This window comes from Halobacillus litoralis (assembly GCF_020171725.1).
In the GTDB taxonomy this organism is placed as follows: domain Bacteria; phylum Bacillota; class Bacilli; order Bacillales; family Halobacillaceae; genus Halobacillus; species Halobacillus litoralis_F.
Genome location: NZ_JAIVAJ010000006.1, coordinates 57672 through 288357 on the forward strand (window position 1 = coordinate 57672; position 230686 = coordinate 288357).

The 230686-nt window shown below is 45.2% G+C and carries 208 protein-coding genes, 1 pseudogene and 1 riboswitch (1 of these 210 running past the window's edge); of the genes and pseudogenes, 151 read left to right on the forward strand and 58 right to left on the reverse strand.

Annotated elements, in window-relative coordinates:
* Positions 1 to 828: 828 nt before the first annotated feature.
* From LCM20_RS12390 to LCM20_RS12410, 5 genes are all read left to right on the forward strand, one after another.
* Positions 829 to 1758, forward strand: coding sequence for a polyprenyl synthetase family protein (locus LCM20_RS12390; RefSeq protein WP_225195789.1), 930 nt, complete (start codon positions 829 to 831; stop codon positions 1756 to 1758).
* Between the two features lie 15 nt (positions 1759 to 1773).
* Positions 1774 to 1947 carry a competence pheromone ComX gene (comX, locus tag LCM20_RS12395; protein WP_225195790.1) on the forward strand — a complete coding sequence of 58 codons (174 nt, stop codon included), beginning with the start codon at positions 1774 to 1776 and terminating at the stop codon, positions 1945 to 1947.
* A 40-nt stretch (positions 1948 to 1987) separates the two neighbouring features.
* Positions 1988 to 2239: a hypothetical protein gene (locus LCM20_RS12400; RefSeq protein ID WP_225195791.1), complete on the forward strand. Its 252-nt coding sequence runs from the start codon at positions 1988 to 1990 to the stop codon at positions 2237 to 2239.
* Between the two features lie 76 nt (positions 2240 to 2315).
* Positions 2316 to 4634, forward strand: coding sequence for a sensor histidine kinase (locus LCM20_RS12405; RefSeq protein WP_225195792.1), 2319 nt, complete (start codon positions 2316 to 2318; stop codon positions 4632 to 4634).
* A 17-nt stretch (positions 4635 to 4651) separates the two neighbouring features.
* On the forward strand, positions 4652 to 5317 hold the full coding sequence (locus LCM20_RS12410) for a response regulator transcription factor (RefSeq protein ID WP_225195793.1): 666 nt from the start codon (positions 4652 to 4654) through the stop codon (positions 5315 to 5317).
* Positions 5318 to 5527: 210 nt separating this feature from the next.
* Here the strand turns inward: LCM20_RS12410 and LCM20_RS12415 are convergent, their stop codons facing one another.
* A complete protein-coding gene (locus LCM20_RS12415) occupies positions 5528 to 7201 on the reverse strand; it encodes a hypothetical protein (protein WP_225195794.1) in 1674 nt (557 codons plus the stop codon).
* A gap of 408 nt (positions 7202 to 7609) precedes the next feature.
* On the opposite strand from LCM20_RS12415, the gene LCM20_RS12420 reads away from it, so the two are divergent.
* The 9 genes from LCM20_RS12420 to LCM20_RS12460 are packed head-to-tail and all read left to right on the forward strand — an operon-like array spanning position 7610 to position 18457.
* The gene (locus tag LCM20_RS12420) at positions 7610 to 9625 is read left to right on the forward strand and encodes a hypothetical protein (RefSeq protein WP_225195795.1); all 2016 of its coding nucleotides are present in this window, start codon (positions 7610 to 7612) and stop codon (positions 9623 to 9625) included.
* Between the two features lie 15 nt (positions 9626 to 9640).
* A complete protein-coding gene (locus LCM20_RS12425) occupies positions 9641 to 10807 on the forward strand; it encodes a hypothetical protein (protein ID WP_225195796.1) in 1167 nt (388 codons plus the stop codon).
* Between the two features lie 16 nt (positions 10808 to 10823).
* Positions 10824 to 12248: a glycosyltransferase family 2 protein gene (locus LCM20_RS12430; RefSeq protein WP_225195797.1), complete on the forward strand. Its 1425-nt coding sequence runs from the start codon at positions 10824 to 10826 to the stop codon at positions 12246 to 12248.
* 17 nt (positions 12249 to 12265) lie between these two features.
* Entirely contained in the window at positions 12266 to 13093 is an 828-nt protein-coding gene (locus LCM20_RS12435; protein ID WP_225195798.1) for a response regulator transcription factor, read from the forward strand.
* An 18-nt stretch (positions 13094 to 13111) separates the two neighbouring features.
* A complete protein-coding gene (locus tag LCM20_RS12440) occupies positions 13112 to 14467 on the forward strand; it encodes a nucleotide sugar dehydrogenase (RefSeq protein ID WP_225195799.1) in 1356 nt (451 codons plus the stop codon).
* Positions 14468 to 14502: 35 nt separating this feature from the next.
* Positions 14503 to 16335 carry a glutamine--fructose-6-phosphate transaminase (isomerizing) gene (glmS, locus tag LCM20_RS12445; RefSeq protein WP_225195800.1) on the forward strand — a complete coding sequence of 611 codons (1833 nt, stop codon included), beginning with the start codon at positions 14503 to 14505 and terminating at the stop codon, positions 16333 to 16335.
* A 12-nt stretch (positions 16336 to 16347) separates the two neighbouring features.
* Positions 16348 to 16515 (forward strand): hypothetical protein, encoded by a 168-nt coding sequence (locus tag LCM20_RS12450; RefSeq protein WP_225195801.1) that lies wholly within the window; start codon positions 16348 to 16350, stop codon positions 16513 to 16515.
* An 18-nt stretch (positions 16516 to 16533) separates the two neighbouring features.
* The gene (gene glmU, locus LCM20_RS12455; RefSeq protein WP_225195802.1) at positions 16534 to 17511 is read left to right on the forward strand and encodes a bifunctional UDP-N-acetylglucosamine diphosphorylase/glucosamine-1-phosphate N-acetyltransferase GlmU; all 978 of its coding nucleotides are present in this window, start codon (positions 16534 to 16536) and stop codon (positions 17509 to 17511) included.
* Between the two features lie 25 nt (positions 17512 to 17536).
* Positions 17537 to 18457: a hypothetical protein gene (locus LCM20_RS12460; protein WP_225195803.1), complete on the forward strand. Its 921-nt coding sequence runs from the start codon at positions 17537 to 17539 to the stop codon at positions 18455 to 18457.
* A 569-nt stretch (positions 18458 to 19026) separates the two neighbouring features.
* On the opposite strand, the gene LCM20_RS12465 is transcribed toward LCM20_RS12460, so the two are convergent.
* The 7 genes from LCM20_RS12465 to LCM20_RS12495 form a co-directional block, all read right to left on the reverse strand.
* Positions 19027 to 19776 carry an SDR family NAD(P)-dependent oxidoreductase gene (locus LCM20_RS12465; protein ID WP_225195804.1) on the reverse strand — a complete coding sequence of 250 codons (750 nt, stop codon included), beginning with the start codon at positions 19774 to 19776 and terminating at the stop codon, positions 19027 to 19029.
* Between the two features lie 98 nt (positions 19777 to 19874).
* Entirely contained in the window at positions 19875 to 20513 is a 639-nt protein-coding gene (locus LCM20_RS12470) for a DUF3108 domain-containing protein (protein WP_225195805.1), read from the reverse strand.
* A 76-nt stretch (positions 20514 to 20589) separates the two neighbouring features.
* Entirely contained in the window at positions 20590 to 21696 is a 1107-nt protein-coding gene (locus LCM20_RS12475) for a YlbF family regulator (RefSeq protein ID WP_225195806.1), read from the reverse strand.
* Between the two features lie 32 nt (positions 21697 to 21728).
* The gene (locus LCM20_RS12480; RefSeq protein WP_225195807.1) at positions 21729 to 22952 is read right to left on the reverse strand and encodes a hypothetical protein; all 1224 of its coding nucleotides are present in this window, start codon (positions 22950 to 22952) and stop codon (positions 21729 to 21731) included.
* The gene (locus LCM20_RS12485) at positions 22945 to 23829 is read right to left on the reverse strand and encodes an ABC transporter ATP-binding protein (RefSeq protein WP_225195808.1); all 885 of its coding nucleotides are present in this window, start codon (positions 23827 to 23829) and stop codon (positions 22945 to 22947) included. The genes LCM20_RS12480 and LCM20_RS12485 overlap by 8 nt, the downstream gene beginning before the upstream one ends.
* Positions 23823 to 24578 (reverse strand): hypothetical protein, encoded by a 756-nt coding sequence (locus LCM20_RS12490; protein WP_225195809.1) that lies wholly within the window; start codon positions 24576 to 24578, stop codon positions 23823 to 23825. Before LCM20_RS12490 ends, LCM20_RS12485 begins: the two co-directional genes overlap by 7 nt.
* 1 nt (position 24579) lies before the next feature.
* Positions 24580 to 25125, reverse strand: coding sequence for an RNA polymerase sigma factor (locus tag LCM20_RS12495; protein ID WP_225195810.1), 546 nt, complete (start codon positions 25123 to 25125; stop codon positions 24580 to 24582).
* Between the two features lie 182 nt (positions 25126 to 25307).
* On the opposite strand from LCM20_RS12495, the gene LCM20_RS12500 reads away from it, so the two are divergent.
* The 6 genes from LCM20_RS12500 to LCM20_RS12525 all read left to right on the forward strand — a co-directional run bounded on the left by LCM20_RS12500 (position 25308) and on the right by LCM20_RS12525 (position 30500).
* Positions 25308 to 25814, forward strand: a complete 507-nt coding sequence (locus tag LCM20_RS12500) for an RNA polymerase sigma factor (protein ID WP_225195811.1) — start codon at positions 25308 to 25310, stop codon at positions 25812 to 25814.
* Positions 25804 to 26295, forward strand: coding sequence for a hypothetical protein (locus tag LCM20_RS12505; RefSeq protein ID WP_225195812.1), 492 nt, complete (start codon positions 25804 to 25806; stop codon positions 26293 to 26295). The genes LCM20_RS12500 and LCM20_RS12505 overlap by 11 nt, the downstream gene beginning before the upstream one ends.
* A 16-nt stretch (positions 26296 to 26311) precedes the next feature.
* The gene (locus tag LCM20_RS12510; protein WP_225195813.1) at positions 26312 to 26974 is read left to right on the forward strand and encodes a hypothetical protein; all 663 of its coding nucleotides are present in this window, start codon (positions 26312 to 26314) and stop codon (positions 26972 to 26974) included.
* A gap of 93 nt (positions 26975 to 27067) precedes the next feature.
* The gene (locus LCM20_RS12515; RefSeq protein WP_225195814.1) at positions 27068 to 27925 is read left to right on the forward strand and encodes an SDR family oxidoreductase; all 858 of its coding nucleotides are present in this window, start codon (positions 27068 to 27070) and stop codon (positions 27923 to 27925) included.
* 173 nt (positions 27926 to 28098) lie between these two features.
* Complete coding sequence (locus tag LCM20_RS12520; RefSeq protein ID WP_079478057.1) at positions 28099 to 28296, forward strand: cold-shock protein; 198 nt, start codon at positions 28099 to 28101, stop codon at positions 28294 to 28296.
* A 344-nt stretch (positions 28297 to 28640) separates the two neighbouring features.
* Positions 28641 to 30500, forward strand: a complete 1860-nt coding sequence (locus tag LCM20_RS12525; RefSeq protein ID WP_225195815.1) for a dienelactone hydrolase family protein — start codon at positions 28641 to 28643, stop codon at positions 30498 to 30500.
* A 31-nt stretch (positions 30501 to 30531) separates the two neighbouring features.
* On the opposite strand, the gene LCM20_RS20090 is transcribed toward LCM20_RS12525, so the two are convergent.
* The 5 genes from LCM20_RS20090 to LCM20_RS12545 form a co-directional block, all read right to left on the reverse strand.
* Positions 30532 to 30666, reverse strand: coding sequence for a hypothetical protein (locus LCM20_RS20090; RefSeq protein ID WP_263622098.1), 135 nt, complete (start codon positions 30664 to 30666; stop codon positions 30532 to 30534).
* Between the two features lie 86 nt (positions 30667 to 30752).
* Positions 30753 to 32396, reverse strand: a complete 1644-nt coding sequence (locus LCM20_RS12530) for a DUF2334 domain-containing protein (protein WP_225195816.1) — start codon at positions 32394 to 32396, stop codon at positions 30753 to 30755.
* Positions 32393 to 33358 (reverse strand): hypothetical protein, encoded by a 966-nt coding sequence (locus tag LCM20_RS12535; protein ID WP_225195817.1) that lies wholly within the window; start codon positions 33356 to 33358, stop codon positions 32393 to 32395. Before LCM20_RS12535 ends, LCM20_RS12530 begins: the two co-directional genes overlap by 4 nt.
* Positions 33355 to 34590 (reverse strand): glycosyltransferase family 2 protein, encoded by a 1236-nt coding sequence (locus tag LCM20_RS12540; protein ID WP_225195818.1) that lies wholly within the window; start codon positions 34588 to 34590, stop codon positions 33355 to 33357. The genes LCM20_RS12535 and LCM20_RS12540 overlap by 4 nt, the downstream gene beginning before the upstream one ends.
* On the reverse strand, positions 34587 to 35348 hold the full coding sequence (locus LCM20_RS12545; protein ID WP_225195819.1) for a hypothetical protein: 762 nt from the start codon (positions 35346 to 35348) through the stop codon (positions 34587 to 34589). The genes LCM20_RS12540 and LCM20_RS12545 overlap by 4 nt, the downstream gene beginning before the upstream one ends.
* Before the next feature lie 235 nt (positions 35349 to 35583).
* Between LCM20_RS12545 and LCM20_RS12550 the strand changes: the two genes are divergently transcribed.
* From LCM20_RS12550 to LCM20_RS12595, 10 genes are all read left to right on the forward strand, one after another.
* Positions 35584 to 36342 (forward strand): glucose 1-dehydrogenase, encoded by a 759-nt coding sequence (locus tag LCM20_RS12550; RefSeq protein WP_225195820.1) that lies wholly within the window; start codon positions 35584 to 35586, stop codon positions 36340 to 36342.
* Positions 36343 to 36547: 205 nt separating this feature from the next.
* On the forward strand, positions 36548 to 37288 hold the full coding sequence (locus tag LCM20_RS12555) for an ion transporter (RefSeq protein WP_318247315.1): 741 nt from the start codon (positions 36548 to 36550) through the stop codon (positions 37286 to 37288).
* 180 nt (positions 37289 to 37468) lie between these two features.
* The gene (locus LCM20_RS12560) at positions 37469 to 38509 is read left to right on the forward strand and encodes a lactonase family protein (RefSeq protein ID WP_225195821.1); all 1041 of its coding nucleotides are present in this window, start codon (positions 37469 to 37471) and stop codon (positions 38507 to 38509) included.
* Between the two features lie 494 nt (positions 38510 to 39003).
* On the forward strand, positions 39004 to 39765 hold the full coding sequence (locus LCM20_RS12565) for a transposase (protein WP_225195822.1): 762 nt from the start codon (positions 39004 to 39006) through the stop codon (positions 39763 to 39765).
* A 291-nt stretch (positions 39766 to 40056) separates the two neighbouring features.
* Positions 40057 to 40887 carry an MIP/aquaporin family protein gene (locus LCM20_RS12570; RefSeq protein ID WP_225195823.1) on the forward strand — a complete coding sequence of 277 codons (831 nt, stop codon included), beginning with the start codon at positions 40057 to 40059 and terminating at the stop codon, positions 40885 to 40887.
* Positions 40888 to 40902: 15 nt separating this feature from the next.
* Entirely contained in the window at positions 40903 to 42396 is a 1494-nt protein-coding gene (gene glpK, locus LCM20_RS12575) for a glycerol kinase GlpK (protein WP_225195824.1), read from the forward strand.
* 279 nt (positions 42397 to 42675) lie between these two features.
* Positions 42676 to 43659, forward strand: coding sequence for a dihydroxyacetone kinase subunit DhaK (gene dhaK / locus LCM20_RS12580; RefSeq protein WP_225195825.1), 984 nt, complete (start codon positions 42676 to 42678; stop codon positions 43657 to 43659).
* 15 nt (positions 43660 to 43674) lie between these two features.
* Positions 43675 to 44292, forward strand: coding sequence for a dihydroxyacetone kinase subunit DhaL (gene dhaL / locus LCM20_RS12585; RefSeq protein WP_225195826.1), 618 nt, complete (start codon positions 43675 to 43677; stop codon positions 44290 to 44292).
* Between the two features lies 1 nt (position 44293).
* Entirely contained in the window at positions 44294 to 44662 is a 369-nt protein-coding gene (gene dhaM, locus LCM20_RS12590; protein ID WP_225195827.1) for a dihydroxyacetone kinase phosphoryl donor subunit DhaM, read from the forward strand.
* 712 nt (positions 44663 to 45374) lie between these two features.
* On the forward strand, positions 45375 to 45710 hold the full coding sequence (locus tag LCM20_RS12595; protein ID WP_225195828.1) for a hypothetical protein: 336 nt from the start codon (positions 45375 to 45377) through the stop codon (positions 45708 to 45710).
* A gap of 134 nt (positions 45711 to 45844) precedes the next feature.
* Here the strand turns inward: LCM20_RS12595 and LCM20_RS12600 are convergent, their stop codons facing one another.
* The 5 genes from LCM20_RS12600 to LCM20_RS12620 form a co-directional block, all read right to left on the reverse strand.
* A complete protein-coding gene (locus LCM20_RS12600; RefSeq protein ID WP_225195829.1) occupies positions 45845 to 47368 on the reverse strand; it encodes an AbgT family transporter in 1524 nt (507 codons plus the stop codon).
* 86 nt (positions 47369 to 47454) lie between these two features.
* Entirely contained in the window at positions 47455 to 48759 is a 1305-nt protein-coding gene (locus tag LCM20_RS12605; protein WP_225195830.1) for a hypothetical protein, read from the reverse strand.
* The gene (locus LCM20_RS12610) at positions 48725 to 50008 is read right to left on the reverse strand and encodes a M20 family metallo-hydrolase (RefSeq protein WP_318247313.1); all 1284 of its coding nucleotides are present in this window, start codon (positions 50006 to 50008) and stop codon (positions 48725 to 48727) included. The genes LCM20_RS12605 and LCM20_RS12610 overlap by 35 nt, the downstream gene beginning before the upstream one ends.
* A complete protein-coding gene (locus tag LCM20_RS12615; RefSeq protein WP_225196181.1) occupies positions 50001 to 51281 on the reverse strand; it encodes an amidohydrolase in 1281 nt (426 codons plus the stop codon). The genes LCM20_RS12610 and LCM20_RS12615 overlap by 8 nt, the downstream gene beginning before the upstream one ends.
* A gap of 7 nt (positions 51282 to 51288) precedes the next feature.
* On the reverse strand, positions 51289 to 52479 hold the full coding sequence (locus tag LCM20_RS12620; protein ID WP_225195831.1) for a M20 metallopeptidase family protein: 1191 nt from the start codon (positions 52477 to 52479) through the stop codon (positions 51289 to 51291).
* Between the two features lie 277 nt (positions 52480 to 52756).
* Here LCM20_RS12620 and LCM20_RS12625 point away from each other — a divergent pair, with 277 nt between their 5' ends.
* The gene (locus LCM20_RS12625; RefSeq protein ID WP_225195832.1) at positions 52757 to 53479 is read left to right on the forward strand and encodes a hypothetical protein; all 723 of its coding nucleotides are present in this window, start codon (positions 52757 to 52759) and stop codon (positions 53477 to 53479) included.
* A gap of 53 nt (positions 53480 to 53532) precedes the next feature.
* On the opposite strand, the gene LCM20_RS12630 is transcribed toward LCM20_RS12625, so the two are convergent.
* Positions 53533 to 55566 (reverse strand): methyl-accepting chemotaxis protein, encoded by a 2034-nt coding sequence (locus LCM20_RS12630; RefSeq protein ID WP_225195833.1) that lies wholly within the window; start codon positions 55564 to 55566, stop codon positions 53533 to 53535.
* Positions 55567 to 55778: 212 nt separating this feature from the next.
* Here LCM20_RS12630 and LCM20_RS12635 point away from each other — a divergent pair, with 212 nt between their 5' ends.
* From LCM20_RS12635 to LCM20_RS12650, 4 genes are all read left to right on the forward strand, one after another.
* Positions 55779 to 57536: an ABC transporter ATP-binding protein gene (locus LCM20_RS12635; RefSeq protein ID WP_225195834.1), complete on the forward strand. Its 1758-nt coding sequence runs from the start codon at positions 55779 to 55781 to the stop codon at positions 57534 to 57536.
* A gap of 293 nt (positions 57537 to 57829) precedes the next feature.
* Entirely contained in the window at positions 57830 to 59050 is a 1221-nt protein-coding gene (locus LCM20_RS12640) for a hemolysin family protein (RefSeq protein WP_225195835.1), read from the forward strand.
* Between the two features lie 189 nt (positions 59051 to 59239).
* Complete coding sequence (locus LCM20_RS12645) at positions 59240 to 60643, forward strand: FAD-binding oxidoreductase (RefSeq protein ID WP_225195836.1); 1404 nt, start codon at positions 59240 to 59242, stop codon at positions 60641 to 60643.
* A 4-nt stretch (positions 60644 to 60647) separates the two neighbouring features.
* On the forward strand, positions 60648 to 61907 hold the full coding sequence (locus tag LCM20_RS12650) for a (Fe-S)-binding protein (protein ID WP_318247314.1): 1260 nt from the start codon (positions 60648 to 60650) through the stop codon (positions 61905 to 61907).
* Between the two features lie 118 nt (positions 61908 to 62025).
* Here LCM20_RS12650 and LCM20_RS12655 read toward each other — a convergent pair whose 3' ends face one another.
* Positions 62026 to 62532 carry a DoxX family protein gene (locus LCM20_RS12655; RefSeq protein WP_225195838.1) on the reverse strand — a complete coding sequence of 169 codons (507 nt, stop codon included), beginning with the start codon at positions 62530 to 62532 and terminating at the stop codon, positions 62026 to 62028.
* A gap of 337 nt (positions 62533 to 62869) precedes the next feature.
* Between LCM20_RS12655 and LCM20_RS12660 the strand changes: the two genes are divergently transcribed.
* Positions 62870 to 64816, forward strand: coding sequence for a phospholipase D-like domain-containing protein (locus LCM20_RS12660; RefSeq protein ID WP_225195839.1), 1947 nt, complete (start codon positions 62870 to 62872; stop codon positions 64814 to 64816).
* 63 nt (positions 64817 to 64879) lie between these two features.
* Here LCM20_RS12660 and LCM20_RS12665 read toward each other — a convergent pair whose 3' ends face one another.
* Positions 64880 to 65722: an aldo/keto reductase gene (locus tag LCM20_RS12665; RefSeq protein ID WP_225195840.1), complete on the reverse strand. Its 843-nt coding sequence runs from the start codon at positions 65720 to 65722 to the stop codon at positions 64880 to 64882.
* 135 nt (positions 65723 to 65857) lie between these two features.
* On the opposite strand from LCM20_RS12665, the gene LCM20_RS12670 reads away from it, so the two are divergent.
* Entirely contained in the window at positions 65858 to 66286 is a 429-nt protein-coding gene (locus LCM20_RS12670) for a hypothetical protein (RefSeq protein WP_225195841.1), read from the forward strand.
* Between the two features lie 42 nt (positions 66287 to 66328).
* Here the strand turns inward: LCM20_RS12670 and brnQ are convergent, their stop codons facing one another.
* The 4 genes from brnQ to LCM20_RS12690 form a co-directional block, all read right to left on the reverse strand.
* A complete protein-coding gene (gene brnQ / locus LCM20_RS12675; RefSeq protein WP_225195842.1) occupies positions 66329 to 67687 on the reverse strand; it encodes a branched-chain amino acid transport system II carrier protein in 1359 nt (452 codons plus the stop codon).
* Positions 67688 to 67921: 234 nt separating this feature from the next.
* Entirely contained in the window at positions 67922 to 69286 is a 1365-nt protein-coding gene (locus LCM20_RS12680) for a PTS ascorbate transporter subunit IIC (RefSeq protein WP_225195843.1), read from the reverse strand.
* A 30-nt stretch (positions 69287 to 69316) separates the two neighbouring features.
* A complete protein-coding gene (locus LCM20_RS12685; protein WP_225195844.1) occupies positions 69317 to 69583 on the reverse strand; it encodes a PTS sugar transporter subunit IIB in 267 nt (88 codons plus the stop codon).
* 16 nt (positions 69584 to 69599) lie between these two features.
* Positions 69600 to 71705 (reverse strand): BglG family transcription antiterminator, encoded by a 2106-nt coding sequence (locus LCM20_RS12690; protein WP_225195845.1) that lies wholly within the window; start codon positions 71703 to 71705, stop codon positions 69600 to 69602.
* A gap of 343 nt (positions 71706 to 72048) precedes the next feature.
* Between LCM20_RS12690 and galE the strand changes: the two genes are divergently transcribed.
* The 4 genes from galE to LCM20_RS12710 all read left to right on the forward strand — a co-directional run bounded on the left by galE (position 72049) and on the right by LCM20_RS12710 (position 76215).
* Complete coding sequence (gene galE, locus LCM20_RS12695) at positions 72049 to 73068, forward strand: UDP-glucose 4-epimerase GalE (protein ID WP_225195846.1); 1020 nt, start codon at positions 72049 to 72051, stop codon at positions 73066 to 73068.
* Between the two features lie 29 nt (positions 73069 to 73097).
* Positions 73098 to 73520 carry a hypothetical protein gene (locus tag LCM20_RS12700; RefSeq protein WP_225195847.1) on the forward strand — a complete coding sequence of 141 codons (423 nt, stop codon included), beginning with the start codon at positions 73098 to 73100 and terminating at the stop codon, positions 73518 to 73520.
* Between the two features lie 211 nt (positions 73521 to 73731).
* Positions 73732 to 75159, forward strand: coding sequence for an alanine/glycine:cation symporter family protein (locus LCM20_RS12705; RefSeq protein WP_225195848.1), 1428 nt, complete (start codon positions 73732 to 73734; stop codon positions 75157 to 75159).
* Positions 75160 to 75393: 234 nt separating this feature from the next.
* The gene (locus tag LCM20_RS12710; RefSeq protein WP_225195849.1) at positions 75394 to 76215 is read left to right on the forward strand and encodes an alpha/beta fold hydrolase; all 822 of its coding nucleotides are present in this window, start codon (positions 75394 to 75396) and stop codon (positions 76213 to 76215) included.
* A gap of 67 nt (positions 76216 to 76282) precedes the next feature.
* Here LCM20_RS12710 and LCM20_RS12715 read toward each other — a convergent pair whose 3' ends face one another.
* Positions 76283 to 77140: a dimethylarginine dimethylaminohydrolase family protein gene (locus tag LCM20_RS12715; protein ID WP_225195850.1), complete on the reverse strand. Its 858-nt coding sequence runs from the start codon at positions 77138 to 77140 to the stop codon at positions 76283 to 76285.
* 216 nt (positions 77141 to 77356) lie between these two features.
* Here LCM20_RS12715 and LCM20_RS12720 point away from each other — a divergent pair, with 216 nt between their 5' ends.
* Complete coding sequence (locus tag LCM20_RS12720; RefSeq protein WP_225195851.1) at positions 77357 to 79486, forward strand: 5'-nucleotidase C-terminal domain-containing protein; 2130 nt, start codon at positions 77357 to 77359, stop codon at positions 79484 to 79486.
* A 56-nt stretch (positions 79487 to 79542) separates the two neighbouring features.
* On the opposite strand, the gene LCM20_RS12725 is transcribed toward LCM20_RS12720, so the two are convergent.
* Entirely contained in the window at positions 79543 to 79683 is a 141-nt protein-coding gene (locus tag LCM20_RS12725; RefSeq protein WP_225195852.1) for a hypothetical protein, read from the reverse strand.
* A 61-nt stretch (positions 79684 to 79744) separates the two neighbouring features.
* Positions 79745 to 80458: a DUF421 domain-containing protein gene (locus tag LCM20_RS12730; protein WP_225195853.1), complete on the reverse strand. Its 714-nt coding sequence runs from the start codon at positions 80456 to 80458 to the stop codon at positions 79745 to 79747.
* A gap of 133 nt (positions 80459 to 80591) precedes the next feature.
* Between LCM20_RS12730 and LCM20_RS12735 the strand changes: the two genes are divergently transcribed.
* The 4 genes from LCM20_RS12735 to LCM20_RS12750 all read left to right on the forward strand — a co-directional run bounded on the left by LCM20_RS12735 (position 80592) and on the right by LCM20_RS12750 (position 83560).
* Positions 80592 to 81131 (forward strand): TetR/AcrR family transcriptional regulator, encoded by a 540-nt coding sequence (locus LCM20_RS12735; protein WP_225195854.1) that lies wholly within the window; start codon positions 80592 to 80594, stop codon positions 81129 to 81131.
* A 123-nt stretch (positions 81132 to 81254) separates the two neighbouring features.
* Positions 81255 to 82139, forward strand: coding sequence for a 3-keto-5-aminohexanoate cleavage protein (locus LCM20_RS12740; RefSeq protein WP_225195855.1), 885 nt, complete (start codon positions 81255 to 81257; stop codon positions 82137 to 82139).
* Positions 82139 to 83092 carry a 3-hydroxyacyl-CoA dehydrogenase NAD-binding domain-containing protein gene (locus LCM20_RS12745; RefSeq protein WP_225195856.1) on the forward strand — a complete coding sequence of 318 codons (954 nt, stop codon included), beginning with the start codon at positions 82139 to 82141 and terminating at the stop codon, positions 83090 to 83092. Before LCM20_RS12740 ends, LCM20_RS12745 begins: the two co-directional genes overlap by 1 nt.
* Before the next feature lie 12 nt (positions 83093 to 83104).
* A complete protein-coding gene (locus tag LCM20_RS12750; RefSeq protein ID WP_225195857.1) occupies positions 83105 to 83560 on the forward strand; it encodes a thioesterase family protein in 456 nt (151 codons plus the stop codon).
* Between the two features lie 69 nt (positions 83561 to 83629).
* Here LCM20_RS12750 and LCM20_RS12755 read toward each other — a convergent pair whose 3' ends face one another.
* Positions 83630 to 84958 (reverse strand): sugar porter family MFS transporter, encoded by a 1329-nt coding sequence (locus LCM20_RS12755; protein ID WP_225195858.1) that lies wholly within the window; start codon positions 84956 to 84958, stop codon positions 83630 to 83632.
* 173 nt (positions 84959 to 85131) lie between these two features.
* On the opposite strand from LCM20_RS12755, the gene LCM20_RS12760 reads away from it, so the two are divergent.
* The 4 genes from LCM20_RS12760 to LCM20_RS12775 all read left to right on the forward strand — a co-directional run bounded on the left by LCM20_RS12760 (position 85132) and on the right by LCM20_RS12775 (position 88221).
* The gene (locus LCM20_RS12760; RefSeq protein WP_225195859.1) at positions 85132 to 85407 is read left to right on the forward strand and encodes a YhdT family protein; all 276 of its coding nucleotides are present in this window, start codon (positions 85132 to 85134) and stop codon (positions 85405 to 85407) included.
* Positions 85404 to 86855 (forward strand): sodium/pantothenate symporter, encoded by a 1452-nt coding sequence (panF, locus tag LCM20_RS12765; protein ID WP_225195860.1) that lies wholly within the window; start codon positions 85404 to 85406, stop codon positions 86853 to 86855. Before LCM20_RS12760 ends, panF begins: the two co-directional genes overlap by 4 nt.
* Positions 86856 to 86876: 21 nt before the next feature.
* Complete coding sequence (locus LCM20_RS12770; protein WP_225195861.1) at positions 86877 to 87059, forward strand: hypothetical protein; 183 nt, start codon at positions 86877 to 86879, stop codon at positions 87057 to 87059.
* A gap of 469 nt (positions 87060 to 87528) precedes the next feature.
* Positions 87529 to 88221 carry a class I SAM-dependent methyltransferase gene (locus LCM20_RS12775; protein WP_225195862.1) on the forward strand — a complete coding sequence of 231 codons (693 nt, stop codon included), beginning with the start codon at positions 87529 to 87531 and terminating at the stop codon, positions 88219 to 88221.
* A 37-nt stretch (positions 88222 to 88258) separates the two neighbouring features.
* On the opposite strand, the gene LCM20_RS12780 is transcribed toward LCM20_RS12775, so the two are convergent.
* Together LCM20_RS12780 and LCM20_RS12785 are read right to left on the reverse strand one after the other, a co-directional pair.
* Entirely contained in the window at positions 88259 to 88375 is a 117-nt protein-coding gene (locus LCM20_RS12780; protein WP_225195863.1) for a YjcZ family sporulation protein, read from the reverse strand.
* Positions 88376 to 88446: 71 nt separating this feature from the next.
* Positions 88447 to 88674, reverse strand: coding sequence for a hypothetical protein (locus tag LCM20_RS12785; protein ID WP_225195864.1), 228 nt, complete (start codon positions 88672 to 88674; stop codon positions 88447 to 88449).
* 151 nt (positions 88675 to 88825) lie between these two features.
* Here LCM20_RS12785 and LCM20_RS12790 point away from each other — a divergent pair, with 151 nt between their 5' ends.
* From LCM20_RS12790 to LCM20_RS12815, 6 genes are all read left to right on the forward strand, one after another.
* Positions 88826 to 89629, forward strand: coding sequence for a DUF2268 domain-containing protein (locus tag LCM20_RS12790; protein ID WP_225195865.1), 804 nt, complete (start codon positions 88826 to 88828; stop codon positions 89627 to 89629).
* Positions 89630 to 89782: 153 nt separating this feature from the next.
* A complete protein-coding gene (locus LCM20_RS12795; RefSeq protein ID WP_225195866.1) occupies positions 89783 to 90421 on the forward strand; it encodes a YczE/YyaS/YitT family protein in 639 nt (212 codons plus the stop codon).
* Between the two features lie 28 nt (positions 90422 to 90449).
* The gene (locus LCM20_RS12800; RefSeq protein WP_225195867.1) at positions 90450 to 91088 is read left to right on the forward strand and encodes a YczE/YyaS/YitT family protein; all 639 of its coding nucleotides are present in this window, start codon (positions 90450 to 90452) and stop codon (positions 91086 to 91088) included.
* Between the two features lie 265 nt (positions 91089 to 91353).
* Positions 91354 to 92217, forward strand: coding sequence for a formyltetrahydrofolate deformylase (gene purU, locus LCM20_RS12805; RefSeq protein WP_225195868.1), 864 nt, complete (start codon positions 91354 to 91356; stop codon positions 92215 to 92217).
* Between the two features lie 89 nt (positions 92218 to 92306).
* Positions 92307 to 93842, forward strand: a complete 1536-nt coding sequence (locus LCM20_RS12810; RefSeq protein WP_225195869.1) for a cryptochrome/photolyase family protein — start codon at positions 92307 to 92309, stop codon at positions 93840 to 93842.
* A 106-nt stretch (positions 93843 to 93948) separates the two neighbouring features.
* The gene (locus LCM20_RS12815) at positions 93949 to 94881 is read left to right on the forward strand and encodes an SEC-C metal-binding domain-containing protein (protein WP_225195870.1); all 933 of its coding nucleotides are present in this window, start codon (positions 93949 to 93951) and stop codon (positions 94879 to 94881) included.
* Here LCM20_RS12815 and LCM20_RS12820 read toward each other — a convergent pair.
* From LCM20_RS12820 to LCM20_RS12830, 3 genes are all read right to left on the reverse strand, one after another.
* The gene (locus tag LCM20_RS12820; RefSeq protein WP_225195871.1) at positions 94872 to 95441 is read right to left on the reverse strand and encodes a YdcF family protein; all 570 of its coding nucleotides are present in this window, start codon (positions 95439 to 95441) and stop codon (positions 94872 to 94874) included. The two genes, LCM20_RS12815 and LCM20_RS12820, sit on opposite strands and share 10 nt — an antisense overlap.
* Positions 95442 to 95632: 191 nt before the next feature.
* A complete protein-coding gene (dapA, locus tag LCM20_RS12825; RefSeq protein ID WP_225195872.1) occupies positions 95633 to 96517 on the reverse strand; it encodes a 4-hydroxy-tetrahydrodipicolinate synthase in 885 nt (294 codons plus the stop codon).
* Between the two features lie 104 nt (positions 96518 to 96621).
* A riboswitch (Lysine riboswitch) is annotated at positions 96622 to 96800 on the reverse strand.
* Between the two features lie 300 nt (positions 96801 to 97100).
* Positions 97101 to 97955, reverse strand: a complete 855-nt coding sequence (locus LCM20_RS12830; protein ID WP_225195873.1) for an STAS domain-containing protein — start codon at positions 97953 to 97955, stop codon at positions 97101 to 97103.
* A gap of 450 nt (positions 97956 to 98405) precedes the next feature.
* On the opposite strand from LCM20_RS12830, the gene LCM20_RS12835 reads away from it, so the two are divergent.
* From LCM20_RS12835 to LCM20_RS12855, 5 genes are all read left to right on the forward strand, one after another.
* Positions 98406 to 99599, forward strand: coding sequence for a CAP domain-containing protein (locus LCM20_RS12835; RefSeq protein WP_225195874.1), 1194 nt, complete (start codon positions 98406 to 98408; stop codon positions 99597 to 99599).
* A gap of 253 nt (positions 99600 to 99852) precedes the next feature.
* Positions 99853 to 100413 carry an RNA polymerase sigma factor gene (locus tag LCM20_RS12840; RefSeq protein WP_225195875.1) on the forward strand — a complete coding sequence of 187 codons (561 nt, stop codon included), beginning with the start codon at positions 99853 to 99855 and terminating at the stop codon, positions 100411 to 100413.
* Entirely contained in the window at positions 100406 to 101173 is a 768-nt protein-coding gene (locus LCM20_RS12845; RefSeq protein WP_225195876.1) for an anti-sigma factor, read from the forward strand. Before LCM20_RS12840 ends, LCM20_RS12845 begins: the two co-directional genes overlap by 8 nt.
* 244 nt (positions 101174 to 101417) lie before the next feature.
* Positions 101418 to 102545, forward strand: coding sequence for an ATP-grasp domain-containing protein (locus tag LCM20_RS12850; RefSeq protein WP_225195877.1), 1128 nt, complete (start codon positions 101418 to 101420; stop codon positions 102543 to 102545).
* A complete protein-coding gene (locus tag LCM20_RS12855) occupies positions 102542 to 104242 on the forward strand; it encodes a methyl-accepting chemotaxis protein (protein WP_225195878.1) in 1701 nt (566 codons plus the stop codon). Before LCM20_RS12850 ends, LCM20_RS12855 begins: the two co-directional genes overlap by 4 nt.
* 18 nt (positions 104243 to 104260) lie before the next feature.
* On the opposite strand, the gene LCM20_RS12860 is transcribed toward LCM20_RS12855, so the two are convergent.
* Together LCM20_RS12860 and LCM20_RS12865 are read right to left on the reverse strand one after the other, a co-directional pair.
* On the reverse strand, positions 104261 to 104416 hold the full coding sequence (locus LCM20_RS12860; protein ID WP_225195879.1) for a hypothetical protein: 156 nt from the start codon (positions 104414 to 104416) through the stop codon (positions 104261 to 104263).
* A gap of 136 nt (positions 104417 to 104552) precedes the next feature.
* Positions 104553 to 106286 (reverse strand): glycoside hydrolase family 13 protein, encoded by a 1734-nt coding sequence (locus LCM20_RS12865; protein ID WP_225195880.1) that lies wholly within the window; start codon positions 106284 to 106286, stop codon positions 104553 to 104555.
* Between the two features lie 280 nt (positions 106287 to 106566).
* On the opposite strand from LCM20_RS12865, the gene LCM20_RS12870 reads away from it, so the two are divergent.
* The 5 genes from LCM20_RS12870 to LCM20_RS12890 all read left to right on the forward strand — a co-directional run bounded on the left by LCM20_RS12870 (position 106567) and on the right by LCM20_RS12890 (position 112599).
* Entirely contained in the window at positions 106567 to 107856 is a 1290-nt protein-coding gene (locus LCM20_RS12870) for an extracellular solute-binding protein (RefSeq protein WP_225195881.1), read from the forward strand.
* Positions 107857 to 107946: 90 nt separating this feature from the next.
* Positions 107947 to 109236, forward strand: a complete 1290-nt coding sequence (locus LCM20_RS12875; RefSeq protein WP_225195882.1) for a sugar ABC transporter permease — start codon at positions 107947 to 107949, stop codon at positions 109234 to 109236.
* 1 nt (position 109237) lies between these two features.
* Positions 109238 to 110077: a sugar ABC transporter permease gene (locus tag LCM20_RS12880; RefSeq protein ID WP_225195883.1), complete on the forward strand. Its 840-nt coding sequence runs from the start codon at positions 109238 to 109240 to the stop codon at positions 110075 to 110077.
* A 162-nt stretch (positions 110078 to 110239) separates the two neighbouring features.
* Positions 110240 to 111274, forward strand: a complete 1035-nt coding sequence (locus LCM20_RS12885) for a LacI family DNA-binding transcriptional regulator (protein WP_225195884.1) — start codon at positions 110240 to 110242, stop codon at positions 111272 to 111274.
* A 419-nt stretch (positions 111275 to 111693) separates the two neighbouring features.
* The gene (locus tag LCM20_RS12890) at positions 111694 to 112599 is read left to right on the forward strand and encodes a nuclease-related domain-containing protein (protein ID WP_225195885.1); all 906 of its coding nucleotides are present in this window, start codon (positions 111694 to 111696) and stop codon (positions 112597 to 112599) included.
* Positions 112600 to 112645: 46 nt separating this feature from the next.
* Here the strand turns inward: LCM20_RS12890 and LCM20_RS12895 are convergent, their stop codons facing one another.
* Positions 112646 to 115390 (reverse strand): alpha-amylase family glycosyl hydrolase, encoded by a 2745-nt coding sequence (locus tag LCM20_RS12895; protein ID WP_225195886.1) that lies wholly within the window; start codon positions 115388 to 115390, stop codon positions 112646 to 112648.
* A gap of 249 nt (positions 115391 to 115639) precedes the next feature.
* Between LCM20_RS12895 and LCM20_RS12900 the strand changes: the two genes are divergently transcribed.
* The 4 genes from LCM20_RS12900 to LCM20_RS12915 all read left to right on the forward strand — a co-directional run bounded on the left by LCM20_RS12900 (position 115640) and on the right by LCM20_RS12915 (position 120236).
* Positions 115640 to 115849, forward strand: coding sequence for a YkvS family protein (locus LCM20_RS12900; RefSeq protein ID WP_225195887.1), 210 nt, complete (start codon positions 115640 to 115642; stop codon positions 115847 to 115849).
* A 90-nt stretch (positions 115850 to 115939) separates the two neighbouring features.
* Positions 115940 to 117784 carry a S8 family serine peptidase gene (locus LCM20_RS12905; protein ID WP_225195888.1) on the forward strand — a complete coding sequence of 615 codons (1845 nt, stop codon included), beginning with the start codon at positions 115940 to 115942 and terminating at the stop codon, positions 117782 to 117784.
* A 288-nt stretch (positions 117785 to 118072) separates the two neighbouring features.
* Positions 118073 to 119650: an Ig-like domain-containing protein gene (locus LCM20_RS12910; protein WP_412098003.1), complete on the forward strand. Its 1578-nt coding sequence runs from the start codon at positions 118073 to 118075 to the stop codon at positions 119648 to 119650.
* A 67-nt stretch (positions 119651 to 119717) separates the two neighbouring features.
* Positions 119718 to 120236 (forward strand): hypothetical protein, encoded by a 519-nt coding sequence (locus tag LCM20_RS12915; protein ID WP_225195890.1) that lies wholly within the window; start codon positions 119718 to 119720, stop codon positions 120234 to 120236.
* 515 nt (positions 120237 to 120751) lie between these two features.
* On the opposite strand, the gene LCM20_RS12920 is transcribed toward LCM20_RS12915, so the two are convergent.
* On the reverse strand, positions 120752 to 121771 hold the full coding sequence (locus tag LCM20_RS12920; RefSeq protein ID WP_225195891.1) for an LCP family protein: 1020 nt from the start codon (positions 121769 to 121771) through the stop codon (positions 120752 to 120754).
* A gap of 107 nt (positions 121772 to 121878) precedes the next feature.
* Positions 121879 to 123342, reverse strand: coding sequence for an APC family permease (locus LCM20_RS12925; protein ID WP_225195892.1), 1464 nt, complete (start codon positions 123340 to 123342; stop codon positions 121879 to 121881).
* A gap of 312 nt (positions 123343 to 123654) precedes the next feature.
* Here LCM20_RS12925 and LCM20_RS12930 point away from each other — a divergent pair, with 312 nt between their 5' ends.
* From LCM20_RS12930 to LCM20_RS12940, 3 genes are read left to right on the forward strand one after another with little or no spacing between them, the layout of a single operon-like run.
* Positions 123655 to 124455 (forward strand): cohesin domain-containing protein, encoded by an 801-nt coding sequence (locus LCM20_RS12930; RefSeq protein WP_225195893.1) that lies wholly within the window; start codon positions 123655 to 123657, stop codon positions 124453 to 124455.
* A gap of 17 nt (positions 124456 to 124472) precedes the next feature.
* Positions 124473 to 125900: a putative Ig domain-containing protein gene (locus tag LCM20_RS12935; RefSeq protein ID WP_225195894.1), complete on the forward strand. Its 1428-nt coding sequence runs from the start codon at positions 124473 to 124475 to the stop codon at positions 125898 to 125900.
* A gap of 13 nt (positions 125901 to 125913) precedes the next feature.
* Complete coding sequence (locus tag LCM20_RS12940; RefSeq protein ID WP_225195895.1) at positions 125914 to 128292, forward strand: hypothetical protein; 2379 nt, start codon at positions 125914 to 125916, stop codon at positions 128290 to 128292.
* A gap of 112 nt (positions 128293 to 128404) precedes the next feature.
* Here the strand turns inward: LCM20_RS12940 and LCM20_RS12945 are convergent, their stop codons facing one another.
* The 3 genes from LCM20_RS12945 to LCM20_RS12955 form a co-directional block, all read right to left on the reverse strand.
* Positions 128405 to 130948 (reverse strand): Ig-like domain-containing protein, encoded by a 2544-nt coding sequence (locus LCM20_RS12945; protein WP_225195896.1) that lies wholly within the window; start codon positions 130946 to 130948, stop codon positions 128405 to 128407.
* Entirely contained in the window at positions 130941 to 133316 is a 2376-nt protein-coding gene (locus LCM20_RS12950; protein ID WP_225195897.1) for a leucine-rich repeat domain-containing protein, read from the reverse strand. Before LCM20_RS12950 ends, LCM20_RS12945 begins: the two co-directional genes overlap by 8 nt.
* A 127-nt stretch (positions 133317 to 133443) precedes the next feature.
* Positions 133444 to 134286 (reverse strand): hypothetical protein, encoded by an 843-nt coding sequence (locus LCM20_RS12955; RefSeq protein WP_225195898.1) that lies wholly within the window; start codon positions 134284 to 134286, stop codon positions 133444 to 133446.
* A gap of 371 nt (positions 134287 to 134657) precedes the next feature.
* On the opposite strand from LCM20_RS12955, the gene LCM20_RS12960 reads away from it, so the two are divergent.
* A complete protein-coding gene (locus LCM20_RS12960; RefSeq protein WP_225195899.1) occupies positions 134658 to 136865 on the forward strand; it encodes an S-layer homology domain-containing protein in 2208 nt (735 codons plus the stop codon).
* Positions 136866 to 136935: 70 nt separating this feature from the next.
* Here the strand turns inward: LCM20_RS12960 and LCM20_RS12965 are convergent, their stop codons facing one another.
* Positions 136936 to 137679, reverse strand: coding sequence for a sugar phosphate isomerase/epimerase family protein (locus tag LCM20_RS12965; protein WP_225195900.1), 744 nt, complete (start codon positions 137677 to 137679; stop codon positions 136936 to 136938).
* Positions 137680 to 137874: 195 nt separating this feature from the next.
* Between LCM20_RS12965 and LCM20_RS12970 the strand changes: the two genes are divergently transcribed.
* The 5 genes from LCM20_RS12970 (at position 137875) to LCM20_RS12990 (ending at position 141996) form a co-directional block, all read left to right on the forward strand.
* Complete coding sequence (locus LCM20_RS12970; RefSeq protein WP_225195901.1) at positions 137875 to 138030, forward strand: hypothetical protein; 156 nt, start codon at positions 137875 to 137877, stop codon at positions 138028 to 138030.
* 183 nt (positions 138031 to 138213) lie between these two features.
* Positions 138214 to 138933, forward strand: coding sequence for a ThuA domain-containing protein (locus LCM20_RS12975; RefSeq protein ID WP_225195902.1), 720 nt, complete (start codon positions 138214 to 138216; stop codon positions 138931 to 138933).
* A gap of 13 nt (positions 138934 to 138946) precedes the next feature.
* Complete coding sequence (locus tag LCM20_RS12980; protein WP_225195903.1) at positions 138947 to 139987, forward strand: Gfo/Idh/MocA family protein; 1041 nt, start codon at positions 138947 to 138949, stop codon at positions 139985 to 139987.
* Positions 139984 to 141009, forward strand: a complete 1026-nt coding sequence (locus tag LCM20_RS12985) for a Gfo/Idh/MocA family protein (protein ID WP_225195904.1) — start codon at positions 139984 to 139986, stop codon at positions 141007 to 141009. The genes LCM20_RS12980 and LCM20_RS12985 overlap by 4 nt, the downstream gene beginning before the upstream one ends.
* Before the next feature lie 18 nt (positions 141010 to 141027).
* Positions 141028 to 141996 carry a sugar phosphate isomerase/epimerase family protein gene (locus LCM20_RS12990; protein WP_225195905.1) on the forward strand — a complete coding sequence of 323 codons (969 nt, stop codon included), beginning with the start codon at positions 141028 to 141030 and terminating at the stop codon, positions 141994 to 141996.
* 329 nt (positions 141997 to 142325) lie between these two features.
* Here LCM20_RS12990 and LCM20_RS12995 read toward each other — a convergent pair whose 3' ends face one another.
* Positions 142326 to 143687, reverse strand: coding sequence for a TrkH family potassium uptake protein (locus LCM20_RS12995; protein WP_225195906.1), 1362 nt, complete (start codon positions 143685 to 143687; stop codon positions 142326 to 142328).
* 129 nt (positions 143688 to 143816) lie between these two features.
* Between LCM20_RS12995 and LCM20_RS13000 the strand changes: the two genes are divergently transcribed.
* Together LCM20_RS13000 and LCM20_RS13005 are read left to right on the forward strand one after the other, a co-directional pair.
* Complete coding sequence (locus LCM20_RS13000; protein ID WP_225195907.1) at positions 143817 to 144248, forward strand: hypothetical protein; 432 nt, start codon at positions 143817 to 143819, stop codon at positions 144246 to 144248.
* Positions 144226 to 145119: an ROK family protein gene (locus tag LCM20_RS13005; protein ID WP_225195908.1), complete on the forward strand. Its 894-nt coding sequence runs from the start codon at positions 144226 to 144228 to the stop codon at positions 145117 to 145119. The genes LCM20_RS13000 and LCM20_RS13005 overlap by 23 nt, the downstream gene beginning before the upstream one ends.
* A 34-nt stretch (positions 145120 to 145153) precedes the next feature.
* Here the strand turns inward: LCM20_RS13005 and LCM20_RS13010 are convergent, their stop codons facing one another.
* A complete protein-coding gene (locus LCM20_RS13010) occupies positions 145154 to 146365 on the reverse strand; it encodes an ROK family transcriptional regulator (RefSeq protein WP_225195909.1) in 1212 nt (403 codons plus the stop codon).
* A gap of 241 nt (positions 146366 to 146606) precedes the next feature.
* On the opposite strand from LCM20_RS13010, the gene LCM20_RS13015 reads away from it, so the two are divergent.
* The 7 genes from LCM20_RS13015 to LCM20_RS13045 all read left to right on the forward strand — a co-directional run bounded on the left by LCM20_RS13015 (position 146607) and on the right by LCM20_RS13045 (position 155907).
* Positions 146607 to 147917 (forward strand): ABC transporter substrate-binding protein, encoded by a 1311-nt coding sequence (locus LCM20_RS13015; RefSeq protein WP_225195910.1) that lies wholly within the window; start codon positions 146607 to 146609, stop codon positions 147915 to 147917.
* A 660-nt stretch (positions 147918 to 148577) separates the two neighbouring features.
* Positions 148578 to 149501 (forward strand): carbohydrate ABC transporter permease, encoded by a 924-nt coding sequence (locus LCM20_RS13020; RefSeq protein WP_225195911.1) that lies wholly within the window; start codon positions 148578 to 148580, stop codon positions 149499 to 149501.
* A 17-nt stretch (positions 149502 to 149518) separates the two neighbouring features.
* Positions 149519 to 150328 (forward strand): carbohydrate ABC transporter permease, encoded by an 810-nt coding sequence (locus LCM20_RS13025; protein WP_225196182.1) that lies wholly within the window; start codon positions 149519 to 149521, stop codon positions 150326 to 150328.
* A gap of 15 nt (positions 150329 to 150343) precedes the next feature.
* Positions 150344 to 152569 carry an alpha-galactosidase gene (locus tag LCM20_RS13030; protein WP_225195912.1) on the forward strand — a complete coding sequence of 742 codons (2226 nt, stop codon included), beginning with the start codon at positions 150344 to 150346 and terminating at the stop codon, positions 152567 to 152569.
* Positions 152562 to 153509 carry a DUF5107 domain-containing protein gene (locus tag LCM20_RS13035; RefSeq protein ID WP_225195913.1) on the forward strand — a complete coding sequence of 316 codons (948 nt, stop codon included), beginning with the start codon at positions 152562 to 152564 and terminating at the stop codon, positions 153507 to 153509. The genes LCM20_RS13030 and LCM20_RS13035 overlap by 8 nt, the downstream gene beginning before the upstream one ends.
* Positions 153510 to 155462, forward strand: coding sequence for a beta-galactosidase (locus LCM20_RS13040; protein ID WP_225195914.1), 1953 nt, complete (start codon positions 153510 to 153512; stop codon positions 155460 to 155462).
* Between the two features lie 97 nt (positions 155463 to 155559).
* Entirely contained in the window at positions 155560 to 155907 is a 348-nt protein-coding gene (locus tag LCM20_RS13045; protein ID WP_225195915.1) for a hypothetical protein, read from the forward strand.
* A gap of 522 nt (positions 155908 to 156429) precedes the next feature.
* Here LCM20_RS13045 and LCM20_RS13050 read toward each other — a convergent pair.
* Both LCM20_RS13050 and LCM20_RS13055 read right to left on the reverse strand, forming a co-directional pair.
* Complete coding sequence (locus tag LCM20_RS13050) at positions 156430 to 157131, reverse strand: DsbA family oxidoreductase (RefSeq protein WP_225195916.1); 702 nt, start codon at positions 157129 to 157131, stop codon at positions 156430 to 156432.
* Between the two features lie 70 nt (positions 157132 to 157201).
* Positions 157202 to 158008, reverse strand: coding sequence for a hypothetical protein (locus tag LCM20_RS13055; RefSeq protein WP_225195917.1), 807 nt, complete (start codon positions 158006 to 158008; stop codon positions 157202 to 157204).
* A gap of 117 nt (positions 158009 to 158125) precedes the next feature.
* On the opposite strand from LCM20_RS13055, the gene LCM20_RS13060 reads away from it, so the two are divergent.
* Entirely contained in the window at positions 158126 to 158767 is a 642-nt protein-coding gene (locus tag LCM20_RS13060) for a peptidoglycan-binding protein (RefSeq protein ID WP_225195918.1), read from the forward strand.
* 142 nt (positions 158768 to 158909) lie between these two features.
* Positions 158910 to 159803: an AEC family transporter gene (locus tag LCM20_RS13065; RefSeq protein ID WP_225195919.1), complete on the forward strand. Its 894-nt coding sequence runs from the start codon at positions 158910 to 158912 to the stop codon at positions 159801 to 159803.
* Between the two features lie 93 nt (positions 159804 to 159896).
* Here the strand turns inward: LCM20_RS13065 and LCM20_RS13070 are convergent, their stop codons facing one another.
* The 3 genes from LCM20_RS13070 to LCM20_RS13080 are packed head-to-tail and all read right to left on the reverse strand — an operon-like array spanning position 159897 to position 160887.
* Entirely contained in the window at positions 159897 to 160052 is a 156-nt protein-coding gene (locus LCM20_RS13070) for a hypothetical protein (protein WP_225195920.1), read from the reverse strand.
* Between the two features lie 38 nt (positions 160053 to 160090).
* Positions 160091 to 160378: a hypothetical protein gene (locus LCM20_RS13075; RefSeq protein WP_225195921.1), complete on the reverse strand. Its 288-nt coding sequence runs from the start codon at positions 160376 to 160378 to the stop codon at positions 160091 to 160093.
* Positions 160379 to 160431: 53 nt separating this feature from the next.
* On the reverse strand, positions 160432 to 160887 hold the full coding sequence (locus tag LCM20_RS13080) for a sigma-70 family RNA polymerase sigma factor (protein ID WP_225195922.1): 456 nt from the start codon (positions 160885 to 160887) through the stop codon (positions 160432 to 160434).
* Between the two features lie 216 nt (positions 160888 to 161103).
* Here LCM20_RS13080 and LCM20_RS13085 point away from each other — a divergent pair, with 216 nt between their 5' ends.
* Entirely contained in the window at positions 161104 to 161598 is a 495-nt protein-coding gene (locus LCM20_RS13085) for a sigma-70 family RNA polymerase sigma factor (RefSeq protein WP_225195923.1), read from the forward strand.
* A gap of 66 nt (positions 161599 to 161664) precedes the next feature.
* On the opposite strand, the gene LCM20_RS13090 is transcribed toward LCM20_RS13085, so the two are convergent.
* Positions 161665 to 162051, reverse strand: coding sequence for a hypothetical protein (locus LCM20_RS13090; protein WP_225195924.1), 387 nt, complete (start codon positions 162049 to 162051; stop codon positions 161665 to 161667).
* A 165-nt stretch (positions 162052 to 162216) separates the two neighbouring features.
* Here LCM20_RS13090 and LCM20_RS13095 point away from each other — a divergent pair, with 165 nt between their 5' ends.
* Positions 162217 to 162705, forward strand: coding sequence for a VanZ family protein (locus LCM20_RS13095; RefSeq protein WP_225195925.1), 489 nt, complete (start codon positions 162217 to 162219; stop codon positions 162703 to 162705).
* A gap of 44 nt (positions 162706 to 162749) precedes the next feature.
* Here the strand turns inward: LCM20_RS13095 and thrB are convergent, their stop codons facing one another.
* The 3 genes from thrB to LCM20_RS13110 are packed head-to-tail and all read right to left on the reverse strand — an operon-like array spanning position 162750 to position 166010.
* The gene (gene thrB, locus LCM20_RS13100) at positions 162750 to 163661 is read right to left on the reverse strand and encodes a homoserine kinase (protein ID WP_225195926.1); all 912 of its coding nucleotides are present in this window, start codon (positions 163659 to 163661) and stop codon (positions 162750 to 162752) included.
* Positions 163658 to 164713: a threonine synthase gene (thrC, locus tag LCM20_RS13105; protein WP_225195927.1), complete on the reverse strand. Its 1056-nt coding sequence runs from the start codon at positions 164711 to 164713 to the stop codon at positions 163658 to 163660. Before thrC ends, thrB begins: the two co-directional genes overlap by 4 nt.
* Before the next feature lies 1 nt (position 164714).
* Positions 164715 to 166010, reverse strand: a complete 1296-nt coding sequence (locus LCM20_RS13110; protein ID WP_225195928.1) for a homoserine dehydrogenase — start codon at positions 166008 to 166010, stop codon at positions 164715 to 164717.
* A 315-nt stretch (positions 166011 to 166325) separates the two neighbouring features.
* Between LCM20_RS13110 and LCM20_RS13115 the strand changes: the two genes are divergently transcribed.
* From LCM20_RS13115 to LCM20_RS13160, 10 genes are all read left to right on the forward strand, one after another.
* Complete coding sequence (locus LCM20_RS13115; RefSeq protein ID WP_225195929.1) at positions 166326 to 166571, forward strand: hypothetical protein; 246 nt, start codon at positions 166326 to 166328, stop codon at positions 166569 to 166571.
* A gap of 248 nt (positions 166572 to 166819) precedes the next feature.
* Entirely contained in the window at positions 166820 to 167809 is a 990-nt protein-coding gene (locus LCM20_RS13120) for a LacI family DNA-binding transcriptional regulator (protein ID WP_225195930.1), read from the forward strand.
* A gap of 170 nt (positions 167810 to 167979) precedes the next feature.
* Positions 167980 to 169383, forward strand: a complete 1404-nt coding sequence (locus LCM20_RS13125; RefSeq protein ID WP_225195931.1) for a sucrose-specific PTS transporter subunit IIBC — start codon at positions 167980 to 167982, stop codon at positions 169381 to 169383.
* Positions 169384 to 170090: 707 nt separating this feature from the next.
* A complete protein-coding gene (gene manA / locus LCM20_RS13130; protein ID WP_225195932.1) occupies positions 170091 to 171050 on the forward strand; it encodes a mannose-6-phosphate isomerase, class I in 960 nt (319 codons plus the stop codon).
* Between the two features lie 24 nt (positions 171051 to 171074).
* Positions 171075 to 172781 carry a phospho-sugar mutase gene (locus tag LCM20_RS13135; protein ID WP_225195933.1) on the forward strand — a complete coding sequence of 569 codons (1707 nt, stop codon included), beginning with the start codon at positions 171075 to 171077 and terminating at the stop codon, positions 172779 to 172781.
* Between the two features lie 323 nt (positions 172782 to 173104).
* Positions 173105 to 173566, forward strand: a complete 462-nt coding sequence (locus LCM20_RS13140) for an IDEAL domain-containing protein (protein WP_225195934.1) — start codon at positions 173105 to 173107, stop codon at positions 173564 to 173566.
* A 211-nt stretch (positions 173567 to 173777) separates the two neighbouring features.
* The gene (locus LCM20_RS13145; protein ID WP_225195935.1) at positions 173778 to 174410 is read left to right on the forward strand and encodes a hypothetical protein; all 633 of its coding nucleotides are present in this window, start codon (positions 173778 to 173780) and stop codon (positions 174408 to 174410) included.
* 18 nt (positions 174411 to 174428) lie between these two features.
* Entirely contained in the window at positions 174429 to 174698 is a 270-nt protein-coding gene (locus LCM20_RS13150) for a hypothetical protein (RefSeq protein WP_225195936.1), read from the forward strand.
* Positions 174699 to 174997: 299 nt separating this feature from the next.
* Positions 174998 to 177517 (forward strand): phosphodiester glycosidase family protein, encoded by a 2520-nt coding sequence (locus LCM20_RS13155; protein ID WP_225195937.1) that lies wholly within the window; start codon positions 174998 to 175000, stop codon positions 177515 to 177517.
* Positions 177518 to 177664: 147 nt separating this feature from the next.
* On the forward strand, positions 177665 to 177889 hold the full coding sequence (locus LCM20_RS13160; protein WP_225195938.1) for a hypothetical protein: 225 nt from the start codon (positions 177665 to 177667) through the stop codon (positions 177887 to 177889).
* A gap of 497 nt (positions 177890 to 178386) precedes the next feature.
* On the opposite strand, the gene LCM20_RS13165 is transcribed toward LCM20_RS13160, so the two are convergent.
* Together LCM20_RS13165 and secA2 are read right to left on the reverse strand one after the other, a co-directional pair.
* On the reverse strand, positions 178387 to 179295 hold the full coding sequence (locus LCM20_RS13165) for an accessory Sec system S-layer assembly protein (RefSeq protein WP_225195939.1): 909 nt from the start codon (positions 179293 to 179295) through the stop codon (positions 178387 to 178389).
* Positions 179295 to 181679 (reverse strand): accessory Sec system translocase SecA2, encoded by a 2385-nt coding sequence (gene secA2, locus LCM20_RS13170; RefSeq protein ID WP_225195940.1) that lies wholly within the window; start codon positions 181677 to 181679, stop codon positions 179295 to 179297. Before secA2 ends, LCM20_RS13165 begins: the two co-directional genes overlap by 1 nt.
* Positions 181680 to 181935: 256 nt before the next feature.
* On the opposite strand from secA2, the gene LCM20_RS13175 reads away from it, so the two are divergent.
* The 4 genes from LCM20_RS13175 (at position 181936) to LCM20_RS13190 (ending at position 187496) form a co-directional block, all read left to right on the forward strand.
* Positions 181936 to 183141, forward strand: a complete 1206-nt coding sequence (locus LCM20_RS13175) for an N-acetylmuramoyl-L-alanine amidase (protein WP_225195941.1) — start codon at positions 181936 to 181938, stop codon at positions 183139 to 183141.
* 84 nt (positions 183142 to 183225) lie between these two features.
* Complete coding sequence (locus LCM20_RS13180) at positions 183226 to 184437, forward strand: N-acetylmuramoyl-L-alanine amidase (RefSeq protein WP_225195942.1); 1212 nt, start codon at positions 183226 to 183228, stop codon at positions 184435 to 184437.
* 243 nt (positions 184438 to 184680) lie between these two features.
* Positions 184681 to 185727, forward strand: a complete 1047-nt coding sequence (locus LCM20_RS13185; protein WP_225195943.1) for a glycosyltransferase family 4 protein — start codon at positions 184681 to 184683, stop codon at positions 185725 to 185727.
* Positions 185728 to 185915: 188 nt separating this feature from the next.
* Positions 185916 to 187496: an N-acetylglucosaminidase gene (locus LCM20_RS13190; RefSeq protein ID WP_225195944.1), complete on the forward strand. Its 1581-nt coding sequence runs from the start codon at positions 185916 to 185918 to the stop codon at positions 187494 to 187496.
* A 357-nt stretch (positions 187497 to 187853) separates the two neighbouring features.
* Here the strand turns inward: LCM20_RS13190 and LCM20_RS13195 are convergent, their stop codons facing one another.
* Entirely contained in the window at positions 187854 to 188882 is a 1029-nt protein-coding gene (locus tag LCM20_RS13195) for an LCP family protein (RefSeq protein WP_225195945.1), read from the reverse strand.
* 17 nt (positions 188883 to 188899) lie between these two features.
* Positions 188900 to 189541, reverse strand: a complete 642-nt coding sequence (locus tag LCM20_RS13200) for a YigZ family protein (RefSeq protein ID WP_225195946.1) — start codon at positions 189539 to 189541, stop codon at positions 188900 to 188902.
* Between the two features lie 162 nt (positions 189542 to 189703).
* On the opposite strand from LCM20_RS13200, the gene LCM20_RS13205 reads away from it, so the two are divergent.
* The 45 genes and pseudogenes from LCM20_RS13205 to LCM20_RS13420 form a co-directional block, all read left to right on the forward strand.
* Positions 189704 to 190843 carry a sensor histidine kinase gene (locus LCM20_RS13205; RefSeq protein ID WP_225195947.1) on the forward strand — a complete coding sequence of 380 codons (1140 nt, stop codon included), beginning with the start codon at positions 189704 to 189706 and terminating at the stop codon, positions 190841 to 190843.
* A gap of 161 nt (positions 190844 to 191004) precedes the next feature.
* Positions 191005 to 191682, forward strand: coding sequence for a response regulator (locus LCM20_RS13210; protein ID WP_225195948.1), 678 nt, complete (start codon positions 191005 to 191007; stop codon positions 191680 to 191682).
* A gap of 332 nt (positions 191683 to 192014) precedes the next feature.
* Positions 192015 to 192857: a DegV family protein gene (locus LCM20_RS13215; RefSeq protein WP_225195949.1), complete on the forward strand. Its 843-nt coding sequence runs from the start codon at positions 192015 to 192017 to the stop codon at positions 192855 to 192857.
* A 61-nt stretch (positions 192858 to 192918) separates the two neighbouring features.
* Positions 192919 to 193203 carry a hypothetical protein gene (locus LCM20_RS13220; protein ID WP_225195950.1) on the forward strand — a complete coding sequence of 95 codons (285 nt, stop codon included), beginning with the start codon at positions 192919 to 192921 and terminating at the stop codon, positions 193201 to 193203.
* A 24-nt stretch (positions 193204 to 193227) separates the two neighbouring features.
* Positions 193228 to 193647 (forward strand): annotated as a pseudogene (locus LCM20_RS20095) (DEAD/DEAH box helicase family protein); the annotation flags it as partial.
* 27 nt (positions 193648 to 193674) lie between these two features.
* On the forward strand, positions 193675 to 194232 hold the full coding sequence (locus LCM20_RS20100) for a helicase-related protein (RefSeq protein WP_318247316.1): 558 nt from the start codon (positions 193675 to 193677) through the stop codon (positions 194230 to 194232).
* 26 nt (positions 194233 to 194258) lie between these two features.
* Positions 194259 to 194870: a ComF family protein gene (locus tag LCM20_RS13230; RefSeq protein ID WP_225195951.1), complete on the forward strand. Its 612-nt coding sequence runs from the start codon at positions 194259 to 194261 to the stop codon at positions 194868 to 194870.
* 76 nt (positions 194871 to 194946) lie between these two features.
* Entirely contained in the window at positions 194947 to 195369 is a 423-nt protein-coding gene (locus tag LCM20_RS13235; protein WP_225195952.1) for a TIGR03826 family flagellar region protein, read from the forward strand.
* 77 nt (positions 195370 to 195446) lie between these two features.
* Positions 195447 to 195707, forward strand: coding sequence for a flagellar biosynthesis anti-sigma factor FlgM (flgM, locus tag LCM20_RS13240; protein ID WP_225195953.1), 261 nt, complete (start codon positions 195447 to 195449; stop codon positions 195705 to 195707).
* 135 nt (positions 195708 to 195842) lie between these two features.
* Positions 195843 to 196331, forward strand: a complete 489-nt coding sequence (locus LCM20_RS13245) for a flagellar protein FlgN (protein WP_225195954.1) — start codon at positions 195843 to 195845, stop codon at positions 196329 to 196331.
* 18 nt (positions 196332 to 196349) lie between these two features.
* A complete protein-coding gene (gene flgK, locus LCM20_RS13250; RefSeq protein ID WP_225195955.1) occupies positions 196350 to 198284 on the forward strand; it encodes a flagellar hook-associated protein FlgK in 1935 nt (644 codons plus the stop codon).
* A gap of 10 nt (positions 198285 to 198294) precedes the next feature.
* Complete coding sequence (flgL, locus tag LCM20_RS13255) at positions 198295 to 199188, forward strand: flagellar hook-associated protein FlgL (protein ID WP_225195956.1); 894 nt, start codon at positions 198295 to 198297, stop codon at positions 199186 to 199188.
* 70 nt (positions 199189 to 199258) lie between these two features.
* Entirely contained in the window at positions 199259 to 199810 is a 552-nt protein-coding gene (locus tag LCM20_RS13260) for a DUF6470 family protein (RefSeq protein ID WP_225195957.1), read from the forward strand.
* Positions 199811 to 199844: 34 nt separating this feature from the next.
* On the forward strand, positions 199845 to 200297 hold the full coding sequence (fliW, locus tag LCM20_RS13265; protein WP_225195958.1) for a flagellar assembly protein FliW: 453 nt from the start codon (positions 199845 to 199847) through the stop codon (positions 200295 to 200297).
* Positions 200284 to 200514, forward strand: coding sequence for a carbon storage regulator CsrA (gene csrA / locus LCM20_RS13270; protein WP_225196184.1), 231 nt, complete (start codon positions 200284 to 200286; stop codon positions 200512 to 200514). Before fliW ends, csrA begins: the two co-directional genes overlap by 14 nt.
* A gap of 125 nt (positions 200515 to 200639) precedes the next feature.
* A complete protein-coding gene (locus tag LCM20_RS13275) occupies positions 200640 to 201464 on the forward strand; it encodes a flagellin (protein WP_225195959.1) in 825 nt (274 codons plus the stop codon).
* A gap of 63 nt (positions 201465 to 201527) precedes the next feature.
* Complete coding sequence (locus LCM20_RS13280; protein ID WP_225195960.1) at positions 201528 to 203330, forward strand: motility associated factor glycosyltransferase family protein; 1803 nt, start codon at positions 201528 to 201530, stop codon at positions 203328 to 203330.
* Positions 203311 to 203658, forward strand: coding sequence for a hypothetical protein (locus LCM20_RS13285; RefSeq protein ID WP_225195961.1), 348 nt, complete (start codon positions 203311 to 203313; stop codon positions 203656 to 203658). Before LCM20_RS13280 ends, LCM20_RS13285 begins: the two co-directional genes overlap by 20 nt.
* 47 nt (positions 203659 to 203705) lie before the next feature.
* A complete protein-coding gene (locus tag LCM20_RS13290) occupies positions 203706 to 204917 on the forward strand; it encodes a motility associated factor glycosyltransferase family protein (RefSeq protein WP_225195962.1) in 1212 nt (403 codons plus the stop codon).
* A gap of 130 nt (positions 204918 to 205047) precedes the next feature.
* Positions 205048 to 205422 (forward strand): flagellar protein FlaG, encoded by a 375-nt coding sequence (gene flaG / locus LCM20_RS13295; protein ID WP_225195963.1) that lies wholly within the window; start codon positions 205048 to 205050, stop codon positions 205420 to 205422.
* 12 nt (positions 205423 to 205434) lie between these two features.
* Entirely contained in the window at positions 205435 to 206904 is a 1470-nt protein-coding gene (locus LCM20_RS13300) for a flagellar hook-associated protein 2 (RefSeq protein WP_225195964.1), read from the forward strand.
* A gap of 22 nt (positions 206905 to 206926) precedes the next feature.
* Positions 206927 to 207316 carry a flagellar export chaperone FliS gene (fliS, locus tag LCM20_RS13305; RefSeq protein WP_225195965.1) on the forward strand — a complete coding sequence of 130 codons (390 nt, stop codon included), beginning with the start codon at positions 206927 to 206929 and terminating at the stop codon, positions 207314 to 207316.
* Positions 207316 to 207669: a flagellar protein FliT gene (locus LCM20_RS13310; RefSeq protein ID WP_225195966.1), complete on the forward strand. Its 354-nt coding sequence runs from the start codon at positions 207316 to 207318 to the stop codon at positions 207667 to 207669. The genes fliS and LCM20_RS13310 overlap by 1 nt, the downstream gene beginning before the upstream one ends.
* A 333-nt stretch (positions 207670 to 208002) precedes the next feature.
* Positions 208003 to 208992, forward strand: coding sequence for a UDP-N-acetylglucosamine 4,6-dehydratase (inverting) (gene pseB, locus LCM20_RS13315; RefSeq protein WP_225195967.1), 990 nt, complete (start codon positions 208003 to 208005; stop codon positions 208990 to 208992).
* Between the two features lie 6 nt (positions 208993 to 208998).
* Positions 208999 to 210168, forward strand: coding sequence for a UDP-4-amino-4,6-dideoxy-N-acetyl-beta-L-altrosamine transaminase (gene pseC / locus LCM20_RS13320; protein ID WP_225195968.1), 1170 nt, complete (start codon positions 208999 to 209001; stop codon positions 210166 to 210168).
* Between the two features lie 25 nt (positions 210169 to 210193).
* Complete coding sequence (locus tag LCM20_RS13325; RefSeq protein ID WP_225195969.1) at positions 210194 to 210922, forward strand: cytidylyltransferase domain-containing protein; 729 nt, start codon at positions 210194 to 210196, stop codon at positions 210920 to 210922.
* 4 nt (positions 210923 to 210926) lie between these two features.
* The gene (gene pseG / locus LCM20_RS13330) at positions 210927 to 211970 is read left to right on the forward strand and encodes a UDP-2,4-diacetamido-2,4,6-trideoxy-beta-L-altropyranose hydrolase (protein WP_225195970.1); all 1044 of its coding nucleotides are present in this window, start codon (positions 210927 to 210929) and stop codon (positions 211968 to 211970) included.
* A 77-nt stretch (positions 211971 to 212047) separates the two neighbouring features.
* Positions 212048 to 212749: a 2-phosphosulfolactate phosphatase gene (locus LCM20_RS13335; protein WP_225195971.1), complete on the forward strand. Its 702-nt coding sequence runs from the start codon at positions 212048 to 212050 to the stop codon at positions 212747 to 212749.
* Positions 212746 to 213483, forward strand: coding sequence for a phosphosulfolactate synthase (locus tag LCM20_RS13340; RefSeq protein ID WP_225195972.1), 738 nt, complete (start codon positions 212746 to 212748; stop codon positions 213481 to 213483). The genes LCM20_RS13335 and LCM20_RS13340 overlap by 4 nt, the downstream gene beginning before the upstream one ends.
* 21 nt (positions 213484 to 213504) lie before the next feature.
* Positions 213505 to 214719, forward strand: coding sequence for an ATP-grasp domain-containing protein (locus LCM20_RS13345; RefSeq protein WP_225195973.1), 1215 nt, complete (start codon positions 213505 to 213507; stop codon positions 214717 to 214719).
* Between the two features lie 38 nt (positions 214720 to 214757).
* Entirely contained in the window at positions 214758 to 215795 is a 1038-nt protein-coding gene (gene pseI / locus LCM20_RS13350) for a pseudaminic acid synthase (protein WP_225195974.1), read from the forward strand.
* A gap of 212 nt (positions 215796 to 216007) precedes the next feature.
* Positions 216008 to 217339 carry a GSCFA domain-containing protein gene (locus LCM20_RS13355; RefSeq protein WP_225195975.1) on the forward strand — a complete coding sequence of 444 codons (1332 nt, stop codon included), beginning with the start codon at positions 216008 to 216010 and terminating at the stop codon, positions 217337 to 217339.
* 135 nt (positions 217340 to 217474) lie between these two features.
* A complete protein-coding gene (gene hpf / locus LCM20_RS13360; RefSeq protein ID WP_225195976.1) occupies positions 217475 to 218035 on the forward strand; it encodes a ribosome hibernation-promoting factor, HPF/YfiA family in 561 nt (186 codons plus the stop codon).
* A gap of 268 nt (positions 218036 to 218303) precedes the next feature.
* Complete coding sequence (locus LCM20_RS13365) at positions 218304 to 218492, forward strand: hypothetical protein (RefSeq protein WP_225195977.1); 189 nt, start codon at positions 218304 to 218306, stop codon at positions 218490 to 218492.
* Positions 218493 to 218605: 113 nt separating this feature from the next.
* On the forward strand, positions 218606 to 221119 hold the full coding sequence (gene secA / locus LCM20_RS13370) for a preprotein translocase subunit SecA (protein ID WP_225195978.1): 2514 nt from the start codon (positions 218606 to 218608) through the stop codon (positions 221117 to 221119).
* A gap of 85 nt (positions 221120 to 221204) precedes the next feature.
* Positions 221205 to 222309 (forward strand): peptide chain release factor 2 gene (gene prfB, locus LCM20_RS13375; RefSeq protein WP_225195979.1). Its coding sequence is split into 2 segments (ribosomal slippage): positions 221205 to 221276 and positions 221278 to 222309, totalling 1104 coding nucleotides; the frame shifts between segments, so codons are not numbered across the junction.
* Between the two features lie 545 nt (positions 222310 to 222854).
* Positions 222855 to 223310, forward strand: a complete 456-nt coding sequence (locus LCM20_RS13380) for a hypothetical protein (RefSeq protein ID WP_225195980.1) — start codon at positions 222855 to 222857, stop codon at positions 223308 to 223310.
* A gap of 231 nt (positions 223311 to 223541) precedes the next feature.
* A complete protein-coding gene (galU, locus tag LCM20_RS13385) occupies positions 223542 to 224423 on the forward strand; it encodes a UTP--glucose-1-phosphate uridylyltransferase GalU (protein ID WP_225195981.1) in 882 nt (293 codons plus the stop codon).
* 335 nt (positions 224424 to 224758) lie between these two features.
* Entirely contained in the window at positions 224759 to 225598 is an 840-nt protein-coding gene (locus tag LCM20_RS13390) for a YitT family protein (RefSeq protein WP_412098004.1), read from the forward strand.
* A gap of 46 nt (positions 225599 to 225644) precedes the next feature.
* A complete protein-coding gene (locus LCM20_RS13395; RefSeq protein ID WP_225195983.1) occupies positions 225645 to 226067 on the forward strand; it encodes a c-type cytochrome in 423 nt (140 codons plus the stop codon).
* A 181-nt stretch (positions 226068 to 226248) separates the two neighbouring features.
* Entirely contained in the window at positions 226249 to 226935 is a 687-nt protein-coding gene (ftsE, locus tag LCM20_RS13400; protein WP_225195984.1) for a cell division ATP-binding protein FtsE, read from the forward strand.
* Between the two features lie 183 nt (positions 226936 to 227118).
* Positions 227119 to 228624 (forward strand): S41 family peptidase, encoded by a 1506-nt coding sequence (locus LCM20_RS13405; protein WP_263622101.1) that lies wholly within the window; start codon positions 227119 to 227121, stop codon positions 228622 to 228624.
* 80 nt (positions 228625 to 228704) lie between these two features.
* Positions 228705 to 229880, forward strand: coding sequence for a PDZ domain-containing protein (locus LCM20_RS13410; RefSeq protein WP_225195985.1), 1176 nt, complete (start codon positions 228705 to 228707; stop codon positions 229878 to 229880).
* Between the two features lie 136 nt (positions 229881 to 230016).
* Positions 230017 to 230190: a hypothetical protein gene (locus LCM20_RS13415; RefSeq protein ID WP_225195986.1), complete on the forward strand. Its 174-nt coding sequence runs from the start codon at positions 230017 to 230019 to the stop codon at positions 230188 to 230190.
* Between the two features lie 8 nt (positions 230191 to 230198).
* Positions 230199 to 230686, forward strand: the 5' portion of a protein-coding gene (locus LCM20_RS13420; RefSeq protein WP_225195987.1) for a hypothetical protein. 22 nt of this gene lie beyond the right edge of the window; only the first 488 of its 510 coding nucleotides appear in the window; the start codon lies at positions 230199 to 230201; its stop codon lies off the right edge, out of view.

Consider the following 230686-nt stretch of genomic DNA (forward strand, 5'->3'; position numbering starts at 1 on the left):
CAGGCGGGGTAGGGAAGTGCTTGTCCCAATAACTGAGTAATGGGACAAGCAGTAGATTGGAAGAGTCGTTCACAGTCCCAATAAAAGACTTATGGGACAGCCAGAGCGCTGGAAGAGTCGTTCATAGTCCCAATTGGAGATTTATGGGACAAGCAGTTAGCAAGAAGAGGCATTTACAGTCCCGATATTCTATAATCGCGACAGCAACCCTGTGAGTTCACCATCATTAGTCCCAATCATAGAAAAAGCCGGAAACCTAGACTTGGTGGCTGGTGACTTAATGAAACAAGAGAACCGTCCCCTCGTTCCACCCTCATCTCGGATTTGTAGAAAAGAATTACTCGAACAGAGATGAATTTCATAAGAACTATGACACCTTTAATTGGAATATATTTCATTAAAACCTCCACCGAACAAAAGTATACTCAAAAAGACGCACTATTTTGAAAACGTTTACTTGAGCTGGAGAACAATCGACATGATCACTCTTAAATAGATGAAATTTTACAAATGCATAGATTTCGAGTTAACAAAATTAAAAATCCAGGCTCGTTGTTACCTTTAAAGGTGTAGAATGTATGCATGTTTAAGAAGATGATAGGATAAAGGAAAAAGGTCACCGTAATGTGACATCTGTATTACAGGTGTGTTACAGGTTTGAATTCAGGATAAATTACCAACGATTTTCCTCAGCTTTTATACACGCGGTAACGCGTAATCTTTCTTACTATCTGCGTAATACTTTACTACCTTTTTCCATATTTGCTAATGTGATAGGCTTGAGCTGAATCTGACAAATGCTGTTCTGGAGGGGAAGAGGTGGGGAGAATGGTTCCGAGTTACTCAGTTGAGACATTAACGAGCCGCATGATTCATGCTGTGAACAGCTGTTGGCATCAGTCCGATTTGAGTGAACGTCTGGAACAATGGATCGCCTTCAAGAGAGAGGAAGGTTTTTCTTTTTCAAGGTTGACTCAACTGCATTTTCACATGTATCAAAAAGAGGAAAGTGAGCATGTCCTTCATCTTTCAGCGTCCGTCGAATTGATGATGCTTGCCCTCGATGTGATGGATGACCTTCAGGATCAAGATAACATGAACCAGCCCTGGATGGATGAGCCGTCCGTCTCGATGAACATGGCGACGGGGCTGCTTTTCCTCAGTCTGGATGAGCTCCGCCACACCTCTTGCCAGCCTGCCATCTATCAAATGGTTCACAAGCAGGTGCTGCAGGCGGTCCACGGACAGCACCGGGACTTAATGGGCCGTGCTGCATCGGAAGAAGCGTTCCTGGATGTGATCAAAAATAAATCAGGCGCCTTGATGGCGTTCGCAGCGCTCGTCGGCGCAGGTGCTGTCACCTCAAAGGATCATGAACTTATTCGAATTTATATGGAAGATTTCGGGGTGGCGGCTCAGTTAGCCAACGACCTGCATGACCTTCTCAGAATGGACGAGAAGAATGATTTATTGAACCGGAAATGGACGCTTGCGACGATGCTTCTCACCGAGGAAAAAGGGGAAGAGAACTTCCGGATCAAGGAGTATTATGAAGGCCGCATGAGTCCTGACTTCCTGATTGAAGAGAAAGAAAGCTTGTTTGACTGGGTGGGGCAATCGACTGTCATTCCTTATATGAAGGTCATGATCCGCTTCTATCAACGAAAAGCTCTAAATACATTGTATACCTTAAATGTGGACCCGTCCGCCAAGGAAGAAATGAAGAGAACGATTCATCAGCTTTACCCCCATTCATAAAGGAGGAATTTTGTCATGTTAAAACGTATCATTGCTCAGTTAATGGAAAGCCCGGAATTGGTTCAGAAGCTTGAGAACGGTAAGTTGAACTTAGACGGTTTGAACGAAACGGAAAAAGAAGCCCTGCTTGATGTGTTCGGCAGTGGTGAAGCTCAAACGGTTGATGTTCAAATGTGTTATTGGAAATAGAACAACTATGAAAGAGGTTCTGGATGAAGGAGGGTGCTCCGTGGGGTGGAAAATAGCTCGCTTTCCGGCGGCGGCCCAACAGGACGTTGGGTCGTTCGATGTTGCCACAGGACGTGGCGGTTTTTTGTTCGAACATCCTTGTTCCTTTAGGTTCGATCTCGCCGTTGTCCGTGCATCCCGCAGGAGTCTCGCCATTTTCCACCCCACTTCATTTCAACAGTGGATCCAGAACCTCGCTTCAATGTTGTTTCTAATCCATCATTTATACGAACAACTACAGTCTCACACTTAACAACAATATTTTTTTAACACTCTAACAAAAAGCCAGAGACTCTCTGGCTTTTTCATATTATGAGAGAGGGGTTTATATGGATTTACAGCCGATTCGGCGGAAGAAGGTCGGTTTCTTTTTAGTGATGACGATGCTTCTCGCCGCTTATTTAATTTACATTACGCTGACCGATACATATGTAGGCATTGACGTGAAGGAAAATGAATCAGACCAATGGATCGTTACGAGTGTGGATCCGATTGGCTGGGCGGGACAGCGGAAGATCGAGGTCGGGGATGTTGTCGTTGAGGTCAACCACCAGCCCGCTGACAGCTATCCATCGATTCAAAGGTATGGCGTGATTGGCCACCTCAACCAAATGAAGATTGTCAGAAGCGGAAGTGAATTGGAGTTCGAAGTCCAGATTCCACTCAATTACAACACCCTGTTGTATCATACGGTCATTCCGTCCGTTGTTTTTGCCATTCTTCTATTGTTTTCGCTTTATGCTTACCGGAAAAAGCCGGATGATCCGATCACCGTATATTTGGCGGCTTTTCTTCTGGCTGTCGGAATCAGCTATTTAAGCGCGGGAGCATCAGCTCGGACCGATTCCTTGTCACGATTTTTGAACAGCGCTTCCCTGATGAGCGTTCCTGTATTATTTCTACACTTTCATTATCAATACTTTTTAAAGTACGACATCAAGTTCATCAGGAAGAGGCTGCTCACGACATTTTACATCTTGAATTCAGCCATTGTCCTGTTGGAAACGTTAACGATTGCAGGGATTTGGCGAGGCAATTATGAGTGGGTCCGGAATGCCCAGCTGATCATCTTCTCCTTGGAAATCCTGTTCGGTTTGATGGTTCTCACTTACTATTATTTTCACTTCAAACACACGATTCACAAGCCGATTTTCCAAAATACGATTTTCAGCATCATGGTTTCCTTTTTCCCGTTCATTCTTTTGACCGCGCTTCCGAGCACGATCATCGGGGTGGAATTGATTCCTGCTCCGATCACGGCACCGTTTCTCGTCTTTTTACCGGTCTTTTTCTTATATATCGTGCTGACGGACCGCGTGTTCGATATCGACTTCATCAACAGCCGGCTGCGCTATTATGCGTTCGTATCCTTTCTGTTGACGGTCGTCGTCATCGCCGTTTTCGTCTTCTTTACCAACCTTTCCTATCTGAAATGGGCGCGGATCACCATCCTGATTTACGGGCTGCTCGTATTCTTTTTCTACTTGGAGGAAAAATTCGAGCTGCGTGCACGGCTGTTCGGAAGTAAATTCAACTTCCAGCTCAGCCTCGACCGTTTTTCTCAGGACATCGCGAAAATCGTGAAGAAAGAGGAACTCGATGACCGCCTGCTTTCAGAAATAAAAGGCGTACTTCCCGTCGAGCATGCCGTCATCCTTAAATATGAAAAAGAGACGTCCCACCTGACCCCGATTGCCGGCGATGATCCGTTTCCAGAAGAAGCCATCGTCTCGTATATCGAGCTCCAAGGTCCGGGGAAACCGTTCATGGCAGAGGACGGCCTCGCACACATCATCAGCGAACGCCACGACTCCCTGCATATTGTATGGATCGGTCAGAAAGTGAACCACACCCCGTTCAACCAGGAAGAACAGCGCTGGCTCAAGATGCTCGTCCAATACACAAGCATGGTCTACGAGAACTTCCAGCTGATCGAAGGCGTGACAGACGAGCTGAAGGAATCGCTTTACCAGGATCAAGCCACCCCATCCTGGGTCCTGCGTCTCCTTTTCAAGCTTTCGGAAAAAGAACGATCGCGCCTCGCGTCAGACTTGCACGATTCAGCTTTGCAGGAACAGTTGATCTGGTATCGACGGGTGGAGAGCCTCGCTTCAGAGGACCTGCCGGATCCGGTTAAAGCTGAATTATCAAGCGTCAGCGAGGGGCTTCTCGATGTCGTCAGCCAAATCCGGGAGACGTGTACGCTATTGCGACCGCCTTTTCTAAAGGATACGGGAGTCGTAGAGGCGCTGGAGTATCTCGTCCAGCACGAAGAGGAGCGTAATCCATTCCAAGTGGTGTTCGATGCCGATGCGTTTTCGATTCAGCTTGATGATGAAGAAGCGCTCGCTGTGTACCGGGTGGTTCAGGAACTGCTCAACAACGCATCAAAGCACTCGAAAGCACGGAAGGTGGAGCTTGACTTGAAGAATGAAGGGCCGTCTCTTTTTCTCAGCTACAAGGACGATGGAGTGGGGCTTGATCCGGACAAGCTCGACAGTTCTTCACAAAGCATGGGACTGACCGGCATCCGTCAACGTGTGAAAAGTCTTGATGGGCACATGGAATTGTTTTCTTCAAAAGGAGAAGGCGTTGAAGTAGCCATCTTAATCGAAGCAAGAACGGAGGCCAATCGACAATGGGTATAGCGGAAGGAGTTAATCAAATGATTACGATCTTATTAGTGGATGACCACCCTGCGATAGGGGAGGGATCCAAGTTGATGATTGAGAAGGAAGAGGACATGTTCGTCACCTACGCCGAGTCGCCGGGGGAAGCGCTCGATATTTTACAGGAAGAGACCTTCACGCTTCTTCTCTTTGACTTGCGAATGAAAGGCATGAATGGAATTGAACTGACCAAGAAAGTGCGCTCCATGGGAATCGACGCCCCCGTCCTCATTTATACAGGTCATGACATCGGCCATTATTTCAATACACTCGTCGAAGCGGGCGTATCGGGGTTCATCAGCAAGACGTCCTCAAGAGATGAGTTGATTCAGGCGATCCGTTACGGCGTTCAGGGCAAGACCATTCTTCCTGTCTCATTGTTCGAACAGCTGCGCAAAATGGAAGTCCGCGTGAAAGGCGAGGCCACATCTGTCGTTGAGGAAGAGAAAGAGGACGTTTCGATCACCTCGAAGGAACAGGAAATTTTGAAAGAAGTCGCAAAAGGCAAAAGCAACCGGGAAATCGCCCAAACCTTTTATAAAAGCCCAAGAACAATCGAGTACAACTTGACCGAAATCTTCAAGAAGCTCCAAGTGAAAACAAGAGCAGAAGCTGTGCTGAAATCGAAGCAGCTTGGCATCATTACCGATGAATCAGACTGAGTGGCCGGGTCCAGTAGACGTGAAACGGTCGAGCGGAAGCTGCTCATGTCCATTTTGTCTCTTGTATGCTCATGAAACTGACATGACAAGAACGCTCACAACCATTTTGAAGACAAATAGCTGTTGAAAGAGCCGAGAGCCTGATGCTCACGACGCTTTTGACGCAAAAAAACCAGCTGGGGAACGTATCCCCAGCTGGTTTTCTTTTTTTTAAGGCTGTGCGTTTCTCCAATAACGATAGGAGTGAACGACGGATCCGTTGTAGGAGGCATTGGATTCGAGCTCTTCGTTGACGATCGTCAGCATGTCTTCCATGATGACGGCGCCTTCTTCATAAAACGAAATGTGCGGATTGGCTTTGCTTTCTTTCATTTCTACAGAAATAAGCATTTTCTTTCCGACTTCTTCTGCATAAGAAAGTTCATTGGCTGCGACGTCGAGGATGCCGCCGGGGCCCTTCGCCTGATCGCGGAAAGCCATGACGGATGTGTGGTCCATCGTGTCGATTACCCATTGGTAGAACGGGGTGTCCGGGTGGTCGGGAGTCGGGAGGTCGTCGAACCACATGGCGAGATCCATGCTTGCTTCAAGGTCAGATCCCCGCTTCGTTTCCTCTACGAACACTTCAAGGTTATCCATCCACTGACGCAATACGTCCTGTTCATTTGTGTCCCAGGAAGGGTCGGTATAAGGTTCGACATCCAAATGAATGCCTGCGAACTGCTGGCCGCTTCCGGAGCTCTCATTATAGGATTTCACGTAATCGACCAGGTTCAGAATCCTTCCTTCTGACTCTTTCTTCGCCCAAGAAGGATGTCCGCCCATGGCGTGGACTTCGATTCCGGCGGCGTTCGCTTTCTCAACGAAGTCTGCGTAAGCGGTGAACGGCTTTCTAAGATCGAGTCTTGTGTAAAGCAGGTTGAGGTTCTGTTCCTTGGCGAACGTTAATATTTCGTCCTGTTTCTCGATCAAGTCCGGGGCGTGCCAAATGTAGGTGCCTCGGATTTCTTCTTTTTCAGGAACGACTGATTCCTCAGGTTCCGGTGCCTGAAAGCCGTTCACGAGCGTTCCGGCATAGGAGGGGTGCTCGCCTAAGTGGCGGTCGGCAACGCCCAAGTGCATTTCCATATCCTCTTGTCCTTCTTCAAAAAAGGTCGTGTGGTTGCTTCCGGTTTCGGCGATGGTCACGCCGATCATGAGTTTCTTCTCAAGGCGGTCAGCGGCTTCGAATTCATTTTCCGTCAGCGAAACGATGCCATTCTCGCCTTCAAGGGTGTCGCGGTACGCGAGGATGGTCGTTTCATCGAACTGTTCGATCATCCATTCGTTAAAAGGAAGATCAGGATCGCCGGGAGTCTGCGTCGTGTCGAGCCAAAACGGTATCACGCCTGTCGTTTTGAGGGAACCCGCTTCTGTTACCGCCGCTTCGATGTTCGTTTTCCACTGTTCGACGACTTCGAATGGATCGTTGTACCACTCGTTTAGGTACTGAGGCTGGATTCTCAGGTGAATGCCGGCGAATTGCTGTCCCTCGCCAGCGGAAGCTTGAAAGTTTTTGGCCCATATGACGAAATCAATCAGCTCGGACTGGTTCGCCTCAAGCGCCCAATCCGGTTCACCACCGGCAGCGTAGACGGAGATTCCGACTTGTTGTGCTTGTTCATTGAAATGTTGGTACGACGCGTCAGGTGTATCCGGGTTCACGTTTACATAAAGGGTATTGATCTTTTTCTCCTGTGCTTCCTTTATGATTGCTGCTCCGTGGTCGTTGATTTCCGTCCTTTCGACCCACATCGCTTTTTTATACGAGTCCTCACTTGAAAACCCGGTTAGAAACAGGAATGCAACAGAAATTGATAGAATGACCAGCCAATTGTTCTTCATATTCGTCCTCCAATAAAATCGTGTAGTCCCGCTGATTCGGGGGTTCCGCAATGAAAGGATTGCGGAAATTTGTAAACGCTTCCTATCCTTTATTGATGCCTTTTGTCGTATTCTCCCGAAATCCGGGGGATGAAAAAGGCGGCTTTGCAGGCAGGGGGGTCCCGAAACAGGTATTCGCTGTTCCGAAATATGGTTTTCGATGTAGAGCGATGTCCCCCGTGTTAGCGTTAGAAACGTAGCGAACGAACTCAAGTAACAACCTAACCGTTCCGATGAATTTTTTCAAGCAGGAAAATAATTTTACCTTATGCAAAAAGAGAGGTGATGAAGGTGAAGTGGCGACGGAGGAGTTCCCTGATTCTTTTCTTGATCAGCTTGGCAGGGGGCTGTTATCTCTTTTTAAAATCGATGGATGTCGTGGAAAGCGAAGAACTCGAGGACGGAACGAAATTGAAGTTCCGTACGAACGAGGAGAAAGTCGAAGTGTACAAAGATGGTCAATGGTCTCCGCTGTTTGTGAAAGGAATGAACGTAGGGGCGACTCTTCCTGGTCACTTTCCCGGTGAGCTGCCCATGACGAAAGATCAGTATCTCGAATGGTTCGAGATGATGGACGGAATGGGCGTCAATACACTGAGGGTGTACACCATTCACGAACCGGTCTTTTACGAAGCATTAGTCGAATACAATCGCAGCCATTCCGATGATCCACTCTACTTTATGCAGGGAATCTGGTCTCCTGTTGAATTGATGAAAGAAACAGAGAATGCAAGAGACCCTGATGTGACGAAAGCCTTTAAGAAGGAAATCAAGGATGCGATCGGCGCGGTTTACGGGGATATCAAGATCCCTGAGGAGAATGGCAAAGCAAGTGGAGCGTACAACGCCGATGCCAGTCCGTACTTACTTGCCTGGCATATCGGGACAGAGTGGTCTCCACAAATGGTCGAGAGTACGAATGAGAAGTCCAGCGATGATCCAGCTTTCCGAGGCAGCTATTTCAAGGCTGCTGAGAGTGCCTCCCCCTTTGAAAGCTGGTTAGCTGAACTATTGAATTATACGGCTGCTTTGGAAGCAGAAAGAGGCTGGGAGCACCCGATGACGATTACGAATTGGGTGACGACAGATCCTCTTGATCATCCAACCGAGCCTCACAAAATGGAGGACATGGTCAGTGTGGATCCGACGAAGATTGAAGTGAATAACTGGCGGGCGGGCTATTTTGCCTCCTACCATGCGTATCCATACTACCCTGACTTTTTCAAAACGACGGACAAATACAATCACGTGAAAAATGAACAAGGAAAGGTAGATACATATAAAGGGTATCTGCAAGATCTGAAGGCGTATCACGAAGGCATGCCGATCATGATTACCGAGTTCGGCGTTCCCTCTTCGCGGGGCAATGCGCACTTTGGGCCGCTTGGTCGAGACCAAGGAGGGCACAGTGAACAAATGCAGGGTGAGCTGAACGCCGATCTCTTGAATCAAATCGATCAGGAGGAATACGCGGGAGCTGTCCTCTTCTCCTGGCAGGATGAATGGTTCAAGAAGACGTGGAATGTCATGCCGTTCACCAATATGGATCGGAACCCGTTCTGGTACAACGTGTTATCTGCTGAGACCTCGTATGGTGTGCTCGGCATGTATCCCGGAAAACACGGTGTGCTGCAAATGGACGGCGAGCTTCTGGATTGGAAAGAGTTAGAGGACGTCGAAACGTTTGAAACGCCTCTTGGAACATGGAGCATGACGCATGATGAAGGTTATCTCTATTTGAGTGGAAGGCTTCTTGAACCGCTGTCTCCTGAAACCGAGCCGTTCTATATCGGAGCGGACACGATCAATGGTGGAACGAAACAGATGGCAGGTCAATCGTTCAGTGAAGGCTTCGAAACGATGGTCCGACTTGGAAAGAAGGAAAACAGTGAAGTGCTGATCGCGGAGGATTATGACTTTCATCAGCGACTTTATGAACATGCTTCTGCCACGAAAGAAGCGGAAGGGTTCCATTCTTGGAAGCTCATTACGAACTATCAACGAACGAATCCCGCGACCGATCAGCTGCTTCCTTTTGAAGAAGCAGAGGTCGGAGGGCTTGAGCGAGGCGTTGATTGGGAAGTGAAGGGCCGTCAGATCGAAGTGCGGATTCCCTGGGCGCTCCTTGGATTCGCAGACCCGAGTACAAAGCAGGTGGCTCGATATGGACCACCCGTCGAGGGAGAGAAGAAGCTTTATTTTTCAAAAATAGAAGGTATACATCTCGTTCCGATGGGGGCGGGCGACCTAGTGTCAGAGGGTGAGGTCAAGGTTGAAGACTTCCCGTTTTATACGTGGGACCCTTGGCAGCAGGTCGAGTATCAAGTGGAAATAAAGAAGAGTTATCAGTTGATGAAACAGGCATTCCAGCAATTAGCGGATTAAGAAAGGAGGAGTTGCATGTTTTCGAATTTACAGGCAGCCATGTGGATGATCGGCGTGTTACTTGTGGTGATGATGTTGGTGATGACGGTTACCCTTGTCATCAAAGCGAGGAAGGTATGGTTCAAGAAGAAAGAAGCGTCCATTCTGGCGGAATACAACGATTACCTCGATTATGTCCAATTGCAGCTGGATGAAGAAGAGAGGTTACGGACGCCTCTCAAGCCTTTAGGTTCATTGGAAAAGAAGGTTCTTCAAAAAGAACTGCTGCAATGGGTGGACAGGTTAGACGGGATGCACCGCCGGAAGCTGCTTCAGCTATGTGATGATCTGGGGCTGATCGAATTCAATATGCAGCGATTGAAGAGCCCTTTCTCTTTGACGAAAATCGATGCTGCGTATTATTTAGGAGCTTTAAGGACAGGCAAGGCGACACCGAACCTTTTTTCCTTACTTTATAAGACGAAGTTCGATTCATCCGTTTATATTCTGGCGAGGTCGATCGTTCAGACGGCGAAGGACCCGTCGGAAGTATCGGAGGCGCTGCGTTTCCTTATTGATAATGGGAAGCAGCAGGCGCAGCTCATTGCGGATATCTCGAAGGAAACGCCGCTTGATTTGCGGGAGTTGTACACGCGTTTTCTGGAAGAATCGAACCCTTCTTACATTGAAGTCGGCTTGATCGGACTTCAGGATCAGGTAGAGCTGGACCTTTCGGAACGTGTCCATCGCTTTATGGAATCAGAGAACCGGGATATCCGTCAGGCGGCGGCGAATCTGCTGATTCACTCGATGGACCTTACGGATGAGGATGTCGAATACTATCTTCAATTCCCGGATTGGGAGGTTCGGAAGTTGTTCGCCGAGTGGATCGGAAGCGCGGAACTCATTCAATATACCAATCTATTGAGGAAGAGCTTGAACGATACGAACTGGATTGTGGCCCGCACAAGCGGTCAAAGTCTGATCAAGCTTGGAGAAGGTGGGTTCGAAGTCCTTTGCGAAGTGGCAGGGCGCCTTGATCAGCATCATGGAACAGCCATCGCCAAGGAGCTCGTGGAAGAAGAACTCAAGCATTCGATCGACCAGGCTCACAGTCTTGAAGATATTACGACGTATAACCAGAAGGTGTTTGTCTATCAAAAATTTATAGGAGAGAACGCGTCACTGACTCGAGTGATGTAAGAAAGGAGGAGGAAGAATGAGAGATGTACTGCTTGCTTATGGCATATTCGCGATGTACTACGTCCTTACGATCAACACGATTTACCTCGGCATCATCCTATTTTCCATGAAGAAGATCTTCAAGATCATGAAGGAATCCTTCTATTCGAAGTACGACACGTTATCAGGCTCGAAGCACGTTCCGCCGATCTCGATTCTCGTACCGGCCTATAACGAAGAACTGACGATCAAAGAAAACGTTCGTTCTTTGCTGGCGCTGCACTATCCGAAGTATGAAGTGATTGTCGTCAATGACGGTTCAGGTGACAAGACGCTCGATGTGATGATCGACGAATTCGAACTGACGTATCATCCTCCGACGATGATCCAGAATACGATTGCGACGGAGAAGGTCAGAGGGGTCTACTACAACCCCGAATTCCCCAATCTCTATTTAGTAGATAAAGAGAACGGGGGGAAAGCAGACTCGTTGAATGCAGGCATCAACCTGTCCCACTATCCGCTGATCTCGTCCATCGACGCCGACTCTCTTCTTGAGAAGGATGCGCTGATCCGGATTGCCAGAAAGTATATGGAGAACCCGGATGAGTACGTCGCAATCGGTGGCAACGTCCGAATCGCCAACGGCTGCCGGATTAAGAACGGCATGGTCGAGAAGGTGAATCTGCCTAAGAAAATGTGGCCGATGTTCCAGACCGTCGAATATTTGAAAGCCTTTCTCGGTGGACGGATCGGCTGGAGTGAAATCAATGGTTTGATCATCGTCTCAGGTGCCTTCGGCGTCTTTAAGAAGGATTACGTCGTCAAAGTCGGCGGCTACAGAGGCGGTTACCCGGGTGAGGATATGAACATCATCCTCAAGCTGCACCGCTATATGCTGGACAACAAACTGCCGTACAAAATCGATTTCTGTCCGGATGCGGTCTGCTGGACGCAGGCTCCGGACTCTTACAAGATCCTCTCCAGTCAGCGGAAGCGCTGGGGACGGGGGAACTTGAAGAACATGATCGAAGAAGGCCGCTTCATGTTCATGCGGCCGAAGTACAAAGTGATGGGCTGGCTCACCATCCCTTACAACATCATCTTTGAAACGTTGAGCCCTTACTTCAGAATTACAGGTTTACTTGCCTTGATCGGGTACAGCCTGCTTGATATGTCAGGGTGGACGATCATGGCCGTGTTCATGACCATCAATGTTCTATTCGGTACTCTGCTCGGCCTTGGCTCCCTTTTACTCGAGGAAATGGCCTTCCAGCGTTATCCGAAGTTCAGGCAGTACTTCAAGATGATCGGCTATACGGTGCTGATGTTCTTCGGTTACCGTCAGCTCGGAATCTTGTGGCGCTTCCTCGGACATATCGACTTTTTCAAAAAGAACAATTCATGGGGTACGATGACCCGGACCAGCTGGAATGAAGACGAAGAGGATCAAGCGGCATAAATAAGGAGGAAAAAAGAATGGCACAAGCACAAATGGGATCACGTATTGTTCAATCATTTCATCATTTTCTTCACTATTACCAAGTCAGTCAGCTCAAATGCGGCATCATCATCGCAAGAGCCGACATGAACGAGAAGCAGGTGGACAAGCTCAAGTCCTATGTAGAAAAAAATGAACCGAACACCGGCTGTCAGATCAGCTATGACAAAGAGGAAGGCCTGCTTGGGATTCTGCTTGATGACTGCAGTCTCGGCTACACGCACTTCTATGCCCTGCATGTTCAGGATTTCCTGAGAGAGCAGCGCGTACTGAACGGAGGGATCATGGTCGGAAGCTTCCCTGAGAATAGTGACAAAGCAGAAGAAATGCTGTTCGGCATGCTCCGCCAAATGATCGACCGTCCTGACTCCCAGGAAGGCATCCGCATTTATCAAGGGAAAAAAGAACAGCGCAATCACGAGAAGTCGATCCTTATTGTCGACAGCGACCGGGATGTACAGAAGCTGTTGAAGACCTACTTCAACCGTAAAGGCTATCAAGTGACGACAGCCGGTGACGGGAAAGAGGGGCTTGAGCGTTTTGAAGGAGTCCTGCCTTCCTTAGTCATTACCGAAATCAACCTTTCCGCCATTGGTGGGTATTCCTTCATCAACCAGGTGAAGTCGATCACGAACGAAAAGGGTTTGGATACGGAAGTGATGGTCTTAACGAATAAGCAGCTGGAGGAAGATATTAAGCGGACCTTCGAGTATGGGGTGGCTGAATATATTACGAAGCCTTTTTCCTTAGTGGAATTGGAAGCTAGAGTGAAGCGTCTCGTCAATCGTCAACCAAAAAACGTATAAAAGAGAGGGGATTATAAAATGGGTTACTTTGAACAGTTGAGCCAGAAGATTGAAATGAAGGAAGCGAAAATCGGAGTCATCGGAATGGGGTATGTCGGTCTTCCATTGGCAGCGGAAATGGTCAAGTCCGGATTCACTGTCTGCGGTATCGACCTCGATGAAAAGAAGATCGACGCACTGAAAAACGGTCAGTCTTATATCAATGACATTACGGACGAGGATCTTCAGGCGAGCATTGATTCAGGACGCTTCTTCCCGACGTCGGATTATCAAGTCGTCGAAGACCTGGATGCGATCAGCATCTGTGTCCCGACGCCATTGAGCGATAACCAGGACCCGGATACCTCCTACATTACGGGCGTCATCGACAGCATGAAGCCGTTCATGAAAAAAGGCATGCTCGTGACGCTTGAGAGTACGACGTATCCAGGTACGACAGAAGAGCTGATCTGGAAAGAGTTCTCCCGAATGGGCTATGAAGCGGGGCGCGACATCTTCTTATGCTACTCACCAGAGCGCGTCGATCCGGGTAACCAGTCGTTCAACACGCAGAACATGCCGAAAGTGATGGGCGGGATCACCGAACAGTGTAACGAAGTCGGCGCGAAGCTGTACAGAAATTACATTCCGAACGTCGTCCCTGTCTCTTCTCCGAAGGTTGCCGAAATGTCGAAGCTGCTTGAGAACACGTTCCGAAGCATCAACATCGCGTTCGTCAACGAAATTGCCATGATGTGTGAGCGGATGGACATTGACGTCTGGGAAGTCATCGACGCAGCAGCGACGAAACCGTTCGGCTTCATGAAGTTCCAGCCAGGCCCTGGAATCGGCGGTCACTGCATCCCGCTTGACCCGATGTACTTATCCTGGAAGGCGAAAGGATACCGCTTCTACAGCAAATTCATCGACCTTGCCCAGTCCATCAACAACAACATGCCGGATGTTGTCGTGAGTAAAACAGCACAAGTCTTGAATGTGTACGGAAAATCCATCAACAGCTCGAACATCCTGATCCTCGGTATGGCCTACAAGCCGGACATCAGTGACTTACGTGAGTCGCCGGGATTGTACTTATATGAATTGTATAAAGAAAGCGGAGCGAACGTCGATTATTACGACCCGAATGCTCACAGCTTCATCGACGATGACGAAGAAGTCGTCCAATCGATTCCATACAGCCGTGAGCAGCTGAAGAAGTATGACTGCATGGTGCTTGTAACGAACCACTCAGACTTCAACTATGATGAACTTGCCGATGTCGGAGTGCCGATCGTCGATACGAGAAACGCGTTCCAGCATTACGACGAAGAGCATATCCACAAGCTTGGTACAGCGTCCAAAGTTCATAAGAAGCACGCATCCATCGCGTTATAATACGAATTTTTTTACTAAAAGGAGATGAAGAATTTATGTGCGGAATCATGGGATATATCGGAGCAAAAGAAACGCAGAAGGTCTTAACAAAAGGGTTGGGTAAACTGGAGTATCGCGGCTATGACTCGATCGGAATTGCCCTTCATGACGGGACAGCCCTTCAGTACAACAAGACAGAAGGAAGACTTCAGGATTTAGAAGAAAAGCTTGAGCAGGAGCCGTTGACGGGATCGGTCGGAATCGGTCACACGCGCTGGGCGACTCACGGTAAGCCGTCTGATGAGAACTCCCACCCTCATATGGATGCCAAAAAGGAATTCGCGGTCGTGCACAATGGCATTATTGAGAACTATCTTGAGATCAAACGTGACCTGGAGGAAGCGGGCTATACGTTCGTATCGGAAACCGACACGGAAGTGATCTCCCACTTGTTCTCTCGTCTCTATGACGGGGACATGGTGTCGACGATTCAGAAAGTCGTCGACAGACTGGAAGGGGCCTACGCACTCGGCGTCGTCTCCCAGCATGACCCGGACAACCTATATGCGGTAAGAGAAGCGAGCCCGTTGATCATCGGAGCAGGAGACGGCGAAGCACTGATCAGCTCGGATATTCCGGCACTTCTTGAGCACACACGTGACATCTATATCCTGGAGGACGGCGAAATGGCGATCCTTTCTGAAGAAAACGTGAAGCTGCTTGAGACGAATACTGGAAAAGAAGTGAGCCGTGACCTGTTCACCGTCGACTGGGACATGGAGCAGGCTGAGAAAAATGGCTTCGATCACTTCATGCTGAAGGAAATCTTCGAACAGCCGACCGCTCTGCAGAAAACGATGACAGGACGCTTGGATGAGAATGCGAAGCGCGTTGATTTTGACGAATTGAACTGGACGGACGTGCAGATCAGCCAGTGGAATAAAATCACGATCGTTGCTTGTGGTACTGCCTATCACGCCGGTCTGATCGGAAAACACGTCATTGAGGAAATGACGAGAATTCCAGTGGACGTGGAAGTGGCATCTGAATTCCGCTACCGCCGTCCGATCGTCGATGAAAACACGTTGGTCATCGTCGTCAGCCAGTCAGGTGAAACAGCCGATACGCTTGCCGCGCTGCGTCAAAGTCAGCACCTTGGTGCGAATGTGCTTGCCATTACGAATGTCGTCGGAAGCTCGATTGCCCGCGAAGCGGACGAAGTGATCCTGACGATGGCGGGACCTGAAATCGCCGTCGCTTCGACAAAAGCGTATACGACGCAGGTGTTGTCCTTCTATCTACTGGGCATCTACTTGGCACAGAGTAAGAAGTCTGTATCACAGGAATACCGTGAGAAGCTGATCGATACGCTCTCTCACATTCCAGAGCAGATTGAGGAAATCCTAGACCACTCGAAAGGCATCCGCTACTACAGTGAATCGATCAAGGATGCGAAAAGCGTCTTCTTCATCGGACGCGGTCTTGATTATGCGGTCTCTCTTGAAGGCTCCTTGAAGCTTAAGGAAATCTCCTATATTCACTCGGAGGCGTATGCAGCAGGTGAGCTGAAGCACGGAACGCTCGCTCTGATCGAAGAAGGAACGCCGATGGTCTCCCTGATCACACAGGATGAAGTGAGTGAGAAGATGCTCGCTAACATTAAAGAAGTGAAAGCGCGCGGAGCGAAGGTTCTCGGCATTGCAGAAGAAGGCAACCTGGACATTTGGGAGTACGTTGATGAGACATGCTTCATTCCACAGACGCTCTCGCTGGTCACGCCGTTATTGAACGTCATCCCGCTTCAGCTGATCGCATACTACACATCCTTAGCACTTGGAAACGACGTCGATAAGCCGCGTAACCTGGCGAAAAGCGTCACAGTAGAATAGGAGGGCGGACCCATGACAGTTCAAACGCTTGAAAAAGAAGAGACGTGCTTCACGAAGCAGGAGCTGTGGCAGCTGATGACCGGAATTCATCAGAAAGTCGAGAACCAGACGATACAAACCGATCGTCAGCTGATCGATGAAGTGATGAACGAAGTACGACCATACGTCGAGCATATTTAGGAACGGAGGAGTAGAGAGATGGATCAAACATTTGCGATTGTACTGGCAGCAGGAAAAGGAACCCGGATGAAGTCCGATCTTCCGAAGGTTCTCCACCACGTGTGTGGAAAGCCGATGGTTGAGCATGTGACAGACCAGCTGAAGAACGCTTCAGTGGACCGGATCGTCACCGTCGTCGGTCACCAAAGTGAGCGTGTGAAAGGACAGATCGGCCCGTCTTCAGACTTCGCCTATCAAGCCGAACAGCTTGGCACGGCGCATGCTGTACAAACCTGCAGCGAGCAGCTGGCAGACGAACAGGGTGCGACGCTCATCATTACCGGTGACACGCCGCTGATTACAGAACAGACGTTGCGTAACGTTCTCGGTCATCATAGGAAAACAAAAGCATCCGCCACCGTCCTGACGATGAAGCCCGAAGATCCGACAGGGTACGGCCGCATCATCAGAGACGCACAAGGTGAAGTCGAGCGCATCGTCGAAGATAAAGATGCCACAGATGAGGAACGCCTCGTCCAAGAGGTCAACACCGGAATCTTCTGCTTCGACAACCGTCTTCTTTTTCAAACGTTGAAGGAGATTTCAACGGATAATGAGCAGAAGGAATATTACCTTCCGGATGCGATTGAAATTCTGCGCGCGAAAGGGGAGACGACCTCTGCTGTTGAGGTCCTGGATCTTGATGAAGGACTCGGCATCAATGACCGCACCCAGCTCGCGAAAGCAGAAGCGATCCTGCAGAAAAGAGTGATCGAAGGGCATATGGAAAACGGTGTGACGATCATCGATCCTGCCTCGACTTACATTGAAGCGGACGTGGAAATCGGCCGCGATACAGTCATTGAACCGCGGACTCATCTGCGGGGGAAGACGGAGATCGGAGAGCACTGCATCGTAGGACCTGATGTCGACTTATTGGATTATGAAGCCAAAGACCGCACGAAAATCCAAAATGTCTCCCGCACGAACGACCTCAGCGCCATGCCTTATGTATAAGAACGATTTAAAGGAAGGACCTTTCTTGCGGGGAAGGTCTTTCTTTACACACCTTTTTCATCGGAAAAAAAGAGCGATCTCCCTGCTCGGGCTGCTGCTGATCATTGGAGGGGCGGTGCTCGTTATGAATAAAGAGGAACACGTGAAAGCGACGTGGATCTGGGACCTTGAATCGTTGGACCAAAACTACGATAAGGCGGTTTCTTTTGCTGAAAAGCAGGACGTCACGCTCATCTACCTTCACGTCAGCCGGTCCGGTCTCGATGAGAAGGAAGTCGCGGATTTTATTAAACAGGCGAACGAAGCGGACATCCAAGTTTACGCACTCGGCGGAGATCCGAACTGGGCGAAGGAAGAAAGCAATCAAAGCCTCGAACAGTTCTACTCTGTGATCCAGTCGTACAACGCCCAGGCTTCGAAAGAGAAGAAGTTCAAGGGAATCCACCTGGACATCGAACCCTACCTGCTGCCGGAATGGAAGAAGAACCGTGATGATGTCATCACACAATGGACGACCAACGTCTCCTTTTTTCAAAAGAAGGTTGAGTCTGAACTCGGGCTTCCGGTAAGCGGGGATCTGCCGTTCTGGATCTACAAAATTCCGATGCCGGACGGGAAGCAGTATGTGAGCGAATGGATGATTGATCACCTCGATTCGATCACTGTGATGGCGTATCGTGATTTTACTTCCGGCAACAACGGCATCAAGCGCATCGCGTCGCCGCTGGTCGAACAGGCCGCCAACGAAAGTAAATCCGTCGTCATCGCCGTCAACGTCCTCAACACGGACGAAGGAGCCCACACCACCTTTCACGGCAATCCTCCCCATCATATGAAAAATGAACTCAACCTCCTCAACCGCCGCTTCACCGGCCACCCCGGCTACGCCGGCGTCGCCATCCACGACTACGCCAGCTGGCTTGAGATGGAAGAGCAGACAGGGTGATGTGGTGGGTGAAACAGTGGGTGAAACAGAGGGGACGGTTCTCGTGTTTCAGTTTGTGCTTATTCCCATATATAGGGCGGGGTGCTTCTTGTCTGAGTGGATTGGGACAAGGGTGAGGCTGTTGTGGTGCTGTGTGTCCCACTAAATGGGTAATGGGACAGCGAGCGTGTTGGACGCGTTGGTCGCTGTCCCGATAAACGTTTTATCGGACAACCAGTGAGCTGGAAGAGCCGTTCATAGTTCCGATAAATGATATATGGGACAACGAGCAAGGTGGTCGTGCTGTTGATAGTTCCAATAGAAAATTTATGGGACAAGGAGACTAGATTGCTAGCCTTGCATGTCCCAATCTACTCCCCCCAAGCAAAAAACGTTGCGGTTCTCTTTCGAAAGAGGAACGCGGCGTTTTATTTGTTTCATTCTATTGAACCACAAGGAGAAGCGCCTTGGATAAAGTTCTCCGTCTTGCTTTTCCCATGAGGTAGTCAAAAATTCATGAGGAGAATCCTTATCTTAAGGTTCTTCAATGAAAAACAGCACCATCATCAGATAGTGCTGCTTCTGCTTTGTTATTTTGTATTTGTGAATCCACCATCAATGCGAATCACTTCGCCGTTGATGTATTGAGCTTTCGATGTGAAGAGGAAGGTCACGAGTTCTGCGACTTCTTCCGGTGTTCCAAGACGTTTCTGTGGAATTCCACCTGTAGCATTTTCTTTCATCTTCGGATTCGCTTCGTAAAATTCTTTTACCATTTTCGTTTCTGTTGGGCCTGGTGCAATGGCGTTTACTCGAAGTCCATCTTTCGCATACTCGGCTACCATGCTCTTCGTTAAACCGACGATTCCATGCTTCGTCGCAGAGTATGTCACGACGGAATCCTGACCGATGACACCGGCACTGGAGGATGTGTTCACGATGGAGCCTCCACCGTTCTTGACCATGACTTCAGCTACATAACGGACACCGTACATGGCACCAAGCAGGTTGATGCCGATAATCTGCTCGATTTCATCAACGGACGTATCCAAGTAGTGACCGCCGCTGCCAGATATTCCGGCATTGTTGAAAAAGTAATCGATTCCGCCGAAATGATCGACAGTTTGATCTACGTAACGCTTAACATCTTCTTTTTTCGATACATCTGCTTTAATGAAAATGGCGTCGACGCCTTTATCTTTCAGCTCCTGAACGGCTCCTTCGCCAGATTCAGAATCTACATCTACGATGACGGCGTTCACGCCTTCTTCTGCCAAGCGGAGCGCTGTGGCCTTGCCGATTCCGCTGCCTCCACCTGTGATAATGGCTGTTTTACTCATGTTCATTCCTCCTTATATCTTTATAGTATTACTTGTTTTTGCGAAAATAAAAAAATCTGCCCGAAATTTGTCGTTCAATGTTCTATCCTCTATTTGGTTTAATCTCGGCGGAACTCCATTCTAACGTTCTCTCCTACTTGAGAAGCCTGCTTAAGCAATTCCCTGCCATCTACATACACCCAGTACACCTGACGTCTCTCACCAAAAAGACATTCAATTTTCCACGCCTCTACTTTCCTTTCAGAATCAGCATAAACTGCTTCCATTCCCAGCACATGCACTGAAATCAATACGGTCGTTTGCTGTGTCGGATGAAAAGCGTTTAACGTTGTCGAGTAATCGTTATGAAAGGGGAGGATGCGTAAGGCAAGCTCAAGCGAAAAGGAATCCATGACGCACTCGCTCAAAGGATGTATATGAGTTTGATCGTCCTTCGTCACTTGAACAACGTGCTTCTTATAATCAGCTGAGATATGTTCGGTCTCGCCTATCGTCTCACTGAATTGAATGGGGGAAAGGGTCTTTTGATTAACCATCAAATGAATTTTTCGGTTACCGATCGTATCTGAGATGAGAGATTGTTCTCTAATAATGACTTCCTCGTTTTTAATCTGATTCACGGTTACGTTTTCTGTCGTAAAGCCGACGTGTCTTTCATGACCATGATCGATGAGATAGACGTTTTTCTTATCGTAAGTCGGTTTGATTGGTTCTCCGTTAAGGTTGTATGGAGTCATCTTTGCACCTCCTGTATAAGTTGTTGCCATTATACTATAATTTGGGATTTTGAATCGGGAGAACCGTCCCTCTATTTCAAAAAACATCAACAGTCCATTCTATTCTGTTTCTCCATAATAGCGCGCAAATCCCGATGACGCCCAAGACACCAATCCATGCCCAATACACCCATAGTGAAAAATCTGTGCTGAACAGACGGACAAGCAGGAACGTTGAAAAGATAAGAGCCATGCTGGTTGTCACGCAAATTTGAATGCCGACGAGAGCCAGGTAATTGGAAACAAGGCGGGATATGACAAAGCTTAGAAGTGCCGATAAGATAGCAACTCCATATATAATCGTGACCGTTGCAAGAATATATTCTCCAAAGGTAAAGTCATACCAAAACATTACACCCAGGCCGAGTTCGAAGGATCGAAGTGAACTATCGAAAAATGGGGAGGTCCCGTTTTGGCTGTAAAGGAGAAAGAATGCTCCAAGGTAGATTGTAGTCACGACCAGGGTGGTGACGAGTGATGCGATTAGTTTGCTTTTGAATAATCTACGACCTTTTCGTGTCACATATTGGATAGGAAGCATGTTCTTCCTTTGATCCGGAAGGTGGACCAAACCGATTACCAGGGATACGACTATCGTGATGAGGGTTCCTGTTTTCAAAATAAGATTTTGGAAATTCTCATATACATAGTATGGCAGAATCGAATGAAAGTTATCTTCTATTCCATCAACTGGGTGGGAAATCGTGCTGCTATCCTCATAGTGACGCATCATCGTCTCGTAGCCTTGTATCTCCCAGAATGCGTCGACCTCTTCTTCAAACATGATTCTGGAATACAGCTGATCCATTTTTTTATACTCAGCTGAACCGAACTCTGCGTCTGCCAGCTTTTCATGAAGGGACTGATAAGACGTAATGCCTAACTCTCTTGCTGTAGGATCCTGTTCGAGATATGCCTGAGCTTCTTTATTTGTCTCTTCAAACCACAGCTGCACTCCCTCGAATTCCGACTCATCCAAGGTATGTCCGTAATCCTCAATCATTTCTACGTTTATTTTGTGCATGTCTGCGGTTGGTCGTCCATTCGGGAAATATTCAAAGTAGAAGGACAAAAAGAATTCGTAGAAGAACAAGCTGATCAACAAGATTCCAATCAGGACTTTCGGGTTCCATAGTTTCTTCATTTCATGCCAAAAAATCATCAAGATGCTCCTCTTCATAAAAGTGATTGACGGGTGAAGTGCTTGTAGCTGAATGCGCCAATTAAAATAAAGCCCAGCCCCCAAGCGGCTAGTGTGACGACCTCATAATAAGAAAAGATGGTCATCGGGTTGTTCATCGTAAACCAGGCGTGTGGATTCAGGATCATGATGAAGGGACTGAACTGCCCGGCGAAAATCAATCCCGTGTTTGCCGGCAATAAGCTTGAGAAACAAAGGTATGCACCGAACAGAACCGCAAAGGCGATGTAGGTAAGGTGACCATTTCGCAGATGGAGAGCAAGGGCATACGTGATCCAGTTAAAGACGATCTGCAAGGCGAGAGCAGCCAGGACAAAGAGCCCGAGATACTCGGTGAATGTCACGTTCCACCAGGAGATATAAGGCATCTTCATTTCTGACATGAAGAAATTGCTGAATGAAGATGACAGCAAACCACTATAGTCATAAAAAATGAAGTAGATTCCCAACGTAAAGGCGAAAACAAAAGCTGAGATTATTCCACTTGCAACCGTGGAAGCCACCCATTTGTCTCTCATCATGGTCCGTCCTTTTTTTGTAACGAATAAAGTCAACGAGGTGCGTCGCTCGAACTCGTATGTCGTCACATGTGCGGTAAGCAGAACCGTAAGCACCATCGCTTCAAATAATAGGGCTCTCCCAATCTCCTTGAATAAAAAACTGTGCATCTCATAGGTCGCCCCGTGGAAAAAGAAAGACAGGTGTTCCGCGTTTTCTACTAGCTCCTTCTTTCTCTCTTCTGCCTTCTCATATTGGTTAATTAGGACGTCTTCGGCACCACCGGATAAGCCATACTGATCAATGGCTCCGGAGCGGGCGTCTTGCAGATTTAATTCCTTGTAGAAAGAGTCTGCTTGGCGTCCTGTCTCGAAATAGAGAACCAGCTGTTTCAGTCTTTCAAAATCGTCCTGCTGCATGGATGGGATAAAAGAATCCTCGTGTTGAAGGGCTTCCTCCAATGTAGAAAAACGACGATCCGTATAGTCGTGAATCAGCTCGAGTCCATCCTCTTCCATCTTCAGCAGGGAATCATCCGTTGCTTTCGGTCCGTATTGTTCGACTACATGAGAAACGAAGGAAAGGCTCTCTTTTTTGTAATCATTCGATACAATGAGAGCCATATTCAGGGTGAGGAAAAATAGCACAAGCCCGTATAAGACGGGGGAGCGGAACGCCTTGGAAAGTTCGTGTCTAATCATGCTTCCTGTCCTCAGACAAATCGGTTTCTTCTTCATAGACGTAGAGGAATACATCCTCCAAAGAAGGTTCCACCTCATTCCATGCTCCTTTTTGTTCAGAAACGAAGCGGACCTTTATTCCATTCTTCTCTTGTTTTTCAGATAGAACGGAGAATTTAGAGTGATAAGCTTCCACATCTTCAAAAGGAATGATAGCTTCGAATAGTTTACCTTCAAGAAGTGAACGGAGTTCCTCCTGGTTCTTCTTGTAAAGGACGCGCTTATCTTTGATCATAATGATTTCTTTAGCAATCGATTCGATGTCTGAAACGATATGTGTGGACAAAAGAATGATCCGGTCTCGTGCCAAGGTTGAAAGCAGTCGTTTGAAACGGGCTCTTTCTTTCGGATCAAGCCCTGCGGTAGGTTCATCTAAAATCAAAACCTTAGGGTCGTTCAGGAGAGCCTGACAGACTCCGACCCGCTGAATCATACCGCCAGAGAATTTCTTCAGTTTCTTCCTGCCTACATCCTGCAGTCCGACAAGCTCGAGCAGCTCTTTGATTCGCAGTTTGGCCTTTGTCTTATCCAACCCTTTCAATGCAGCGATGTACATCAAATATTTCTCCGCTGTGTAAGACTTGTAATAACCGAAATCCTGAGGGAGATAGCCGAGTATGTCGCGATACTCTTCCCCTAGATCGACAATATTCTCATGGTTATACGTGATTTCTCCATCACTCGGAAACGTCAGCGTGACGAGCATTTTCATCAGCGTTGTTTTGCCAGCGCCGTTTGGAGCAAGCAAACCGTAGATTCCGTGGTCGAATTGCAGGTCGACCTCCTTCAAGGCCGTAAAAGATTGATAGTTTTTTGTTACGTGATGTACTTCTAACATAGAGGAACTCCTTTCGGCTTCTGCAAAAATTTCATCACTTGTTTGATATAGACATAACCTGTCAGGACAGCGATGATCAGATAGACGTAAATCGGAATCGATAGAATGACAGCTTCATATCCAGCGCCTGCTATGCTGTATAATGCCAAATTGAGCACCACCCACCCGACCATTACACTGATAGGAGAGAGCTTTCGAATGGGCGCATGTTGGATATATAGAAACATAGACGAACAGATGAACAGCGAAATGAAAGAAAGCAGCAAGGCGAACAATAGATGGATGTCGGTTTGCACGGATAAGGCTATGAGTGCAATACCATTCAATACGATAGTGAGAAGGCTGAATGCAAGCATGCGGACGGCTGCCAGAACGTGGACGTTATATTTACACACCATCTCGACATCGAAGGCTGGATTTGTTTGTTTTTGAATGAAAAAGAAATAGACGAACACTCCGTAAAGTAAGGGAGAGGTAGTGAAAATGGCGGCATATAGATTGACGTCATTCCAGCTTACCCAGGTCGAAGTCAATATTACGAATCCAATCAGCGTCAACCCACTTATGAGGAGTGTAAAGAGTATCTCGGTTGCATCTCTGAAAATATGCTGGAAGCCTACCTTTTTTAGAAGTGTATGAATGCTCATCAAAAAACCTTCCTGCTGCTCCAAACCCCCCTCAATAATCCCACTTACTTGATTCTTCATTTCACGATCATTTGGAAAAGGAATTCGTTCACGATCCTTCAAATTATTGTTCCTCCTTTAATAAGTCTTTAAGTTGTTTCATCGTACGATAATATTTCGTTTTCACGGTCGATTCATTCTCGTTTAGAACAGTACTGATGTCCTCGAAGGTTCGTTCCGCGAGAAGCTTCATTCGAACAATTTTTTCACTTCCCGGTTCAAACGTGCTTAGAAGATCAAGTGCCCTTTGCGCTTCAGCTCTCGTCTCCATTTGAGCGGTGAAATCATGCGTCTCAGCGATAGCCTCGTCTATAAGAAGTTCGCCTTGCTGTCTTTGCTTATATTGCTTAGACCTGTAATAGTCTACGATTCGTGACTTAGCGATCTTGTACAGCCACGTTCGAAAAGATGAACGTCCATCGAAGCGGTGGATATTCCTCAGCATACTGATGAAAATTTCCTGGGTGATATCTTTAGCCAGCTCTTTTTCATAGAGCTGCTTGTAGGCGTAGGCGAACATTTCTTTGTAATACAGGTGAATCAGCTCGTCCGCGCTTTTTCTGCTTGACTGTTTTTGGATGTCTTTGATTAAGCGTTTTTCCTTTTTCATAGCCTCTCCTTGAAGGTTGTCTGCTGTTCTATTTATATAGTCGTAATGAAACCTGATATAGTTTTAAAGAATTTAATATTTTCATCTTTTTTGCTATGATTCAAAAAAATTACATATTAAAGCAACTTTTTACCAATCTCAGTCGTCTCTTTAACGCAGGCCGGAAAATGGGGAGTATTCTTATGGTTGATCTACATCCATTCAAACGAATCGAAGAAATCTACGAAACGTATTATACGTATTTAAAAAACTTTCTGATGGGGCTGACGAAGGATGAGCAGGTCGCAGATGATGTGATTCAGGAACTGTTTGCGAAAATCTTGAAGCAGCCTACCCTTTTGAAGAGCGTGACACATATGAAGAGCTGGCTTTTGAAGGGGGCGAAAAACACGCTGCTTGATTATTACAAAAAGAAGAAGCCGGAGCTTTTGAATGAAGACGATACGATCGAACATCTGCTGATCTATAACCAGACCCCTGAAATGAGAACGGTGTGGAATGACCAGCTGGACTCGATTTTCAATCAACTGAACCGGACGGATCAATTGATTCTACTTGCCAAGCTGCACTATGGGTACGATTATCAGGAAATCAGCGAATTGTTGGAAATCCCCGTATCGACATTGAAGTCCAAGGTCTTCCGGATTCGTAAGCAGCTGGTGAAAGAGAGGTGGAAATATGAAGAATGAGGAAAACGTACATGTGCTTGTCAAAGAGCTCATTCCGATACTGGATGATGTAGACGCACGTGCTAAGGAAATTGTGATTGAACATATTGAGCAGTGCGAAGAATGCCATCACATCTATGAGGAATTAAGAGCCTTCGATGAGCATATGCCGAAGCTGTCTTTGCAAGAGGAGCAGGAAATGAAGCCGCTCAAAAAGCTGGTGCAATTCAATCGTGGGTTGAAGCTGTTGGTGGTCGGATTACGTGCGCTGATTCTTTTCTATGTGTTGTACACGAGTGTTGGCGCCTATGATTGGGGTTCGTCTGTTGGAGCAGCCGTCAGCTATGCGGAAGGTGTTACGTTCATGTTTTACCTTCCTGCCGCTGTATTTCTCAATATCTTCAGCCTCGTCTTCTTCAGCAGGCGCTGGGTTTGGAGTTCCGTCGTCTTTGACCTGATTGTCGTCTTGTTTATTGGAACGATCATCGGCTGGTTTTATTGATAGGGGGGAATGTGACATGTTTGGCATTATCTTATTTGGAATGTTTGTCGGTGTCATTTTGTTTGTGTTTACTTTAATCGCGGTGAAAAAAGTGAAGAAACTGTACCTGGCTCCACTAGTCCCTTTTCTCGCCGCCGTATTAGTCACCGCTTATGGATTATTTAAAGTAGGTGGGTTTGAAGGGATGGCGTATGGGTTCTTAGGAGCAGGGATGTTTATAGTCGGCGTCATCGGGATTCCTGTGGTTCCGTTGGTTTGGAAAAAGATGAACAACAAAAGCTGGAGCCGGATCGATGGAACTCTATTGATCGCGCTGCCTATTGTATTATTTGCGAGCATTGGATGGGTGATCGCCTCTGATGAAAACTATTGGATCATAGAAGAAGGAACGATATCGGTTGATGAGGGAGTGAGTAGCTATTACCGAGTGGATACGATTCTTGAGGGAAGAAAACAAGTATTTTTAACCTTGGGAGATGACTATGCAGGTACGACCATCGAAGTGGAAAAAGTGAAGGTGCTGGGAAATACAGAAGTGCTCGTCAACATCCGCGATAACGGATCTCCAGGCACGGTTCCGTTTATCAGCATAGGCGTTGATCAAATCAACGAACCGCTCGAGGTGAAATCAACCGACGGCGAAGTGTTCCAATCGGCCCTCGAACAGAAGTCAGAATGAAACAAGAGAACCGTCCCCCGAAACGTGGGGACGGTTCTCTTGTTTCATCCATGATAAAATAGAGACAAACCATAAAGGATGGATGGGGGTAACATGGAAAAAGAGAACAAGACCGCGCTTGTCACTGGAGCGAACTCCGGCATGGGGCTTGCGACCAGTGTGGAACTTATGAATCAAGGCTTTCACGTCGTCATGATGTGCCGGAACGAACAGCGTGGGAAGGAAGCGTTGGAAGAGGCAAAAGAGCAAAGTCAACGTGACGAGGTCGAATTGATGCTGTGTGATTTAGGTTCACTGGAGAGTATCCGCCGGTTTGCGGATGAATTCAATGCTCGTTTTGACACACTCGATGTCCTGATCAACAATGCAGGTGTCGTCTCCACGAAACGTACTACGACCTCTGATGGATTTGAGCAGATGCTCGGCGTCAATCATCTGGGTCACTTTTTACTAACCAACCTTCTTCTTGAAAAAATAAAGCGCGCTGAGGAGGGCCGGATCGTTACGGTATCCTCGGGTGCTCACAAAGTCGGAAAGATCCATTTTGACGACCCGCATTTAACGAAGCGGTTCAACGTCATTAAAGGATACGCTCAATCGAAGCTTGCGAATATCCTCTTTACACTGCAGCTGGACCGTGAGCTTGAAGGGACCGGAGTCAAGGCGAATTGCGTGCACCCGGGAGCTGTCAGCACGAGTCTTGGCGTCAGCAGGGAAAGCGGCTTCGGCAGAAAAATTCATACGATGCTGCGCCCTTTTTTCCTAACGCCTGCTGAAGGAGCGGATACCGCAGTTTATTTAGCGACAGCACCGGAGCTTGATGTCAGCGGGGAATACTTCTACAAGCGCCAGGTGGCCGATCGTGCGATGCGCTCCCGGGATGTGATGCTGGCTGAAGAGCTCTGGATTTGGAGCGAAAAGGAAGTCGGTATGGCGCAGTCTAACGACTAATTGAAAAGTTTTTTCTGCGAAGGATTGACATGTAAAGGAAATGGGCGTATAGTGAGAATTAATTATTCTTGTTCGTTAAATGAATAGAGAAAAAGTTTTGCAACTTTCACTTGAATTTCTAGAGCAATAATAGTAATACATTGTGGATCAGTTCCACGCAGGAGGTAACAATTATGTTACAAGGTAATGTTAAATGGTTCAACGCAGAAAAAGGTTTCGGATTTATTGAAGTAGAAGGTCAAGACGATGTATTCGTACACTTCTCTGCTATTCAAGGTGAAGGTTTCAAAACTCTAGAAGAAAATGAAACAGTTAGCTTCGAAATCGTTGAAGGCGATCGCGGACCACAAGCAGCTAACGTTCAAAAATAAGCGTTATTTGTGAAAAAGAGACTTCCTACTAGGGAGTCTCTTTTTTTGTGCTTAAAACCGGAAGCTGTTGGAGAGCAGAAAAGGTCTTGAGAATGGCGCTCTCTTCGGTTTCTGGAGAAGTTGTGTTCTGAAAATGATGAGAGAAGGGTTTTCTCATCATTTTTCACGAATCATGGAGAGAGAAACGGTATAGAAAAGCCTTCTCTCGACTATTTTGACATCGAGAGTGAAACAGAGAGAACCGTCCCCTCGTTTCAAAAACAACTTCGCCCCACGAAATTTTTCGTTCTTTGATAGCGTGTTCAAAAATAGATTAGTACAAAGAACGAAAGGAGAATGCTCAAGTGAAGAAAATAAAAGGGGCATCATTATACTTAATCATTGCGTTGTTTTTGTGTCTGGTCAGTATGATTGGCGCTTATGCTGTACAAACCTCAGGTGGGGACGTGGAGGTGAAGGACCTCCGGTGGGAAACGCCATCAGGCCATTTGATGAGTGCTTTGCTGTTTAAGCCGAAAGGGGTTTCCGAAGAGTCGCCGGCGCCCGGAATTGTGACGAGCCACGGGTGGTACAACAATCGAGAAATGCAGGACTTGAATAACGTCGAGCTTGCGAGGCGGGGGTACGTTGTTTTGTCCATCGATATGTATGGTCATGGGAACTCGGATGCCGTCACGCCGGAAGAGTGGCCGATAAGAGGAACCGGGATGTATGATGCGGTCGAATTGATGGCCGATTTCCCTTATGTCGATCGTGGAAAAATTGGTGTGACGGGTCATTCGAATGGTGCCCGTGCTGCTAACTGGTCCGTATTGGAGGATAACAAGAAGCCGGAAGAAGAACGATTGATTTCGTCTGTGCTGCTTGTTGCCAATGATGCGATGTACACCGATGCTCCAGGCGAGCCGCTGTATTGGTCGATGAGAACGGATGAGCAGCAGTATACGAATGTGTATGGAACGCGTGATGTCGGCATTGTTGCGGCAAAATATGATGAATTTTTCTTCCGTAGCCTGGGGGAAGACGGGACGGTCACGCCACCACGCGATTACATCGATACGGAATACGCCCAGTCTTTCTTGAATTTTGGGCAGGATCCAGAGGAAAAAAGAGAGAGTTATGCATTTTATAAACAGGAAGTGGACGGGGAAGAGGCGCTGCGCGTCATCTACAATCCGAATCAAACCCACCCTTGGAACCACTTTTCTGCATCGGTTGTCACAAGTTTAGTCGATTACTTCGATGAATCGATCGGAGCGCCGACTGCCATCGAGCCGACGAATCAGGTTTGGCAGTGGAAAGTATTCTTCAACGCCATCGGTCTTGTCGGATTTTTCATGTTTGTCGTGAGCTTTACGAAAGTGATGCTTCACACGAGAGCGTTCTCTTCCTTGCGCTCATCTCAAACGGCGGTCGCCGGACCGGCACCTCGTGGAGTAGGCAAGGCGTGGTTCTGGGGAGGTCTCATCGTCAGTGCTGTGATTTCCGGCATTTCGTATCTAGGGCTGTACAACTGGAGCGCGGCCAATATACCCGCCTTTTTCCCACAGGCTCCTGTCTATTATATAGGTGTATGGTCAGCCGTCATGGGAATCGTCACCCTTGTGATCCTGTTCCTGTCGTATCACTTCTTCTCGAAAAAAGAGGGATTGAACCTGCGCGAAGCAGGCGTCATCATCCCTTTGAAGACGCTTTGGAAAACAATCGTTTTGTCTGTGGTAGTAACAGCGGTGTCCTTTAGTCTCGTGTTTATCGCCGACTACTTCTTCACGACCGACTTCAGACTTTGGGTACTCGCCATCAAAGCGTTTACTCCAGATAAGTTACTGCTTGCGCTGAAGTATCTGCCGTTGTTCCTCTTGTTCTATGTAGCCAATTCCATTGCCGTAAACAGCTTCAATTTTGTTTCAAAGGGCAGAAGCGAATGGTTGAACACAGCTTTAATGGCACTGTTTAATGGACTGAGTGCCATTGTCATCGTGGCGATTCAGTACACGCATTTCTTTGTAAAAGGAGATGTGTATTTCACGAATGTCTCAACTATCGTCGGCATCTGGTTGTTCCCGATCATTGTGGTCATTCCATTGGCTGCCATCATTACTAGGAAGATCTACCGTGTAACGAAAAACCCATACCTCGGAGGGATCATCTACAGCATCATTGTCACCCTGATGATGGTCACGAATTCGCTGACCCAGCTGTGAAACAGTGGGGACGGTTCTCATTGTTTCATTTTTACGGAAACGTGAGGGACGGTTCCAGTGTTCCAATATTGAAGTTTACAGCAATCATGCGGTGAGAGAATAGAGTTTGTTCCCATGCTGTGATAGGGCGTGGGAGCAGGCTTTTTTTGGTGCGAATGGTCGACATGTATTTATGAAACGGAAAGAACCGTCCCCTCGTTTCACCCTCGTTTCAAAAGTGAAACAGAGAGAACCGTCCCCGAATCACCCGAATCACGACACACGAGAACCGTCCCTGCGTTTCGCGGGCTTTCTTTGGGTGAAGAGCACTGTACCTCCGATAAGGAGGGGGGCGAGGGCCCACCAGATGGTCCAGGTGAAGAAGCTGTTTTCTTCGACGTTCGTTTGAATTTCTCCTGATTTTGTCTCAATGACCACATCATTAACCTCTACCCGGTTTTGTTGGTCTCTTAAGTCGTACCAATCGATCGGACCTTGTTTCTCCAGTTCAGTAATGACTTCCTTCAGGTGACTGACGCCTAAATAAGGGTGATAGAACATTCCAGATAGGTGGTCTGAGAACTGTGAATAGTATTGATACCTGTTTACTATTCTCTTGATTGCCTCCTTTTCTTCCCCTATTGGAAGATATCCCAACGTTTCCGGCACCAGCTGCATACCGTCTAGCATCGCCGGTTCGGTTTGAAAGGGCGGGGAATAGACGGCTTTGTACGTGTTATTTGAAAGCTGAACTTGTCCGACGTAGGTTGAAAAATGTTCAGACAAAACGTGATATCCGCTCAAAGACATCGCATAGTGCGGGGCTTCGAAGGCGACGGGGTAGAGACCTTCGGCGACGAGTTCCTGGACGCCGTTTGAAAGGGTGTTTTGGATATAGTTTCGCTCGAACTGGATGCCTTCTTTCACATAGTTATCATACTCCTCCTGACTTGAGAAACCTCCACGATTCAACCGCTCTTCATCGGGTTTTTGATAGAGGGGGCGGTCATTTTTTACGTCCCAATATTCAAATCCTTCGCCGGTCACCGTTTTGAGATATTGGTGCTTGTAGCCGTGAAGAATGATACTGGCCCCTTGGTCCTGCATGCGCCTCAAGACGCTGGTCAGTTCCGGTGCGTCGCTCATATGCAGTTTTTCTTCTGTTTTCGGACTTGTGTAAACGGGAATGACGGTTATCATATATGGGATGTCTTTTTCGTGAAGGTAATCGGCAATCTTCTTCAAAGTATTCGGCTTTGTTGTCGGATCAATGTCTTCTAATCGAAGCGACATCTTTCCTTTATTCTTTTTCTGGTCAAAAAATGAGAACATCGATTCCCCGACATAGGCTCCTGTCTTTCCGCTTGTATCTGTTATAGGGGCGAAGAAATTGTGATCGTTTTTAAAAATCAGAGGGATTTCCTCTTCTTGAGTGCTGTAGAGCACCTGTGTAGCCGGGCTGATTTGATAGTGCGTGATCAGTTTTTTGGTGCGCAGTTTAGTCGTATTCTCTTCGCTTACTACTGTTTGAAATACACCTTCTCCTAAACGTGTTAAAAAACTCCCATCCTGAAAGGCTTCCATCTCCCATCCGAGATAGTAGGTTGGGCCGTTGTAACTGTTTAATAGCTCGGTTGTCTTCTTGGATGGTTTACTGGTCTTGAGCCTGACGTACACGACGTGGTCAAACGTATCGATTTCCTTTCCGCTTTCGAGAAATTCTTCTACAGATAAGGACGTGATGTCACTGGAAAAATGGCCGGTCAATAGGTCGACACGATGGACGTCCTGCATGTCTTCCTCTGCTTCAATCGAATAGAGGAGGAGCACGGCTGGGGCTTCTTCGTCTGCGGAGACATAGGTGGGCCAAATTAGAAAAGTCAGCACACATAATAAAAGAGCGTGGTGTGTTCTCATGATTCGTTCCTCCTTATGACGTCATATTCTGCAAGCTGTTGATACATGAAATCAAAAAAGTGGGTGTCCCTCACCGCCAAATCTTTACTTAAACCTTGGCTGTAATCGATGATTTCCTCTGCTTTGTCCGGTTGATTTGTTTCGGAAAAGTAGAGGGAGGCGAGCGCATAGACGGCCAGCGATTCGTAGGAAACGGTGGGTTCGAGCGTTTCTCTGTTGTACCTGCCATGAAGGACGCCATCGTTCCATCGCTCCTTCAACCACTGGTGAAAAGCGGGGGAAGAGAGGTTCAGACGCTCGCGGTTCAATGCGATCAGAAGCTGGTCGACCATATGGATTTCAGCTTTTTCTATATATTCGTTTTTGACGACTTGATAGGTTTCTGGAAAAAATACCGTCTCACCATCCAACTCGGTCAGCAGCAGCTCGGTTTTTTCTGAATTGGGTAGCGTCTCAGCGAGAGCGGGCGTAATGTAGCTGAGGGTGATCTGCTCAGCGGGTTCGCCTTCTCGCCAGTCGTAATAATCCACATAGTAGCCATCCACTTGCTGCGTATCGGCGAGCGTCTCGATTAAGTTCTCAGCCAGCTGGTCGTACTTCCACTGTCTGAAGTCCCGCGCTGCTTTTTTTAACGAAAAAATGATCCGCGCATCATCGATGATGGCGTTGGTTGTCACGTCTTGGTCGAGGAGCCATTGGATGTGGCCATTCTGTACGAACGATTGGGTTAAATGGTCCACTTGCTTGGCGAAAGCTTTTTTTTCATCCGTTTTTACTAAGTATTCCATGTACAGGCCGATGCTTTCGGACAGGTATTGGGAGTTCTCCTTGTAAGGATAGGCGTGGAGGAGGCCTTCATGGGTGTACCGTTCTTCGACTTTTTCTACAGTGGTCTGGTTGTCGGTCATTAGGAAAATGCCTCCTGCCAGAAGGATGAAGAGGATGATGATCCATCGCTTCATCCTCCTTCTCCTTGATCCTTGAATCGTCTCGTTTTCTCCCAGGATTGCTGCTTGTCACGGATTCTGCCCCATGTGTAGACGAAGATACTTCTTGCGAGAAGCAGGATAAAGATCTGCGCGTAGGTGAAGTACATGAGAAAGATGAGCAGGACGTTACGTAAGGTGACGTTCCCATCAATGACGATGGAGCTGAAAAAGTGGGAGACGTAGACGATGTAGCTCATGAACCAGATTAAAAGGAGCGGGATGTCGGCTTTGGGAAGAGAGTAGCCGAGTGCTCCTGAGATGAAAAAGATATCCGATAATAATAGAAGGGTGATGAACACGAAATACGTCAGCAGGTGCTGCATGGAGAGGAAGAAGGTTCTGCCTTTCCAGTGGTCGAATTCGTGGAGTGACTTGTCCATAATGTACAGGTTTCCTGAAAGCCACCTCGTCCGCTGTTTGATGAAGGCCTTTAAGCTCTCCGGCTCCTGTTCCCACGTTCTGGCTTCGGATTCAACGGGCAGCAGGTAACCGGCAGCTGTGATTCTTACGGTCAGTTCGGCATCTTCCGCCAACGCGTGCTCATCATACATGCCGACTTCATCCAGAACTTCTCGTTTAACGAGCATGTTCGTGCCGGCGAGGGAACCGAGTTTGAAAAGGCCCCATCTCCCGCACTGCATCAGTAGCTGAAACACTTGGAACTCAAGACCGATCATGCGGGTGAGGATGTTTTTGTCGTAATTGATGGTTTTGACGTAACCGACTGCGCCGACCGCCTTGTCGGTGCATAGGGCTTTTTCCATCAAAAGTTTCACAGCGTCTGGTTCCGGCTGGTTGTCTGCGTCATACACGACGAAGTATTCGGAGTCCGAAATCCTTAAGCCGTAATTCAGCACGCGTGATTTCCCTTTCGGCTTCCCGTCGGGTACAGGAATGTAATGGATGGAAGAAAAGATGCGGGCAAACTCCTGAGCGATTGTTCCTGTATCGTCGCTTGATTGATCGTCGAGTAAGTAGATGTCGAGCTGACCGGGGTAGTCCAATCGCTGCATCGCTTTGAGCGTATCTTTGATGACAAGTGCTTCATTGTATGCCGGGATGAATACCGCAACACTCGGATAGCGCTCGATGTGGCAGTCCTCTTTCAGGTTGGTCCGCTGTTTGACGCCGGCGACGGTCACCATCGAGTAGAATAAAAGCAGAAACCAGAACAGTGCAGCTGATGCGTAAAGTAGAATCGTCATGATGAATCCGCTCCTATTTTTTCTAAGAATTCTTCATCCTTTACAAGTGTCTTCGTAACCGTGAACGGCGGCTCAAGCAAATTGAACTTTTCACGAATTTGGTTGTTGATTCTCTCGAGCACGATATCGACTCCTTCTCCGTGGGTGTCTTTTAACAAAAGGTAAATATGGTTATTCAATGAAGTGACGAGATCGAAATGTGTACGGATGGACTGACGGGATGCCTCTTCAATGGTGGAACGGACATTAGCGAGGTGGGTATTCTCCCTGTCTACTTCTAAATCGACGAGCCAGGCTTCGGATTGATTCCGGTTCACAGACGTCATCACCCACTTCGCACGCTCCTGGAATTCATTTACGGTCAGTACGTGGGTGTCCTGATCGTAGCGCTGTAGCCAATTGACTTGATGCTGGAGCGCACTCACGTGGTTTCCGAGGTTCTTCAAATAGCTGAAAAGAATCCAGCCGATGATCATGACGGACGTGAAAAGTAGGTGAATGTAGATATATTTCACCTGCATAGTATTGGAGCTGTGCCCATTTATAAAAGCATAAACAATTAAGAAAAGACCGAATGCGAGAATCATCGAGATCGCATACAAGAAAACAAGCGATTTCCGGAGGACGCTCATCATTACAATGGACACCGCGCTCATAATAAGAACTTGCTCATGAAAATCCAGTCCAGTATCTGCAATGACGAAGATAACTCCTATTAATAACAGCACCAGTGTTCCTGTCACTAGGTTCCCTTTCAAGCTGAAACACTCCTATCGATGTAGATTTATGCAGAATCCAGTAAATTCCAAAAAAGCACTTCGGAAGTAGGTATACCCTCGTAGTTCATCCTAAAACTTGGAATAACGGAACGAGGGGACGGTTCTCTTGTTTCATTCAAAGATGTGAAACAAGAGAACCGTCCCCCTGCCAAAGTTGTATACAAGTTGTGTTATACTGTAACCGCATCCAATTTGTACACAAGGAGGAAGCACGATGAGTCATATTTTTGATTTAAGCGGTCAGACAGCCGTTGTAACAGGTGGCAATAAGGGGATGGGGAAACACATCTCGCTCACTCTCGCAGATCAAGGGGCGAACGTAGTCATTGTCAGCAGATCCGGAGCACCAGAAGAGCTGCTGGAAACAATACGTGACAAAGGTGTAAGCGCTCACGCCTTAAAGCATGATCTATCAGATATCGATGGAATCAGTAGACTTGTAGAATCGATTTATCAGCATGTTGATCGAGTGGATATTCTAGTGAATAACGCCGGGGTCCAAAGACGATCCGACGCTGTAGAGTTCTCGCAGGAAGATTGGGACTTTGTGCAGAATGTCAACGCGAAAGCCGTATTTTTCCTTGCTCAGGCGATAGGGAAGAATATGCTGGAAAATGGGTCGGGGAAGATTATCAATATCGCTTCTCTACTATCCTTCCAAGGTGGAATTCGAGTACCGGCGTATGCAGCCAGTAAAGGGGCTGTAGCGATGTTCACGAAATCTCTTTCGAACGAGTGGGCATCAAGTGGAGTGAACGTGAATGCGGTCGCACCAGGTTATATTGCGACAGAAATGAATGAAGCGCTGATTAACGATGAGGATCGTAGTAAACAGATTCTGGACCGGATTCCAGCTGGACGATGGGGCGATCCTTCCGACATCGCGGGGACTGTAGCCTTCTTGGCTTCAAAAGCTTCTGATTACATAAATGGTGAAATTATTACGGTTGATGGTGGCTGGATGGGACGCTAAGTACTTCTTGTGCCACTGAATAAAGTAAGAGCCTGACTTCCAAGGTGATAGGGAAGTCAGGCACTTTTTTTTATGGCTTTGAAAGTTGCGAAAATATCCATTGACTCTCGAGCACGTATCCTATATAAAGAAGACGGTTCAATCATTACCACAAATACATACAGCCACCTTGTAGAAAGTAGGGAACGTTATTCAACTACAACGTATAGTAGAAAATAAATGGTTTACGAGATTCATACTGGCCGTCATCCTCTTCAATGCAGTACTCCTCGGTCTTGCAACAGATGATCAGCTTTACGCACAGTATGAGAATTGGTTTGTCATTCTGGACATCGCCGTTCTCGCCATCTTCACGATCGAGATTCTGATGAAATTGATCGTCTACCGACTTCGTTTCTTCCGCGACGGATGGAACATTTTCGATTTCGCTATCGTGTTCGGGACGCTTGTTTTGTACAACAGTCACTTCATTGCGATTCTTCGTATTTTACGAGTGCTCAGGGTGCTGAGGACGATTTCCGTCGTCCCGTCACTGCGTCGATTGACGATTGCGTTGTTCATGGCGATACCAGCTATCGGATCGGTTACTTTGCTGATGGCTCTCATCTTTTACGTCTATGCAATTATCGGAACGAGCTTCTTCGGGGATCTTGCTCCTGAGTACTTCGGAAATGTCGGGTTGAGTACGCTGACGTTGTTCCAAGTGTTCACGTTAGAAAGCTGGGCGAGCGGTGTGTTCCGACCAATTTTCGCGGAAGTCACTTGGTCATGGATCTACTTCGTTTCGTTCATTACGATTTCCGCTTTCATTATTCTCAACCTGATTGTCGGGGAAATCGTGAATAATGCTCAACAGCTGTCTGAGCATGCGGAGGAAGAGAGTAAGGACATGGAACAAATCAAGCAGGACCTGAAAGAATTGAAGGAAATGCTCCGGGAAAAATGAAGCTTGGGGGAGAGTCTGGTTTGGCGCAGCTGCTGCTGAATCGGGCTCTTTTTTTATTCTCCTTAAACACTCTTATTTGCAGGTAGGCTCAAGTGTGAATAGAGGTAGAAATTATGAGATAATAAACGCTGAGTAGTCTGTAACGGCATCATTAAACTAAATCGTTAAAGGAGCATCCCGATGACAAAGTATGTTGGATATGTTGGAACGTACACGAAACAAACGAGTAAAGGTGTCTACCAATTCACACTAGACACGGATAACAAAGAATTAACCGATGTAACCCTAGCCGCAGAGCTCGGAAACCCGACTTATGTGACAGTGAGTGATGATAAGAAAAATTTATACGCAGTATCAAAAGACGGCGAAAACGGCGGCGTCACAGCTTTTTCTATTGATGAGCAAACAGGTGCGCTGACAAAATTGAACGCTGAAACCGCAGCCGGATCTCCTCCGTGTCACGTGAGTGTCGACCGAGATAAGAGCACCGTCGTAACGGCGAATTACCATACAACGAATATCGTCAGCTACCGCACGAACGAAGACGGTTCGCTGAATGCACCGACGTCTGTTATCGAACACGAGGGAACCGGTCCTCATGAACGTCAGGAAAAACCGCATATGCACTATGCAGGTTTTACGCCGGATGAAAAGTATGTCATTGCTATCGACCTTGGTAGTGATCGTGTAACGACGTACACTGTGGATGAAGGCAGCTTAACAGAAGTACAGGTGTTCAACACAGCACCAGGAAGTGGACCGAGGCACATCACCTTCCACCCAAACCAAAAATACGCTTACGTCATGACAGAGCTGAGCTCAGAAGTCCTAGTGCTTCACTATGATGAGAAAGATGGCAGCTTTACACAGCAACAATCGATCAAAACGATCCCTGAAACCTTCACAGAAACGAACGATGGAAGCGCGATTCATATTTCATCCGATGGGCAGTTCGTCTATGCCGGAAACCGTGGCCACAATTCGATTGCGGTTTACCAGGTCAACCAAGATGACGGTCAGTTGACGTTCGTCGAATGGACGTCTACTGAAGGCAACTGGCCACGCGATTTTGTCATGGATCCGTCTGAAGAATTTCTGATTGCAACGAACCAGAAATCAAACACGATGACGTTATTCGAACGCGACAAATCAACAGGCAAACTATCACTCATTCAATCCGACGTCCACGTCCCTGAACCAGTTTGTGTGAAATTCATTTAGGAATTCATTTAGGGACGGTTCTCGTGTTCCGCGATTGGTGGAACAGCGGGTGAAACAGTGGGGACGGTTCTCATGTTCCACGAACACATAAACCTTTTATTGTTTGAGTCAAAGTATGTTATAAAAGGTCTCTAATAAGAGTCTGATTTTCCGCCGTTAAGGTGAAAATCAGGCTTTTTTTGTATGGAGAAAGGGCGAAAGCATGTTGGGGTTAATCATATTCCTATGAATTGACGCCTAAGTGAGCGTTGTGTAGACAATGAAGCACTTCATGAAACAAGAGAACCGTCCCCTATTTTCAAAAAACATGAAAGTTCATTTTTGTTAAGAAAACCTTCTTCATTTTTTCCAATACCAGTATATAAAACTTTGAAAATCCACGACTGATTGCTGCAGAAAATAGATAAATGCTTCGTTTCATTCTCTTTTCCAAAAGTATAAACTATGGATGAAATTAGAAGATGGAAGGTGAGAAGGTGCCGAGAAGACCTAGAATGAGAAGTCGCAGCGGTATTTACCATGTGATCCTCCGTGGAGCGAATAAACAAGAGATCTTTCATGATGAAGCAGACAAGATCCACTTTTTGAATATAATAGTAAAGTGTAAGAACAAGACGAGTATTCAGGTCTTTGCCTGGTGTCTGATGGACAATCATGTACATCTAGTGATAAAAGAAGACGCTGAGGATATATCTCATGTGATGAAGCGAATCGGTGTTAGTTATGCAGGCTACTATAATAGAACCTATGAGACAACAGGCCACCTGTTTCAAGATCGTTTTCGAAGCGAAGAGGTGGAAGATCCACGTTATCTAATGAGGGTGGTGCGTTATATTCACCAAAATCCCGTTAAGGCCGGAATAGTAAATTCGCCGGATAAGTTCGAGTGGAGTAGCTGCAGAAACTACTACGGGAAAAGCGTACATCATCGTAAGCTTCTTGATGAGGGATTTGTTCTGCATTTATTTTCTTCTGATCATGAGATGTCTCGAAAAGCGTTTCGAGAATTCAATGAAAAGGAGCAAGAGGATGAATGTTTGAAAGCTTTTAATCATCGAAAGGTTAGGTTGTCGGATGCAGAAGCTCGTGAGTCCATCATTCAAATACTAGGAACCACTTCTATTCCACAGGTGAAAAGCATGGAGCGTAAGGAAAGGGATCTTATACTTCGAAAAGTAAAGGAGGTTGAAGGTGTGTCCATGCGCCAAACCGCACGCATTTTAGGCGTATCTTTAAGTCTATTGTCCAGAGCGTGACTTTATCTTATCCTATGGAACAGGAGAACCGTCCCCGATGTTCCACCGATGTTCCACCGCATGAAACAGGAGAACCGTCCCCAATGATTCATCCCCAATGATTCATCCCCAATGTTCGATCATTATTGACAGCGTTTACTGAAAGCGCTATAGTAATAGATAACAAGTTAAAACATGTGACGGAGAAATGGAGACTCACACGAAGTTACGTACCTCGGGAGAAGTATGTAGTTTGTGTGAGTCTCTTTGCGTTTCTTTAACTTGAAACTATGAGAAAAGGGTGTGCTCGAAATGCCGGAGTTCTTAGCTGAGTTAGTCGGGACAATGATTCTGATTATCTTTGGTGGAGGCGTTGTCGGAGGCGTTGTTTTAAAAGATTCGAAAGCAGAAGGGACAGGCTGGGTGTTGATTACACTTGCCTGGGGTCTCGGTGTAACGATGGGGGTTTATGCAGTCGGTTCGTTTACGGGGGCTCATATTAATCCAGCCGTGACGCTTGGACTTGCTTCTGTTGGAGATTTCCCTTGGGCGAAGGTCCCTATGTATATATCAGCTCAAATTCTTGGAGCGATGATTGGAGCGGCAATTGTCTTCCTGAATTACTTACCGCACTGGAGAAGAACGGAGGATCCGGGCGCGAAGCTTGCGGTGTTCTCTACTGATCCTGCCGTTAGAAGTCCATTTTCAAACCTTGTAAGTGAGATCATTGGTACATTTGTTCTTTTGATGGGACTTCAATTTATCGGAGCCAACGAATTCACGGAAGGTCTTAACCCTCTGATCGTGGGTGCACTCGTTGTCGCCATCGGGATGTCACTGGGTGGCGCGACAGGGTATGCGATCAACCCGGCTCGTGACTTAGGGCCGAGAATTGCGCACGCACTTCTTCCGATTCCCGGAAAAGGAAGCTCGGACTGGGGTTACTCCTGGATTCCGATTGTCGGACCGATTATCGGTGGTGTCTACGGTGCCGTGTTCCACCAGGCTGTTTTTGGTCAAAACTATACGGCTGCATTTTGGATTTTGACGGTGATCGTGCTGGCTATTGTGATTGCGGCTGCGAATGCCGAGTTGAAAAAAGGTAAAACCGCTGCAACTGAAGCGGAACAACATATTAGCTAAAAGGAGAGGATACACATGTCAGAAAAATTCATTTTATCCATTGATCAGGGAACAACGAGTTCACGGGCGATTCTTTTTAACAAAGAAGGAAAGATTGTAGAAACAGGTCAGAAAGAATTCGAACAGTTCTTCCCGAAGCCGGGCTGGGTTGAGCACGATGCTAATGAAATCTGGACATCCGTGCTTGCATGTATTGCAGATGTATTAAGAAAATCGGACGTTGAAGCGAGTCAGATTGAGGGTATAGGGATTACGAACCAACGTGAAACCGCTGTCGTTTGGGATAAGAATACCGGCAAGCCGATCTATCACGCAGTTGTATGGCAGTCCCGTCAAACAGAAGACATTTGTAAAGAGCTTCGTAGCCAAGGACATAACGATTTGTTTAGAGAAAAAACAGGCTTGCTGCTTGACCCTTATTTCTCTGGAACAAAAGTGAAATGGATCCTGGATAACGTAGACGGTGCCCGTGAAAAGGCCGAGAATGGTGACCTTATGTTCGGTACGATCGATACGTGGCTCGTGTATAAACTATCCGGTGGAAAAACACATATTACCGACTATTCAAATGCGTCAAGAACGCTCATGTACAACATCTACGACTTGAAGTGGGATGATGAGCTTCTCGACATCCTCGGTGTACCGAAGTCCATGCTTCCTGAAGTGAAATCCTCCTCCGAAGTCTATGCGAAGACCGTTGATTACCACTTCTTCGGTCAGGAAGTTCCGATTGCCGGAATCGCGGGTGACCAGCAGGCTGCCCTGTTTGGACAAGCTTGTTTTGAAAAAGGAATGGCGAAAAACACGTATGGCACAGGCTGCTTCATGCTGATGAACACGGGTGAAGAAGGTGTCGCTTCTAAAAATGGCCTGTTGACGACGCTTGCCTGGGGAATCGATGGAAAAGTGGAGTACGCGCTCGAAGGAAGTATCTTCGTAGCGGGCTCAGCGATTCAGTGGCTGCGTGATGGTCTTCAAATGATTGAAAGCGCTCCCCAAACGGAAGGACTTGCGACATCTGTAGAATCCACAGACGGCGTCTACTTAGTGCCGGCATTCGTCGGGCTTGGAACGCCTTACTGGGACAGTGATGCAAGAGGCGCAATGTTCGGACTGACGCGCGGAACGACGAAGGCTCACTTCGTTCGTGCTACATTAGAATCTTTAGCTTACCAGACAAAAGACGTACTGGATGCCATGATCGCGGACTCCGGCATTGATCTGAAAGCGCTCCGCGTTGACGGGGGAGCCGTGAAGAACGACTTCCTTATGCAGTTCCAGAGCGATTTACTCGGTGTACCGGTAGAGCGTCCGGTCGTGCAGGAAACGACAGCACTTGGAGCGGCATTTTTAGCTGGCCTTGCCGTCGGGTATTGGAAAGATAAGGACGAAATCAAAGCACACTCTGAAGACGAGAAAGTATTCGAAGGAACAATGGACAAAGAGAAGCAGCAAGAATTGTATCAAGGCTGGCAGAAAGCGGTCGAAGCCACACGTAAGTTCAAGTAGATCTTTATTTTTTATGAGCAAAGGCGCAAGCGCCCTGGGAGCTCCGGATAGTAGAAGTTCGACAAGAACGCAACGTCCTGTTGCAACGTCGAACTGACCTGCGTCCGCAGGCCCAAGCAAAACGCCCGTAGGAAGGTGCTTTTTCCTTCCGAAGGGTGGGTTGCTTATGTCGCGAGGAGCTGGGCGCTGGAGCCGGAAGTGGCATAACATGTCATAAAGCTGCAATCTAAGAAAAATCAAATACCTTCTTAATATTTCTCAAAAAAGGAGAGATCGATAGTGAAAAAGCTGATCAATGATCCGCAACATGTTATTTCTGAAATGCTCGATGGGATTGTCGCCGGCGAACCGAATGTGGTGAGGAGAGTGCCGGATACGACGGTCATCGTGCGGAAGAACGCCCCGGTTGAGAACAAGGTTGGTCTTGTGAGTGGCGGGGGAAGCGGTCATGAACCAGCTCACGCCGGCTATGTCGGAGAAGGCATGCTTGATGCGGCGGTATCGGGCGAAGTATTCACTTCGCCTTCGCCGGATCAGGTGCTGGAAGGAATCAAAGCGGTCGACGCAGGAGCAGGGGTCCTTTTGATTATCAAAAATTACTCCGGTGATGTGATGAACTTCGAAATGGCAGCCGAACTCGCCGAGGCGGAAGGAATCCGAGTCGAGCAGGTCGTCGTGAAAGATGATGTTGCGATTGACGACCCTGACAGCAGACGTGGCGTAGCCGGTACTGTTTTTGTCCATAAAATTGCCGGTGCTCTAGCGGAATCCGGTGCCCCTCTTGATGAGGTGAAAGAAGCGGCAGAACGAGTCATCGCAAATGTCAGGACAATGGGAGTCGCGCTGAAGCCATGCATCATGCCTGCTTCGGGCGAGCCTGGATTTGAGCTGGCTGATGATGAAATGGAAGTTGGAATCGGCATTCACGGAGAGCAGGGCATCGAAACGAAAAAAGTCGCTTCAGCAGATGAAGTGGCAGCTGAACTCACAGAGCGGGTATTGAAAGATTTAAACCCGGATGAGTCGGACGACATCGCCGTTATGGTCAACGGAATGGGAGCAACGCCTGAAATGGAGCTCCACATCGTGAACCGTAAGATTCAGGAGATCCTCGGCGAGCGCGTTAACGTGTACCGGACCTATGTAGGCGAATATATGACATCGCTCGAAATGGCTGGGTTTTCACTCACGCTACTGAAGGTCGACAAGGAGCTGAAGGACCTTCTCGATGCTTCCGCACAAGCTCCCGCATTTAAACAGTGAAGGAGGAGAGCCATCATGAAATTCGAAGCACAACATGCGGTTCAATGGATACAGAAAGCCAACGATAAAATCCAGGAACACAAAGATGAACTGACAGAGCTGGACCGGAAAATCGGCGACGGGGACCACGGCATCAACATGGCCCGCGGTTTTCAAGAAGCAGCAGACGAAGTATCCGCCGGAGATTTGTCAGGAGTGCCTGACGTTCTGAAACAGACAGCCACGACCGTCATGTCAAAAGTCGGGGGCGCATCCGGCCCGCTGTACGGCACGGCATTTTTGAAAATGTCGATGGCAGTAAAAGACGAAGCGGTCGATTACAAGCAGTTCGTCGGCATGATCGAAGCGGCTCTCGGTGGAATCAAACAGCGCGGAAAATCGGAAGAAGGCGAGAAGACCATGATCGACGTCTGGTCGCCTGTTTATGAAGCCATGAAGGATGCGGATGATTTCGACGCTGCGCTTATCAAAGACACGGCCTCCTCCTCAATGGAAGCGACCAAGGAAATGACTGCTACCAAAGGTCGAGCGTCTTATTTGAAAGAACGTTCAAAAGACCACCTCGACCCTGGCGCCGTCTCTTCCTATTACTTGTTTGAAGCCCTCTCTGAAACCCTGAAAGAGGAGGGGTGACATGCCGGGAATTATTCTCGTATCTCACAGTCAAAAAGTAGCCGAAGGAATCAAAGAACTGCTGGAACAAGTCGTCGGAGACGTCACCATCGAAGCCGCTGGTGGTGACGATGATGGCGGCATCGGAACCAGCTTTGAAAAAATTCAAACCGCTGTCGAAAAAGCCTCGGCAGAAGACGGAGCGATCATCTTTTACGACATCGGAAGTGCCAAAATGAATGCTGAGATGGCGATCGAAATGGCCGGATCAGAAAACGTTCGCCTGGTCGAGGCTCCGATTCTAGAAGGCGCCTATCTCGCCGCTGTTGAAGTAAGCGTCGGGAAGTCGCTTGAAAATGTGATGGAGTCAGTTGAGAAGCAATATGGTTGAGTGAAGAGAAGCATGGGGATTCCCCGTGCTTCTTTTTTTTGTTCTTTGTAGACTATGAGTCACATTTTAGAAATAAATGGGATTTTGATTGTTTTTTGTAGACTATGAGTCATATAATGGAATAAAAAGGAAGTTCATTCGTGTTTCTTTGGCTATTGGGACAGGCGTCGTTCCATTTTAACGATAGTAGTCCTGATAAAAGAGAAATGGGACAGCGAGCTCTGCCGTGGGAGCGATAGTAGTCCTGATAAAAGAGAAATGGGACAGCGAGCTCTGCCGTGAGAGTGATGATAGTCCCGAAAAGAGAGAAATGGGACAACGCGACCTGCGGCGATAGCGATGGTAGTCCCGAAAAGAGAATATTGAGACAGAGCGCCCTGCCACTGAATCGGTGACAGTCCCGATAAAAAAGAATTGGAACTTTGCGAGCACCAGGGTAAGGCACAGAGTCCCAATAGACTTCTAACTACAAAATTTCTCTGATCTTCAAATGCAAATCAAGAATACATGCTCCACATACTCATTCCTACACTTAAGCTGAGATTACTCTGTGTCAAATGTGGACTATGAGTCACATTTAGGGATAAAATGGAAGTGGAGGCTAAGTTAACTCTATGTAGACTATGAGTCACATTATTACATTAAATGGAATTCTGACATTCATAGAAACACTTCCCCTTAAGGAAGGGGAGGAATAGTGGGAGTGGAAAGAATGGAGCCAATTTGGACGTTCGTCATCTTTATCGTATTACTCGCAGGGTGTTTCATCATCTATCGGCAGAATAGCGATGAAGTACCAAAGTGGTGGGTGTTCACAGCACCTATTGTGCCGTCGGTTGGTTTAACCATCCAGATATTATTCGATATCGGCCTGTTCGACTGGTTTTCGGGCATGATCTTGATAGAAATGGTTAAGTTTGTCGGTGTTTTAGTAGCGTTCTCCACGATTACTCCTGTTTTTTACGCGATGGGGGTAGGGATAGTGTTTTTCGAGATGAAGATGTTACTGGCATTGAAGAAGAAATGGAAGGATGACCGAGCGGCATAAACATGGAGGCGCATGTCCTGTTCATGATTCTTTAGAGGGCAAGTGGAACGGAACTGCCCTCTACTTATCAGGAAAAGGAAAAACAAAAACGGTTCTCTTGCTCAATCACAAGAGAACCGTTTTCTGATCTAGTCTTACAAGTAAACGCCGACACCAGGGCCGAATGGTATGCCTAAGAAGGCGAAGGCTAGTAGAAGAATGATCCATACCGTTAAGAAAATGACGCTGTACGGAAGCATAAGTGCAATCAATGTTCCGAGTCCTGCTTTCTTATCGTATTCTTTCATGAAGGCCAGTACGATGATGATGTATGGGTTCATTGGTGTGATGATGTTCGTTGATGAATCAGCAATACGATAAGCTGCTTGTACAAAGGCAGGGTGGAAGTCTAAGAAGTAGAACATCTTAATAAAGATCGGTGCTTCCAGTGCCCATTGTGCAGATCCACTGAAAATGAACAGGTTCATCACGGCGGTGAGTAAGACGAAGCCTAAGATGACGCCTATTCCAGTCATTCCCATGGACTCTAGGAAGTTGGCTCCGCTGACGGCAATCCATGTCCCCATGTTCGTCCAATCAAAGTAGGCAATAAACTGAGAGGCGGCGAAGATCAATACGATGAACCCTGACATGTCTTTCATAGCTTCGCCCATAAGTTTGGAAACATCGCTTGGAGATTTAATAGATTTCACGGTAGCACCGTAAGATACACCCAGCGAGATGAAGAATAGTAGAATAATAGGAACAATACCATCCAAGAAAGGTGACGGAATAATTCCCCCTTCTTCGTTACGCAGTGGTGACATTGGGAGGAATAAAATCAATAGTAAGGCGCCGATAAATACAAGTCCTGTTATCGTTGCATTACGAAGGCCTTTTTTCTCTAAGGAAGTGGCTTCTGGAAGCTCTTCTCCCCCTTTTCCTTCGTACTTCCCTAAGCGTGGTTCAACGATTTTTTCTGTAATCAGAGCACCTGTAATGGATAGAACGACAACAGAGACAATCATGAAGTACCAGTTATCAACAGGTGTAACGACGAATTCCGGATCGATGGTTTGAATAACTTCTGTAGAAATTCCGGAAAGAAGGGCGTCTGTTCCTGCAATGATAATATTTGCGGTGAAACCAGCTCCTACACCTGAGAACCCTGCGGCTAGACCGGCAAGTGGATGGCGGCCGAGTGTGTAGAAGACCATAGCTGCGAGCGGTGGAACGATGACGAAGGCTGCATCAGATGCTAGGTTTCCTAGGATACCTGTAAAGATGACAGCGTATGTAACAAGTGGTGCCGGGGCTTTCAGAATCGTACTTTTAATCGCTGTTTCTAGTAATCCGACTTTGTCAGCTAGTCCAATACCAAGCATCATCGCTAGGACTAAACCAAGCGGTGCAAAGCCGACGAAGTTATCAAGCATGGACGTGAGAATAAATTGGAGACCGTCAGATGAGATAAGGCTTCGAATCGTGATTTCTTCTTCTTGTCCTGGTTGAACAAAAGAAACGTCAAACCAAGAGATCACCCATGATAGCGCAATGATACCAAAAGCTAAATAAACGAATAACATGAATGGATCCGGGAGGCGATTTCCTGCTTTTTCAATGACATTTAAGAATCTTGCCAACCAGCCTTTTTTACCAGTCGTCGTCAATGTAATCATCCTTTCTTTTATAAGGGAAACTATCCTTTAAACTACCGAAAATAGTTAAAATATTGAAAAGTGAGAAAATTACTTTGAAAAAATTTTTATTTTTTGAAATGATAAATCTTCCTTGGGCGTCCTCGTTCGCCTGATTGGGCTTCCCCGCATTGTTCAATCAGGCCGCAACGTTCCATCTCTGTCAATATTCGTCGCCCATTCCGTTCTGTACTCTGGAGCCATTTGGAGACATCCTGGGAACTGAATTCGTGCTGGCCGTATTGTTTCGTGTAAGATAATATCTTGGAGACAATACCTGTGCTGACAGATGCATCACGTATCTTCTCTTTCCAGTCGTCACCGATGCTCATCGTCTGATATACAAATACTTCTTCCTTTTTGTTCTTAAACGTAATGGAACGGTCTTCATCGACAAGGACAATAGCTGCTTCTTTTTCTTTCGGTTTGTTGTTAAATCCTAACCGGACATTTGCCTCTGCTTGAGAAACAGTCACTCCAAATCCTATGGACAGCACCATATCGATATGAGCTTGTTCCCTCATGTCGTCCATCAGCTGAAGCAGATTCTGATAAGAGGCAGGGCTCAATTCGCCTCGAGTTGTGAAAATGAAGAACAAGCCATCCCCCATTTGCATTAATGATCCATTTGTATTCTCTGAAACGTTCAGTAAAGCCCGTCTTAGGTCAAGGTCTCGATGTTTCATTTTAAAAGAGTAGTAACGCTCGTCTGAGTTTTCATCATCGAATTGAACTTGGCATCCAATGACAGCAACTTGAGAGTTCCTGTACCGTTTCGACTGGGCTCTCTCCACCAGGAATTGAATCAGCGTCTTGATCGACAAGTAAGAGGGCATAACTCGATAGGAAGGGATGCCTTTTTCTCTTAGTGCCAAATAGACGGCTTTGATAGAAGTAATAACGACTTCTACCTTTCCTTGGTTGAAAAGTGTTTCATGAGATTCAGCCAAAGCTTTTGAATCTTGGTATTCACTGAAAGGGACATTATAATATTGTAATGGGTTCAAGTTATAGAATGATAAAATTTTGTCCATTTCTTCGTTAGGTACCGTATCGATGCTGACTTTTTTATACACTTGATTCGATGCTAATTGAGCTTCTAGAAGGATGCCGAAAAAGCTTGAACCGTGTAGGGGTGGGTAGCCTGCTTCTTCTTCCGTTAATAACTGGTGTTCAATCGCGTACGAGTAGTTCAAAACACCAGAGAAAAACCATTGATCGACTTCCTGTTTGTGAGATTGCAATATGTTCGTGATTTCTTGTAATTCATCATAAACGTAAGGGATGAATTCAACATCCTCGAACTCTTTTGCGACTGACAAGATTTGTTCAACCGAGTCAGCTGGTCCGATGATTCCTATTACGATTTTCATGTTCAACACCTGTTTCTATGCGTAAGTATTCGGCAATGACGAGACTGCCCTTGTAGAGGTCTTCTATACTAGCATATTCTTCAGGGTGATGACTAATCCCTTCCTTACATGGGATGAAAATAAGTCCGGAAGGCCATTTAACAGCCATGTTCATGACATCATGCCCGGCTCCACTGTCCAATTCAATGGCACGATAACCAGTTTGATCACATGCTTTCTGAAGCTTCTGCTGGATGTCTTCATCTAAGAAAATGGATGCATTATCTACGAGTGTTTCCACTTCAATCGTGAACTTGGATTCTTTCTCGCGATTCTTACAATAGGTCATAATACGATCCGCGAGTTCTCTTTTCAATGAGTCGTCTACACTTCTAATATCAATCCCCAGTTGCACTTCACCTGGAATGACATTCATTGCATTTGGTTTCAAATGAACCGTGCTTACAGTGGCGACGAGTGGTAGATCACTGGATTGATTTAACTGATTGGCTTGCTCTTCGACAAAAGGAATTAAGGGGGAGATTCCTGCGAAGGCATCAATTCGTTTATTCATCGGTGTCGTACCAGTATGGTTAGCCATCCCGTATGCTGTCACTTTCAGACGAATAGGGCAGGCCACTCCTCTGACAACACCAACCTCAGCGCCTTGATCTTCTATTTGAGTGCCTTGTTCTATATGAAGTTCGAGGAAGCTTTCCAACTCATCTATACGACGTTCGGCCTGATTGAATGTCTCCCAAGTTAAACCGAAATGCTCTGTAGCTTCCCGTATCGTTATTCCATCCGCATCCGGAACATCAGCCAATTCATCTTGATTGAGTAAACCACTTACGGCTTTACTGCCGATAGTTGAGACCCCGAAACGGGCAGACTCTTCTGAAGCAAAACAAACAACAGATATGTTCTTCTGAGGCGTGATGCCTTCATCTTTCATGATCTTGATCGAAGCGAGACTGCACAGGACACCAGCGGCTCCGTCATATCCACCACCGTTATGTACCGTATCTAGGTGAGACCCGGTTGCGATGGTTGGTGCATCGGTACTGATCATCCAAGTTGCCCATAAGTTTCCGGCTTGATCGGATTGAACATCGAGTTCCAACTCTTCAGCTATGCTGCGAAAAGCCTGATGTGCGCTTTTTTCTTCTTCTGTGTAACTCAGCCTCGTGAAACCATCAGGCTGCTTCATGCTATCCGTGACGTTCAATTCCAAAAGTTTTTCGTGCAACCATTGATTCATATCACTCATCTTCTGTCCTCCTTTTAACGATTTGGATCAGTGTATCTACGGCCACAAGCAAAGCCCCTTCATCGAAGTCAAATTGGGGATGGTGATGACCGAAAGGGAGAGGAGTGCCAAACAACATATAGGTTGCTTTCCCTCCGTACTTCTGCACTTCATTCATCATAAAACTTGCATCCTCTGAACCGGAAACTTGAATGAAAGGTTCCCATTTACGGATGTGAGGGGAAGAAATAGGGCGGATCAAGTCTTCGTTGCATACAACAGACTCCGTTTCACCAACGAACTCAATATCAACGCTCACGTCGTACATGTTTGCGACAGATTGCAGGATTCGGTTGGCTTCCTGCTTCATAAAATCGTTGACTTCTTCCGTCTCACCCCGGATTTCCAACTCCAAGTACCCCTTATCTCCAATTATGTTTCGACCATTACCTGCTGTTAGTTTTCCAACGTTAATGCGTGAAGCCCCGTTGCTGTGTCGTGGAATGGTGTATAGCTGTGTGGTGGCTGTAGCAGCTGCTAGCAGTGCATTCTTGCCCTTTTCGGGTTCCATTCCAGAGTGGGCGGATACTCCTTTGAATGTCGCATTGAGTTTAGCAGAGGCAAGAAATCCTCTTGTTGCTCCAGCTACTGTTCCGACTGGGAGAGGTTGAATGCCAAGGTGGCCTGCATACCATTCATCTATATCACGAAGCCAGCCTTTTTCGGTCATGGCTTTGGCCCCACGGCCCCCTTCTTCAGCTGGCTGGAATAACAGGGTGAACTTGCCCTTAACCTGCTCATGGTGATGGGAGATAAAATGGGCAAGTCCAAGACCGATGGTGATGTGTCCATCGTGACCGCAAGCATGCATAACTCCTTCCTCATTGGAACGGAACTCCTCTTTAGTTGGCAAGTGGTCGGGGTGACCGTGTTCCGTGATAGGAAGGGCATCTATATCAAATCGGAACCCGAGGTGGGCACCCTCCTTTTCGGTATCCCATACGGCAACGAGTCCTGTATGACCACCTTTCATTGCCTGTATGTACTCGTCCGGAACTCCCCACTGCTTTGCTTTTTTCTCGTGCATCTCGATCTCTTTTGAAGAAGGAAGACCGAGCCTTGCGTCACTTTCCATCACCTCTTTACCTAAATACACGGTAAAACCGAGCGCCTTCATTTCTTCAGCTATTTTGTAAGTCGTGTGATATTCCAAAAAGCCGAGCTCCGGACATTTGTGAAAGGAGCGTCTATACTGACGCAATTTAGGAGTCAATGCTTGATAAAAATCCTGCATATTCAATCTACACCTCCTTTTTCAATGAGCGAAGAGCATCAATGGCGGTTTGTGCCATAAGTGTTGCTCCACGGGGAAGGGACTTCTCGTTTAATTGGAATTGTGGATCGTGTAACGCTTTTTGATCCCCTTCTTCTATTCGGGAACCGAGCCAGAAAAAGGCACCCGGGTACTCGTTCAAGAATCGAGAAAAATCTTCCCCGGCAAGTACAGGTTGAACTTCTGGGGTAGAGCTTTCACCGAATAACTTTTGACTCGTCTGCCTTACTTGCTCTGCCCATTCAGGAGTGTTGATCGTAGCTGGGTATCCATCTGCATAGTGAATTTCAACTTCAGCGTTGAAGGCAGCTGCCGATTGACGCAGAAGCGTGTAAAAACGTTCTTTTACCTTTTCTTTAACTTGTGGGAGATAAGTTCGTACCGTTCCCTCGAAGGTAACTTGGTCAGCGATGACGTTGTACCGGTAACCTCCTTCGATTTTACCGATCGTTAAGACTGCTGACTCCAGCGGGTTAATGTTTCGGCTGACGATTGTTTGAAGTGAACCGATCATTTGGTTCGCAATCACGACGGCGTCCACAGTATCTTGAGGCATACTCGCGTGACCGCCTCGCCCTTTAATCGTCACTTTGAACCGGTCGGATGCTCCCATCATTTCTTTATCTCTTACACCAATTTGTCCATCGGGGAGGGAGGGCCATACGTGTTGTCCGAAAATAACGTCTGGTTTGTATTGCGAAAACACACCATCCTCTAGCATTTGCTTCGCCCCTCCCTCAGGAGCATTTTCCTCAGAGGGTTGAAAGACGAGTAGCACAGTTCCGTGCAGCTCATTCTTTATTTGATTCAGTACGAACCCTACCGCAAGGAGCATAGCCGTGTGGGCATCATGTCCACAGGCATGCATTTTGCCTTCTGATTGGGATCGAAACGAAAGATCATTGACCTCTTGAATAGGTAACGCATCGATATCTGCGCGTAGAGCGACCGTTTTTCCGGAATGATTTCCTTTAATGATTCCTAAAACACCCGTCGTAGCAAATCCTGTTTGGTATTCAATGCCGTATTCTGTGAGTTTCTGTTGAATGAATTGGGAGGTATTGTGCTCTTCACCACTTAATTCAGGGTGTTGGTGGAGGTATCTCCTTATCTCAATCATCTCGGGTTTAATTTGGTCTATATACTTCCTTACGTCCATTAAGTTGCACTCCTTATATTAAAGGAAAAAGTCCTTAAATATTCCGTTAATATGGAGTATAGCATATAAATTTAAAAACGCAAAAACTTTTCTGAATTTTCTGAGGTGGTTGAAGTTATCTTTTTAAACCTCTATTCCTTTGAAAAAATGAAGTTTCAACGAATAGAACTTTAGAATTCGACTGGTGAGGAACTTGTAAAACGCAATTTTGCGTTTTGGACTCTCATTCTCTTTCCAGATATAATTACGGAAATAAATGACAGAAGGGATCGAGCGAATGGAGAAGACCATACAAACATTTTTCAATGAAGATGCCGACATTCCAACAAACCTAGAGGAAACCATGCTTCGGGTACTTAGTAACTTCACGATGTATATGATGCAGCAGCAGACCGATCATGAGATCGATAAGGTAGAACAGTTCATCGATCAACATGACATTAGAGAAGAGAAATATGAGGCGCTGCTGATCAATCTTGCACTTGCGAAGCACATGGCGGATAAAAATACGAACTACGCAAAGCGATACATGAAGATTTATGGGCGCAGCTATTCCAGCAAGGCGTTTCTACAATCCTGGCTGAGAAGAATTGAACACGCACTGCCGAAATTCTATTACGTGGCCGAGGCGCTGGATGAAGCTTCAATGAGACTTGTAGACATGGAAACAGATCGGTACAAGTTCGTATATGTCGGAGATCCTCAGGCTGTCCCTGCGAAAAAAGGATCGGTTGTTGCGGGATTTCTGGTTCCGATTGGCAAAGGGCTCTATACCACATTCTTCGACTTCTACCATCTCGACAAAGTCCCGCATGACCGTATGACAAAAGTGGTAGACTACTGTTATAAAAAACTAGTGAAAGAACAATCCCCTTACGAAGCCTTTTTCTCCACACTAACGATGGCCCTTCAAATCGAAAAACATTACGATAGAAAAAGCAAGTCCACTGATGCGGAGTCGTCCGTTAAAGGCCAAAAAAATAAGCCAATCTCTTTTTGAAAAAAGAAAAGCGCCTTACCCATAAGGGCAGGCACTTCTCCTACATTCATTCCTTATTTATTTTCCTCAGAATCTCCATGTTCTCCTGTCTTGAAGCGGTCGATTTGTTGGTCCAGTTCGTTTGATAGCTGGGACAACTGCTGGGCGCTGGAGAAGACTTCTTCAATCGAATGACTCGACTGTTCGGCGGTAGCGGTCACTTCTTCGACACCTGCAGCCGATTCTTCAGAAACGGAGGCGATGTCTGCGATCCATTGGTTCATTTTGTGACTGCTGTCCTGGATGGTTTGAAGTCTGTTTGAAATGCTTCGACTCTTTTCTGCCATCTCTTGAACAGAGCTTTCAATTTGATGGAACGTTTCTTCTGTCTCATTCATCATGTTCGTTCCTGCTTCCACTTCCTTGTAGCTGTTTTGAAGTGAAGTCGTGACCTCGCTGGATTCAACTTGAATCTTTTCGACGATGTCTGTGATGTCACCCACGGAAGTGGATACTTGGTCGGCGAGTTTGCGTACTTCATCGGCGACGACAGCGAAGCCTTTTCCGTGTTCGCCGGCTCGTGCGGCTTCAATCGCTGCATTTAACGACAGAAGACTTGTCTGTTCGGCGATGTCTTCAATGACTTGGACAAGCTTTGTAATTTTTTTCGACTGTTGATCGAGTCCTTGTACTTTCTCGACGGCATCTTTCACGATGTGGTCGATGGTCGACATTTGCCCTGCTGACTTCTTCATTTGCGAGGCGCCTTGGTCCGTTTTTTGTAAGACGGAATCGGTTGACTCTACCATGTCCCGGCTGTTGTCAAAAGCGGCTTGAATGTCTGAAACAAACCCTTCTGTCATTTCAGAAAGGTTCGATGAGCTGTGTGCCTGTGATTCAGCGCCAGACGAAAGCTCCTGCATCGTCGAAGCAATCTGCTCACTTCCTTCTCGTACTTCATCAGAGGAGCGGGTGAGGATGCCGCTTTGTTCATTTACGGCAGCGGCTGCTTCCTTCAGCCCGATGATGATTTCCTGTATGCTCGATTTCATTTCGTGAGCGGAGTAGGACAACTGACCAATCTCATCCTTGCGATCTTGAATCAAGTTGACCGTCAAATCTCCGTCCTCTACCTGTTTCATAGATTCTTGAAGCTTGATGATCGGCCTGCGGATTCTACGTGCAACGAAAAAGCTGATGATCGCGGCGATGGCAAGCATGATGAGAACGGTTGTTACAATCGGTCCGATGATGACGGCTGCTTTTTCCTGCAGTTCTCCTTTATTAACAGCACCTACGACGACCCATCCGGTTGTCGGGTTCGTAGCATATCCAAGTGTCTTATTCAGCCCTTCCAGCTGATATTCGACGATTCCCGTCTCTGTGTTCTGCTCTTCTATTTTTTGATAATAGCTTTCTTCTGATACGTCTTCACCGACCAGTTCGGGGTCCGGGTGGGCGAGGAAGATGCCGTTATCGGAAAGAATGGCTGCGTATCCGGAGTCCGCGATTTGGACACTTGCGACAAGGTCAATCATCGATGCCATATCGATATCGATCGAGAGGACACCAACGATTTGACCGCTTCTTTCGATGGTTTTGGCAACACTCATGATCATTTCATTCGTATTGGCGTCGAGATAAGGCTGTGTCCATATGATTGCGCCTTGATTTGCTACAGCCTCTTGGAACCAAGGGCGGGTAGTCGGCTGGTACCCATCCGGAAGCGTAAGGGTTTCGTCTGAAACCATTAAATCTTCATTCGTCCCGATATATACGTTTTTAATGACATCATTGGATGCTTGAATATCATTTAAACGACTGACGACTTCCTCTTGGTTGTCGCTCAGATTTTGAAAAGCTTGTTCTTCGGTGTAGTGGTTAGCAATGTCTTCCTGTGCTTCAAAAAATGTGTCAAAAGAATCATTCAGCGTGACCATCTGTTTCTCGACATTCGAGATCAGTTCGTTGGTCGTCGTCTGAGCACTGAACGAATAACTTGCGTACCCGATTACAGCACCAGTGAGAACGATTAAGGCAATAAAAGGAATTAAAATTTGTCCTAGAAGAGAACGGTTGAACCCAATTTTCTTTTTACTCTTTTCCATATGTAACCTCCTCAGATGTAATGACTATTTACCTATCATTTTTCTTATTATCGTCATACCGGAGAAGTTCTTGAGCAATGAAAACGTTGGCACAGAAAAAAATTTCAACTTTGTTGTGCTCCATTGACAGTGTGAACCCCTCAACGTATAATTGATAACGATTATCAATTATACTAGGGCAAAAGAGTGCCCATGGAATAGAGGGTATGGTCATGTTAAAGCGGTTCTTTTCTTATTATCGACCGTATAAGTGGTTGTTTCTGCTTGACTTCACTTGTGCGGTATTCGTGGGGCTGTTAGAGCTCGCCTTTCCGCTTGCGGTCAACCAGGTGATTGACCGATTGCTGCCGGAAGGGAATTGGACGATTATTATCCTTGCGTGTGTGGCTTTATTGCTCGTGTATCTCGTTAATACAGGGTTGCAGTATGTCGTCACCTATTGGGGGCACATGCTCGGAATCAATATTGAAACGGACATGCGACAAAAGCTGTTCACGCATATGCAGAAGCTATCTTTTTCCTATTATGACGGAAATAAAACAGGGCACAGCATCTCGCGTCTGACAAAAGACTTGGAAGAGATCGGGGAAGTGGCTCACCATGGACCTGAGGATGTCTTTGTTGCCATCATGACGCTGATCGGTTCGTTTGTCATCATGCTGACAATCAATTGGAAGCTTGCCATTATCTCCTTTATCGTCATTCCACTATTGATTGTTCTAGCAATCTACTTCAATAAAAAAATGACGGTGACGTTCCGCAAGATGTTCCACCGCGTGGCGGAAATCAACACACGCGTAGCGGACAGTATTGGTGGAATCCGTGTCGTTCAAGCTTTCGCAAACGAAAAGCATGAGCAGGAGAAGTTCCTTGAACAAAACAAAAATTACCGATTGACGAAGCTGCAGTCTTATAAGATTATGGCGCAGAACATTACGGCGAACTATATGACGATGCGTCTTGTGACACTGTCCACGCTCGTGTTCGGGACCTATTTCGTCATTCAAGATCAACTTTCATATGGAGAGTTCGTGGCGTTTATTTTGCTTTCCAATATATTGGCTGGACCGATTCAGAAAATCAATGCGGTCATTGAGAGTTATCCGAAGGGGATTGCCGGCTTTAAGCGCTATACGGAAATCATCGATACGAAGCCTGACATTGAAAACTCTCCGAACGCTCAGGACAAGGAGCTGAGAGGGGAAATTGCTTATCGTGATGTGACGTTCGGCTACGGAGACGTCGATCCGGTATTGAAAGGCGTCAGTTTGGACATTCACCCTGGCGAAACGGTCGCTTTCGTAGGTCCGTCCGGGGCAGGGAAGACGACGTTATGCAGCCTGCTGCCTCGTTTCTATGAAATTCAAGAAGGGCAGATATCCGTTGATGGAACCGATATTCAGGACATCAAGCTGGAATCACTGCGCAGTCAGATCGGGATTGTCCAGCAGGACGTATTCCTTTTCTCCGGAACAATCAGGGAGAATATTTCTTACGGGAACTTGGAAGCGACGGATGAAGAAATTCTTGCAGCGGCCAAGCGCGCCCGTCTTGATGACTTCATTGTGGAACAACCACACGGTCTCGATACGGTGATTGGTGAACGTGGTGTCAGACTGTCAGGCGGTCAGAAGCAGCGTCTTGCGATTGCCCGCATCTTTTTGAAAAACCCGCCGATTCTCATACTGGATGAAGCGACGTCTGCGCTCGATACAGAAACGGAAGAGGCGATTCAGCAGTCTCTTGATGAACTGACGGAAGGCCGTACGACGCTCGTCATTGCGCACCGACTTGCCACCATCAAAAATGCGGATCGCATCATGGTTGTGACGAAAAACGGAATTCAGGAAGAAGGCTCACATGATGAGCTGTTGAAACAAGACGGTCTTTACAAAAAGCTTCACCAGGCTCAATTCGGTCGACCGGCCGAAGAGAAGGTCGGGGTGGCTGCAGGCCCGTTAACTTCATAGGATGTAAAAAAGCAGTCTAGGTTGGACTGCTTTTTTCTATGGGAAGTGGTGTTAGGTTCAAGGAGGAGGCTGTTTCTAAGCGCATGTTGTTAATTGGTGGATGATTTCCCGCATACAACAGTTCACAACCGTTTCAGTCCATCTTTTAAAAACAGGAAATCAAGGCGAGACTGTCTGTATGGAATCTTGCTTTAGCAACAGGTATAATAACTATAGGTTTTAAATGAAAGATAAATAGGTAAAGTACATAACGAACTTGTTGGGGCACCCATCGTTTAAGGAGGACATACGTTTTGATCATAGCGATCATCTTATTGTTATTCGTTTCTTTATTCTTTTCTGGTAGTGAAACAGCCTTGACCGCTACAAATAAAATGAGACTGCAGTCGAAGGCGAATCAAAATGATAAAAAAGCCGAGAATTTACTGCAGTTGGTATCGAAACCGAGCCAATTCATTACAACGATTCTGATTGGAAACAACATCGCGAACATCCTGCTTCCGACGCTCGTCACCACGCTTGCCATCGAGTATGGATTCAGCGTTGGTCTCGCATCCGCGATCTTGACGGTCACGATCATTATCTTCTCAGAAGTGATCCCGAAGTCCGTCGCTGCGACGTTCCCGGACCGGATCGCGATGATGGTCTATCCCGTTATCCGCTTCTTTGTCATTCTTTTCAAACCGGTCACGATTGCGCTGAATAAAATGACAGATATGATTACGAAGGCGCTGTCTAAAGGACAAGCCAGTGAAGCTTCGATCTCTAAAGAAGAGTTTCGGGCGATGGTGGATATTGCGGATTCTGAGGGAACCTTTCACCCCGTGGAATCAGACCGCATCAAAGGGGTTCTCGATTTCTACAACCTTAATGTGAAGGACGTATTGAAAACGCCGCGTGTCGATTTAGTCGCTCTCCCTAGTGATGCGACTTACGAAGAAGTGCGCGACGTCGTCATTCAGAATCCTTTTTCAAGATACCCCGTATTTCACGACGACATTGATGATATTGTGGGCGTTTTTCATTCAAAATACCTTATCGCCTGGTCGATGGATCCAGAGAAATCCTTGAAAGAACTCAGCGATACGAACCCACTGATCGTCTACGAATTCCACTCGATCGAGCGAGTGTTCAGAACGATGACGTCTGAGAAAAAGCACCTCGCGATTGTACTCGACGAGTATGGAGGCACCGAGGGAATTCTGACACACGAAGACATTATCGAAGCGATGATCGGTCTCGAGATTGAAGATGAAACCGATCTGGAAAAGGACGCACTCATCGAGAAACTGACGGAAACCGAAATCGTCTGCGACGGAAAAATTCCGCTCCGCCGTTTGAATTCTGTGTTTGATACCGAGATTCCGGAAGATGAGGATGTGCTTGCTGGGTACATTTTAAGCGAACTCAACTACTTCCCGGAGGAAGGGCAGACGTTTGAGCAGGAGAATCTGACGTTCAAAGTGCTGAAGGTTGAAGATCGTACGATTCGTAAGGTGCAAATCATTAAATAAGTGCGTTCTGCCAGTCTCTAGTATAGAGGCTGGCATTTTTTATTGAACAAAAATGTCATGAGCATCCTCCTTTCGAAAATTTATGGAGCAAGAAAGCGGTTAATCATCAGACCCTGCAGGGAACACACAAATCATACTTCGTTCTGTTATGATCATAATAAGAATTTTCTAATAAAAGGGGCAATTGACATGAACGACTGGTTGAAACCATTGCAAGACGGCCTCATCGAAGGACGTGTGCTGACAAAGAACGCCGACTTGTACAGCTACAGCTTTGATGCCTCCTTCGGTGAATACCTACCAGAAGCCGTCGTCCAGGTGAAAAATAAACAAGAGGTGGTGCACGTCATACGGCTCGCCAATCAATATAAAGTGCCGGTTTATCCGCGCGGGGCGGGGACGTGTCTAAGTGGTGGTCCGCTTCCAGTCCATGGCGGCATCGTGCTTGATCTGTCCAAGCTTCCGGCAAAGATTGATGTGAGCCCGGGAGATTTGACCGTGACGGTGTCACCGAGTGTTCGGACACAGGATATAAACATAGAAGCGGAGAAGCGCGGGTTGATGTACGCACCTGATCCGAGTAGTGCTCACGTTGCTACAATCGGTGGGAATTTGGCGGAGAATTCCGGTGGTCCGCGCGGGCTGAAATACGGCGTGACGAAGGATCATGTGCTTGGACTCGAAATCGTCACACCCGAAGGCGAGCTGATCCGTACAGGTGGTCAGACAATCAAAAATGTAACAGGGTATGATTTGACGAAATTGATTGTCGGCTCAGAAGGTACACTTGCAGTAATAGTCGAGGCGACGCTCAAGCTGATGCCGAAACCACCGGCTGTGAAGACGATGATGGTTTCGTTTCATAAAGTACGAACGGCAGGCGAAGCGATATCGCGTACGCTGACATCCGGCGTGCTTCCGTCAAAAATGGAGTTTATGGATCAAGCGTGTGTCAGAGCTGTGGAACAGTTTCAGCCGATCGGCCTTCCCGTCGATGCAGCGGCGATCATTTTAATCGAGTTAGATGGTCCGGAAGAAGCGCTTCGCATTGAGCAGGAAAAGGTCGAAGCAATTATGGAGGAGATGGGCGCAAAAGAGGTGATCATCCCTGAAAGTGATGAAGAGGCCGCCAAGCTTTGGCATGCGAGAAAGCAGGTGTCGCCGGCCATCGCCAAGATTAAGCCGACGAAAGTGTCGGAGGATGCAACAGTTCCGAGAAGCAAGATTCCGGATTTCATGGACCGCCTCCAAACGATCAAGGAGAAATACGACCTGGAAGTGGTGGCGTTCGGACATGCCGGAGACGGAAATCTTCACCCGAATATACTCTGTGATCAGCGTGACCCGGAAGAGATGAAACGCGCAGAGAAAGCCGTGGAAGAGATGTTCGAAGCGGCCATCGAGCTTGGCGGGACGTTATCGGGTGAGCACGGAATCGGCACGATGAAAGCTCCATTCATGGAAATGGAGCTCGGGGATGCCGGGGTGGATATGATGAGACGGATCAAACGAGCGTGGGATCCACACAATATTTTGAACCCTGGTAAAATTTTTGCGGAAAAAGGCCAGAAGCTGGTGCTTCGTAATGAGTAACAGCTTGAAGCAAGCCTATGATCTGACGTTTGACTGCGTCCAGTGCGGCTACTGTCTCCCGGCCTGTCCGACGTATGAAACGATGGAGTCGGAGACGCACTCTCCGAGAGGGCGGATCAATCTGGTCAAAATGGTCGCCGAGGGAAAAGCGGCGGTGCAAGACCTGGAAGAGCCGATGGAGAAGTGCCTCGGCTGCATGGCATGTACATCGGTATGTCCGACGAATGTTCAGTATGGCGAAATCCTTGAGAACGCTAAAGAAGTGCTGGATGAATCGAAGCCGTCGGGTCGTTTGGAGTCCTTTTTATTTGAAGACTTCTTCCCTTCAAAGACGTGGATGAACCGCCTCGGTGATGCGACTTGGCTCTTCCAGCAAACAGGAGCTGACCGAATCACGAACCGGCTACCATGGAATCTGCCCCTTCATTTGGAGGCGTTCGCTGACATCATGCCTTCCATGCCTTCCCCTGTGAAACGGAAGCGACGCGCTGAACGCTATATCCGCAGACGTCCGGCGGTAAAAAAGGTAGGCTTCTTCACAGGTTGTATCATGGACAGTGTGTTCTTCGAGAGCAACGAGTCGACCATTGAACTGCTGTTGCGGAGCGGCGCTGAAGTCGTGCTTCCGAAAAGTCAAACCTGCTGCGGGGCACTGCACGCTCATTCCGGTAAGAAAAACAAAGCCATCGAACTGGCCAAAGAGAACATCGCTGCCTTTGAAGAGGAGGCATTCGACTATATCGTAGAGAATGCTGGAGGGTGTGGCGCACAAATGATCGAATATCCATCGCTTTTTGAAAAAGGAAGCCGCTGGCACGCACGTGCGGTGGAGTTTTCTAATCGAGTGAAGGATATCTCGGAAGTGCTGGTCGAGATCGACGGATTGGTATTCTCGAAACCTATTGAGCAGACGATCACTTATCAGCCTTCCTGTCATATGACATACGTTCAGAAGGTCGTCGAACCGCCTCTTGCTTTGCTTGAAAAAGTTCCGGGCATCAGGCTTCAGGAACTGGAACGTCCAGGCTTCTGCTGTGGATCGGCGGGCGTTTATAACTTGGTACAGCATGAGGATTCGATGGATATTCTGGATGTTAAAATGCAGGATGTCTGCCAGACAGGTGCGGATCAAGTGGTGACGTCGAACCCGGGCTGTCTTCTGCAGATGAAGCTTGGGATCAAGAGAGAGGGGATGGACAGTGAAGCGGTTCATCTCGTAGACCTATTGATGCAGGCCGATCCCGCTCCTCGTTCGCTTCGCTAGGCGGAACATCTTACGGCTTCACTAGCCGACTCTTTTGCTGATAATATAAATTTTACAGAACATAACCCGGACGTTGCATGGGATTAGCTCCATGCAACGTCCGGGTTCTTTTTATTCGTTAAGCATGATTGGGAAGGTGAAGGTATTTTTTGAATAGCGTCTGCTGTTTCAAGAAAGGCAGTACCCATCGGTCCAGACCGTATTTACCAGCATTGGCGCCAGCCGCGATAAGGAAGATGGTTAAGATGACCATTTGCGGGTTGGTGCTGACTGTGCCGCTGAAAAGGAAAGCGAAGTTCATCATGATGCCGGCGAGTGCTGCGAAATTCGTGAATATACCTAGGATAAGTGCGATTCCGACTAGAACTTCTCCCCACATGACTAGAAACGTAAACAGCTCGTGATTTGGAAGTGCTACATTTTCAAGGAAAGCGGCCCACCAGCCTTGAACTGCCGGATGTGCGCCTTCTGCTTTTCCGATGGCGCCTTGCAGGAAACCGCTTGTTTCAAATCCTCCGGTTATTTTTCCCCAGCCCGCTGTCAGCCATGTGTACCCGATATAAACTCTTAATACCGCCAAAACCATTGCCACTTTGTCATTGTTTCTCAGCCATTTGTTCATCATTCTCACTCCTTATAATAGTTTGTTCAGTGTTTCACAAGGTGTGGTGTGCGTGTTGTTATTCTTTACACTTTTAGTATAGGTCAGAGATGAAGATATTGCCATAGTTTGTGATGTATTTCACAAATAAGACACAAGTTTATGTCGGAAATGTGAAGTGTATTTTTGCATCAATGATTACCAATGGAATCTGTGACAAAGGACCTGCTTTCAACTGGATGGATATTCAAAAGAATCCCGCCAAACGAATGGTTTTTCATCAATAATCTGAAAAAAGAAATTTTGCTCAAAAGGGTGTGTTACGTTTTTAGTGACAATCATGATTGGGAGGGTACACAGAATGAAAAGATTGGGTTGGATTTTAGTATTGGTTTTGGGAATAACAGGGACAGTGTTGCCGCTGATGCCTACGCAAGCTGCCACAGCGAACAGTGTTGTGATCAGCGAGGTAGCATGGATGGGGACAGGTTCGAGTTATAATGATGAATGGATGGAGCTCCACAATACAACTTCAAGTGATATCTCAATAGAAGGCTGGACGTTGAATGCAGAGGACGGAACGCCTTCCATTACGTTATCGGGCACGATTCCAGCCGGAGGTTATTATCTTTTAGAAAGAACCGACGACACGACCTTGCCTGGAATGGAAGCGGACCTTGTGTACGCTGGCTCATTAAGTAATTCTGGCGAACATTTGAAACTTGTTCAAGGCACCCAAGTCATCGACTCCGTTGACGCGTGGTATGCAGGTGATAACGAAACAAAGGCGACGATGGAACGAATGGATGTTGAAGGTGCAGGAACTTCAAGTTCAAGTTGGGCGACTTCAACGAATACATATACAGGTGGCTTTGGCACACCTTCCACTAGTGCCATCAGTCAAGTAGATGGATGTTCGGAAACGACCGAGCAGCTGAACCAAGTAGAAAATGGTCCAGGAAGTATCAATGTATATTTCAATAAGTGTGCATATGGGGAATATGCGACGAGTGGCAATACGGCGAATTTCAATGTGAATTTGGAGGATCGTCTGATTCACCGCATTCAAAACGCAACGACTTCCATTGATCTTGCCACTTACGAAATCAACCTTCCGGAAATCATTGATGCGCTTACGGCTAAAGCAGCGGAAGGAGTCGACGTAAGAGTCATTGCGGATGCGAAAGACGGAAGCGATCCACACTATGCAGAGCGTTATAAACTCATGCGTGTATATGTTGAGAAGCTCGTGCGAGGACAGGATCAGATGATAGGAACAGCAGATGACTCAAACGTTTTCTCAGATTCTATTATGTTTGCGGTTGAGGATTCAACACTCCGTGAACAGTACGGGCTTCCTGCCTCACCAGAAGGAATGAAACAGGTGACGGTGGAAGTAGGGAATGGAACACAAACAGGTTATGAGCTGGTCGATGCTGAACAAAAGAGTGCAGGTGCCTACTACTCTCCCGGCAATCAAATGCATAACAAATTTGCTGTGATTGATGGAAAGTGGGTGTTCACAGGAAGCTGGAACTTTACGGTCACCGGCCTATACGGTACTGAAGAAAATAGACAGAACGATGTGCTTGGAGGGAACACTCAGCATGTCGTTGAAATGAACTCTACCGACCTAGCCGATGTATTTACAACAGAGTTTAACGAAATGTGGGGAGACAGTGACTTAACACCAGATCCCGTGACGTCGAATTATCATGGACGTAAGATCGATAATATACTTCACACGGTTCAAGTTGGAGGTAAGCAAGTGGATATCTATTTCTCAGCCGGTGACGATGCGATTGGTGAAATGACCTCGTTAGTAAAAAATGAGGCGGATTACAGCACGTACTTCTCGATCTTTGCATGGAGTGACCAAGCGCTTGTCGATGAACTGAAGTACAAGTGGGAAGGCTCTTATCAAGATAATCAAGGAAGTTTAACAGGCTTTGATGTGAGAGGGATTTTCGATCAGAGCTTTTGGAATCAGTGGTGGTCGGCATCTGTAGATATGACAGGTCGGACTGCTAGTCAAACCTCTGAGAATAACCCGAATACCCGCTGGAATAATCCAGCCCCTGTGTATGAGGACCAAGAAGATCGTAAAATGCATGCGAAGACGATGCTGATCGATGCGGCACATCCTTCGAGTGATCCGACTGTCATTGTAGAGTCGACGAATTGGAGTAACAATGGTAATGACATCAATGATGAGAACATGTTATTTATTCACGACTCGGACGTAGCGAACCAGTTCCTACAGGAGTTTTATGCCCGTTATGACGCAGCGGGAGGTATGACTCCTTAAGCGGAAAAAACGAATAATAATAGAGGAAAAGGACATGGTTGGGCACCATGTCCTTTTTGCTGTTTAAAACTCTTCATAAACGGCCGGGTCCTGATCGTTGATTCGGCCATCAGGTTTCGATAGTTCATTGATCAATCCCATCTCTGACTCACTGAGTGTGAAGTCGAAAATAGACAAGTTTTCACGCTGACGTTTGGCGGATGAAGATTTCGGAATCGGGACTGTGCCGAGCTGATAGTGCCAGCGTAGAATAATCTGGGTCACGGATTTCTCATGCTGAGCGGCAATATTCTGAAGTGTTTTGTTTTCCACGATATCGCTGATTCGGTAAAGTGGGCTCCATGATTCGGTCTGGATGTTTTTTTCGTGATGATAGGCCCGTTGCTGCTCTTGGTTGAAGTATGGATGTAATTCGACTTGGTTGATGGTCGGGAGTTCTCCTGTTTCCTGCTCCAGACGATCGATATGCTCTGGGAGGAAGTTCGACGTACCGATCGAGCGGATCAAGCCCCATTTTTTCGCATCAACTAAAGCCTGCCAAGCCTCCAGGTACTGATCCTGCTTTGGGTTTGGCCAGTGAACTAAGTACAAATCAAAGTAATCCAGATTTAATCGGTACAGGGATTCTTGAATCGCAGTAACAGCTTTCTTGTAGCCATGATAACGCCCCGGAAGCTTTGATGTGACTCGAAGTTCGTGTCGTGGTACCGAACTGCGTTGAATCGCCCTGCCGACTGCTCCTTCGTTTTCATAATTGTACGCTGTATCAATCAATCGATAGCCTTCGTCGATTGCGCTGGTTATAGCATGAATGCCTTCTGATCCATTCAAAGCATACGTTCCGAATCCGATACTTGGAATCGTCAATCCGTCATGCAGTGTCTTTTCTGGTGTTTCGTTTCCCATCCTTCCATCCTCCTTCATGAATTCATAATGGTAAAATACCACGATCAGGAAAAAACAAACATGCACCCCTGTATAAAAGCAGGAGATTATTGGAAGAATAGCTTACTAGATTATGCTGGTAGGGGTGTGGGGCGTGTGAGGAAGGTTTTCTGTTATTACAAAAAGTCGCGGACGTTATCGAACGGTGCGTCTCCTATTGAGAGAATCGTGCATCAAGATCATGTCCTGTCGAGCTTCTGTGATTCTCGTGGTTATGAAGTAATGAAACGGTTCAGTGATATCGGCTTTAAAGGGGGGCCGTTACGCCGAGCTGAGTTAATCGAGATGAGAAATCTCGTGCAGTCGCCGACGTGCAAGGCTGATTTAATGGTGATGTATAGTGTGTTTGCGGTGCGAGGGGACACGCAGATGAATGAGGACCTTTTCTTGGAGAATATCAAAGCGGTGGGAGAAATCTATTTTCACAAGCAGGATCTCTATATGAATTATGAGCGTCTTTATTTTTTCTTGAAAGGACCGCGTTATATCAAGGGCTCTTTCCGAGAGCGTTCCGTAAACGAATGAAAACCGCTGACCTAAGTAGGTTCAGCGGTTTTTTCATTTACGTTATTGATGTTGAAGGGATGGCTGAACATGCCTGTCCCGTATGAGCATTCCAATAACAGCACCCGCTGCAGCAGGAAGAATCCACCCAAGACCGATTTCATAAAGCGGGAGATACTCCGTATAAAACGTCAGGACTTGATCAAGCACTGACAGTTTGGCGCCGGGAAGGCTGTCGATCAAGGCGCTGTATCCATCCATGATACTGATGACAAGCGTCAGTCCCATCGAAGCTGTATAAACACTGCGCTTATGTTGGAAAAGCGGTGAGCTCAGCCCAAGCAGGATGAGAACGATTGCCAGCGGGTATAAAAGCATCAGTACAGGAATGGCGAACTGAATAATGTTCGTCAGACCGAAGTTTGCAATTGTGAACGAGACCGCGCATAACAGAAGCGCGAATTGTTTATAGCTGACTTTCGGAAACGTCTCGTGGAAAAATTCACTGCATGCTGTAATGAGCCCGATGCTTGTTTTCAAGCAGGCAAGTACAATGATAATCGCAAGCAGCACAGCTCCAAATGGCCCGAAGTAATACTGAGCCACTTCTGCAAAAATGAGTCCCCCGTTATCAAAGGTCCCAACAGCCTGTACGCTCGAGGCTCCCATATACGTGATCAATCCGTAAATAAGCATCATCAGACCCATCGCAAACAGTCCGGATTTCCAAGTGGCCTTTGCAATCTCTTTTCGATCCTCAATTCCCTGTCTCTTAATCGCGTTGATCACAACAATACCGAAAGCTAAGGAAGCGAGCGCATCCATCGTATTGTATCCCTCTGTGAAGCCATTCATAAATGCCAGATTCATATAATCTCCACTCGGCTCAGCAAAGCTTCCCATTGGGTTGAAGATCGCGGTCATAATAAGTATAAATAAGAACACGAGAAACGTAGGGGTTAAGTATTTGCCGACGTAATCCATAATTTTTGCGGGATTCAAAGAAAAATAGTAAACCACAGCAAAAAAGATAAAGCTGAATACCGCGAGCCACAAGCTGATCTGTCCAGGTGCGATGAACGGCTCGAAGCCTACAACGAACGGGACCGTTGCCGTTCTGGGAATCGCAAAAAATGGCCCTATGGTTAAATACAGGGCAAGCGAGAACGTGATCCCGAACACAGGGTGGACACGACTGGCTAAATCGCGCAGCCCATTACTTCCCGACAATCCAATGGCCAAAATACCTAAGAACGGAAGGCCGATTGCGGTTACGAGAAAACCGATCAATGCCGGCCAGAAGTTCGTTCCTGCCATCTGTCCAAGCTGGATGGGGAAAATTAAGTTACCTGCTCCGAAGAACATGCCGAACAGCATGGTGCCGATCAGAGCATACGTTGAAAATGAAATCTTCTTCTTCATACATTCTTCTCCTTTTGTCATGTAAAGCGTTGTAGTGGCAATGAGAATAATCATACCAGTGATAAAGGAGATGGACAATACCGTGATGGGATGATTTGTAGAAAAAGGGTGAGGTAGGGAAGAGGGGGATGAGCTTTGGGGAGGGAACGCGGCATTCCTTTCTCATAAATCATGCCCTCAATGTCCATAAAAAAGAGAGTGCCTGATATTTCAGACACTCTCCTGATTCCATTATTATGCTGCGTTTTCTGGTGTTTCGTCCTGGCCTCTTCTCTTCCATACGATACCGAATAGACCGGCAAGAATGACAACGATCAGTCCGATGGAAACAAGGTTGGATTGTACAAGTGAAATGACATAGCCGAGTACAATTCCGACTACTCCGAAGTCTGCATCTCCGAACGTCGTTCCTTCAAATCCAAGAGACCCAAGGACTGGTAGAAGCATAGCTGGAAGGAAGCTGATCAGCACACCGTTGGCCATAGAACCGAGTACGGCTCCGCGTCGTCCACCGGTTGCGTTACCGAATACACCGGCTGCTGCTCCTGTGAAGAAGTGTGGCACAAGTCCTGGTACGATAACCTTCAGTCCGAATAGTGGTAGTAAGAACATGCTCAACAGTCCTGCAATAAAGCTGCAAAGGAAACCGATGATTACGGCGTTACTTGCGAACGGGAAGATCGCAGGCGCATCAAGTGCCGGCTTCGCATTAGGTACAACTTTGTCTGCGAATCCTTTGAAGGCTGGTACAATTTCACCTAATAGCATACGCACACCAGCTAGGATGATGTACACACCAGCAGCAAAGGTAAGACCTTGCATGAAGGCGAAGACTAGGAAGTTCTGTCCTCCGCTCAATTCGTTCTCAATGAACGTCGGGCCTGTAAAGAGTGCGACGACGAAGAATAAGAGTACCATCGTCAACGAGACGGATACGGACGTGTCGCGTAGGAAACCGAGTGATTTCGGTACAGCGATTTCCTCTGTAGACTTAGACTTCTTCCCGACAGCTTTTCCGACAAGGGAAGAAACAAGGTAACCGATCGAACCGAAGTGACCAATCGCAAAGTCATCAGAACCTGTGATTTTACGAGTGAACGGTTGAAGAAGGGCTGGGAACAAGACCATAAGTGACCCTAGAATAATAGAGCCGATGATGACCATTGGTACACCTGTGATTCCGCCGGTTGTCAGAATAACAGCGATCAGGCAGGCCATGAACATCGTGTGGTGCCCTGTAAGAAAGATATATTTGAGTGGAGTCAGTCTTGCGAGTATGATGTTGGCAACCATACCGAACAACATGATCATCGCTGTTTCGGTACCGAATGATTGCTGGGCAAGCGCCACAATCGCTTCGTTGTTCGGAATGACACCTTGCACGGCGAAGGCTTCATCGAACATGCTGCTGAACTGGCCTAAAGACTGAACAAGTACTGTGGCTCCGGCACCTAAAATGACAAAGCCCATTACCGTTTTCAGTGTTCCGGAAATGACGTCTGCAATGTTACGGCGCTGGGCAATCAAACCAATGAGTGCGAAGAGACCGACTAAAATAGCCGGAGTCCCCAGTATGTCCTTCATAATTAAATCGACCATGTGAATTCCTCCTTATCTTGGATGGTTATATTAAAGCTTCTGTTCAAGTGCCTCACGAATTTCATTTTTGTCCATTAAATTAGCAAGAAGAGCAACGTTGCGGCTTCCGTCATCCAGTGAGCCTACGATATCTTCTGAACCTAGGAACAAGTCTGCCTGCTCCGTTTTAGCTGTCGTCAAGTCTGTGTGGGATACATCTGCTTCTTTCCCCATGTCCTTAAGAATCGCTTTTACGTTCATCTCCACAATCATGCTGCTTCCTAGACCGTTTCCGCATACTACTAATACTTTTTTCATTTAAAATTCCTCCTTATTATTGTTGAACCAATTGATTTTGAATAAGATCGACGACTTGCTCTTGGTGATCCGTGTCGATTAATTTCGTGATGTTCTCTTCATCAGACAGGATCTCTGTCAGCTGTGATAGGGCTTTTAAGTGCGTTTGGTTGTCGATGGCAGCCAGTACAAAGATCAGCTGCGCCTTGTGTTTTTCTTTCTCTGAGAACCTCACCGGCTCTTTCAAGCGCAGTAGACTCATAGATAGACGATTTACACCAGCTTCAGGTCTTGCGTGCGGGATGGCGATTCTCGGTGCAATCACGATATAAGGTCCAAGTTCTTTTACGTTTTGAATCATGGCTTCCACATAAGAATCTTCAATCGCCTGCTGTTCCAATAGAGGAGATGAGGCAAGTCTTATCGCTTCTTCCCAATCTGTCACGCTCTCTCTTGCAAGTATGTTTTCTGATACGAGTAAATCCGTAAGCATCGGTTGATCAGGCTCCTTTCGCGTCGGCATCTTTTGCTCGAAGAATAATTCGAATTCATCCAATAGTGCTTCCTTGTTGTGAACGGTGGCATGCTTTTCAACGATAGCCATCAGTTTCTCTTGTTGAGATAAGGAATTGGATGTGCGATCAAACAGCTCGTTCAGCTGATTAAGAACGTGTTCCTTATCATGGTTCTTCATAATGACCGGTACATGGATGACCGGCACCTTTTTAGGCTTAATATAATTGGTTGAAAAAATAACATCCACAGGTTCGTTAAATTCGTGGAATTCCCTCGTTGAAAGGGTGGCCGTAATTTCGAGTCCGATAATCATATTCTCAAGTTGTGTCTTGACCATGTTGGACGTTCCGATTCCGTTCTCACAAACGATGACGGCTTTATAACGGGTTTCCACCTGTTTCTTTTCACGGGTCAGCCATCCTCCGAAGTGAATGGCGATGTAAGCGATTTCTTCTTCGGGTATAGAAGTTCCGACGAAATACTCTAAATGATAAATCGTCCGTTCTGTCAGGCGGTAAATCTCACCGTATTTCTCACGGATCTGATTCGACCACTCGTTGGATGGTGTGACGCCGTACTTTAAGCGGTAGTATGTCGGCTTCAAGTGTGCCATCAAGTTATTTTCAAGTTCATCTACTTGATCGAACTCCACACAGGCGAAGGTTTGAAAGTCGTGAATCATACGTTGAATGACTTGCCTCAACCCTTTGATTTCCTCTTCTGTACGGTGCGGGAATTCGTCATGGTGAACTTTCGAGCCAAGCAGAGCCATGGTTAGAAAATAGGTCTCTTCTACCGGGATGACTTGGTCAAAGTGTTCCTCAAGACTGTTGGATAAATGGACGGCAGCTTTGAAAGCGTGAGTCTCATCCAATACGGCTTTTTCCTCCGGATTCACTTCGACGAGCTGCTGCTCTTTGATCCGGCTTAACATGGTGATGACTTGAAGGGCAAGTGCCTCGACCATGGCATCCGTGAACGTCATGCCCATCTCTTTTTCTGTTTCATAGAGAAGCTGCTTGACGGTGTCCCGGTTCAGTTCATCCGTCGATTCTGTCTGATCATTCCACAGAAGCTTTTGAATCTCTGAACGGACTGTCTTGGACTCCTGATTCGTTAGAATAGTAGAGAAGAGGTCTGATAAATATCTTCGCTTCGTTTCTTCTACTCCTTCGAGTTGATAGCCTTGGTTCTTTTTATACAGCAGGTTGAGTCCAGATTGTGCAAACTCTTGTTTGACCTGCTTCACATCATTCGCGACCGTTCCGCGGCTGACTCCTGTCAGATCCATCCACTGATTCATGGATGCCTGCTCCGGCTGGATAAGCAGAACGGCTGTTATGAGTAACCGTCTTTCCTCCGGGGAGTAGTGGTAATGCCACTTCTTGGGCGGGGCAGGTCCATCCAACGCTTCTTTAGAATCATCCGTCAGATAATGTCCTTTTCCCCGGTCCCGTTGAACGGGCGGGAGTGATTTCTCCTCTAACCAATCATTGATTCGTTCAAGATCATAATAGATGGTTCTCTGCGATACATTCATTTGTTCGACCAGCTGCTTCATAGAGAGTGGCGTAGCCGAATGTTTAAGGATGGATAAAAGATGCATGCTTCGATTATCCAGGATCATAAGGATGTCCTCCTTATTTTGCAAAGTTATACTTGGGATGTTGTTGTCATGACCTTGATTCATACTATAGCACCTAAATAGACTTTATGTAAGGGCTTTCTAAGTGCAGAGTTCTTCAAAGTATATTTTGCAAAATTGTACTCTTCGGGTTGTTCGTTGCAAATATCGACAAAAACTACGCCTGGTTAGGGTTGTGGTTGGGTCAGCTGTAGCACCTTCGGTGGAATGAAGCGAAATCGAGCGGGGTGGTTTTATTCCTATTAATGGATGAAATGTGATAAAATGATCACAAATACGGATCATGACAGGGATCTTACATAAATAAATGAGTGGAGGAATGAACGTGAACGTTTTGGTAACAGGTGGTACAGGTTATATCGGCTCCCATACATGCGTCTCGTTGCTTCAGGCTGGGCATTCAGTCGTCATTGTCGACAATTTGAGCAACAGCAGCCGCGAAACGCTTGAGCAAATTGAGAGCATTACAGGTGAAGAGGTCATGTTTTATGAGAATGATGTGACCGATGAGAAGACAATGGATGAGATCTTTACTCATCATTCGTTTGATGGAGTGATTCACTTTGCTGGGTTTAAAGCCGTGGGAGAGTCTGTGAATCTACCGAGTAAATATTATCGTAACAACCTGCTGAGTACGATTGTATTGGCGGATCTCTGCTTGAAACATAATGTAGAGAAATTTGTTTTCAGTTCCTCTGCTACCGTGTATGGAGAGAACGCTTCTCCGATGGTTGAGAGTATGGAGTTGCTACCGACTACGAACCCTTACGGTGAAACGAAAGCGATGAGCGAGCGGATTCTATCTGACATCTCTAAAGCGAACCCGAATTTTCACGTATCCCTTCTCCGTTATTTCAACCCGGTAGGTGCTCACGAGAGTGGGTTGATCGGTGAATCTCCAAACGGGATTCCGAATAATTTAATGCCTTACGTCACCCAGGTGGCAAAAGGGATCAGAGAAAAGCTGAGTGTATTTGGTGACGATTACGATACGGTTGACGGTTCAGGTGTAAGGGATTATGTCCACGTAATGGATTTGGCTGAAGGGCATATTGCAGCGCTTGAACATCTTGAAGAAGGCGTGCGGGTTTATAACCTTGGGACGGGGAAAGGGACGAGTGTGCTTGAATTGGTTGAAGCCTTTGAGCAAGTGAACCAAGTGCCTGTGCCTTACGATATTGTGCAGCGTAGACCTGGTGATCTCGCCACTTGTTTTGCTGATGCATCAAAAGCAGAGAATGAATTGGGTTGGACAGCGAAAAGGGGCATTCAGGACATGTGCCGGGATGCGTGGAATTACCAAAGTCGTTCTTCTCAAGAGGCATTATCCGAAAACGAAAGATAATAAAACTCGCGGATCAGAATAGAAGGAGAGTGAAGGCTGTTACGGAACTTGCCCTGATCGGCTTGATCGTGACGCTTGTCCTGTTTTTCTTCTATTCGAGAGCGAACGAGCCGCTGCTTTTTGACGCCAGCAACCTTTTTGATCGTCACAATGAAAAATTGATAGGGCTAAAAAATCAGGGAGTTATTGGTATTCAAATCGAGGAGGTTATCTTGAATAACGGGGCAGAGATATCTGGTCTGGACCTTTACCAATGCGCGAAGAAACGACCTGTTCGTTTTCAAGATTTGGATGCATTATGTGAGAAGTCATCAATGGATCAAAAAAATTTGCCCGATGCTCAAAAACGCGCCACAATAAGGGTGAGGGCTGATTATGCTATTGAAAAATTGACCGTACATTATTCTTATTTCGGTTTTCCATTGGATGCTACACTATATATTCCTTATTAACGATATCGTTCCGTAGAGTAGGCAAAAGAGAGTTTGTGATTAATCCTCACAGGCTCTCTTTTTTATATGGTTTTATTTCTATATGTTAGATTTATTTACATAAGGTGGAATAAAATCAGACCGTTATTGTAAGAAAATATTGAAATTTCTTTTTATTTGTGCAAACATGTATATATAAGTTTTTGATTTTTCTGACAAAGGGGATGCGTTTATGGAGGATTTTTTATCAGGTATTATTGATTCAGCCAACGGAGTGTTGTGGGGGTACGTTCTCATAGCGGGACTATTAGGAATTGGCATTTATTTTACGATTGCTTCACGTTTTGTTCAGTTCCGCTTCATGGGTGAAATGATCAAAGTGTTAGGGGAAAAGCCGGAATACAAAGAGGGAGAAAAGAACATCTCTCCATTCAAATCGTTTTGTATCGGTGCTGCTACACGTATCGGGACAGGGAACCTGGCAGGTGTAGCCGTAGCGATCACGTTGGGTGGACCAGGTGCTGTATTCTGGATGTGGATTGTAGCCTTGCTTGGAGGGGCTACCGCATTGATCGAAAGTACATTAGCGCAAGTATATAAAGTACGGGATACAAAGGCGTTCCGTGGTGGACCGGCATATTACATTGAAAAAGGTTTGGGATCAAGGTGGCTCGGGATTGTCTTTGCGATTCTGATTGCTGTAACATTTGGACTTATCTTTAACTCCGTACAGGCGAATACCATTGCTTTAGCTTTTGAAAACTCCTTTGGTATGGATCGTCTTGTCGTAGGGATTATCATGACAGCTATTACAGGATTGGTTATTTTCGGTGGGGTACACAGAATTGCGAACTTGACGAGTGTGATTGTACCGATCATGGCGGTACTTTATATTGCCATCGCTCTTGTGGTTCTTGTGATGAACTTCACGCAGATTCCATCTGTCATTGGTGTTATTGTCGGTAGTGCGTTTGGATTGGAGCAGGCGTTTGGCGGAGCGATTGGTGCTGCAATTATGAACGGAGTCAAACGTGGACTCTTCTCCAACGAAGCTGGTATGGGTAGTGCACCGAACGCAGCGGCGACTTCGACGACATCACACCCTGTTAAGCAGGGACTTGTTCAATCACTAGGAGTATTCGTGGATACAATCCTGGTATGTTCGGCAACTGCCTTCATCATTTTGATGGCGCCAATCTTCCAAACGGGGGATGTATCAGGTATTGAGCTTCTTCAGAATTCATTGAACAGCCACATTGGTGGATGGTCTGGAATCTTTATTTCAGTAGCGATTTTCTTATTCGCATTCAGCTCGATTATCGGTTCTTATTATTACGGGGAAACGAACATTGAGTTCATTAAAGAGAGTCAAGCTGGTAAAATGGTCTTCCGATTCGCGACAATGGCCTTTGTGTTGATTGGATCCGTTTCAAGCTTGAGCTTAGTTTGGAAAATGGCGGACTTGTTCATGGCTCTGATGACCGTGATTAACTTGATTGCCATCGGTCTTCTAAGTAAAGTAGCCTTCAAAGTATTAAAAGATTATGAAGCGCAGCGTAAGGCAGGCAAAAATCCGGAATTCTCTCCTTCTAAACTTGGGATTGAAAATACGGAAGCCTGGGAAGATGAGTTGGAGACGAAGAAGGAAGCTGCAGGTTAAGTTTTACTTTATCAACAGGGGCTTCATTCCGCTGAGTGCGCGAATGAAGCCCCTGTTTTTTGTTTTCTTCATAAAAAGGAAGCGCTTTACTCATTGGTATCCCTTAAATTTGTCAAAAAAGTGAAAAGGCGCATTCTTCCTGTCCTCTACAAAGCGACTATGTTATCTTTGTAGAAAGGAGATCGGTGTCACTTTTTCTCCTTTTTTGTCATTCATCATGAGAGAGGTGCGCAAGTGTTAGAATATAAGATCTTTGGTGAAGATCCGTCCAAAGAATATGTTGTATTGCTACATGGCATCGGAGGGAGTGCTAGTGTCTTTTTCCCTCAAATAAAAGGTTATAAAGAGCATTTCAACGTGATTGTAGTTCACCTTCGTGGGCACAAGAATTCACCTAGTGTATACGAGGTCGATGACTTTTCATTCAAGCGTGCAGCTCGGGATGTCATTGATGTTTTGGATGAGATAGGACTCGAGAAAGCTCATTTCGTCGGGATATCACTTGGGTCTGTTCTAATCCATCAAGTGATGGCTTTAGAGCCCGGGCGTGTGCAGAGTGCTGTCTTAGGTGGGGCGATTACCAAAATGAGTCCCGTTGCGAAGTCATTCTTCTTCATTGGAAGAATGGTGAAGAACTTCACACCGCACATTTGGTTATACGCCCTCTTCGCGAAAATTCTTATGCCGCGGAAGAACCACACCGAATCGAGAAATGCTTTCATCAAAGAGGCATCACGAATGAAAAGGGAAGAGTTTCTGGGCTGGTATGAAATTGCCCACAATGTAAGGGAGACATTCGAGAATGTTCCGGCTCTTACAGCTGATATCCCTAAGCTTTATATAATGGGAAGCGGAGATCATATGTTCAAGCGGGATGTGGTCCGAGATATTCGAAACGTTCCTCATGCGTATTTGAAGATTGTTTCTGATGCTGGTCACGTTGTCAACTTGGATGATTCCGACACGTTCAACGAGCATTCTATGGCGTTTATGCGTCAGAAAGAGGACGATGGAAAGAAGTACTGGTCGCAAGATCGTGCTCTGCAGAAGTCCTGATGATAGAATGTCTTCTCAACAAGACAAAAAGCCAGACTCGTTCAGAGTGCTGGCTTTTTGTTTTAGGTCAGATTTCTTTACGGTAAAGGGGGAGGCTGCAGCATCGGAACGATCCACCGGATTTTATGATCTCACTGAAATCGATCTCAATGACGTGGAAGCCTTTTTCTCTAAGTTTTTGATTCACCCTTTTATTCTGTTCAAGACTGATGATTTTGCGATTTCCTATAGAGAGTACATTAGGGCCGAGGGTGAAGTACTCCTCTTCTGTAACCTCGATCGTTGTGAACTTTCCTTTGATGCGCTGGACGTCCTCTTCATGAAAAGCGGGAGGATAAACGATGGCAGTTGATTCATCTAATACGTTAAAGGCACAGTCCAAGTGAAGGACTCCTTCTTTCAACTTGACCTCTTCTACGTTAAACTCTTCAACACGCTTTTTTAATTCCTCGATTGCTGCTTTCGTAGTGCGCCCGCTCCTGCCCACCCAGACGGTCGATCCGTCCATCACGACATCGCCGCCTTCGATGGTTCCATGTGTCAATTCTTCGAAAGGAACAGTGTGGAGGGTGGCCCAATCTTTCAATAATGCAGGTTCCTTTTTTCTGAGTGGTTCATCCATTACGCCTAAGTACAGGTGGTTGCCAATGGTGAATCCGATATCGCGCGTGAATACTTGCTCATTGAGTTCGGGATCGGATGAGAGCTCGATTACTTCTATATGATGCTCTCTCATAATCCGGATAAAGGACTGGTGCTGTTCTGTCGCCAACGCTTGATCGATATTGGCTTTCTTAAAATGTTTTTGGGTTTCATTCATGATGCTTTCAATCCTCATATAAGTAGGTGGAGCGACGATCACACTCTTTAATGGCTGGAACTCGGTTGTGCAACCGATGGTTCTGCGCTTCATTGCATCTTCCACGGATGAAACCCCCTGGTCAAAATTTTAAAGAAGAATAATAAACTACTATTCCCTCATTATACGAAAAATAAACACAGAATCTTTACCTAATTTTCAAAAAATAATATAGAAAATATTGAAATGGTTCTGATATACTAGATTTAGTTGATTTTTTTCATATTTATCTCTTGATAAAGGGGAAAAAGGTCAAATACATAAGCGGAGAGGGAGAATGACATGAGTAAAACAAACAAAGTTGTCGCGTCTTTAGCTGCGATGGCTGCCGTATCAGCTACGATGGCACCAGCGGCGTCGGCGGATGCGAAAGATTTCAGTGATGTATCGGATCGTTATGTGGACGCAGTAAACTTTTTGTTGGATCAAGAAGCGACGAATGGTTATTCAGAAACTCAGTTCGGAACTCAAATGTCTATCAAACGTGTGGACGCAGCCGTTCTACTGGCTAATGTACTAGGTTTGGACAAAGAGATGGCAGAGGATGCTGGATTCACAGATGTCCCTGAACGTGCACAAGGTGCTGTGAATGCGCTTAAGACAGCAGGCATTACAAATGGTAAATCTGAAACTCAATTCGGAGCGTCGGATGAGATCACTCGTGGAGAGCTTGCGGTTTGGATCCAAAAAGGCTTTGGTTTGAAAGGTGTCGAGCAACTTCCATTCACGGATGTATCTGACCGTTATGAAGATGCGGTTGAAGCATTGTTGTCGAACGAAGTGACAAACGGGGTATCTGAAGACCAGTTTGGCACAGAAGCTACGGCTAAACGTGGCGACTATGCGATTTTCCTACAGAAGGCATATGAAATGATGGATGAGCAGGATGGAAAGTTCGAACTTTCTCTCATGCATACGAATGATACACATGGTCACATCGAGAATATCGCACAGAAGAAAACAGCGATCGATGCGTACCGTGACTACCATCCTGAAGCGCTCCTTCTTGATGCAGGAGATGTCTTCTCCGGAACCCTTTACTTCCAAGAGTTCCTCGGACAGGCTGATCTTGAGTTCATGAACGAGCTTGGTTACGATGCGATGACATTCGGTAACCACGAATTCGACCTTGGTAAGAGTGAGAATGGTCACCAGGCGTTGGCAGACTTTGTACAGAACGCAGAGTTCCCATTTGTTGCAGCGAACGTAGACTTCTCAGGTGATGAACTATTTGACGCGATGGATAATGGCGATGAAATTGCCTCCATGCCGGAAGACGGGGAAATTTACGGTGGAATCGTGACAGAGGTAAATGGCGAGAAGGTCGGAATCTTTGGTCTTTCTACGGTTGAAACGCCGGATATCTCAAGCCCAGTTGATATCGCATTTGAAGATTATATTGCAGAAGCTGAAAAGATGGTTCAATCCTTCCAAGACCAAGGCATTAATAAAGTTGTAGCTCTTACGCACCTTGGCTACAACGACAACGCCGATTATGATAACGATGTAACGCTAGCTGAAGAAGTAGAGGGCATTGACATCATCGTCGGAGGTCACTCCCATACGGAATTGACTCCAAATGTCGTTGGAGATGAAGAGCCTACTATTCTTGTGCAGACAGGTGAGTATAGCGACAATCTGGGTACACTTGAAGTTGAATTCGACGAGAATGGTGTAGTCAAAGGGTATGCTGGAGAATTAATCGCGCTTGAAGGATTAGAAGAAGATGCAGATTTTGCAACGAAACTTCAGCCTTACACAGAGCAAGTGGAAGCCATTAAGAATGAAGAAGTCGGGGTATCCTCTGAGGTCGCTCTGAATGGTGAGCGTGCGGATGTTCGTACAGGTGAAACGAACCTTGGAAACTTGATTGCGGACGGAATGCTTGCCAAAGCGAAGAGCATCAACCCGGATACGGATATTGCTGTAACTAATGGTGGTGGAATCCGTGCTTCAATCGATGAAGGTCCGATCACACTTGGTGAAGTATTGACGGTCATGCCTTTCGGAAACTCTCTTGGAATCATGACGTTAACGGGCTCTGAAATCGAAGAAGCGCTTGAGCACAGTGTCTCAATGGCTCCAGAAGCATCAGGTGCCTTCCTTCACGTAGCGGGTATGAAATTCGAATACGACAGCAGCCAGCCAGCTGGTGAGCGTATCGTCAATGTTCAAGTAGAGACAGAAGACGGATTCGTCGCTCTTGAAGGAGACGAAGAGTATCACGTAGCAAGTAACTTATTTACCATCCAAGGTGGAGACGGTTATACGACGTTTGAAAAAGCGTATGAGGAAAACCGTGTCAGTGAGCCTGGATTCATGGACTACGAAATCTTCGTGGAGTACCTTGAGTCTCAAGGTGAAACGGTATCTCCAGAAACAGAAGGCCGTATCACAGACGTAGCCGAATAATTTTTTACTGATTAAAAGGGTGACTCCATTCGGGGTCACCCTTTTTTTATAATCACTTATTTCGTGTTTGCTCCTGGTCCTTGTACAGGACGGTTTTTATTTGTACGTTTGCCGGTGTCGTTTTCGTGAGGGATGCTCTCAGTTGGTGTGTTGTTGCTGGTCAGAGCAGCATCGCGCTGTGCTTTCCGTTTCGTCATGATTTTCACCTTCCTTTTTACGAGTTCTTATTAGCTTGCTTTGTTTTGTGCCATCCATTCATCACTCGACATGAGTAGGAGACTTGAGGTGGTCTTTATACTCATCTACAAAAAGACTCCCCGTACTGTTGATTACTGCATAAAACACGTCTTGGACGTTGACGTTTCTTCGTTTACATTGTTCGATGATCCATTCCTTGGAATAGGTCTCATTCAAATTCTTCTCAATGATTTCCCCGTCCATAATCAGTTCCCGCGGCATGCTTTCTTCTTTCAGGGGAACACCATGATCTTTTTTAGTCAGTGCCTGATGGATGTTTTTCTTTTTGATCGAGAGCTGTCCGCTCACTTCCAGCATGACGTGTTCCAGTTCGTTGTAATCAAAGACCCCAGCTTCTCTTAGCTGTTGATTCAAGTCATCGAGGGAGAAGCTGATTTTTTTCATATTGTGTTCAAGAACTTTCCCGTTTTCAATCAACACGCTCGGTCTTCCGGATACCCACTTTCTTACTGTGCGACTTTTGGAGCAAAGAATGAGGAATAAGTAAAATAGTAGGACAATGGTTAAGAACGAAATGAAGATCTGCATGAAAGGGATAGCCGAATCAAAGGCCATGTTTGCGATAATGGATCCGATTGTGATGGATAGGGCGAAGCTGTAGTGGGTTTTATGGGCGTTGATGTGCTTACCGATCATAAGTGTGACAATCATAAGAATGATGAAGCTTGCAGCTGTTCTAAGTACCGGAAATAGAAATGTTTCGATCGTCCCCACCCCTTTTTTCTTCTAGTATGCGCGGGTCTCGTAAAACAAATCACAGAATCGTGTGATTCAGTCATTGCTTGTTCAAAGCTGGGGAGATTGGTACGATAGTTGAAAATGATGGTGAAAATGAGGGACAAAAAATATGCCTAGACAATCGAAGCGACAACTAATTTTAGAAGCTGCAGCGAAAATCGTGAAAGAGCAGGGGAGCGATGCGCTGACGCTGGATGCCGTTGCCAAGCGTGCTGAAGTAAGCAAGGGTGGCCTGTTGTATCACTTTTCTTCCAAGGAGGCACTCGTCAAAGGTCTCGTTCAGCATATGAACGAAGTCTACCGTGACAACGTGGAATCGTTGGTTCAGGCTGATCGAGAAGAAAAAGGGAAATGGGCTCGTTCGTTTATCAACGTCATGCATGATAAAGGGGTAGAAAACCGGACGATTTCTTCCGGTATGCTCGCTGCACAAGGGATAAACCCTGATTTATTGAAGCCGCTGCAGGATACGTATGCCGAGTGGCAGCAGCAGATCGAGAACGATGGCATCGAAGAAGTAGACGCCACGATTCTGCGATTGGCTGTAGATGGATTGTGGCTCTCTGAGATTTTTGGGCTCGGTACTCTCCCAGATTCACTAAGGTCACAGGTGTTAGAACGCTTAAAAGAAAAAACTTATACCGAATGATCCAGCTCCTTTGAAGGGAGCTTTTTTTTATGCCAAAAATTTCACCCCGAAACTGGTGTTGAAACTAAACCGACCAGATGGTATAGTTTCAACTAGTTCAAAACATTCGAGGAGGAATTCGGTATGAATAAAGTATTGTTAACGGCAGCTGTAACTGGTGCAGGGGATACGTTGAAGAAAAACCCTAATGTACCTGTCACACCAAAGGAAATTGCGGATTCGGCGATTGAGTCAGCAAAGGCAGGAGCAACGGTCGCTCACGTCCATGCCCGTGATCCCGAAACAGGTGGCATCAGCCACAATGTAGACCATTATCGTGAAATTGTAGATCGGATCCGTGAGTCTGAAACAGATGTCATCATCAACATCACGGCAGGCGGAGGAGGCGACTTTATTCCAAGCTTGGATACGCCGGCAGCTGGTGGAAACGGTACGGACATTCAATCACCAGCGGAGCGTCACAAGCCTGTAGGAGAACTTTTACCAGAAATGTGCACCCTAGATTGTGGAAGTACGAACTTCGGCAACATGATTTACATGAGCCCTACAGACTGGCTTCGTGATCAAGCGAAATTGATTCAGGATAGTGGCGTAAAGCCTGAGCTGGAGTGCTTCGATACCGGCCATATCCGTTTTGCGAATCAGCTTGTGAAGGAAGGGCTTGTAGATGGAGATCCAATGTATCAATTCTGTCTCGGGATTCCATGGGGAGCTGAAGCAGATGCGGAGACGATGCAGTATATGAAAGGTCGTATCCCTGAACATGCAAGCTGGTCCGCATTCGGAATCGGGCGTATGCAGATGCCAATGGCGTCTCAAGCAGCGATGCTCGGTGGAAATATCCGTGTAGGGCTTGAGGACAACATTTATCTATCGAAAGGTGTCCCTGCGACGAATGAACAGCTGGTGGATAAAGCGGTCACGATGTTGAACGGTATTGATATGGAGCCGATGACACCAGCTGAAGCGCGTGATCTATACAACCTTCGAAAAGGAGGAAGATCCTAATGCCAAATCAAAAGGTAGCCGTTGTCGGCACAGGTGTGATCGGAAACGGATGGATTGCTCGTATGCTGAGCAAGGGATATGACGTTATAGCAACAGACCCTGCAGAAGGGGCAGAAAGACGGATGCGTGAAGCGGTCGATCATGCGTGGCCTTATGTCAGTCAGCTTGGCGTGGCAGACGATGCATCTAAAGAGCGTTTGTTTTTTGTAGAGAGTATTGAAGACGCGGTCAAAGAAGCGGACTATATCCAGGAAAATGTACCGGAGCGGGAAGATTTGAAGCAGGCGGTTCTCCTGGAGATTGACCGTCACGCAAAGGCTGATGCTCTGATCGGATCCAGTACGTCAGGCATTATGCCGTCAGAGCTCCAAGTGAATCTTAGACACCCTGAGCGCTTTGTCGTCGCGCACCCGTTCCATCCGGTTTACATTTTACCGCTTGTCGAAGTCGTTGGAGGAAACAAAACGACGCAGGAAAATATAGAGAAGGCACAGAACTTCTATGAGAGCATCGGCATGAGTGTTCTCATTGTGCGTAATGAGATTGAGGGACATATCGCGGACAGACTTCTTGAAGCGATTTGGCGGGAGTCTCTTCACATTGTGAATGAAGGCATTGCAACGACAGAAGAAGTCGACAAAGCCTTTACTCATGGTGCAGGACTTCGCTACGCACAATACGGTCCATTCCTTACGTTCCATCTAGCTGGTGGAGAGGGCGGCATGCGTCATATGCTGAAGCAGTTCGGCCCTGCCTTGAAGAAGCCGTGGACGAAGCTCGAAGCTCCTGAGCTGACGGATGAGCTTTATCACAATGTAGTGGAAGGCTGCGAACAGCAGTCTAACGGGATGACGATGTCCGAGCTGGATCAGAACCGGAATGAGTTTCTTGTGAAGCTGTATGATTTGGTTCAAGAGTACTGGCCTCAGGAATCGCAGAAAACGAAGGTATAAGGAGGAGTCCAGGTGAGTTTTTCATATGAAGAGATTGTCCCAAAAGAATGGGTGGATTACAACGGTCACATGAATGATGCGGAGTATAACCGCGCCTTTAGTTTAGCTACAGATGCGTTTATCGACTATATCGGCCTTGATGAAAAAGCCCGTGATCACTATCAATATACGATTTTCACGCTGGAGACGCACACATGCTACTTGAAAGAAATGCATGAAGGCGGATTTTTCACTATTCAGGCAAGAGTACTGAAGTATGATGCGAAACGCGTGCATCTGTTTCTAACTATGCTGAATGAAAAGGATGAGCTTGTTTCTACACAGGAAGAAATGCTGATGGGAATCGATCAGAAGGAAGGTCGACCTGCACCATTTCCGAAGGCAGTAGAAGAAAAGCTTGAGGAGATTTTTGAGCAGACGAAGGATCAGGAACAACCGAAACAAGTTGGAAGACAGATTGGATTTTAGATAAAACAAAGCCCTGAAGACGAAAGTGTCTTCAGGGCTTTGTTATGGTAAATAGCAAACCATTTAACGTCACGCTCTTAGATCGTTCTCGATTTGTTCGAGACTTCGTCCTTTTGTTTCGGGTACGTATTTCAGAACGAAAAGGAATGCGAGCACGCCGATGATGGCGAAAATGACAAAGACCATAGCGGTTCCTATCGCTCCGAGTAAAATCGGGAAGAATAACGAAACCACTAAATTGGATGCGGATAACAGCAAGGTCGTGAAGCCTGTTGCCGCTCCTCTTGCTTTAAGAGGGAAGAGCTCAGGCAGCATCACCCATACGACGGGTCCCCACGTAGCGGAGAAGAAGATGATGAACAACCCGAGAAAGACCACGGTCAGCCACGCGATACTCGTTGTCAGTTCAAATGTGAATAGAATGGTTGAAAGCACAACTAAGCTGAGTGTCATCCCGACATTTCCGATCAGCAGTAATTTTTTTCGACCGATCTTATCAATGGTAGCAATGGCGACTAAGGTCATCAGGACGTTTAGGACCCCGATACCTAGAGTTCCGAGAATCGAGGCAGAATTTCCGAGCCCCGCCTCTGTAAAAATAGTCGGAGCGTAATAGATCACGGCGTTGATTCCGATAAACTGTTGGAAAATCGCAATGCCGCTTCCGACGATCAGCATAGGACGGACCCATTTGGCAGTCAGCACCTCCCACGTGCTTTCCTTCTGCGCTTCGATCTTTTTCATCTGTTCGATTTCACCGTCGATATCTTTCTTATCACGCGTCAAGCCCATGACTTTGCGGGCTTCTTTTTCACGGTTCTGCTTGAGCAGCCATTTGGGACTTTCCGGCATGAACAAGACACCGACCATGAGAATCAATGCAGGTGCTGCTGCAAGTCCCAGCATCCAGCGCCATCCTTCAATCGGTGTGAAGGCATAGTTGACGAGATACGCAAGCACGATCCCGATCGTAATCATCAATTGGTTCAAAGAAGAAAGCGCTCCGCGTTGTTCCGTTGGCGCCATCTCAGATAAGTACACGGGCACAATGGCTGTGGAACCCCCTACGCCAAGTCCCAGAATGACTCGTCCTATGACGAGTGTCGTGACGTTTGGTGCGAAAGCAAGAATGAGAGAGCCTGCGATATAGATTAAAGCAATGACAAATACGACGCGTCTCCGTCCGAAACGGTCGGATACATAGCCGCTCATCCCTGCTCCGACAATGGCTCCGACGAGAAGGGAACTGACGACGAGCCCTTCGAGAAAGTCGGTAAGCGGAATATCAGCTGTTATAAATAAGAGGGCACCCGATATGACGCCTGTGTCATACCCGTATAGTAATCCTCCTAACGCTCCAAAGAAAAAAATCCAACCTTTACTTAAATTTCGATTCATAGCAAGACCACCCTTCCAGAAAACTCCATATGCATGTTCATTCCACCAAATGTCAAAAAGGAAACGTCGGAATTCCTTTCTGGATTTTATACCTGTGGAAGAATGGGGTGAATCGGACCTTCGTTTACTTGTCAACAGTGTACAAAAGCGGGTAAAGTGGAATGCGGAAGGAGATGAAAGAGTTGAAAGAGATCGATTCAAGGTTCAAAATCGCCAACCGTGAAGCGTTGATTGGTGTTGCGCTTGCCATCTTCAATTTCGGCTGGTGGTTTTTCTTTGCCTACGGGCTCGGTGATGCGAAGCCTGAGGAATACTCGTACGTTTTCGGGTTTCCAGCCTGGTTCTTTTATAGCTGCATTGCCGGATTCGTTGTGATGGCGGTGCTTGTCATAGTCGTCGTCAAGTTTTGGTTTGTTGAAGTGTCGTTTGATGAGGAGGAAGAGTCATGAATGCTGTCATTTGGTCTTTATTTATTTTTCTTAGCATCATCTTCCTCATCGGCTTTTTGTCGAGCCGGTCGCTGAATAAGGCACCGGAGGATTCCTTTTTACAAGAGTACTTTCTTGGAGGAAGACGGCTTGGGGGCTTCATTCTAGCTATGACGATGATGGCTACATACGGAAGTGCTTCAAGCTTCATCGGGGGTCCTGGTGCCGCTTATACAGAGGGGCTTGGGTGGGTGCTCTTATCCATGTCTCAAGTCGTGACCGGATATTTCGTACTCATGATTCTCGGGAAAAAATTCGCGATCATGGCGAGGCGCTACAAGGCGATTACGCTGATTGATTTTCTTAAAGGAAGGTATGAGAGCAAGGCCGTCGTCTTGATTGCGGCTTTCAGTATCATTGTGTTTCTATTCTCTGCCATGGCTGCCCAGTGGGTGGGCGGTGCGCGGTTGATTGAATCGTTAACCGGCTTGAACTATACGACAGCACTGTTCATTTTTGCTGTCTCGGTCCTTGTTTATGTCATCATCGGCGGCTTCCGCGCGGTTGCCCTTACAGATACGGTGCAGGGGGTTGTGATGGTGACGGGAACACTGCTGTTATTGATTGCGACCATTGCTGCAGGTGGCGGGATTGAAAACATCATGACAGACCTCCGTACAGAGAACCCTAATCTCGTCACGCCATTTGGTGCAGAAGGAACGCTCACGCCGTCTTATGTATCGTCTTTCTGGATCTTAGTCGGAGTTGCGGTCGTCGGTCTGCCTCAGGTAACCGTTCGGGCGATGTCCTACAAAAGCTCGCGAGCGATGCACCGGGCGCTGATCATTGGGACCATTGTTGTCGGCTTCGTCATGCTGAATATGCACTTGATCGGTGTATTCGCACGCCCGATTTTGCCTGGTATCGAAGTTGGGGATAAAGTGATGCCGCTGATTGCCCAGGAAGTGCTGCCGCCGTGGCTTGCCGGTTTTGTGCTCGCCGCTCCGATGGCAGCCATCATGTCGACCGTGGACTCCCTTCTACTATTAGTTAGTTCGGCCGTGGTGAAAGATGTGTACATTAACTACATGAATCCGAACGCTTCGAATACAACGGTGAAAAAATGGAGCTTTACCGTGACGGGGGTGCTTGGAATCCTTGTTTTTCTTATGGCACTCAACCCTCCTGATCTCTTGATTTGGCTGAACTTATTTGCCTTCGGAGGACTTGAGGCGACATTCATCTGGCCGGTTGTCCTTGGGTTGTACTGGAAGCGGGGCAATAAGTATGGGGCTCTTGCCTCCATGGTCGTCGGAATTACGTCTTACATTGTCGTCGACCAATTTTTCCCGAGTGTATTCGGGGTTCACAATGTCGTTCTGCCGATTGTGTTGTCCTTGGCTGCCTATGTTATAGGAAGTCTTGCAAAATCGCCTTCGCATAATTCTTTAGCTGCTCATCCACATTAATGAAAAAGGAGGGATGACGTTATGCCGAAGGGTTCAGAGAATGTCCATGTAGAAGCTACACCTCACAGAGACGGAAGAAGAGATCGTGTCATCAATGATGATACGGGGAAAGAGATGGGTGTCGTCGACCCGAAACCGGAAAAGATTGAGCTTGAACCAGATGAGGATATGAAAGCTTTCAAGAAGAATATGGAGAAATACTAACCAAAAGGGACTCATTAAGAGTCCCTTTTTCAGAGTGTCAAGAAAACCTTATCGGTTCCTTTAAAGCTTGAAGGGCGGTGTTGGCGAAACAACTCGCTTTCCATGGGCTACGCTTGAGTCTCCTCGCTCCCTTCGGTCGCTGTGGGGCCAAATCTGTACTCTGCTCCCATAGGAGTCTCGCTGTTTCGCCAACACCTTTATATAAAGGAAGCGGAACCTCTGAAGCTATCAACTGGAAAAGTCGATGGTTGTAGGGGATATAACGGCCTGGTTTCCATTTCCCGGCCTGGTTCTGTTCCTGCTGCTTTCCCCTTGTCCATCCCCATTTGTAACAGAACAAACCGTCATCCTTTTGAGGCAGTCTCCAAAAGGGACTTATGCCCTCCTTTCTTAGCCTCCTGAAATGTAGAGTTGTTCCTCTACACTCTTTTACACATCTTCTCATACAGTACAACGAGGAGTGTGAAGGATGAAGAATGATTACCTCGAATTATTAGCTCTATTTGGGATCGGTGGCGCGCATCCGGGTGGGCTTCCATTGACGAAGAAAGTTTTCGAAACGGTATCATTGACGGATGTTCAGGATGTCTTGGAAATTGGGTGTGGTACCGGGCAGACTTCCGCTTATCTTGTGGAACAATACAGCTGGAATGTGACGGGGGTGGACCGACACCCTTTGATGATTCAAAAAGCCCGACACCGTTTATCAGGTGTCGCCTTTTGTGAAGGAAATGCGGAGAATTTGGACTTCTCTGATGGACAGTTCGATCTCGTCTTGTCCGAATCTGTTCTTTCTTTTACAAGTGTACGTGAATCGCTGCCGGAAGCTGCGCGTGTTTTAAAAGAGAAGGGAACGATGATTGCGATTGAAATGACGGCTGAGCGGGATCTCGATGACCATTGGACATCTGTGATTGATGATCTTTATGGAATCAATCATGTTTTACAGGAAGTGGAATGGAAAGAGAAGCTTTTGGAAGCGGGATTCTCCTCAGTTGATGTTGTTTACACACCTGACAGCTTGGAAGAAACGCCTGTGATCGACCTTCAGCCTTCGGAAGTCATTGAAGAGAAGTGGTACGACTTGTGGGATCAACATGCCGCTTTGACGGCGCAAGCGGATTTGCCACTGAAATATCGCGTCTATGTATGCACAAAATGAAAAGCGCCCCGTCAAGTGGGGCGCTTTTCCAATTTAATTAGTTAAACCAGCTTGCACCGACAATGACCAACAGGATGAAAAGCACTACGATCAATACAAACGTGCTTCCACCGCCATAGCCACCGCCATAGCCGCCTCCGTATCCACAACCCATGAGAACCTCTCCTTTCCTCTTTTCTATATTCTATGATGATTTTCACTTATTGGTTGGTCACTCGTCTAGTTTTACCAGAAAAAGGCGGATGCAAGTGCAATGCCTGTAACGGCGCCTAGAGCGAATGGAATTCCAAAACCACCGTAAAAGTATCCATATCCACCTGGACCTCTTGATGGACGGATCCAGACGTAGTTGCGGTCTACTCGTGTCACTCTTCCGTAGTGTACGCGTCCTTCGTGGGTGAGGCGTACATCTTTACCGATATAACGACAACAGCGATCGTACATGTTAAACATGGGAAAACCTCCTTTTCATTTACTAATCAATTTCCCTCCTACATACCATAGAGTATGAAGGTTCACCTTTGTTTGTTTAGACGCCAGTCCGTTTTCCACGAATAACTAGAGAGGGAGAGAACAAATGCCCGTTATCGATACAAGAAAGCCCTTGAAGGAGTTTATTGAGAAATGTAGAAAGTCGCCTTTTCAATCCACAAATAAGCTTCAGCGTGACATCCTTTGTGACCCGTCCAGACACCCTTTCTCGGATCGAAGTTCAGATGAGCTGCACGATCTGTTGATGATGTACGGTCTCTTCCACTCTGATCAATGGAGGAAGACGGAGAAGCTGTTGGAAGAATGGGAGACGAAGAAACTATTTAAGCAGATTCATAAAGAATATATACGGCTGCAGAAAGAGTGGGAGGGTCCAGATGCACCGCTCTACCTATATCCCATCCATCAGTCATTTATGGGAGAACGTGATAATCGTGGTGGCGTCGCCTTTCAGGAAGGGTTCTACCTTTTCTACAGCAAGCCTGGCAAAGAAGGGGACTGGCGGTCTATTCTTGCGCACGAGTATCACCATGTCTGCCGGTTGAACGAGAAGAAAGTCCATTTGGATAAAGTCCCTCTGAAAGAGTCTGTCATTATTGAAGGACTCGCAGAATATGCCGTCTTCGACCAGTATGGTCCGGACTATACGGCAGATTGGGTCGACCACCATACTGATGAAGAACTGTCGTCCATTTGGGAGAAACGGTTCAAACCTGAACTGGAGCTGAGTGGGCAGGTCAATCATGGAGATTACTTATACGGGAACAAAAGGAAGAAGCTGCCGAAGTGGATCGGGTATGAGCTGGGCTACCGGATTGTGAAGAGCTACCATGATCGTCACCCTGATGAAACGATTCGATCGATGACGAAAAGAAATGCAGAACAGATTATAAAAGGGTCTTCTTTTTCAATCTGATCCTTTCAAGACTAAGCCACACGAGACTCGGTTCGTGTGGTTTTTTTGTGTTTTGCAGCAGGGAGAAATTGTATAAGGAAAAATGATTGACGTGGCCCGTCTATAACTAATAAAATTCCCCGAGGAAATTTAAAAGAAAGACGAGGATCCATGATGATCTACCGCTTATCCGTCTATATTCTCGGCATGTTTGTAAACTTCTTTGGTGTGGCCTTATTGATTAAAGCAACGCTTGGAGCCGGTTTCTGGACGGCATTGTTCGTTGGTTTGTCTGACCGGTTAGGTTTAACAGTCGGCATTTGGTATGCGATGTTTCAGTTGTTATTTATTTTTGTAAACGGATGGTTGATGAAGCAGGCACCTGAAATCAAAGCCCTTCTTCCGCTTGTCCTTGAAAGTATAATTTTGGACTTCTGGGTGGAAGTGGTGTTTGGCAATGTCTCCTTTGCCTCGGCTCCATTTGCTGTCCAGTTGGCGATGTTAGTTACAGGAGTGTCCTTCAGTGCGCTCGGCGTCGCGATCTATATTCTGCCACAGCTGCCACGTGCCCCGGTAGATCAACTTTTCTTAGCGGTATCCGGCAAATTTAAGTTAAGCCTGCGGGTCAGTCAGACGCTGATTGCTCTCTCGACATCGACGTCTGCTCTTCTTATAGGTGGACCTGTGGGTCTAGGAACGGTACTAGGCGTTCTGTTCGCCGGACCGATGATTCAATATTTCTATGTGAAAGGCTATCCGCTGTTCTACATGTATCACCCAGCCTATAAAGAGCGCATGACTCCAACTCTATAAACAGCGGAATGAAAGTGAGGGATTGAAAATGGGCTATCGTCTATTGATCTATATATTTGGTATGTTTGTAAACTTCTTTGGGGTCGCGCTTATTATTAATGCGACACTTGGAGCTGGATTCTGGACGGCCTTATTCGTCGGCATGTCTGATTTGTTCGGTTTCACCGTAGGGGTCTGGTATGCCGCAGCTCAGCTGTTCTTTATTTTCGTGAACGGCTGGCTGATGAAAAAAGTACCGGAATGGAGAGCGCTGCTGCCTCTTGTCCTTGAGAGTCTGATCTTGGACTTCTGGCTGGAAGTGGTGTTCCGGAATCTCGACATGACGGCGGCTCCATTTGCAGGACAGTTGATTATGTTGTTCTCAGGTGTTGCCTTTACCGCGCTTGGTGTGTCTATTTATATTTTACCTGAGCTGCCACGTGCTCCCGTTGACCAGCTGTTCCTCGTAGTCGCGGAGAAATTCAATTTGAGCCTAGGAGTCAGTCAGACCTTGATTGCGGTCACGATGTCTTCGATGGCCATCCTGATCGGAGGGCCAGTCGGAATCGGTACGTTGGCTGCGGTGCTGTTCCTCGGGACGTTCATCCAATTTTTCTATGGATACACGTACCCGCTTTATTATCAGATTCATCCGCAATATAAACAGCGGATCGAGCTCAGCTCATAGCCTGCCTCTACATGGCGGGCTTTCTTTTATTGAGAAATGGTTGGGGTAAAGCTACTCGCGCAGGTTTGCGTGAACAATTTCAGTGAAAAGAGTTGTGACAGAGACGCTCAGGGCAGTTATGAGATTGGGTGGAGTGTGGATGGTTGTCATCGTTCTGCTCTCGACGTTTTCGGGCAGAGTATGTGAACTTTTTTTCAAGTATCCCTATCGACCCTGCGCTAGATGCTATATAATAGTCGGAAAGCGAACTCGAAAGGTGGATATCATGAATACAAAACATAGAGCACGTCTGCTTGTCAGCTGTGTGGACCAGCCTGGAATCGTTTCCGCAATTTCCACGTTCTTATTTGAAAATGGGGCGAACATTGTGGAATCGAATCAATATACAACCAACCCAACGGAAGGTCGTTTCTTCCTGCGTCTCGTAATCGAGGGCGAGGCGTTGGAGCAGAAAGAAGAGGAGCTGAAGACAGCATTCCAGCCCGTGGCCGATCAATTCCAAATGACGTGGAAATGGTCGTTCCTCCACAACAAGAAGCGGACCGCCATTTTTGCTTCAAAGGATGTCACGTGCCTGCGTGAACTGTTATACCAGTGGGAAGGCGGTAACTTGGATACGGACATTCCGCTTGTCATCAGTAACCATGAAGCGGGCAGAGAGATTGTTGAATCATTCGGAATCCCTTATTACTATATTCCTGCCAACAAAGACATCCGTAAAGAGGTGGAAGCGAAGCAGCTTGAGCTCCTTCAGGAATACGAGATTGACTTAATCGTCCTGGCTCGCTATATGCAGATTCTCACACCGGAATTTGTAGCGGAGTACCCAGCTGAAATCATCAATATCCACCATTCTTTCCTCCCTGCGTTTATCGGAGCCAATCCCCATAAGAAAGCACATGAACGAGGCGTGAAGCTGATTGGAGCTACATCGCATTACGTCACGGATGACCTGGATGAAGGTCCGATCATTGAACAGGACGTCGGACGTGTGGACCACCGCGACCAAGTGGAAGACTTGAAAAAGCAGGGAAGTCTCATTGAGCGTACTGTCTTGTACCGGGGTGTGAAGTGGCATCTTGAAGACCGTGTCATCGTGCACGACAATAAAACGATTGTATTCAACTAAGGACTCGTCATTTGACGGGTCTTTTTTTATGCTTCCGGTCAAGGTTGAAAGGCGTTAAATAAGGGGATGGTAAAACGAGAGGTGATGACATGAGCACGAGATGGATTTTCGGAAATCAACTTTGTATGGATCTGCCTGTTCTTAAGGAAGCGGATCGTGAGAAGGATGTCATTCTCATGGTCGAAGCGGACTCCAGAACCTTGTGGCAGTCTTATCATAAACAGAAGCTCGTCCTTATTTTTTCGAGTATGCGTCATTTTGCGGAAGAGTTAACCGATAAAGGATTCACGGTGGATTACAGAAAAGCGGAATCGTTTCGTGACGGATGGGAGGCGCATCGTCAAGCCTACGATCCAACAGACGTTCACATAACAAAGGTGACGGACGACCGCATGCGACGGGCGATTGCGAAATGGGAGAAAGGTCTATCTGATGACGTGACGGTTCATTACGAAGACGAACGTCCGTTGTTTTTACTCTCAGCGGAAGAGGTTAAGGAGCGTCTTCCTGGTGATGGTCCGTGGCAGGCGGATGGTTTCTACCGTAACTTGAGACATGACTTGGGCATTCTGATGGATGGAGAGCGTCCTATTGGTGGAAAGTGGTCGTATGATCAGGAGAATCGAAAGCCTGCGAAAAGCGGTGTTGATTTTCCTAAGAAGCGGACATTTCGTCCAGACGAGATAACGGAAGAGGTCATCGAAGAAGTGAAGGAAACGTACAGCGATCATCCTGGAGATTTGGATGACTTCATCTGGCCGGTAAAAAGGGAAGAAGCGTTAAAAGCGCTCAACCAATTCATTTCGGATCGACTTCCGACATTCGGTACGTATCAGGACGCCATGCTGATAGGCGATCCATATATGTCTCACTCCCTGTTATCGTCCGCCATCAATATCGGATTGCTGAAGCCGATGGAAGTCATCGAAAAAGCGGAAGCGGCCTATGAAAAAGGGGACGCTCCGCTCAATGCGGTGGAAGGCTTCATCCGTCAAATTGTCGGCTGGCGGGAGTATATGCGCGGGATCTATTTGAAAAAGATGCCCGCGTATAAGAATGTTAATGTGTTCAACCACAAGCGTGATTTACCGGCCTTCTTTTACACAGGTGAAACGAATATGAAGTGCATGGAGCAGTCGATCAAGCCTGTGATCGAGAGGGGATACAGTCACCATATCCAGCGATTGATGGTTATCGGAAACTTTGCAAATTTATTTGGCATCTCGCCTCAGCAGACGTCTGATTGGTTCAATGAAATGTACATTGATGCCTATGACTGGGTGGTATTGCCGAACGTTCTAGGCATGGCGTTGTATGCTGATGATGGTTTGTTATCGACGAAACCTTATGTATCGTCCGCGAATTATATCAATAAGATGAGTGACTACTGTTCGGAATGCCCCTTTCATCCGAAGCACAAAACAGAAGACGACGCCTGCCCGTTCAATGCCCTTTATTGGGATTTTCTTGATCGTAATGAAGACAAGCTCACAGGTAACCCACGAATGAAGTTGATTTACAGTCAGTGGGGCAAGCGGGACGAGGATGATAAGGAAGCCCTGAGAAACAAAGCTAAATCGTTAAAGCAACAGTTATCGAAGGGGGCCTTTGATACTAATTTGTAAAAATGATGGGGCTTACAAGGACGGAATAACCGGTCCCCTTTGTTCATTTGGCCATCTTCCTTTATAATGATGTACGGACATCTAGGTGAACGAGAGGAGTATCATCATGAAGAAAATTGGTAGAAATGACCCGTGCCCTTGTGGTAGTGGGAAAAAATACAAAAAATGCTGTGGGAACAATGTCGTCCAGTTCCCGAGTGCCATCGTAAAGGAGGAGTTGGATCAGTCGTTCCAACGCTTCCAGGATTATATCGTCAACAAGCATTCGGAACTGTTGCCAGAGGCAAGCCCTCAGTCCCAGGAACAACAGCTGGGTCAGTTCTTTTCACTCTTGCAAGGAAGCTTGTTCCAGACGCAGGATGATGGCACAACCATCATGGAACAGTTTATCGAAAAGGAACAGAAGAATGTGAAGCGTCCGATGACTAAAGAATCGCTTGAAGCATGGGCAAATGCTGTAGGTGGCGTCTTTGTTCTCGAGTCTGAGAAGGAAGGCGTACATGTGTCCAGCTTATTCGATGGAACGACGTATCCAGTCATGAGGGACTCGATTCCGCTTGAGGATGCAACCGAAGCTCCTTATTATTTCGGAGTCTTGATGCAGTGGGGCAGCGTACACCAATTCATCCCCATCGCCATCCCGAAAGATCAGCAGCAATTCGATTTCTACTGGAACAAGCTCAATGAGGAACAGAAAAGCTACGAGTACTTCCAGACCCATTTAGCAGAACAGTTCGAAGCATGGCTTGAGGCTCCTGTTAAAGAGCAAGACGAACAAGACAATGAACAAGAACAAGAAACGCAAGAGGAGTCAGAAGTCCTGACATTACTCGAAGATTCCGTATCAAGCAAAATGGAAAAAGCGTGGATGTCCTATTATGATACGGAACAGCCGAACATCAGAAAGCCGGAAGTCTTCGCTGCTGCGTTAGAGTTCCTCGCTAAAGACGGTGTAACGAAAAAGGCGACAGCCGAAAAGCACGGCGTCAGTCCTTCCAGTATGTCCCGTCGAATCAAAGAGTTAGAGAACTATATGTGAAACACAAACAGTCTTAACCAGTAACCGCTCAATTTGACGTATTCACTGAAAGCTGTCATATGGTCCGGTCTCGTCATTTTCCCTGTTGTAGAAAAGGGGGAAGGGGCTGCAGCATAGCTTAGTTGAATGCCGGAAGACGAATAGATCTTTTCAAAGGTCATCTTCGTCCTTCTTGTATGGTAATCACTTGTGACAACAAGAGCCGATTCAAGGTCCTGTTCCTGCATGATTTCGAGACTCAATGTCGCATTTGAGTAAGTGCTGGTCGCTTTCTTTTCCTCAATCACATCAGAAGGGCGAACCCCGAGTTCGACGGCGTGTTGTTTTGTCGTGGGAGGTTCGACTGCATTCGTCAGGATGACCACCCGTCCCGGTTCATACCATTTCAAGGCATGACTCAGTCTTCCTTCCCCGCCACTCAACACAATGATGGCTTCAGAAGGTTCTGGTTCATCATCAATCACTAAGAATGGTCTCCCTAAGATGGAGAACGTGATGATGATTGTAAAAAGGGCAACGCATGATGTGATGAAGATCGTGAGTAAGACTTTTTTAATCATAGGCATGTTGTTCAGCGGTCCTTTTCTAATATTTTCTATAAATAGTCTATCATGAAATGGATCGAAGAGCGGTTTGAGACATGTTGTATGTTATTTCAGAAGAAATTTGCCAACTGTAGAAGGTTTTAAAGACAAAAAAGGTTCCGATCATCAATGGTTGATGATCGGAACCTTTTCTATTACAAGAACGATTATTTTACGCCGACAACATCAGCGTTCAAAACCGTTTCCAGTTCATTTGCTTCTTCGTTTGTGAGAGGTAGGAGAGGAAGTCGTACCCCGCCAACATCGATGCCTCTGCGGTTAAGCGCAGCTTTCACAGGTGCCGGGCTAGGAGCAGAGAAGATCGCCTGCATTTTCGGTAAAAGCTTCCTGTGAATGCGGGAAGCATAAAAGACATCGCCGGAGCGGAACGCTTCAATCATCCGCTGCATATCTTCTCCAAGCACATGTGCCGAGACGGATACAATGCCGTCTGCTCCAATTGAAATAGAAGGAAGCGTCAAGCCGTCTTCACCACTGTACACGCTGAAATCACCTGGTGTACGTTCGATGATTTCTGCCATCGCATCCAAGTCACCACTGGCATCTTTGATCGACACGATATTTTCGATTTCAGACAGGCGCACAACGGTTTCCGGTTCCATGTTGATAACGCTTCGGCCTGGGATGTTGTAAAGCATGACAGGAAGATTCGTCGACTCCGCGATGGCTTTGAAATGTTGATAAAGCCCTTCTTGAGTCGGTTTATTATAATAAGGAACAACAAGCATGACAGCATCGACACCAGCAGCTTCCGCCTTTTTGGTCAATTCAATAGAAGCATGTGTGTTGTTTGACCCTGTGCCGGCAATCACCGGAACTCTTCTATTCACGCTTTGAACTGTGTGTTGAAAGAGTGTTTCCTTTTCATCGATTGATAGGGTAGGAGATTCACCAGTCGTTCCACCGACGACAAGTGCATCTGATCCGTGGCTGATGAGATAATTGATGAGTTGATCTGTTTTGTCCAAGTCCACCGCACCGTTTTGATTGAATGGGGTCACCATGGCTGTGAGTACGTGACCAAAATTCATTCTTTCACACCCTTTTTATTAGTTTGGTTTGGGTGGAGGGCGCTTAAAAAAGCAAAAAGGCAGCAACGGGGGCCGTTGCTGCCGTAGAAACTGAAGTCGTTCCTGCGTAAGATAGCCCTCCATATAGTCTCCTATATGACAGTCCTCGATTTATTCAACCGAGAAACCAGCTTCCGGAACATGAGACTCCGTCCACTTCGGCAACTTCCCCTTTCCGCATGAATCAAAGGATCTCATTCTCCTCCTCGTGCGTACTGATGGTCGTTGCACCTCTATCCTTACTTCAAGTTGGATTGAAATAAGAAAAGTATTGAATTAGTTCAAATATAGCAAAAAATCCGATTGGACACAAGGGATTACTTTTGAAGTCGGAGAATCATTTCCTCGATCGCTTCCTTAGACGACAACTGCTCATTATCCTCTGACAAACGAATGATATCTTCGAGCACTTCCTTCAAATTATTCATATACTCTCACCTTTTTTATGTACATGTTCACGAATCCTGTCTCTGGCAAACATCTAATTTTGTCGACTTTTCTAATTAGACGATAGAGAAGCAGATACGTTTCAAAAAAAGGATGATCAGTTTGTTTGCAGGCGCAGCCCTATGATATCAAGTGCTGACTCAAGGTTGGCTACTTTTTTTGCGTCAAGCTCACGAATTGAAGCATTTTCCACTTCGTTTCTCGCCATATCAGGTGTCATTCCTGTAAGAATCGCTTCAATACCCATGAGTTTCAAGGACTGCACAAGCTGCGCGATGACAGGCGGAAACTGGTGATCTAATAAAATCAAGCCGGATAAATCAATGATGAAGTGCTGCATTTGATGGGTTGCGCCATGCTTAAGAACGGTTTCTAAAATCACCTCGGCTCTGTGATCATCAATGATTCCTTGGAGAGGAAGGACGGATACCCCTTGCGTGATCGGAATGATCGGAACATTCAAGAACCCCATGTGATACTGGGTCTGGTCCAGTTCAACCAAGTAGGAAAGAATTTCAGACATGGATTTCATGAAGGCTACATCTTCCTCTGAAAAGTGCTTTTCAGTTTTGTCCAAAGCACAGAGTGTGCCGAATACTTCTCCGTTAGAATCAAGCAGAGAGACACCGAGGAACCCTTTCACTTCAAGGTTTGAGGTTGCCTCGAGCTTCTTAGCCAGTTCGTCTTTCTGTAAATTGACGGTATTCAGAACCGCATCTTTATTGGTAATAATGAGTCTGCAGAATGTATCGCTGTATTCAACACTCAGGCCTTCCTGGATGATTTCTTCATTTTTATTAAACGAGCTGAAAACCGTCATGGAAGTTGGGTCTTTTCGCGTGACATAAGCCGTGTTGACGTCTAATTGTTTCGTTATGACATGAAACATCTTTTGTGAGGCTATTTTCAACGATTGGAAATCGGAAGAAGATAGATTGGAACGACTAGACATCTGGTACGTCCCCTTTCATAAGTAGGATAATAATATTTTAACATAGTAAAAACGGAACCCCGAAAAATTTGTTCTAATGCCTGAGGGGTATTCACAAGAAAAAAGTTGAGTATTCCTACACTATTTTTACATATTAAAGCTCTTCAAAAATAAAGTTTCTTTAATACTTATTTGTAATACATCAAGTAGATAGCTAGCCTCTAGCTATGTAGGAAGGGTGGATATTTATGCGTTCCCCCTTTAATCATTGTTTTTTTTCTGTTAAAAAGAGTATTATATGAAACTTTTTCCTGTTTCTATCCGTATAAAGACATACGGAGCATCTATTTATTGTAGTATCTGGTAAAGTCGAACCTGGACGAAAGTGTGATGAAGAGGCAGGTTAAGTTTGCCGATATAGGGAATAGAACTGTATATGGTTCTATTTACTCTTCTGAAAGGAGGCGAATCATGAGGCGTTTGATGGTTGCCATTATTGTATTATTTTTTATTCAGTATCCACCTCTGTCAGCAGAAGAAGCAGAGACAGTGTGGTCCAACAAGTCTTGGACCGTCACATTCAACACAGCAATGGATTTCAGCAATGGTACAGAAGCGATTTATGTGATGGGTGAAAAAGGGGACGATCGGGTTCCGATTCAGGTGCACCCTTCACAAGACGAGAAGTCCGTTGAAATTGTCGGACAAACACCTTGGTCATTCGAGCCGGGAGCAACATACACGATATACATAACGACTGATCTGACTTCTAAACAGGGTAAGCCTTTGGAGGATACAGTCACAAAAACCTTTCACGTTCACGAACAAGCTGACCAAATCATTCAAATGAATGACATCGTTGTTTCAGAGTCTACTAAAGCTGATGTTGTAGAGGAATTCGGAGAGCCTGTAACAGAGGAGCAGCTGTCCGGAGAATACTATTGGGAATCCTACCGCGATGGTAATTTCGAGAATTTCGTACTCGTTCTATATGATTCAACCGATGTCGTGCACGGTTATTACACGAACCAGGACTTATTTGAATTATCAGGTGAGCATCGGTTGGATGCAAAGTTCAAAGAGTTGAAGGAGACGTACGAAGAGCGTGCTTACATCATAAAAGACGATGATCAGCGCCCGGAACAGTTTTTATTGGGACAGGAAGATGTTACGCTCTACCTGTTCTTAGATGTTTATAGAGACAGTTGTTTATCGAGTGTCCTTGTTATGTCTCGAGAAGCAGAGGAAATGTATTTCAAGAAGACGAGCACATTAGAAGATGTTTCTCAAATGCAGATCTTCGAAATTACTAACGCATTCCGCGCGAACTACGGAATGGATCCTCTTGAACGAAAAAGCGAGATTGATCGTGTAGCACGTAAGCATAGTGTGGACATGGCAGAAAACGAATATTTCAATCATGTGAACTTAGAGGGAGAAGGCGTACTGCAGCGATTCCAAAACGCCGAGGTTCCTTACCAAAGTAGTGGAGAGAACATATCTGCCGGGTATGCAACGGGAATTGAAGCAATGGAAGGCTGGATCAACTCTTCCGGTCATAGAAAAAATCTACTTGCTCCACACGAGTTGATTGGCATTGGTGTCGTAGTAGAGCCGGGCAGCCCTTATGGAATTTATTATACGCAGGATTTTGCGAATAAGTAGAAAATGAGATGTAGAGAAGTGTGAATAGAACCTTATGCCAAAGCTCACTCATCTAATCATTATGAAAAGAAGCATGTCGTAATCGACGTGCTTCTTTTCAATTTCCCGGGAAATATCATTTTATGTCGACAAACAATGGGAAAAACTTAATGGGAAAGTGATCCAATGGAGCATGAAATACGATAGCTGTATAAAGCCCCTTAGGGAGAGGTGTGCTATGATGGCGGTAGTCAAAGAGAAAAAGGGGTGTGTTATGAGTAATCGTGATCTGGAGTACTATCAGAAGATGATGAATGGCGATAAGCAATCGCTCGAGGCGATTTACGATAAATATGAAAAACTCCTTTATTCGTTCGTCATCAAATTATCCTCTGATCACTCCTTAGCTGAAGAAGTATTACAGGAAGTATTCATTAAGCTATGGACCCAAAAGGCGCAATATGATGAGACGAAAGGGAAATTCTCGTCTTGGATTGTGACCATTACACGCTATACAGCAATCGACTTGATTCGTGCAAGGAAAGAGAGTGTCTCACTCGAAGAAGAGACAGATGTTCCTGAAGAGAAAGGGGATTCAGTCGAAGATCTTGTCGAGTGGAAAGAGAAAAGTACAGACGTGCGCAGAGCGTTGTCGCAGCTGTCTGATGAACAACGCAGAATCGTTGATTTATTTTATTTCAAAGGGTGTAGTCAAAGTAAAATTGCTGAAGAGTGCAACCTGCCACTCGGGACCGTCAAAGGCAGGCTCAGGCTTGCGTTGAAGCATTTGAAGAAACATTTATCCATACAGGAAGGGGGGATAAGCGATGCGTGAATGTGAGAAAGTCTTGGATTACTTTAACAACGAATTATCGAATACAGAGAGAGAAAAATTCGAGAAGCATTTGGAATCATGTGATGAGTGTAGAGAAGAGTTGGAGGAGCTGAGAATGCTGACAGATGACCTTCCTTTCAGCTCTGACCCTGTCGAACCTCCTGAAGGGATGAAAGACCGCGTGTTAGGTGCCGTATTTGAGGAAGACAAAGAAGTCTCAGAAGATCAGGTTGTCCCGTTGAATGAGCATCGTTCAAAAGAAGAAGGACCTGCTCATGCACCGAAACCGCGTGGAAATCGACAGCGGTGGATGATGAGCGGCTTGGCTGCGGCATTAGCTGTATCCTTGATCGGGAACGTCTATATCTTATCCAATGGTGGAGAGGAGTCCGTGAGTGAGCCTCCTATTTCAGAGAGCACAGATGAAGTGAACAGCAGGGTGTTGCTTCAAGGAGAAGCGACAACAGCCTCCGCAACTGCCGCTATTATTCGACAGAATGAAAGCCAGCTGCTGACCTTGCAGGCCGAACAACTGGATCAACTTGAGGGGGATCAAGTTTATCAAGTTTGGCTGCTTGCAGGTGATCAGCCATACAGGGCAGGAACGTTTGTCGCTAACTCTAATGGAGAAGGAGCCGTTGCCTTTTCTATGGATCAGCTTCCGGCTGATATCGATTGGGAAGCCGTCGCCGTCTCTAAGGAGCCGGACGCGGAAAGCCAGACGCCTCAGGGCGAAGTAATTTTAAGCTCAACTCTATAAAGAAGGCAGAAACCTGGATTCTAATTAAGAATCCAGGTTTTTTCATGTGATTTCATCCCGTTAAATAAGACTTTTACCTTACGTATCCATAGGGGTTTTATATGAATCGTTGTTACTAGGCATTTTTAATTAAACTAACTATAAATTCTGAATAGTTCGCCTGTGGAGTGAGGGATGGATAATCTATTCTATCTGCCGATAATAATAGGGTCAGACTTGTATACCAGAAATTTGGAGGTGCCACATGCTTATTTTAGAAAACCAAATCGTTTCTCCTTTTCTAGTCAAAACGGCTCTTAATCTGAGTGTTCCTATTTACTATAAAGAGGACCAAAGGACGTTTGAACTAGGAGAGAACGATAAAGTCTTAACCAATTCTGAAAGCTGTCTTTCTCTATTAGAGGAAAGGCACCCTGAGCACCCTCATACGCGGGCTTCTCATTTAGTAAAAGACAAAGCGGAGTTTCGAAAGCTGCTTTCTTCTATCGATCCTGATTATTTCTTTAGAAGAGTGACGCTTGATGAGCTTCTTAAAATGGACCGAAGAAATGTTCCTTACCCTGTTGTGATCAAACCCAATCGTGGTTACTCCAGCGTCGGGGTTTACATTGTGCAAAGTAAAGAAGATTGGGATGAGGCTGTACGTGGGCTGTATTCTGATCTGGTTCTTTCAAAACAGATGTATTCAGATTCAGTCGTCGACGGTGAAGACATTATCGTAGAAGAATGGATCGATGGACAGGAATTCGCCTTCGACTGCTACTTCGACCGCGATGGAAATCCTGTCGTATTAAGCGTGTTAAAAAGGATTTTTTCAAGTGATCAGGATACCTCTGATCGTATTTACTACACTTCCTCAAACGTTGTGCGTGAAATACAGGAAGAGATCATGGAGTACCTTCATGTATTGAACGACCACCTTCAATTGAGAAATTACCCATTCCATATGGAGGTCCGTCGAACAAAAGAAAAAATCATTCCGATTGAAGTCAATCCACTCCGTTTTGCAGGGATTGGTACGACAGATGTCAGTGAACACGCCTTTGGTGTTCAGGCGGCTGAATATTATTTCCAAGACCAAGTTCCAGACTGGGAGCAGCTTGTCGAGAGTACGGATAATTCGATTTACGGCTTCTTTTGTGCTGACGTACCGTTACATATCAGCCGTAACCTGATTGAGGAAATTCAACATGAGAAACTGAAAGAAGAGTTCCATTGCATCTTGGAATACCGCAATCTTGAAACAGCAAATGACAGAACGTTCGCCGTCATTTTCTTTAAAGCGGAGAGCATGGATGAACTAAGATACTTGTTGAATATTGATTTAGAGCCATTTATTAAGCTGAAAAGAGAGAAGGAGGAAGTAAAGTGAAAAAACTAAATTTGAATCCTAAAAAATCTATACTTGCGCAATTATTCTTGACCTTTATCATCCCGTTTCTACTAGTCGGTGTGATGGTATTCGGATTCGTTAAATATGTTTCTTTTCATATTATCGATGAATACGTTCTTCCCCAATTCGATCAGATTCTTGAGAGTAATGGGGAATCCCTCACAAGTCAGGTGGATCCGAGTCTTGTAGATGCAGCGATTACCAGACCAGACGGTGACCATCCAGAGCTGGTGGAGTCGCTGACATCCTTCATGGAAGGAAAGAATCGCCTCGAATATGCGTATGTCCTTACCCGTCAAAACGGAACAGAGTATATTGTAGGTCTGAACGGTTCTGAAGATACGATGGTCGAGCAGACTTTTACAGAAGAGCAGGCCGCCTCCTATGCTAATAAGGAGCTTGTGGTGACAGATATTTACGAAGATGATTGGGGAACGCACAAGTCTTATTTTGCACCACTACCTGGAACAGATGCCATTATCGGAGTTGATATGAGCGTATCCTTTATAGATGAGCTTCAAAGAACGATTGATCTATTCCTTATTGGATTCATCGCCTTGGCCCTGATTATTGGAGGGCTGCTGGCTTACTTTTATGGTACGCGCCTGAATCGTGCCATCCAATCGATTCTTGCTTCTGTGAAAAAAGTGAGCCAAGGTGACCTGACAGAACAAATCGAGTCCAAGCGTGAGGACGAATTAGGACAGCTTGCGAAGGCAACAAACGAAATGGCTGGAAGTCTGAGAGATTTAGTAAGAAGCGTCACATCATCTTCTAATGCCGTTACCGAACAAAGTGAAGAACTGACACAGTCCTCGAATGAAGTGCGCGAAGGCAGTGAACAGGTGGCTTCAACGATGCAGGAACTTTCTTCTGGTTCAGAAGCCCAGGCAAACAGCTCCTCCGAATTATCCGAAATGATGGAGAACTTTGTAAAGAAAATTGAAGAAGCGAACGAAGAAGGACAGACGATTTCCGCGACATCTCAAACGGTACTGAAAATGACCGGAAATGGCAGTCAGCTGATGAAAGAGTCCGTCCTACAGATGAGTACCATCAACGACATTGTAAAAAGTTCAGTAGAAAAGGTTCAAGGTTTGGATAAGCAATCGAAAGAGATTTCAAAACTTGTGAAGGTGATCCAGGATATTGCAGAACAAACGAACCTGCTGTCCTTGAATGCTGCGATTGAAGCTGCTCGTGCAGGGGAACATGGAAAAGGATTTGCCGTCGTAGCAGACGAAGTACGTAAGCTGGCTGAGCAGGTATCGACTTCGATCGTTGACATCACGGGAATTGTAGATAACATTCAGTCGGAGTCTACGTCGGTAGTTGAATCACTCGAGACAGGGTATAAGGAAGTAGATCAAGGATCAAGACAAATTGAAGTGACAGGACACACGTTTGATGATATCAATCAGTCTGTTTCGGATATGGTCGAGAAGATTCAAACGATCTCTTCTAACCTGACGGAAATCGCAAAAGATAGTAAGTATATGAATACGTCGATTGAGGATATTGCTTCTGTTTCGGAGGAATCAGCAGCAGGCGTTCAGCAAGTGGCCGCTTCTTCTGAACAGACCAGTTCGTCTATGGATGAAGTGTCGCGCAGTGCGATGCAGCTGGCCGAGCTTGCAGATGAACTGAACGGAAAGGTTCGTCAGTTTAAAGTTTAATTTTATATTGTGAAATACCTATATGTAGATGATCGGTTCTTTTTGATAGAGAGTATCGGTGTTGGCGAAACGACTCGCTTTCCACCGGCGGTCGGTGAGCTTCCTCGCTCGCTTCGCTCCCTGTGGGATCTCACGCTGCCCTCCAATCCGGAGGGAGTCTCCCCGTTTCGCCAACACCTCTACCTAAAGGGTACGGAACCTTTCTAGAAAAACAGAACCATTCACAGAACAAAACCCGGACGAAGCATTCCTAGATGAATGCCTCGTCCGGGTTTTTTGTAAATTGGAAGGCTCATCTTCTGGCCTTGCCTTAGGAGAGCTCTATAATGACAAACCCTTTTGCTGCAACTTCTATTGTTTGTTTGGTAACGTTCGATTGATCATCACGGTGTAATTCTTGTTTAATCTCTTCTTCGACCTTGTACGTCTGTTTGGAATCTGTTGAATTCAATAAAAATAGAAGCGTCTGATCATTGGATGTCTTTTCATAGACTAGGAGATTGTCATCATGACGGAATGATAGATCAGCCCCGTTTCCGAATGCTGGTTCTGTTTTACGGAGTTTGATCAATTTTTGGACGAAGCTGAACAGTTCAAGGTCCTGTTCTTCTTCCTCCCATACCATACACTTGCGGCAGCCTGGGTCATCGCCACCTGTCATGCCGACTTCATCTCCGTAGTAGATGCACGGAGATCCTCCGTAGGAAAGCTGGAATGCATACATGAGTTTCACAGCATCTTTTTGCTCATCTGCATAGGTCAGAATACGCTTCGTATCGTGGCTGTCCAACAAGTTAAAGGATACTTCGTTCACATTTTTCGGATACATGTGCTCGACATGCGTGATTTGATCTTTGAAGCGTTCCAGCGACATTTCGTCATTGAAAAACTTGAGTACGGCATTGGTGAATGGGTAGTTCATGACCGCATCGAATTGATCTCCTTGAAGCCAAGGCATGGAATCATGCCAGATTTCCCCTAAAATATAGACTTCCGGTTTTACAGATTTAACGGTGCGTCTGAAATCGCGCCAAAATGCATGGTCGACCTCGTTCGCTACGTCCAGACGCCATCCATCAATATCAAATTCCTCCACCCAGTATTTCGCAACGTCCAGTAAATATCGTTTCACTTCCGGGTGTTCCGTATTCAGCTTCGGCATGTCCGGAACGAAAGCGAAGGCGTCGTAATTCGGCTGTGGGTCCGTTTTTACATCCTGTTCCCACATATGGAACCACGTAAAGTACTTGGATTCCGATCCTTTTTCCAACACGTCCTGGAAGGGTTCGAAATAGTATCCACTGTGATTGAATACAGCATCGAGCATGACACGGATCCCGCGCTTATGGCATTCGCGTACAAGCGTGCGGAACGTTTCCTTGTCTCCGAACTGTGGATCGATTTCCATGTAGTCAATCGTATCGTACTTATGGTTGGAAGCGGCTTTAAAGATGGGGGTGAAGTATAACCCATTAATACCCAGGGATTCGATATGATCGAGATGGTCGAGCACTCCTTGAAAGTCCCCACCGAAAAAGCTGTCTGGTTTCGGGTCTTCGCTTCCCCAAGGAAGTGTTCCTTCTGGATTAATGGACGGATCTCCATTCCCGAAGCGTTCAGGGAAAATTTGATACCAAACCGTGTCCTTCACCCATTCTGGAGCTGTAAAGACGTCTGCCTCATTTAAGAATGGGAAGCAGAAGTGATAGGCGGTATCATCTGTCGGAACGTTATGGAAGAAACCTTTTTCTGTGTAGGTCAACGTTTCTTCATGATCTTGAAGGAGGAAGGAGTATCGTAACCGGCGGTAAGGAGGTTTAATAGATGCGAACCAGTAGTCGAATAAGTCATCGCTTCCACTTTTGTTCATGCCCACCAAATCATACTGCCATTCTCCGTCTTCCCAAACATATGGATCTCCGTGGATAAGGGATACCTTGTTCATATCATCCTTCTTTGTTCGTAAACGAATATGAATGGTTTCTTTATCGTACGCATAAGCAAAATTGTTTTTAGGTCTATGGTACACCGCTTCTTTCAACATGAATCATCATCCTTTCTGAACAATCGCTTGCACAAACTATTTCGTTTCAATATTAAACCTATAGAAAATAGAGAGTGAAGTCAATTGAAAATATGAAAGCGGTTCATTCCCTTTCGTTATGCTATTAACCTTTAAAAATATTTTCCAATAAATTTCTCGAAAACGCTTGCAAATATATTTGGTGTTTGTATAATAGGAATCAAGAAGTTGTGCAATCGTTTTCACTAACGGTTGTCACATTCACGAACATTCGTGAGCTATTAATTAAGGGGGAAATATCATGAAGAAATGGTTTAGTGTTTTACTCATTGCCTTTCTTGCAGTAGGTCTACTTGCTGCTTGTGCACCTGAGCGTGAACAGCAAGCTGAGGGAGCGGGAGATACAGAAGGTGAGTCTGATTCATCTGAAGGAACTTCTGAGAAACCTGAAAAACTAGTAATCTGGGAAGATAAAGACAAAGGTATCGCTCTTGAGCCGGCGATTGCTAGTTTCGAAGAGGAACACGGAATTGAAGTTGAGTTCAAAGAGTTGGATATGGCAACAAAAATGGGTGAGCAGCTCCGTCTTGACGGCCCAGCTGGTACAGGCCCAGACGTACTGACGCTTCCACATGACCAAATCGGTCAATACGCGATCGAAGGACTACTTGCTCCGATCGAAGTGGACAGCTCTGTAACGGATATGTACACAGAAGCTTCTATCCAAGCACAAACATATGATGGAAAACTTTACGGACTTCCGAAAGCTACGGAAACTCCGGTATTTATTTATAACAAAGAGCTAATGTCTGAAGTACCTGAGAACTTCGAAGATCTTTATGAAATGTCCCAGGACATGGGTGAAGGCGAATATGGATTCCTTGCACTTTGGGATAACTTCTACTTCGGTAACGCAATTATGGCTGGATACGGTGGATATGTATTCGACCGTACAGACGGTACATTGAACCCACAAGATCTTGGCGTAAACAACGAGAGCGCTGTTGAAGGTGCACAATACATCCAGAAATGGTATGAAACAGTATTCCCTTCCGGTATCGTTGGCGAAAGTGGTGGATCTGCGAAAGACGGTCTTTTCCAAGAAGGAAAAGTTGCAGCTATGATGGACGGTCCATGGGCTTATCAAGCACTTAACGAAGCAGGAATCGACTATGGTGCTGCTCCACTACCGAAGCTTCCAAACGGTGAGTACCCTGAAACATTCATCGGTGTGAAAGGCTGGCACGTATCTGCAATGTCTAAGAACCAAGAATGGGCGACTAAACTTGTTGAGCACATTGCGAACGAAGAAAACGGTAAGATCCGCTTTGAAGAAACAAACGAAATTCCACCAATCAAGTCTCTGATGGAAGATCCGATTATTGCAGACAACCCAAATGCAAACGCGGTTGCTGTTCAATCACAACGCGGTACTCCAATGCCGAACATTCCAGAAATGGCTGAAGTGTGGGAGCCAATGGCACAGGCACTTCAAGTTATCGCAACTGGTAAACAGGATCCACAGGCTGCTTTAGACGAAGCTGCGGAAACTATTTCAACAAACATTGAATTGAACCACTCTGGTAATTAATTTGGGCGGAGCAGTACCCGGCCTTACGGGTACTGCTTCTCTTTTACTCAAAATAGAGAGACGTTCATAAGAGAGAAAGGAGATTGAACAATGGGGGATCAGGAGAAGAACAATTCATCAAATCACCGGACAAAAGCCATGTTACTATCGATCGTTCCTGGACTCGGGCAGTTCTATAACAAGCAGTGGATCAAAGGGATCGTCTTTCTCGTTTTGACAGCATCTTTTTTCATTGCTTTCACAGATTTATTACAGTACGGATTTTGGGGGCTATTCACACTTGGAATCGATCCCGCATTCGACCATTCGATTACATTATTGGTTGAAGGAATCCTCGCTGTCATTATTACTGTCATCGGTTTAGGGGTTTACGCTCTAAACATAAGAGATGCTTTCAAAGTGGGAAAGCAAAGAGATCTTGGAGAAGCTCCGAACTCTGTTAAACAACAATATCATAACCTTGTAGGGGGCGGGTTCCCATACTTAATGATGACACCCGGCTTCATGCTGTTGATCTTTGTTGTTATTTTCCCGATTTTATTCGTTATCCTACTGTCCTTTACAAACTATGACCTGTACCACTCTCCTCCAGCGAACTTGGTGGATTGGATTGGGTTCCAGAACTTTATCGATATCTTCAAGATCCCGATTTGGCGTGAAACGTTCTTCAGTGTATTGGCGTGGACGATCATCTGGACGTTCGGTGCGACGACACTTCAAATTGGTTTGGGTATTTTCTTAGCGGTTATGATGAACCAAAAAGGAATCAAGTTCCAGAAAGTCATCCGTACCGTGTTCATTCTACCTTGGGCTGTTCCGGCTTTCGTATCGATTCTTGTTTTCGCGGGAATGTTCAACGAAACGTTCGGTACCATCAACCAGGATATCTTATCCATCTTCGGTTTAGGTGACATTCCTTGGCTAACGGACCCTACGTACACGAAAATCGCTTTGATCATGATTCAAACCTGGCTTGGCTTCCCGTTCATCTTTGCGATGACGACAGGGGTTCTTCAATCCATCCCGGGCGAATTGTATGAAGCAGCAGACGTAGATGGTGCAACGATCTTCCAGAAGTTCCGCAACATCACGCTGCCACTGGTTCTTTATGCAACAGCACCTATTTTGATCACGCAATATACGTTCAACTTCAACAACTTTAATGTAATTTTCTTATTCAATGGTGGAGGACCGGCTGTTCCGGGACAAAACGCAGGAAGTACAGACATATTGATTTCTTGGATTTACTCCTTGACGATGACTTCCGCTCAGTACGGAAAGGCTGCTGCCATCACAATGATCCTTTCCTTAATCGTTATCGTGGTTGCCCTATGGCAGTTCCGCAGAACGAAATCCTTCCAAGAAGAGGATATGATGTAATATGAAAAAAAGAGGTAATACATTACAACTAACCCTGTCGTATATTGTGATCTTGTTCATGTTTGCGGTTATTCTTTATCCAATTCTGTGGATTGTCGGTGCATCCTTTAACCCAGGGAACAGTCTCTCAGGCTCATCGATCATCCCGACAGATGCTACTTTGGCTCACTATAAAGAGCTTTTCGATACAGAGAAAAGTGATTATCTACTCTGGTATTGGAACACGATGAAGATTTGTCTCATTACCATGGTACTATCCGTCATCCTGGTCAGCTTCACAGCCTATTCGTTCTCAAGGTTCCGTTTTGTTGGACGTAAAAATGGTTTGATGACATTCTTGATTCTTCAAATGATCCCGAACTTCGCAGCTTTGATCGCGATTTATGCGCTGGCGAATTTAACTGGATTACTAGATACTCACCTGGCACTAATTCTTGTGTACACAGGTGGAGCGATCCCGATGAACACATACTTGATGAAAGGGTACTTGGATACCATTCCCAAAGAGTTGGACGAGTCGGCTCGTATGGATGGAGCGGGGAACTTCCGTATTTTCTGGCAGATCGTGATGCCTCTAGCTAAGCCGATCATTGCCGTGATCTCGCTTTTCACCTTCATTACGCCGTTTACAGACTTTATTCTGGCTCGAATTCTTCTTCGTACGGAAGAGAAATTCACATTGGCCGTTGGATTGTTCGAGCTCATCTCCGGACAATTCGGTAATGAATTCACGAAGTTCGCAGCAGGCGCTGTACTCATTGCCATTCCAATATCCATCATGTTCCTGTCTCTTCAAAAATATTTCGTTTCTGGTCTTACAGCTGGAGGAACGAAGGGATAATAGAGAGAAGCGGATTGACATGAGCGGTCCGCTTCTTCTCATTTTCAACTCATCATTCCGATGACGGATATGGTTTCCGCATGGATTTTGTGTTATAATCTGCTTTTTTCGACAATATCGGTTACAATAAAGATAACGTTTTCAAAAATGAAGGTGATAGTAATGGGAGTGACAATTAAAGACGTAGCAAAAGCGGCAGGAGTAGCTCCTTCCACGGTTTCGAGAGTCATTGCAGACCATCCGCGCATCAGTTTGTCGACGAAGAAGCGGGTAAAGAAAGCGATGAAGGAAATGGGGTACCACCCGAACGCGAATGCGCGAAGTTTAGCAAATAAGTCCAGTCAGTCGATTGGGGTCGTAATGCCGGCAGGGGCGGACAATGCCCTGCAGAACCCGTTCTTCCCTGAAGTTCTGCGAGGAATCAGTCGAATTGCGCACAGCATGGACTATTCTCTTTTGTTAAACACAGGTGAGACAGACAAGGAAATTCTTGAAGGTGTACAGCGTATGGTACACTCCAACCGAACGGACGGAATCATCCTGCTCTACTCACAGCTTGACGACCCGGTCGTGAATTTTCTCCTAGAGTATGATTTTCCATTCGTCATCGTCGGAAAACCATCGGATCGGATTGATGAAATCACCCACGTCGATAACGATAACGTACGTGGAGGCAAAGAGATTACGGAGCACTTGATCAAGCAGGGACACGAGCGGATTGCCTTTATCGGTGGATCACAGGATTTAGTCGTCACTGTTGACCGGATGAAAGGTTATCAGCTTGCCTTGGAAGAAGCGGGACTGCCGTATTTAGAAGAGTACCGGATCCATACAGAATTCCTGGAATCAGGAGGACAACAGGCGGTTAATGAACTGTTCTCTTTAGAAGAGCCTCCGACTGGTCTCGTCGTGACGGATGATCTGATGAGCATCGGTGTCGTCAGCATGTTAGAGAAATGTGGCAAGCTTGTACCAGAGGATATTTCACTCGTGAGCTTTAACAACGTGTACTTATCTGAAATCACCCGCCCGCCACTGACAACGGTCGACATCCATATTTACGAACTCGGACAGCAGGCTGCCAAGTGTTTGATTGAAAAAGTAAAAGACAAATCTGAACCGGCGAAGCGAGTGATCGTCCCGTACACGATCCAGCATCGTTCGTCGACCAAAGAGAGAGAAGTGCCCTCCTATTAAAGAAGGGGCTTCTTTTTTTGTTGTGTGGGGTGATTGGGACAGACCGTTTAGTGCTGGGGGGGATGGCGTCCCAATTAGCAAGTAATGGGACAGTGATGGACGGACCTAGGTAATGGTAGTCCCAATAAAAAATTATCGGGACAGGTACCGAGCCTGACCAAGTCATGCTTGTCTCAATAACCAATAAATGGGACAGTGAGAGCTCAGACACAAATCATGCTTGTCCCGAAAAAGTTTTTATGGGACAAGCAGCGCCATGGTCAAGCTGGTGAAAGTCCCAATAGATAAATATTGGGACTACGCGGGCATAAAGGCGAATCATGTAGTCCCAATAAAGTCGATTTGCTAAAAAGTTGTCATTTTTACTCATTTTGTATCATAATAGAAATAAGTCATCCCCCGAAAGGAACCTTCCTATGATGATAAAAGAACGAACCCCGTCTCAAGAACTTCTCACACTTCGCTCCTTGAACCTACGAATGAATCTAACCGATCAACAAAAGAAGAAGTTGCTTCGCCTCGAATCCGGTTATGAAGGCGAGCTGAAGTTTGATCAGATGTTAAAGCAGCTTGGTCAGGACAAATATGTTTTGTGTGATTTGATGTTAGAGATTGATGGCTCTTATTTTCAAATCGACACCGTGATCATCACTTCACAAATGATCTACTTCTTGGACGTCAAGAACTTCTATGGAGATTTCAGTTATACGCCTGAAAAGTTGAAGTCCAGGGATAGCAGGCCCGATTATAAGAACCCACTGCACCAACTTCATCGAGGAATAACCCACTTCAAGCAATTGCTTCATTCCTTAGATTTATCTTTCCCCGTTTCCCCTTATGTCGTATTTATCAATTCCGACTTTACCCTATATGAAGCTCCTTTACATGAACCTATGATCTTTCCCACCCAACTCAATCAATTCTGCTCACAATTAGTAAAAAGAGAGGCTTCTCTAGATAAAAGGCATCATAGCTTAGCCAAGGCACTGTGTAACCTTCACCAATCTACCCTCCGTTTCGCGAACCCCCCTGATTATGAATTTAACCAGCTTAAAAAAGGAATCCACTGTCTGCAGTGTCAATCTTTCTCGACCACTGTGAAAAAAGGGAAGATCTACTGCTCGGAGTGTGGCGCTTATGAAGCAACCAGAGAAGGTGTGATAAGAAGTACAGAGGAATTCAAGATCCTATTTCCAACAGAACATGTAACTTCAAGCATCATCGTGAATTGGTGTCAGCTCGACCTGCATCAAAAGACGATTTCCAGAATACTAAAGAGACATTACGAAAAAAGAGGGGAAACGAAAGGTATTCATTATGTGTGAATCCACAAGAAAAAGGACCCGTCGCCATGACGAGTCCTTTCCTAATTTAAGCGGCTTCCTCTATTTCTTCTAATTCGACCCATACGTTTTGTTCATCAGATGGATCAAAATAGAACGTGTACGTTCCATCTGCTTCAGGCGTGAAGGTGAGGTTCTCGCCCTCCAGCCATTCACCTTCGCGTACATATTTGAATTGAACTGTTTCTCCTTCGGTTAGCGTGATCCCGTCACTTTCCCAGAATCCGGTCTCTTTATTAAAGGTTAGAAGCTGATTGTCCGTTTCCCAGTCGAGAGGGGCTGAGCCGCGCAGCACGACTTTAGAGTACTTCTGTTCTTCAGAGGGATCCTGCTCAACAAGGTTGCCTTTGACTTTGAATACAGATACAGAGTTTTCATCGACGGTAAGTGGTAGCGATCCTTTCTTACTCTTGAAGGAATCGTCGGTTAATACGGATTCCAGTTGTACACGATTCGGACTCTCGTCGTGGTACAACTTTTTCAGATCAAGTTCACGGTCATCAGATGCTCTGTTGACAATGACGACGATTTTTTCTTGTTTCACAGATCTTTCAAAAATCATCAATTGATCCTCTGAGTAGATGGTGTTGAAATCGCCTTGTGTTAAAGCAGGGTGTTCTTTTCTCATGTCAATTAATGCTTCATAGTGAGCTTTGACATCGAGGTTCTGCTCTTCTTCATTCCAAGGCATCATCTCACGGTAGTAGCGGTCTTTCCATTCGCTGACGGCATTATGATCACCGCTTTGGGAAAGTCCTACTTCGTCTCCGTAGTAAATGATCGGAGCTCCTGGCAGTACGAACTGAAGGGAGGCAGCGTTTTTCAGCGTTTCGACGTTTCCGCCTGCTTCAAATAAGAAGCGTGGCATGTCGTGACTATCAAGGAACGTCGTGCCTATGAATTCATCGTGATAAGCGTCTTGAATCGTAGAAAGCTGATTGGTTACTTCGTTTAGACTGGTGTTGTTCAAGTAAGCATTGGCGATGGCACCTTGTGTTTCGAAATCAATCGCACCGTCAAGCTTCCCAGTGTAAGAAGTGATTTTCTCGAGGTTGTCCCATACTTCTCCGAAGATAAAGGCTTCATCATCAATCTCCTTCACTTTGTCACGGAAGTCCACCCAGAAGCTCTGGCTTGGTCCTTTGGCATAATCTAACCGGAATCCGTCCACTCCGATTTCCTCGAGCCAGAACGGAATGACTTCATTCAGCATGTAATCACGCGTTTCCATGTGATCATTGTTGAGCTCTGGAAGTTCGCTGATGCCATAGAATGTTTCATACTCATCCGGCCAGTTCAGGAACGTGTACCAATCGAAGTATTCGCTGTCTTCTCCTTTTACAAGAGCATCTTGGAAAAATTCATGCTGATTGGATGTATGGTTCGGCACTAAGTCATAGACGACGTGGATATCCATGTCGTGTGCTTTTTCCACTAATTCCTTCATCAGCTGATTGCTTCCGAATCGCGGATCGACGTTCATAAAATCTGTTGGGTGATAACCGTGAGAGTATGGCCCTTCGTAAATAGGGGAAACCCAAATGGTATTCACGCCAAGGTCTGAGATATAGTCGAGCTTCTCGATGGCGCCTTGCAAGTCTCCACCCATCCAGCCTTTCAACTGCTCGTCATAAGGAAGTTCTTCATTAACGGATGTGTTATTTTCTTTATTTCCGTCGTAGAAACGGTCGACGAAAATTTGATAGATGACGGCTTCTTTCGCCCAGTCAGGGGAAGCGTAATCTTCTACATAGTAGGCGAATTCAGTAGCTGCGTCTGAATTCAGCGCATGTCCATCTGCATATTGAGATCCTTGTGATTGCGCATTCCATACATCAGTTATGTATTTGACGCGCGTTCCATTTTTCTGGGCAGGTATTTCCCCCGTATAGATGGATGTTTTCAGTTCACCTTCCCCAATTGTGAAACTTTCCCTATCAAGGTTAAGTACGGTTCCATTTGATGCATTCCCTTTTTGACCATCTGGGGAGGAGCCGTCTGTCGTATAGTAAAGCGCAGCATCGTCAATCGGGCCGTAGTGCTTCACTTCAACTTTGACGGTGACGTTATCTTTCTGGTCGGGTGTGTACGGTTCGTGATTGAATTCATGAGTCACTGATGTGGCGATCGGAATGGCAGTCCATGATGAAACCTTATCTTGAATCACAGGTTCATCCGTACCAAACTCAGCTTTTCGCGGCTCGCTGCGTACTTCCATGTAATTCTCTGAACCCAAGCTGTACCAATAGGATAATGCCTCACCTGGTTCACCACGGATCGTCAGCTGAAATGTATCTTCAGCCGTTTTTTCCATCGGGCTGATGTCGTGGTTGAATCCATTTTTACTGTGAGCAACGGTAGGCGTCAGCCAATCTGGAGTGGACGACGGTGTTTCCAGTGTAAGCGTCAGGCTGCCCTCTGGAGCATTGGCAAGCTGAACATCGACGGTCCGTTCGCTGTCAGGATGGAATACGAAAGTGAAATCCCCGTCCTGAGTCGGAGTGAAGGTCAAGTTTTCGCCTGGCATCCAGTTGCCGTCATATACGAATTTATATTCAACCGTTTCGCCCCCTTTAAGAGCGATCGGTTCACTTGACCACGTTCCTTCTTCAGACTGATAGGTCAGTGGATGATCGTTCGAACTCCAATCTAGCGATTCTGCACTTCCTCGCAATACAACAGAATCATAGGTTTGTTCAGCACTTAGTGCAACCGGTTGCACAAATGTCAATAAAAAAAGGACAACGGCTAGGACAGAAAAATACTTTTTCAAAAACATCCCTGCTTTCATATATTTTTGGAACCGTTTTCATAATAATACAAAAATTTTCAACTGTCTAGTCATAGGTGGGAAACCATACTTCCATACAAGGCAGAAAGTCCTAGAAATTTCGTCGCTTGAAATTTCCTGTCGACTAAAGTAACATAATCTGTAAACCTTTTTGTTTGAATTGTCAGTTAAATGCATTTAAAATGAAGGAAAGTTTTGCTATAAATCTTGATAGGGAAAGGGTAGGAAGTTATGATACAACCAGATGATCGTATTGCAACACCTGGACAAGTGGTCAGTTTTGAAAGAAACGAAATTATGTTTACAGGTCGGGTGATCCCGAGTCAATGTCAACGCTCCGTCATTGTGGACCTTACAATAATGGATAACTTAGAGGAAATTGATTTTGAATATGACAGAACGGTTGTGGCTCATACCAACTACCGTATTATAGAAGAATAAAATAGAAGCCCTCTTGTAGTCTTGTGGACTCGGGAGGGTTTTTGTCGGAAAGTGACTCTGTGTAATTACATATAAAGGAGAAGTCAGAACATGAAACAGACAGTCAAGAAAACCATCGTCCCTTTATTATGGTCAACCGCACTTCTTTTTGGACTAACAGATGTACATACTTACGCTGAAGACGCAGGTGAGCAGGAAGTCATTGCGGTTTATAAGAACGAAGCAGGTAAACAAGCGATATCCGAGGCTGGATCTACTTTGGACAACCTAACTGAGTTGCAGGCTCTATCCGTTTCCATATCCGATCAGGCACTCGAGCGTCTTGAAAACAATCCCAACGTCGAATACATAGAAAAAGAGTCCAGTACAAGCTTGATGGGACGTGCAGCGCAGTGGAATGTCGAGGCCGTTCATGCTCCAGAAGCCTGGGCTGATGGTTATACAGGCGCAGGGGTGAAAGTCGCTGTCATCGACTCCGGTGTCAATGCCGATCATCCTGATTTGGATATTGAAAAAAGCATTTCGTTCGTAAGTGACAACGCAGAAACGACAACGGTCGATGAATCATCACCTATGGACCAGGCTGGACATGGGACGCACGTAGCCGGCGTCATCGCAGCCAACTTCGGAGGCGAAAGAGTGTACGACCAGGACGTAGCTGGTGTAGCCCCGGATGTCGAACTGTATTCGTTGAAAGCCATTGCGAAAGAGGAAGGCAGCACGCTTGATATTATCGAAGCGATCAACTGGTGTATCGAGAACGATATCGACATTATCAATCTATCCGTGGGGAGCGGTGAAGATACGCCGTTGTTTGAAGAAGCCGTGAACAAAGCCTATGAATCTGGCATTCTCATCGTCGGGGCAAGTGGCAACGACGGGCAGGGTACGGATGTGCGTTATCCTGCAAGGTACGACAGTGTAGTTGCCGTGTCTTCCGTGGATAAACAGAATGAATTGTCGTCCTTTTCTTCGTTTGGTCCTGAGGTGGAATTTACAGCTCCAGGTGAACCGATTGTAAGCACGTATGAGGATTCTTACGCAACGATGGGAGGGACTTCCCAGGCGGCCCCTCACATTACCGGTTTTCTCGCACTTCTGAAACAAAAGCATCCTGATATGACCGTAGCACAGTTAAGAGATGAGCTGCGGAAATATACGATCGATTTGGGAGAAACGGGTCGGGATGAAAAATTTGGCTATGGGTTTGTTGATTATTCAAATTACGATGGTGTGCCTCCTGAAGATGTCCAAAACATTGAACTTACGGAGCAGAACGACGGTGTTACCCTGCAGTGGGACAACCCAGCAGATTCAGATTTTCATAAAGTGAACGTGTATGTGAATGGTAAACTCAGTGGTGAGACAGAGCTTCCAGAATATCATTTTGATCGTTTAGGAGCGTCCCAGTCGGTTACATTGAAGACCGTTGATTTGAAGGGGAACGAGTCTGATGGCGTTGTGTACCGTAATGAAACGGAACTTGCTGAACGAGCAGCAGCCATACAGGATAAGCTATCCGAAAATCCTGACGCCGTCGAGCTTTGGGAAATTGAAGCGGCTGAATATGCGGCTGAGAAGTTGAATGACCCAGCTATGGAGCAGCTAACATCAGATCTCGAAGCTTATAAGAAGTCGATTGGGCTGAAGGAATTCAAGTCTGTCCAAGCCAATCCGACAAAAGATTTCACAGTCGAATTCAATACAGAAATCAATGCCGATTCCATTGGTGACCAGGATGTTTTTGTCAGACATAACGGGCAATTTGTGGAAGGTGTGAAAGTCACTTTGTCTGAAAGCGGGAAAGTATTGACGATCCATGCACCAGAAGCTGGCTACTCCGCCGGCGACTACTCTTTATATATATCAGCTGATGTTTCAGGGCAGAATGGTCAAGGGTTGAGTAACCCTGTGGTAATGGATTTCAGTTTATAAGGGAATATAGAACACAAAAAAGCGTGCCATAAAGGTACGCTTTTTTGTGTACTAATGAAATTATAAAGTTGGCACGATGGCAGCTTTCATCTGCACCACTTTATTTTAAATAGGGAGGAATGTTACATCTTTCGGGTGAGTGACGGTGGGAGTGACCGTCTTTAAAGATATACATATATTGGTACGAAAAGAGCAGGACGTAAGCGGGTGGTGGAACATTTGTATATATGGTTTGATAAATGTAAGGATGTGGAACAAGAGTAAAAAACAAAGGGAGGACATCATGTGATGAAAAAGTTGGTCGGTCTATTGCTGGCGTCATTGTTTATTTTAGGTGCAGCAGGGTCCATTTCTGCAGCTGAACGAGAGAATGTTCCGTTGGATAAGGATTGGACGGTGAATTTTAATACGGAGATGAGCATGAATGACGGAGGGGTCCTTTTATATGATGCTCAATGGAACCCGGTTGATTTCGCTCTATCCTATGGCGAAGATCAAACTCAGCTGATTGTCGGTGCGGAGGATGCTTATGAACAAGGGAGTACATACACGTTACAGATTACCGACGACCTTTATTCGAAAAAAGGTGTCGCTCTCCAAGATGAGAGGTCTCTAACGTTTTCGACAAAGCCCGGCGCGAGTGGCATGACGGACAAAGAGATGCATGAGCTTGTGTTAGACAAAACGAAAGCGATTGAGAAGATAATCTCCAATGACCTGAATGAAAACCTCGGCGGTGAGCGGGACTTTGACCGTGTAGAAGGAGAACTTAACAACTATGCAACGGACTCTTTCGTTGATGGTTTCTTGAAGGACGAATACCTGAACAAAGCTTGTGGGGGCTGTGACCGGTTCATCTTCTTATACCAGCCTGACTTTGAATTGCACTTCGAAGTTGAAAAGGATGAAGAGGATCTAGTACGTGTGACAACTGTCGAAAATGCAGGATTTCTTTCGGATGGTGGATACGGGACCTATGAATTCAAGAAGATCGATGGTGAGTGGATGTTGAATGAATACACAACCGCTTCCTTTGAGGAAGGTGGATATTTAAATGTAACTCCTTTACAAGGGGAGAAGTTTTTAGAAAACACACCTGATCTTGAAGCAACCTATGTAAGGACTGTGGAGTTGGAAGGGATAGCTGGTGGAGAAGTCCGCCCGATTCATGTCTATAACACCAATCAAGAACGTGACCTGTACGTAGACAGCTATAACGCCTTCTCTTCAACAGCCGATATGTTAGATGTAGAACCGTTATCTGATCAGGAAGTGAAGCAGATTACGCATGACAGTGTCGAAGCTGTGCACGCCATCATCAACCGGGATATCAGCAAATATTTGGATAACGATACGAAGAAGGATTATGACCGCGTGCGTTCTGAATTACTCGAGGTCGCGACAGAGCCCATGGTCGATTCAACGTTGAAGGAATACTACGATAACGCTTGTGGGGCCTGTGATTATCGATACTTCCAGGAACCAAAGTGGAACTTACAATATCATGTTTTGCAAAATGATGGCGAAACCTTGCGAGTCGAATCTGCCTTTCCTACGTCACTGATGGATGACGGGGGCTTTGAAATTTACGAATTCGTATTAAGCGACGAGCAGTGGTTACTAAATGGTGTCGAACAAAGAGATTTTACAAACACAGACCATTTAGACGTATCGCCTGAAGAAGCCGTTCAATATTTAGATACAACAGATCGTGGTGGCGACTACACATACGTGAGAACGGAAATGAAGGAGCAGATTTTCGGTGAAGGGTCTCAAGTTCGCCCTTATCACCTTATTGAATGGGAAGGTCCGAACGGGGCGACGGATCAGCTATGGTTTGATTCTTTCACTGGTTTTGTCGAATAGGACTATTCTCACTACCATATTTTGTAGGGCATGCTATACTTTTCTGAAAAACAAGTGAGTGATCGTTATGAAGAAGTTGACCATTGCCCTTATGATGTTCATGTTTATCGTTGGTATAGCCGCTGGGTTCCTGCTTCACTTGACGTCGATTGATACGGCAGATGAGCAGGTCGACCAAATTGCAGATCAATCCTATGCGCTGTCCTTGCCTGAACAAGAGTCGGTAGAGGCACTATCCGAACAAGATATTGTGCGAAGCTATCAGAGTAGTTACTCGTCTTTAGTATCGGATGCAGGTCAGCGCATACAGAGTTTAGCATCGGAAGCGCAACAGGAATATGTCACGAAAATGAACAACCAGGAGGACGTTTCCTACAGTTATTTCTTCAGTAAGTACAGTTCTGCAGCCAATCGATTGGAGAAGACGACAGACGAAGCGTTTGCTGTGATCCACGATCAAATGAGCCAGCAGCTAGAGAGTTCCGGCTATCCCAGTCATGCTGCAGAAGAGCTGAAGAAAGATTACGAGCAGACCAAAAAGCAGTGGAGAAGTACGTGGCTTGATGAAGTACAAGCTGCATTTTAATAAAAAATCGAAAAATGACACATTTCGGACTTGTTCCCATTTAAAGAAAATTTTATAATGATAGTTATAGATTTTCTGGTTGTTGAAAGGTGGGAAAGATTTGACGCAGCTATCCAAACTATTTGTAGATCACCATGAATTCTCGATGCTCGGTAGGTATAGTGTTCGAATTGACAAAACCATCGTTGTCGAACCATTCAAACCTTTAACGGAAGACGCGTATCGCCGACTGGTCAATATGGAACCATTTATTAAACGGATTGGCATACAAAGCTCCAACTCTCAGAATTCAATTGAATACGAAGGACCTTACGCATGTAAACGGGTTTTTGGCGTTCTCGTGTTTAATAGGGTTTCTTCTACATAATAGGGAAGCGGTCAACGACAGGGTGATCGCTTTATTTTGTATACGATGATTTCGCCTCAACATCCTTCCCTGCCCCGCCTTGGACTATATGGAAAGCGACTAAAAAAAGCGATCGACTTAAGTAAATAAGTCAATCGCTCGTCACATGCTACTCTTCGGTTTGATCTGAAGATGTGTACTCCAGTTTGGTTTGAAGCTGATCTTTTACGTTTTCCAGGCTCTCTTCGTCTGGCACGAAGTAGAATAGCCCGTCTTCCAAGCGTTCGTTTACTCCTTGGATTTCAATCGATTCGGTCGTTGATTCCTTAGAGGAGAACGCTTTTTGAATCGCATAAATTTCGCGTGGTGAGAGGTTCGTTGATATATTTTCACCAACTACATCAGATATCTGTCCTACTTTAAAGATGGTTCCAGCTGAAATCGCTTCGTCAATCGACGCTTTGATAAACTGTCTTTGTCGCTCATCACGAGGATACGTCAGTGCGGCATCTCTTTTTCTCATTCGAACGAAGGCCAACGCTTCTTCACCTGTCATCTTCGTAGGTCCCTCTTCAAATTCGATAATCTTGTAATAATCGATGCTGCTTCGTTCCCAGAATGGCTCTTTCACATCAATGGTCACGCCGCCGAGCAGGTCTACGACTTCAATGAATCCCTCAAAGTTGACGGTAGCGTATGTGTCGATCGGAATGTCCAGGTAATCCTCGACGGTTTCAACGGCTAATTTTTCAGCACCGTATCCAGATAACTCCCCAAGTGAATAGGTGGAATTGATTTTGTGATAACCAGCGTAAGCATCTCCGACTTTTTCAGCAGGAAGCTCCACTCTCGTATCTCTTGGAATGCTCGTCATCGTCATTTCTTTCGTTTCCGGATCAAGGGTCATGACGATCTGAGTATCCGCACGGCCTGCGCCGCCTTCTGTCGCATAGTCTTCCACTCCTAATAGAAGAATGGAAATCGGATCTGATCCGATATCGACTGGCTGTTCCCTCAAATCCGATTTATCGCCACGTTCTAAATCTTTATATGAAGCGGTATAAACTTGTGTAGCGTAATAGAAGCCAACGCCAATACAAAGTGCAAACACAAATAAAATAGCGCCAATAATTCTGAATCGTTTTTTTCTATTTCGTTTTCGTCTTCTTTTGATTCTGGTTGTTGCCATAAAAAACACCTCTATTTTTACCTCTCACTTTCACATTGTATCATATCGGTAAAGAATCAAAGGTTTTGCTGAAAAAGCCCTGCTCACGATAGAGCAGGGCATCAGGCTTAGTTGATCTCTTCTTTTTCCAAAATCAAGTAGTTCATTTCTTTTCTTTCGATACTATTATACCGTTTCGCGTTGAACAGGTAGAAAATGATTCCAATTAATACCCAGACGCCCAGTGCGATATACGATTCTGTTCCAAGTGATGCCGGGGACCATGGAAGCAGAAGCAGGGCAAGAAACCCGATTGCACTGATCATTCCAATTAAGGAAAGCAGTTTTTTACCTGGTGCGACGACATCGGCATAACCTCTTGCTTGCTGCTTGTCCGACCAGCGGAAGAACTTATAAGCAGTTGCCGTGCAGAAGAAGTAAGCGATCGCTACACCGGTAGAAGACATGTCGACAACCCAGAGCAGTGCCTCACGGCCGAACCACGGGGCAATCAGGCAGATGGCCATGGTGAACAAAATGCCGACATAAGGCGTTTTATGCTTGGAATGGAGCTGACGGAACATATCAGGCAGGATGCGTGCGCGCCCCATAGCAAAGGTCAGACGGCTTGCCGAAATGTAGAAACCGTTCAATCCTGTGAAAATCCCCATACAGACTGCGGCGGCGATGATAAATACACCGGCGCGGCCCATATAGCTCTCGATTGCATCTCCTGTTCCCCATACAGAACCTGTCTCCTGTATTTGAGCGAGAAGATTCTGCCATGGCATCGTACTGGCTGTAATCAGAATCATGGCGCTGTAAGCAAGTCCCGCAGCAAGAAGGGACCAAATGATCAGACCAAATGCTTTCTTCGGTTCAAACTCGAACTCTTCAGCTGCCTGAGGGATATTATCAAATCCTACGTAGGCAAAAGGCGCAATCGCAAGAATGGTCAGAATCGATGCAATCGCTGTTTGGTCCGGTGTAAAGGCCGGCGTGATGTTTGAAAGACTCGGACCTTCAGAAAAGATGGCACCGACCGCAAGGAGACTGATTCCAATGATCAGAATAATACTGAATACGAATTGGGTTTTACCGGAGAAGCTTGCTCCACGAATATTCAGAATGGCAAACAAAATAAGTGCAAGACTGGCAATAGCAATTTGAATGATGGACACTTCATAACCGGCAACGGTGTACATATTTCCTGTCCGGACAAAATCCGGGAATAAAAACTTTGCGAGCAATGCCAAAGCAGATGCGTTCAACGCGACAATACAAATATATCCAAGCGTCAGGAACCACCCCGCTATAAAAGCAAATCCTCGTCCAAATCCGATGTAAGCATACGCGAACTCTCCACCTGTAACCGGGAATTTCTCGATCAAGAACCCGTAGCTGACACCGATGATCATCATAAGCGCGGCGCCGAGCAGAATCCCGATAACGACACCGATCGGACCTGCCTGTGAAATCCAATCTGTCGGAAGAACGAAGGCTCCCCAACCGATTGCCGATCCGAAGGCAATTGCCCACACCCAGTGCGGCTTAAGTGATCTTTCTAATTTTTTTCTTTCTCTCGTGGCCATTATATGTTTTCCTCCTAAAAATAAAAGACGTACCTCGACTATTCTATTAATGATTCGTCATATTTCGCAAGCCATTTACGTTTATATTTACCCACAAAGATGAAGTTAAACTTAAATCCGGTGGAAAATAAAAGCAGGGCGGCTGAACGGCTTTTCGATTTCATAAAATTTCCTGGGCAAAATGGCTGATTTATCATTAATCTTCTTCAAATAGTGACATAAACACCGATATAAATACTATTGAAAAGATTTTTGTACATATCGAAAGGGGGAAACGTTGACGAAGGGAGATCTACCCTTTGTCAGTTTACTATGAGAATTCAACATCTAAGATGGAAGTCGGCGGGCATGACCCTGATGACGGCCGTTCTGCTATTTGCCTTTTTACCATGGCAGGGCGATGCATCAGCAGTCGGTAAGGGGACGATCAGTGTGTCGTCTGTGTATGAAGATTCGGAGAGAAAGACGGTGTCGATCTCGATTGAGGCTCAAGATATCGAGAACATGGAGAGCGGCCAATTAGAGCTGCGTTATGATCCTCAAGTCGGTTACGTAAGAGGAACCGACAGCGGCAGCAGTCTTGAAGATGCCATTACGGTCATCAATGAGGATGAAGCGGAAGATGGAATAGTCAAATTTGCTTGGGTTGCAACAGATGAGGTTGAGAACGGAACGCTGTTATCCCTTGATTTTTATACCACACACGAGCAGGGCGTGAAAGCAACAGACCTTGAACTTGTAGAAACACAAGTGTTCGATGAAGATGGAGATGAAATCGGTGTATCGCTAAGCGACGGATACATAAAGCCATTTGACGGAAAAGTTGAATCAGAGGAAGAAGTGTCTGGAAATAAGACATGGACCATCGAGTTCAGTACACCGATTCTTGAATCTTCCATTTCCGAACAGAGTGTGTATATTCAAAACGAAAGAAGAAATGCATTAGTAGACGTCAACCTATCCCTTTCGAATGATGGAAAAGTATTGACGGTGAAACCTGCAGATGAATTAAGAAGATCTTATGATTACAGCTTGATCGTTTCAGAGAATGTACGCTCGATGACGAATACTCGATTGAAAGAAGCGGTCAAAGTACCGTTTACAGTTCAATAACAACAGGAGGCAGCGGTATGAACAAAAAAGTAGGCGGGTTATTTACGATTTTTGTGCTTGTCTTAACGTTATTTTCAACCAGCCAAGCACTTGCCTACCGTGACTCGGTAGTCGAAGTGACCCAAGTATATTCAACAAGTGATGAAGTGACAGTCGCCGTGAAACTGCACAACTTCCGTGACCTGAACTCTGGAAGTTTTCAAGTCTCAGTCCAGGATGCTGATCTTGAGCTGGATGGGTTTGACCCCGCTCCAAAGTTCGATAACGGAATGTTCAATACGACGTCCCGTGAAGACGGAGATACGCTTAACATCAGCTTCCTAGCTTCTGGTGAGGAAGTCGATGTCGATGCCTCTGTGCTGGGTTACATCACGTATGAAGTAGATGATTCAGCGGATTACGGGGAAAAATTTGATATCGAATTGAGTAACGTATCCATTACAGACAATGATGACGAAGAACTCGTCGAGGCGGCTTTTGATGGAGCGATTTACTACGAGCGGTCTTTGGGCGATGTGAATGACTCCAACGAATTGAATGCAGCACAAGCGATGAAGATTCTTCAGCATGCGAATGGATCTGAGACGCTTGACAGCTCAGACCGAGCATATGCGGATATCGATGGAGACGGAAACATTTCACAAAGTGATGCAGAAGAATTGCTCGAATACATTGTTGGATCAAAAACAAGTATGGCACGCATTACGACAGAAGAAGTGAATACAGCTTTTCTTGATGTTCCTTACAGTTTCCAAATGGAAGCGAAGTACGGTCAGGCTCCCTATACATGGGATGCACGTAGACTTCCAAGTGGCCTTGAGTTAAATGAACAAACCGGCGTGATTACCGGTACACCTTCACGAATCGATGATGGAGAAGTGACCATCACAGTTGAAGACCGTACAGGTGCGGAAATGAAGAAGACCTTTGACTTCTCTGTCATTGAGTCTGATGTAAGACAGCTTGAGGAGATTTCACCGATCAGTGTGGAAAAAGGCGACAGTGTATCTCTTCCAGACAGCATTCAAGTCACGTACAAAGACGGGACAACTTCTAATGAAGACGTAGACTGGCAGGACTTCAGCACAACTTCAACAGGTGAATTCCTCGTATCCGGTATGGTTGATGCTGTCAGTATGACGATTACGGCTAAAGTTATAGTCTATGATGGGGACGAGAAGCCATATGTTCCAGAGGACCAGTTAGGCGCAGTGGAAACAGACTATGTAGGATTCCTTGATGTTCACACGATTACGGTGGATGTAACGGATAAAGTTTCCCGCGTGGTGATCGTTGCTGGACGTGATGAGATTGATATGAACGCGGATGTGGATAGTACGTTCAGCCTTGCAACGCCGAGGTTGGAATCTGGGGATGTTGTGACGCTTGTCGCTTATGATTATTTCAATGAAAAGATTACGGAGAAGAAAGTTACTTTGAGATAAGAGGGGGATTAAAGTGAAGAATAAAGTATTTGGATTTACTATGATTTTGACCTTGGTATTTGCTGCTTTAGCACCTTCTGTTCACGCTGAGAATCTAGAAGATCCTCAAAATATAGTATTCGATGAAATAACGGACTTCCGTTTAGAGAATATTGGTACAAATGAAGTGAACATGACTTTTGACACGAAAAATTCAGATAATGGGCTCGATATTGACCGTCTATTTTACGTAGTTGTTGAAAGTGACAGTATTGTATCCAGCGGCAGTAATAACCTTGACCGGTTAGTTGGCGTCACTAAGTCTAGTGGAGTACTTGGGGATTTAGAAGAGCTAGTCGTAGATAATAACGACGCACATTTAATTACAAATCCAGAGTTACTTCTGGACTTGGCTAGTGGTGATGTTGTAAAAACAGGCGTAGTAAATGATTTACAAGGTGGAGTAGAAAACGCTGAAATTAACCTGGATGGATTGGAGGAGAATGTTAATTACAAAATGTTTGTAGTAGGGGCAACGCCTGAAATGGGCGTCCCGCAGATTATTGATTCTCCAGACGGATTCAGTGATATGGCAAATCGGTTCCTGAAGATTCATTTATCCGATGATAATGGAACGAACAGAACCTATGAGATTTCTTATTACGATCAGAACGGAAATTTCCATTCTCAAGATGTAGATGACATAAACAGTAATACAGCTAACGATGGAGACTTGAGGTTCGGGATTAATAACGATGGTACTATCAACGAAAACGCAACTGGAGGGCAACGTTTCACTCTAAGAGTGTCTACAGCAAATAGAATTGCGGTAGGGGATAGTTGGCTACTTGAGTTTGACGATGATGGTGACGTTTACGAAGATCCTGCTAGAATACGACGTCTACCTAAAGCTGAGTATATTGATGATGGCTCAGAGTGGGAAGATGGACATCTCTTTGCTGATGGTGACCATGGTTATGTAAGCTTTTCTACTGACCCGTTCCCTAGGTTGCTTCCAGGTATTGGGACTGACGGGACAGGCTTCAGTATTGACGAAGCTCCAACAGAACAGGAGTTTAATTACTTAAGAGGTGTTTATGCTAATACCCGAGGAAGTGTTTCAGTTAGGTTTGATAATGATATTAAACTGACACCAAGAGGCCAGGAGCAAATACAAATTCTCGATAGTGAGGGAAATGACTACAGGTATTACGAGGCATTCAACAGAGGGATAAGTGACGGAGGCTCTGTACTCGAAATAGAATACGAAGCATTGGATCCGAACAAGGAATATTATGTAAGTATCCCAGCGGGTAGCCTAGCTACAGAGGTTGGTAATGATAATGGATTAGGACAATTTAACTTGGGTAATGAGTTCAATAAACTTATCTTCTATACAGAGAAGAAACCAACTATCGCGACAACGTTCTTTAATCCAGGTAATGAAACATTTGATCATACATTCTCTCCATTCAGCTTGAATCCAAGCAATGATATTTATAGAATCCCTGAATTGGTTGGAGTAAACAAACTGGGGGTTGGGCTGAATCAGCAGTTGATTTTGAATTTCCAAGACGCGATTATTCTTAATGGAAACCCTAATTCTAAGCTTGAAATTGACTCTTCTGGAAGTAATCGTAACTTGAGTGCGACTGCTACAGTGAATGAGAGTAGACCAAATGAGCTGATCATTACAGTTCAACATGGTTTGGATAACCAAAATTTATTACGTCCAGATACCATTTATGATTTAGTCATCCAACCAGGCATCGTAAAAGACCGCTTTGGAGGAAGCTCTTATTCTGAGAGTGACACCATTGAAGTGAGCTTTAAGACAGCAGATGGATTCAAGAATGCCTTCTTGGACAAGTCCGCATATGAATTGAACTCAGGCCTTCTTCAAACGCCGAGTCATAATATTGCGATTGATGTGCCTAAGGTGTTCATTCGAAACGTAGAAACAATCCACTACCGTCAAGGACTTGCGCCAGATGCACAAGTCGCTCCAAACCTTACCAACGTGGATGTTGAAGCGGATGCGGATGTCGAGTATTTAACGGTTTCAACAAACCAAGATGAAAGAAGAATGCTCGAACGTGGAGCGAATGGTAAATTTACAGCTACATTCGCTGGACTAAGCTCTAACGTAACACAGCTTGAAATTACAGCGTACGATGTCAATGAGAACGAACTTGTTACACGCGTGTTCCGTTTGCAGGGCGCACCTGGATCTGAGTTCAACAACGAGTATGTTCCGGAGATTACAGACATATTCGGGGAGCGGGTATCGCTTTACGAATTGATGCAGCAACCGGATCTTATGAGACAAGTGCTCGAGCAGATCCCTGTAAGTGAGTTAGACCGTATCGGAGTTCTTGAACCATTCTTCGCTCCATACAATGATGTACCTTAAATAACAGTAGAAAACCCCGTGATGCTGGTAACAGCTTCACGGGGTTTCTTTTGGTTTTCATCCAAAGAAAAGAGCCTCTCCCACATCTATATAATAGGAAGAGACTCATCATTTAATTTGTAGAGAACTTGAACTTAATCGGCTGGCTGAGTGCTTCTCCGTCTTCTGTTTCTACATCATCTGTAATATATAACTCATAATCCTCATTTGAGTCATAGCGGTCTTCCGGAATGATGTACAGCGTTCGTCCGCCGATGATCTCTGCTTTGATATCATGTTTTCTAGTGCTCGATTCTTCCCGGATGTACACGGAACGGTTATCGATGCTGTCAGGATCTATATCCTGATTAAATGTGACAATCCAATACTTTTGTCTTGAGACGCTATCATCTGTCTGCATGACAGCCCATCCATCTTTTGAAGGACCTACGATGACTCGTACCGTATCAACTTTTCCTGTATCCGCTGAGCGGGCTCGAATGATGGTTGAGCCTGTGCTGACCCCGCGTACCCTGCCGTTACTTGTAACCGTGGCAACTTCTGTGTTGAGTGATTCATAGTGAAGTTCTTTGTTCGTTGCCCTTGATGGATAAAAAGTGGGGTTCAGCTTCACTGTATCTTCTGCATCAACTTCGATCGGGTCATCAGATATGTTAAAGGCGGATAGTTCCGTGTAGTCGTCATCATACACATGAACGGTGATCGAGCCTTTTTTCCTTTTATAAAGGGTCGTGACCGTAATTTCGGCTGTTCCCTCTGAAACGGCCTCAATCTTACCGTTCTGTTTCACTTTAACGACAGAAGGCTTACTGCTTTCCCATTCGTACACATATTGATCTGTCGCGCTTAAAGGATAAATCCTATACTCTAACTGATACTGCTCTTCTTGCTCCAAGTATAAATCATGTTCGTTGCCTTTTATGAAAATGCGGTCGACCGGCACGTTCACTTCAATTTCCACCGAATCTGAGTAACCGCCATCGATTGTCGTAGCGGTAATGGTTGTTTTTCCTTCGGACACGGATGTCACTTCACCTTGTGTATTGACCGTAGCGACATCAGGATCTTCCGAGTCCCAAATGATTCGCTTATCTGTTGCGTTATAGGGGTAAACGAGAGCTTCGAGTTGAATGGAGTCTTCCTGGACGTCCAGCCACTCAGGTACTCTTTCTAACGTAACGGACTTCTTGTTCAGCTCGACACCTGAAACAGGGACGGCAATGATGACTTCGATGGTATCTTCATATTTCCCATCTAGGATCGACGCTGTAATCGTTGCGCGGTTTCCTTCGACGCGAGTCATGTCTTCGGTGACTTCTATACGACCGTCGTCAGATACGGAAACCATGTCGGGGTTGCTGGATGACCATTCGATTTCAGTAAAAACAGAACCTTCTGGTATCAAACGAGCGTTGAGTTCAGCATCGTCGCCTTCTTCTAATGTGATCGTTTCACGATCGATTTCGACGCCTTGAGCGAGTGTGAGGGTCAAGTTATTCGGAATGCCTCTATTGTCAGCCGATCCGTCACCGAGTTGTCCGTAATCATTCAAGCCCCATGTGTAAATATCTCCGTCTTCTGTTTTAGCTATGGAATACCTGGTGCCGGCATCGACTTCTACGACATCGTTGATTCCTGCTATTTGAGAAGGGGGCTGGGTGACAGCGCTGGATGGGGCATAGCCCAGCTCTCCTACAGAATTGTCTCCCCAAGACCAGATATTGCCGTCCGTATCAAGAGCTAAGTTATGGTACGCACCGGCAGCAACATGTTCGATTTCTGGTAAAGATGGTACGAGAAAAGGAGTGGCAAAATCGGTCGGTGCCGCGTTCAACCCGAAATCATTCCGTCCCCAAGCCCATACTCCACCATCTTCATCTAAAGCTAGGGAGTGGGAGCTTCCGGTGGCAATCCCTTTTATTTTCGGAAGTCCTTCAACTTCATAAGGGGTTTTGGTAAAAGCGAAACTTACGGGCATCTGCCCGCCCCAGTTCTCTCCCCAAGCCCATACGGTACCCTCTTCATCAAGCGCCAGGTTATGATTTTGGAAGCTTTCAATTTCTACAATATCTTCAAGCCCCAGGATTTGTTCCGCCGTCACCTTTTCACCGGTTGCTTTGAATTCGTGCTGGCCGAGCTGGCCGAACTGATTGGAACCGAAGCTCCAGACCGTGCCGTCCGCTTTCAAAGCAAGGGAATGGCTGTCTCCCGCAGAGATTTGGGTGATGTTCGATAACTTTCGTAAAGTGAATTCATTCGAGTTGTCTTTTTCGAAAGCCATGACCTGGGTAAGCTCAGGCTCTGTAGTCGAAGGCTCGCCGGTTCCGGCCTGGCCATTGTCGTTAGAACCGAAGGAGAAGACTTCTCCGTATTCGGTCAGCACGAGAGAGTGGATGTCTCCAGCTTCGACACTTTCAATCACTTCTTCTCCTGTTCCAATCTCGCGAGGCACAGATGTTTGTTTTTCCTTAATCGTTAATTGGTCAAAAGCGTTCCATCCCCAACCAAGTAAGTGCAGCTCTCCGTCGTCATCTTCGATTAACGTCAAAGTGTGCTTTCCATAGACGGAAATCGTAGACTCAGCGTGAACGGGTTGATGGATGAAGCTCAAACTCAATACGATAAGAAAGAGACTGATGACTTTCCATTTAATCATAGTTTACAACCGCTCCTTCTAACTCATTTTTTGTAAAGTAGTTCGGAATGTCTTCGATTCGATAATAGCCGTTCTCGTCGTCGGTGAAATCAAGGCGCTCTCCGTCAATCAAGAGATAGGGATCGCCTTCAGACAAATCGAGCTGAGACGATTCGATAATGACTTCTGTCGAATAGTTCTCATACGTCAGCACAACCCCGCCTAAATCGATAACGGACTGTTCAGCTTTTGTATCGTGCGATTTTTGAACGGTAAAGGTCATCACAGCATGCTGGTTCAATGGTTGATCATCTTTACCGAATGTGGTGAACTTCGTGATGTACAGACGATAGGTATGTCCATATTCGTATTCCCCGTTATCCGGCTCAATCGTGAGCTCTTTATCATCTACTTTTCTATCAATTGGAACAACCTCGTCATCTTCGTTCAAAATAAACACAGAATCGCGGGCTAAGTCTGGCTCTTCATTGAAGGTGACCGTCCACTCTTTATCGACTGCGACGTTCATTTTCCTGCCGAAGTTTACAAACTGGATGTCGTCTTGTGGGGTCGTATCAATTGTGGCCCCTTCATCACGTAACTCTTCCAGGATCTCAACGGTGTCCGGGTGTCCGAGCATCAGTTGATTCATTTTCAGATTCAAACGAGCTTCTGGAAACGACTCATTTGAGAGAGGGGAGAGGTCATAAATGAGATTTCCCTCTAAATTCAAATCTGTAAGTGACGGAAGGTCATGAACATCGGTCATATCTTCAATCTTGTTATATGCAAGTTGGATACGGGAGAGGTTGTTATGGCCCCGTATGGCATCAATCTCTTCAATGTCGTTTTCGTTGGCATATAGTTCAACTAGTCGATACATCCGGTCAACTGCAGAAATGTCCTCGATTTCGTTTTTACTGATATGAAGAGATTTCAAGTCGTTCAAGTCTTCCAGTGCATCGATCGAAGTTAGACGGTTGTCCGATATCCACAGGTTTTCCAGTTCGTCCAGGGATTGAAGCGGACGTACGTTTTTAATTTGATTGTTCGTCAAATAAAGCGACGTTAAGTTTTCGAGCTCCCCTAGCGGATGTACTTCCAAAATCGAGTTATCCGATAGGTTCAACCATGTTAAACCTTCCAGTTCATCAAGGAAGGCAGTCGACGTAATGTAGTTGTCGGACAGCCCTAGATGGGTGAGGTCATCGAGCTTCTCAAGCCCCCACAAGTAGTCGATTTCATTACTGCTGAGGTAAAGTTTTTTCAAATTCGTCAGTTCTCTTAATGGTCCGACAGATTGGATCCTATTGTTAGAAAGATAAAGTTCCCTCAAGGAAGGGAAGTGTTCAATGCCTTCTAGATCCGTGATTCCTTCGTTCTGTAAATCCAATACCGTAATATGGGTCACTTCGTTTTTAAAAATATCTTCGTCATCATCTTTACCTAAAAAGTCGCGAATCGCGTCTTCAAAATCTTCATCAGCAAACCGGATGGTTTCGTCTGTATCCATCCCCGTTTCGCTCCCTTGTTGAGGCAGATACTGGAGCGTGCCTGTCTGAGTTGGCAGCGTAGTAAACCAGTTCAATTCAGCAGATGGAGCGGTCACATCGAGCTTGTTTTCTTCAACACGAAGCTCTTTGACTTTACTCCAATGATGCAGGTCGCTTAGGGAGCTTAAGTCATTGTCACTGAGCCAGAGCGACTCCACATTTCTCAAACCTTCAAGCGCTTTGACATCTGTAATTTTGTTGGACTGGAGATGAAGACTCCTGAGGTCTTTCATATTCGCTAAGGCGTCCAGGTTTGAAATATTGTTATGGTCCGCCCATAACGACTCTAAAGACGTAAGGTCGGCCAGGTCATCGAGCGACTCAATTCCGTTATTGTTGACATACAGCCCTTTTAGCGAGCTGAGAGTTCCTAACGGGGCAAGGTTCATAATGTTATTATCATTTACTTTCAATTCCTCCAAGTCTGACAGTCCACTAAGGGGGCGGAGGTCTGAAATATTGTTTGATGATAGAGATAAACGCTCAAGTGAATGCAATCTTCGTAAAGCTCCAACATCTGAAATCCGGTTGTTATGTAAAAACAGCTCTTCCAAATGATCTAAGTAGCTGAGGGATAAAATCGACTCCAATTCGTTATGGGATAAATCTAATGACTTAAGATTCTCATATCGTTCAATCCCTGCGATGGAGTTCAACTCGTATTGAGAAAGGTCCAGCTCTTCAATGTCTTGTTTGTCTTCAGACGACAAAGGTTCATCAAGACCGAGCTCTTTCAGAATCGCTTCTTCTAACTCCTCTGCGAATACAGAAGTGGGAAGTAAGAATATCGTGATGAATAGTAAGGTCATGGTCGACCGTTTTAATAGTTGAATCATGTTTTTCACTCCGAACTAAGTAAAATTCTCCCTTCTTCTTATATCGGTTTATATCCTCAGCTATCAAGGCATCGAAAGCTAAAAAAACTCCAGACCGTGTATGATCTGGAGTTATAAAAGTATTCACTTAAAACTGACTGGCCACCTGCCCTAAAAGATTGGACCTTCGGGATTCTTTTGAATTTTCGTATTGGGATTTAAATTCGCTTGCTGCCCCTCTGCTGTGACCATGTTTAGCCAGTTCGTTCTGCATAGCACCGTAAATTTGGTTAAAGGCTGAATCTGTCTTCCCTTCCAGACGTGTGGCGGCGGATTTGTATTTTTGGTAGAAATACGAGTAAGAAATGCTCTCACCGGCTTCTTTCTTCGCGATGTACTCATTTTTAGCCTGTCCGACTAATCCGTTCAACCGCGACTGAGCCTGGGACTCAAGCGAGTTGAAGCTTGGGCGGTATTTACTCTTAATATCCGCAACGGATTTTGTACTCGAAGAATCTGAGGAACCATTATTAGAAGAGGAACCAGAATCATTCTTGCTGCCTGAGCTTGTGTTGGAATCATTGGAAGAACCGTTTGTTTCATCCTTATTATCTTTACCTTGTTTGGCAGTTGATGAACTGGATGAGGACCCTTGACTACTAGTAGACTCTTCTTTTTCAGTAGATGTACCTGTCTGTGAATCTGTTTCTGAAGTATTACTACTGACAGAGTCAGAAGATTGATCCGTATTAGCTTCATCAGTCGATTCATTTTTTGTGCTGGCGCTTGCTGTATTTGTAGAATCCTGCTCAGAGGAATCAGTGCTTTCATCTGTATCCTCAGGAAGTTCAATCTCGTACTCCGAGTCAGCAATTTCGTCGACTTCTACATCTGACGTCTCATAATCTTTAAAGTTAAACAAGTATGTAAAATAACCAGCGACGACTAAGATTACCGCAAGTAGTCCATAAGCAATATATCTTTTTTTCATTCATGCACCTCCGAATATATTTCTTTGATTATATCATGGTTAAATAAGGAACTAAAAATAATCTTTTCACATATTTGTAATAAAAGTATGAAATAAAAAAGGATTATCAGGAAATTTGTCGAAATGGAGCTGTTATAGGATAAAAGGTCTTATTATTCAAAAGGTGGAAATTTTTACTTGTAATATCTAAATTGTAAAAATACATCAAAACTTGTCTAAGATTCCATGAATCAATTGAATAATGGGTTTCAATCGGGTATCCTTAGATTATTCTTTTAAATTCCAAGTGATTCCTGTAATGTAGTTTCATAGAATTACTTCCACTTGTGGATTTGGAAATAAACTATTACTTAAGAGGTGAGTGTTACGTTATGAAGAAGAAATTAGTACGTGGCGTTAATGGTGCATTAGTCACAGCTTTGGCTGCAACACCAATTCTAGCTACACCAGTTGGGTCAGTAAGTGCGGATGTAAGTCAGAGTGATGTTTTGGAGAAGCTTTCAACTCTTTCCGCTATCTATGAGAGAATTAACGATAAGGCAGAGGTTAGAGATGGTCGTGACTATTTGCTAGAGGAAGCTGAGTGGTCTGATATCTATGAAGATATTACGATTGATGATCTATCTAACGATGATAAGCAGGACATTCTTGAAGGGCTAAGTAATATCCTTTATGCAAGTGATTTTGACGAATTGGCAGAAGCTACATCATCTTTTGAAACTACATACAACAATAGCTTAAAGCCTTACTTAGTAGATGCGGATGAAGAAGAAATTCCGTTTATTGACTTCGTTGACTTTCTGGCTACAGTTCAACTAAAAACATTTGATTACATCAAAGAGAATGAAAGTGAACTAGATAACTATTATCCATATAGTGAATCTACTGATGACCCTCTATTGTCAGAATTTATTCTAGATGCTTATGATGAAGTATTAGCAGAACTTAAAGATGATGGGAATGCTGTATATGAAGCTATGGACGGAAGTGTAGTTCTTAATAGCGATGGTATTCTAGGAGCTTACTTCGATGTTCAAGATGAAAGTGAGAATAACGAAGAAATTGTTGCTGCACAAGAAGAGCTTGTAAATGCAGTATTAGGCGAAGCGAATGAAGAAGATGGTAACGACAACGACAATGATAACGACGACAACGACAATGATAACGACGATAACGACGACAACGATAATGGCAATGACAACAATGATGATGAAGAGGAAGAAGAACCAACAGATCCAACTGAACCAGCTCCAAACCCAACTGAACCAGGCGGCGACGATGGAGATGACGATCTAGTTGATGTAGATGTTGATCCAGTTGATGGTCAAGTAATCGTGGACGATGAAGCTGTAGATGTGACGGACGAAGAGACAGAAGATGGTAAAACTGTTGTACGTGCACGCGTAAATGCAGAGCGTATCCAAGAAGCTCTAGAAGAATTGACTCCTGAACAAGCTCAGAAGATCACAATTAAGCTTGTCAACAACAACGATGCTAACCGCATTCCAGTTGTCAGTGTACCATCTCAAGCTGTTAAAGCCATTGCTGAGAAGAACCCGAATACTGTCCTTGAAATCGGTACAGAAGATGCAGCCTACGAGCTTCCAGTACGTGAGCTTAACCTTCAGCAATTCGCTCAAGATCTAGGCGTCGATTCTGAAGATGATGTTGAAATCGAAATTCAAGTGAACCTTGTTGCAGAAGACGATGCTGAAGCAACAACTGCTCTTACAAATAATAACTTGAATAGAACTTCATCTGTTATTGAATTCACAGTTCGTGCGACAGCGAACGGTCAATCTAGAGACGTAACGAAATTCTCTTCTTATGTGAACCGTACTGTTCAAGGTGAGAATGATTTCAATGCTACATTCTCGACAGCCGTTCTACTAAGACCTGATGGTACATTCGCGCCAATTCCAACACTATTTGCTGGTTCACAAGCGACGCTTAAGAGTCAGACAAACAGTAAGTACACGATTGTTGAGAACGATGACGTTTCCTTCACGGATACAACTGATCTTTGGAACAAGGATCAAGTAGAGAAACTTGCTGCGAAGTACATCGTTCAAGGTAAAGAAGACGGTTCATTCGATCCACAATCTGCGATTACTCGTTCAGAGTTCAGTGCTCTTGTAGCGCGTAGTTTGGCTCTATTTGCAGATGAAGATGCAGATGCGCCATTCACGGATATCCGTGATGAGAAGTGGTATGCGGATCCAATCTCTGCTGTATATGAGGCTGGAATCGTTCAAGGTCGTGAAGACGGAAGCTTCGATCCAGGTGCTTCATTGACTCGTATTGAAGGTGTGCTTATGCTTGATCGCCTATTCGAATATGTAGGCTTCGATGCAGCACAGCTTAACGAAGACGTAAGTATTGATGATTTTGAAGATGTAGGAAGCATTCCTGCTTACGCTCGTGATGCTGTTGAGCGTATGGTTCAAGCTGGCGTTATCAATGGCCGTAGTAACGGCAACTTTGACCCATACGGCGATCTTGACCGTGCTGCTATGGTTAAAGTCCTTGATGAGTCCCTTGAATTCGTTAACTTCATCAGTGAAGACGACGAAGAGTAATAGAAATATAGAAAAATCCGCTGGCCAAATGGTCAGCGGATTTTTTGATGTTTTTTGTTACTATGAGAGTTTATGAAAAGTTCTCTTTTATATAAGCCATGCTGATCTCCAAACTCTCAATAGGAGAGCGTCTGCTTTCATCCTGTTCGACGATCCACCACTTCACACCAATGTCTTTTCCTTTTTCCTCGACACTCTTTAAATCGACTCCACCAGTTCCAAGTTCCGCAAAGAACTGTTCTTCATCTGTCGTCATGTCTTTCAAGTGAACGAGAGGGGAGCGATTGCGGTAGGCTTCTAACCATTCCACAGGTTCTTCTCCGGCTTTTTTCAGCCAGTAAATATCAAATTCGGTTTCCAGCTCAGGCACCTCTTCGAAAATCGTCTGTAAGGCGGTGCGGCCGTCTGATAGGTTTTCTAATTCAAAGTCATGGTTGTGGTAACAGAGAGTGAGACCTTCCTTTTGACACTGCTTAGCGATTCCTTTTAAATCTTCAACTAAAGCGTGGTAGTCTTCCTCTGTACGGTCCTCTATGTAAGGGCATACAACAAATGAACTGCCAATCGTATGTTGGTCTTGGATGACGTCATCCAAGCGGTTCTTTAAGTCTGCTAAAGGAACGTGGCTTGAAGCTGCCTGAAGTCCGAACTCCTCTAGCATTTCCTTGACTTCTTCTGCGGAGTGTCCTCCGAAGCCTGCGAATTCTACGCCGTCAAAGCCTAAGTCCGCGACCTGCTTCAGCGTCCCTTTAAAATCCTGTGCCGTTTCATTTCTCAATGTGTACAGCTGTGCTGCTACTGGTATATTCCCCATTCCATCCACTCCTTTACTTTTCCCTCATTATATACCAATAATTGAATTTTTCGAATGAATACGTTTTAGAAAAAAGAAAAACTTCTAGTAGAAAGATAGAGTTTCAATGTAAGATTAATTTGAATTTTTCAAGTTTTATCATTCGACAAAAACTGAGTCCCTCTATACTATAGTAGAAAAGGAGTTGAGCATTTTATGAACGATCTTTTGCAACAGATTAACGAGAAGGAAGCATACTGTTGGAAGTGTCGGGCGTCCCTCTCAAGTGATGAAGTGATGGTTCTCGAGGAGAGCGATACGAGGATTGCTGAGCTTTGCTATGACTGCTATGAAGAAATGATGAGGAATTAATTGTTTTATATTGTATAAATACTGAATGAATGTTACGATTTACATAATTCAAGCACGTCCATGTGCTTTATTTTTTCGCGAATATTGTAAACGCATTCACAAAACATAGTCTACTACGGAAGTTCTTTTTTTAATCGGTTATTGAAATCGATTTCAAAGAAAGAGTTGGAAGGAGCAAATAAGATGAACGTACTTGTATGGAACGAATTTCGTCATGAAAAAGAAAGTGAGGTCGTCCGTGATATTTACCCTGAGGGCATTCACGGTGCGATTGCTGATTTCTTAGGCGAAGAGCACGCTACAGTCAAAACCGCCACGCTTGATGAAGAGGAACATGGTCTGACAGATGAAGTGCTCGCAGAGACGGATGTTCTCGTATGGTGGGGGCATAAAGCGCACGATGAAGTAAGTGAAGAAGTGGCTGAAAAAGTGAAACAGCGTGTACTTGATGGCATGGGACTTGTTGTACTTCACTCTGCCCATTTTTCGAAGCCATTCAAGAAGCTGATGGGAACGTCTTGTGACCTGAAGTGGAGAGAAGCCGATGACAAAGAACGTATCTGGGTAGTAGATCCGACTCACCCGATTGCGGAAGGTCTTGGAGAATACATCGATATTGAAAAAGAAGAGATGTACGGAGAGCATTTTGATATCCCTGCACCAGATGAATTGTTGTTCGTCAGCTGGTTCGAAGGCGGCGAAGTATTCCGAAGCGGTGCGACGTTCAAACGCGGACGTGGTAAGATTTTCTACTTCCGTCCTGGACATGAAACGTATCCGACTTACTACCATAAAGAAGTTCAGAAAGTGATTAAGAATGGCGTGAAGTGGGCCAACAACGGAGGCACACCGACACCTGTTTATGGAAATGCACAGCCTTTAGAAGAAATTAAAGAAAAATAAGGAGTGGTTGACTATGACTAAATTGAGTGTTGCCGTCATCGGATGTGGGAGTATTGCACAAAACCGTCACTTGATCGAGTATGCTGCAAATGAACACGTTGAAATCAAAGCGGTATGCGATATTGTATCAGAGCGTGTGGAAAAAATTGCAGAGGAGTATGGAGCTACTGCATACACCAACTATGAAGAGCTGCTTTCGAAAGAAAGTGTTGATGTGGTAAGCGTCTGTCTTCCGAACTACCTGCACGCGCCGGTTTCCATCGCTTCCTTAAATGCCGGAGCTCACGTGCTTTGTGAGAAACCGATGGCGACTTCCAGGGAAGAAGCTGAGAAAATGATTGAAGCGGCAGAAGTGAGCGGCAAGAAATTGATGATTGCCCATAACCAACGCTTCGTTCCTTCTCACGTGAAGGCGAAGGAACTGATTGAAGAAGGTGCGATCGGAAAAGTGTACAGCTTCCGCACGGCCTTTGGTCATGGTGGTCCAGAGGGCTGGAGTGCAGAAGGAGAAAACAGCTGGTTCTTCAAAAAGGACCAAGCCTTTATCGGAGCGATGGGTGACCTTGGCGTACATAAAGCCGATCTACTCCGTTATATCCTTGGACAGGAATTCGTCGATGTTGCAGGCTTTGTCGAGAATAACGCGAAGAAGGATATCACGGTTGATGACAATGCAGTTTGTATTCTTCGTTCAGAACAAGGGATTGTAGGTACGATGGCAGCGAGCTGGGCGTACAACCCGAGTGAAGACAACTCCACTGTCATTTACGGAGAGAAGGGAACGCTTCGTCTGGAAGATGATCCCGAGTACTCTCTTATTGCGCAGTACACAAATGGAGACATCGTCAACTACCAGCTTGGAAAAATCCAATCGAATGATGAAGGCGGCCAAAGCAACTCGCACGTCATCGACCATTTTGTTGACAGTGTGTTAAATGACACGGAGCCACTTATCACCGGAGAAGAGGGGATGAAGTCGCTGGATGTCATTCTAGCTGCTCTTCGTTCAGGCGAAACGGGCCAAGTCAGTAAGCTCGAGAAGGTTACAAAATGACTTCATTGAAGATGGGCATTATCGGTGTGGGAGGCATCGCTCAAGGGCGGCACCTTCCTGCCTTCAAGCAACTTGAAAATGTAGAGGTGACCGCTGTCCAGGACGTGAATCGTACGCGTGCTGAGGAAGCGGCAGAGAAATTCGATGTCCCGCACGTGTTCGATGATTACAAGGATCTTTTTGAAAAAGTGGATGCCGTTACGATTTGTACGCCGAATAAATTTCATGCTGAAATCAGTATCGCAGCTCTTGATGCAGGGGTACATGTTTTATGTGAAAAACCGATGGCGATGACGGTAGAGGAATGCGAAGCGATGATGGAAGCGGGAGAGCGTAATAACCGTGTCCTGTCCATAGCCTATCACTTCCGTCATACCGCAGAGGGGCGTTTGGCTAAACAGGCGATGCAGGAAGTCGGTGACCCTTTAGTGACACGTGTTCAGGCGATGCGCCGCCGGAAGGTACCAGGCTGGGGCGTCTTTACGAACAAAGAACTTCAAGGTGGGGGCAGTCTGATCGACTTCGGCTGCCACTTGTTGGATCTGGCATTGTGGTTACTGGACGGACCGAAGCCTGTTGAAGTCATCGGAAAAACGTACGATCGCTTGAGCAAGACACCCGGTCAGGTGAATGACTGGGGAGAGTTCGACCATGAAACGTTCAACGTCGATGACCACGTCACGAGCTATATAATGTTTGAAGACGGATCCTCGATGCAGTTTGAATGTTCCTGGGCAGCCAACATTAAAGAAGACCATACGACGCTTACCGTTTCAGGTGTGGATGGCGGCTTAAGTGTTTATCCATTCGAAGTGTATCAGGCAAAATACGGCGCGTTGTTCGATCAAACGGCCAAAGTGGACGGTGGAGAAGACGAAGGACTAGTCCAAGCGAAGAACTTCGTCGACAGCTGCCTCGGTCAAGGTGAACTCGTCGTGAAGCCTGAAGAAGCACTTAAGGTGAGCAGGTTGATCGCAGCCATTTACGAAAGCAGTGAAACCGGTACGAGCGTTCGATTATAATTGGAGGAGGATTTTTCTATGAAACTAGGTGTGTTCGCCGTTTTATTTTCCGACAAATCGTTTGAAGAGATGTTAGACCGTGCAAAAGAATCCGGATTGAAAGCCGTTGAAATCGGAACAGGAGGGTATCCAGGGGATGCTCACTGTAAGGTCGATGAGCTTCTGGAAAGCGAAGAGAAGCGTAACGAATATTTGGACAAAGTACATGAACGTGGGCTGACCATCAGTGCATTCAGCTGTCACGGGAACCCGATTTCACCGGATAAAAAGTTCGCAGAAGAATCTCACGAGGCATTCGTGAAGACTGTCAGACTCGCAAGCTTGATGGGCGTTCCGGTCGTCAACACATTCTCCGGTACGCCGGGCGGAAGTGAAAGCGACCAGTCACCAAACTGGCCTGTCACACCTTGGCCTCCGGAGTATTCCGATTCTCTTGAGTGGCAGTGGAATGAAAAACTGATTCCTTATTGGAAAGAGCAAGGGGAGTTTGCTGAGAAGCACAACGTCAAAGTAGGACTTGAACTGCACGCGGGCTTCTTAGTACACACGCCTTACACGATGCTGAAGCTTCGTGAAGCAACAAATGACGCCATCGGAGCCAACTTGGATCCGAGTCACTTGTGGTGGCAGGGCATCGATCCGGTTGCTGCCATTAAAATTCTGGGGAACGCAGATGCGATTCACCACTTCCATGCAAAAGACACGTACATCGATCAGGAGAACGTCAACATGTACGGCCTGACAGATATGCAGCCTTACGGAAACGTGAAGACTCGTGCCTGGACGTTCCGCTCTGTCGGGTACGGTCACGGAACAGAAGAATGGTCCAACATCATCAGTGCTCTGCGCACATACGGCTATGACTACGTCGTAAGCATCGAGCATGAAGATCCGATCATGTCGATCAACGAAGGGTTCAACCAAGCCGTTAAAAACTTGAAATCCGTTCTTATCGAGGAGCCGGCTACAGAGATGTGGTGGGCATAAATGAGAAAAATCCCCTTTCTGCAAAATGGAAAGGGGATTTTTTTGAGCGCACTCATTATTGGGACAGGATCAGTGAGGCAACGGGCCCTGCTAGTCCCAATAAATGAGTAATGGGACAAGGGCGCTGGTGCAGAGAGCCAAGCTAGTCCCGATAAATGAATAATGGGACAGTGGCAGTGAGGCAACGAGCGCTGTCAGTCCCAATAAACGATTAATGGGACAGGCACACCAAGGAAGAGCGCTCAACGAGTCCCGATTCACAAAAATTGGGACTCGCACCGTATGAAATCAGAACTTCAATGTCCCAATCCCCATTCGACACACGTCCATTAGCCGATAATCATCGATTCTTTCGGATAGTGATACGTCTCTTTTACACCGCGGCCCCGCAATATGAATAAGAAAGAAAAGATGCCGATTCGTCCAATAAACATAAGGCCGATAATGATTAATTTTCCTGCCGTGTGAAGCTCTGGTGTAATGCCCATCGATAACCCAGTGGTTCCGAATGCTGAACAGGCTTCGAATATGAGCGGCAGCAGTTCGAACTGAGGCTCGAGCAGACTGAGAAAAATGATTGAAGTTCCGGTGATCATGATCGCGGTGCTGACTACGATAAAGGACCGGAAGATGTCATCTTCATGGATTTCTCTTCGGAAGACACGGACGCTCCTTTTCCCTTTGGCATAGGCTAGAATCGTCAGAAGCGTAATCGCAAATGTCGTTGTTCGAATTCCTCCACCGACACTGCTTGGTGAGGCACCAATAAACATCAGGACACATATGACGAGAAGCGTCGCCGGGGTGAATTCGCTCACGTCCATCGTCGCAAGGCCGCCGTTACGGGTCGTCACTGATTGGAAGAAAGCATAGAAGAATGACTCATGCCACGATTTTCCTGCAAAGAAGTGACTGCGGTCGAATAAGTAAATCAGAATAGTACCGACAACAATGAGCAAAGCAAAGGTGATGGATGTCAATTTTGTAAATAAGGAAAAGTTGAACAGGTCCTTCGGTTTCTTAGTCATGTAGTCTTTGACTTCGATAAGAACCGGAAAGCCGATTGCTCCTAATGTCAGCAACAGGATATTGACGAATTGAACGAAATAATCGTCCTGGAACATGATGAGTGACGTGCCTGTAATATCAAATCCAGCATTGGTCGTTGCGCTGACGGATGCGAACGTTCCTTGCACAAAGGCTTCGCCGACCGTCGGAAAATATTGAAGAAAATATAGGCCGAGAATGACCGCTCCGATCAATTCGATCAGGATGATGATCAGCAGGATTTGGCGGATCAACTGGACCATTCCTGAGAATGTGCTCCGGTTTTGGTCCGTTTTAATGAGCTGTCTTCGCTTCAACCCGATTTTCTGCCCCAATAGCAGCCAGATGAAAGTACCGAGCGTCATGACACCGATTCCGCCGAACTGGAGAACGAACATGAGGACAAAGTAGCCGGCTGTATTGAAGGTGTCTGCTGTAGACACAACCGTTAATCCGGTGACGCTTATGGCGCTGACGGCTGTGAATAAACTGTCCAGAAATGACAGATTGACTCCTTCTCTATGTAAAAAAGGCAGACTCAACAATCCGGTTGAGAGAATCGCTGCTGAAGCATAGAACAGCACGATAATTTGAAAAGGGGATAACTTATTAAACCAACGATTCCAACGCTTTTGAACATCCATAAAAGAACTCCTTCAAAATACTGTATGGATTGATTGTATCGGGAAGACGGGAAGAAGACAACTGGAAGAAGGAAAAAGGGTGAAGGATGGGGAATTGTTGTAGAGGGAAAGATAGAAAAGGGGAGTATCATGAAAGAAGTTATTTGGTTTTTATCGGATTTTGCGGATTTTTGGCATGACTTACTGCTGGACTTGTACCGCTCTTTTGGCTGGAACATGAGTGATACAGAGCTTCACTTTTGGATCATTGGAGTGCTTGGGGTTATCGGCTTACTGTTTGTTGATGTAATCTTTCATGCACTGGCCAGGTTCAGCATCACCGCCATTTCATTCTTATTCAGCTTTGCCATCGTATTAGTCTTCGTATTTGCATTGGAGATTCAACAGAAGATTGCAGGGAGTGGGAATATGCAGTTCAGCGATGCCGTAGCCGGACTGTTAGGGTTCTTGTTTTTCTGCCTGGTTTATTTTCTTATAAGAGGCGTACGGGAATGGTTGAAAAAGAGAAAAAAAGGAAATGAGAAAGGGAGGAATGAGTATGAGCGTACATATCGGAGTTGATTTAGGTGGAACGAACGTAAGGGTGGCTTCCGTATTGGAGAACGGTGAAGTGGAGGAGATGATGCAGGAAGCGACGGATGCGGAACAAGGTTCTGCTTACACAATCGACAAAATCATTAGAATGATCGAAGCGGTGGCCGATGGTCGAAAAATCGAAGGAATCGGAATCGGGGCACCAGGTCCGCTAGACCCTCATCGTGGAATCATTCTTGATCCACCGAATTTACCGGGGTGGGATGAAGTGCCGATTGTTGATCAGATTGCAAAGCATTTTAAAGTTGAAACGAAGCTGAATAATGATGCGAATGCCGCAGCTTTGGCAGAAGCGAAGTTTGGAAGCGGAAAAGGCTATGACAGTGTCTTCTACATCACTGTCAGCACAGGGGTCGGTGGAGGACTTGTCATCGATGGAAAAGTATTTAACGGTGCTCAAGGCTATGCCGGGGAAATAGGCAATATGATTCTCAACCCACACGGCTATCAGTACAGCAATTTAAATAAGGGAGCGCTCGAAAGTTATTCAAGCGGCACGGCGATGGCAGAGCGGTTCCACGAACACTTCGGTCAATACGGTGGAGCAGAAGACGTGTTTTCGCTTGTCAGTCAAGGCGATGAAAAAGCGCAGCGAATTGTAGATGAGGCAGTCGACTATTTAGCGATGGGAATAGCGAACGTGACGCACGTCATCAATCCTGCTGTTTTTGTTCTTGGAGGTGGGGTGATGAACGCGGGAGACTTGATCTGGGTTCCCCTTCAGGACAGGCTGGAAGATTATTTGTATCCTGGACTCGTTCCACATATCAATCTGAAGCAGGCTGCGTTAAGTGGAGAAGCAGGTGTCATCGGTGCTGCTCTTTTACCTGGACAATAAAAAAAGAGTGAGCCTCTTCTGAGAAAGAAGGGGCTTACTCCTGTCTGATAAAGAATTCCTCAAGCACAAGAACGCAGGCTCCAATGGCGGATGCATGTTCACCAAGCTTCGAGAGCACAATGGACGTTTCTTTGGCTTTGTCTGTGAGTCCACGTGATTGGATCGTTTCCTCAATACCTCTCATTAAAAACTCTCCTGCACCGGAAACACCACCACCGATGATCATCCGTTTCGGATTGATCGTATGAATCAAATTCGTCAGGCCAATACCAAGGTATCGCCCGGTTTGATGCAGGAGCTCGATGCTGAAGGGATCTTGCTGAGTTGCAGCCTCGTACACCTTTTGACCGTCCACTTTGTCATAATCCCCGTCCACTAGTTCATGGATCAAAGAGGGTCTTCCTGCTTTCAACTCTTTTTTGGCACGTTCAGCAATGGCAGGACCGGCTGCTAGGGTTTGCAAACATCCATAGTTTCCACAATTGCATTTCGGACCGGATAAGTCGATGGTAATGTGACCGATTTCTCCGGCAAGATTATGTTCACCGTGAAAAAGTCGTCCTTTGACCATCAACCCCGCACCAATTCCGTTTCCAACGTTGACTCCAAGCATATTATCGGCATCATTGCCGTTCCCGAACCAATACTCGCCAAGCGTCATAGCCCGCGCGTCATTCTCCACTTTTACAATCATATTGAACTCATTTTCAAGCACGTCTCGAATCGGAATATCATGCAGCTGGAATGCCGGTGCAAATAGAGAACGCCCTTCTTCCGGATCGACAATACCGTGCATGCCGACACCGATTCCTAAAAATTTGTTGAGGTCAGCCCCGTCCATCAGCTCTCGTATTCCCTTTTTCATAATGGAGAGGATGTCTTCATGTGAAGGAAATGGAGGGATGGTGAGGGTCGTATGTGACTTTAATTTCCCGAACAGATTCGTAATGACAAATTTCATCTGAGTCGTCCCTACGTCCACACCTATGGTATAAAATTGATCGGCATTGATCTCTAGAAGTGTTGGTTTACGTCCGCCTTTAGACATGCCCTGTGTCGTTTCGATCACGAATTGTGTGGAAATGAGCTCTTTTACAATGTTACTGACGGTTGGAGGTGTCAGCTTCGTCTTTTTCGCAATGTCAGCCCTTGATATAGGACCTTCTTCACGAATCATGTTTAATATGGTGGAACGGTTCATCGATTTCATGAGTTGAAAGCTGCCGCGCTTATATTTTGTGCTCATACGATCTCCTCCAAAATTACTGTTAGCGCTATCATAACACATTTGAGTCTTTTTAAATTTATTTTATTAAGTTTTACATAAAAAGGGTGGTCTAAATCTACAATATCCTATGACACGAAAAATTTTTCTTAAATTCTGAAAAAAGACTTTCCTTTTTCACCTCCGTGTGCTAGGTTAGTAGTAAGTTAGTTAATTTATTTTACTAAGTTTTGAAAACGCTAACAAAAGGGGGAGTTTGTTCATGAAATCTTGGTTAAAGGGTCTTTTGATGGCTGGTTTAGTTGTCGGTTTGCTGGCAGCATGTTCCGGTGATAGTGGTGGAGAAGCCGAGGGGGAGAATGCAAGTGGCGAACCTTCAGGTGAAATTACCATTTGGGGTTGGAACGTAGCGGCGCAGTCTATGGAGCTTGCAGTTGATGGATTCAAGGAACAGTATCCGGATGTAGAAGTGAAAGTTGAGGATATTGGCCGACTTGATGTATATGAGAAACTTACGGTAGGACTTGCTTCTGGAGGAAATGGATTACCGGATGTCGTCTTGGTGGAGTCAGATCGCCTGGCAAACTATCAAGAACAATTCCCGGATGCTTTAACGAACTTATCTGAATTAGGTTATGATGAACACGCTGACAAGTTTGGCGAGTATAAAACTTCTGTAACGCAGGACGCTAATGGAGACTTTTTCGCAGCTCCTTGGGACATCGGACCAACGGGTGTCTTCTATCGCACAGATATCTTTGAAGAAGCTGGCGTAAACCCTGAAGATATCGAGACATGGGATGATTACATCGAAGCAGGTAAGACAATCAAGGAAGTGACAGGAACGAATATGCTTCCGATTGATATCGCGAACGATGATGCGATGTATCGTATGATGTTGAACCAACAAGGCGCGTTTTATTTCGATGAAGAAGGTAATATCGATGTCACTTCTGAAGAATCGAAAAATGCGTTCAACGTCATTCAACAGCTTCACGACGAAGACTTGATTTTGAACAATGATGGCTGGAACGGTGTTGTCTCTGCAACCGTTAATGGTGAAGTCGCAACGGTTCCATTCGGTGTATGGTATTCAGGAACGATTCTTGATCAGGCGCCAGACCAAAGCGGTCAATGGGGCGTGTTCTACCTGCCAGCATTTGAGGAAGGTGGAAACCGTGCAGCGAACTTAGGTGGCTCAGACTTGGTCATCCCATCTTCTTCTGATAACCAATCGACAGCTTATGCCTTTGTCGAGTACTTCACAACAGAAGTAGAACCACAGATGACAGCTTTGAAAGAACGCGGAATCTTCCCTTCATTGAATTCAACATATGAAGAAGATTACTTCGCTCAAGAATCTGAGTTCTTCGCAGATCAACAAGTTTGGAAGCTCTTTGCGGATGAAGTGGCTGACATTCCTGTAGCGAACTACACGTCGGACTACTCACGTGCATTCGATACGATGTCTGATACACAAGCACAGATCCTTCTTGATGGAGCTGACATTGATACAGCCCTTCAGGAAGCAGCGGATAAACTGGAAAGTGAAACAGATCGTTCAGCAAACTAATCGTAAGATGGAAAACAGGGCTCTTCGTGAGCTCTGTTTTTTAGGTTGTTGAATAAGTCCTATCGGTTCTTCTAAAGGCTGAGAAGCGGTGTTGGCGAAACAACTCGCTTTCCATGGGCGTCCGCTGAGTCTCCTCGCTCCCTAACGGTCGCTGTGGGGTCTCATCTGTACTCTGCTCCCATAGGAGTCTCGCAGTTTCGCCAACCCCTTTATGAAAGTGGAGTTTGAACCTCTATTTCACACGAACTGAATAAGTGATGATTGTACAGAATAACGTTCGGCTATCGAAGTCCTCGCTCGGTTTGTCCGCCACATTTGTAATAGAACCTTTCTCCATCCTTCATTAACGGTCGTGATAAACAGAGCTCAGTTTTTTCGTATTAAAATGTTGTCTGTAAGGTCTGCAATCTTCTTAGAATCGAGACTCTATTGTTTGAAGAATAGTGATAAACCCGGCACGATTACATACAGAAAAAGGCGGTCACAGCAAAGCTTAACGGGCTTTACAACGCCATTTAAAAAGGTTTTGAATTTTTTGAGATTGTGTGACACAAAGTGTGGATCATGTGTTATCATATAGTTAATTAAATTAATTAACAAAGTGAATCCACTTTTGAAAGCGCTTTTAGAAGTGGGTAGTTTCTGGGGAGGTTGATTTCTTTGAGTCAAAGTAATGTACAGGGAGGGACTCGTGTGAAACCGAAAGAGAATCGCAATCGCAAAAAATGGATTACACCGAAAACCGTACCTTATCTGTTTATTTTACCAGCCGTTACGTTTTTCTTGATCTTTACGGTCTATCCGGTTATTTCGTCTTTATTATTAAGTTTCCAAACCCGTGTAGGATCAGAATATGAGTTTGTATGGTTCGAGAACTACATCCGTTTGTTCCAGGACGCTTTGTTTTATAAGGCACTTGGGAATACGTTCTTAATTCTCATTATACAAGTTCCGATTCAGTTGTTCTTAGCAGTCATCATCGCTGTAGCACTAAACTCACAATTTGTGAAAATGAAGAGCTTCTTCCGTGTAGCCTTCTTCATGCCGGCGATTACGGCGCTCGTTGCATCGTCCATCATCTTTATGATCATGCTCGATGAGAACTACGGGCTGGTCAACTACTTACTTTCCTTTGTGGGGATTGAACCTGTAGCTTGGTTGTCCGATCCTTTCTGGGCAAAAGTCGCCTTAATGGTAGCCATCACATGGCGCTGGACCGGCTACAACATGGTGATTTTCCTAGCGGGTCTTCAAAACATACCGGGATCGCTGTATGAAGCGGCTGAAATGGACGGAGCGAGCAAACTTCGTCAGTTTTTCTACATTACCCTTCCACAGCTGAAGCCGATTTTCTTATTCACGTTCGTTCTATCTACGATCGGAACGCTGCAGTTGTTCGATGAACCTTATATTCTAACGAACGGTGGTCCGAACAATGCAACGATGACGATTACGCTGTACTTATATGAGAATGGCTTCCGCTACTTTGACTTCGGATATGCCTCTGCGATTGCATATGTCTTAGTGTTAATTATCGGAGTGCTGTCTTGGGCACAAATGAAATGGGCAGGTGAAGACAAATGACGACACAAATGAGTCCAATGAAAAAGACGCTGCTTTATGCTTTTCTATTCGTAGGTGTGATTGTTTCAATCTTTCCATTTTACTGGATGTTCGTAGGCGCGACGAATCCATCGGGTGAAATCTTCAAGGTTCCACCTAACTTCTTCCCGGGAACTCATGGGTGGGAGAACTTCAAGAACTTGAATGAGAACGTAGGCATTATTCGAGTGATGGGGAACTCGCTGTTCATTACGCTGACCTTTACGGCGTTATCAGCGCTTATTTGTACCGCAGCTGGATATGCTTTTGCTAAGTTCCAGTTCAAAGGGCGGAATCAGATATTCTTCCTATTATTAGTTGCGATCATGATTCCGTATCACGTTACGTTGATTCCTTTGTTCGAGATCTTCTCGAACGTCAACTGGTTGAACACGTTCCAAGCGGTCATCCTTCCACAGGTAGCTTATCCGTTTGCGATCTTCTTAATGAGACAGAACATGCAGGCGATTCCAGACTCCCTTCTTGAAGCAGCGAGAGTGGACGGAGCTGGAGAGTTCCACATTTTCTTCCGCATCGTGATGCCTGTCATGCGACCTGCGCTTGCGGCCGTTGCCATTTTCTTGTTCATGTTCCAGTGGAATAACTTCATTTGGCCGCTCGTTGTTTTGCAGTCGCAAGAGATGTACACGTTGCCGGTTGCACTTTCCAGTCTGATCGGGATGTCACGGATTGATTATGGCCAGGTCATGATGGGGACGACCCTTTCGACACTGCCAATCATGATTTTCTTCCTATTGCTGCAAAAGCAATTCATCTCCGGTATCCTTGGCGGATCAGTGAAAGAGTAGGAAGGAGAATCGATCATGATTTCAGTCGAACAAAACCAATTCCACTTATCGAATAACGACATCAGCTATATTTTTCACGTCATGCCAAACGGTCAATTGGGGCACTTGTATTATGGAAAAGGGTTGAAAAGTGGCCGTGATTACAGCCACTTCCAGACCTACTCCAATGTGGCACCGAACACGACGCATCCTTATGAAGCACGACCCGACTTCTCTTTAGAAACGGTGAAGCAGGAGTTCCCCTCCTACGGGAAAGGGGATTTCAGAGAATCTTCCGTACTCATCGAGAATGAGGCGGGTGAGATTCGATCTGACTTCAACTATGAATCTCACATCGTAGTAAATGGAAAGCCCTCACTAGAAGGGCTTCCTGCTTCGTATACACAGGAAGAGGATGCAGAAACGTTGATTGTGACGCTGAAAGAGCCTTCAGGACTCAAACTGGAGTTGCTTTATACGATCTTTACGAATTTGCCTGTCATCACAAGAAGCTGTCTTGTAAAAAATGAAGGTGGCGAACGAGTGACGATTCAGAGGCTGATGTCATTGAATCTTGATTTACCTGATTCAGATTATGACATGCTTCATTTGACAGGAGCGTGGGCGCGTGAGCGTCATGTGACGGAAAAAAGCCTGTCAGAAGGTATTCAAAGAATCTCAAGTCTGCGAGGTGCCAGTTCACATCAGCACAATCCGTTTATGGCTTTGAAGCGGTTTGATGCAACGGAACATAACGGAGAAGTGTTAGGCATGCATTTCGTGTACAGCGGGAATTTTGTTGCCCAGGCAGAGGTTGATCACTATTCAACAACACGTGTTTCGATGGGAATCCACCCCACTCGTTTTTCATGGAGCTTACAGCCAGGGGATGGTTTTCAAAGTCCTGAAGCGGTCTTAACATTCTCAAGTCATGGGCTGAACGGTCTCAGCCAATCGGTGCATCAATGGACGCATCGTCACATGATCCCGGAACGCTTCAGAACAGCAGAGCGTCCAGTGCTGATTAACAACTGGGAAGCGACGTACTTCGATTTTGACGAAAAAAAGCTCGATGACTTTGCGACAAAGGCGAAGGACCTGGGTGTGGAGTTATTCGTACTCGATGATGGGTGGTTCGGGAAACGGGATGATGATACAACCTCGCTCGGGGATTGGTTTGTTGATCAACGTAAGTTACCGAACGGGATTGGTCAGCTTGCTGCAAACATCAAAAGCAAAGGGCTGCAATTCGGTTTATGGTTCGAGCCTGAAATGATCAGTCCGGTAAGTGACTTGATCAAGACTCATCCTGATTGGGTGGTAGGGATGAACAATCGCCACCAGACCCTCGGGCGAAATCAGAAGGTTTTGGACTTTTCCAATTCGGATGTCGTGGATTATCTTTACGAACGAATGAGCTCTATTATAGAAGAAACCCGGCTCGATTATATCAAGTGGGATATGAACCGGAACATAACAGAACCGTTTTCCATCAACCTTTCGAACCAAGGTGAATTTTATCACCGCTACATGCTGGGTGTATATCAGTTGTATGACCGGTTGACCAAGGCGTATCCTCATGTGTTATTCGAATCCTGCGCAGGAGGTGGGGGACGCTTCGATTTAGGGATGATGTATTATGCACCTCAAGCATGGACGAGTGACGATACAGATGCGGTAGAAAGGTTGAAGATCCAATACGGAACTTCGATTGCTTATCCGCTCTCCACCATCGGTTCACACGTGTCAGCCGTTCCGAATCACCAGACGAAAAGGGAGTCACCGCTTTCTTTAAGAGGTGATGTCGCCTATTTCGGGACATTCGGGTATGAGCTGGATCCTTCTTCTTTAACAGATGAGGAAAAAGAGGAAATAAAACAGCAGATTCATCGATATAAGCAGATTGAACCCTTGATTCGGAAAGGGACATTCACAAGGTTGATCAGCCCCTTCGATCAGGACGAGACGGCCTGGATGTTGTTTGATCAGGAAGAAGGCCGTGGAGTAGTCGGTTGGTATAAACCGATTTATTCACCCAACCCGAAGAACAACCAAGTATTGAAACTCAAAGGTCTTGACCGTTCCGTGGATTATGAGGTGAACGGTAAGCAATTTGGTGGAGATGAACTGATGTCCAACGGGCTCCCCCTCGGCGTTGAATTTAACGGGGCGAACCATTCGACAAGCGAGCGAGGTGGAGATAACCAGTCCAAGATATGGTTCATTTCGGAAGTAGACAGAGGAGGGGTGTGTGATGATTGACATGGCAGCAGCGAATAAGACGAACGTTCAAGGTATAGAAGCGGTTTGTTTAGAGAACGACAGAATCCGGTGCATCCTTCTTCCCTCGTATGGCGGAAAAATGGTCAGCCTATACGATAAGCAAGCGCAATATGAGTGGCTTTTTCAAAGTGAGCGCGGGCTGAGCATTCCGCCTTACGGTGCTGATTTCTCTGAGCATGACTCAAGTGGTTTTGATGAAATGTTTCCGGGGATTGACCAAGGTCCACACCCTACTTTCTCGGGTACCATTCCAGACCATGGTGAAGTTTGGGCGATGCCTTGGAGTTTTGAGGAGCGTAGCGGAGAGTGCATTCTACAAGTCGAGAGCGCTGTTTTTCCTTACACACTGGAAAAAAGGATGAAGCTGAACGAGTCATCTGTAGAAATTTCGTATAAGGCCATCAACTCAAGTTCCAAGCCTTTTCCATTTATATGGACTCCACATGCGCTGCTTCGGATGCATGACGAGACGTATATTGACGTGCCGGATCACTTGGATCAGGTGATCAACGTGGAGCATGGGACGAAACACCTTGGTGAGTGGGGGACGTGTCACAGCTACCCTGGGACCAAATCCGTCTCCACAGGACAAAGCATCGACCTGTCGAAGCTCGAACCTTTTGAAGATCAGACCGTTGAAAAGTTTTATTTCAAAGACCGGCTGCAGGAAGGTTGGTGTTCGATGGTCCAACCTCATGTCGGTCGACGTTTGACGTATCGTTTTCCAGTCGATCAAGTTCCATATTTAGGCGTATGGAAAACGAGAGGTGGTTACCGCGGCGAGTACAATGTCGCACTAGAGCCGTGTACGGGAATTTATGATGATGTCTATGTAGCAGAGAAAATAAAAAAATGCTCGTCTATTCCGGCAAATGGAGCTTACGAATGGACGTTTGAAATGGAATTAGGAGGGGCGTAAATGACCTATTTAGGAGTAGACTACTATCCAGAACATTGGCCCAAAGAGATGATGGAAGAAGACTTGACCGGCATCAAAGGACTCGGAGCCAACATGGTCCGGATCGGCGAGTTTGCCTGGCATCTGATGGAGCCTGAAGAAGGGAAATTCGACTTCTCGTTTTTTGACGACGTCATTGAACAAGTGAAACAAAAAGACATGAACGTCATGTTCGGAACACCGACGGCGACGTTCCCGGCCTGGCTTGCGGATCAGCACCCGTCGATTTTGTCAGAAGATGAGTACGGGAATAAGCGGGTGTTCGGCGGTCGTCGTCAATACTGCTTCAATTCCGATATTTACCGTGACTTGGCTGGAAGGATCACAATGAAGCTCGTTCAGCATTATGCAGGAGAGGAAGCCATCATTTCATGGCAGATCGATAATGAATTCGGGCACGAAGGCAGTGATCAATGCTACTGTGATCAGTGTCGAGCGAAGTTCCACACCTATCTTCAGGAAAAATATCAAACGATTGATGAGCTGAACGAAGAGTGGGGGACGATTTTCTGGGGGCAGACGTACAACGCATTCTCTGAAATCCCTGTACCGAAGCCGACGGTCACTACACACAACCCGAGCCTGAAGCTTGAGTGGGCGAGATTCCGTTCTGTTTCCGTCAACAGCTTCACGCATGAAATGACGGCGATCGTCCGTGAGTTCAAAGGAAATCACCAATCCGTGACAACAAACGTATCCGGCGGGTTTTTCGATAAATGGTTCGACCATGCAGACAACGTCCAGGTGATGGATTACGTCTCCTACGACAACTATCCCGTATGGGGTGGGTTGGAAAAGCCTGTTCCACCTGAAGCGATTGCGATGACGCACGATTTCAACCGTGGGCTGCTTGATCAGAACTACTGGATTGTAGAGGAACTCATGGGAGCGCAGGGTCACGATGTGATTGGTTATCTGCCGAGACCGAATCAGGCGAAGATGTGGTCTTATCAAGCCTTCGCCCACGGCTGTTCGAATATGCTGTATTTCCGCTGGCGCGGCATGACGAAGGGGGCCGAGCAGTTCTGCTACGGCGTCGTCGACCACGACAATGTCTACGGTCGTAAATACAAAGAAGTTCAATCCGTCTTCGAAGATATTCAGTCCTATAATGAAGTGTTGGACTCTGAAATCTCGTCTGATGTTGCCGTGCTGTATGACTATGACAACATATGGTCTTGGCGATCTCAGATCCAGAGTAAGGACTTCGACTTCAACGAAGAATTACTTCGTCTATACCGACCGTTTTATAAAAAGAATATCCATATTGATGTGATTCCAGCTGATCGTCCTCTCGAGTCCTACAAGGTCGTCGTCGTTCCGGTTATGCTCATTTTGGATGATGAACTGGCAGGGCGACTGCGTCAATTCGCAGAGCAGGGTGGAACGGTGATTCTATCTTTCCGAGCCGGATTGAAAGATAAGTCGAATAACTTGAGACTCGGTCACGTGCTTCCTGGACCTGTCCGCGACTTAGTCGGGGCAAGAGTCGAAGAAATCGAATCGCTCACCACTTCTCACAATCTGACATTGAAAGGACACGGCGACTACGCTGACATTCCAGCTAACATCTCCGTATGGCGCGACCTGCTTGTTGCAGAAAGTGCAGACGTTCTGTATGAATATACGGATGCGTTTTACAGCGATTACGCAGCGGTCACGAAGAATTCATTCGGAAAAGGAAATGTCTACTACATCGGCGGTGGTCTTGATGAAGCGGCGCTTGATGAAATCGCCGCAACCGTCTTGAATACGCATCGCATCGATACCATCGAGTCAGACGATGGGGTGGAAGTGTATCACCGAAATTCGGATGGAGAGGATTACTTGTTCGTCATGAACCACACGGATCAAGTGAAAACCTTCTACAATGAAAACCTCGACCCTTATGAAAGTAAAATTCTAAGACCATAAAGATTGAATCCCCTAAGGTTCGTCCTTTAGGGGATTTTTATATTGTCATCTTACTAGTAAGACAAGCGTAGGATAGTAAAAAAAGAAGGTGAGCCCTTTGCGACAAACCCTTTTTGTTTTTCTTATTTTAAGCTTGGTGGGATGCAGTGCAGCCGTATCCGAGCAGCAGCTGATCAGCCCTTTTCTGACGAGCACGGACAAGCAGTGGAATATCGTTGTATTTTATGAGGATGAACCGGCAGACAATCAGGCCTTTCAGCCGCTTCAAGTTCTATTGGCTCGAAAAGGAATCCAGGCGGACGTGAAGCATGAAAAGCTGAACGATTCGTACAAAGAGCAGCTACAAGTGAAGGACGGAACGATTTTGATTTTCGATCATAAGGGCATTCGTTACCGGGCAGAGGATGTCCGGGTTCTGCAGGGAGCGGTGATGCAGGAGTGGTAAGGGAGAAAAGGGTTGAGAGGTGTGTTCTCTCAACCCTTTTCTTGCGTTTTCTAGAGTGAAAATGTTGTGAGAGTCATCCTCACGACACTTTCAAAGGAGACCGGCTTTCAAAGTTGCAGAGAGACGCGTTCTCTAGACCGTAACTCCCCAATAAAAAAAGCCTCGCTGTGAGCGAGGCTTTTTACGATTCTTGAAAAGGTCTTCATATTCATTCTGTGGCTATTATAAAAAGTAACTTTGTAAATCAGGTATTTATTCTAGACGCTTGCTATTGGTAAGGTTCTGGAACCACTGTTATCGCAAAGTGGGGTGGAAAATGGCGAGACTCCTGTGGGAACAGCAGGTCAGGTGAGACCCCGGAATGACCGAAAGGGAATGAGGACACAAGGAACAAGGATGTTCGAACTAAAACCGCCACGTCCTGTGGCAACGTCGAACGACCCAACGTCCTGTTGGGCCACGGAAAGCGAGTTATTTTCCACCCCACGACTCACTTATTTCATCCAGAACCTTTTTCCAATATTAGCAGGTTTCATCTGTGCAGGCTTCGCCTTGATTTGTCGAGAATGTCTCGAATTGAGGAGCTGCCTTTTCTTCTTCAAAAGCCTTTTGCAGTGCTTGCGTGAAGGTTTCCTTCGGTTGCGCACCAGATACGGCATATTTGCGGTTAATGACGAAGAACGGAACGCCTTGAACGCCGAGTTCGCGGCCTTCATTTTCTTCTGCGCGTACTTGTTCCGTGAACGCATCCCCGTTCAACACTTCACGCACTTCCTCTTCATCAAGACCGGATTCTTTCGCTAAACGGATCAGCGTGTCATGGTCACCGACGTCATTTCCATCTGTAAAGACAGCTTGGAAGAATCGTTGTGCCGTTTTCAGTCCGTTGCCTTTTGATTCTGCGAATTTTGCAACACGGTGAGCGTCAAATGTGTTGGTCGGAACCATTTGGTCGAAGCGGAAATCGAGCCCTTCCAACTCAGCCTGCTGAGTCATGCTTGCTGTCATTCCTTTAGCTTCTTCCATCGAACGACCGTATTTAGCCGCTAATTTTTCGTGGATGTTCTGACCGGTACCTTGTTCAGCGTTAGGATCGAGCTCAAAGCTCTTGAACACCATGTCCACTTGATCTTTCTCCGGGATGGCTTCAAGCGCATCCTCCAGACGTGCTTTTCCTATATAACAGAACGGGCAGACAAAATCTGACCATACTTCAATTTTCATTGTATTCACCCCTCTTATGGTTTCAGTTTCTATTGTACGCCTGTCCCCGGGTGAATGCTAAGATTCTGTTTTATAAGAATGGGGCGACATCCTGCAGCTGCAAAATAAAATCTACAATAAAGTAGCGGACAATTAGATAGGAAATCAGGAGAGAAGCGGCGGTCGTACCGATGCTCCAGTACACGATGTTAAGTGGCCTCGAACTCCGCATCCCTCTGTGGTAAATCAATAGTGCCGGCATAATCGCAATCAGGAAAAATAAGGAGACACCTGTCGTGAATAGTGTCAATCCTCCTGCCCCGGCGAGTCCGAAACCGAGGGCGATGATGTTCACGATCGTAAACGGCAGCATCACACTTCCGTACTGGGCAACCAACAGACGAACCGATAATCCTTCCCCCATGAATTTCGCAGCTACGTATAAACAGAAAAGGGTGGAGAGGACGAATAAGGCGATGAAGAAAAGAATCGTCGCGGTTAAGTTGAGAAAAGGGAGAGACTGCTGATAGCCGGTTTCTGAGAATAGATTTGCCAGTCCACCCATCATGATCGTATAAAGCTTGTTCGCCAGGAAATAAAAGCTTAAGGCAAAAGCGACCATGTAAAACACGATGACAAGAAGCCCGTACTTGAACAACTCCTCATCCGCCGCAAAGCCTTTCCCAGGCTCTTTCAAGTGGTCTTTCATATAGTCGGAGAAAGAGAAGCGGTCTTTCAGGTGACGGTCTGATCTGAAATCTGTTCTTGCTTCATGTGTTTCAATGATCTGATAAGCGGGCTCTGGTTCGTTGACGGTTAACGAATCGTAGAAAGGTGTACCACAAACAGTACAGTAGTTGCCGGCTTCCTGTTCATATTGACAGTGAACACACATCATATGGAATCTTCCTTTCTAAAAAAATCCAAGCCTTTTGTATCAGTGTATAAATTCATAGGGCGAAACATGCTACTTTTTCAAGACCTGCCACGATAGTAAAGGTGAGGAGGGGATGGAATGATTAAACTGGAAACGTTGAAACAGAGGAGTCGCAAGCGGATGGGGCAAGTGGAGACCATCGTTTTGAAAAAAGCATTGCATGTGATTGAGCTATCGTATGAGGAAGGGGTATTCGTGCAGATTTCTTCAGGATATCGATCTTGGGAAGAGCAGGCAGGACTTTACGGACAGGGGAGGCCGGATTATGTATGGAACGGTAAGGCTTATGGCAGTGGAGGACCTATTGTCACGTATGCCAGACCCGGTGAAAGTGTGCACAATGAAGGACGAGCAGTCGATTTCTTTCTTGTGACGCGTGACGGCACAAAAGCTCTGTGGGAGGTCGATGAAAACTGGAGGCGTGTTGCTGAAATCGCGAAGTCACTTGGTTTCAGGTGGGGAGGTGATTGGACATCTTTTCGCGACTATCCTCACCTGGAATGGCCGGAATCAAGAAAAGCCACTTTAAAAAGAGGGGACACAGGAGCAGGCGTTTCTGAAATTCAAAGGCGCCTCGATGCACTTGGTTACTGTCTGCAAATCGACGGCCGATTCGGTCCTCAAACGGAAGGCGTAGTGAAGCAGTTTCAAGAGGACCATGCCGTGGATGTAGATGGTATTGTCGGTCCTGTCACCAAGGAGCTGCTGGGATTGAACTAGAAATCATAATATCAGCTGATCATGTTCATCAAGAAGAGCATCTGCCTCTGGCAGGTGCTTTTGCGTTATAGTATCCTCATAGTGTGTTCTTTGGTAAACTGGTAAAGTTATCAATGCTAGAGTGAAAGAGGGGATGCCGTTTATGGGGATCTTTGTACAAGTTGTGCTTCCCGTCATATTAGTCTTTGCGGCGGGTTTTGTTTTACAGAAGTTCCTTCGCCTTGAAATCAAATCGATATCGACCGTCGCACTTTATATCATGCTTCCTTGTTTAGTGTTTGAAACATTCTATCACGCTGAATTCGATCAGGATTATTTGATGATGATCGTCTTTTCGGCTCTTTTGTTATTTGCCATTATATTTATTAATAAAGTTGCAGCTAAACTGTTGCGTTATGATACAGCGACGGAAAGCGGAACGATTCTATCGACGGCCTTTATGAATGCGGGAAACTATGGTTCTCCGATTGTGTTATTTGCCTTCGGGGAAGAGGGATTTGTTTATGCCGTTTCGTTTATGGTCTTGCAGCAAATCGTCATGAATTTCTTTGGCGTGTATTATGCGGCGAAAGGCACGACTGGCATCAGTATGGCCATTAAGACCGTGCTGAAAATGCCGCCGACGCACGCGGTCTGGATTGCGCTTGCCTTCAAATATGCCGGTATATCCATTCCTGGTAATTTCATGTCCAGTATTACGTTAGTAGGCGATGCGACGATCCCGACCATTATGATTCTTCTCGGGATGCAGCTCGCTAACATCACAGTCAAAAACCTCGCATGGAGAAAAATCTCATTTGCGGCAAGCGTTCGACTGCTCGTCTCGCCGCTTATCGCCTGGGGGCTGACGATCATCCTGCCGATGAGTGACTTAATGGCGAGCGTCTTAATTGTCGCGACGGCTATGCCTTCTGCAGCGACAACGACGATGTATGCCGTCCAGTTCGACGCGAAACCGGAGCTTGTCTCCAGTATTACGCTGGTGACAACCCTATTGAGTGTCATCACCATTCCGATTGTACTCTCAATCGTTTAAGTCGTCTTCACAAGATTGGAAGCCGGTTTGTGAGAGTGAAGTTTTCATTACCAATAAAAAATGTCCCGGGAAATCCTCTCCCGGGACATTTTTTTATTTTTTACGGCGTTCCTTAAAGAACATATAGACATTCCCGCATACGAACACGATACAAATGACACCGGCAATCGGAGACATGGCAACCGTATCCGTAAGAGAACCTATAAGAAAGTACGCCAAAAAGAAAAAGGCAAACAATAAATAAAACAAAACGATTCTTCCTTTCGTGCCAGACTGCTTCTACTATATCATGATTCAGCTGGATACATGAAAAAACGATACACGGTAAATTCGTTTCCTTCCATGATTTCGTACGATTCGATGTTGATCGATGGATAAAAAGAACCGTCGGTTTGCTCGAATGAGAGGGTGAGGACGTAATCCCGATTCTCCATAAGAGGGATAGGGACAGGGTTCACAATCTCGACCATCCACTCGTAAGCGAGACGTTCTACAAAGGCATGGGTGAAGCCGGTAGGGGAGTCATCCAGCCATATTTTTTTAACTGGAGTAAGAGAACGAGAAGGTTGTTGCACATGAATTCCTCCGTTCGTGTAATACAGAATAAAGTTCCCTTTTTGATAGTGAATTAAACGGCATGAGCAAACAGTTTTTGCTTGATCCGCCGGCGGGCGCGTTGAATGGTGGATAAACTCAAGTCCTTCTTGTCTGCGATGATTTGAGAGGGATAACCTTTGTACGATAAGTGAAGAATTTCCTGCTCTATAGGAGTAAGTTGATGGTGGGTAAGGAGATCTAAAAGAAGAAGAGGCTCTTCAAGAGGGTCTTCCTGATGCGGTTCACTTAAGAGTTGTACGGCCTGCTTTTTACGTTGCTCGTTTCTTACGTGTGATTTCAGGTAGAAGTTAAATTGCTGTACGAAATAGGTAGTGAATTTGCTGCGGCTTGGATCATGCCGCTGACGGCAGAGGTCGAAAATGAAATAGCCTTCTTGTATGTAGTCCTCATCTGATTCAGACAGGTGAAAATTTTTAAGAGAATGAAAGATGAGTGGCCTGCATTCCTCGAACGATATGTCTTCCATGAATCCGCTCCTTCCTAATTGAAAAAGGCGCTTCCGCCCTATATCTTCCATTATCTCTCAATTCATTCAAAAAAGGAAGTTTTCCTAGGCGAAAATTCAATTTTTGAATACTTTTTTCATCAAAAATGGATTTTTTCGTAAAAAGGTGACACCCAAATGGTCGTTTTTAACGATTATAAGAGTGAAGGGATAAAAATTAGGAAGGTGGTTCATTCCATGAATCAGGAAACGTTCGAAGACATTCTATCAACCAACATCGAGAGAATTCATTATCACATTCACAAATTGAATATCTATGATGCTACTGGTGAGTTCTTTGCAGAAGGGCAGGTTGCCTTGTGGCAGGCCTACCTTACATACGACCAAGAGAAAAGCTCCTTCTCGACTTATGCCAATTGGAAAATCAGAAACGCTTTAGTCGATTATTTAAGAAAACAAGGAAGGAGTCAGGAGAAAGAGGAACTCTACCTGCGTAAGGTCGTGGTTGAGGAGACGTACGTCATGGAGGATTCCTTAGTGGACGATGACTTGTGGATCCAAGTCAAAAGTCTGTTGTCCGACAATCAATGGAAGTGGGTTCAATATTTTATCATCCGGGACTATTCCATCGAACAGATCGCAGCGCTTGAAGAGGTCTCCAAGGATGCTGTGAAGAACTGGGGCCGACATGCCAGGAACAAATTAAAAGCGAACCTTACCCTCGAACTGTAATGACCCTCACCTATTTTTCCACAAAAAAAAAGCGCATGGGTAGTCAATCCATGCGCAAGTCACACCTTACTTTTCTACGGTTATGTTCACTTTACTCAAGCCTAACGCTCTTGCAGCCTGAATCATCTTTTCAGCTTCTGCTGTAGCATTTTCAATGGAGACCTCTTTCCTTGAAATGCTGAGCGTTGTGCCGGAAGTTTCCGGTGATTGTTCTATGTTGTTTTCTAATGAAGCCGGCATTTGGATAGGGGCTGGATTTGGAGTCGTCTGCTCCATCGCATCGAACTTATGGGAGCGGTTTACACGTCCTCTGATTTTACGGCCGTGATAAACAACGCTTGCATAAGGGCAACCTGTTTCTGCGGATATTTCTCTATAGTTCTTATCCGTTTCCCCTATCAGTCGTTTTACTTCTTCAAGATCGTAGTCATACTGCTTGCTTTTTTTAGCCATGTCTATATCCCCTTCTTTCTATTATCTACTAACATTGTATACAAAAAGAAAGAAGTTTAATAGTATTTCATAAACATTTTTTTTATTGCATTATTGTTTATTTGTGTGTGTAATGTAAAATAATAGTATACTAAAATCATTGATATAGCAGGAAGTGTAAAGGAAATGCGTAATAAATGGCTATATTTTATCGGTCCAATTTTAATTATGGGAATTATTTTTTTGTTCTCCTCCCAGCCCTATCATGAGCAGGACCTTCGTCCGTCTTTGAATGAGTACATTCCACTCGATTTTGCGAAGGAGTATTTGGAAGGGATTGAATTTCCGTATCGTGGTGGAGTAATCAGCGTAGAGACACACGGGGCAGCGGGATTCATCGAATTTTTCATCCGTAAAGGAGCTCATTTCGTCATCTATTTTGCGTTGATGCTCGTTACTTACTTATCGATTGCTAAAGTGTGGGGCTGGTCGTTCTGGAAGAGGTGGGGCCTGTCATTCGAATTGACGGTGGCTTATGCGGGCTTTGATGAGTATCATCAGTCACTGACGCCGAACAGGACGCCTTACATAGGAGATGTCTTTCTGGATGCTGCAGGTGCCCCTTGTGCGGGTCTGATCATTTGGGGCGTCCATCAGAGGAGGAACCATCAATAACTCCAAGCAAACAAGCACGCCCTCATATGTGGGGCGTGCTTGTTTTAGTTCGAAACCATAGAAGGTTCTGTATAGACGCCTCGCAGGTCCGCTTGGAGGACGAACAAGGTGTAGTCGGACAGTTGTTCTTTGACTGAATCGAGAACGGAGTCCTGGACACCGTCGAACAGGGCGACCATTGTAGGACCGGCGCCGCTTAAATAGAGGCCGAGCGCTCCTGCATCTTCGACCGTCTCGTGAACTTCGTCGAACCCGGGGATGAGCTGCTTCCGGTATGGCTGGTGCCATTGGTCGCGCATCATCATTTTACCGGCCAATGCCCAGTTCTGCTCTGCAAGGGCCGCGACCAGGACGTTAGCTTTTCCGCTTGCATGGACCGCGTCTTTATAAGGCAGTTCACTCGGTAGGAGCTGGCGTGCTTTCTCCGTTTCGAGATGATAATCCGGGACAACCGCAAGCCAAGTGAGCGACTCCAGTCCACTTGATAACCGCACATAATCCAATTCTTCTCCGTCATACGTGGAGATCATAATCCCACCATAAATCGCAGGGGCGACATTATCCGGATGACCTTCGATGTCGCAGGCAATCTTCAATTTTTCAAAAGAAGAAAGGTGTAAATCGAGTAGGTGGTTGGCAAGCTCGATGCCTCCGACGACGGCCGTGGATGAACTGCCAAGGCCGCGTGCGATCGGGACGTCGTTGTGCAGCGTGACCTTGCCAGCCGGCAAAGTATGGTGACCTTGGGACTGCGCCGTGTAGAGCGCCGATTTGTAAATCAGGTTCTCTTTTCCAGAAGGAATATACGCTTGGTCACGTTCTGGAACGATGAAGTGCCACTCGTCTGATGGTTCACAGTCGAGGGTGACGTATTTGTTTAAGGCGATTCCAATCGAGTCGAATCCCGGCCCTAAGTTCGCTGAGGTGGCCGGGATGTGGATACGGAACGGCTTCATGTAGTGACTCCGGATAACGCTGATTTGAACTCTTCGATGTCGTTCTCGATGACAGTCGGTTTCACGGGACTTGTATCGATCGCTGTGTTCGGGTCCTTCAATCCGTTACCTGTCAGGACGTGAACCACTTTCGCCCCTTGAGGAATTTCACCGCTTTTCACCTTCTTGATCATGCCGGCAATGGAAGCACAAGAAGCTGGTTCAGCGAAGACCCCTTCTTTTTGTGCGAGAAGCTGGTAGGCTTCCACAATTTCTTCGTCCGTTACTTCGTCGATCAGGCCGTTTGACTCTTCTTTCGCACGAACGGCTTTATCCCAGCTTGCTGGGTTTCCGATCCGAATGGCTGTGGCGAGCGTTTCCGGATCTTCGATGATTTGGTTGCGTACGATAGCGGCCGATCCGCTTGCTTCAAAGCCCATCATTTTCGGCAGGGCGAATCCGTTTTTCTCATGATACTCTTTAAATCCTTTCCAATAAGCCGTAATGTTACCGGCGTTTCCTACTGGGATGGAAAGGACATCCGGCGCTTCGCCAAGGGCGTCGCACACTTCGAAGGCTGCCGTCTTCTGTCCTTCAATTCTGTACGGGTTAACGGAGTTTACGAGTGTGATTGGTTCCTTTTCGGCAATATCACGAACCATCTGCAGGGCTTGGTCGAAGTTGCCTTTGATGGCAAAGATCTCAGCGCCGTACATGACGGCCTGTGCTAATTTCCCTTGAGCGATTTTGCCGTCTGGAATGACGACGATGCATCTGAGACCGGCGCGTGCGGCGAAGGCTGCGGCGGAAGCAGACGTATTCCCTGTTGAAGCACAAATAACCGCTTTCGAACCTTCTTCAATCGCTTTAGCCATGGCCATCACCATGCCCCGGTCTTTGAAAGAGCCTGTCGGGTTGGCTCCTTCTATTTTGACATAGCCCTCAATACCAAGCTCCTTGGAAAGAGTCGGAATCGGTAGGAGCGGTGTGTTTCCTTCATGAAGGGTCAGGGCCGGCGTTTTTTCAGTCACCGGAAGATACGCTTCATATCGGTGTAGTAGGCCTTGCCACATATTAATTTCCTCCTTCGACTCGATAAATGCAGTTGATCGCTTGGACGGATGGCAACTGCTCGAGGTCTTGTTTGGCTTTTTCAATATCTTCGTCGCTGACAAGATGGGTCATCAACATGAGTTCACGGGAATCGGGCTGTTCGGTCGACCGCTGAATCACTTGGTCGAATGATACGCCATACTCACTGAAGATGTGCGTAATGTCGTTCAGCACACCAGGCTCGTCGACGACCTGCAGGCGGATGTACTTCTTCGTCTGCTTTTCATTTTTCGCCTTAAGCTGATTCGGGAATTGCGGCTGGACGTTGGCCGTTCCTGTTGTTCCGAGACGGATGTTTTTGAGCACAGCAATTAAGTCGGAGACGACGGCTGTTGCGGTTGGCAGTTTACCAGCACCAGGACCGTAGAACATCGTTTCTCCAACGGCATCTCCGTAAACGTACACAGCATTGAATTCATCATTTACAGAAGACAACGGGTGATGGATTGGCAGAAGGGAAGGTTCGACGCTGACGGAAACGCCTGATTCGTCATGCTCCGCAACACCAATCAGTTTGACGCGGTAACCGAGTTCTTCTGCATATCGTATATCTTCTAGGGAAATGCCTCTGATTCCTTTTACTTCTACATCTTCTAATTGAAACGGCATGGAGAATCCGAGCGTTGCCAGGATGGACATTTTACGAGCGGCATCCAATCCATCAACATCCGCTGTCGGATCCGCTTCTGCGAATCCGAGATCCTGAGCTTCTTTTAAGACAGAATCGAAGTCTACGCCTTCCTGAGCCATTTTGGTCATGATATAGTTTGTCGTTCCGTTCACGATTCCCATCATTTTCGAAATGCGGTCAGAGGCTAAGCCGTCCATAATAGAGCGTATGATGGGAATACCTCCGGCAACACTTGCTTCATAATAAAGATCCGTCTGGTGTTTCCGGCTTGCTTCATATAATTCAGCACCGTGCTGGGCAATCAGATCCTTGTTTGCCGTTACGATGTGTTTTCCGTGCTCAATGGCTTCTAATAATATGGTTAACGTGTGATCGATACCACCCATAACTTCTACAACGACATCAATTTCAGGGTCGCGCGTAATATCCTCCGCACGGTCTGTCAGGGTTGTCTCAGAGCCATGGAGGTCTCTCGGCTTGGATAAGTCGCTTACGAGAGCTGACTTGATCGTGACCGCGCACCCTGTTTTGTGTTGAATCCGTTCCTGGTGGTCGCGAAGGATTTCAATGACCCCGCTCCCAACCGTACCTAATCCTAGTAGTCCCACTGTTATTGTTTGTTGCATCGTTCACACTCCTTGTCCACTTGATAGAAACATTTTTCTATATATAAAGGACATTGTAACGAAAAGATTCCATACTTACAAGGTAATGTCTGAATTAATTTTATATTAAAATTAGTTAGAAAAAATGAAAAGGTGGATTTTCCAATTTTTTTAAGAAAAATAACGATAAAACTCAAAGTTGTTATGAAGAAAGGTGTTTTTTGAATGTTATAAGTGATTAAAAGTGTAATAGGTAGCAAAAAATTACTACTTGACTATTTATTGGAATTCCAATTATTATAAAACTATACTAGTACTTTAGGAGGGGGTGAAACGATGCTGAAGGCACCTGTTGGTCCATTGTCTGGCCCACTGAAAGAATACGAGAAAGATATCGAGTCCATCATTACGGATTTAACGGTAGTTGGAAAAAAGGAAGAATTTCTTGAAATAGGGAGAGAAGGGGTCTACCAGGTGGAGGACATCATTCATTCAGATCTTCCGAAAAATGAAATGAAAACAAAAGTGTACAACCATATTCGACAAAAGATTATTGCTGCTATCTGCGGAGAAGAAGAGTAAAGACCATTTGGAAGGACGGCAGCCTCTTTAATCTGGCAAGTTGTCTATGGAACGCTGGCTTGAGATTTTGGACCCCTTATGACCCTAACACTCTGTATGAACATCACTACGTTTAGACTTCTATTAACCCCACATCTTATGTTCGAGTCGCCCTTCCAAATATTCTTACTTTTTTTGTGACTCTGGACATCCTAAAAATTTTCCACTACTATGGATGGTGTAAACGATTCCATGGAGGATGAAAGTGTATGACAACCATCAATGATATTGCAAAACTAGCCGAAGTATCTCGAACCACGGTTTCGAGAGCTCTGAATAATAGTGGATATGTCAGTGAAGACGCAAGAAAACGAATAATGAAAATCGTAGAAGAAACCGGATATATGCCGAGTCAGTCAGCTAAATCCCTTCGCACAAAGCGGTCGGGAGTCATTGGGATCATTCTTCCGCGCTTAAGTACCGAGACATCAACGCGTGTGGTGGCAGGCATTAATGAAGAGCTGGCTAAGGAAGGCTTCCAGATTCTATTGACGGATACGGAGCTTGATAAGCAGAAGGAGATTGACTACATTCGCTTGTTGAAGAGCCGGCATGTAGATGGAATTATTCTTTTAGCTACAAATGTGAACGAACAGCTGATCAAGGCCATCAAGGACGTAGAGATTCCTGTGCTTGCCATCGGTCAGGAGCTTCCAGGTGTCCCATCTTTGGTTTACGATGACTACCATGCGGCAGCGGATTTGACCAACATGATTATCCAGAAAGGGCATGAAAGAGTAGCTTTTATCGGTGTCACAAAAGAGGACCCGTCTGTTGGCGGATTACGAGAGCAGGCATACAGGGATAAGATGGAGCAGAGCGGACTTGAAGTGCAGGAAAGCTGGGTCGGGGAAGGAGACTTCAGCATTGAATCCGGTTATGAGCAAATGAAGTCGATTTTAAAACGAAGCAAAGGCAACGAGCCGACGGCATTATTTGCTGTAACAGACCGTATGGCAATCGGAGCGATGGAATATTTAAAAGAACAAGGTTATAGAATTCCAGAAGATATGGCTGTCGTAGGCATCGGTGCTTCTGCGATGTCCAAGTATGTGACACCGTCTCTTACAACGATTGACTATCATAATGCGGAAGCCGGAAAGAAAGCGGCCCACTTATTGATGAGAAAACTTAAAAATGAAAAAATCGAAGAAAAATTCGAGCTCACCTATAGACTCATTTCAAGAAATAGTGTATAGTCACATGTGAAAGCGTAATCATGTAATCGTTCACACATTGAATCATAAGAGGTAAATTTTTTGTTGCTATTCTTCTAGTATATTACTTTATTATTTTCAATGCGTGATTTTTTTATGCAATGTGTAATCGATTACATGTGAAACATAGAATTCGAAAGGAGAATGAAACAATGGCTGATAATTCAACTATTGCAAAACAGGTCATTGAAGCAGCTGGGGGCGTCGACAACATTTCTTCAGTAGCCCACTGTGCTACACGTCTTCGTATCATGCTTCATGACAAAGAGAAGGCAGATATTCCTGCAATCGAAGATATTGAAAAGGTAAAAGGAGCGTTCTACAACTCTGGACAGCTTCAAGTCATTTTCGGTACAGGTACAGTCAATAAAATGTACGAAGAAGTTATGAAACTTGATGTAGAAGGGTCTACTAAATCAGAAATGAAGGAGGAGACTAAGCAGCAAGGGAACGTCTTCCAACGCTGGATCCGTACCTTTGGTGACGTCTTTGTTCCAATCATCCCGGCACTTGTTGCAACGGGGCTGTTCATGGGTCTTCGAGGTCTTGTCACACAGCCTGAAATCTTGTCACTGTTTGGTTTAGGACCTGAGGACATTTCGGAAAACTTCCTTCTATTCACACAGGTCTTGACGGACACAGCCTTTATCTTCTTACCGGCACTCGTCGCCTGGTCAACCTTTAAGGTATTCGGAGGAAGTCCGATACTCGGTATAGTCCTTGGACTAATGCTCGTATCGCCATCTCTTCCAAATGCTTGGGCCGCAGCTGGCGGTGAAGTAGAACCAATCATGTTCCTTGGATTCATCCCGGTTATTGGTTATCAAGGTTCTGTACTACCAGCCTTTATTGCAGGTATTGTCGGGGCGAAGCTTGAAAAAGGATTACGCAAGCGGGTTCCGGAATCGCTGGATCTGATTTTGACTCCGTTCCTAGTTCTTTTAATCATGATCACGCTCGCACTATTCGTCATTGGACCAATTTTCCATATCGTTGAGAACGGCATCTTCTCTGCTACTCTATGGGTATTGGATCTACCGTTTGGACTGAGTGGTCTAATCGTAGGTGGACTACACCAAGTGATCGTAATCACAGGTGTTCACCACATCTTCAACCTGCTTGAGATTCAATTGCTTGAGCGTCTGAACGAAAACCCGTTCAACCCACTGATTACAGCAGCCATCGCCGCTCAGGGTGGTGCAGCGCTTGCTGTAGGTTTGAAAACAAAAGCGAAGAAAATGAAAGCATTGGCACTACCATCTGCTCTATCCGCTTTCCTAGGGATTACAGAGCCTGCGATCTTTGGTGTAAACCTTCGTTACGTTCGCCCGTTCGTTATGGGTCTGATCGGAGGAGCAGCTGGAGGATTCGCTGCAGCGCTTATGAACCTGACGGCATCGGGTATGGCGATCACCGTTATTCCTGGTCTATTGCTTTACCTTGACCCGATCACAGGGCTTCCGCTTTATATCATCGCAAACGTAATTGCGATTGGTGTGGCGTTCGGTCTGACATGGGCGTTTGGTTACAACGACAAAATGCTTGAAAGAAAATAATAGCTAGAAAAGAGGGCCACTTGTTGAAAGTGGTCCTTTTTAGGTTTTTGATTAAGGTTCTGTACTGAACCTGAGAGTACAGTGGGGTGGAAAATAATTCGCTTTCCGTGGCCCGACAGGACGTTGGGTCGTTCGACGTTGCCACACGACGTGGCGGTTTTAGTTCGAACATCCTTGATCCTTTTGCTCTCCTCACTCCCTGCGGTCACTCAGGGGTCTCACCTGACCTGTTTTCCCACAGGAGTCTCATCATTTTCCACCCCACTTTGCGATAACAGTGGATACAGAACCTTACTACAATAGAGTTCTAAACCATCATATGTGCAAACATTTAACATGGATTTTTTATCCAGCATATATCGATAATAGATTTCAACACTCAGAGAAGGGCATTTGGGGTGGCTTTCTTTTTTTGCCTCACAAAAAAGTTCTGGATGTACTGGAGTAATGAGTATGGGGATGACTTGGAAATGGTCGTGAGAACAATGGTCTCATCTGTTTTGAGGGAAATATCGACGGAAAATCGTCGGGATGGTTGTTGTCAGGGGGTTTTTGTAAGGAAGGAGTGGTGAAATGGTTGAGAGGGGAGTTCTCTCGACGATTTACTACATAAATAGAGTGAAAGATTATCGAATAAAAGGCTAATATGAAGGCTGAAATGTGATACAATTTATGTAAGAATACACCGTAGAAAGAAGGGGCGAGCTATGTATAAAGAACCGATGTTTTTGCAACCAGAATTGAAAGAAAGGCTGTGGGGCGGAACGAAACTGAAGGAGATTTTCGGCTATTCGATTCCATCTGACGAGACGGGTGAGGCGTGGTGCATTTCGGGTCACGCGAATGGTCCGAATGTCATTCAGAATGGTCCTTTGGAAGGCAGAACGTTGAGAGAGGCGTGGGATGAGCATCGCGCGTTGTTTGCGAATGAGCAGGGAGAAGAGTTTCCGCTCCTTGTGAAAATTCTCGACTCGAAGAAGGATCTTTCTGTCCAAGTCCACCCTGATGATACATATGCACGTGAAGTGGAGGATGAGAATTACGGGAAGACGGAGTGTTGGTACGTCATCGACTGTGAGCCGGGTGCTGAAATTATTTTTGGCCATCATGCCAAAAATAAACAGGAATTCGAGCGAATGGTGGAGAATGGAGAATGGGGGAACCTTTTACGCACGATTTCCGTGCAACCCGGGGACTTCTTCTACGTACCGAGCGGGACGATTCATGCCATCGGTGCTGGAATTCAAATTTTGGAGACCCAGCAGAGCTCGGACATTACGTATCGGGTGTACGATTATGATCGTGTCGGGAATGACGGGAAGAAGCGTGAGCTGCACTTAGAGAAATCGATTGAAGTGACGAATATCCCTCATGAAGACCCGGCAGTTGACCGCAAGCATACGCTGGAAGCAGGGCTTAAGAAAGAGACCTTAATCGAAGAGTCTTACTTCTCTGTTTACCACTGGACATTGGATGGTACGAGTAAGGAGCTGAATGCAGCGACGTATCAGTTGATGAGTGTGCTTGAAGGAGAAGGGACGCTTGAGACAGGTGGAGAAACGTACACCTTCCAAAAAGGCGACCATTTTATTATCCCGGCAACCATGGATTCATTTACCTTGAAGGGACAAGCGAAACTGACTGTCTCTCATTCAAATAAAGCCTAACTACAACGAACAGGAGTGATGTACATGTGGAAGAAGGAATTTGAAAGATGGAAAGCGTTTACGAGCTTAGATGGGAAGTTATCGGAAGAACTTCGTGAGATCGAGCAGGATGAACAGTCTTTAGAAGACGCTTTTTATAAAGACTTGGAATTCGGAACGGGAGGAATGCGCGGTAAGCTCGGACCCGGGACGAACCGCATGAACATCTACACGATTCGAAAAGCAGCAGAAGGGCTTGCGACGTATGTGAATGACCAAGGTCTTTCAAAGCGTGGAGTCGCGATTGCGTATGACTCCCGTTACATGTCGAAGGAGTTCGCCGTAGAGACGGCAAAAGTTCTCGGAGCACATGGCATTCCGTCTTACGTGTTCACATCACTGAGACCGACGCCGGAGCTGTCATTTGCGGTCCGTCACCTTCAGACAGCTGCAGGAGTCGTTGTGACAGCCAGCCACAACCCTCCGGAATACAACGGATTCAAGGCCTACAACGAAGATGGCGGGCAGTTACCACCTAAACAAGCGTCGTCCATGATCAATTTTGTTAACAAAGTGGAGGACGAGCTGAATGTAGAGGTCGCGGATCAAGAGGAGATTGAGAAGTCCGGCTTGTTGAACTGGATTGATGAAGAGATCGATCAGGCCTATTTGGAAAAATTGAAGACAGTGACGATTCAGCCTGAGATTGACAAGGATATTTCGCTCGTATTCACGCCACTGCACGGCACGGCGCGCGACCTTGTGGAGAAGGGATTGAAGCAGAGTGGCTTCTCTTCGGTTCATGTGGTCGAAGAGCAGGCTACGCCTGACCCGGAATTCTCAACAGTGGAATCACCGAACCCTGAGGAGCACCAGGCGTTTGCGGTGGCGATCGATCAAGGGAAAGCGATCGGCGCGGACTTGTTGCTGGCGACAGACCCTGACGCGGACCGTATGGGTGCTGCGGTGCCGAATGAAGACGGCGAGTATGTCGTGCTGACAGGAAACCAGACAGGTGCGTTAATGCTTGATTACATCCTCGAGCATACGCCGGACCTTCCTGACAACGGTCTGATGATCAAGACGATCGTGACGTCAGAATTCGGACGTGTCATTGCGGATGCTCACAATACGAAAACGCTGGACACGCTGACAGGCTTCAAATTCATTGGTGAAAAAATCCGTGAATATGAAGAAACCGGCGAGTACAGCTTCCTGTTCGGTTATGAAGAGAGCTACGGCTACTTAGTGAAGGACTTCGCCCGTGATAAAGACGCGGTACAGGCGGCTGTATTGATCGCGGAGGTCGGAGCTTATTGGAAGAACCAAGGCAAGACACTGCTTGATGCGCTGAACGGATTGTATGAGAAGCACGGATTCTTCCTTGAAGATCTTCTTTCTGTGAAGCTTGAAGGAAAATCGGGTGCGGATACGATTGATAAGATCATGGATGATTTCCGCGGAGCGGACATTACAGAAGTCGGCGGCAAAAAGGTGCTCGCTGTAGAGGATTACAGTGCAACGACCCGCCGCTATATTCAAGATGGACGTACGGAGGAAATCGATCTACCGACATCAAACGTGCTGAAGTTCATTCTTGAAGATGACTGCTGGTTCTGCCTGCGTCCGTCTGGTACAGAGCCGAAGATCAAGTTCTATTTTGGTGTGAAGACGGACTCGAAAAAAGCCAGTGAAGAATTGATTGAATCGTTGAAGACAACGGTCAATGAGCGTCTTCATGTATTGATTTAACCGAAAGACTCCAGCGTAATGCGCTGGAGTCTTTTTTCTTTTTCAATGAATGGAAGGGCATTTGAGTGATGAGCTTGATTTGTTTACTTTGCTTCAGCGGTTTAAAGGAACGAGCACTCATTCATGTTTTGGGGAATAGCATAAAGGGAAAAGCTGTAAACAAATTTATCCGCCCTCACATCCTTCATGGTGGGAATTCTGGAAAAACGGGCGCCCGTTTTTGAGAAAAAGGGCTTTCAATTCGTTACCAAATCAGCGATAATAGAATAAAATACTGAAAATTCAGATTTAATGAAAGGGTGGGCCATTTGCTGAATATAAAGATGTTAAAACCGTACTACGTTAAAGAAGATAAACGTTTTATTCGAGTGGTGCTAGCCTACCAGTACTTTTCATTATTTATTGATCAAGAGTTGTATCAATTCGTGCCGATGGAGTCGAGAGAAATTATCATTGACCGCAATCGAAAACGGGTTCATAACGTATTTGATATTTTCGTATTTCAACGAGGGAAGAAGATCGTGTATGTTTCTGTAGCTGACCTTTTGGCGCTGCCGGAATTCATTACACATTTGGATTCCATCGTGTCTCCTTACTACGATGATGATGAGCAACTAGAAGGGCAGGGGAATATGAACGAAGCGAACGAACTCATTCAAGAGCTTGAAAAGGAAAACCTCCGTCGATTGATTGACCGTGCCATTGATGAGGACGACCGTGAAGCGTTCGCACAGTTAACGAAGCTGTGGAATAAGCTCGATAGAGAACAGTCCTCACATTCTTAAAGAACAACGTTAAAAGCCTTGTGGTCATCACGAGGCTTTTTGTGATTCTGAAAATACACTCAGGTGAGACGATAGACCTGATGCTTTTACATTTGTTTCATAGATTCCTTCTTCATGCTTATTTTCTGTAAATATTAAGAAATTATTTTAATTGAAAGCCCTTCTCATGCTATACTTGTCGATAGAATGAAGCATCAAGGAGGAAGAGAATTTGAAACGTAACTTACTTATCATTATGCTGGGGCTGCTTGTCGCTGTGCTCGCGGCTTGTTCAGGTGACGAAGTGAAAGATGCCAGTAGTCTCGAAACTTCTGACCAGGAAGAAGTAAATAAGGAGAATGCGTCAAAGGATCAGGATACAGCAACGGAAGATAACGAAAATGAAGATCAAGATCAAGAGTCTGGTGACTCCTCTGCCTCAAACGGTGAAGGGACATCATCCTCTGAAAATAAAGGCTCCTCAGAAGGAAGCACAACCTCTGAAGGGGATGCTTCAACAGAAGGTAGTGACGGATCCGGTACAAGCGGAACGACGGCTTCTGCAGCAGAGGATAAGGGTGTGAACGGTACGCCTCGTTCAGAGGAAGAGAAGCAGCAGGCTTCTAAATACACGTTTACAGAAGTGAAAGGAAATGCAGTAAACGTCATCCAAGGTGTAGCTGCAGCAGAAATTAAGCTGGGCAACATCCCACAAGCTTCAGCTTCAGCAAATATTTATATGGTTGCGGATGGACAAACCATTGATTTAACGTATGATAAAGAGAGAGATGCTTTCCGAAACATTCAGATTAAAGGCATCGAAGTAGCGAAGCTTCAGCAGGCTGAAGTTTTCGTTAATTCATAATGTAGGAGGATTTCAGGAATGACAGCAGTAGTGAAAGACAAACAGCCCGTACTAAAAGACGTGGCAGGCGTAGCGAAAGCGTTGAAAATCGACGCATCACAAATCGGAGAGAAAGATCGTCATGATCTTGAACTTGTCATCGATACGGAAGAAGGCGAGAAGCGTTTTGCTTTTACGTACAACGAAAAGCAGGAAGACTACCGCATTCTTCAACTTCCTTTGTTGTTCTCAGATGAGGCGATTTTAGCAGGACGAATCGAACCGAAATCTGTTTCAGTTGAACATTAATTCGAATTTTTCACCCCTCTTGCTGCGGCAGGAGGGGTTTTTCTGTGGGGTTTTTTAGCCTCTCGCACAGCCTTTTATGGCTAAAACACATAAAGTCTGTTAAACAAGGTTACGTTTTGATAAAATATGGGAATGTATGATTAAGAGAATAGAGAAAAAATGCCAATATCCTACTATTTTCTCTAAATTTCCACATAGAAATGTTTTATACTATTAAAGTATGAGTGAATTTTTAACAACTTGGGGAGGAACAAATGATCATCAAAAAGAAAAACATCAAAAAGTCTTTTGCATCTTTTTTGGCTTTTGGAATGGTATTTGCAGGTATGTCAACGGGAGCGAAGGCGGCCACATATGAATTGGATACGATAGATTCGTTTCAGCCGGCCCCAACAGTTACATATAAAAAGCAACAGCAGAATAGTGGCAGCATCGAACAAATGGCGGATGTCATGGAAATCGATGTTTCTGAACAAAATACGACCGTTCAATTAGGTCTGCCGACACCTTATCCGAGGCTCGGTACCTTGAGCAGTCAGGCGCAGGCGGTGAGTGGAGAAGGGAACCGTGTTGTCGGAGGCATTAACGGATCGTTCTTCCACTTTTTGACCCAGAAACCCGCTTATATGGTGTCGAAAGGTCAGCGAATCATCACGATGGGAGCCGTTTCTCAACAGTCGAATGATTTCATGTACACACCTGCGGCTTTCGGAATGAATGAAAACGGAGATGCGATGACGGGTACATACGAATTGGATATGGAGTTTACTCATGATGGAGATACTCAGAAAGTCGACTCCGTAAATACATCTCGCGGTGACGGGGAAATCATCCTGTACACAAGCTCCTACGGAAAAGAATTTACGAAAACAAATCCGTATGGCTATGAAGTCGTCGTGACAGGTGTAGATAAGACGGTCGACGGCGGAGAAATGAGCTTCGGCGATACGATTTCCGGTACGGTGAAAGCGAAAAGAAGTTACGGAAACAAAGATTGGGCAGAGATTCCTGATGATGGATTCGTTCTATCATTTGGTGGCGGTCAATTGGCCAGCCGATATCAGGATGTGCAGCCTGGAGATTCAATTGAACTGAAGATTGATGTCGATGACCCTTGGGATGATTCAGAGTTCATGCTGGCAAGTGGTCCTATGCTTCTTCAAAACGGGAAGGTCGATTTGACCATCGATCTAAACAGCCCGAAAGTGACGATGCCGCAGCCTCACACAGCAGTAGGTACGAATGCTGATGGAAGTAAAGTGTATTTTGTCACAGTAGATGGACGGAATAGTGTAGCGGACGGAATGAGACTCGATGATTTTGCCCGTTACCTTCAAAGTCTCGGAGTCTATAATGCTGTCAATCTCGATGGCGGGGGATCAACTTCGATGGTTGCGCGTAAAAAGGCGTACATCTATCCTTCTGTCATGAACAGGCCTTCTGATGGAAGCGAACGACGGATATCAACAAGCTTGATGGCGGTGATTCAGAATCCGGATGAACGTGCTAGTGAAATCAGCTTTTATAAAGAAAAACAAGGTCAGCTTCTAGAGGGAGCTGAAGTGAACGTCGGGCTGAGCTACGTGCTGGATGAGTACTTTACGTACTTGGAAGACGTCGACGCCGATGATATCGAGTGGTCTGTAGAAGGCAATGTCGGCCGTATGGAAGGGACAACCTTCGTTGCAGAGCAGGCTGGAACAGGGCAAATTGTAGCAGAATATGAGGATGCTGTTGAAAAACGCGACATTACCGTTGTGGATGAAATCGATCGTTTTGATATTGCACCAGGAGATCTTCAAATCGGAACTGATACGAAGCAGACCTTTACGTTCGAGGCAGCAGACGCAGACGGAAACCCGATCATTTTACCAGAAAATGCAGTGAAATGGTCCGCAGATGCTTCAGTCGGAACGATGAATGATAACGGAACGCTTACAACAGGCAGCGAAGAGACAACAGGAAGTATTACGGCAACCATCAATGGTCAGTCTGTTTCAGCAGACGTACAGGTAGGTGGCGATACGGTCGTTCTCTCTGACTTCGATAACGCGGGTGACTGGTCTGTAAGCACTGTTCGTTCTTGGGGCCAAGTTCGCGGAGCTCAAGGCTTTGAGCCGATTGCAGAAGGAAGTTCTTCCTTAAGACTTGATTACAACTTCCGTACGGGAGGAGCTGGAACATCCGCAACGTATGCCGTTCCGGACGGAGGCATCGACATCCCTGGTAAACCGAATCACCTTGGCTTGTGGGTGTATGGCGATGACGCTGACCACTGGCTACGTGCCAGAATTGTAGACGGTGAAGGAAACAGTTACGCAGTGAACTTGACCGAAGAGGATCAGTTGAACTGGAAAGGCTGGAAATACGTCGAAGCGAAACTACCAGACGCAGCCGCTCTTCCGTTGAAACTGGATCAGATCTATATCGCAGAAACGACAGAGTCTGAGAAAGATAAAAACGTATTATTCCTGGATCAGTTAAAAGCCTTCTATGATGATTCGAAAGATGATGTAGAGGCGATGAACTTACCTGAATACGACATCTATCCGACGAATAAGACGTGGGAAGTAACCTTCAATACACGCATGGATGAAGATTCGTTTACGAACGAGAACATTTATGTAACGAACCATCTGGGGAATAAAGTACCTGTAACAGTTGATTTGAACGCTACGAAGCGGGTAGCTTACATTTCAGCAGAGAGCGGAGATTTCCTGAAGGATCACTTGTTTGAACTTGTCGTAACAGATAAGCTCGAATCAGCCTATGGATTGGAATTAAAAGAGTCCCGTACAATGAGATTCATGACGAGATAAAAGAAAGAAGAGGCGTACCTGATGAGGTGCGCCTCTTCTGAGGAGGATAAGTGGGGAGAAAGCCTTCTCCCTGCGCCTTTCGTTCTATTCAGGCACTTTACAACATGATTAGAAAAACTTATGATATAGTGGGGAGGTTAAGGAGTCATGAAGAAAAAACAAATGAGTGTACGTCTTGAAGAAGACTTATATCATAAATTGGGGAATAAGACGGAAGAGCTAGGCGTAAGCAAAAGCGCATTCGTCTCTTTAGCATCAAATTTCTTCTTACACCAGCTGGAGCAGGCTGAGAAAAGTGCCAACGGGTACAGCGTGAGTGTATATGATATACTTAAGAATAATTTAGAGCAGCAGTACGAGAAAAAATCATAAGATACAAAAACGTTTAGGGCGGCGCTCTAGGCGTTTTTTTTGTTTCCTGTCTTTGTTTCCGATCATCGATTATCTATTCGGGACAGATGACTCGCGAATCATAGCTTATCAGTCCTATAAATCTCTAAATGGGACATGCGTCGCATCACACGAGTAGCTCATAGTCCCATAAAACTTTAAATGGGACAGGCGTCGCATCACTCCGGCAGTTCATAGTCCCATAAATCTCTTAATGGGACAGGCGTCGCATCACTCCAGCAGTTCATAGTCCCATAAAACTTTAAATGGGACAGGCATCGCATCACACGAGCAGTTCATAGTCCCATAAATCTCTAAATGGGACAGGCATCGCATCACTCAAACAGTACACAGTCCCATATCTATTTAAATAGGACTGCCCCAGCGCCAACGAGGCCTTCTCTGTCCCAATCCTTCATTTCTACCAAAAAAAGAGTGAAGGCATCTAAAGTCCTTCACTCTTTTAACATCAGATTATTCTATTGAATCGGGTAAGCTTTCCACTGACTCAAATCATAGTCTTCTTTCAATACCATGTCTTTCGGGAAAATGAACGTCCATGGTTTACTTGTGTTGGCTTTGACCTCGAAGTCGTTCAGCTTGAAGCCGCCTTTGGCGATGATGTCTCCATTTGCGTCCTCGACTTGGAGCGGAAGCTGCTGCAGGTTCAGGTTTTTCTCACTGCCGTTTCGGATCAGCATCGTTAAGTGGAGGTTGCCTTCGTCGGACTCAAGGATTTTAACTCCCATGAAATTAACTTCTCCGGACTTCGGGGCGTTCAAGTTATCGACGAACTGCTCAAGCTTCGAAATGTCATCTTCAGCCATCGACTTCTGCCAGCTCTCAGCCAAGTCCAGCGAGTGCTTGCGAGGCGTCTTGCGCAGTTCGAAAGCAAGTCTCCAGCCTTCTGTCGGAAGCTCTTCAAGTGGCACGAGCAAATCATTTTTGTTGAAAATGAAAGCGTGCGGACGGCTTGATTGAGCTGGGAGTTCTCCGAGCTTCGATAAATCGAATTCCTTGCGTGCCAGTTTCTGGCCGTTTTCGCTGACGAGCAGCAGGCTTGTCTGTTGGAACGAGATCTTTTTATCTAAAGAGTTACGAACGAACGCACCGATGGCAAGCTCTGGATCGAGCTTTTTCATCTCATATCCGGCAAGGGAGATCTGTCCCGGCTTGAGCGGGGGATTGTCGTTGTTCATAAATTGATAGACGTACGTTTCCTCTTCGGCAATCTTCCAATCCGGATGCAGAGAAAGTTCTGTCTCTACGAGCTCATCGGAACCCGTGGACTCTTCACCTTCGAAGAGTTCGGATGCCGATACGGTTGAATCGTTGGAAGGATTCGTATTTTTTTCTTCTGTTCGTTTACGTTTGAATAGGTTAAACATTACTGACTCTCCTTCGCTTTTCGGTCTTTTCGCTTATAGATCGCTTGAACGAAGCGGGCTAGTTGAAGAATCATGCCTTTTTTCATTTCAAAATACGTATGGTTGAATACATCAAGTCCATCGTTCTGGTACAGTCTGAGCGGGTCTTCCTGTTGATACTGTCTGATGCCGACGCCTTCTTTCAATCGGTTCATCATTTCTAAGTGACGAATGTACTGCTGATCCAGAACGGCTAGAGCAGCTTGTCTCAAGCGGTTTTGCAACATGCGGTACTCTTCGAAGGAAGCGAGTTGACCCTGATAGCCTTCCGCGACTTTCTGCGCATACTCCCGAACGTCCTCGACGTCTTCGATTTTCTTCTCCGTCAGGTGCGTCTCCACACTCGGAGCGGCACGGTTGAATTCTGTTTCCAATTGACCAAGAGACCAGTCTTCTGGAACGACCGTATCTGGACAGTACTTCTCAATCAGCTGTTCGAAGTAGCTCGGAATCATTGGAGAAACGATGCTGATGATGTCATCTTCGTTCAACAGACGATCACGCAGCTCATACACCACTTCACGTTGATCATTGACCACGTCATCAAGCTTCAGCGTGAATTCGCGGATGTTGTAGTTGCTTCCTTCACTGATTTTCTGAACAGTATCGATGAATTTGGTCAAGTCTTTGTTTAAAATAAGGCCGTTCTCGTCCGTCTTGATGGACTTCTTCTTGCGTTCCACCTCGTCCTCTGCGAAGCGGTGCATCATATCGTCATCAATGGAGATGATGAACTGGGTCGAACCTGGATCGCCTTGACGTCCGGAACGTCCCTTCAGCTGGTTATCGATACGACGTGCCTCGTGGCGCTCAGTACCGATGACATGAAGCCCGCCGAGCTCCGCTACGCCTTCACCAAGCATAATGTCGGTTCCGCGTCCTGCCATGTTGGTCGCGATGGTAATGTTATCTTTCTGACCGGCTAACGAGATGAGGCGGACTTCCTGCTCGACACTCTTAGCATTCAACAGTTCATAGGCAAGTCCTGCTTCATCCAAGTATTCAGCCACTTTTTCTGATTGGAGGATCGACGTCGTTCCGATCAGAATCGGCTGGCCGGTCGCGTGAATTTCTTTGACTTCATCAACCATCGCTTTATATTTCTGTTCTTTCGTCATATACACTTTGTCCGGGTGGTCGACACGGGCGATCGGTTTGTTGGTTGGAATCTTGACAACGTCCATCCCGTAAACCGTCTGGAACTCTTTCTCTTCCGTCTTCGCGGTACCGGTCATGCCGGAGAGGACCGGATACATACGGAAGTAGTTCTGAACCGTAATCGAAGCCTGTGTTTTATTTTCCTCCGTGATCTCGAGGCCTTCTTTCGCTTCGATGGCCTGGTGAAGACCGTCTGAAAGCGTACGACCTTCCATCATGCGTCCCGTGAACATATCGATCAGCTTCACTTGACCTTCGTGAACGATATAGTCGACGTCACGTTCGAACATGACGTGTGCGCGTACGGCTTGGATGACGTAGTGGTAAAGAGTCTGGTGCTCGAGGTCGAACAGGTTTTGAATCCCGAAGGCGCGCTCCACTTTGGTCATGCCCTGTTCTGTTAAGCTGACTCCTTTTGTCTGTTTATCGAATGTATAATCTTCTTCTTCCTTAAAAGAACGGCCGAGTCTTGCACAAACTTTATGTAGGTTTGCACTAGCCATTGTCTTACCTGCAATGATCAGCGGCGTTTTGGCTTCATCGATCAGGACACTGTCGATCTCATCGATGATGGCATAATGGTAAGGGCGTTGAACGAGTTGGTTCTTCTGCTGCGCCATGTTATCGCGCAGGAAGTCAAAACCGAATTCGTTCCCGATTCCGTACGTAATATCTGCCAGATACGCCTGCTTCTTTTCTTCCGGGCTGATTTGAGGGACGTTCAGTCCGACTTCAAGCCCTAGAAATTCATGGATAGGTCCAATGGTCTCAAAGTCACGGCGGGCTAAGTATTCGTTCACCGTAATGACATGAACGCCTTTGCCTTCAAGTGCTCGTAAATAACTAGGAAGAGAGGCGACCAATGTCTTACCTTCACCTGTCGGCATCTCTGAGATGTTCCCTTCTGTAAGCACAAGACCTCCGATTAATTGGACATCGAAATGGCGAAGACCGATGACACGCTTCGACGCTTCCCGCACAACCGCGAAGGCTTCATGCTGAATGTCGGAAACAGTCGCTCCGTCTGCCAGTTTTTCCTTGAATTCCGTCGTTTTTTGACGGAGTGCATCGTCCGAAAGCTGTTCGATTTCTGACTCCCATTGATTGATTTGCTCAACGGATTTTCTATATTTCTTCAATTGTCGTTCGGTTTTGTCCCCGAACACTTTCTTCATTGAATCGATCATATTTTGACGCTCCTTGAAGTAGTAATCACCAAATATTAGTTTATCATGAATTTGCGTGAAGTTACTAGACTACGAGCGAAGGTTTTAATAGGTAGAGAGTCTCTACTTGACAAAATCCCCTATCTTTTTGCCCAAATCTACTAAAACGTCTAGAAATCCGTGTGTGGCTCATGGTATTCTAAGAGAAGTGAAAATTGCATACTATTGGAAATTGATGATAGTCAGTGGCATTACTAGAAATAGGAGGATAAAGTGAATGACAACAAGAAGGTCACTCGTCGCAATTGTCGGTTTGTTGGTTATGCTTGTGTTTCCGTCCGTCGCGAAAGCCGAAGTTACCCATATTAATATGGGAGAAGAAGATGGTGTAGACATACATAAAGATTGGGATATCAACTTTAATGAAGGTGTCGAAATCGTGGAGGACAGTCTCTCGGAAGTCAATATTGTCGTAAAGGATCAATATGGAGATACCGTTCAAACCCCTGAAGCCTATCTGAAGGACGAGAATACAATCGTTGTTCCGGCTCCGGAAGATGGCTATAGAGGTGGAGAGAAATACAAGCTTTACGTTGGGAAATCAATTGAATTTGAATCAGGGGCTGCTATGCAGGACCGTTATATGAAGACCTTCTACACGGAAAGGGACGTACTTGCCCCTGAAGTGCCTGAAGGAGATGTCGTTTCATTCGGTACCGTAACCTCTGATACCTTAAATATAAGAAAAGGTCCAGATTCAGGTACAGAAAAGCTGGGTGCGTTCGTTGAAGGCGACCGCGTCGAGATTTATGGATTCGATGGTTATTGGGCCGAAATTCAATACAAAGGCGAAACAGGTTATGTTCACAAAACATATATGAAGTTACGGGCCCCAACGGGTGGAGTGCTTCAAGACCAGATTATTATCCTTGACCCGGGTCATGGGGACCATGATGGAGGAGCTTCCGGTCATGGAGGTTTAGAAAAAGAAGTCAACCTGGACGTATCTAAGAGAGTGAAGAAACTGCTGGAAGAAAAGGGTGCAGATCCGATTATGACAAGAGAAACAGACACGTTCTTAGAGCTTTCTGAGCGTGCCGAATTTGTTGATGAGCATAATGGAGACCTCTTCGTAAGTATTCACTCAAATGCTTATCTCTCTAGTGCAAAAGGGACAGAGAGCTTCTGTTACATCGATAAATCTTCAAATGTAGAGGAAGGTTGCTTACTTGCTGAAAAGATACACGAGCAAATCGTGAAAACAGTAGGGATGTATGACAGAGGCGTTCATGAAGGGACTCGCGGAGGTTTCGGAGACTTTCACGTCATTCGAAATACTCACACACCATCTGTTCTTGTTGAATTAGGATTCTTAACAAATAGTGGAGATGCAGAGAAATTAACATCAAACTATTATCGTGATTTATTCGCTAAAGCAATCGTTGCAGGGATTGAAAACTACTACAAAGAACCGGTTCAATAAAAACCATCAGAGACCAGGCAGAATACCATTTGTCTGGTCTCTTTTTTTCAAGTAAGCATTCTATAAAGGATAGGAGTGGAAATGATGTCATTTAAAGAGTACATATTCGGGCTGATCGCCTTTTTAATCGTAGTTCTCGTTCCATCCGTGGCGCAGGCGTCCGTCACACACGTCAATATGGGGGAAGCGGATCAAATTGATGTTCATAAAGATTGGGAAGTTGCATTTAATGAAGGAGTAAGGATTGTAGAGAGCAGCATTACGGATGCCAACATCGTAGTCAAAGATAATGAAGGCAACAATGTAGACATTCCAGATCCTTATGTAAAAGAGGACGGCCGTGTCATCGTCGTACCTGCACCTGAAGAAGGGTATAAGGGTGGCCATACATACAAACTTTATGTAGGGAAAACCATTGCCTTTGAATCCGGCAAAGAGATGGAAGACCGTTATATGAAGACGTTCCAGACCGAGTGGGAGATCCTGGATCCACCATCTCCTGGAGACGATATCGTTTCGTACGGAACAGTTACATCTGATACACTGAATATTCGACAGTATCCAGGTGAGGAAGCCGATTCGGTCGGTTCTTTCAAAGAAGGGGACCGTGTCGACATTTACGGATTTGACGGCTACTGGGCTAAAATTCTGTACAACGGAGAGCCGGCATATGTGCATAAGACGTATATGAAGCTCCGCGCCATGACAGGAGGCGTCCTGCAGGATCAAATCATCATCATCGATCCAGGACACGGTGACGGCGACCCTGGTGCAACAGCCAATGGCGGTCAGGAAAAAGAAATCAATCTTGATGTTTCAAAGCGTATCCACGAACGTTTGAAGGAAATGGGGGCGAACTCCATTATGACACGTGAAGATGACTCGTTCTTAGCTTTGTCCGAACGTGTAGAATTCGCTGATGAGAACTTCTATGACATGTTCGTCAGTATCCACACGAACGCGCTGCCTGGAAGCAGTGCGAACGGCACAGAGACGTTCTGTCACGGTGGTAAGGCATCCAACCAGGAAGAAGGCTGTCTGCTTGCAGAGAAAATTCACGAGCAGATCGTTGCCAAAACGAAGATCAACGACCGTGGTGTGAAGGTCAGTACGCCGGGCACGTGGAACGACTTCCACGTCATCCGAAACACGACAACACCTTCCGTACTCGTTGAACTTGGATTCCTGACACATTCCGCCGATGCAGAGAAGCTTTTGTCCGACCATTATCGTGACCTCTATGCAGATGCAGTCGCAGAGGGCATCAAGAACTATTACTTGGCTGAAATAAAGTAAGTAGACAACGTTCTACGAAGTCATATTACAAAAGTGTTGCAAACCCTCTAATCATGTTTAACTTTTTTAATAAAAAGGTAATCGAATATTAGTGAAAAATATCTTATTCAAAAGGCAAACTTATGCTATAATCATCTAGAATTAGCTTTCACTAATAATAGAAACTTATACAGAGAAGATGGAAAAAACTATCTGATTTACATCGAAGTCGGAGAGGACATACTAAACCTGAGGAGGGTCTTTATGGAATATAAGGCCTTGTTGTTCTGCTTTATCGCTTCCATTTTAATTACGCCGATCGTAAAGAAATTGGCCATTAAAATCGGGGCAACAGATCAACCCAATCAACGAAAAGTGCATAAAATCGTCATGCCCCGTCTTGGCGGTTTAGCGATATTCTTAAGCTTTGCAGCGGCCATGCTTATATTCTTCCCACGAAGTGAGCTGACGTGGCCGGTACTGATCGGTGCGACGATCATCGTCATCACCGGGGTACTCGATGACTTGATCGAGCTTTCGCCAAAACTAAAGCTCGCCGGACAGTTTCTTGCTGCCGGAATCGTTGTAAGCGGCGGTGTCGTTGTCGAATTCATCAACCTGCCTTTCGGTGGACAGATCGATTTCGGGTATTTGAGCATCCCGATCACGCTGATCTGGATCATCGGGATTACCAATGCCATCAACCTGATTGACGGATTAGACGGTTTAGCGGCTGGAGTATCATCCATCGCGCTTCTGACCATTTCAGGAATGGCGATTACGATGGGCAATGTGTTCGTCGTCTTTGCCGGGCTGATGATGCTTGGGTCGACCGTCGGATTCTTAATTTACAACTTCTATCCGGCCAAAATCTTTATGGGAGACAGTGGATCCTTGTTCTTAGGATTCATGATTAGTGTGCTCTCTTTGCTAGGGTTTAAAAACGTCACGCTATTCTCTTTCATTATTCCAGTCATCATTCTAGGTGTACCGATTTCGGACACGCTGTTCGCGATCGTTCGACGAATCATTCAGAGAAAGCCGGTCTCAGCACCAGACAAATCACACTTGCACCACTGTCTGCTGAACCTAGGCTACACGCACCCGGAAACGGTTCTGATGATTTACGCAATGGCTGCACTATTTAGTCTGGCAGCTGTTATCTTCACAAAAGCGACAATGTTCGGAGCAATCTTCGTGATTGCCTTCCTCTTGATCATGGTCGAACTGATTGTCGAAATGACAGGTCTGATCGGCAAGGATTACAAACCGATCTTGAATTTGATACGAGACTATCGCACGCGCAGATAATCACTAAAGCTTTCCCAGCATTCGTTGGGGAGGCTTTTTTTATGGCTTGAACCTCTGTCATTTCCTCGGAAATATCTTGAGCATTCGACTTTTCCCGCTATTTCGAGAGATATCAACTAAAGGACTATTTCAATGACACTAGTGAACCGATATAATGGTTGATAGATTACTAGCGGGGAGGAATACAATTGAAAAAATGGCTAATGAGTGTTCTACTGATCACTTTTTCCATTTGTTCATTCTCAAGCTTCGTCCTGGCAGATGCGAGTGTGGACTTGAGAGAAGAACAAATCAACGTCGCTCCGGATAAAGAGTGGACGATTACATTTAACACGCCGGTGATGGAGGAGACCGTGACATACGAAAATGTTTACGTTTTAGACAAATCGACCGGAAACTATGCGGATATCAAACTTGATGTCGTAGAGGATGGTACGAAACTAATCGTTAAACCGACTACGAATTATCCAGTAGACAACTCGTACGTTTTACATATTTCAAGTGATGTAAAATCCGTTCAGGGTGAACTGCCGATGACGCAGGCGGTCGAGCTTCCGTTCTCCGTTTCAAAGGAATACCAGATCGTCGAGATGCTTAGCACACCGGCAGATTGGAATCTTGGTACGTCTTATGATTCATTAGACGAAGCGGTTGATGCCGCAAGCACAGATGGAACAGAGGCAATCATTCGTAACGGAACAATGGTTTGGGCGCCTGTAGAAGGAACGCAGCTGTTCTCAAAAGGCTTTACCAACCTGTTTAAAGATGAGAGCCTTTCAAGTGACCCGAAAAACAGTTATGTGAACGGAAATCAAGAGATGATGTATTTGGAGTCTACAGAAGACGCGGTGAAAGTCAACGTAGCAGGACAGGAATATTACATCTCTCACAACAATGCTTCTTTTGTAACGGAACCTTTCTATGAAGGAAAGTCCTACTATGAAAATGTAGGCGGCGATCTTTATCATCGTCTATATTTGAATGGCATCCGTGCTTCTTATAACTACGGCGCGGCACCGGAAAATATGGAAGAAGGGGAACAGGTTGAAAGCTTGGACGGAAACACCTTCAAGGGTGAGAAGTTCCTGTTCTTTAATGACTTGGACCTGCGTAAGACATCACACTATAACGCAGATCAACTGGATCAGTATTTAGAAGAAGCGTATCCGGAGTACTTGGATAAGGAAAACCGCCTTGTCGGACTCGGAGAAGCGTTTATCAAAGCGGAAGAAGAGTATGAAGTCAATGCCCTGTACTTGATGGCTCATGCCATTCACGAGAGTGCATGGGGGACAAGTGCGATTGCACGCGACAAGAACAACCTTTTTGGCTACAAGGCATATGACGGAAGTGCGTATGACAGTGCTGCCACGTTCGAGACGATGGAAGAAGGCATCTCCTTTATCGCCGAAGAAGTGCTGGACAACGGCTATTTGAAAGAGGGGACGTTCCGCTATAACGGAGCCTACCTTGGAGACAAGTCCGGCGGCATGAACATCAAATATGCATCCGACCCGTTCTGGGGACAGAAAATCGCCGGTTACATCTACCGTGCCGACAAGTTCCTTGGTGGTTACGATGCCCAGCTGCTTGAAGAAGATTATGAAGCCGTGAAATTCCCGACAGTCGATGAAGAGGAAGAAGAAGACGGTGAAGAAGAAGAAAGTCAAGATGACGGTAGTGGCGACAATTCTGATGATGAAAATGCAGAAGAGGATGCTCCTGCTGAAGATGACACGGAAGAAACAGTGGTAGAAGAAACGAAATAGATCTCGTTACGAAAGCTCCCTTGCTTGTTGGCAGGGGAGCTTTACTTGTAGAGAAAGGTTCTGTACGGAATGGGGTGTTCAGTGGGGTGGAAAATAACTCGCTTTCCACGGGGGACGGTGAGCTACCTCCAGCTGCGCTGTCGGGGATCTCACCGTGGTCCGTGCATCCCGCAGGAGTCTCGTCATTTTCCACCCCACTTTGCTTAAGTAGTGATACAGAACCTTATTCTAATTATGCTGTCTGTTTTACACTATGTGCAAACAGAGCTCTTGAAGTACTACTCTATTTTCATCTTGATATATATGATATCCACCAACCAAAAAAAGAGCGTGCTGAGGTCAGCACGCTCTTGCTCTTTACATAGAGTCCTCATCATCACCGTCTTCGGCGAAGGAGTTCATGTTGTCATCATCCAGGTTCTGTTCTCCGATTTCAAGGTGGGCGCGGAGTTCGTCCCGTGTATCTGTGAGGCTGTCGTCTTCTACAGCGTAATACCAAATATCATTGATATACGTGCCTTCCCCGTCTAACTGCATTTTATCAAATGTCAGACCCTGCTTTTGGAAAAAGTACTCTTTATAAGCGAGCATTTGGGAGAAGGATAAGTTGGTACTTAAGTTATTGTTGATTGACTGAAGAATATCGCCGACTTGATTCATCGTGCTTGGCGTCATCGATTGTTTGATCATTTCCTGGATCAAGTCCATCTGACGCTGGCCGCGGGCAAGGTCGCTGTCATATTTACGCGTTCTTGCAAGGGCGAGGGCTTCTTCGCCGTTCAGCGTCTGGTATCCTTCCTCAAGTTCGATCGCACCGTGCATGTCCCGGCTGTTTTTCTCTGATATATCAAACGGCACGTCATACTCAATGCCGCCCATGGCATCGACAACTTCTGTGAAGGATGTGAAGTTCAAGCGGACATAATAATCGACAGGGATATTCAGCATTTCTTCCACCGTCTCTACTGTGGCGTCAATGCCGCCGAAAGCGTGGGCGTGTGTAATTTTATCTTCATAGCCGACTTCTGGAATGTACGTGTAGGAATCTCTTGGGATGCTGAGCATCTTGACGGATTTATCGTCGTCGTTAAAGGTGGCAAGCACTAACGCATCGGATAAGGCATTACGTTCGCCGTCCGTGTCGCTTGAGCGTTTGATGCTGTCGTCAATTCCTACAAACAAAACCGAAGTGTGGTCTTCGCCGGGATTGACGACTTCGACCCTTTTCTCTGACTTTTCACCGCGGTCCAATTCTACGTGTGAATCAGTAGCGGTTTTCTCAACTTGGTCGGTGACATAGGCTGCATATCCGCCTACGGCACCGACAGCCGTAAGAAAAATGAACGCAGTCGACCAAAGGAAGATTTTGAGCTTATTGTTCTTCATGGGTGGTTTCTGCTCCTTCATTCCGAGGTGACATCGAATTCCACATAAGATGAATCACCGTGCGTTATTTTAGCTTGGTTACTCGTCAAGTTGATGATCCAGTCCTCAAATTCCTGTTCAAGTCCACTCTCTACATATATTATTAATTCCACATTTTCCAAATAATTAATCGTATCCAATGTGTACTTCGACTGGCGGACTTCATTTTCCAGTTTTCCGAGTAGGTGGTAAGGGACGGTCACTTTGATTTCCTTCATCAGCTGGCGACGGACGACACCCGTCGTGTCAATCGCTTGAGAGGCGGTACCTCCGTACGCACGAATTAACCCGCCGGCTCCGAGTTTGATTCCTCCGAAGTAACGAGTTACGACAACGGCTGTATCTTTCAGCCCTTTTTTCTTCAAAACTTCAAGCATCGGCACACCAGCAGTTCCGCTCGGTTCGCCATCATCGTTCGCTTTCTGTATCAAGTCATGCTCGCCGATCATGTAGGCGGAGCAGTTATGGGTTGCATCATTATGTTTTTGTTTGATTGTCTGTATGAATTCCTGTGCTTGTTCTTCCGTCTCACATCGCTTTACATAGCCGATGAAACGGGATTTCTGTATGATTACTTCTTCTGATCCTTCAGGTTTTACGGTATAATAACTCTCTAGCATGATATGATTAAACCTCCTAAACTCTAATTATATAACCGTCAGCTGATTTCGGCAAATCTAGAAAAAATTCGCAAACAATCAAAAAAATGAAGAAAAACACCCCCACAAAATGACTTAGGTCAATCGAATGAGTGTGTGTGAATATTGATGGAGGGACTTGTGATGACGGAAAAAAAACTTGGTGACAAAGCCCTTGATTATATCATTAATGAGATGGTTGACACAGTCACCAACAGTAAAGATGAAATTTTTCAAATAAGCGAAGATTCCAGAAATGAATTTGAGAAACTGAGCAAGGAATTGATGGAAACGAAGCGACAAGTCCACAAGCTCATTGATGAAGGCGACAAGCTCCAGCAGAAAGTGAAATTCTCGCGGATGCGGTTGTCGGAAGTGAGCAAGCAGTTCCAGGAATATTCCGAGCAAGACATTAGAGAAGTATATGAACAGACGCATGGATTGCAGATGGACCTGTCCATGACGAGAGAAAAAGAGAAACAGCTGCGCGAACGCCGCGATGATTTGGAATTACGCCTGCGCAACTTGGAAGACACCATAGATAGAGCCGAAGCGCTTGGCGGGAAGATCTCCGTTGTGCTGAATTATCTGACCGAAGACTTCAAGCAAGTGTCAGATGCTCTAGAAGATGCAAAAGAAAAGCAGCAGTTCGGACTTCAAATCATTGAGGCGCAGGAAGAAGAGCGCCGCCGTCTATCACGGGACATCCACGACGGACCAGCCCAGATGCTGGCCAACGTCATGTTAAGATCCGACCTTGTCGACCGTACATATCGGGAGCGGGGGATCGAGGAAGCCATGAGAGAAGTGAAAAGCTTGAAGAAAATGGTCCGTTCGGCTCTCTATGAAGTCAGACGAATCATTTATGACCTTCGCCCGATGGCATTGGATGACTTAGGACTTATTCCAACATTGAAGAAGTACATCGCAACGATGGAAGACTACAACGAAATCAGTATCAATTTTCAGTCCTTCGGCAAAGAACGCCGTCTAGAAACGAAGTATGAAGTGGCTCTGTTCCGCCTGCTTCAAGAAGCGGTACAAAATGCCATCAAGCACTCCGGAGCCTCTGAAATCACCGTCAAAGTCGAAATGACGCTGCAAAGCACGATGATCATCGTCAAAGACAACGGCAAAGGGTTCGACCCGTCAGAGAAAAAAGAGCAGTCGTTCGGCCTCGTCGGGATGCGTGAACGCGTCGACATGCTGGATGGCGAATTGAACATCGATTCAAGCCCCGGTGAAGGGACCATTGTGACGATTCAAATACCAATTAATGGATGATTGTATAAAAACTATGTAATTGGGCGTGAATCGTTTATAATATGGGAAAAGGATTAGAAATAGGACGTATGGAGTGACTCCCATACGAAAATAGAGAAAAAAGTATAGGTGAGGGGACAGAAACCCCAAAAAGGCAAAAGATCATATAGGAGGAAGAGATCATGACGACAAGAATAGTTCTGATTGATGACCATAAATTATTCCGCGAAGGCGTTAAAAGAATATTAGACTTTGAATCTAGTTTTGAAGTAGTAGCTGAAGGAGACGACGGATCATCCGCCGCCCAGCTCATTGAACAATATATGCCGGACGTCGTGTTGATGGACATCAACATGCCGACTATGAACGGCGTGGAAGCAACAGCAGAAATTACAAAGAAATTCCCGGACATGAAAGTCATCATCCTATCCATTCACGATGATGAAAACTACGTAACCCACGCATTGAAGACCGGTGCACAAGGTTACCTGTTGAAAGAAATGGATTCCGATGCCCTGATCGAAGCGATCAAAGTGGTAGGAGACGGGGGATCTTATCTTCACCCGAAAGTGACGCACAACCTCGTCGCTGAATACCGCCGCCTTTCCGAAACGAACGGCAACAACGCGTACCGCACGATCGAGTACCGTAAGCCGCTTCACCTTCTGACGCGACGCGAATGCGAAGTCCTTCAGCTATTGGCTGATGGAAACAGCAACCGCGGCGTTGCAGAATCTCTGTATATCAGTGAAAAAACGGTTAAAAACCACGTGAGTAACATTTTGCAGAAAATGAACGTGAACGACCGTACGCAAGCCGTTGTGACGGCGATTAAAAATGGCTGGGTCGAAGTGATCTAGTCAGGAAGGAAGGCCTGAAGAGGAAGTGCCTCTTCGGGTCTTTTTTTGTTTTGGGAAAAGGTAGAGAGAAAGCGCCTCACGTCCGTTTTGGTTTTGCTGAGAGGCTGAAACGGTTGGGAGAAGAATTCTCGATGCGTCTTTGAGTCCAAATCCGGATCAAAACAGCCGCGAGCGCCATGCTCACGACCGTTTTTCGAAAACGGCCTGCACCAACCCCACTTGATTCGTAATTTCAGATGCAAAAAGGGCGGGGTTCATGTAGAATGAGAGAAAACGCATAGAAAATGAACGCATACATAAAGTGAAGTAAAGAATATAGGGAGTGACCGAGTATGAAAACGGCGGTGCTGACAGATAGTACAGCGTATCTGCCCCGGAAAGTCCGGGACGAAAAACATATACATATGGTGCCTTTGAACGTCATTTTTGGACATGAATCGTACCAGGAAGAAGTGGATCTGAAGGCCGATGATTTTTATGACATGGTCAAAGAAGGTGGCGATCTTCCGAAGACGTCGCAGCCTTCTACGGGTTTGATGGTTGAAAAGCTGGAAGAGCTCGCGAAAGAGTATGATGCGGTCGTTGCGGTTCATTTGTCGAGCGGCATCAGCGGGACGTATCAAGGCATGGTGACAGCAGGCGACATGGTCGAGGACATCAACGTTCACGTGTTCGACTCCGAAATCAGCTGCCGGATGCAGGGCTTCTACGCACTCGAAGCGGCAGACATGGCGAACAACGGCGCGACTCCTGAACAAATCATGGAGCGCATGAACGAAATGAAATCGACGATGAGTGCCTACTTCATGGCGGACGACCTTTCCCACCTGCACCGTGGCGGTCGCTTGAGCGGAGCGCAGGCGTTTGTCGGCGGTCTTCTGCAAGTGAAGCCCGTTCTTCATTTTGTCGACACGAAAATCGTTCCGTTTGAAAAAATCCGTACCCGGAAAAAAGCGCTGAAGCGGATCCGCTCCTTATTCGAGGAGACGATCCAGGACGGCGGACAGTATAAAGCATGCCTGATTCACGCCAACCGTGAAGAAGAAGCGGCTGAAATCATGGCCGAGCTTGAACAGTACGACAATGTCGAAGTCGAAATGAGCTACTTCGGCCCTGTCATCGGCACCCACCTCGGCGAAGGCGCCATGGGCCTCGGCTGGTATCGCAAATCCTAACATCAAGAGCCTGTTTGTGAGACTCAAACAGGCTCTATTTTTTAGATGAGGAAGTGATGCTTTGAAACATGCTGGTAAACTACTACTCTCCCAAGAAATTCCTCCAGAAGAACTCCACGAATACACCCCTGTTCCTTCTATTCAAAAGAAATCCTTCGGTCATCAATGCCTGCGATGCGGGAACACGAAATCCTATCTCTTCGGCCACATGCCTCACGCCGCCTGCGGCAAGGAATGTCTGTACTGCCGTCAGTGCATCCAGATGGGCCGCGTCATCGAATGTGAACCCTTATACGAAGCGGACCCAGGCTGTGAGTGGCCCCGTTATCAAGAGCCTCTTCAGTGAAAGGGCGAGCTTTCGGTTTGGCAGAAAAAAGGCGCGGATGCCATTCAGCACTGCATGAACACAAGCGGCGAGCTGCTTGTATGGGCCGTCTGCGGTGCGGGCAAAACGGAAATGCTGTTCCCCGGCCTAGCATCTGCTTTGCAGCAAGGAAAGCGTGTCTGCCTTGCCACGCCTCGAGCGGATGTCGTACGTGAACTGAAGCCCCGCCTGCAATCGGCTTTTCCGGACGTCCCGATCCAAGTGTTATATGGAGACAGCCCTGACAGAGAAAGAAACGCCCCGTTCATCATCGCCACTACCCACCAACTTCTCAGATTCTCGAATGCCTTTGATGTCATGATTATCGATGAAATCGATGCGTTCCCTTATTACAATGATAAATCGCTGAAATTTGCGTCCGGTCGAGCGGCGAAGTCCAATGCTGCGAAAGTATATCTCACGGCGACGCCGAGAAAGCTTGAGAAGTGGCGGGTGCGGCTGAAGAAGCTTCCAGCTGTTTTTATCGCGAGACGCTTTCACGGCCACCCGCTCTCTGTTCCGACCCTTCACCTTATTCCATCGCTCACCCGCACGTTGAAGAAAAAACAGCTCCCACCAAACGTACTCAATTCCATTTCGGAACAGCAGAAGACGACGAGACAGCTGATGATTTTTTTACCTACGGTTGAAATAGTAGAGTGGGTGCAGGCTTATTTGTCAGAAAAGGGGATTCAGACGGAGGGTGTCTTTGCCGAGGATCCGGACCGGGTGGAGAAGGTGACTGCGTTCAGGAACAAGAAGTTCCGGTTGATGCTGACGACGACGATCTTGGAGCGTGGGGTGACGTTTCCGTCGGTCGATGTGTTTGTGGTCGATGCGGGGCATACGGTATTTGATGAAGCGGCGCTTGTGCAGATTGCGGGGCGGGCTGGCAGAAGTCCTGATGATCCGGACGGGGACGTGCGCTTTTTTCACAGCGGGAAGACGAATGCGATGCTAGATGCCCGTGATTCGATCATGCATATGAACAAGTTGGGGGAACGGCGGTGAGGTGTTATGTTTGTTCGAACGATATCATGACACAGGTTACGTGGACGAATGTCTTCCTGCCTCCGAAGCGGTCGTCGATTTGCGAAGGATGTTTAAGTCAGTTTGAGCGGATTACGCCGACGTGTCCGAAATGCGGGCGAGGCGACAGCACAGGGCTTTGTTTTGACTGTGAGAGATGGGGAATGGACAAGGAAGACCCGCTTGAGAAAAATACGGCGCTGTTTGCGTACAATGACTTTGCGAAGGACTGGGTGGCGAAGTGGAAGTATCGTGGGGACTATGAGCTGCTTTATTCGTTGAGGGAGCAGGTTGCCTCGTTGGAGGGACCTCTTGTTCCGATTCCGTTGAGTGACGAGCGACTGGCTGAGCGTGGGTTTAATCAGTCGGAAGCGGTGATTCGCCTTCTCGGCGGGGAGTCTGTCTCGCTGCTTGAGAGAAGCGGGACATCGAAGCAGTCGAAGAAGCAGCGGGCGGAGCGGGTGACGTCTGAGAATCCGTTCCGGTTAGTGGAGCCGATCCGAGCACCGGTTACGATCGTCGATGATATTTATACGACGGGAACGACGCTTCGGCATGCGGCATCGCTCTTGAAGGAAGCGGGCTGTCCGAGCGTGTCCTCCTTTACGATTTTTCGATAAATTCACCCCAAAACACTTTGGGTTCTCGCGAATTTGCCGATATAATAAGTAGAGAAGATATGGAGGAGGCAACGACATGGCGGAAGTAGCGAACTGTCCGCGTTGTAACGCGATTTTCATGAAGGGGCCGAGCGTCTATGTATGCCCGGACTGCAAGAAACAAGAGGAAAAGGACTTCCAAACCGTTTACGCTTTCATGCGGAAAAAGCAGAACCGCACAGCGAACGTGCAGGAGATTGAATATCATACAGGGGTTGAGGAGAAGCTGATTCGCAAATTCGTGGCGCAGAAACGTCTGCACCCGGCCCAGTTCCCGAACTTGATGTACAGCTGTGAGCGCTGTGGCGGCGATATTCAGGACGGCCGGTTATGTTCAAGCTGCACGGAAGAAATTCACTCTGGTTTGAATAAAATGAAACGTAATGAAGAGCTTGAAAAGCATAAAAGAGAGGCAGAAAGAGCTAAGAATAAGACTTATTACTCTCTTGAAGATGATTAAAAAGTAAGGGTTAAGGATAAGTTGATTTAGCCGATATAGATAGTAATTAAGGTAACGAAAGAAATGAGGTGAACGCTGTGAAAATTCATGGACCAAACCAATCGAACTTCAACCCTTATCAGAAATCCATTAAACAACAAACGGACATGAAGCAGCAGGGAAACCGACAAGATAAATTAGAAATCTCAAATGAGGCGAAGCAAATGCAAGGAAAAGATCAACCGAATCCTGCTCGCCAAAAACGAGTCGACCAGATCAAGCACGACATCGAATCTGGGAACTATCAAATAGACCCGAAACTGACAGCTCAGAAAATGATCGATTTTTGGACGAAGTAAACGGAAAGCAAAGTCATAGGGATATGGCTTTGCTTCTGCTTGTCGTAGGTCAATCGCTGGAGTGGCACGCCCACTGCAGCGATTGGCTTATGACGATGGAGTGAAAAATACTAAATAGTAAAGAGGAGAATTGGTGTGAGTGTGCAACCTATTCTACAGACGATGACACAGCTGAAGCAGCTTCACGAAAGTCTCTTAGCTTTATCACAAAATAAAACGGACGCTTTAAAGGCCAACGACACGACCGCCTTGCAGAAGCTGCTTGCGACAGAACGGAAGCATGTACAGGCGATTAATAAGGTAGAAAAACAACGGATGACAACTGTTGCGCAGTGGTACACGTCACAAGGTCTTACGGCAACTGAACCGACGATTTCAGAGATGCTTGAGCATCTTGAGGGTGAACAGTATGAGGCGCTTGAGAACAAGTACAACGAGTTGATTCTTGTGTTGGCTGATTTGAAGAAGCAGGAGATCTTAAACGCTGAGTTGACGAAACAGTCGCTGCAGTTTGTGAATCTATATCTCGATATGCTGCAACCTTCCCTTGAGAGCGTGAACTATGGAGTTAATGAAAGTCAATCAACTAAATCGAAAAGATCTGTTTTCGATTCAAAAGCCTGATAGAAGAGGAGAGTTTAAATGGTTTCCACTTTTCACGGACTAGAAGTTGCTAAAAGAGGTCTTTTTACGCAACAATCTGCGTTATATACAACGGGGCATAATATCTCGAACGCCAATACACCAGGATATACTAGACAACGTGTCAATTTTGAACAGACAAGTCCATTTCCACCTGCATCACGAAACCGACCCGAAATACCAGGTCAAATGGGGAGTGGTGTTCAGGCACAATCAATCGAGCGTGTAAGAGAAGAGTTCTTAGATCTTCAATATCGTAACGAGAATACTAAAACAGGTTATTATGAATCCTTGTCAAACTCTATGAGAAAAATGGAAGAAGTAATGAATGAACCCTCTGACCAAGGACTGTCAAAAACCATGGATCGTTTCTGGCAGTCTCTTCAGGACTTGTCTACAAATCCTGAAGATGCAGGTGCGAGGTCTGTAGTTAGGCAGAGAGGGATGGCTGTAGCAGAGACGTTTAATTATTTGTCCTCTTCCTTAACATCGATTCAAAAGGATTTGAAAAATGAGATTAATGTCACATCTCAAGAGCTTAACTCTTATTCTCAACAATTGAATAACTTGAATAAACAAATAGCTGAAGTAGAACCACATGGATACGTGCCCAATGATTTATATGATGAAAGAGATCGATTGTTGGACCAAATGTCAGAAGTAGTGAATATCGATGTTACATATACATCATCTGGAGGAGCTCCTTCCCCAATAGCAATGGGAAAGGCAACCGTTAAGCTTGCTTCAAATGATGGTACACCACTTGATCCACCTATCACACTAGTGGATGGTGTGAGGGAAGAGATTGAAACAGTAAGCGTCTCATTTGGGGAGACGATGGGACAAACTGTAGCTACACAAATTTCTTTTGGTGAACAGAAATTCACCAAAGGTGAATTTCTATCCAATGGTAAATTGTCTGCATTAGTAACATCCATAGGGTATATGAACAATGAGCCATCTTTACCTGCTTATACTGTATCTGAAGGCATTGCTGTTGATACTAACAATGACGCCGTTCTCCCTTCAAGTCTCGAAGGGGAAACACTTACCATAACTGGGACTGTTTCAGTTGAAGGAGATCCAGGTTATGAAGAAGGAGAAACGTTTTCTGTAACGATTAACGAAGACGAAACTCTTCAAACGCTCTCAGCTAAAATTAATGCTGGTGGCGAAGGGGTAACAGCCTCTGTCGAAGTTCAAGATGGTGTGAAAAGATTAGTGTTGGCATCAGATTATGAAGGAAAAGAATCTACACTAACCATTGAAAGCTCTTCATCAACTTCTATTGGTATAGAAGGAGAGTATCAAGGGGCGAACGAAGTGGAGGGTGTTTACACAGACATGCTTCATGATCTTGATCGAATGGCTTCTGCTTTTATCCAAGAATTCAATCAGGTTCACACAGAGGGGGAATCTCTCAATACTTTGGGGGCTCCAGCGAGTGATGCCCCACCTGCATTCTTCTCATATGGAAATGCTTATCCCGGTGATGGCGGAATGTTCCTGGGTGTTTCTGCTACTATGGGAATAACGGACGGTGTGAAAAATGATATTGATAATATCGCTGCTGCTAACCTAGTTGGCGGTGAAGCCCTTGCAGGTAACGGAGGGAATGCCCAGGATCTAGCCAACGTAAGAGATGAGAGTCTTTCTTTATTGGGAAAAGAAGCTGATATCACGAGTTTCTACGAAGGCGTCATAGGAAGTATGGCTGTTAATTCTCAAGAAGCTGAACGTCAAGAACAGAACGCTACAACCTTGAAAGGGTCAGTGGAACAGCAAAGACAATCAGTAAGTGCCGTCTCCTTAGACGAGGAAATGACAAATATGGTTAAATTCCAACACGCTTATAATGCTGCAGCAAGAAACATTACTGTCGTTGACGAGATGATTGATCGTATTATTAACCAAATGGGACGAGTTGGAAGGTAGGTGAAACTCTATGCGTGTAACGCAAGGGATGTTATCAAACAATATGTTGCGTAATTTGAGCAATAGTTATGAACGCATGGGTAAGTATCAAGAGCAATTATCAACTGGGAAAAAAATAAGTCGTCCATCAGACGATCCAGTAGTCGCAATGAAAGGAATCAATTATCGTACTGAGTTAACGAAAGTACAGCAATTTAAGCGAAATATTAACGAAGTAAATAATTGGATGGAAAATAGTGACTCTGCTCTTGATAAAGCAACGCTTGCTATGCAACGAATTCGTGAATTGACTGTTCAAGCGAGCAATGGTACATATGAGGAAGGACAAAGGGCCAATATTGCAAAAGAAATTCGTCAACTAAAAGAGCATGTCGGTTCTATTGCGAATATTAAAGTGAACGATAAATATATTTTCAACGGAGCTAACACAACTGAAAAACCTGTTGACTTAGCTACGTTCACCGTTGATAGCAGCGACACAAGTGTCAATATAGAAGTAACAGATGGAGTAGAAATTAAAACAAATGTTACCCCATCTAATGTATTTAATCAGGGTATATTTGATGATATCGAGAGTTTTGCTACTGCTCTAGAAGATGAGTCTCAGCTTGGGAATAATATGAATGAACAACAATTCACCGAGTTCTTGGGAACATTCGATGACCATATCAATAACATTGTTGACGAACGTGCAGATCTCGGAGCAAGGATGAATCGAGTCGAACTAATAACCGATCGACTGGAAACGCAGGAAGTATCGACATCCAAGATGTTATCTAATAATGAAGATGCAGAAATAGAAAAAGTCATCACGAATTTGAAGACTCAGGAGAGCATTCATAGAGCTGCGCTAGGAGTCGGTTCCCGTATTATTCAACCCACTCTAATGGACTTTCTAAGATAGAGCGACCTGAATTTCAGGTCGCTTATTTTTTTATACGCTAAGTTCTAATAAGTAAAGAGGAGTGTTGGTGATGTCCATTCCTAAGTTGCAAGTTCAGACACAACAAGCCCAAATCGGTTTACAAACAGTCTCCGCTAAACATGAATACAAGCAGTTTAAAGCGGAGCAGTCTATTCAGCAACCAAAAGCGGATATGACAATCGAGCAGAAAAAAGGAAAACTTACCATTGATCAATCAAGTGCATGGAGCAATCTTGGGTTTAAATCTATAGCAGAACGCACACGAGACACAGCCTCCCATGCAGAGCAAGTTCTGCTGGAAGGGATAGCAAGGGTGGCGCAAGAAGGTGATGAAATGATGAGTGTTGAGAACAATGGGAATCCTATTCCTAGTATCTCGGAAAGAAATACAGGGTGGGACTTCAATTACCCTCTCGGAAGCACTCCCGTATCCGAATTGGTTAAGTTGTCCTATCAAGCTAACCCTGCGAAAATTCAAACTCAAATAAATCCTCCTGTTATCGAAGCCACTCCTAAATATCCTGAATTTAATTATGAGCGTGGGTATGTTGATATTTCGTTAGTACAACATGCTAGTATCCAAATAGATTGGAAAATATAAATACGATTTAGAAGAAAAGAAAGGTAGATGAAGAGTGAAAGTTCAAACGAAATATTTTGGCGAAGTTGAAGTAGACGAGAAAGATCAAATTGCTTTTGAGCAAGGATTGCCTGGTTTTAGAGATTATCAAACATTTGTGATGTTAACCATCCCAGAAGCCCCTTTCTATGTAGTACTACAGTCATTGGAAGTGCATGACCTTGCTTTTATTCTAACCAATCCTTATATATTCTTTCAGGACTATGAATTTGATATTGATGGAACCTCTGAAGAAGAGTTAGAGATTAACAGTACTAAAGAAGTGGAAGTTTATTCTGTTATTACGATTCGTGATCCTTTTAAACAATCAACAATCAATTTGCAGGCACCGATTATCTATAACAAAAATACAAATCAAGCCAAACAAATCGTATTGAATTCATCTGTATACCATACTAAACACCTTATCATTCAGGAGGAAGAAGGTGGATCAAATGCTCGTCCTTAATCGAAAAATAAACGAATCGATTATGATTGGAGAGGACATTGAAATTAAAGTCATATCAATAGATGGTGGACAGGTAAAGCTAGGTATCAATGCTCCTTCACAATTAGAAATCCATCGAAAGGAAATACACTTGGCTATTTTAGAAGAGAATACACAAGCAGCCTCTTTAGATTTAGATTTGATTAACTTACTAAAAAACAATTCCAAAAACACTTAAAATAACCAACACTCTTCCGATAATATAAGTGTAATGCCAAACATGTCGGCCGACATCAAAGCTGGTATTAACCATTTCGGTTTCCCACAAGGACGTGGGAGTCAAAATCAAGGAGGATATCAATTATGCGTATTAATCACAACATCGCTGCCTTAAACACTTACCGTCAGCTTGGACAAGCGAACAATGCTCAATCAAATTCTATGGAGAAGCTTTCTTCGGGTCTTCGAATCAACAAAGCTGGAGACGACGCAGCGGGTCTTTCCATTTCCGAAAAAATGCGTGGACAAATTCGTGGTTTGGAGCAAGCATCTCGTAACTCTCAAGATGGAATTTCTATGATTCAAACAGCTGAAGGCGCACTAAACGAAACTCACTCTATTTTACAGCGTATGCGTGAACTTGCTGTACAAGGTTCAAACGATACAAACGTTACAGCAGACCGTGATTCTATTAAAGATGAGTTGACTCAGTTGAAGAAAGAAATTGATCGTATAGCAACAAATACAGAGTTCAACACACAGAATGTACTTTCTGCAGCAGGTACTTACAACTTCCAAGTAGGAGCTAATTCATCACAAGTCATCGAGTTGACGATCAATTCAATGGATGCAGAATCACTAGCTACTAATTTGACAAGCGCTGTAATTTCTGGACTTGCTTCTCACGGTGATTTCACTTCATTTGTAACGAACATTAACAGCGCGCTTACTAAAGTTTCTGATGAGCGATCGAAACTTGGTGCTGTCCAGAATCGTCTAGAGCATACAATTGCTAACTTAGATACTAGTGCTGAAAACCTAACAGCTGCAGAATCACGTATCCGTGATGTAGATATGGCAAAAGAAATGATGAACCAAACGAAAAACTCTATTTTGGCACAAGCTTCACAAGCTATGCTTGCGCAAGCAAACCAACAGCCACAAGGAGTCTTACAGTTACTAAGATAATCAAAAATAGAAGAGAGGCAGCCAGTTAGGTTGCCTCTCCTCTTTATTGAGGGTGATATATAAATGAATAATGTTATTTACATAGAAAATTCGGACAAGAATGTGCCCGTATATCCTGTTATATTCAAAAAAACGAAGGTAGATACATTATTAACTTCTTTAAATGGATTGAATTTAAATAGTACATATGCTCCCGACAAAGAATCTAATCGATTTGTGGAAAATCACTATAAAAGAAACTACGCACATATCTTATTTGGGATAGGCCATTCTCATATAGCCAAAGACTTTGTTTATCAGATGGTTGAAAATGATTTACTCATTATTATAGAGCCAAATGTTGATCTCTTTGAAGGCTTACGAGATAGGGGGCATTTAGATGAGTTACTAAATCTCAAAAATGTGTTTATTCTAGTCGGTTTTGAGTTTGTTGAGATAGATAGAGAGATTAAATATGTGATTGAAAATGGGTATCTAGGTTTTACTGAATTCATAATATCTCCTAATTATGAGAAAATATATCCTCAATATATTAAAACAATAAGAGAAATTATCAAGCAAAGTACAAGTTTATCAACAATGAATATTGCAACTATGACAGTGTTTTCGCAAATATGGCAGAAAAATTTACTCTATAACCTTAAAGATATTTGGAAGTCTGAAAGCTTTGTAGAGTACGAGGGCAAACTGGATTGTCCTGTTATTATAGCCTCTTCTGGTCCTTCATTGACAAAACAACTAGACATTTTGAGAGAGGTTAGAGAAAGTAACTGTGCTCTGATAATAGCAGCGGGGTCGACCATTAACCCATTACTCAAAGCAGGTATAAAACCCCATATTATAGTTTCTGTTGACGGTGGAGAAGCAAATTGGAATCATTTTAAGTCAATTGACTATGATGATATCCCTCTATTTTACAGTTTAGCAGTGCATAAGAATATACCCGCCTCTCATGGAGGATTGAAGGTTGCTTTCAACCCTCAAGAAGATATGCTAACAAGTTGGGTGGAAGATATTGCGAGTAGAAAGGTCGGTACAGTAGATGGCGGTGCTTCGGTTGCAAACTTTTCTTTAGATGTAGCATATAAAATTTCATCTGGACCTATTACTCTAATTGGACAGGATCTTGCTTACACAGGTGATCAAACTCATGCAAAGGGGAATCGGAATTATAAGAAGGTAATTGAGCTTGAAAATTCGAGGAAATACACTTCTGTAGAGGGATACTATGGTGGTCAAGTAAGAAGTGACTATCAATTCTTAAGTATGAAGAAAGTCTTTGAAAATATGATTAAAAGCTTCAGGATAAAAGGTGATAATCGTTCTGTTTATAATTCCACTGAAGGCGGAGCCGCTATTGACGGTTTTGAAAAAGTACCCTTTAAACATTTTGTTGGGGAATTTAGCCACTTAAGCTATGAACAAGAATTTAATAAATTATTCCAAAAGTTAGAAGGTACTATAGAAAGTAATAAAGATGTAATCGAAAAAAATGTTTCAAATGAGAAAATGAAATTGCATGAAGCTAAGTCTCTATGCGAAAATGCCATCGAGATTCTGAATAAAACCGATAAATATAAGTTGATAGAACAAACCAAACTAGATGAATTGGACGAAATAGATTCAAAGGTAAATGTATATACAGAAAGTAAAATACTTCATTTTATCACAATGCCTGTAAATTTCAGGATTAATTACAAATATAGACAAATAAAAGAAGAGTCAGAAGCACAGCAATTGGAAAGAATATTAAACAAGTCTGAGGCTTTGTATAAGGGGATTTATGATGCAATAAATACTACGGTTGAGTTCATAGACGAGGTATTTCCAGAAGGGGTTGAAAAATGTGAAAGAAATAGTAACTGAAACCATTAATACATTAAAGTTCTACTTGCCCAATCTCATAGAAGGCACAAAGTCAACTGCAGAAAAGTTCCAGGCCCATAAAGACTCTGAAGCCCTTAAAGTTCTACCTAATATTGTTGAAGGAATTGACTGGGTTTATCAAGCGATTGCAGGGATCCAAAAGAATGGAGGATTGCCAAAAATAGATTTAGAAGAACTAAGCTCCATACTACCCGAAACTTTAAGGGCAATCGAAGTGAAAGATTATGTTCTACTTTCAGATCTTTTAGAGTATGAAATTGTACATGTCTTAGAAAAATGGAATGATCAATTATTGGTGACACAGTGAATTGGGAGCTAGTACATTGTCGGAATGGTGAAGGTACCGTGAGAGTAATGAAGGGATACAAAAAGATTCTTCTGCACAGCAAATTCAACCCCTCAAGAGAAGCTGAACGGTGGGTTGATGGTTTGAGTTTTAATGCTGATTATACAAAAAAAGTAGTTGTGGTTGGAGTAGGAGCAGGTCATCATATTCTCAAATTCATAGCAAGGTATCCTCACTTACCAGTCGTTGTATGGGATTTCAATCCGGAGTATGTTAAGTGGGTAAAAGATCAGTATCTTCTCTCTGACGTGCCCTATCATATTCCTATAAATGTTTCTGATAGTTTACTAGAAATTAGTAAAAGATTCACACCATTATTGGAAGAAGAAGGGACAGAGGTTTTAATTCATTCCCCTTCATTATGCATCATCCCGGAGCACTTAAACAGTCTTAAGGATAACTTGGAAAATTATGTGCTTTTTTTAAAAACGATTCGTCATCAATCTCTTTCACTCTTAGAAAACTTCCATAAAAACATACGCCTTAAAGATAAAGGGTTTTATCCTTATTTAGGAGACTTTCAAGATAAATCATTGATTCTCGTGTCAGCAGGTCCATCGCTCGCTAAGCAGTTACCACAACTTGCAAAATTGCAGCAGCAAGATAATCTTGTAATAGCCGCTGTTGGAACAGCTTTAAAACCTCTCTTGGGACACAATATTTTACCTGATCTTGTAATGGTTTCAGATCCACAGTCAAATATTGCGGAACAGTTCCCACCGGATAAACGACTAGAACATATTCCTTTATTTTATTTATCAACTGCCAATCATGAAGCAATAAAAAATTATCAGGGAGATCGGTTCATAATTTGGCAGAGAGGGTATGAAGCTTCTGAAGAACAAGCGGGTATAAGAGGAGAGCCTTTAGTCCGAACAGGAGGGTCAGTAGCAACGAGTTTATTGGACCTTATTGTTAAAATGGGAGCAAAACGTGTTGCTCTAATTGGACAAGATTTAGCTGTGACAGGTGGTAAAAGTCATGTAGAAGGTACACATCAATATAAAAAAATGAATACAAGTGATATGAGGCTTGTTGAAGATTTCTATAAGACATCTCTGGTTCCAACCTTAAATAATCTATCTATCTATTTGAAATGGTTTGAAGCTTATAGGAGATCTACACCAGAAAAAATCGAACTCTGGAATTGTACAGAGGGCGGGGCACATATAAATGGATGGAAGCATAGTAGCTTATCAGATTACCTCCATATTAATTAAAGGGCATCCTTTGTATTCTCCCAAAGGGTGTCTTTTTCTATTATGAGTTATTTCAGGAGAAATTATTAAGGGATTAAATATTACCATTTTCGTCCGATATAAAAAGAAACACGGAAAAGAGTTGGTCAAGGTGGATGTGAAAGAAGTGATTGTACAATCGCACCTTTTAAAGAAAAGCGCCTCTGAAGTCAATGACTTAGGAAAAACTCCAAAAAATTTGAGCAATTTAAGACGAGAAATTGACAACTCTTCGGTTAATGAAGATTTGCCAAAAGAAGAATACGAAGAACGTATTAGGAAAGTCGTGGAAGGCATCAACCAATTGATTGATCCACAAAAAACATCTTTGAAATTTAAATTCCATGAAGAACTTGAAGAGTATTATGTAAGTATAATAGATGAGAGATCTGGTGATATTGTTAGAGAAATACCTCCCAAAAAGGTACTTGATTATCATGCAGCTATGGAAGAATTCTTAGGTATTATTATAGATAATAAGATTTAGTGAGGTGTCCCAATGAGCGATATGAGAATCGGTGGATTAGCATCTGGAATGGATATAGATGGCATTGTTAAAGATTTAATGCGAGCAGAAAAGCAGCCGTTAAATAAAATGGAGCAAGACCGTACTTGGACAGAATGGAAAAGAGACTCCTATAGAGAAGTTAACAAACAACTGCTAGAATTCGATAACATGATGTTAGACATGAAGTACACTAAGACCTATGAACCAAAAGAAGTTATTTCATCTGATGAATCTGTTCTTAAAGCCACTGGTAATTCTAGTGCCTCTAATGGAGTTTATTCTATTGAAGTGACACAAGTAGCTAATGCAGCATATAAAGTAAGTTCTGGAGCGGTATCTGGTACATCGATCGATCCTACACAACCTTTATCAAATGAGAAGGCAAACTTTTCTAATTGGGAGAATAATGGGTCTTTTACTATTACTACACATGAAGGTGATGAAACATTCACAATTGATGAAACTGGATCATTAAATGATTTGTTGAAAGAAATCACGGATTCAGGTATTGGTATTAGAGCATTTTATAATGAATCTTCTGACCAGGTTATGATAGAGAGAACTAATGTTGGTGATTTTCAAGGAGGGGATGAGATTTCCTTCTCTGGTAATACAGGATTTCTCACAAATACGCTGAAGTTGGATACTGAACAGGGAGGACAGGGTGCAGAATTTATATACAATAATGCAATTACAATAAAATCTGATGATAATAATTATTCTCTGAACGGTGTAGATTACGAATTTCAAAAGCAAGGTACAGCAACATTAAACGTGAGCAATAATGTTGATCAATCAGTAAAAAAGATCACTGAATTTATCGATAAGTACAATAGTATTGTTGAAAATCTGAACAATAAAGTTAAGGAGAAGCGATATAGGGACTTTCCCCCACTAACACAAGAACAGCGGGATGGGATGGAAGAAAAGGAAATTGAACTATGGGAAGAAAAAGCAAAAAGTGGTCTTTTAAGAAGTGACAACATTGTCAGAAATACCTTATCTGATATGAGGTTTAGTTGGTACCAGGAGGTAGAGACTGGTGGAACTTATACACAGTTAACTCAGATTGGCATTTCCACAGGCATAAACTTTCAGAATGGCGGACAACTTGAAATTGACGAGGTAAAGCTTAAGGAAGCTCTCCAAGAAGATCCACAAGCAGTAAGAGAATTGTTTGCGGGTAACGAAGCTTCTGGTGGAGAAGGAATTCTCCAGAAGCTTGAAGATACCATCGCTACTACAAGGGATTCCATAAGACGAAAAGCTGGAAATATTAATAGCACTGATGAGAGTTATACTCTTGGTCGGCAAATAAAGGACATGAATGATCGTATGGATAGTTTCCAAGAGAGGTTAAGCATGATTGAAGATCGTTATTGGGCTCAATTTGGAGAGATGGAAAGAGCGATACAACAAATGAATTCTCAATCTGCGTATTTAATGCAGCAATTTGGTTAAAGGGAAAGGGGCTATAGCAATTATGTCAATCGAAGCATATAAAAACAATTCTGTTGAGACAGCGTCACCTGGGGAACTTACATTAATGTTGTACAATGGAGGAATCAAGTTTATTCAAACTGCTATGAAATCGATTGAATCAAAACAGTTCGAAAAGAAGAACACTAGTATTCAACGTGCCCAAGCTGTTATCAGTGAACTGACTGTAACGATGAATCGTGATTACTCAATTTCTAAAGAAGTATTACCACTATATGAATATATGAATCGTCGCTTGATTGAAGCCAACGTAAAAAATGATATTGAAGCATTGAAGGAAGTTGAAGAACTGTTTGTTGATTTCAGAGACACTTGGAAACAAGTTATCTTGATAGACAGGCAAGCTAGGAATCGAAATGGTGAGAGAGCATAATGAACCATTGGGGGAACTTTCACCAAGTTACACTAGAACTGAACGAGGTTTTACATCGAAAAGTGACAAATGATAACAGGGAAGAAATATTAAAAGAAGTACAGTCCTTATTAGATCGACGCTCACACTTGATAAAGTCCCTTCCGGATCCAGTTTCTGAAAGCGATAAGGCTTTAGTGAAATCTGTTTTGAAAATTGAGCCAAGTATGAATCAACGAATAGAGCTTTTATTTACACAACTTAAGAAAGAACTTAAGCTCTTAAAGAAGCAGAAGATAAGTAAGCAGCAGTACACTAACCCTTATCAAAGCGTTGCTAATCATGATGGTGTTTACATGGATCATAAAAAATGATTGGTTTACTAATAAAAAACACCCTATTGGGGTGTTTTTTGGTTTTCGAGAACATACTATTACCGAGCTATCTAAGGTTTATAAACAGCTATTAAAGATAGAAATTCAATGCAAAAGTCCTTATATACTTACATTTTTTACTTTTTGAATTTCTCCATGCTGTAGTAGACTATATACAGAGGCTTTGTTTATTAACTCATTCTTTCAGTTGGTCCCTAGTACTACAACTACTAGACCTTTTTAATCAATTTATTCTAATTCATTTGAAGTATAGTCTATTTAAGCCGACATAAAAAATACAACATTATCAATTAGAGAAACGAGGTTTACTTCATGTTCAGTCTTTCAGGAAAGTCAATATTGATAACCGGTGGAACAGGATCCTTCGGGAAGAAATTCATAAAAAAAATTCTTACATACGATATAAAAAAAGTGATTGTTTTTAGTAGAGATGAACTGAAACAATATGAGATGGCAAAAGAATTCAGTGACCCTCGTATTAGATTCTTCATAGGAGATGTACGTGACAAAGAGCGTTTGTATAGAGCTTTCGACGGTGTTGATGTTGTTATTCATGCTGCTGCCTTAAAGCATGTAGAAGCTTGTGAATATAACCCTTTTGAAGCCGTTAAAACAAATATTCATGGTGCTCAAAATATTGTCGAAGCATCTATTGACCGTGGAGTTAAGAGGGTCATAGCACTTAGCACAGATAAAGCTGCTAGTCCCATTAATCTATATGGAGCAACTAAATTAGCTTCCGATAAATTGTTTGTAGCTGCAAACTCGTATGCAGGAGATAAAGACACACGATTTTCAGTTGTGCGATATGGAAATGTAGTGGGGAGCAGAGGGAGTGTAGTACCATTTTTTAAGCATTTAAAAGAGTCTGGGGCAAAGGAAATTCCTATCACTGATGAAAGAATGACAAGGTTTTGGATTACTCTTGATCAGGGGGTTCAATTTGTTATAAGTAGTCTAGACAGGATGAGTGGTGGGGAAATTTTTGTTCCCAAAATTCCTAGTATGAGGGTGACAGATCTTGCTGAAGCAATTGCTCCAGATTGTGAAATAAAAGTCATAGGTATCAGACCTGGCGAGAAATTACATGAGGCAATGATTACAGAGGACGATGCTAGAAGAACGCTAGATTATGAAAATCACTATGTTATTCAACCGGAATTTTCCTGGTGGAAGAAAGATTCTTCTCAAGTAGGGAGACCTTTAGAGGAGGGTTTTAGTTACGTGAGCAATTTGAATAACCAATGGCTGTCAGTAGGACAGTTGAAGGAACTTATTGAAGACAAAACACGAAAATGGTGATTACTCATGGATCTTAATAGAAACATACCATATGGTAGACAATGGGTGGATAATGATGACATAGAAGAAGTAATAAAAATTCTAAAGAGCGATTATTTGACTACGGGACCAGCAGTTGAAAGATTCGAGCAGGACATGGCAGACTATGTTGGATCAAAATATGCAGTTGCTTTTTCTAGCGGAACTGCGGCTCTCCATGCGGCATGTTTTGCAGCAGGAATTAAAGCAGGAGATGAAGTTGTTACTTCTTCAATGACCTTTGCAGCATCGGCAAATTGTGTGATTTATCAAGGTGCAACACCTAAGTTTGCAGAGATTAATCCTAATAATGGAAATATAAACCCTGCTTCTATCGAAGAATGTATTACTGATAAGACTAAGGCAATTATACCAGTTCACTATACGGGGCGACCGACTGAAATGGATGAAATACTAGATATTGCTCAACGTTATAATCTGATAGTCATAGAAGATGCCGCTCATGCTTTGGGAGCTCTATATAAAAAGAAGAAGATTGGTTCAATTAGTGATATGACAATGTTTAGCTTCCACCCCGTAAAAAATATCACCACCGGTGAAGGCGGAGTTATAACTACAAACAACAAAAAATATTTTCAAACCTTACAACAGTTCCGTTCTCATGGTGTTACTCGAGACCCTCAAGGTTTAGTAAACCAGATTGATGGGCCTTGGTACTATGAGATGCAATTCTTAGGATATAATTACCGCATGACGGATATTCAAGCAGCGTTAGGGTCAAGTCAACTGAAAAAACTTGATTTCTTTATTCAAAAACGCAGGGAAATAGTGAAATATTATAACGGAAAGTTTAAAAATATTGGAGTAATAAAACCACTTAATATAGATGCAATTGAAAGTTCAAGCTGGCACTTATATGTTGTAAGATTAGAACTTAATAAATTAGTCGTTAGTCGTAAAAAGATTGTAGAACTTCTATTAGAAGAAAAAATCAATGTTAACGTACATTATATACCTGTTTATAAGCATCCCTATTATCAATCTTTAGGTTACGATTATAAATTGCATCCCGCTACAGATCAATTTTATGAAAGTATTATAACACTACCTTTATATCCTTCTATGACTAATGATCAAGTCTCAAAAATCTGCGAAGTTTTCATGAAGATTATTAGCAAATACATGCGAGCAAACTAGCATTTAATGATTGGGGGTACCTGATATGGAAAAATATTGCGTAATTATTCAAGCGAGAATGTCTTCCACAAGACTTCCTGGGAAAATAATGAAAGAAGTCCTCGGGAAACCTCTACTAGAATACCAATTGGAAAGGCTGGGCTATTGCGAATCTGTTGATGAAATAGTTGTTGCTACCACAAATAATCCTGCAGATGATGTAATTGTTAGCTTTTGTAAAGAGAATGGATACAGAGTATTTCGTGGTTCGGAAGATGATGTGCTTTCGCGGTACTACTGTACATCAATAGAAGTTGAGGCAGATCATATAATTAGAATTACTTCAGATTGTCCGTTGATTGACCCTCAAGTTGTCGATAAAGTAGTAGAAAGTTACAAAAAAAACAGGGAACAATTCAACCTAGTATCGAATACTGTGAAAAGAACCTTTCCACGTGGATTAGATGTCTCCGTATTCTCAGTGAAAACTTTGAAAGAAGCTTTTGAACTTGCTTCGAAACCGCTTGATCGTGAACACGTTACCAAATATATTTATGAGAACAACTATAAAGTACTGGGTTTCGAAAATGATCAAGACCTAAGTAATCATCGTTGGACAGTAGACACTTACGAAGATTTTTTGCTTGTGAAAAATGTAATCGAATCACTTTATCCAATTAAAAATAATTTTGATCTTTATGATGTGATTAAATTCTTAAATTGCAACAAAGAGATATATGAACTTAATGTACATGTGGAACAAAAAAGAGGGTGACTATTTGTTACAAGAAAAGATAGTTATAAGGGTTGATGGTAACTCAAAGGTAGGAATTGGTCATGTAATGAGGTGTCTTGCTATCGCAGAACATTGGAAACTATACTATTCTGCTGAAGTTGTATTTTTGACAAAAGAGTTGCCCGTCTATATTTTGGATCTTTTAGAGGAGAAAGGTTTTTATGCACATATACTTAGCTTAGATAAGGTTGGAAGTGAGACTGACGGTGAATTAACAAGAGAATTTATGGAAGCAACTAATTCCGACTGGTTAATTGTAGATGGTTACGAATTTAAAAGTTTTTTTTACAGCACTTTTGTCAAAGTCAAGTTTAAAATTATGATAGTTGATGATCTTGGTATTTCCAATTTTTATATAGCTGATTTATTGGTGAATAAAAGCTTAAACTATAAAAATATTGATTACAGGGGGAGGACCACAGAAAATACAAAGCTATTGTTAGGTCCTGATTACACTCCGCTAAGGCAAGAGTTTATCCAATCAAAAGCCTATAGAGTTAACCCTCATGCTAGGAAGATTTTAATAACTTTTGGTGGTAGTGATCCTGTTGATGCTACTAGCATTATATTAAATGCTCTCACTTTAATGAATTTAAGTAATCTAAGTGTAAAAGTATTGGTTGGACCAAGCAATTTAAAATCATTTTCTTTAGACGAATTTTCACGCGCATTTAATGATGTGGAGATAGTATATGGCTCCTCAGAAATAAGCGAGATGTACATCTGGGCTGATTTAATAATAACCGCTGGAGGGACTTCATTAACTGAAATTTGCTACTTTGGTGTACCTTCAATCAGTTACAATATTGTCGATAATCAAAAGTCTGCAATTATTATAGATAAGGTGTATGGAGCGACAAACTTTCTTGGGAACATAAGCGAGTTTTCTTTTGATATATTTCAGGACACATTTATTGAGTTAATTAATAGTTTTAGCAAGCGAAAGCTTATGAGTAAGAATGGAAAGGATTTAATCGATGGGAAAGGCAACGAAAGAATATTAGAGAAGGTTAAAGAGATTCATTAATTATTCCTTTCAACCATTTTATCAAAAGGGAAAATAAGGTCATCGTAATAGAAGCATCTTATAAACGAGGTATTCATATGGAGATTAAAATAACACAAGGCTTTTATGGAGATAATCTTTTAAAGCCCGCGGACTTTAACATAATAATTGATGTTGTAAGAGCATTTACAGTGTGTAATTTTGCGTTCATGAAGGGTATTAATAAAATCATTCTAGTTAATGAAATTAATGAATGTCTGAACCTAAAATCAGCAAGTAGGGACCTAATATTAGCTGGTGAAGTTAATGGTTATAAAATCGAGGGGTTCGATTTGGGGAATTCTCCAAGAGAGATTATAAAATCTAACTCTTTATTACAAGGGAAAAATCTAGTCCTCAGAACTACGAACGGTGTAAAAGCAACATTAAATTGCTTGGAGGCTAAAGAGGTTTTAGTAGCAGGATTAGTTGATTTGCAAAATATAGCACAGTATTTAAAAGAGATTGATATTGAGGATTCTAGGATAAATATAATTGCTTCGCACCCTACAAGTAATGAAGACTTGGCTTGTGCGAAATACCTTAAAGGTTTACTTACCGAGAATCAAAAGGTTTGTTTAAGTGAAGTGAAAAATAGTATTCAAACGGCAGAAGCAGTTCAAAAGTTTTATGATCCAAGTAATAAAGACTTTGACGAAGAGGATATACATCTTTGTCTCAAAGAATTTAATAATAATTTTGTGATGAAAGTTAATAAAAATGGTAGATATCCAGTAGTTGAGAGGTTTGACTTTAAATGAATAATTTTTTTTCACATACAGAAAGTGCAAACAAACGTGGGGAAAACATCCTGATTGATAAGGGGTTGCCAACTAGATATTTTCAAGATGTTATAGAAAGTCAGAGTAGTTTAGTGGATTTTGTGAAGTTTGGTTGGGGAACCTCAATAGTCTCGCCAAACATTGATGAAAAAATCGATATTTTAAGAAAACATAATGTGAAATACTTTTTCGGAGGAACACTCTTTGAAAAAAGTGTGCTAGAAAAAAGTGTGGAAGACTACATCAATTATTGCTTAGATAAAGGTTGTGAATTTGTAGAAATATCAAACGGTACAATTAATTTAAGTAATTCAGAAAAAAGCCACTATATAAGTGAATTCTCAAAGAAGTTTAAAGTTTTCAGTGAAGTTGGATATAAAGATGAAGTTAGGTCTGAAGTTATGACGACTAAAGAGTGGTTAAGTTTTATTAGACAAGACATAGAAGCTGGAGCAATAAAAGTTATTACGGAGACTAGAGAAAGTGGTCAATCAGGTATTTGCAATAGCTCTGGGGAAATTAAAGAAGATGTAATAGAAGTGATTAGCGAAATAAGTAAAGACAAATTAATATTTGAGGCACCAAATAAGGACTTGCAGGTCTACTTTATTAAAAAGTTTGGTTGTGAAGTAAACTTAGCGAATGTATCATTTGATGATTTAATATCTTTGGAAACCTTAAGGTTTGGTCTCAGGTCAGATACATTATTATAGTTTTACGGAGGAGGTTTGAAATTGACTTTTAAAGTTATGATTGTGGGAGCGGGTAAAGAACAACTTGAAATTATCATTAAATCTAAAGCAAGAGGTTATTACGTGATTGCTGTAGATGGAGATCCCAGTGCAATAGGGTTCGACTTTGCAGATGAGCATCACAATATCAGTACAAAAGATAATGTTAGAATTTCAAAGCTGGCGCTTGAAAAAAATATTGATGCCATCACATATATGATTACTGAGACACCAATGAGAAGTGTAAGGGAAGTGTGTGACCTACTAAATTTGAAAGGCCCAAGTGATAAAAGTGTTGAAGCAAGTGTTAGTAAAAGTTATATGAGAAACCTTTTTTATAAAGGAGGGATATCAAGCCCAATATATTATACTCTGAATTCAGTAAAAGGTATCTCTGGTGTTCTGAATAGTGAGAATTTAAGTTTCCCCTTAGTGGTTAAACCTTCTGATGCAGCAGGACAAGTGGGTATTTCTAAAGTAAATAGTGAGAGAGAACTGTTATCAGCTGTGGAAACGGCTTTGAAAAAGTCATCTGAAAGCAATATTGTAATTGAAGAGTTCATGGAAGGTTTTGAGGTAAATGTAATACTTGTGGTCCAAAATAAGGAGATTAAATTTCTTACTATCTCAGACAGAGTCACTAAACCAGAAGCATTTGGGATAGCTTTGAAACACGTGTACCCTAGTCAAATCTCGTATAAGACATACATTGAAATCATGAATATGTGTAACAAGATTATTGATTTATTAGAAGTGGATACAGGAATACTATACCCTCAAATTATGGTTACAAACTCTGGTCCGAAAGTTGTTGAGATAGGTGAACGGATACCTGGTGGCCAGATGAAAGATATCTTTAAGTATGCAACAGGATTTAATTTAGTGGATATTCAACTTGACTTAGTAGCTGGGAATGTCATACGTACTGATAGACATTCGGCAAGCAATGAAGCATTCAATGCAGTAATTATACAATTCCTAACAGCTGACCCTGGTCCGCTCAAAACAGGATTAGTCAAAGAAGCTAAAGGGATGAATGATTTAGATCAGTTAGTTGGTATAATTGATCACGATTATTACTTAGAGAAAGATGAAATAAGAGAACTACAAACATCTAGTGATCGTTATTATTACTATACAGTTGTCGGGGAAAGTTTAACTGACGTCAGCGATAACAGTGAGAAGGCATTCAGTGTATTGAGCTTTGAAACTGAATAAGTGAATAATGACAATTCAAGAGAAGGAGAGGGTAGAGAATGAATAAGTTTAATATAAAATATAGAGAAGAGCCACTAGTTGTTGCGGAGCTGTCTGGCAATCATAATCAGTCGCTTTCTAAAGCTTTAGAATTGGTTGATTTGGCTTCAGAGGCTGGCGTGGACGCTGTTAAATTGCAGACTTATACTCCAGATACTATGACTTTAGACTTGAAAGAGAATGAATTTAAGATTAACAATCCGGAAAATCTATGGAGCGGTTATTCACTGTATGAATTATATCATAAGTCGTTCACTCCATGGGAATGGCATGAACCTATTTTTAAGAGATGCGAACAGCTTGGAATGTATGCCTTCAGCTCGCCTTTTGATAATAGTTCAGTTGAATTTCTTGAAAGTTTAGACGTTCCTTGTTATAAAATTGCTTCCTTTGAAAATATAGATATACCTTTGATCAAGAAAGTGGCCCAAACAGGTAAACCTTTAATAATATCTAGTGGAATGGCTACAGTTGCCGAATTATGGGAAGCAGTTGAGGTTGCGAGTAAGAACGGTTGTGAAGACATAACTATATTGAAATGTACAACATCTTATCCAGCCAGGGCTGAAGATAGTAATATAAGAACAATTCCTCACATGAAAGACCTTTTCCAAAATTGTAATATTGGATTATCAGATCATACTTTAGGGATTGGTGTTGCTGTTGCTAGTGTAGCTTTAGGAGCGAAAGTAATTGAGAAACACTTAAAACTACCTGGTGATCGAGAAGGTGTGGATTCAGCTTTTTCTTTGGATCCTATTGAGATGAGAGATCTAGTAACTGAGGTCAAGAGAGCTTGGTCTTCTTTAGGTACAATTAGTTATGGGGCGACCATTAAAGAAGAACAAGCAAAGAAAAGAAGGCGGTCATTATATATATCTAGAGATGTAGTTGAAGGAGAGGAAATTACCGAGGACAATGTTAAGTCAATAAGACCGGGACTCGGTCTGCCCCCTAAATATAAGTCTGTAGTCATGGGCAGAACATTTAAAAGTGATTATAAAAAAGGTACCCCATTGTCCTGGGACTTAATCTGAAGGAAAGGGAATTCATTTTGTCTTTTGTGTTCCATGCATATAGTTAATATGTATGGAAAGTTAAAGACAAAGCGCGAATTTATGATTGTATTAATAAGGGGACAGCTTTTGTATAATTAGAGCTATCGTCAATCTACATACTTCCCCTTAGAAAATTTCAGATTAACCGATTCTATTTAAGACATCCTTTGTCATTAATTTGGAGGGTTTAGATGAAAAAAAGAATTGATGAAGTAGAAAAGTATGCTTCTAACAGTAAGGTTGTTTTGTATGGTGCTGGGGATATAACAGAAGAATTATTGGAGTATTTATCAAGTGATGCCATGGAAAACATCATTGGTTTAGCGGATATTTCAACATTAAAGAATGGGTATAGTATGGGAGGGGTGAAAATTTATTACCCTGAGAGTATTGAACTTTTGCAGCCAGACTATGTGCTCGTCAATATCCAAAGCCTGAAATCTTCCAAAGAGGTTTGTATAGAGTGGGGACAAAAACTTGGAGTGGAGTTTATTGACTTGAACCGAATATGCGGTCCTTTAAGTAATAGTATCAGTCTTTCATATCCTTATAAAGTTAAGAATAATAATAGCGATGATATACTATCATTGGAAGATGAGCCTTTTAGGTTTTATCCTAAGACTGAAAATTTCTCACAAGGTTTTTTACACTCTCCTGAATCTCCAAGTGATTTTGAGATAAAAAAGTCATCGAAGATTGCCTCGATGGGAAGTTGTTTCGCAACAGAAATTAAAAATTGGTTGAAGTTTAATGGTTACCATTACATGGAGAGTGTGAAAGGCCAAGCAGGTTATGCTGGTTCAGCAGCCTACCACAAAGTTTTCAACACATATTCGATGTTGCAAGAATTAAAAAGAGCTTATGGGCAATTTGATCCTAAAGATGTAGTGTGGGAATTTGAAAAAGATGGGGCTTCTATACTCAAAGATCCTTATCGAAGAAGTATTGCCTGGGAAAGCTTTGATAAAATGGAGTTAGAGTTGGAACAGCACAAAAAAAATGTTACAGAGGTGTTCTCAAAATGTGACTTTTTAATACTTACTGTCGGTCAGCCTGAAGTTTGGTACAATTCAGATGATGGTTATGTATATTCTCAAATTCCGCCTACAGAAGTTTTTGATCCGGAAAAGCATAAGTGGAAGAAAACAACTTATGGTGAAAACTTGGATAATTTAGAAGAAATATATTCTTTATTTAAAAAAATGAACCCTTCAGGAAAAATAATCATAAGTTTGTCACCTGTCCCTTTAAATGCAACATTCCAAAAAAAGAATAGTATAATAGCAAATTCAGAGAACAAGTCAATGCTTAGATGTGTGATTAGTGATTTCGTTGCTAATCACTCGAATAGTGTAAGTTATTTTCCATCTTATGAAATTGTAACTCAACTTGAAAAGGAACCTTACACTGAGGATATGCGCCATGTTAAATCAGACACGGTAAATAACATAATGGAATTTTTTGAAGAGTATTATTGTTATAGTAAGGTTAATAACTCAAAATTTCAAACTAGACAAATTTAGTGATGGTTCTAGTCCATTCATCTATATGCAATAATTTCCACTATATTATGACAAAATATTTCGAAAGTTTATGCAGGAATCGCCCGTGGTATGATAGAATATATATCACATAAGGATGAAAGGAGGACACTTCTTATGCTACAATACACCATTCGCGGTGAGAACTTAGAAGTGACTGATTCTATTAAAGAATACGTGGAGAAAAAGGTAGGGAAGCTCGAACGCTACTTTGATACTCCGCCATCTTCTGAGGTGCATGTTAACTTAAGTGTCTATAATGATGAGCAGACGATCGAGGTTACAATCCCGATGAAGAACCTACTTCTTCGTGCGGAGGAACACAACTCTGATCTATACGCTGCCATTGACCTTGTGGTTGATAAATTGGAGCGTCAGATTCGCAAGCACAAGACTAAAGTGAATCGTAAGTTCCGTCAAGAAGGTGCTCCGAAGTATGTATTTGCAGAGTTAGAGCGCGAAGCTCAACAAGCTACTGAACCTGAAACAGATAGTGATTTCGATGTTCAGATTGTGAAAACGAAACGCTTTGATCTGAAACCTATGGACAGTGAAGAAGCGGCGTTACAAATGGACATGCTGGGTCACAACTTCTTCGTATTCACGAATGCGAATACGGATGAAACGAACATCGTTTACAAACGCCGTGACGGTCGTTACGGTTTAATTGAAACCTGATTACCACAGAACCATCCCTGCTTCGGCAGGGGTGGTTTTTTGATGTTGAAGGGAAGGTTTTCAGGCATGAGTCTACATTTCGCTTCGTACGGTTTTCCTGGCAGCCAACTACCAAGATTGTATTTCCTTGGTCCCACCCGCATTCAAAAAGGAAGTTTCTCCAGAAGAAAATTCAATTTTCGCCTCTCCTCGCACTGTGAAAATCCATTTTTACGTTTTTGTCGACTTCTATCGATTCATGGTAAAAAGGTTCTAAGGAGGTGAATGCATGGACGGTAAGTGCCACAATTGTCACTATGTGTACGAGCGTCTGAAGCAGCAGGAGGAAACCATTGCTCAGCTCGTTCAGATCATTGCGTCGACGAATCAGAAAGTTGTTGATTTACATAAGAGACAGATGGGTGTCGAGCATCAGATTCTTCGTGAACAACCCCAGCCTTTTTCTACATCTTCGTAACCCCCACATTCCTCCAGTTTCAATTGCGAGAGGACTTTGCTTAGTGTTATGATAAGTAATGGACTATAGCATTGTATTCGTGATTTTGAAATCAACAGAGGAGATGTTTCCATATGCTTGGAACGTTAAAAAAAATATTCGGCGACGGTAACTCTCGTCAGCTGAAACGACTGGAAAAAATCGCAGAAGACATCGATGCGCTCGAATCAGATTTCGAGAAGCTGTCAGACGATGAACTGCGCCAAAAGACAGATGAATTTAAAGAACGCTATCAAAATGGCGAATCCTTAGATGATTTACTTCCAGAAGCGTATGCGGTTGTGCGTGAAGGTTCGAAACGTGTACTGGGTATGCGTCCGTTCACCGTGCAGCTTCTGGGTGCGATTACCCTTCATGAGGGGAACATTGCCGAGATGAAAACCGGTGAAGGTAAAACCCTTGCTTCCACGATGCCGGCTTACTTGAACGCTCTTACGGGCGAAGGCGTCCATATCATCACGGTCAACGACTATTTGGCGAGCCGTGACTCAACAGAGATGGGCGAGCTTTTCCAATTCCTTGGAATGACGGTCGGATTGAACCAGAACGGCATGTCCAAAGATGAAAAACGTGAAGCGTACAGTGCTGATATCACATATGGTACGAACAATGAGTTCGGTTTCGACTACCTGCGTGACAACATGGTGTTGTACAAAGAGCAGATGGTGCAGCGACCGCTTCACTTTGCCATCATTGATGAGGTCGACTCGATTCTGATTGATGAGGCGCGTACACCGCTGATCATTTCCGGTACGGCTTCGAAGTCTGCCGATTTGTATCAGTCCGCGAACTCGTTTGTCCGTCTTCTATCGAATGAAGAGGACTTTACGTACGATGAAAAAACGAAGAATGTGCAGCTTACAGAAGAGGGAATCAACAAAGCGGAGAGCTTCTTCAAGATTGAGAACTTGTTCGACCTTTCTAACGTATCGTTGATTCACCATATCAACCAGGCATTGAAGGCTCACACGTCGATGCACCGCGACACGGATTATGTCGTGGATGAAGGTGAAGTGGTCATCGTCGACCAGTTCACAGGACGTTTGATGAAAGGTCGTCGTTACAGTGACGGACTTCACCAGGCGATCGAGGCGAAAGAAGGCCTTGAGATCCAGAACGAGAGCATGACGCTTGCCTCAATCACATTCCAGAACTTGTTCCGTATGTACGACAAGCTGTCTGGTATGACGGGTACGGCGAAGACCGAGGAAGAGGAATTCCTGAACATCTACAACATGCGCGTTGTCGTCATCCCGACGAACCGCGAAATCGTTCGTGATGACAAGGCGGACCTTGTGTACAAGACGATGGACGGGAAGTTCCGTGCCGTTGTTGAAGATATTAAAGAGCGTTATGAAAAAGGACAGCCTGTGCTTGTCGGTACGGTAGCGGTTGAGACGTCTGAAATCATCTCCCGTTACTTGACGAAAGCGGGCGTAAAGCATAACGTCCTGAACGCGAAGAACCACTTCCGTGAGGCGGAAATCATTGAAAACGCGGGTCAAAAAGGCGCGGTGACGATTGCGACGAACATGGCCGGTCGTGGTACAGACATCAAGCTTGGCGATGGTGTCAAAGAGCTTGGCGGACTAGCCGTCATCGGTACAGAACGTCACGAATCACGCCGTATTGATAACCAGCTGCGTGGTCGTTCTGGACGTCAAGGGGACCCGGGTATGTCCCAGTTCTACTTGGCGACAGAGGACGAATTGATGCGCCGCTTCGCATCCGACAACATCAGAAGCATGATGGATCGCCTCGGTATGGATGATTCTCAGCCGATCGAAAGTAAAATGATCTCCCGTGCGGTTGAATCTGCTCAGAAGCGTGTGGAGGGTAACAACTTCGATGCGCGTAAGACGATTCTTTCCTATGATGATGTACTGCGTCAACAGCGTGAGGTCATCTACAAGCAGCGTTACGACGTTTTAACGTCTGATAACTTGCGTGATATCATTGAACAAATGATCGAGCGTACTGTCCAAACGACAGTGGCCGCACACACATCCGATGAGGAAGAGGAAAACTGGGAGCTCAAAGCCATCGTCGATTACATGCGCGCGAACCTTTTACAAGAAGAGGATCTTAAGGAAGCTGATCTGAAGGGCAAAGAGCCTGAGGAGATGCAGGAGCTGATCTTGGAAAAAGTGAAGGCGCGTTACGATGAGAAGGAAGAGGAGCTGACGCCTGAGCAGATGCGTGAGTTCGAGAAGGTTATCCTTCTTCGTACGGTGGACCAGAAGTGGATGGATCACATCGACCAGATGGATCAGCTGCGTCAGGGTATTCACTTGCGTGCGTATGGTCAGAACGATCCGCTTCGTGAGTACAACTTTGAAGGCTTCCGTATGTTCGAGGCGATGATTGCGAACATTGATGAGGAAGTGTCTCGTTATGTCATGAAGGCTCAGATCCGTAACAACCTGCAGCGTCAAGAGGTTGCGCAGGGAGCGAAGGCTGTGTCTGGTGGCAGTGAGAATAAGGAACCGAAGAAGAAATCGCCTTTCGTGAAAAAGGATACGGTGGGTCGTAATGATCCTTGTCCTTGCGGAAGCGGGAAGAAATATAAGAATTGCCACGGAAAATAAGGGATGTCAGGCACTCTCATTTTAGAGGGTGTCTTCCCTTGTTTTTAGTGGTTCAACATACAAAAGATTTGAAGGAGCGATTCATATGGATATGGCAGAAATTCGCCATGAACTCGACAATACAGCTAATCGTTTAGCGGACTTCAGGGGGTCTCTTTGACGTCGATCATAAGAAGACCCGCATTGCTGAACTAGAGGAAGAAATGACGATGCCTGGATTCTGGGATGACCAGCAGACGGCGCAGAAGGTCATTGATGAAGTGAACGGATTGAAGGGGCTTGTGCACACGCTTGAGGAGCACGAGGAAACGCATGAAAACCTTGAGGTGTCGTATGAGCTTGTGAAAGAGGAAGAGGACGAGGAACTGCTTGAGGACCTTGTGCAGGAAGTGCAGGCGCTGCGTAAGGGTCTGGATGAGTATGAGCTGAACATCCTTCTGAGCGAGCCGTATGACAAGAACAATGCGATTCTTGAGCTGCACCCTGGTGCTGGTGGAACGGAATCACAGGACTGGGCGAGCATGCTGCTTCGTATGTATACGCGCTGGGCTGAGCGCCGTGGTTTCAAGGTTGAAACGATGGACTATCTTCCGGGTGAAGAGGCCGGCGTGAAAAGTGTGACGCTTCTGATCAAGGGGCATAACGCTTACGGTTATTTGAAGGCAGAAAAAGGCGTGCACCGTCTCGTGCGTATTTCACCGTTCGATTCGTCTGGTCGTCGTCACACGTCATTCGTGTCGTGTGAAGTGATGCCTGAGTTCAACGATGAGGTTGAAATCGATGTGCGTACGGAAGATTTGAAGATCGATACGTACCGTTCCAGTGGTGCTGGTGGTCAGCACGTCAACACGACGGATTCGGCCGTTCGTATTACGCACCTTCCGACGAACACGGTTGTGACGTGTCAGTCGGAGCGTTCTCAAATTAAGAACCGCGACCAGGCAATGAAGATGTTGAAATCGAAGCTTTATCAGCTTGAGATTGAGCGTCAGCAGCAGGAGCTTGATGAGATTCGTGGAGAGCAGAAGGAGATCGGATGGGGAAGTCAGATCCGTTCTTACGTCTTCCACCCTTATTCTATGGTGAAGGACCACCGTACGAATACGGAAATCGGGAATACGCAAGGGGTTATGGACGGAGATCTAGACCGTTTCATCAACTCATACCTTCGTTCTCAAATGGACGCATAATGTTGATCCACCATACGTTTTGTATGGTGGATTTTTTTCTGTCATGGAGAAGGTTCTGGATGAAGTGGAGTGGTGCGTGGGGTGGGAAATAACTCGCTTTCCGTGGGCGGCGCTGAGTCTCCTCGTTCCCTTCGGTCACTGCGGGGTCTCACCTGACCTATTGTTCCCACAGGAGTCTCGCCATTTCCCACCCCACTTTATGACAATAGTGGGTCCAGAACCTCACTCTATTCCTTTTTGAAATCACCATTAGTGCGCTTGGCTCAAATGTTCACGGAATCATTCTTGTCATACATGGGGACGGTACTCTCGTTTGCTCAGTAAAGCACAAACGATAGAACCGTCCCCACGTTATTAGGTAGTACGAACCGAACCTACTCAAAACGTGGTGGGTTAACTGTTTATCTTGAAATTGAACTCTCAAGTAGAGGGTAGGTTAATTGCAATTTCATTGTAGGGTGCTTACTTGTTTATTGTGCATATTTGGAACTTTTTAGCGGAGTTGTTCGTATAGAAAAGGAGAAGTCGTAATGGGAGGGAGTTGTATGATTTTAAAATACGCGCCGATTGACCGGTGGAAAAAGAAAGTAAACCTTTCACTCCTTGAAGTAATCAGTCAGATCGTTATTATTGGTTTCTTGTTGTATATCAATAACGAGGTCGGTGCAGTGCTTGTTTATGCCGCGATTTTTACAATAGGAATTTCTATTTTCCGCGTCTTTTACTACATAAATATGCCGCAAAGGGATTATGTGAGGATATATGAAGAGTATATGATGCTCCATAGAGGAGTCATGGACCCGCGTAGAAAAATTGCTTATGAAGATATATCAAAGCTATCGAAAGTGAAAGGTGTTTTCTCAATAGGTATAGAAGGCGATGATAATGAGGAAATTTATCCTGATCAGCTTTCGGAAGCAGACTTCAACTTCTTAAAAAAAGAGCTGGAGTATAAAACAGAGTTGAGGGTTATCGAAAGGGAGGAAGAAGAAGTAGTCTGAACGGTGCCCGTTGTTTTGACGAACGTTTAACTGATGGTTATGGAATTCAAGGTGCATGAACCTTTCTGGTTTAGGTGGTGGCTAAGGCTGGGAGTCAATGGAGTATTTACTCTTCTACATATCGACTTCCCTTCATGGAAGACTAATGCCAACAGGTGAAGCGCTGTCTCTTTTTTGGGATTTTTGCTAAGATAGAGGTACTTACATATTAACGAAAAGGCGGTGGATGGGATGAAATTGAAGAAGGCGATTATTCCGGCGGCGGGACTTGGGACGCGTTTCCTGCCGGCGACGAAGGCGATGCCGAAAGAGATGCTGCCAATCGTGGATAAGCCGACGATTCAGTATATCGTGGAAGAGGCGATCGAATCGGGGATTGAGGACATCATCATCGTGACAGGGAAGGGCAAGCGGGCGATTGAGGATCATTTCGACCACGCGTTTGAGCTTGAGGACAATCTTTATAAAAAAGGGAAGTTCGAGCTTCTCGATCAGGTGAAGGAATCGGCGCAGGTGGATATTCACTATATCCGTCAAAAAGAACCACGCGGGCTCGGCCATGCGGTGTGGTGTGCGCGCAAATTCATCGGGGACGAGCCGTTTGCTGTTTTACTTGGGGATGACATCGTGCGTTCAGATGAGCCTTGCCTGAAGCAGTTGATGAACCAGTACGAAGAAACGAACTCTTCGGTCATCGGTGTGAAGCAGGTTCCAGAGGAAGAGACGAATCGATACGGCATCATCGCACCGAAGAATCAGGTGAAGCGCCGTTATGAAGTGGAGCACTTTGTAGAGAAGCCTCCCGTCGAAGAAGCGCCGTCGAATTTGGCGATTATCGGACGCTACGTGTTCACGCCGGAGATCATGGATTTGCTTGGTACGCAGGACGTCGGAGCGGGTGGAGAGATCCAGCTGACGGATGCGATTGAACGATTGAATAGTAAGCAGCCCGTTTATGGCTATGAGTTCGAAGGGGACCGTTATGACGTCGGCGATCAGCTCGGCTTTATTAAAACGACCATCGCCCTTGCACTCGAGCGCGATTCCATGCGCAGCGAAGTGCTTCATTTGATGGAAGACATGATACAGGATGAGAAGAAAAAGCAGCGGTAACAAATCCGCTGTTTTTTTGTGAGCAAAAAACGTTGTGAGACCGTTGATCAGAACCATTTCTGAAGAATAAAGAGCTTAAAAGGGGCGAGAGCGAGTGCCTCACGACTGTTTCACTCCACAAGCAACGATGAAATGGTAATGAGCCACCCCTCTCACAACACTTTCGCGATGCATAGAGCGCTCCCATTCAGCACAACCTATTCTTTACTGAATTAATGCGTTATTTCAGTCGCATTTACACAACGGAACCCTAGTGTTATACTCCTATCGGTTTAATAACGTTGTAGGGAGAGAGCTTCATGATGATGATGGCAAAAAAATATCGCAGAGAACCGATGCCACCGCTCCTCAGAAACGTGATCGAGTATGCGTTGGTCATTATCGGTTCCTTTTTTGTGGCGTTAGCCTTTAACGTCTTTTTACTACCTAATAATATCGCATCCGGCGGTGTGGCCGGGATCAGTACGATTACGAAGGCTGTGTTCGGCTGGGAGCCGGGGATTGTGCAGTGGGTGTTGAACATTCCGCTGTTTCTCACAGGGCTTTTGATCCTCGGGAAAAACTTCGGTGTGAAGTCGCTCGTCGGAACGCTTGTCCTGCCGTTCTTCGTGTTGATGACAAGTGACTTGGAACCGGCTTCTGCAGACCCATTGCTTGGAGCGATTTTCGGCGGCATGGGTGTGGGACTTGGTCTCGGGATCGTGTTCCGTGGACGAGCTTCTACAGGCGGCATCGATCTTGCGGCCCAGGTGATACACAAGTTCACGCACCTGCCACTCGGCATTTGTGTGGCGATGCTTGACGGCATGATCGTGTTGACGTCAGCGCTCGTCTTTTCCGTTGAAGCGGGGCTTTACGCACTGATCGGGCTGTTTGCGACGAGCCGTACGATCGACATCGTCCAGGTCGGATTCAATACGTCGAAAAACGTGATGATTATTACGGAAGAGATTGAAGACGTTCGAAACGCGATCTTTAAAGAAATCGACCGTGGTGTGACGGTGTTGAACGGGGCCGGAGGCTATACAGAGCAGGAGCGACGTGTCGTCATGTGTGTCGTCCAGCAAAATGAATTTACAAAATTGACCCAGACGGTAAAACGCGTTGACCCCGGGGCGTTTGTCGTGGCGATGAACGCAACAGAGGTACTCGGCGAGGGTTTTAAGACAAGCTGATTGGGTATAATACCTCTATAACATTTGATACAGAGGGGGTAATGGGATGAAGAAGTGGTTAAGTGCATCGTTTCTTATACTTATGCTTGTTCTCGGTGCCTGTGGCGGCGGTGGTAATGAGGAAGAACCGGCCGACGGAGGTTCGACGGATGAGAACATGGAAGAAGACTCCGGTGATATGGAAGGCGATTCCGGCGAAGGCATGGATGAAGGCGCATCTGAAGAAGATGGCGGAGACATGGTCGACGCTGAAGCAGCGGAAGCCGTTTTTCAAAACAACTGTGCGAACTGTCACGGTGGTGACTTAGGCGGCGGAGCGGGTCCTTCTCTACAAGAGGTTGGCTCTAAGTACTCTGCAGAGGAAATTGCCGGCATTATTAAAAACGGTAAAGGCGGCATGCCTGCACAAGGTCAAGTAGCGGAAGAAGACGTTACGCTTCTATCCAACTGGTTGGCATCTATGAAATAAAATAAAGGAAGTCCGTCTCAAGCAGAGTCGGGCTTTTTTTTGTTTCTTGCAGCTTTATTGATAAGCAACGCACAGCTCCTTAATAGAACTGTAATATTTTTTGTCTAAAAATGACCCCTCATCAATGTTATAATGAAGGTGTTTGAGAACGCTATTACTTCAACAATAAGGTGAGAATAATATGATTGATATGAAAGGTGTTTATAAAACCTATCCAAACGGCGTTACGGCGCTGAATGGGTTGGATATTGGAATTGAACAAGGCGAATTCGTTTATGTCGTCGGGCCGAGTGGTGCCGGGAAGTCCACATTCACAAAGCTGATCTACCGTGAAGAGAAGCCGAGTCGCGGAACAGTCAATGTCATTGATATAGACATTTCGCAGATGAAAGAACGCATGATTCCGAAGCTGCGCCGTCAGATCGGAGTCGTCTATCAGGATTTCCGTCTGCTTCCGACGCTGACGGTCTATGAGAACGTCGCTTTCGCCCTTGAGGTGATCGAGGAGGATCCGAAGAACATCCGCCGCCGCGTGATGGACGTGCTCGATCAGGTCCGTTTGAAAAATAAAGCGCGCTTCTTACCGGATGAGCTGTCCGGCGGGGAACAACAGCGTGTTTCGATTGCACGTGCGATCGTCAACCATCCGAAGATTCTGATTGCGGATGAGCCGACCGGAAACTTGGACCCGGATACATCATGGGAAATCATGCATATCTTAGAAGAAATCAACGAGTCGGGCACCACGATTCTGATGGCGACGCACAGCCAGGAAATCGTCAATACGATTCGTAAGCGTGTCATCGCGATTGAGGACGGCATGGTTGTAAGAGATGAATCCCGCGGAGAGTATGGATACGAGCATTAAAGGTCATTCGAGGTTCTATTTTAAAGACTGTCTCATACAGGGCAGTCTTTTTTCTTGTTTGGTTCCAATCCTTGTCAAATCCATGCTAGAATGAAGAGAAGTGTTCTGTCATACATTTACGGTGAAGCCGCTTTTTTGCTAGTATAGAGGCACGAGCAAATTCAAAATAGAAGGGTGAATGCGATGAATATAAAACCGCGCTTTATGGCGTTAATGATGGCGCTTGCGGTCTTACTGGGAGCAGCGGGCTCTTATGTAGGCATCGAGTATTTTGCTGAGGCAGCACAGGATGAATCGCAAGCTGAACAATTAGCCGCAACGGACAAAATAGGACAAAGCTTCGGCGATTTATCCGAGGAAGAGCAGAAGCAGTTTATTCAAGACATGACAGGTCAGACCGACTTGAAAAAAGTAGAACAAGCCTTCAACTTAATAAAAGATAATTACGTAGAAGAAGTAGACAAGAATCAACTCGTCGAGGGTGCCATCCAAGGCATGCTGGATACGCTGGAGGATCCATACAGCGTTTATATGGACAAGGAGACGATGGAACAGTTCAACCAGACCATCGAGTCTTCTTTCCAAGGCATCGGTGCTGAGGTGAGCATGGTGAACGATAAAGTGACGATTGTCGCTCCGATCAAAGGCTCACCAGCTGAAGAAGCAGGCCTGAAGCCGAACGATCAGATTTTGACCGTGGATGGGGAGAGCGTGGAAGGCCTTGACCTTTACGAAGCCGTCCTTAAGATCCGCGGTGAAAAAGGATCAGAGGTTACGCTTGAGGTTGAGAGACCAGGCGTTTCGGATCCATTGACGATTGATATTGTGCGTGACGACATCCCTCTCGAAACCGTGTACACGGATACGAAAGAGGTCAACGGCAAAACAGCCGGTATCATCGAAATTACATCCTTCTCTGAAAAGACAGCCGAAGAGTTCGACGAAGCGTTGACGAAGCTTGAGAACGACGGGATGGACGGACTCGTCATTGACGTGCGTGGAAACCCGGGTGGTCTTTTCACAGACGTTCAGGAAATCTTGAAGAAATTCATTCCTGATGATAAACCGATCGTCCAAGTGGAGGACCGCAACGGTGAGAGATCCCGTTACAAGTCTTCCATTCAGGAGAAGAAAGACTATCCGATTACGGTCGTGATGGACGAAGGAAGTGCTTCCGCTTCTGAAATCCTAGCCGCTACGATGAAAGAAGCCGGTGGCTATGACCTGATCGGAACGCAGACCTTCGGAAAAGGAACCGTCCAGCAGGCGATGCCGATGGGAGATGGCAGTACGATTAAGCTGACGCTCTTCAAATGGTTGACCCCTGATGGAAACTGGATTCATGAGAAAGGCGTCGAGCCGACCGTCAGCGTGAAGCAGCCTGAGTACTTCTACACGAACCCAGTCAATATCGAAGAAGCCCTTCAATTCAATGACAACGGGGATCAAGTGAAGAACGTGCAGGAAATGCTGAAAGGCCTTGGCTATGACCCTGGCCGTACCGACGGCTTCTATAGTGAAGAAACCGTTGCCGCTGTGGAAGAATTTCAATCCGCAAACGACCTGGACGTTACAGGTGATGTGGACGCGGAGACCGGTGGTAAGCTTGAAGAATTGATTATCGAAGAAGTCCGCGCCGAAGAAAATGACAAGCAGATGGAAAAAGCCATCGACGTTCTTTTTCAATAGGCAGGAATTTGAAACTGGATGACGAATTAAAATCCGTAGTCAGGTGACTGCGGATTTTTTTCTGAGAGGAGTTATGGAAGTTGGATGTTTGGTTACTAGAGCTTATCAAAGGGGTGGGACGTGCCTTCACCCAGCCCTTCCTATACATAGCTGTTATCACAATTTGGATATTGGCCGGGCAGAGGCTGAAGCGGGAGCGTAAAGATTTCGGAGCCCGCGTCTTTTCACCATTATCTGAATGGCAGGGGACAATCGCTACAGGACTGATTGCAGGACTTGTACTCTCTGTCCTCTCCATCGCCCTCGGCCTCGTCGTATCCTATCCACTACTGATCATATTGAGCGTCGTTTTTTTACTCGTAAGCCTGCCATTACGGCTTACATGGTACTCGGCCGCCTACACCCTCGGGCTGACGTATGTTTTCGTGCTCGTCCTGCCGGCATTGGATGTGCATCCGTGGCTTAAAACCCTTGAAGACGTATCGCTGCTTTCGATCACCATCATCATGACCGTGTTATTGTTCGCGGAAGCGATTCTCCTTCTCAAGCTGAAGCCGAACGAAACCTTCCCCGAGAGGAAAAAAGGGAAGCGGGGACTCTGGATTGGGCAGCACCGGGCTCGCCGTGCGGCCGTTGTCCCGTTCTTTGTGCTTTACCCTACAGGTGGCATCATTCCGTTTGCAGAGTGGTGGCCCGTGATTTCCGTAAGCGGGGAATCATATGGTCTGGTGCTTATTCCGATGGTGATCGGCTTCGATTGGATTTCGAGAGGACAGCCTGTCGAGCAGGCGACGAAAGCGATCGGACGGCACGTGTTCTTACTCGCCAGTGCCGTGCTCGTCTTGACAGTCGCGAGCTACTTCCTGCCGGTCCTGACGTTTGTGACCGTTGCTGTCGGTTTACTCGGCCGTGAATGGATCACCATCCGTCATCGAGTACGAGAAAATCGTTCGCCTTTCTTCATCCCGAACCCGAAAGGCCTTCGGATTCTCGGCGTCATTCCAGGCAGCCCTGCTGCTGATATGGGACTGGTACCTGGTGAACTGATTGAGCGCGTAAATAACGTCTCCGTTCGTTCGGAAACGGAATTCTATGAAGCCCTACAAATCAACGGTGCCTTCAACAAACTCGAAATCCGCGACGAATACGGCGAGAACCGCTACGTTCAGCGTGCGATGTACGAAGGTGAACACCACGAGCTTGGCGTACTGTTTGTCGAGCCAGCCGTCCATGAAGCATCGGTTGGATTTTTCTAAGATAGAGGGAACATTAAAAGTCAGCATCGTATGCTGGCTTTTTAATTTGGAGAATTCTAGTCTGAAGGACCCGAAGACCTATAAGGCATGGGATGTTAGAATGTAAGGGCAAGAATATGAGAACAGGAGAGATGACATGATATTTGTATATATGATCGTAGCTGGTGTTCCCGGGCTTATGTTCCTTGGACCTGCGGGGGCGGTGATCGGTGTGCTACTGGGAGCGATCTTTGGAGCTACGCAGTCGAATTACAGGAAGATTGCTGATTTGGAGAAAGAGTTGGAAGAACTGAAAAAGGAGAAGGCTTAATTTCTTTTGTGAAGGATGTGCGCTCTTTGCATTTAGAGGATTTGTTTATTAAAAATAAAAGTGAATTTAATACACTCAGAAAAAGGGTTCATGAAGTATTTAACTTAAATGAAAAGCATCCTGACAAGGTATTCAATCAGAAATTCAGCTCTTCTAAGTCCGAAGAATTTGACTGGGCGATGAGCGGTGGTTTTTGGAGTCAACTAAAAAGTTTAGCTGCTTTGACCAATGACGAATATATACTAATTGCCATTGTCGAGCCTGACCCCGTGAATTACTTCTATAAAGAGTTTAATTATTATAACTGGGCTAAGTTACCTTTGACTTTATCAGAAGACGAGTTTTTCGATTTACTCGAAATGGGACCTAAGGAAAGTCCTGCGGATGCAATGTTATATAATTCCTTCAAAGTAGTATGGCTGCCACCTTCCGAAGAATGGGCGGCATGGGGGAATAGAAGTGATGAATTATGTGTGATAGGAGTTACGAAAGATTA

Excerpts from the sequence above, each read along its gene's own strand:
- LCM20_RS12390 (WP_225195789.1), top strand. The coding sequence starts at position 829 with ATGGTTCCGAGTTACTCAGTTGAGACATTAACGAGCCGCATGATTCAT.
- comX (WP_225195790.1), top strand. The coding sequence starts at position 1,774 with ATGTTAAAACGTATCATTGCTCAGTTAATGGAAAGCCCGGAATTGGTT.
- LCM20_RS12405 (WP_225195792.1), top strand. The coding sequence starts at position 2,316 with ATGGATTTACAGCCGATTCGGCGGAAGAAGGTCGGTTTCTTTTTAGTG.
- LCM20_RS12410 (WP_225195793.1), top strand. The coding sequence starts at position 4,652 with ATGATTACGATCTTATTAGTGGATGACCACCCTGCGATAGGGGAGGGA.
- LCM20_RS12415 (WP_225195794.1), bottom strand. The coding sequence starts at position 7,201 with ATGAAGAACAATTGGCTGGTCATTCTATCAATTTCTGTTGCATTCCTG.
- LCM20_RS12420 (WP_225195795.1), top strand. The coding sequence starts at position 7,610 with ATGGATGTCGTGGAAAGCGAAGAACTCGAGGACGGAACGAAATTGAAG.
- LCM20_RS12425 (WP_225195796.1), top strand. The coding sequence starts at position 9,641 with ATGTTTTCGAATTTACAGGCAGCCATGTGGATGATCGGCGTGTTACTT.
- LCM20_RS12430 (WP_225195797.1), top strand. The coding sequence starts at position 10,824 with ATGAGAGATGTACTGCTTGCTTATGGCATATTCGCGATGTACTACGTC.
- LCM20_RS12435 (WP_225195798.1), top strand. The coding sequence starts at position 12,266 with ATGGCACAAGCACAAATGGGATCACGTATTGTTCAATCATTTCATCAT.
- LCM20_RS12440 (WP_225195799.1), top strand. The coding sequence starts at position 13,112 with ATGGGTTACTTTGAACAGTTGAGCCAGAAGATTGAAATGAAGGAAGCG.
- glmS (WP_225195800.1), top strand. The coding sequence starts at position 14,503 with ATGTGCGGAATCATGGGATATATCGGAGCAAAAGAAACGCAGAAGGTC.
- LCM20_RS12450 (WP_225195801.1), top strand. The coding sequence starts at position 16,348 with ATGACAGTTCAAACGCTTGAAAAAGAAGAGACGTGCTTCACGAAGCAG.
- glmU (WP_225195802.1), top strand. The coding sequence starts at position 16,534 with ATGGATCAAACATTTGCGATTGTACTGGCAGCAGGAAAAGGAACCCGG.
- LCM20_RS12465 (WP_225195804.1), bottom strand. The coding sequence starts at position 19,776 with ATGAGTAAAACAGCCATTATCACAGGTGGAGGCAGCGGAATCGGCAAG.
- LCM20_RS12470 (WP_225195805.1), bottom strand. The coding sequence starts at position 20,513 with ATGACTCCATACAACCTTAACGGAGAACCAATCAAACCGACTTACGAT.
- LCM20_RS12475 (WP_225195806.1), bottom strand. The coding sequence starts at position 21,696 with ATGAAGAAACTATGGAACCCGAAAGTCCTGATTGGAATCTTGTTGATC.
- LCM20_RS12480 (WP_225195807.1), bottom strand. The coding sequence starts at position 22,952 with ATGATTAGACACGAACTTTCCAAGGCGTTCCGCTCCCCCGTCTTATAC.
- LCM20_RS12485 (WP_225195808.1), bottom strand. The coding sequence starts at position 23,829 with ATGTTAGAAGTACATCACGTAACAAAAAACTATCAATCTTTTACGGCC.
- LCM20_RS12495 (WP_225195810.1), bottom strand. The coding sequence starts at position 25,125 with ATGAAAAAGGAAAAACGCTTAATCAAAGACATCCAAAAACAGTCAAGC.
- LCM20_RS12500 (WP_225195811.1), top strand. The coding sequence starts at position 25,308 with ATGGTTGATCTACATCCATTCAAACGAATCGAAGAAATCTACGAAACG.
- LCM20_RS12505 (WP_225195812.1), top strand. The coding sequence starts at position 25,804 with ATGAAGAATGAGGAAAACGTACATGTGCTTGTCAAAGAGCTCATTCCG.
- LCM20_RS12510 (WP_225195813.1), top strand. The coding sequence starts at position 26,312 with ATGTTTGGCATTATCTTATTTGGAATGTTTGTCGGTGTCATTTTGTTT.
- LCM20_RS12515 (WP_225195814.1), top strand. The coding sequence starts at position 27,068 with ATGGAAAAAGAGAACAAGACCGCGCTTGTCACTGGAGCGAACTCCGGC.
- LCM20_RS12520 (WP_079478057.1), top strand. The coding sequence starts at position 28,099 with ATGTTACAAGGTAATGTTAAATGGTTCAACGCAGAAAAAGGTTTCGGA.
- LCM20_RS20090 (WP_263622098.1), bottom strand. The coding sequence starts at position 30,666 with ATGTCGACCATTCGCACCAAAAAAAGCCTGCTCCCACGCCCTATCACA.
- LCM20_RS12530 (WP_225195816.1), bottom strand. The coding sequence starts at position 32,396 with ATGAGAACACACCACGCTCTTTTATTATGTGTGCTGACTTTTCTAATT.
- LCM20_RS12535 (WP_225195817.1), bottom strand. The coding sequence starts at position 33,358 with ATGAAGCGATGGATCATCATCCTCTTCATCCTTCTGGCAGGAGGCATT.
- LCM20_RS12540 (WP_225195818.1), bottom strand. The coding sequence starts at position 34,590 with ATGACGATTCTACTTTACGCATCAGCTGCACTGTTCTGGTTTCTGCTT.
- LCM20_RS12550 (WP_225195820.1), top strand. The coding sequence starts at position 35,584 with ATGAGTCATATTTTTGATTTAAGCGGTCAGACAGCCGTTGTAACAGGT.
- LCM20_RS12560 (WP_225195821.1), top strand. The coding sequence starts at position 37,469 with ATGACAAAGTATGTTGGATATGTTGGAACGTACACGAAACAAACGAGT.
- LCM20_RS12565 (WP_225195822.1), top strand. The coding sequence starts at position 39,004 with ATGAGAAGTCGCAGCGGTATTTACCATGTGATCCTCCGTGGAGCGAAT.
- LCM20_RS12570 (WP_225195823.1), top strand. The coding sequence starts at position 40,057 with ATGCCGGAGTTCTTAGCTGAGTTAGTCGGGACAATGATTCTGATTATC.
- glpK (WP_225195824.1), top strand. The coding sequence starts at position 40,903 with ATGTCAGAAAAATTCATTTTATCCATTGATCAGGGAACAACGAGTTCA.
- dhaL (WP_225195826.1), top strand. The coding sequence starts at position 43,675 with ATGAAATTCGAAGCACAACATGCGGTTCAATGGATACAGAAAGCCAAC.
- dhaM (WP_225195827.1), top strand. The coding sequence starts at position 44,294 with ATGCCGGGAATTATTCTCGTATCTCACAGTCAAAAAGTAGCCGAAGGA.
- LCM20_RS12595 (WP_225195828.1), top strand. The coding sequence starts at position 45,375 with ATGGAGCCAATTTGGACGTTCGTCATCTTTATCGTATTACTCGCAGGG.
- LCM20_RS12600 (WP_225195829.1), bottom strand. The coding sequence starts at position 47,368 with ATGATTACATTGACGACGACTGGTAAAAAAGGCTGGTTGGCAAGATTC.
- LCM20_RS12605 (WP_225195830.1), bottom strand. The coding sequence starts at position 48,759 with ATGAAAATCGTAATAGGAATCATCGGACCAGCTGACTCGGTTGAACAA.
- LCM20_RS12610 (WP_318247313.1), bottom strand. The coding sequence starts at position 50,008 with ATGAGTGATATGAATCAATGGTTGCACGAAAAACTTTTGGAATTGAAC.
- LCM20_RS12615 (WP_225196181.1), bottom strand. The coding sequence starts at position 51,281 with ATGCAGGATTTTTATCAAGCATTGACTCCTAAATTGCGTCAGTATAGA.
- LCM20_RS12620 (WP_225195831.1), bottom strand. The coding sequence starts at position 52,479 with ATGGACGTAAGGAAGTATATAGACCAAATTAAACCCGAGATGATTGAG.
- LCM20_RS12625 (WP_225195832.1), top strand. The coding sequence starts at position 52,757 with ATGGAGAAGACCATACAAACATTTTTCAATGAAGATGCCGACATTCCA.
- LCM20_RS12630 (WP_225195833.1), bottom strand. The coding sequence starts at position 55,566 with ATGGAAAAGAGTAAAAAGAAAATTGGGTTCAACCGTTCTCTTCTAGGA.
- LCM20_RS12635 (WP_225195834.1), top strand. The coding sequence starts at position 55,779 with ATGTTAAAGCGGTTCTTTTCTTATTATCGACCGTATAAGTGGTTGTTT.
- LCM20_RS12645 (WP_225195836.1), top strand. The coding sequence starts at position 59,240 with ATGAACGACTGGTTGAAACCATTGCAAGACGGCCTCATCGAAGGACGT.
- LCM20_RS12655 (WP_225195838.1), bottom strand. The coding sequence starts at position 62,532 with ATGATGAACAAATGGCTGAGAAACAATGACAAAGTGGCAATGGTTTTG.
- LCM20_RS12660 (WP_225195839.1), top strand. The coding sequence starts at position 62,870 with ATGAAAAGATTGGGTTGGATTTTAGTATTGGTTTTGGGAATAACAGGG.
- LCM20_RS12665 (WP_225195840.1), bottom strand. The coding sequence starts at position 65,722 with ATGGGAAACGAAACACCAGAAAAGACACTGCATGACGGATTGACGATT.
- brnQ (WP_225195842.1), bottom strand. The coding sequence starts at position 67,687 with ATGAAGAAGAAGATTTCATTTTCAACGTATGCTCTGATCGGCACCATG.
- LCM20_RS12680 (WP_225195843.1), bottom strand. The coding sequence starts at position 69,286 with ATGGTCGATTTAATTATGAAGGACATACTGGGGACTCCGGCTATTTTA.
- LCM20_RS12685 (WP_225195844.1), bottom strand. The coding sequence starts at position 69,583 with ATGAAAAAAGTATTAGTAGTATGCGGAAACGGTCTAGGAAGCAGCATG.
- LCM20_RS12690 (WP_225195845.1), bottom strand. The coding sequence starts at position 71,705 with ATGATCCTGGATAATCGAAGCATGCATCTTTTATCCATCCTTAAACAT.
- LCM20_RS12705 (WP_225195848.1), top strand. The coding sequence starts at position 73,732 with ATGGAGGATTTTTTATCAGGTATTATTGATTCAGCCAACGGAGTGTTG.
- LCM20_RS12720 (WP_225195851.1), top strand. The coding sequence starts at position 77,357 with ATGAGTAAAACAAACAAAGTTGTCGCGTCTTTAGCTGCGATGGCTGCC.
- LCM20_RS12725 (WP_225195852.1), bottom strand. The coding sequence starts at position 79,683 with ATGACGAAACGGAAAGCACAGCGCGATGCTGCTCTGACCAGCAACAAC.
- LCM20_RS12735 (WP_225195854.1), top strand. The coding sequence starts at position 80,592 with ATGCCTAGACAATCGAAGCGACAACTAATTTTAGAAGCTGCAGCGAAA.
- LCM20_RS12740 (WP_225195855.1), top strand. The coding sequence starts at position 81,255 with ATGAATAAAGTATTGTTAACGGCAGCTGTAACTGGTGCAGGGGATACG.
- LCM20_RS12745 (WP_225195856.1), top strand. The coding sequence starts at position 82,139 with ATGCCAAATCAAAAGGTAGCCGTTGTCGGCACAGGTGTGATCGGAAAC.
- LCM20_RS12755 (WP_225195858.1), bottom strand. The coding sequence starts at position 84,958 with ATGAATCGAAATTTAAGTAAAGGTTGGATTTTTTTCTTTGGAGCGTTA.
- LCM20_RS12760 (WP_225195859.1), top strand. The coding sequence starts at position 85,132 with ATGAAAGAGTTGAAAGAGATCGATTCAAGGTTCAAAATCGCCAACCGT.
- panF (WP_225195860.1), top strand. The coding sequence starts at position 85,404 with ATGAATGCTGTCATTTGGTCTTTATTTATTTTTCTTAGCATCATCTTC.
- LCM20_RS12770 (WP_225195861.1), top strand. The coding sequence starts at position 86,877 with ATGCCGAAGGGTTCAGAGAATGTCCATGTAGAAGCTACACCTCACAGA.
- LCM20_RS12775 (WP_225195862.1), top strand. The coding sequence starts at position 87,529 with ATGAAGAATGATTACCTCGAATTATTAGCTCTATTTGGGATCGGTGGC.
- LCM20_RS12780 (WP_225195863.1), bottom strand. The coding sequence starts at position 88,375 with ATGGGTTGTGGATACGGAGGCGGCTATGGCGGTGGCTATGGCGGTGGA.
- LCM20_RS12785 (WP_225195864.1), bottom strand. The coding sequence starts at position 88,674 with ATGTTTAACATGTACGATCGCTGTTGTCGTTATATCGGTAAAGATGTA.
- LCM20_RS12795 (WP_225195866.1), top strand. The coding sequence starts at position 89,783 with ATGATCTACCGCTTATCCGTCTATATTCTCGGCATGTTTGTAAACTTC.
- LCM20_RS12800 (WP_225195867.1), top strand. The coding sequence starts at position 90,450 with ATGGGCTATCGTCTATTGATCTATATATTTGGTATGTTTGTAAACTTC.
- purU (WP_225195868.1), top strand. The coding sequence starts at position 91,354 with ATGAATACAAAACATAGAGCACGTCTGCTTGTCAGCTGTGTGGACCAG.
- LCM20_RS12810 (WP_225195869.1), top strand. The coding sequence starts at position 92,307 with ATGAGCACGAGATGGATTTTCGGAAATCAACTTTGTATGGATCTGCCT.
- LCM20_RS12815 (WP_225195870.1), top strand. The coding sequence starts at position 93,949 with ATGAAGAAAATTGGTAGAAATGACCCGTGCCCTTGTGGTAGTGGGAAA.
- LCM20_RS12820 (WP_225195871.1), bottom strand. The coding sequence starts at position 95,441 with ATGATTAAAAAAGTCTTACTCACGATCTTCATCACATCATGCGTTGCC.
- dapA (WP_225195872.1), bottom strand. The coding sequence starts at position 96,517 with ATGAATTTTGGTCACGTACTCACAGCCATGGTGACCCCATTCAATCAA.
- LCM20_RS12830 (WP_225195873.1), bottom strand. The coding sequence starts at position 97,955 with ATGTCTAGTCGTTCCAATCTATCTTCTTCCGATTTCCAATCGTTGAAA.
- LCM20_RS12835 (WP_225195874.1), top strand. The coding sequence starts at position 98,406 with ATGAGGCGTTTGATGGTTGCCATTATTGTATTATTTTTTATTCAGTAT.
- LCM20_RS12840 (WP_225195875.1), top strand. The coding sequence starts at position 99,853 with ATGAGTAATCGTGATCTGGAGTACTATCAGAAGATGATGAATGGCGAT.
- LCM20_RS12845 (WP_225195876.1), top strand. The coding sequence starts at position 100,406 with ATGCGTGAATGTGAGAAAGTCTTGGATTACTTTAACAACGAATTATCG.
- LCM20_RS12850 (WP_225195877.1), top strand. The coding sequence starts at position 101,418 with ATGCTTATTTTAGAAAACCAAATCGTTTCTCCTTTTCTAGTCAAAACG.
- LCM20_RS12865 (WP_225195880.1), bottom strand. The coding sequence starts at position 106,286 with ATGTTGAAAGAAGCGGTGTACCATAGACCTAAAAACAATTTTGCTTAT.
- LCM20_RS12870 (WP_225195881.1), top strand. The coding sequence starts at position 106,567 with ATGAAGAAATGGTTTAGTGTTTTACTCATTGCCTTTCTTGCAGTAGGT.
- LCM20_RS12875 (WP_225195882.1), top strand. The coding sequence starts at position 107,947 with ATGGGGGATCAGGAGAAGAACAATTCATCAAATCACCGGACAAAAGCC.
- LCM20_RS12880 (WP_225195883.1), top strand. The coding sequence starts at position 109,238 with ATGAAAAAAAGAGGTAATACATTACAACTAACCCTGTCGTATATTGTG.
- LCM20_RS12885 (WP_225195884.1), top strand. The coding sequence starts at position 110,240 with ATGGGAGTGACAATTAAAGACGTAGCAAAAGCGGCAGGAGTAGCTCCT.
- LCM20_RS12890 (WP_225195885.1), top strand. The coding sequence starts at position 111,694 with ATGATAAAAGAACGAACCCCGTCTCAAGAACTTCTCACACTTCGCTCC.
- LCM20_RS12900 (WP_225195887.1), top strand. The coding sequence starts at position 115,640 with ATGATACAACCAGATGATCGTATTGCAACACCTGGACAAGTGGTCAGT.
- LCM20_RS12905 (WP_225195888.1), top strand. The coding sequence starts at position 115,940 with ATGAAACAGACAGTCAAGAAAACCATCGTCCCTTTATTATGGTCAACC.
- LCM20_RS12910 (WP_412098003.1), top strand. The coding sequence starts at position 118,073 with ATGAAAAAGTTGGTCGGTCTATTGCTGGCGTCATTGTTTATTTTAGGT.
- LCM20_RS12915 (WP_225195890.1), top strand. The coding sequence starts at position 119,718 with ATGAAGAAGTTGACCATTGCCCTTATGATGTTCATGTTTATCGTTGGT.
- LCM20_RS12920 (WP_225195891.1), bottom strand. The coding sequence starts at position 121,771 with ATGGCAACAACCAGAATCAAAAGAAGACGAAAACGAAATAGAAAAAAA.
- LCM20_RS12925 (WP_225195892.1), bottom strand. The coding sequence starts at position 123,342 with ATGGCCACGAGAGAAAGAAAAAAATTAGAAAGATCACTTAAGCCGCAC.
- LCM20_RS12930 (WP_225195893.1), top strand. The coding sequence starts at position 123,655 with ATGAGAATTCAACATCTAAGATGGAAGTCGGCGGGCATGACCCTGATG.
- LCM20_RS12935 (WP_225195894.1), top strand. The coding sequence starts at position 124,473 with ATGAACAAAAAAGTAGGCGGGTTATTTACGATTTTTGTGCTTGTCTTA.
- LCM20_RS12945 (WP_225195896.1), bottom strand. The coding sequence starts at position 130,948 with ATGATTAAATGGAAAGTCATCAGTCTCTTTCTTATCGTATTGAGTTTG.
- LCM20_RS12950 (WP_225195897.1), bottom strand. The coding sequence starts at position 133,316 with ATGATTCAACTATTAAAACGGTCGACCATGACCTTACTATTCATCACG.
- LCM20_RS12955 (WP_225195898.1), bottom strand. The coding sequence starts at position 134,286 with ATGAAAAAAAGATATATTGCTTATGGACTACTTGCGGTAATCTTAGTC.
- LCM20_RS12960 (WP_225195899.1), top strand. The coding sequence starts at position 134,658 with ATGAAGAAGAAATTAGTACGTGGCGTTAATGGTGCATTAGTCACAGCT.
- LCM20_RS12965 (WP_225195900.1), bottom strand. The coding sequence starts at position 137,679 with ATGGGGAATATACCAGTAGCAGCACAGCTGTACACATTGAGAAATGAA.
- LCM20_RS12970 (WP_225195901.1), top strand. The coding sequence starts at position 137,875 with ATGAACGATCTTTTGCAACAGATTAACGAGAAGGAAGCATACTGTTGG.
- LCM20_RS12975 (WP_225195902.1), top strand. The coding sequence starts at position 138,214 with ATGAACGTACTTGTATGGAACGAATTTCGTCATGAAAAAGAAAGTGAG.
- LCM20_RS12980 (WP_225195903.1), top strand. The coding sequence starts at position 138,947 with ATGACTAAATTGAGTGTTGCCGTCATCGGATGTGGGAGTATTGCACAA.
- LCM20_RS12985 (WP_225195904.1), top strand. The coding sequence starts at position 139,984 with ATGACTTCATTGAAGATGGGCATTATCGGTGTGGGAGGCATCGCTCAA.
- LCM20_RS12990 (WP_225195905.1), top strand. The coding sequence starts at position 141,028 with ATGAAACTAGGTGTGTTCGCCGTTTTATTTTCCGACAAATCGTTTGAA.
- LCM20_RS12995 (WP_225195906.1), bottom strand. The coding sequence starts at position 143,687 with ATGGATGTTCAAAAGCGTTGGAATCGTTGGTTTAATAAGTTATCCCCT.
- LCM20_RS13000 (WP_225195907.1), top strand. The coding sequence starts at position 143,817 with ATGAAAGAAGTTATTTGGTTTTTATCGGATTTTGCGGATTTTTGGCAT.
- LCM20_RS13005 (WP_225195908.1), top strand. The coding sequence starts at position 144,226 with ATGAGCGTACATATCGGAGTTGATTTAGGTGGAACGAACGTAAGGGTG.
- LCM20_RS13010 (WP_225195909.1), bottom strand. The coding sequence starts at position 146,365 with ATGAGCACAAAATATAAGCGCGGCAGCTTTCAACTCATGAAATCGATG.
- LCM20_RS13015 (WP_225195910.1), top strand. The coding sequence starts at position 146,607 with ATGAAATCTTGGTTAAAGGGTCTTTTGATGGCTGGTTTAGTTGTCGGT.
- LCM20_RS13025 (WP_225196182.1), top strand. The coding sequence starts at position 149,519 with ATGAAAAAGACGCTGCTTTATGCTTTTCTATTCGTAGGTGTGATTGTT.
- LCM20_RS13030 (WP_225195912.1), top strand. The coding sequence starts at position 150,344 with ATGATTTCAGTCGAACAAAACCAATTCCACTTATCGAATAACGACATC.
- LCM20_RS13035 (WP_225195913.1), top strand. The coding sequence starts at position 152,562 with ATGATTGACATGGCAGCAGCGAATAAGACGAACGTTCAAGGTATAGAA.
- LCM20_RS13040 (WP_225195914.1), top strand. The coding sequence starts at position 153,510 with ATGACCTATTTAGGAGTAGACTACTATCCAGAACATTGGCCCAAAGAG.
- LCM20_RS13050 (WP_225195916.1), bottom strand. The coding sequence starts at position 157,131 with ATGAAAATTGAAGTATGGTCAGATTTTGTCTGCCCGTTCTGTTATATA.
- LCM20_RS13055 (WP_225195917.1), bottom strand. The coding sequence starts at position 158,008 with ATGATGTGTGTTCACTGTCAATATGAACAGGAAGCCGGCAACTACTGT.
- LCM20_RS13060 (WP_225195918.1), top strand. The coding sequence starts at position 158,126 with ATGATTAAACTGGAAACGTTGAAACAGAGGAGTCGCAAGCGGATGGGG.
- LCM20_RS13065 (WP_225195919.1), top strand. The coding sequence starts at position 158,910 with ATGGGGATCTTTGTACAAGTTGTGCTTCCCGTCATATTAGTCTTTGCG.
- LCM20_RS13080 (WP_225195922.1), bottom strand. The coding sequence starts at position 160,887 with ATGGAAGACATATCGTTCGAGGAATGCAGGCCACTCATCTTTCATTCT.
- LCM20_RS13085 (WP_225195923.1), top strand. The coding sequence starts at position 161,104 with ATGAATCAGGAAACGTTCGAAGACATTCTATCAACCAACATCGAGAGA.
- LCM20_RS13090 (WP_225195924.1), bottom strand. The coding sequence starts at position 162,051 with ATGGCTAAAAAAAGCAAGCAGTATGACTACGATCTTGAAGAAGTAAAA.
- LCM20_RS13095 (WP_225195925.1), top strand. The coding sequence starts at position 162,217 with ATGCGTAATAAATGGCTATATTTTATCGGTCCAATTTTAATTATGGGA.
- thrB (WP_225195926.1), bottom strand. The coding sequence starts at position 163,661 with ATGAAGCCGTTCCGTATCCACATCCCGGCCACCTCAGCGAACTTAGGG.
- thrC (WP_225195927.1), bottom strand. The coding sequence starts at position 164,713 with ATGTGGCAAGGCCTACTACACCGATATGAAGCGTATCTTCCGGTGACT.
- LCM20_RS13110 (WP_225195928.1), bottom strand. The coding sequence starts at position 166,010 with ATGCAACAAACAATAACAGTGGGACTACTAGGATTAGGTACGGTTGGG.
- LCM20_RS13115 (WP_225195929.1), top strand. The coding sequence starts at position 166,326 with ATGCTGAAGGCACCTGTTGGTCCATTGTCTGGCCCACTGAAAGAATAC.
- LCM20_RS13120 (WP_225195930.1), top strand. The coding sequence starts at position 166,820 with ATGACAACCATCAATGATATTGCAAAACTAGCCGAAGTATCTCGAACC.
- LCM20_RS13125 (WP_225195931.1), top strand. The coding sequence starts at position 167,980 with ATGGCTGATAATTCAACTATTGCAAAACAGGTCATTGAAGCAGCTGGG.
- manA (WP_225195932.1), top strand. The coding sequence starts at position 170,091 with ATGTATAAAGAACCGATGTTTTTGCAACCAGAATTGAAAGAAAGGCTG.
- LCM20_RS13135 (WP_225195933.1), top strand. The coding sequence starts at position 171,075 with ATGTGGAAGAAGGAATTTGAAAGATGGAAAGCGTTTACGAGCTTAGAT.
- LCM20_RS13140 (WP_225195934.1), top strand. The coding sequence starts at position 173,105 with ATGTTAAAACCGTACTACGTTAAAGAAGATAAACGTTTTATTCGAGTG.
- LCM20_RS13150 (WP_225195936.1), top strand. The coding sequence starts at position 174,429 with ATGACAGCAGTAGTGAAAGACAAACAGCCCGTACTAAAAGACGTGGCA.
- LCM20_RS13160 (WP_225195938.1), top strand. The coding sequence starts at position 177,665 with ATGAAGAAAAAACAAATGAGTGTACGTCTTGAAGAAGACTTATATCAT.
- LCM20_RS13165 (WP_225195939.1), bottom strand. The coding sequence starts at position 179,295 with ATGTTTAACCTATTCAAACGTAAACGAACAGAAGAAAAAAATACGAAT.
- secA2 (WP_225195940.1), bottom strand. The coding sequence starts at position 181,679 with ATGATCGATTCAATGAAGAAAGTGTTCGGGGACAAAACCGAACGACAA.
- LCM20_RS13175 (WP_225195941.1), top strand. The coding sequence starts at position 181,936 with ATGACAACAAGAAGGTCACTCGTCGCAATTGTCGGTTTGTTGGTTATG.
- LCM20_RS13180 (WP_225195942.1), top strand. The coding sequence starts at position 183,226 with ATGTCATTTAAAGAGTACATATTCGGGCTGATCGCCTTTTTAATCGTA.
- LCM20_RS13185 (WP_225195943.1), top strand. The coding sequence starts at position 184,681 with ATGGAATATAAGGCCTTGTTGTTCTGCTTTATCGCTTCCATTTTAATT.
- LCM20_RS13195 (WP_225195945.1), bottom strand. The coding sequence starts at position 188,882 with ATGAAGAACAATAAGCTCAAAATCTTCCTTTGGTCGACTGCGTTCATT.
- LCM20_RS13200 (WP_225195946.1), bottom strand. The coding sequence starts at position 189,541 with ATGCTAGAGAGTTATTATACCGTAAAACCTGAAGGATCAGAAGAAGTA.
- LCM20_RS13205 (WP_225195947.1), top strand. The coding sequence starts at position 189,704 with ATGACGGAAAAAAAACTTGGTGACAAAGCCCTTGATTATATCATTAAT.
- LCM20_RS13210 (WP_225195948.1), top strand. The coding sequence starts at position 191,005 with ATGACGACAAGAATAGTTCTGATTGATGACCATAAATTATTCCGCGAA.
- LCM20_RS13215 (WP_225195949.1), top strand. The coding sequence starts at position 192,015 with ATGAAAACGGCGGTGCTGACAGATAGTACAGCGTATCTGCCCCGGAAA.
- LCM20_RS13230 (WP_225195951.1), top strand. The coding sequence starts at position 194,259 with ATGACACAGGTTACGTGGACGAATGTCTTCCTGCCTCCGAAGCGGTCG.
- LCM20_RS13235 (WP_225195952.1), top strand. The coding sequence starts at position 194,947 with ATGGCGGAAGTAGCGAACTGTCCGCGTTGTAACGCGATTTTCATGAAG.
- flgK (WP_225195955.1), top strand. The coding sequence starts at position 196,350 with ATGGTTTCCACTTTTCACGGACTAGAAGTTGCTAAAAGAGGTCTTTTT.
- flgL (WP_225195956.1), top strand. The coding sequence starts at position 198,295 with ATGCGTGTAACGCAAGGGATGTTATCAAACAATATGTTGCGTAATTTG.
- LCM20_RS13260 (WP_225195957.1), top strand. The coding sequence starts at position 199,259 with ATGTCCATTCCTAAGTTGCAAGTTCAGACACAACAAGCCCAAATCGGT.
- csrA (WP_225196184.1), top strand. The coding sequence starts at position 200,284 with ATGCTCGTCCTTAATCGAAAAATAAACGAATCGATTATGATTGGAGAG.
- LCM20_RS13275 (WP_225195959.1), top strand. The coding sequence starts at position 200,640 with ATGCGTATTAATCACAACATCGCTGCCTTAAACACTTACCGTCAGCTT.
- LCM20_RS13280 (WP_225195960.1), top strand. The coding sequence starts at position 201,528 with ATGAATAATGTTATTTACATAGAAAATTCGGACAAGAATGTGCCCGTA.
- LCM20_RS13290 (WP_225195962.1), top strand. The coding sequence starts at position 203,706 with ATGAAGGGATACAAAAAGATTCTTCTGCACAGCAAATTCAACCCCTCA.
- LCM20_RS13300 (WP_225195964.1), top strand. The coding sequence starts at position 205,435 with ATGAGCGATATGAGAATCGGTGGATTAGCATCTGGAATGGATATAGAT.
- fliS (WP_225195965.1), top strand. The coding sequence starts at position 206,927 with ATGTCAATCGAAGCATATAAAAACAATTCTGTTGAGACAGCGTCACCT.
- LCM20_RS13310 (WP_225195966.1), top strand. The coding sequence starts at position 207,316 with ATGAACCATTGGGGGAACTTTCACCAAGTTACACTAGAACTGAACGAG.
- pseB (WP_225195967.1), top strand. The coding sequence starts at position 208,003 with ATGTTCAGTCTTTCAGGAAAGTCAATATTGATAACCGGTGGAACAGGA.
- pseC (WP_225195968.1), top strand. The coding sequence starts at position 208,999 with ATGGATCTTAATAGAAACATACCATATGGTAGACAATGGGTGGATAAT.
- LCM20_RS13325 (WP_225195969.1), top strand. The coding sequence starts at position 210,194 with ATGGAAAAATATTGCGTAATTATTCAAGCGAGAATGTCTTCCACAAGA.
- LCM20_RS13335 (WP_225195971.1), top strand. The coding sequence starts at position 212,048 with ATGGAGATTAAAATAACACAAGGCTTTTATGGAGATAATCTTTTAAAG.
- LCM20_RS13340 (WP_225195972.1), top strand. The coding sequence starts at position 212,746 with ATGAATAATTTTTTTTCACATACAGAAAGTGCAAACAAACGTGGGGAA.
- pseI (WP_225195974.1), top strand. The coding sequence starts at position 214,758 with ATGAATAAGTTTAATATAAAATATAGAGAAGAGCCACTAGTTGTTGCG.
- LCM20_RS13355 (WP_225195975.1), top strand. The coding sequence starts at position 216,008 with ATGAAAAAAAGAATTGATGAAGTAGAAAAGTATGCTTCTAACAGTAAG.
- hpf (WP_225195976.1), top strand. The coding sequence starts at position 217,475 with ATGCTACAATACACCATTCGCGGTGAGAACTTAGAAGTGACTGATTCT.
- LCM20_RS13365 (WP_225195977.1), top strand. The coding sequence starts at position 218,304 with ATGGACGGTAAGTGCCACAATTGTCACTATGTGTACGAGCGTCTGAAG.
- secA (WP_225195978.1), top strand. The coding sequence starts at position 218,606 with ATGCTTGGAACGTTAAAAAAAATATTCGGCGACGGTAACTCTCGTCAG.
- LCM20_RS13380 (WP_225195980.1), top strand. The coding sequence starts at position 222,855 with ATGATTTTAAAATACGCGCCGATTGACCGGTGGAAAAAGAAAGTAAAC.
- galU (WP_225195981.1), top strand. The coding sequence starts at position 223,542 with ATGAAATTGAAGAAGGCGATTATTCCGGCGGCGGGACTTGGGACGCGT.
- LCM20_RS13390 (WP_412098004.1), top strand. The coding sequence starts at position 224,759 with ATGCCACCGCTCCTCAGAAACGTGATCGAGTATGCGTTGGTCATTATC.
- LCM20_RS13395 (WP_225195983.1), top strand. The coding sequence starts at position 225,645 with ATGAAGAAGTGGTTAAGTGCATCGTTTCTTATACTTATGCTTGTTCTC.
- ftsE (WP_225195984.1), top strand. The coding sequence starts at position 226,249 with ATGATTGATATGAAAGGTGTTTATAAAACCTATCCAAACGGCGTTACG.
- LCM20_RS13405 (WP_263622101.1), top strand. The coding sequence starts at position 227,119 with ATGAATATAAAACCGCGCTTTATGGCGTTAATGATGGCGCTTGCGGTC.
- LCM20_RS13415 (WP_225195986.1), top strand. The coding sequence starts at position 230,017 with ATGATATTTGTATATATGATCGTAGCTGGTGTTCCCGGGCTTATGTTC.